This is a genomic window from Chryseobacterium sp. KMC2 (assembly GCF_016756935.1).
GTDB classification, from domain to species: Bacteria; Bacteroidota; Bacteroidia; order Flavobacteriales; family Weeksellaceae; genus Chryseobacterium; species Chryseobacterium rhizosphaerae.
The window spans coordinates 1-230,686 of record NZ_JAESIT010000007.1; the positions used below are offsets into that span (position 1 = coordinate 1).

The 230,686-nt window shown below is 36.9% G+C and carries 209 protein-coding genes and 4 tRNA genes (1 of these 213 cut by a window edge); 102 read left to right on the forward strand and 111 right to left on the reverse strand.

The window, feature by feature from the left end; genetic code table 11:
* Positions 1-460 precede the first annotated feature (460 nt).
* Entirely contained in the window at positions 461-1,582 is a 1,122-nt protein-coding gene (locus JML65_RS09625) for a lactonase family protein (protein WP_237390830.1), read from the forward strand.
* Positions 1,583-1,736: 154 nt separating this feature from the next.
* Positions 1,737-1,982 carry a hypothetical protein gene (locus JML65_RS09630; protein ID WP_084084483.1) on the forward strand — a complete coding sequence of 82 codons (246 nt, stop codon included), beginning with the start codon at positions 1,737-1,739 and terminating at the stop codon, positions 1,980-1,982.
* A 22-nt stretch (positions 1,983-2,004) separates the two neighbouring features.
* Here JML65_RS09630 and JML65_RS09635 read toward each other — a convergent pair whose 3' ends face one another.
* Complete coding sequence (locus JML65_RS09635) at positions 2,005-2,838, reverse strand: AraC family transcriptional regulator (protein WP_202270679.1); 834 nt, start codon at positions 2,836-2,838, stop codon at positions 2,005-2,007.
* Positions 2,839-2,922: 84 nt separating this feature from the next.
* On the opposite strand from JML65_RS09635, the gene JML65_RS09640 reads away from it, so the two are divergent.
* Entirely contained in the window at positions 2,923-3,879 is a 957-nt protein-coding gene (locus JML65_RS09640; RefSeq protein WP_202270680.1) for an alpha/beta hydrolase, read from the forward strand.
* Positions 3,876-4,475: an NAD(P)H-dependent oxidoreductase gene (locus tag JML65_RS09645; RefSeq protein WP_202270681.1), complete on the forward strand. Its 600-nt coding sequence runs from the start codon at positions 3,876-3,878 to the stop codon at positions 4,473-4,475. The genes JML65_RS09640 and JML65_RS09645 overlap by 4 nt, the downstream gene beginning before the upstream one ends.
* 238 nt (positions 4,476-4,713) lie before the next feature.
* Here JML65_RS09645 and JML65_RS09650 read toward each other — a convergent pair whose 3' ends face one another.
* The 10 genes from JML65_RS09650 to JML65_RS09695 form a co-directional block, all read right to left on the reverse strand.
* Complete coding sequence (locus JML65_RS09650; RefSeq protein ID WP_084084489.1) at positions 4,714-5,091, reverse strand: hypothetical protein; 378 nt, start codon at positions 5,089-5,091, stop codon at positions 4,714-4,716.
* Positions 5,092-6,009 (reverse strand): hypothetical protein, encoded by a 918-nt coding sequence (locus tag JML65_RS09655; RefSeq protein ID WP_202270682.1) that lies wholly within the window; start codon positions 6,007-6,009, stop codon positions 5,092-5,094.
* A 71-nt stretch (positions 6,010-6,080) separates the two neighbouring features.
* Entirely contained in the window at positions 6,081-9,368 is a 3,288-nt protein-coding gene (locus tag JML65_RS09660; protein WP_202270683.1) for a hypothetical protein, read from the reverse strand.
* Between the two features lie 9 nt (positions 9,369-9,377).
* The gene (locus JML65_RS09665; protein ID WP_084084494.1) at positions 9,378-9,851 is read right to left on the reverse strand and encodes a DUF4280 domain-containing protein; all 474 of its coding nucleotides are present in this window, start codon (positions 9,849-9,851) and stop codon (positions 9,378-9,380) included.
* A 30-nt stretch (positions 9,852-9,881) separates the two neighbouring features.
* On the reverse strand, positions 9,882-10,853 hold the full coding sequence (locus tag JML65_RS09670; RefSeq protein ID WP_202270684.1) for a hypothetical protein: 972 nt from the start codon (positions 10,851-10,853) through the stop codon (positions 9,882-9,884).
* Between the two features lie 126 nt (positions 10,854-10,979).
* Positions 10,980-11,588: a hypothetical protein gene (locus JML65_RS09675; protein WP_202270685.1), complete on the reverse strand. Its 609-nt coding sequence runs from the start codon at positions 11,586-11,588 to the stop codon at positions 10,980-10,982.
* Between the two features lie 46 nt (positions 11,589-11,634).
* Complete coding sequence (locus JML65_RS09680) at positions 11,635-11,979, reverse strand: hypothetical protein (protein WP_047496089.1); 345 nt, start codon at positions 11,977-11,979, stop codon at positions 11,635-11,637.
* A 2-nt stretch (positions 11,980-11,981) separates the two neighbouring features.
* Positions 11,982-13,763, reverse strand: a complete 1,782-nt coding sequence (locus JML65_RS09685) for a hypothetical protein (RefSeq protein ID WP_202270686.1) — start codon at positions 13,761-13,763, stop codon at positions 11,982-11,984.
* Between the two features lie 3 nt (positions 13,764-13,766).
* Positions 13,767-15,755, reverse strand: a complete 1,989-nt coding sequence (locus tag JML65_RS09690; RefSeq protein ID WP_047496326.1) for a type VI secretion system Vgr family protein — start codon at positions 15,753-15,755, stop codon at positions 13,767-13,769.
* 491 nt (positions 15,756-16,246) lie between these two features.
* Positions 16,247-16,879, reverse strand: a complete 633-nt coding sequence (locus JML65_RS09695) for an NAD(P)H-dependent oxidoreductase (protein WP_202270687.1) — start codon at positions 16,877-16,879, stop codon at positions 16,247-16,249.
* 194 nt (positions 16,880-17,073) lie between these two features.
* Between JML65_RS09695 and JML65_RS09700 the strand changes: the two genes are divergently transcribed.
* On the forward strand, positions 17,074-17,436 hold the full coding sequence (locus tag JML65_RS09700) for a winged helix-turn-helix transcriptional regulator (protein WP_202270688.1): 363 nt from the start codon (positions 17,074-17,076) through the stop codon (positions 17,434-17,436).
* Between the two features lie 18 nt (positions 17,437-17,454).
* Here JML65_RS09700 and JML65_RS09705 read toward each other — a convergent pair whose 3' ends face one another.
* From JML65_RS09705 to JML65_RS09715, 3 genes are all read right to left on the reverse strand, one after another.
* The gene (locus JML65_RS09705) at positions 17,455-18,219 is read right to left on the reverse strand and encodes a hypothetical protein (RefSeq protein WP_202270689.1); all 765 of its coding nucleotides are present in this window, start codon (positions 18,217-18,219) and stop codon (positions 17,455-17,457) included.
* 2 nt (positions 18,220-18,221) lie between these two features.
* The gene (locus JML65_RS09710; RefSeq protein ID WP_047496101.1) at positions 18,222-18,710 is read right to left on the reverse strand and encodes a MarR family winged helix-turn-helix transcriptional regulator; all 489 of its coding nucleotides are present in this window, start codon (positions 18,708-18,710) and stop codon (positions 18,222-18,224) included.
* 97 nt (positions 18,711-18,807) lie between these two features.
* A complete protein-coding gene (locus JML65_RS09715; protein ID WP_202270690.1) occupies positions 18,808-19,656 on the reverse strand; it encodes an AraC family transcriptional regulator in 849 nt (282 codons plus the stop codon).
* 72 nt (positions 19,657-19,728) lie between these two features.
* On the opposite strand from JML65_RS09715, the gene JML65_RS09720 reads away from it, so the two are divergent.
* Both JML65_RS09720 and JML65_RS09725 read left to right on the forward strand, forming a co-directional pair.
* Positions 19,729-21,111 carry an MFS transporter gene (locus JML65_RS09720; protein ID WP_202270691.1) on the forward strand — a complete coding sequence of 461 codons (1,383 nt, stop codon included), beginning with the start codon at positions 19,729-19,731 and terminating at the stop codon, positions 21,109-21,111.
* 44 nt (positions 21,112-21,155) lie between these two features.
* Positions 21,156-21,545, forward strand: a complete 390-nt coding sequence (locus tag JML65_RS09725) for a hypothetical protein (protein WP_202270692.1) — start codon at positions 21,156-21,158, stop codon at positions 21,543-21,545.
* Positions 21,546-21,596: 51 nt separating this feature from the next.
* Here the strand turns inward: JML65_RS09725 and JML65_RS09730 are convergent, their stop codons facing one another.
* The 3 genes from JML65_RS09730 to JML65_RS09740 all read right to left on the reverse strand — a co-directional run bounded on the left by JML65_RS09730 (position 21,597) and on the right by JML65_RS09740 (position 24,497).
* On the reverse strand, positions 21,597-22,247 hold the full coding sequence (locus JML65_RS09730) for an HD domain-containing protein (protein ID WP_047496113.1): 651 nt from the start codon (positions 22,245-22,247) through the stop codon (positions 21,597-21,599).
* 79 nt (positions 22,248-22,326) lie between these two features.
* Positions 22,327-23,193 (reverse strand): helix-turn-helix domain-containing protein, encoded by an 867-nt coding sequence (locus JML65_RS09735; protein WP_202270693.1) that lies wholly within the window; start codon positions 23,191-23,193, stop codon positions 22,327-22,329.
* A 143-nt stretch (positions 23,194-23,336) separates the two neighbouring features.
* Entirely contained in the window at positions 23,337-24,497 is a 1,161-nt protein-coding gene (locus JML65_RS09740; RefSeq protein ID WP_084084514.1) for an MFS transporter, read from the reverse strand.
* A 200-nt stretch (positions 24,498-24,697) separates the two neighbouring features.
* Between JML65_RS09740 and JML65_RS09745 the strand changes: the two genes are divergently transcribed.
* Positions 24,698-25,543, forward strand: coding sequence for a helix-turn-helix domain-containing protein (locus tag JML65_RS09745; protein WP_228406010.1), 846 nt, complete (start codon positions 24,698-24,700; stop codon positions 25,541-25,543).
* A 38-nt stretch (positions 25,544-25,581) separates the two neighbouring features.
* Positions 25,582-26,217, forward strand: coding sequence for a hypothetical protein (locus JML65_RS09750; protein WP_202270694.1), 636 nt, complete (start codon positions 25,582-25,584; stop codon positions 26,215-26,217).
* 131 nt (positions 26,218-26,348) lie between these two features.
* Here the strand turns inward: JML65_RS09750 and JML65_RS09755 are convergent, their stop codons facing one another.
* From JML65_RS09755 to JML65_RS09765, 3 genes are all read right to left on the reverse strand, one after another.
* The gene (locus tag JML65_RS09755; protein WP_202270695.1) at positions 26,349-27,347 is read right to left on the reverse strand and encodes a T9SS type A sorting domain-containing protein; all 999 of its coding nucleotides are present in this window, start codon (positions 27,345-27,347) and stop codon (positions 26,349-26,351) included.
* A 151-nt stretch (positions 27,348-27,498) separates the two neighbouring features.
* Positions 27,499-28,413: a helix-turn-helix domain-containing protein gene (locus tag JML65_RS09760; RefSeq protein WP_047496131.1), complete on the reverse strand. Its 915-nt coding sequence runs from the start codon at positions 28,411-28,413 to the stop codon at positions 27,499-27,501.
* Between the two features lie 76 nt (positions 28,414-28,489).
* Complete coding sequence (locus tag JML65_RS09765) at positions 28,490-29,287, reverse strand: SDR family oxidoreductase (RefSeq protein WP_202270875.1); 798 nt, start codon at positions 29,285-29,287, stop codon at positions 28,490-28,492.
* A 144-nt stretch (positions 29,288-29,431) separates the two neighbouring features.
* Between JML65_RS09765 and JML65_RS09770 the strand changes: the two genes are divergently transcribed.
* The gene (locus JML65_RS09770; RefSeq protein ID WP_202270696.1) at positions 29,432-32,770 is read left to right on the forward strand and encodes a DEAD/DEAH box helicase; all 3,339 of its coding nucleotides are present in this window, start codon (positions 29,432-29,434) and stop codon (positions 32,768-32,770) included.
* 97 nt (positions 32,771-32,867) lie between these two features.
* On the opposite strand, the gene JML65_RS09775 is transcribed toward JML65_RS09770, so the two are convergent.
* The 7 genes from JML65_RS09775 to JML65_RS09805 form a co-directional block, all read right to left on the reverse strand.
* Positions 32,868-34,166 (reverse strand): T9SS type A sorting domain-containing protein, encoded by a 1,299-nt coding sequence (locus JML65_RS09775; protein WP_202270697.1) that lies wholly within the window; start codon positions 34,164-34,166, stop codon positions 32,868-32,870.
* 230 nt (positions 34,167-34,396) lie between these two features.
* Positions 34,397-35,242: a leucine-rich repeat domain-containing protein gene (locus JML65_RS09780; RefSeq protein WP_202270698.1), complete on the reverse strand. Its 846-nt coding sequence runs from the start codon at positions 35,240-35,242 to the stop codon at positions 34,397-34,399.
* A gap of 108 nt (positions 35,243-35,350) precedes the next feature.
* Positions 35,351-36,526, reverse strand: coding sequence for an acetyl-CoA C-acyltransferase (locus JML65_RS09785; RefSeq protein WP_202270699.1), 1,176 nt, complete (start codon positions 36,524-36,526; stop codon positions 35,351-35,353).
* A 164-nt stretch (positions 36,527-36,690) separates the two neighbouring features.
* A complete protein-coding gene (locus JML65_RS09790; RefSeq protein ID WP_202270700.1) occupies positions 36,691-37,191 on the reverse strand; it encodes an endonuclease V in 501 nt (166 codons plus the stop codon).
* A complete protein-coding gene (locus JML65_RS09795; RefSeq protein ID WP_047496144.1) occupies positions 37,188-37,565 on the reverse strand; it encodes a VOC family protein in 378 nt (125 codons plus the stop codon). Before JML65_RS09795 ends, JML65_RS09790 begins: the two co-directional genes overlap by 4 nt.
* Positions 37,565-38,011 (reverse strand): GNAT family N-acetyltransferase, encoded by a 447-nt coding sequence (locus JML65_RS09800; RefSeq protein WP_237390831.1) that lies wholly within the window; start codon positions 38,009-38,011, stop codon positions 37,565-37,567. Before JML65_RS09800 ends, JML65_RS09795 begins: the two co-directional genes overlap by 1 nt.
* An 85-nt stretch (positions 38,012-38,096) precedes the next feature.
* A complete protein-coding gene (locus JML65_RS09805) occupies positions 38,097-39,131 on the reverse strand; it encodes a M28 family metallopeptidase (RefSeq protein ID WP_202270701.1) in 1,035 nt (344 codons plus the stop codon).
* 86 nt (positions 39,132-39,217) lie between these two features.
* Between JML65_RS09805 and JML65_RS09810 the strand changes: the two genes are divergently transcribed.
* A complete protein-coding gene (locus tag JML65_RS09810) occupies positions 39,218-40,357 on the forward strand; it encodes an aminotransferase class I/II-fold pyridoxal phosphate-dependent enzyme (RefSeq protein WP_202270702.1) in 1,140 nt (379 codons plus the stop codon).
* Between the two features lie 189 nt (positions 40,358-40,546).
* On the opposite strand, the gene JML65_RS09815 is transcribed toward JML65_RS09810, so the two are convergent.
* Positions 40,547-43,279, reverse strand: a complete 2,733-nt coding sequence (locus JML65_RS09815) for a sodium-translocating pyrophosphatase (RefSeq protein WP_202270704.1) — start codon at positions 43,277-43,279, stop codon at positions 40,547-40,549.
* Positions 43,280-44,099: 820 nt separating this feature from the next.
* Between JML65_RS09815 and JML65_RS09820 the strand changes: the two genes are divergently transcribed.
* From JML65_RS09820 to JML65_RS09860, 9 genes are all read left to right on the forward strand, one after another.
* Positions 44,100-47,108 carry a sensor histidine kinase gene (locus tag JML65_RS09820; protein WP_202270705.1) on the forward strand — a complete coding sequence of 1,003 codons (3,009 nt, stop codon included), beginning with the start codon at positions 44,100-44,102 and terminating at the stop codon, positions 47,106-47,108.
* Between the two features lie 4 nt (positions 47,109-47,112).
* Positions 47,113-47,724, forward strand: a complete 612-nt coding sequence (locus JML65_RS09825; RefSeq protein ID WP_202270706.1) for a response regulator — start codon at positions 47,113-47,115, stop codon at positions 47,722-47,724.
* 115 nt (positions 47,725-47,839) lie between these two features.
* Positions 47,840-49,036 carry an MFS transporter gene (locus tag JML65_RS09830; protein ID WP_202270707.1) on the forward strand — a complete coding sequence of 399 codons (1,197 nt, stop codon included), beginning with the start codon at positions 47,840-47,842 and terminating at the stop codon, positions 49,034-49,036.
* A gap of 121 nt (positions 49,037-49,157) precedes the next feature.
* Positions 49,158-49,634 (forward strand): hypothetical protein, encoded by a 477-nt coding sequence (locus JML65_RS09835; protein WP_228450375.1) that lies wholly within the window; start codon positions 49,158-49,160, stop codon positions 49,632-49,634.
* Positions 49,635-49,816: 182 nt separating this feature from the next.
* On the forward strand, positions 49,817-50,164 hold the full coding sequence (locus JML65_RS09840; RefSeq protein ID WP_047496164.1) for a DoxX family protein: 348 nt from the start codon (positions 49,817-49,819) through the stop codon (positions 50,162-50,164).
* Positions 50,165-50,283: 119 nt separating this feature from the next.
* Entirely contained in the window at positions 50,284-50,601 is a 318-nt protein-coding gene (locus JML65_RS09845) for a hypothetical protein (protein WP_237390832.1), read from the forward strand.
* Between the two features lie 281 nt (positions 50,602-50,882).
* Positions 50,883-51,482: a Crp/Fnr family transcriptional regulator gene (locus tag JML65_RS09850; protein ID WP_084084538.1), complete on the forward strand. Its 600-nt coding sequence runs from the start codon at positions 50,883-50,885 to the stop codon at positions 51,480-51,482.
* A gap of 65 nt (positions 51,483-51,547) precedes the next feature.
* Entirely contained in the window at positions 51,548-52,168 is a 621-nt protein-coding gene (locus tag JML65_RS09855; protein WP_202270709.1) for a hypothetical protein, read from the forward strand.
* Between the two features lie 11 nt (positions 52,169-52,179).
* Positions 52,180-52,581, forward strand: a complete 402-nt coding sequence (locus tag JML65_RS09860; protein WP_115920856.1) for a DoxX family protein — start codon at positions 52,180-52,182, stop codon at positions 52,579-52,581.
* 107 nt (positions 52,582-52,688) lie between these two features.
* Here the strand turns inward: JML65_RS09860 and JML65_RS09865 are convergent, their stop codons facing one another.
* Positions 52,689-53,645, reverse strand: a complete 957-nt coding sequence (locus JML65_RS09865; RefSeq protein WP_202270710.1) for a helix-turn-helix transcriptional regulator — start codon at positions 53,643-53,645, stop codon at positions 52,689-52,691.
* 94 nt (positions 53,646-53,739) lie between these two features.
* Between JML65_RS09865 and JML65_RS09870 the strand changes: the two genes are divergently transcribed.
* Both JML65_RS09870 and JML65_RS09875 read left to right on the forward strand, forming a co-directional pair.
* The gene (locus tag JML65_RS09870; RefSeq protein WP_202270711.1) at positions 53,740-54,858 is read left to right on the forward strand and encodes an FAD-dependent oxidoreductase; all 1,119 of its coding nucleotides are present in this window, start codon (positions 53,740-53,742) and stop codon (positions 54,856-54,858) included.
* An 89-nt stretch (positions 54,859-54,947) separates the two neighbouring features.
* A complete protein-coding gene (locus JML65_RS09875) occupies positions 54,948-55,862 on the forward strand; it encodes a PhzF family isomerase (protein WP_202270712.1) in 915 nt (304 codons plus the stop codon).
* Positions 55,863-55,969: 107 nt separating this feature from the next.
* On the opposite strand, the gene JML65_RS09880 is transcribed toward JML65_RS09875, so the two are convergent.
* On the reverse strand, positions 55,970-56,578 hold the full coding sequence (locus tag JML65_RS09880) for a DUF1062 domain-containing protein (RefSeq protein ID WP_202270713.1): 609 nt from the start codon (positions 56,576-56,578) through the stop codon (positions 55,970-55,972).
* Between the two features lie 453 nt (positions 56,579-57,031).
* On the opposite strand from JML65_RS09880, the gene JML65_RS09885 reads away from it, so the two are divergent.
* The 8 genes from JML65_RS09885 to JML65_RS09920 all read left to right on the forward strand — a co-directional run bounded on the left by JML65_RS09885 (position 57,032) and on the right by JML65_RS09920 (position 65,318).
* On the forward strand, positions 57,032-58,447 hold the full coding sequence (locus JML65_RS09885; RefSeq protein WP_202270715.1) for an aldehyde dehydrogenase family protein: 1,416 nt from the start codon (positions 57,032-57,034) through the stop codon (positions 58,445-58,447).
* A 114-nt stretch (positions 58,448-58,561) separates the two neighbouring features.
* Positions 58,562-59,380, forward strand: coding sequence for a helix-turn-helix domain-containing protein (locus JML65_RS09890; protein ID WP_202270716.1), 819 nt, complete (start codon positions 58,562-58,564; stop codon positions 59,378-59,380).
* 147 nt (positions 59,381-59,527) lie between these two features.
* Positions 59,528-60,352: a GyrI-like domain-containing protein gene (locus tag JML65_RS09895; protein ID WP_202270718.1), complete on the forward strand. Its 825-nt coding sequence runs from the start codon at positions 59,528-59,530 to the stop codon at positions 60,350-60,352.
* Positions 60,353-60,421: 69 nt separating this feature from the next.
* Positions 60,422-61,546 (forward strand): agmatine/peptidylarginine deiminase, encoded by a 1,125-nt coding sequence (locus tag JML65_RS09900; protein ID WP_202270720.1) that lies wholly within the window; start codon positions 60,422-60,424, stop codon positions 61,544-61,546.
* A gap of 193 nt (positions 61,547-61,739) precedes the next feature.
* Entirely contained in the window at positions 61,740-62,327 is a 588-nt protein-coding gene (locus tag JML65_RS09905) for a ferritin-like domain-containing protein (RefSeq protein WP_202270721.1), read from the forward strand.
* 172 nt (positions 62,328-62,499) lie between these two features.
* On the forward strand, positions 62,500-63,444 hold the full coding sequence (locus tag JML65_RS09910) for an MBL fold metallo-hydrolase (protein WP_202270723.1): 945 nt from the start codon (positions 62,500-62,502) through the stop codon (positions 63,442-63,444).
* A gap of 435 nt (positions 63,445-63,879) precedes the next feature.
* On the forward strand, positions 63,880-64,437 hold the full coding sequence (locus tag JML65_RS09915; RefSeq protein ID WP_202270877.1) for a Crp/Fnr family transcriptional regulator: 558 nt from the start codon (positions 63,880-63,882) through the stop codon (positions 64,435-64,437).
* 77 nt (positions 64,438-64,514) lie between these two features.
* On the forward strand, positions 64,515-65,318 hold the full coding sequence (locus tag JML65_RS09920; protein WP_202270725.1) for an SDR family oxidoreductase: 804 nt from the start codon (positions 64,515-64,517) through the stop codon (positions 65,316-65,318).
* A gap of 136 nt (positions 65,319-65,454) precedes the next feature.
* On the opposite strand, the gene JML65_RS09925 is transcribed toward JML65_RS09920, so the two are convergent.
* The gene (locus JML65_RS09925) at positions 65,455-66,318 is read right to left on the reverse strand and encodes a LysR family transcriptional regulator (protein ID WP_202270726.1); all 864 of its coding nucleotides are present in this window, start codon (positions 66,316-66,318) and stop codon (positions 65,455-65,457) included.
* A gap of 93 nt (positions 66,319-66,411) precedes the next feature.
* Here JML65_RS09925 and JML65_RS09930 point away from each other — a divergent pair, with 93 nt between their 5' ends.
* Positions 66,412-67,389: an alpha/beta fold hydrolase gene (locus JML65_RS09930; protein WP_202270728.1), complete on the forward strand. Its 978-nt coding sequence runs from the start codon at positions 66,412-66,414 to the stop codon at positions 67,387-67,389.
* A 130-nt stretch (positions 67,390-67,519) separates the two neighbouring features.
* Here JML65_RS09930 and JML65_RS09935 read toward each other — a convergent pair whose 3' ends face one another.
* From JML65_RS09935 to JML65_RS09945, 3 genes are all read right to left on the reverse strand, one after another.
* Entirely contained in the window at positions 67,520-67,885 is a 366-nt protein-coding gene (locus tag JML65_RS09935; protein ID WP_202270730.1) for a VOC family protein, read from the reverse strand.
* 49 nt (positions 67,886-67,934) lie between these two features.
* A complete protein-coding gene (locus JML65_RS09940; RefSeq protein ID WP_202270732.1) occupies positions 67,935-68,528 on the reverse strand; it encodes a dihydrofolate reductase family protein in 594 nt (197 codons plus the stop codon).
* Positions 68,529-68,590: 62 nt separating this feature from the next.
* Positions 68,591-69,457, reverse strand: a complete 867-nt coding sequence (locus JML65_RS09945; RefSeq protein ID WP_237390834.1) for an alpha/beta fold hydrolase — start codon at positions 69,455-69,457, stop codon at positions 68,591-68,593.
* 283 nt (positions 69,458-69,740) lie between these two features.
* Here JML65_RS09945 and JML65_RS24110 point away from each other — a divergent pair, with 283 nt between their 5' ends.
* Positions 69,741-69,884 carry a bacteriocin-like protein gene (locus tag JML65_RS24110; protein WP_157845090.1) on the forward strand — a complete coding sequence of 48 codons (144 nt, stop codon included), beginning with the start codon at positions 69,741-69,743 and terminating at the stop codon, positions 69,882-69,884.
* Between the two features lie 31 nt (positions 69,885-69,915).
* Positions 69,916-70,062, forward strand: coding sequence for a bacteriocin-like protein (locus tag JML65_RS24115; protein ID WP_410493777.1), 147 nt, complete (start codon positions 69,916-69,918; stop codon positions 70,060-70,062).
* A gap of 1,131 nt (positions 70,063-71,193) precedes the next feature.
* Here the strand turns inward: JML65_RS24115 and JML65_RS09950 are convergent.
* The gene (locus JML65_RS09950) at positions 71,194-72,024 is read right to left on the reverse strand and encodes a helix-turn-helix domain-containing protein (protein ID WP_202270734.1); all 831 of its coding nucleotides are present in this window, start codon (positions 72,022-72,024) and stop codon (positions 71,194-71,196) included.
* Positions 72,025-72,433: 409 nt separating this feature from the next.
* Between JML65_RS09950 and JML65_RS09955 the strand changes: the two genes are divergently transcribed.
* Positions 72,434-73,258 (forward strand): helix-turn-helix domain-containing protein, encoded by an 825-nt coding sequence (locus JML65_RS09955; protein ID WP_202270735.1) that lies wholly within the window; start codon positions 72,434-72,436, stop codon positions 73,256-73,258.
* 123 nt (positions 73,259-73,381) lie between these two features.
* Here the strand turns inward: JML65_RS09955 and JML65_RS09960 are convergent, their stop codons facing one another.
* The 8 genes from JML65_RS09960 to JML65_RS09995 all read right to left on the reverse strand — a co-directional run bounded on the left by JML65_RS09960 (position 73,382) and on the right by JML65_RS09995 (position 79,713).
* Positions 73,382-73,696, reverse strand: coding sequence for a transposase (locus JML65_RS09960; RefSeq protein WP_084084580.1), 315 nt, complete (start codon positions 73,694-73,696; stop codon positions 73,382-73,384).
* Between the two features lie 27 nt (positions 73,697-73,723).
* Positions 73,724-74,161, reverse strand: a complete 438-nt coding sequence (locus tag JML65_RS09965) for a transposase (RefSeq protein WP_084084582.1) — start codon at positions 74,159-74,161, stop codon at positions 73,724-73,726.
* 172 nt (positions 74,162-74,333) lie between these two features.
* Positions 74,334-75,158, reverse strand: coding sequence for a helix-turn-helix domain-containing protein (locus tag JML65_RS09970; protein WP_202270737.1), 825 nt, complete (start codon positions 75,156-75,158; stop codon positions 74,334-74,336).
* Positions 75,159-75,252: 94 nt separating this feature from the next.
* Positions 75,253-76,119 carry a helix-turn-helix domain-containing protein gene (locus JML65_RS09975; protein ID WP_084084586.1) on the reverse strand — a complete coding sequence of 289 codons (867 nt, stop codon included), beginning with the start codon at positions 76,117-76,119 and terminating at the stop codon, positions 75,253-75,255.
* A 180-nt stretch (positions 76,120-76,299) separates the two neighbouring features.
* Positions 76,300-77,145, reverse strand: a complete 846-nt coding sequence (locus JML65_RS09980) for a hypothetical protein (RefSeq protein ID WP_202270738.1) — start codon at positions 77,143-77,145, stop codon at positions 76,300-76,302.
* A gap of 260 nt (positions 77,146-77,405) precedes the next feature.
* On the reverse strand, positions 77,406-78,182 hold the full coding sequence (locus tag JML65_RS09985) for a hypothetical protein (RefSeq protein ID WP_202270740.1): 777 nt from the start codon (positions 78,180-78,182) through the stop codon (positions 77,406-77,408).
* 4 nt (positions 78,183-78,186) lie between these two features.
* Entirely contained in the window at positions 78,187-78,948 is a 762-nt protein-coding gene (locus JML65_RS09990; protein ID WP_202270742.1) for a hypothetical protein, read from the reverse strand.
* A gap of 12 nt (positions 78,949-78,960) precedes the next feature.
* Entirely contained in the window at positions 78,961-79,713 is a 753-nt protein-coding gene (locus JML65_RS09995) for a hypothetical protein (protein WP_202270744.1), read from the reverse strand.
* Between the two features lie 439 nt (positions 79,714-80,152).
* Here JML65_RS09995 and JML65_RS10000 point away from each other — a divergent pair, with 439 nt between their 5' ends.
* Together JML65_RS10000 and JML65_RS10005 are read left to right on the forward strand one after the other, a co-directional pair.
* Positions 80,153-81,610, forward strand: a complete 1,458-nt coding sequence (locus JML65_RS10000; protein WP_202270746.1) for a DUF11 domain-containing protein — start codon at positions 80,153-80,155, stop codon at positions 81,608-81,610.
* 21 nt (positions 81,611-81,631) lie between these two features.
* Positions 81,632-82,177, forward strand: coding sequence for a hypothetical protein (locus tag JML65_RS10005; protein WP_202270748.1), 546 nt, complete (start codon positions 81,632-81,634; stop codon positions 82,175-82,177).
* Between the two features lie 685 nt (positions 82,178-82,862).
* Here the strand turns inward: JML65_RS10005 and JML65_RS10010 are convergent.
* Entirely contained in the window at positions 82,863-83,708 is an 846-nt protein-coding gene (locus JML65_RS10010) for an AraC family transcriptional regulator (protein WP_084084946.1), read from the reverse strand.
* 88 nt (positions 83,709-83,796) lie between these two features.
* On the opposite strand from JML65_RS10010, the gene JML65_RS10015 reads away from it, so the two are divergent.
* Complete coding sequence (locus JML65_RS10015; protein ID WP_202270750.1) at positions 83,797-84,984, forward strand: MFS transporter; 1,188 nt, start codon at positions 83,797-83,799, stop codon at positions 84,982-84,984.
* Between the two features lie 148 nt (positions 84,985-85,132).
* Positions 85,133-85,861 carry an NAD-dependent epimerase/dehydratase family protein gene (locus JML65_RS10020; RefSeq protein WP_202270752.1) on the forward strand — a complete coding sequence of 243 codons (729 nt, stop codon included), beginning with the start codon at positions 85,133-85,135 and terminating at the stop codon, positions 85,859-85,861.
* Here JML65_RS10020 and JML65_RS24120 read toward each other — a convergent pair.
* Together JML65_RS24120 and JML65_RS10030 are read right to left on the reverse strand one after the other, a co-directional pair.
* Positions 85,822-86,088 (reverse strand): lantibiotic dehydratase, encoded by a 267-nt coding sequence (locus JML65_RS24120; RefSeq protein WP_410669262.1) that lies wholly within the window; start codon positions 86,086-86,088, stop codon positions 85,822-85,824. The genes JML65_RS10020 and JML65_RS24120 overlap by 40 nt on opposite strands.
* Positions 86,089-86,208: 120 nt before the next feature.
* Positions 86,209-88,386, reverse strand: a complete 2,178-nt coding sequence (locus JML65_RS10030; RefSeq protein WP_202270762.1) for a prolyl oligopeptidase family serine peptidase — start codon at positions 88,384-88,386, stop codon at positions 86,209-86,211.
* Positions 88,387-88,834: 448 nt separating this feature from the next.
* On the opposite strand from JML65_RS10030, the gene JML65_RS10035 reads away from it, so the two are divergent.
* Positions 88,835-89,485, forward strand: coding sequence for a DUF6624 domain-containing protein (locus tag JML65_RS10035; protein WP_202270763.1), 651 nt, complete (start codon positions 88,835-88,837; stop codon positions 89,483-89,485).
* A 231-nt stretch (positions 89,486-89,716) separates the two neighbouring features.
* Here the strand turns inward: JML65_RS10035 and JML65_RS10040 are convergent.
* Both JML65_RS10040 and JML65_RS10045 read right to left on the reverse strand, forming a co-directional pair.
* Positions 89,717-89,801, reverse strand: a tRNA-Ser gene (locus JML65_RS10040).
* A gap of 195 nt (positions 89,802-89,996) precedes the next feature.
* Complete coding sequence (locus JML65_RS10045; RefSeq protein WP_047496242.1) at positions 89,997-90,500, reverse strand: DinB family protein; 504 nt, start codon at positions 90,498-90,500, stop codon at positions 89,997-89,999.
* A gap of 197 nt (positions 90,501-90,697) precedes the next feature.
* Here JML65_RS10045 and JML65_RS10050 point away from each other — a divergent pair, with 197 nt between their 5' ends.
* Positions 90,698-91,840 carry a tetratricopeptide repeat protein gene (locus JML65_RS10050; protein ID WP_202270764.1) on the forward strand — a complete coding sequence of 381 codons (1,143 nt, stop codon included), beginning with the start codon at positions 90,698-90,700 and terminating at the stop codon, positions 91,838-91,840.
* A gap of 67 nt (positions 91,841-91,907) precedes the next feature.
* Here JML65_RS10050 and JML65_RS10055 read toward each other — a convergent pair whose 3' ends face one another.
* Positions 91,908-92,678 carry a hypothetical protein gene (locus JML65_RS10055; protein WP_202270765.1) on the reverse strand — a complete coding sequence of 257 codons (771 nt, stop codon included), beginning with the start codon at positions 92,676-92,678 and terminating at the stop codon, positions 91,908-91,910.
* Positions 92,679-92,865: 187 nt separating this feature from the next.
* Between JML65_RS10055 and JML65_RS10060 the strand changes: the two genes are divergently transcribed.
* The 7 genes from JML65_RS10060 (at position 92,866) to JML65_RS10090 (ending at position 97,558) form a co-directional block, all read left to right on the forward strand.
* Positions 92,866-93,285, forward strand: a complete 420-nt coding sequence (locus JML65_RS10060) for a GNAT family N-acetyltransferase (RefSeq protein WP_084084616.1) — start codon at positions 92,866-92,868, stop codon at positions 93,283-93,285.
* A gap of 74 nt (positions 93,286-93,359) precedes the next feature.
* Positions 93,360-93,698, forward strand: a complete 339-nt coding sequence (locus JML65_RS10065; protein WP_202270766.1) for a nuclear transport factor 2 family protein — start codon at positions 93,360-93,362, stop codon at positions 93,696-93,698.
* A gap of 136 nt (positions 93,699-93,834) precedes the next feature.
* A complete protein-coding gene (locus JML65_RS10070) occupies positions 93,835-94,785 on the forward strand; it encodes a helix-turn-helix domain-containing protein (RefSeq protein WP_202270767.1) in 951 nt (316 codons plus the stop codon).
* 124 nt (positions 94,786-94,909) lie between these two features.
* The gene (locus tag JML65_RS10075; RefSeq protein WP_115920005.1) at positions 94,910-95,476 is read left to right on the forward strand and encodes a Crp/Fnr family transcriptional regulator; all 567 of its coding nucleotides are present in this window, start codon (positions 94,910-94,912) and stop codon (positions 95,474-95,476) included.
* 101 nt (positions 95,477-95,577) lie between these two features.
* The gene (locus tag JML65_RS10080; RefSeq protein ID WP_202270768.1) at positions 95,578-96,657 is read left to right on the forward strand and encodes a DUF418 domain-containing protein; all 1,080 of its coding nucleotides are present in this window, start codon (positions 95,578-95,580) and stop codon (positions 96,655-96,657) included.
* Positions 96,658-96,760: 103 nt separating this feature from the next.
* Positions 96,761-97,060, forward strand: a complete 300-nt coding sequence (locus JML65_RS10085; RefSeq protein ID WP_052188805.1) for a thioredoxin family protein — start codon at positions 96,761-96,763, stop codon at positions 97,058-97,060.
* A gap of 9 nt (positions 97,061-97,069) precedes the next feature.
* On the forward strand, positions 97,070-97,558 hold the full coding sequence (locus JML65_RS10090) for a DUF2938 domain-containing protein (protein ID WP_047496259.1): 489 nt from the start codon (positions 97,070-97,072) through the stop codon (positions 97,556-97,558).
* A gap of 112 nt (positions 97,559-97,670) precedes the next feature.
* On the opposite strand, the gene JML65_RS10095 is transcribed toward JML65_RS10090, so the two are convergent.
* The 5 genes from JML65_RS10095 to JML65_RS10115 all read right to left on the reverse strand — a co-directional run bounded on the left by JML65_RS10095 (position 97,671) and on the right by JML65_RS10115 (position 100,820).
* Positions 97,671-98,231, reverse strand: a complete 561-nt coding sequence (locus JML65_RS10095) for a DUF6624 domain-containing protein (protein WP_202270769.1) — start codon at positions 98,229-98,231, stop codon at positions 97,671-97,673.
* Between the two features lie 3 nt (positions 98,232-98,234).
* Positions 98,235-98,660, reverse strand: a complete 426-nt coding sequence (locus JML65_RS10100) for a GNAT family N-acetyltransferase (RefSeq protein WP_047496265.1) — start codon at positions 98,658-98,660, stop codon at positions 98,235-98,237.
* 56 nt (positions 98,661-98,716) lie between these two features.
* Entirely contained in the window at positions 98,717-99,295 is a 579-nt protein-coding gene (locus tag JML65_RS10105; protein WP_202270770.1) for an AAA family ATPase, read from the reverse strand.
* A gap of 56 nt (positions 99,296-99,351) precedes the next feature.
* A complete protein-coding gene (locus JML65_RS10110; protein WP_202270771.1) occupies positions 99,352-100,347 on the reverse strand; it encodes an MsnO8 family LLM class oxidoreductase in 996 nt (331 codons plus the stop codon).
* Positions 100,348-100,424: 77 nt separating this feature from the next.
* Positions 100,425-100,820 (reverse strand): winged helix-turn-helix transcriptional regulator, encoded by a 396-nt coding sequence (locus JML65_RS10115; RefSeq protein WP_047496274.1) that lies wholly within the window; start codon positions 100,818-100,820, stop codon positions 100,425-100,427.
* Positions 100,821-100,924: 104 nt separating this feature from the next.
* On the opposite strand from JML65_RS10115, the gene JML65_RS10120 reads away from it, so the two are divergent.
* On the forward strand, positions 100,925-102,067 hold the full coding sequence (locus tag JML65_RS10120) for an MFS transporter (RefSeq protein WP_202270772.1): 1,143 nt from the start codon (positions 100,925-100,927) through the stop codon (positions 102,065-102,067).
* A 180-nt stretch (positions 102,068-102,247) separates the two neighbouring features.
* Positions 102,248-103,036, forward strand: a complete 789-nt coding sequence (locus JML65_RS10125; protein ID WP_202270773.1) for an MBL fold metallo-hydrolase — start codon at positions 102,248-102,250, stop codon at positions 103,034-103,036.
* Between the two features lie 76 nt (positions 103,037-103,112).
* On the opposite strand, the gene putP is transcribed toward JML65_RS10125, so the two are convergent.
* The 5 genes from putP to JML65_RS10150 all read right to left on the reverse strand — a co-directional run bounded on the left by putP (position 103,113) and on the right by JML65_RS10150 (position 109,777).
* The gene (gene putP / locus JML65_RS10130) at positions 103,113-104,609 is read right to left on the reverse strand and encodes a sodium/proline symporter PutP (protein WP_084084638.1); all 1,497 of its coding nucleotides are present in this window, start codon (positions 104,607-104,609) and stop codon (positions 103,113-103,115) included.
* A 142-nt stretch (positions 104,610-104,751) separates the two neighbouring features.
* On the reverse strand, positions 104,752-107,316 hold the full coding sequence (locus tag JML65_RS10135) for a M1 family aminopeptidase (protein WP_202270774.1): 2,565 nt from the start codon (positions 107,314-107,316) through the stop codon (positions 104,752-104,754).
* A gap of 156 nt (positions 107,317-107,472) precedes the next feature.
* A complete protein-coding gene (locus tag JML65_RS10140) occupies positions 107,473-107,883 on the reverse strand; it encodes a hypothetical protein (protein ID WP_202270775.1) in 411 nt (136 codons plus the stop codon).
* 164 nt (positions 107,884-108,047) lie between these two features.
* Entirely contained in the window at positions 108,048-108,467 is a 420-nt protein-coding gene (locus JML65_RS10145; protein WP_202270776.1) for a DUF4279 domain-containing protein, read from the reverse strand.
* A gap of 917 nt (positions 108,468-109,384) precedes the next feature.
* On the reverse strand, positions 109,385-109,777 hold the full coding sequence (locus JML65_RS10150) for a hypothetical protein (protein ID WP_047495230.1): 393 nt from the start codon (positions 109,775-109,777) through the stop codon (positions 109,385-109,387).
* Between the two features lie 636 nt (positions 109,778-110,413).
* On the opposite strand from JML65_RS10150, the gene JML65_RS10155 reads away from it, so the two are divergent.
* The 9 genes from JML65_RS10155 to JML65_RS10195 all read left to right on the forward strand — a co-directional run bounded on the left by JML65_RS10155 (position 110,414) and on the right by JML65_RS10195 (position 119,520).
* Positions 110,414-111,295, forward strand: a complete 882-nt coding sequence (locus JML65_RS10155; RefSeq protein ID WP_047490536.1) for a cupin-like domain-containing protein — start codon at positions 110,414-110,416, stop codon at positions 111,293-111,295.
* Positions 111,296-111,532: 237 nt separating this feature from the next.
* Positions 111,533-112,246, forward strand: coding sequence for a hypothetical protein (locus JML65_RS10160; protein ID WP_202270777.1), 714 nt, complete (start codon positions 111,533-111,535; stop codon positions 112,244-112,246).
* A gap of 167 nt (positions 112,247-112,413) precedes the next feature.
* On the forward strand, positions 112,414-112,956 hold the full coding sequence (locus tag JML65_RS10165) for a TetR/AcrR family transcriptional regulator (protein ID WP_202270778.1): 543 nt from the start codon (positions 112,414-112,416) through the stop codon (positions 112,954-112,956).
* 173 nt (positions 112,957-113,129) lie between these two features.
* Positions 113,130-113,963 (forward strand): sigma-70 family RNA polymerase sigma factor, encoded by an 834-nt coding sequence (locus JML65_RS10170; protein ID WP_202270779.1) that lies wholly within the window; start codon positions 113,130-113,132, stop codon positions 113,961-113,963.
* 43 nt (positions 113,964-114,006) lie between these two features.
* Complete coding sequence (locus JML65_RS10175; RefSeq protein ID WP_202270780.1) at positions 114,007-114,612, forward strand: FMN-dependent NADH-azoreductase; 606 nt, start codon at positions 114,007-114,009, stop codon at positions 114,610-114,612.
* Positions 114,587-114,943 carry a nuclear transport factor 2 family protein gene (locus tag JML65_RS10180; RefSeq protein ID WP_202270781.1) on the forward strand — a complete coding sequence of 119 codons (357 nt, stop codon included), beginning with the start codon at positions 114,587-114,589 and terminating at the stop codon, positions 114,941-114,943. The genes JML65_RS10175 and JML65_RS10180 overlap by 26 nt, the downstream gene beginning before the upstream one ends.
* Positions 114,944-115,150: 207 nt before the next feature.
* A complete protein-coding gene (locus JML65_RS10185; RefSeq protein WP_115920048.1) occupies positions 115,151-115,534 on the forward strand; it encodes a hypothetical protein in 384 nt (127 codons plus the stop codon).
* A 121-nt stretch (positions 115,535-115,655) separates the two neighbouring features.
* Positions 115,656-118,466 carry a TonB-dependent receptor gene (locus JML65_RS10190; RefSeq protein WP_202270782.1) on the forward strand — a complete coding sequence of 937 codons (2,811 nt, stop codon included), beginning with the start codon at positions 115,656-115,658 and terminating at the stop codon, positions 118,464-118,466.
* 7 nt (positions 118,467-118,473) lie between these two features.
* Positions 118,474-119,520, forward strand: a complete 1,047-nt coding sequence (locus tag JML65_RS10195; RefSeq protein WP_202270783.1) for a phytase — start codon at positions 118,474-118,476, stop codon at positions 119,518-119,520.
* Between the two features lie 92 nt (positions 119,521-119,612).
* Here the strand turns inward: JML65_RS10195 and JML65_RS10200 are convergent, their stop codons facing one another.
* On the reverse strand, positions 119,613-121,865 hold the full coding sequence (locus JML65_RS10200) for an ATP-binding cassette domain-containing protein (protein WP_202270784.1): 2,253 nt from the start codon (positions 121,863-121,865) through the stop codon (positions 119,613-119,615).
* A 50-nt stretch (positions 121,866-121,915) separates the two neighbouring features.
* Here JML65_RS10200 and JML65_RS10205 point away from each other — a divergent pair, with 50 nt between their 5' ends.
* Positions 121,916-122,338, forward strand: coding sequence for a MarR family winged helix-turn-helix transcriptional regulator (locus JML65_RS10205; protein WP_202270785.1), 423 nt, complete (start codon positions 121,916-121,918; stop codon positions 122,336-122,338).
* A gap of 212 nt (positions 122,339-122,550) precedes the next feature.
* On the opposite strand, the gene JML65_RS10210 is transcribed toward JML65_RS10205, so the two are convergent.
* The 8 genes from JML65_RS10210 to JML65_RS10245 form a co-directional block, all read right to left on the reverse strand.
* A complete protein-coding gene (locus JML65_RS10210; RefSeq protein ID WP_202270786.1) occupies positions 122,551-123,273 on the reverse strand; it encodes a sterol desaturase family protein in 723 nt (240 codons plus the stop codon).
* 98 nt (positions 123,274-123,371) lie between these two features.
* Complete coding sequence (locus tag JML65_RS10215) at positions 123,372-123,641, reverse strand: hypothetical protein (protein WP_047490568.1); 270 nt, start codon at positions 123,639-123,641, stop codon at positions 123,372-123,374.
* Between the two features lie 84 nt (positions 123,642-123,725).
* Positions 123,726-125,063 (reverse strand): S41 family peptidase, encoded by a 1,338-nt coding sequence (locus tag JML65_RS10220; RefSeq protein ID WP_202270787.1) that lies wholly within the window; start codon positions 125,061-125,063, stop codon positions 123,726-123,728.
* 6 nt (positions 125,064-125,069) lie between these two features.
* Positions 125,070-125,810 (reverse strand): hypothetical protein, encoded by a 741-nt coding sequence (locus JML65_RS10225; protein ID WP_228406019.1) that lies wholly within the window; start codon positions 125,808-125,810, stop codon positions 125,070-125,072.
* A gap of 188 nt (positions 125,811-125,998) precedes the next feature.
* Positions 125,999-126,922, reverse strand: a complete 924-nt coding sequence (locus tag JML65_RS10230) for a T9SS-dependent choice-of-anchor J family protein (RefSeq protein WP_047490577.1) — start codon at positions 126,920-126,922, stop codon at positions 125,999-126,001.
* Positions 126,923-127,001: 79 nt separating this feature from the next.
* A complete protein-coding gene (locus JML65_RS10235; protein ID WP_202270788.1) occupies positions 127,002-128,300 on the reverse strand; it encodes a hypothetical protein in 1,299 nt (432 codons plus the stop codon).
* 297 nt (positions 128,301-128,597) lie between these two features.
* The gene (locus JML65_RS10240) at positions 128,598-131,882 is read right to left on the reverse strand and encodes a TonB-dependent receptor (protein ID WP_202270789.1); all 3,285 of its coding nucleotides are present in this window, start codon (positions 131,880-131,882) and stop codon (positions 128,598-128,600) included.
* 64 nt (positions 131,883-131,946) lie between these two features.
* The gene (locus tag JML65_RS10245) at positions 131,947-132,894 is read right to left on the reverse strand and encodes a FecR family protein (RefSeq protein ID WP_237390835.1); all 948 of its coding nucleotides are present in this window, start codon (positions 132,892-132,894) and stop codon (positions 131,947-131,949) included.
* 242 nt (positions 132,895-133,136) lie between these two features.
* Between JML65_RS10245 and JML65_RS10250 the strand changes: the two genes are divergently transcribed.
* The gene (locus JML65_RS10250; RefSeq protein WP_047490590.1) at positions 133,137-133,763 is read left to right on the forward strand and encodes an RNA polymerase sigma factor; all 627 of its coding nucleotides are present in this window, start codon (positions 133,137-133,139) and stop codon (positions 133,761-133,763) included.
* Between the two features lie 119 nt (positions 133,764-133,882).
* Here the strand turns inward: JML65_RS10250 and JML65_RS10255 are convergent, their stop codons facing one another.
* Entirely contained in the window at positions 133,883-134,506 is a 624-nt protein-coding gene (locus tag JML65_RS10255; RefSeq protein ID WP_202270791.1) for a helix-turn-helix transcriptional regulator, read from the reverse strand.
* Between the two features lie 195 nt (positions 134,507-134,701).
* Here JML65_RS10255 and JML65_RS10260 point away from each other — a divergent pair, with 195 nt between their 5' ends.
* The 7 genes from JML65_RS10260 to JML65_RS10290 all read left to right on the forward strand — a co-directional run bounded on the left by JML65_RS10260 (position 134,702) and on the right by JML65_RS10290 (position 139,281).
* Complete coding sequence (locus JML65_RS10260) at positions 134,702-135,328, forward strand: superoxide dismutase (RefSeq protein WP_202270792.1); 627 nt, start codon at positions 134,702-134,704, stop codon at positions 135,326-135,328.
* Positions 135,329-135,345: 17 nt separating this feature from the next.
* The gene (locus tag JML65_RS10265) at positions 135,346-135,840 is read left to right on the forward strand and encodes a DUF2480 family protein (protein ID WP_047490600.1); all 495 of its coding nucleotides are present in this window, start codon (positions 135,346-135,348) and stop codon (positions 135,838-135,840) included.
* A gap of 6 nt (positions 135,841-135,846) precedes the next feature.
* Entirely contained in the window at positions 135,847-136,416 is a 570-nt protein-coding gene (locus JML65_RS10270) for an NADPH-dependent FMN reductase (RefSeq protein ID WP_202270793.1), read from the forward strand.
* 1 nt (position 136,417) lies between these two features.
* Positions 136,418-137,470: an NAD(P)/FAD-dependent oxidoreductase gene (locus tag JML65_RS10275; RefSeq protein ID WP_084084664.1), complete on the forward strand. Its 1,053-nt coding sequence runs from the start codon at positions 136,418-136,420 to the stop codon at positions 137,468-137,470.
* A 5-nt stretch (positions 137,471-137,475) separates the two neighbouring features.
* The gene (locus JML65_RS10280) at positions 137,476-137,799 is read left to right on the forward strand and encodes a 2Fe-2S iron-sulfur cluster-binding protein (RefSeq protein WP_202270794.1); all 324 of its coding nucleotides are present in this window, start codon (positions 137,476-137,478) and stop codon (positions 137,797-137,799) included.
* Between the two features lie 134 nt (positions 137,800-137,933).
* Positions 137,934-138,284 (forward strand): 4Fe-4S dicluster domain-containing protein, encoded by a 351-nt coding sequence (locus JML65_RS10285; protein ID WP_202270795.1) that lies wholly within the window; start codon positions 137,934-137,936, stop codon positions 138,282-138,284.
* Positions 138,285-138,396: 112 nt separating this feature from the next.
* Positions 138,397-139,281 carry an alpha/beta fold hydrolase gene (locus JML65_RS10290; protein WP_202270796.1) on the forward strand — a complete coding sequence of 295 codons (885 nt, stop codon included), beginning with the start codon at positions 138,397-138,399 and terminating at the stop codon, positions 139,279-139,281.
* 101 nt (positions 139,282-139,382) lie between these two features.
* Here the strand turns inward: JML65_RS10290 and JML65_RS10295 are convergent, their stop codons facing one another.
* The 3 genes from JML65_RS10295 to JML65_RS10305 form a co-directional block, all read right to left on the reverse strand.
* The gene (locus tag JML65_RS10295; protein ID WP_202270797.1) at positions 139,383-140,318 is read right to left on the reverse strand and encodes a ketopantoate reductase family protein; all 936 of its coding nucleotides are present in this window, start codon (positions 140,316-140,318) and stop codon (positions 139,383-139,385) included.
* 64 nt (positions 140,319-140,382) lie between these two features.
* On the reverse strand, positions 140,383-140,964 hold the full coding sequence (locus tag JML65_RS10300) for a Crp/Fnr family transcriptional regulator (protein WP_047490622.1): 582 nt from the start codon (positions 140,962-140,964) through the stop codon (positions 140,383-140,385).
* A gap of 205 nt (positions 140,965-141,169) precedes the next feature.
* Positions 141,170-141,964 (reverse strand): class I SAM-dependent methyltransferase, encoded by a 795-nt coding sequence (locus JML65_RS10305; RefSeq protein WP_202270798.1) that lies wholly within the window; start codon positions 141,962-141,964, stop codon positions 141,170-141,172.
* Between the two features lie 236 nt (positions 141,965-142,200).
* Here JML65_RS10305 and JML65_RS10310 point away from each other — a divergent pair, with 236 nt between their 5' ends.
* Positions 142,201-142,377: a hypothetical protein gene (locus JML65_RS10310; RefSeq protein ID WP_179140029.1), complete on the forward strand. Its 177-nt coding sequence runs from the start codon at positions 142,201-142,203 to the stop codon at positions 142,375-142,377.
* Positions 142,378-142,463: 86 nt separating this feature from the next.
* Here JML65_RS10310 and JML65_RS10315 read toward each other — a convergent pair whose 3' ends face one another.
* Entirely contained in the window at positions 142,464-143,411 is a 948-nt protein-coding gene (locus tag JML65_RS10315) for an NADP-dependent oxidoreductase (protein ID WP_202270799.1), read from the reverse strand.
* Between the two features lie 357 nt (positions 143,412-143,768).
* Between JML65_RS10315 and JML65_RS10320 the strand changes: the two genes are divergently transcribed.
* From JML65_RS10320 to JML65_RS10370, 11 genes are all read left to right on the forward strand, one after another.
* Positions 143,769-144,131, forward strand: coding sequence for a hypothetical protein (locus JML65_RS10320; RefSeq protein ID WP_084084678.1), 363 nt, complete (start codon positions 143,769-143,771; stop codon positions 144,129-144,131).
* A 120-nt stretch (positions 144,132-144,251) separates the two neighbouring features.
* Positions 144,252-144,620 (forward strand): hydrogenase maturation nickel metallochaperone HypA, encoded by a 369-nt coding sequence (locus JML65_RS10325; protein ID WP_084084680.1) that lies wholly within the window; start codon positions 144,252-144,254, stop codon positions 144,618-144,620.
* Complete coding sequence (gene hypB, locus JML65_RS10330) at positions 144,607-145,320, forward strand: hydrogenase nickel incorporation protein HypB (protein WP_202270800.1); 714 nt, start codon at positions 144,607-144,609, stop codon at positions 145,318-145,320. The genes JML65_RS10325 and hypB overlap by 14 nt, the downstream gene beginning before the upstream one ends.
* Positions 145,321-145,323: 3 nt before the next feature.
* Positions 145,324-145,797 (forward strand): urease accessory protein UreE, encoded by a 474-nt coding sequence (locus tag JML65_RS10335; RefSeq protein WP_202270801.1) that lies wholly within the window; start codon positions 145,324-145,326, stop codon positions 145,795-145,797.
* Positions 145,787-146,800: an ABC transporter substrate-binding protein gene (locus JML65_RS10340; RefSeq protein WP_202270802.1), complete on the forward strand. Its 1,014-nt coding sequence runs from the start codon at positions 145,787-145,789 to the stop codon at positions 146,798-146,800. The genes JML65_RS10335 and JML65_RS10340 overlap by 11 nt, the downstream gene beginning before the upstream one ends.
* On the forward strand, positions 146,800-147,810 hold the full coding sequence (locus tag JML65_RS10345; protein ID WP_202270803.1) for a FecCD family ABC transporter permease: 1,011 nt from the start codon (positions 146,800-146,802) through the stop codon (positions 147,808-147,810). Before JML65_RS10340 ends, JML65_RS10345 begins: the two co-directional genes overlap by 1 nt.
* On the forward strand, positions 147,807-148,580 hold the full coding sequence (locus tag JML65_RS10350; RefSeq protein WP_202270804.1) for an ABC transporter ATP-binding protein: 774 nt from the start codon (positions 147,807-147,809) through the stop codon (positions 148,578-148,580). The genes JML65_RS10345 and JML65_RS10350 overlap by 4 nt, the downstream gene beginning before the upstream one ends.
* A gap of 5 nt (positions 148,581-148,585) precedes the next feature.
* Positions 148,586-149,107 (forward strand): GNAT family N-acetyltransferase, encoded by a 522-nt coding sequence (locus JML65_RS10355; protein WP_202270805.1) that lies wholly within the window; start codon positions 148,586-148,588, stop codon positions 149,105-149,107.
* A gap of 19 nt (positions 149,108-149,126) precedes the next feature.
* Positions 149,127-151,559: a TonB-dependent receptor gene (locus JML65_RS10360; RefSeq protein ID WP_202270806.1), complete on the forward strand. Its 2,433-nt coding sequence runs from the start codon at positions 149,127-149,129 to the stop codon at positions 151,557-151,559.
* Between the two features lie 1,222 nt (positions 151,560-152,781).
* Positions 152,782-153,597 carry a helix-turn-helix domain-containing protein gene (locus tag JML65_RS10365; RefSeq protein WP_237390837.1) on the forward strand — a complete coding sequence of 272 codons (816 nt, stop codon included), beginning with the start codon at positions 152,782-152,784 and terminating at the stop codon, positions 153,595-153,597.
* 27 nt (positions 153,598-153,624) lie between these two features.
* Positions 153,625-154,779 carry an FAD-dependent oxidoreductase gene (locus tag JML65_RS10370; RefSeq protein WP_202270807.1) on the forward strand — a complete coding sequence of 385 codons (1,155 nt, stop codon included), beginning with the start codon at positions 153,625-153,627 and terminating at the stop codon, positions 154,777-154,779.
* Between the two features lie 109 nt (positions 154,780-154,888).
* On the opposite strand, the gene JML65_RS10375 is transcribed toward JML65_RS10370, so the two are convergent.
* From JML65_RS10375 to JML65_RS10385, 3 genes are all read right to left on the reverse strand, one after another.
* Positions 154,889-156,313: a tetratricopeptide repeat protein gene (locus JML65_RS10375; RefSeq protein ID WP_202270808.1), complete on the reverse strand. Its 1,425-nt coding sequence runs from the start codon at positions 156,311-156,313 to the stop codon at positions 154,889-154,891.
* A 155-nt stretch (positions 156,314-156,468) separates the two neighbouring features.
* Positions 156,469-157,893, reverse strand: coding sequence for a tetratricopeptide repeat protein (locus tag JML65_RS10380; protein ID WP_202270809.1), 1,425 nt, complete (start codon positions 157,891-157,893; stop codon positions 156,469-156,471).
* A 151-nt stretch (positions 157,894-158,044) separates the two neighbouring features.
* Complete coding sequence (locus tag JML65_RS10385) at positions 158,045-159,481, reverse strand: tetratricopeptide repeat protein (protein ID WP_202270810.1); 1,437 nt, start codon at positions 159,479-159,481, stop codon at positions 158,045-158,047.
* A gap of 584 nt (positions 159,482-160,065) precedes the next feature.
* On the opposite strand from JML65_RS10385, the gene JML65_RS10390 reads away from it, so the two are divergent.
* The 7 genes from JML65_RS10390 (at position 160,066) to JML65_RS10420 (ending at position 166,311) form a co-directional block, all read left to right on the forward strand.
* Positions 160,066-160,536: a GNAT family N-acetyltransferase gene (locus tag JML65_RS10390; protein WP_202270811.1), complete on the forward strand. Its 471-nt coding sequence runs from the start codon at positions 160,066-160,068 to the stop codon at positions 160,534-160,536.
* 10 nt (positions 160,537-160,546) lie between these two features.
* The gene (locus tag JML65_RS10395) at positions 160,547-160,984 is read left to right on the forward strand and encodes a hypothetical protein (protein WP_202270812.1); all 438 of its coding nucleotides are present in this window, start codon (positions 160,547-160,549) and stop codon (positions 160,982-160,984) included.
* 232 nt (positions 160,985-161,216) lie between these two features.
* Entirely contained in the window at positions 161,217-162,317 is a 1,101-nt protein-coding gene (locus JML65_RS10400; protein ID WP_202270813.1) for a hypothetical protein, read from the forward strand.
* 186 nt (positions 162,318-162,503) lie between these two features.
* The gene (locus tag JML65_RS10405) at positions 162,504-163,172 is read left to right on the forward strand and encodes a DUF2625 domain-containing protein (RefSeq protein WP_202270814.1); all 669 of its coding nucleotides are present in this window, start codon (positions 162,504-162,506) and stop codon (positions 163,170-163,172) included.
* 192 nt (positions 163,173-163,364) lie between these two features.
* Positions 163,365-164,240 (forward strand): helix-turn-helix domain-containing protein, encoded by an 876-nt coding sequence (locus JML65_RS10410; RefSeq protein WP_202270815.1) that lies wholly within the window; start codon positions 163,365-163,367, stop codon positions 164,238-164,240.
* 120 nt (positions 164,241-164,360) lie between these two features.
* Entirely contained in the window at positions 164,361-165,581 is a 1,221-nt protein-coding gene (locus JML65_RS10415) for a TCR/Tet family MFS transporter (RefSeq protein WP_202270816.1), read from the forward strand.
* A gap of 361 nt (positions 165,582-165,942) precedes the next feature.
* Positions 165,943-166,311, forward strand: a complete 369-nt coding sequence (locus tag JML65_RS10420) for a helix-turn-helix domain-containing protein (RefSeq protein ID WP_202270817.1) — start codon at positions 165,943-165,945, stop codon at positions 166,309-166,311.
* Between the two features lie 113 nt (positions 166,312-166,424).
* Here the strand turns inward: JML65_RS10420 and JML65_RS10425 are convergent, their stop codons facing one another.
* The 13 genes from JML65_RS10425 to JML65_RS10485 form a co-directional block, all read right to left on the reverse strand.
* Positions 166,425-167,144, reverse strand: a complete 720-nt coding sequence (locus JML65_RS10425; protein WP_202270818.1) for an SDR family NAD(P)-dependent oxidoreductase — start codon at positions 167,142-167,144, stop codon at positions 166,425-166,427.
* Between the two features lie 210 nt (positions 167,145-167,354).
* Entirely contained in the window at positions 167,355-167,798 is a 444-nt protein-coding gene (locus JML65_RS10430) for a nuclear transport factor 2 family protein (protein ID WP_202270819.1), read from the reverse strand.
* An 885-nt stretch (positions 167,799-168,683) separates the two neighbouring features.
* Entirely contained in the window at positions 168,684-169,139 is a 456-nt protein-coding gene (locus JML65_RS10435; RefSeq protein WP_202270820.1) for a hypothetical protein, read from the reverse strand.
* A 445-nt stretch (positions 169,140-169,584) separates the two neighbouring features.
* Positions 169,585-170,508, reverse strand: a complete 924-nt coding sequence (locus tag JML65_RS10440) for a helix-turn-helix transcriptional regulator (protein WP_052184608.1) — start codon at positions 170,506-170,508, stop codon at positions 169,585-169,587.
* Positions 170,509-170,896: 388 nt separating this feature from the next.
* On the reverse strand, positions 170,897-171,076 hold the full coding sequence (locus JML65_RS10445; RefSeq protein ID WP_202270821.1) for a hypothetical protein: 180 nt from the start codon (positions 171,074-171,076) through the stop codon (positions 170,897-170,899).
* A 999-nt stretch (positions 171,077-172,075) separates the two neighbouring features.
* Positions 172,076-172,148: transfer RNA gene (locus JML65_RS10450), tRNA-Lys, on the reverse strand.
* Between the two features lie 758 nt (positions 172,149-172,906).
* Positions 172,907-172,979, reverse strand: a tRNA-Lys gene (locus tag JML65_RS10455).
* 210 nt (positions 172,980-173,189) lie between these two features.
* The gene (locus tag JML65_RS10460) at positions 173,190-174,989 is read right to left on the reverse strand and encodes a hypothetical protein (RefSeq protein WP_202270822.1); all 1,800 of its coding nucleotides are present in this window, start codon (positions 174,987-174,989) and stop codon (positions 173,190-173,192) included.
* A gap of 653 nt (positions 174,990-175,642) precedes the next feature.
* The gene (locus JML65_RS10465) at positions 175,643-175,951 is read right to left on the reverse strand and encodes an RHS repeat domain-containing protein (RefSeq protein WP_202270823.1); all 309 of its coding nucleotides are present in this window, start codon (positions 175,949-175,951) and stop codon (positions 175,643-175,645) included.
* A gap of 242 nt (positions 175,952-176,193) precedes the next feature.
* Complete coding sequence (locus JML65_RS10470) at positions 176,194-176,517, reverse strand: hypothetical protein (protein WP_202270824.1); 324 nt, start codon at positions 176,515-176,517, stop codon at positions 176,194-176,196.
* Positions 176,517-186,851 (reverse strand): SpvB/TcaC N-terminal domain-containing protein, encoded by a 10,335-nt coding sequence (locus JML65_RS10475; protein WP_202270825.1) that lies wholly within the window; start codon positions 186,849-186,851, stop codon positions 176,517-176,519. The genes JML65_RS10470 and JML65_RS10475 overlap by 1 nt, the downstream gene beginning before the upstream one ends.
* Before the next feature lie 8 nt (positions 186,852-186,859).
* Positions 186,860-188,242: a T9SS type A sorting domain-containing protein gene (locus JML65_RS10480; protein WP_202270826.1), complete on the reverse strand. Its 1,383-nt coding sequence runs from the start codon at positions 188,240-188,242 to the stop codon at positions 186,860-186,862.
* Positions 188,243-188,675: 433 nt separating this feature from the next.
* A tRNA-Lys gene (locus JML65_RS10485) sits at positions 188,676-188,748 on the reverse strand.
* A 386-nt stretch (positions 188,749-189,134) separates the two neighbouring features.
* On the opposite strand from JML65_RS10485, the gene JML65_RS10490 reads away from it, so the two are divergent.
* Positions 189,135-190,172, forward strand: a complete 1,038-nt coding sequence (locus JML65_RS10490; protein WP_202270827.1) for a S66 peptidase family protein — start codon at positions 189,135-189,137, stop codon at positions 190,170-190,172.
* A 148-nt stretch (positions 190,173-190,320) separates the two neighbouring features.
* On the opposite strand, the gene JML65_RS10495 is transcribed toward JML65_RS10490, so the two are convergent.
* From JML65_RS10495 to JML65_RS10515, 5 genes are all read right to left on the reverse strand, one after another.
* Positions 190,321-190,950, reverse strand: a complete 630-nt coding sequence (locus JML65_RS10495; protein ID WP_202270828.1) for a DJ-1/PfpI family protein — start codon at positions 190,948-190,950, stop codon at positions 190,321-190,323.
* A gap of 101 nt (positions 190,951-191,051) precedes the next feature.
* Positions 191,052-192,047 carry a GlxA family transcriptional regulator gene (locus JML65_RS10500; protein ID WP_202270829.1) on the reverse strand — a complete coding sequence of 332 codons (996 nt, stop codon included), beginning with the start codon at positions 192,045-192,047 and terminating at the stop codon, positions 191,052-191,054.
* Positions 192,048-192,325: 278 nt separating this feature from the next.
* Entirely contained in the window at positions 192,326-193,915 is a 1,590-nt protein-coding gene (locus JML65_RS10505; RefSeq protein ID WP_237390838.1) for a beta-carotene 15,15'-monooxygenase, read from the reverse strand.
* The gene (locus JML65_RS10510) at positions 193,908-194,972 is read right to left on the reverse strand and encodes an HlyD family secretion protein (protein WP_202270831.1); all 1,065 of its coding nucleotides are present in this window, start codon (positions 194,970-194,972) and stop codon (positions 193,908-193,910) included. Before JML65_RS10510 ends, JML65_RS10505 begins: the two co-directional genes overlap by 8 nt.
* Before the next feature lie 4 nt (positions 194,973-194,976).
* Complete coding sequence (locus JML65_RS10515; protein WP_202270832.1) at positions 194,977-196,299, reverse strand: TolC family protein; 1,323 nt, start codon at positions 196,297-196,299, stop codon at positions 194,977-194,979.
* A 130-nt stretch (positions 196,300-196,429) separates the two neighbouring features.
* Between JML65_RS10515 and JML65_RS10520 the strand changes: the two genes are divergently transcribed.
* The 8 genes from JML65_RS10520 (at position 196,430) to JML65_RS10555 (ending at position 203,123) form a co-directional block, all read left to right on the forward strand.
* On the forward strand, positions 196,430-197,242 hold the full coding sequence (locus JML65_RS10520) for an AraC family transcriptional regulator (RefSeq protein WP_047490658.1): 813 nt from the start codon (positions 196,430-196,432) through the stop codon (positions 197,240-197,242).
* A gap of 204 nt (positions 197,243-197,446) precedes the next feature.
* On the forward strand, positions 197,447-197,878 hold the full coding sequence (locus JML65_RS10525) for an RrF2 family transcriptional regulator (protein ID WP_084084748.1): 432 nt from the start codon (positions 197,447-197,449) through the stop codon (positions 197,876-197,878).
* 55 nt (positions 197,879-197,933) lie between these two features.
* Entirely contained in the window at positions 197,934-198,386 is a 453-nt protein-coding gene (locus tag JML65_RS10530; RefSeq protein ID WP_237390839.1) for a hypothetical protein, read from the forward strand.
* Positions 198,376-199,152 (forward strand): class I SAM-dependent methyltransferase, encoded by a 777-nt coding sequence (locus JML65_RS10535; protein WP_202270833.1) that lies wholly within the window; start codon positions 198,376-198,378, stop codon positions 199,150-199,152. The genes JML65_RS10530 and JML65_RS10535 overlap by 11 nt, the downstream gene beginning before the upstream one ends.
* Positions 199,153-199,161: 9 nt before the next feature.
* On the forward strand, positions 199,162-199,581 hold the full coding sequence (locus tag JML65_RS10540) for a c-type cytochrome (protein WP_202270834.1): 420 nt from the start codon (positions 199,162-199,164) through the stop codon (positions 199,579-199,581).
* A 42-nt stretch (positions 199,582-199,623) separates the two neighbouring features.
* Positions 199,624-200,349, forward strand: a complete 726-nt coding sequence (ric, locus tag JML65_RS10545; RefSeq protein WP_202270835.1) for an iron-sulfur cluster repair di-iron protein — start codon at positions 199,624-199,626, stop codon at positions 200,347-200,349.
* Positions 200,350-200,362: 13 nt separating this feature from the next.
* Positions 200,363-202,606, forward strand: coding sequence for a nitric-oxide reductase large subunit (locus tag JML65_RS10550; protein ID WP_202270836.1), 2,244 nt, complete (start codon positions 200,363-200,365; stop codon positions 202,604-202,606).
* Between the two features lie 64 nt (positions 202,607-202,670).
* On the forward strand, positions 202,671-203,123 hold the full coding sequence (locus JML65_RS10555; protein WP_202270837.1) for a hemerythrin domain-containing protein: 453 nt from the start codon (positions 202,671-202,673) through the stop codon (positions 203,121-203,123).
* A 65-nt stretch (positions 203,124-203,188) separates the two neighbouring features.
* Here JML65_RS10555 and JML65_RS10560 read toward each other — a convergent pair whose 3' ends face one another.
* From JML65_RS10560 to JML65_RS10595, 8 genes are all read right to left on the reverse strand, one after another.
* Complete coding sequence (locus JML65_RS10560; protein ID WP_202270838.1) at positions 203,189-206,674, reverse strand: DUF2723 domain-containing protein; 3,486 nt, start codon at positions 206,672-206,674, stop codon at positions 203,189-203,191.
* Positions 206,675-206,824: 150 nt separating this feature from the next.
* Entirely contained in the window at positions 206,825-207,613 is a 789-nt protein-coding gene (locus JML65_RS10565; protein ID WP_202270839.1) for an SDR family oxidoreductase, read from the reverse strand.
* 89 nt (positions 207,614-207,702) lie between these two features.
* The gene (locus tag JML65_RS10570; protein ID WP_202270840.1) at positions 207,703-208,092 is read right to left on the reverse strand and encodes a RidA family protein; all 390 of its coding nucleotides are present in this window, start codon (positions 208,090-208,092) and stop codon (positions 207,703-207,705) included.
* Between the two features lie 100 nt (positions 208,093-208,192).
* On the reverse strand, positions 208,193-208,756 hold the full coding sequence (locus tag JML65_RS10575) for a Crp/Fnr family transcriptional regulator (protein ID WP_202270841.1): 564 nt from the start codon (positions 208,754-208,756) through the stop codon (positions 208,193-208,195).
* On the reverse strand, positions 208,750-209,460 hold the full coding sequence (locus JML65_RS10580; protein WP_237390840.1) for an SMI1/KNR4 family protein: 711 nt from the start codon (positions 209,458-209,460) through the stop codon (positions 208,750-208,752). The genes JML65_RS10575 and JML65_RS10580 overlap by 7 nt, the downstream gene beginning before the upstream one ends.
* 52 nt (positions 209,461-209,512) lie before the next feature.
* The gene (locus JML65_RS10585) at positions 209,513-210,007 is read right to left on the reverse strand and encodes a hypothetical protein (RefSeq protein ID WP_202270843.1); all 495 of its coding nucleotides are present in this window, start codon (positions 210,005-210,007) and stop codon (positions 209,513-209,515) included.
* 100 nt (positions 210,008-210,107) lie between these two features.
* Positions 210,108-210,704 (reverse strand): TlpA family protein disulfide reductase, encoded by a 597-nt coding sequence (locus tag JML65_RS10590; RefSeq protein ID WP_202270844.1) that lies wholly within the window; start codon positions 210,702-210,704, stop codon positions 210,108-210,110.
* Between the two features lie 45 nt (positions 210,705-210,749).
* Positions 210,750-212,558 carry a serine hydrolase gene (locus tag JML65_RS10595; protein WP_202270845.1) on the reverse strand — a complete coding sequence of 603 codons (1,809 nt, stop codon included), beginning with the start codon at positions 212,556-212,558 and terminating at the stop codon, positions 210,750-210,752.
* A 310-nt stretch (positions 212,559-212,868) separates the two neighbouring features.
* Here JML65_RS10595 and JML65_RS10600 point away from each other — a divergent pair, with 310 nt between their 5' ends.
* Together JML65_RS10600 and JML65_RS10605 are read left to right on the forward strand one after the other, a co-directional pair.
* Entirely contained in the window at positions 212,869-215,199 is a 2,331-nt protein-coding gene (locus JML65_RS10600; RefSeq protein WP_202270846.1) for a TonB-dependent receptor, read from the forward strand.
* Positions 215,200-215,202: 3 nt separating this feature from the next.
* Positions 215,203-216,021, forward strand: coding sequence for a DUF4249 domain-containing protein (locus JML65_RS10605; protein ID WP_047490698.1), 819 nt, complete (start codon positions 215,203-215,205; stop codon positions 216,019-216,021).
* A 144-nt stretch (positions 216,022-216,165) separates the two neighbouring features.
* Here the strand turns inward: JML65_RS10605 and JML65_RS10610 are convergent, their stop codons facing one another.
* From JML65_RS10610 to JML65_RS10625, 4 genes are all read right to left on the reverse strand, one after another.
* The gene (locus tag JML65_RS10610; RefSeq protein ID WP_202270847.1) at positions 216,166-217,464 is read right to left on the reverse strand and encodes a TolC family protein; all 1,299 of its coding nucleotides are present in this window, start codon (positions 217,462-217,464) and stop codon (positions 216,166-216,168) included.
* A gap of 52 nt (positions 217,465-217,516) precedes the next feature.
* A complete protein-coding gene (locus tag JML65_RS10615; protein WP_202270848.1) occupies positions 217,517-219,931 on the reverse strand; it encodes an FtsX-like permease family protein in 2,415 nt (804 codons plus the stop codon).
* Positions 219,932-219,976: 45 nt separating this feature from the next.
* The gene (locus JML65_RS10620; RefSeq protein WP_084084783.1) at positions 219,977-220,699 is read right to left on the reverse strand and encodes an ABC transporter ATP-binding protein; all 723 of its coding nucleotides are present in this window, start codon (positions 220,697-220,699) and stop codon (positions 219,977-219,979) included.
* Between the two features lie 78 nt (positions 220,700-220,777).
* Entirely contained in the window at positions 220,778-222,019 is a 1,242-nt protein-coding gene (locus JML65_RS10625) for an efflux RND transporter periplasmic adaptor subunit (protein ID WP_047490709.1), read from the reverse strand.
* Between the two features lie 192 nt (positions 222,020-222,211).
* Here JML65_RS10625 and JML65_RS10630 point away from each other — a divergent pair, with 192 nt between their 5' ends.
* The 3 genes from JML65_RS10630 to JML65_RS10640 all read left to right on the forward strand — a co-directional run bounded on the left by JML65_RS10630 (position 222,212) and on the right by JML65_RS10640 (position 225,532).
* A complete protein-coding gene (locus tag JML65_RS10630; RefSeq protein ID WP_202270849.1) occupies positions 222,212-223,555 on the forward strand; it encodes a sigma-54-dependent transcriptional regulator in 1,344 nt (447 codons plus the stop codon).
* A gap of 93 nt (positions 223,556-223,648) precedes the next feature.
* Complete coding sequence (locus JML65_RS10635) at positions 223,649-224,962, forward strand: sensor histidine kinase (RefSeq protein WP_202270850.1); 1,314 nt, start codon at positions 223,649-223,651, stop codon at positions 224,960-224,962.
* A gap of 174 nt (positions 224,963-225,136) precedes the next feature.
* Positions 225,137-225,532: a VOC family protein gene (locus tag JML65_RS10640; protein ID WP_202270851.1), complete on the forward strand. Its 396-nt coding sequence runs from the start codon at positions 225,137-225,139 to the stop codon at positions 225,530-225,532.
* A 76-nt stretch (positions 225,533-225,608) separates the two neighbouring features.
* On the opposite strand, the gene JML65_RS10645 is transcribed toward JML65_RS10640, so the two are convergent.
* Entirely contained in the window at positions 225,609-226,109 is a 501-nt protein-coding gene (locus JML65_RS10645; RefSeq protein WP_202270852.1) for a GNAT family N-acetyltransferase, read from the reverse strand.
* 158 nt (positions 226,110-226,267) lie between these two features.
* Here JML65_RS10645 and JML65_RS10650 point away from each other — a divergent pair, with 158 nt between their 5' ends.
* Together JML65_RS10650 and JML65_RS10655 are read left to right on the forward strand one after the other, a co-directional pair.
* Positions 226,268-227,296 carry a rod shape-determining protein gene (locus tag JML65_RS10650; RefSeq protein WP_047490723.1) on the forward strand — a complete coding sequence of 343 codons (1,029 nt, stop codon included), beginning with the start codon at positions 226,268-226,270 and terminating at the stop codon, positions 227,294-227,296.
* Positions 227,297-227,333: 37 nt separating this feature from the next.
* A complete protein-coding gene (locus tag JML65_RS10655; RefSeq protein WP_202270853.1) occupies positions 227,334-227,795 on the forward strand; it encodes a hypothetical protein in 462 nt (153 codons plus the stop codon).
* Between the two features lie 91 nt (positions 227,796-227,886).
* Here the strand turns inward: JML65_RS10655 and JML65_RS10660 are convergent, their stop codons facing one another.
* The 4 genes from JML65_RS10660 to JML65_RS10675 form a co-directional block, all read right to left on the reverse strand.
* Positions 227,887-228,834, reverse strand: coding sequence for an alpha/beta fold hydrolase (locus tag JML65_RS10660; RefSeq protein WP_202270854.1), 948 nt, complete (start codon positions 228,832-228,834; stop codon positions 227,887-227,889).
* Positions 228,835-229,074: 240 nt separating this feature from the next.
* Positions 229,075-229,473: an ACT domain-containing protein gene (locus tag JML65_RS10665; RefSeq protein ID WP_115918982.1), complete on the reverse strand. Its 399-nt coding sequence runs from the start codon at positions 229,471-229,473 to the stop codon at positions 229,075-229,077.
* Between the two features lie 542 nt (positions 229,474-230,015).
* Positions 230,016-230,669, reverse strand: a complete 654-nt coding sequence (locus tag JML65_RS10670) for a response regulator transcription factor (RefSeq protein WP_047490731.1) — start codon at positions 230,667-230,669, stop codon at positions 230,016-230,018.
* A protein-coding gene (locus tag JML65_RS10675) for a sensor histidine kinase (protein ID WP_237390841.1) crosses the window boundary here: on the reverse strand, positions 230,653-230,686 show its 3' portion. 1,568 nt of this gene lie beyond the right edge of the window; 34 of the gene's 1,602 nt are visible here — the last part of the coding sequence; the start codon falls outside the window, past its right edge — the gene reads right to left on this strand; it ends in the stop codon at positions 230,653-230,655. The genes JML65_RS10670 and JML65_RS10675 overlap by 17 nt, the downstream gene beginning before the upstream one ends.

Here is a 230,686-nt window from a genome sequence, read left to right on the forward strand (position 1 = left end):
AGTGGAAGATTTGATGTCTTTCTGCCAGATGACTTCCTGGGCAGAAAGGCTCAGGATGGTGCATAAGGTAAATGCACCCATGTAGAGTTTTTTCATGGATTGTGTAATTATCATTATTTTAATTCGACTGTAAAAATATTCTTTTTATGCCACTGCAAAAAGATTTATTTTATTGTATTGATTAGGAATTTTATTACAATTTGATATTTTTATTTTTCCACTGTTAATTTCTGTAGCCAAACAAAGATATTGCAGTAAAGCGACAGAACCTGTCGTATCTTATCCTTCAAGAAATAAAGATCGGAATCATCGAAAATGTTTAACTAAAAAACGCTGAGAAAAAATAATGCTGAATTGATACTTATTTTATGAAGAAAATGACAATCCAATTGGAGTAAATGCGTAGTTTTGTAACCTATCGGCGGTACTGCCTCAAACTATCTAAAAACTATTTATACCCTTGAAGAAGACCCTAAGCTCAGTCTTTATAATTTTAGCCTTTATAAAATTATATTCACAAAATACGTACGTATTTTTCGGCTCGTTTAACCGTGATAAAACCACTGAGGGGATTTATGTATATGAACTGGATACCCTCAAGGGGAAATTATCAAAACTAACCTCAGTTAAAGGTATTTTAAATCCATCTTTTCTCACCTTATCTCCTAATGGAAAATATGTTTTTGCCTGTACAGAAAGCAAAACAAAAAATGCCGGCAGTGTAAGCAGTTTTGCGTTTAATCCTATGGATAAAAAGTTGACTTTCATCAACAGTCAGAAAAGCGGCGGGGAAAACCCGGTTTATGTAACGGCTCATCAAAATGGAAAATGGTTAATTAACGGAAATTACACAGAAGGAAGTGTTTCTGTTTATCCTGTTCTGGAAAATGGCAGTATACAGCCGGCTGTTCAGAATTTCCAATTTTTGGAAGGCAGTATCAATCCCGGAAGACAGGAACGCTCTCACATCCACTCCACTGTTTTTTCACCCAATTTTGATTATATTTTTCTTCCTGATCTGGGAGCAGACAAAATCAGAAGTTATCATTTTGAAAATGAAAAACATGAACCTTTATCACCTGCAGAACCTCCTTTTACACAAGCTGTTTTAGGAAGCGGCCCAAGACATCTCACATTCCATCCGAACGGGAAATATGCCTATTGTATTGAGGAAATGGGTGGCGCTGTAAGTGTATATGGATATGATAAAGGAAGATTAGCCCCTATTCAGAGAATAGATACCCATTCTGAAAAATTTAAAGAAGATTTTGAAAGTTCTGATGTTCATATTTCTCCTGACGGGCTTTTTTTATATGCTTCCAATCGCGGTGTTGAAAATAACATCGCCATATTTTCAATTCAAAATGATGGGAAACTGAAAACCGTAGGCTATCAGCCTACCAAAGGGAAACATCCCAGAGTATTTGCCATTGACGAAACCGGAAAATTCGTAATTGTAACCAATGCCCAAAGCGGAGATGCTTTTGTATTCAGAAGAAACGCTGAGACGGGATTGCTGAAAAAAGTAGGAAAAAGAGTAAAAATAAAGGCCGTCTCTTCAGTCCAGATCAGGAGATATTAGCTCATCTGATCATTCGACAGACTATTTACCTTTGATTGAACATATTGATTTTTTTCTTTTCCCTATTTTATTAAAAAATATTATTTAAATTATAAATTCAGGCTGAGATTTCCGAACTTTGCCCGGTATTTAAAATGCACAGAAACGACACTACATGGAACATGATCTAGAAATACCAGTAACCTATAAAGGCAGAGAACTTCTTTTCACCGGACGCCTTGCCACTTTCACTTATGGTTATAAGCTTTATGTCAATATCAATGGTACTGACGTAGTCTTTGAACGGGATGATGAGGGTAATCTAAGGGCTATTGTTCCTGATAATTCTTCAAATCCAATCCCAGAAAAGGGACTCATCGAATCTGTTATTGATGTTTTTAAAGAGCTACAGGTTTTATAATCTCGCTATTCTTCCTGCAAAATCAGTGATTCATTTCTGTCTTATAGCCTTTAAGGCTTAAACCTTTATGTCTTTTGAAAAATTTATTGATATGGCTTTCATCGGTGAATCCAAATTCATCAGCAATTTCATGAACTCTTTTATCGCTAAAAGATAACCGGTGCTCTATTAATCTGATTTTATAAGAAGATATATAATGCTGTATAGATTCATCACAATGTTTTCGGAAATAGCTTCCAAGATAGGTTCCTGACAACCCAAATTTTTCAGCAATTGCCTCCACCTTCAACAACTTAGGGTTTCTGATGTGCTCCTGGATGTAATCCAATATCTGCAATATGCGGTTATCCGTATGAGATGATATATTCCGGGGCCTCATAACCGCTATGTTTCTGGCGGCAATTACAATAATGGCATTCACCAGATGACGGGTAAGATCTTCATTATAAACAGACTGGTATTCTGTAGTTTTTTTCAGATTCTGAATCAGCAAGCCAACCATCTGTTGATCATCCTTATTCACCAGCACTGAGCCAGACAAATGAGATGCATAATATAAAAGACATTCGATATGGTCTATACTTTTCCACTGGTATTCTCTGATGTATTTTTCATCAAATCGGACGACCATAAACTCACAGATTCCTTCCAGATTAAATTCATGACAATCATTAGGAGTGATCAAAAATAAGTCTCCGGCAGAATAGGCAATTTTATTGCCATTCACTACATGATCTCCAATCCCGGAAATAACATATACCAACTCAAAAAAGTTGAACTGCCTGTCACGCAAAGGACATTGATCGATTTTTTCATAAAATATTTCCAGAGACTGATAGATATTTTCTTTTGCCATGCTGTAAAGATACCCAAACAAGCTTAAAATATACCTGTTTTTATGGCTTTTCCCAGTCTATTTTTGCTCAACAAACAATATGATATGTTAGAAAAGATAGATCCGGATCTATGGGAAGCCATTGTCAACGATCCTTATCATAAGATCAATTATGAAAACCTGCTGATCCATAATCCTGCAGAAATCAGAAAAGAGGAAATGAATATTTCATTACAAACGGAACCTCCGTTATTGCCCGAATTACTTTCCGTTGAAGACATCTACATCCCGTCTTCTGATCATTCGGAAAATATTCGGTTGAGAGTATATAAACCAAAAGGAAAAGAATATCTACCCGTGTTCTTATACTTTCATGGGGGTGCATTTATATATGGTACTCCTGAACAATATGATTTTCTGTTTTTTAAACTGGCCATAGATAGTAAAGCTGTCATTGTCTCAGTTGATTACAGGCTTGCTCCGGAACATCCTTTTCCTGCAGGCATGAAAGATGGATATGATGCATTGCTATGGCTGGCTGATTTTGCAGATCAAATAGGTGGTGACAAACATTTTATCATGATCGGCGGAAGCAGTGCCGGAGCCACCATTGCAGCATCTATAACCCATTTAGCCAGAGATCAGGGCAAAATACACATACAGCATCAGTACCTGCTGTATCCTCCTATGAGTACTCTTCTAGAGACCCCATCTATGCATGAACTGGCCAATGCACCCATGCAAACCAGAAAGGCAGCGGAATGGATGTGGAAACATTATTTACAGCACAGTTTAACCCTGCCACCACCCTATTCCGTTCCGTTACTGGCAAAAAAGTTCAATGATCTTCCTCCTGCAACCCTTATTGTCTGTGAAGCAGATCCCCTGAAAGATGAAGGTAGGGAATATGCCCAGCATCTGAAAAAAGCAGGAGTTGAGGTCAATCTCCTGGAAATAAAAGGCGCTGTACACGCTTTTGATTTTTTCCCGTGTCCTTTATCGGATGCTTTTTATACTAAACAAGTTGAATTATTTAATCAGATTTTATACCCGGAACAATGAAAAAAATACTAGTCATCAACGGACACCCAGATCAGGAAAGTTTTAATACAGCTATAGCACACGCCTATATGGATTCTGCCAAAGCTACCGGAGCGGAAGTCCGGTATATTGCTATCGGAGAACTGGATTTCAATCCCAACCTTCAGTTCGGTTACCGGAAGAGAATGGAACTGGAGCCCGATTTACTCAAGGCACTCGAAGATATTCACTGGAGTGAGCATCAGGTATGGATTCATCCCATGTGGTGGCTTGGTATGCCTGCTGTAATGAAAGGTTTTTTTGACAGGGCGTTCCTTCCCGGCATTACTTTTACAAGAAATAAAAATGGAATCAGCGAAGGATTACTCAATGATAGAACAGGAAGAATTATTACAACATCGGGAGATTTGTCGGAACATGAATACAATGAAATATATCAGTCCAGTGGGCTTATTCAATTAAAAAACGGCATTCTGGAATATTGTGGATTATCTTCTATACAGGTTGATTTTATAGGCCCTTTTCAGGATATTGATGAAGATGAAAGAGGAAAATGGCTCGAAAGAGTAAGAGATGTTGCTAAAACAGATTCTGTCCCACTAAAAAGAGAGGCTTAAGCCTCTCTTTTGTTGGTATATCCGTTATATCTGCTTTTTTATTTGTTCTTTAATCCTATTAAAAGAAGAAATCAATTATTGAAATAATGATTATTTTCGGTACTGTTTTTAACGGTCTCTGTTGTATCCATCATTTATAAGAAAGATACAACAGTATCTCCGATGATAATACCTTTTAAGTAGAAAGACTGATATTCTATAGTGCTAATTCCAGACATACTTCTATTTCATCAATATATCAGAAAGGTTTGACAAGGCAAACAATTCCGAATAAGATAAGCAAAATACTTATGATCAGAAAGATAATCTTCTCAGTAGTAAAACCTTGGCTAAATCCATAGTTTTGATCATAATACACCATCACCTCAGACTTTTCAATATCTTTATCAACACTACTGCTTTTATCCGTAAACTTAATGAGCTGATTTTGATAATTAAATTGAAAGACAGGGTAATACAAATAGGTAAATCTCTTGTTTTTCACACTGTCAGTCCCAATAATATTTGCTTTTGCTCTGGTTCCATAAATTATAGGTAAAGAAGATTGATATAAACTAAATAGTAAATAAACCCCCAGTATTAATAGAATAGCACCTAAAATATTCTTTATTTTCATCTAATAAATTTCAAGTTTACCACTGTTCTTTGGACGGTATAAGTATAAGGATATATAGGTGGTAGTAACAACATCTTTATCTTTCTTTTTAAACCCTCCCCAAAGTGCTGATTTTTCATTATTTATTTTCTCAAGACAGACGATTTTACCATCAGCATAAAAAGTCATTTTATAATTTTCAATAGGTTTCAGATCAAAAAACTCAAGGTTTGAATCGGTTCTGAACTGATAATCATTATCCCATCTGTTTTTAATTTCTTTATCAGAAAAATATAATTGTTGGGCAACTCTTTTTTCTTTATTATAATTCAGACTGGCAAGTTCGTCTTTAGTCCCCTTCATATAAACATTTCTTATTTCATTATATTTTGCAACGACTTCTCTTTCTAATGCCTTTAATTTCTGCTCATCTTTCGTAAGCAGGACATCTGCTATTTCCAAAGTATTAATAGTATAGGGCACATCAGCATTGAAAGTGAAATTATCTTCAAAAGACTTGAGACCGTCATAAGACGCAACCTGTTTATTCTGAAATTCTTTTTTAGGAGTCATATAATTTTTAACTTCTTCTTCATCTCCAAGACTGCCGTCTTTATTGGTACTGGATTTTACAATCTTAATCTGAACTTCAGAATTGGGCTGTAAAGTTTCATTTAAAACATTAGTATTTTGATTGAACCCGGGACGCAACTTAATCGTTATCTCCTGACTTCCCTTTTTAGCAATATCCCAATTCAAAGGAAAATAGGATCCTGACAATCCGCTTCCGGATGTATCCATATGTTTTATCACCGGCATACCATTAATTAAAATATCAAAAGAACAGTTATTGGTAGAAATATAGGCACCATACTGAGGTTCGCTATCAAAATGCTTTATTTCTTTTTCGATTGTATAAATGTCCTGAGATGTTTTCATATTTTCACTTTTTTTCTGAGCACATGCTGTTAAAGATGTCACTAATAAAATAAATATTAAATTTTTCATAACTATGTTAAATAAAATTGGATTTTCTGCCCACTAGAGTTCTCAAAACTTCCTTCATACTCATGCATCAGAACCAGTTTAAACTCTGTAGATGATTCTCCTGATGAGTATTCACCTCCATCATAATTCTCCGCAATATAACCTACCGCCAATGAACCTTCTACCGTTATCCCATGGAATGTGAATAGAGGATCCAGATAAAAACCTTTATCATCGGCCTTTATTGCCCCTGATAATGTAAATCCTGTTTTCACCGACACTGTTGCTTCTGCATACACTGTAATAGATCCAAAGAAGAATGTCTGTCTCTTGGCTTTATATTTTATACCAGCTGTTAATTCTAACGAAAATACGCCTTTTACGGTTAACGGGCTATCATCTTCTGCATCTTTAGAGAGAGAGCCCTGATTAAGGTTTGAGGTTTTACTGGCACTGTTATATCTTAGTTTCCCCTCAATTTCCAATTGTCCACTGACTACCAGATCCAGAGTAATTTCAGGAGCCATTCCAATGGCTGCTCCTACATCGATAAGGGTAATGATCCCTCTTGCAACAGGGTGCGCCTTTTGGGCCAGGGCTAAAAAGTCCAGTGTTACTTCTGCCCCTACAAGAGGTTCCGCCTTTACCTCAATTTCCCCTACAATACCCACCTGATCCATATTTTTATCCTTCGGATTTTCTGCATACCATGAACCTAAAACCGCCAAAGACGGAGGAATAATATCAACTGAAATCAATGGCCTTCCTTTTAAGGCATCACCAAGTTTAGCCAGATTTTCGGACGCAGCCTTTTCATTAATTTCTTTGTATTTCTTATCTAATTTCTTTTTTGATTTTTTCTTACCATCTAAAATTAATTCAATTGTATTTTTAATATCAATAAGCTGTTTTACAAGATCTACATACCTCTGATAGCTGGCAGAAAGTTCTATGGATTCCCCCGGACGGTCATATTCCACATTCAGAGATAATACCAAATCAGACAGACCTGAACTTATATTATCTTTAAAACTAAACAGATCCGGACGATCTTTGCGATACTGCTGTTTTGATTTTGTACTTTCTTTGTTATATTTTCTACTTTGTGCCTGCTGTTTTGCTTTTTTTTGTTCCAGCTTGGAAATTAGTTTTCTTGCTCTTGTTTTATCTTCTTTTTTCTGCGCACTTTGCAAAGTAGCTTTTGCATTCGCTAAATCTCCATCAATTTTAGATATCTTTTCATCAATTTTTTCCGGCTTATATTTATCCGCCAATTTTTCTGTTCTTACCAGATACTTATCATAGGCTTCCCCCCTCATTTCATTGAACTTTTCCGGGTCACAGTCATAAGCAAACTGTAAAATCCACTTTATATCCGGATATACATCAATATTAAGTGTTTTTTGCGGGTAAGCACAGGTATGAAGCAATACGGGATAGTTTTGTAAGGCATTCTTTCTTGTGGGCCAAATATATTTCAATAATGAAACGCCGGGATTATTTCCATAATCAAAACCAACATCTAACACAATTTCCGTATCTGAACTCGGATATCTTCCAATTTTCCGCTCATCTTTGAACATGGTGGATTTACTGGAACCACTCATCCCCACAGGACCTTTTACTCCTCCTTTCCTGGTAGTATGTGAAGCATTAATTTCGTTATCATCATTGGTATCACCATGTCCCTCTTCTTCTTTCCCGAAATTTATATTTCCAATTTTGAATTCATTTTTACTGTATATCAGATGCTCGTCCACTCTGGTATTTTTTTCAACAACTATGGCCTGTTGTATTTGAGACAGGTCAAAAATCTTACTGGTATGGTCTTTCGCTTTATCACCCGCATAGCTGCATTCCGCAGTATTTGAATCTACCGTGATTTTGACATTTCTTCTGCCCTGTTTGTTTCCGGCAATAACAGGCAGATGAAGGATATTTTTAGCAGAATCAGTTTTTGAATCAAAGATTGTAATTTCCAGAGGTTCATTCTGATCCCTGTTATCCAATTTGCTATATGATCCCTTAACAATATCATATCTGCAATGATGAAAAGCTTCAAAATTGGTCTCTACATTATCTATAAATACTGGTTTATTTCCAGATTCAGGAATTTTGATATCCGGAGTAGAACTAGCTGATATTTTCAATGTAGCGGCAGCCATTTCCTGCTTTTTCCCATCATAATGGATCGTAGGAACTACTGTAATAATTCCTGTTTTCCTCATACACCAGGCAGGATCAATATAAAGGTTCAACACAGCCTTTTGTACATTCAGATAGTCCTGTTTTTTTCCATCCTGGTCATTTAACAAATATCCGGTTACAGCTTCTGCTGGCGGTTTTATGCTATTAGAATCCGAGCAGTCATAAATTTCCACCTCGGTAAGAAATAAATCTTCTGACTCTAGAATGTCATATTTTGCACCATTTGTCTTTGAGGGCTCTTCATTTTTAGTTTTACTTGCAGAAACCTCAATACCCCAGGAATAAGAATTTGCTTTCAGGATCTCTCCATTTGCTTTTAGTTCAACACCGATATTTTTCCCATACATACTTTGTGTATAAATATGGAGCTGTACTTTACTGCCCGATGCTACTGGGCCTTGAATTTTAACAGGATTTTCAGAATCTTTAAACCCATACCATTCTGCTGCCTTTACGGTAGAATTTTTGGGTGATGTGTGAATGTAAATTCCATTTTTAGGACTTCCCGTAGGTTTTCCTTTTTCCCAGAAAGGTTCTATCCATGCGAATCCACCTCCATAAATATGGCTGTCTAAAGTCATATCAGATTGTACTGGTCCTGCTTCTAACTTTTCATTTCTCCCCCCAGGTTTACTGCTTCTTGATTTGGCAAGCTGCCAGGCCCATACAATAGATTTACATGTCTTCTCCAAAGCATCAAGTGCATTTTGATGTTTTTTTATTTCTGAATCTTTCTGTTTTTTTATTTTATCTGCTTTTTCTCTTGCAATTCTAACATTATTGTCGAGACTTACCTGAACATGGGTTGCTTCTTTCCCATTATGTTTCTCCATCTTTAGCCAGTTACCTCCTTGCTTGTAACGTTTGTTAGCTTCATCCAGATAGTCATTGGATTGTTTGTCCAGCTCAGCATCAATTTTATCTTTTTCCTTTGTGATAAGGTCAATTTTATCTAGTATTTTTTTCTTTTCCTCCTCATATTCTTTGATACTCACCGTAAATTTCTGTCCTTCCTGGATGGTCAACGCTCTGTATTGCTCATTAAAACCAGTATTTCCCTGAGGGATAATAATTGCTGTTAATTTGGTATTATTAATTTCCATAGGATGACATTAGTTTTTAACGTTTAGCATATCTGTTTTTCGGATATACTCATTAGGATTAACGAACGGAAATAATTCAGCTAAAACCTCTTTATCTGCATTCTTCACATTCTGTGCAGAAGCTCCCGCAGTCTGCCCATGATTGATAATCGTAATACAATCCGGACCTCCCACAGGGCATGTTGCTTTGCTGTCTTCTAAAAGTGCTTTTCCATTATTATCCTCCAATGTAATTTTTTCATAATAGCCACTCCACTGGGTAACCACTGCCTGGCAGGGGCTGTTATTCATTTTTTTGCAGGATCCAAAGGTATTTTTCTCAAAAGTAGATCCTATGTCTACATGGGTAGCCATCAGTTTATTGCTTCCATCTTTTTCATTGATATAGCGTTGACTCTGCGTTTTTACGGCGAGTTTATCAGGAGTTGTCCCAAACTTGCACTGGCAGGTGGCTCCCTGGCAAACTAAATGTTTCGCACTCATGGTATATTGTGTTTTTTTGTTTCTTCAATATTACTGTTCAAACAGCTGAAATTCAATCTTATATCCTGTGCTCCCTTCAAAAGTTGAAAGAGAGCCTGTGATTGAAAATAACTCTCTGGTTTCTTTGTTCAATTTGTATAGAAGACTAGCTTCTCCTTTCGTACCGTTTTTATTGAACGGGGTTTCTTCTTCCATCCCGGTTAATTGTACGGCTATTTTATTTCCTCTTGTATATTCTCTGCTCAATATACATTCTGTATTATATCCGATTTCCTGTGAAAGCCCCGAAAAATAGATCTGTAAAAAATCTTTTTTCTGAAATTGAGGATATCCCTGATAAACCGGCAGGAAGAATAGCTTATAAAATATACTCATGTCAAACCAATCTTTCTTCAGGTTAATATCAGTATATACCGTCTCCATTTGTTCTAATAGCTGATCTGTTGTCTCAGACTGATAATAGGCTTTCAGTTTTAGGCTCTCTGTTTTCCAGCGTTTGGCTATTTCTTCATGATTGATAATGTTGTCAAGTCCACCATTATTTTTTATTGAAATCTGCAACGGATATAAAATCTGTTCTGCTTTTTCAAACAGTTGCTCTATCATTTTGTCGATTCCCTGATTGTTTACATAAGTTTTTTCCTTAGTGAGTTCAATCTGGGAGGCTGTTCTTTTTACTTTTATTTTGTAGTGAATCTGTAGATCTTTAGGTAAAAATTTGATGATCACTCCGTATATTTTCTCACTGGAAATGGAAGGAATCTCCAATACTGCACTTTTCAGCAATTTTCTGTCCCTGATTTCAAACTTATCAGAAGGAATATAAATGTATTCCACATACTTAGGCAGTGATAAGGTCAATAACTCCTGAAGACTGCAATATTGATTATGAAAACCAACCAATTCTTCCGGAGTGAGTTCATACTCTCCGGAAAGTTTATTAAGGTTCAGAATTCCGTCTATCTTTACCTTTGTATATTCTTGTTTTGCTACACCTTTCATTCCTGTTATTCTACTGATCCACTCTGTATTCTTTTTCAGTTGCAGTCTCTCCCATTCGTTATATTAGTTGATCAGCTCTCTTAGTATTATTTAGAAGAAATTTTCGTTATCAGTCTGATTACTATTTTAGTACTGTTCCAAATCGGAAAAGCTTAAATCCTGGATTTTTGGCAATGCATTGACTTTTATCAGTTTTTTCTTTTTATTTAAAAGTTTATCTGAACCTGTTACTTGTTCATACTCAATTTTCGTTTTTGCGATTAAGTCGATTTCCGTTTCAAAAGTGGTGTCTTTTCCATCCCATAATACCCGTGATATTTTGATCAATTCAAAATTATTTTGCTTCAACCTGAATTCATAGGTGCTTTTTCGATCTTTAATGTCGGTAAGCATTTTCAATTTACCTTCTTCAATAAAAAAATCCGGAATTACATTACCATTATGTTTTCCATTCTTATTAACCGGATATTGGCTTTCAATGATTTTTGTGGAAGAAACTACTAATTGAAGTTTCTTATCAGGCTGAGAGAGGAATATTTGTAGTCGTAATGGTCTGGTCTCATCTTTCAGATCCATTTCTAACATGATCCTGTCATTCTTTTTATCCTGATTCAAATCACCCTCTTCTTTTTGCACCAGAGACGTGAAATTGTCTTTATTAATCGTTTTTTGTGAAAATACATCAGTATTCGCTGTAAGGAATAGTAAGACGGTGTATGCTGCTATTTTTTTCATAATTCATTTTTTTGTTCATCAACAAAACTTTGCCACTGGGATCGTATTACTTATCCATCAAAGGATTATCTATTAATGCGCTGGCTACAAGATAAATAGAAAAAAACAACCACATTATATAGAGTATTCCAAAAAAAATAATAATCCGGCTTACATATAAAACCCAAGTCTTTGTTATCCTTTTGATAAGAACAGTATCTATAAGAACAAATAAAATACTGGTGGGTATGCTTATTATTAAACCAAATTGCTTAATTATTTTCACAATAAGTTTTAAATCAATTGATTCAACAAGAGGACTATAGGCAAATAAGAAATAAGCTGTCACTACCAGATTTGCTATTAAAAAAACCAACAGAATCTTACCAATACCTTGTGTTATATTTTTCATATTTATTTCTTTTTATATCCCGGATTTACCCCTGAACTGAATGAGTTTCTTAACCCATCTTCAACTCTCTTCCACAATTGGGTATGGCTTAAACTATGGGATGCCATGGCTAAATAAGAAACAGAGCCTGGTGCTTTCATAATAGCATCTTTAAATTTCTCTTCATCCTTTTCAGTAACCAGGCCAGCATGGTATTGAGTTACAAATTTTGAATACACTGCTAAGTTTTTTCTCAGTTTTGTAACTTCAGTATCTAATTTGCCAAAAACTACAGGTTCAATAGCATAATCAATTGTCCGTACAACAAAAGTTAACATGCTGGGTTTAATAAACTGGCTTAATAACCTCATCAGCAGGTCTTCTAATTCACGTTTGTGCACGGCACCCTGTACTCCTTTTAAAAAAGCAGTAAATTCTCCTTTTTTATTTCTGGAATTATAGGGATCACTTTCAAAAATAGGTACATCTATAATAGGCAGGCTTTTTGTTTGTTTTTGAGGCGTCCATGAAGTTTCATCAATACTATCCGTGATTCCTTTATTTTCTCCAAATATCCCTGCCAATAAACTCAATAAGTAACTGTCTTTCGGGCCGGTCGTAATGGCTAAAAGAATATTTAAAACTTGTAAACCTTGTGTCAAATTGAGATTTTTCACCCACGTAGACTTGTCATAACCTCCAGCAATCGAAGAATAATTTTTATGAACATCAGAGGTCCATTGCTGAAGACTATTTAAAAGATTAACAAATGAAGCTTTTTCTTTCTGCAGGTTCGAATTTTCGATCTTCAGAGAGTTGATATACTTAATAAACTCACCTACTATAATATTAAATCCTAAAAAGCCTTTTGCCGTTTCCCGCCATGCTAAGGTTGCTTTGTTTTTAAAATCCTGCCAGATCAGACTTTTAAAATAGGTCATAATAATATCCTTATCGACACTTTTAACCATTTTTATACCTGCTTCAAATCTATCCATTTGAAAAGACTTTAGTAAGCCCTCCATATTGGTAAGACTAAAATCGGCAATCAGTTGTTGAGTCAAATCATAGTCATTATGTACATTAATGATTTTACATCCTTTATGTAATTTGGCATGATTCAGCTGATGTTTCTTTTGAAAAAAAGGAGTCGATAAATAAGTGATACTTTTAACTTTCCATAATTTTGGGAATTCTGTAATCTTACGGGGTTTCAAAATAGCAGATTTTGTGATCATTTCCTTACTGGAAACAAGTTCTGTAAATTGATTAATGACATTCCCACCATGAGAATGGCCGATTAAATGTAAATGAACCTCCTGATTTTTCCAGCCCGGATATGTTCTTAATAATACATCAAATAATCTCTCAGAGGCTACGATTCTTTCCTTAGTGTCGTTGTCACCAGACCAGCTGAAAAATTTACCTTCAATATGCAGATCGTGAAATTGAGGCTTAAGTTCCTTGAGCTTGTTCCAAAGATTGTTTAAACTCTCTTCAGTTTCTTTTTTGGTTTTCTCATCATAATACTTCCAATACTCTGTATTGGCATGATGTTTTTTCCCTTCAGTATTGATAGGATCCGTTGTTCCGGCTACAAACATCACAATATCAATAATTCTACCCTCTCTTTTAGGTGGGTCTTCAGGCTTATCACCAAAATGTTTTCCGTTTTCAGAGGTTGTTATGAGCTTTTTGGATGAGGAATAGGTCATTTTACCAACATACTCAGTATGCTGCCCGCCAATTTTTTCAATAGAATCACCTTCTATGATACTTATCTTCGCAATATTATCGTTTGACATATCCTAATTCATATTGGTTTTCTCATTGGATTGTCCGTTAATTTCCGTCTGAGAATGAATTTTATGATCCTTCTCACTATGAATTAACCGCTCTCCTTTCACTACTTTCTGGCTATCCAGTGCCACTTCACTTTCTTTATTACCTTTAATAAATTCCATCATTTTCCCCACTACATTGGTCATGAAATTCCCTCCTATCGATACATTTTTAATCGCTCCCACGGTTTGTGAATCATTCATGGTAATACTTTCTGTTTTGTTCATTCCCACGATGTTGCTCTGATCTGCCCCTACATTGGTATTCATATTTTGTCCTACATTCACGGTAAGATTTTGTCCTACATTGAAGGTCATATTTTTAGGAGCAGTCACGGTAATATTTCCTTTACCATCCATTAAGTAGGAATTTCCACTCGGATCTTCAATATAGATGCTTCCTTCGGTATCGTTAAAAATGACTTTATTCCCGCTTCTGGTCTGGATAGACTTGATATGATTGTCTACTCCGCCGCCTAATCCCACCTGGCCATGAAACATCCCTCCCATTGCAAAAGGAAAATCAGGATGGTGATATTCAAATCCTACCATCACCTGGTCTCCCACTTCAGGAACCGCTACAAATCCTCTGTTCTGAGTAATCTGATCCGTACCTCCTGCATCTGGGCTCATCATGCGGATAAATTGGGTCGTATTATTTTTTTGCCAGTCAAACTGCACCTGTATACGCCCCTGGTTCAAAGGATCTGTATTGGAAATCACAGTGGCTACCTGAGGCTCTGCTTTAGGTACATGAAACTCCGGACGGGGAATAAATCCCGTATCTGCCGCAATAGCTTCAAAATGTCCGTCATAATATCCACGGGCATCTACTTCATGAATCACTTCAGTGAGCATCAGTTTCGTAAAATAGGAGGTATCGTTGGTATCTGTTTTCCGCATTTCAAGATCTACAATACAACCAGGATATAAAAACGGAACGGTCATATACCCCGAGGTAATAAAGACCTGTGCAGCTTTGCTCCCCGTTGTTCCTTTCTGGGATGAATCAACATCCATAAAGGTTGATGCATTGATAGGTGCTATTCTTAGCGATGGTGTTTTAAAAGTATTTTCAGAAATTTCGTATGCTCTTCTGGCAATATCTGAAGTATGGTTCACTTTGGAAGCTCCGGTAGTCAGTTTTTCATGCTGGCTGCTGTTGTACCCATAAAATGTAGGGTTTACGTGCTGAGCTTTCATTTTGATTTTCACATCGCTTAGATTACTGCCATATACAAGCTTTACTGGCTTTTCCTGTGGAGGAAGTTTTCCGAAGTGAAGAATCTCACCATCATAGAAAAACTGTTCCCCATATGCTTCTGCCATTCTTGCAAGATAATTATAATGGGTTTCTTCATATTGTGAACTGTAAGGAACATTCCCATAGCGGGCATCTACCCTGAAATCAAACTTTTCCTGTCCCAATCCTTCTTTGATGACCTCACTGGCAATACTGTTCAGACTCATAGGCTGTCCCCCTCCAAAACTCTGGATATGAGGTGCTGCATCTAAAAGAATAGTAGGACTAAAGCCTGTAAGAACAATATTCCCCAAGCTTCCTTTTTCCTGACTGAATCCTACTTCTGTAATGACTCCCACAAAATTTCGTTCAGGGCCCTGTTCAACATCTTTATATCTAAAAATAACCGTAATTCTTTTTCCTAAAAAGCTTTGAGCCTCTTCAAGATTATGGTTTTCTGCGCTTCCTAACGTGTCATGGGCAAGAATAAGATCAAATTCATGATGTTTAACAGCACTTTGTGTAAGTTTAAAATGTTTGAAGAATTTAATAGGCTTACCCTCAACAAAGATTTCAAGTTTTACCACCCTGTTTATCCCGGCAACAGCATTCTCCGGGATTCCCTGTGCATTAAATATTTTGGAGGTGGGTTGCTTTGACCATACTTTATCTTCGGTAACCGTAGGATTATTGGTATGTAAAGTTTTTCCCATGAATTTAGATTCTCTATCCTGGGCAGATTTTACCTTGTCAGAAATATTTTCTTTATTTGACCCCAGTGCAGGTTTAGGCAGATTCTCATTAGTTTTTTTGAACATGATATAATTTTTTTTGTGTTTATTTATTCCGGTTAAAACCAGAATTAAAAAGCCAGCTTTCAAACAATAAAAACAACTCTTTCGTCTTTGGATAGTGTTGTTCTTTCCTACCTTCAGTAAAGCATAAAATCAGAAAAGAATTAATTTAATTCATCCCGTCTAATGTTACTAGTTATCAACAGGTTGTTTTTCTATAGATTACAATCTTTTGAGTCTTTACAAAGCTAATATATCACCATAAAAAATCACGGCAAAATGAAATAGTACTTATTTGAAAAATTGTAGTAGTTCTACGATTCTTATCCAGGATTCAAAATATTTAAATTTTACACAAAAAAAAGAGACCATCCCGGTCTCCATCCTATTAATAATGCTTTTTTATTGCATTAATTAAGCTCTATAAACAAGTCTTCATTAGATCTTCTTACTCTTTCCAGTTTCCCCCACCAATCGTTTTCTTCATCTTTATATCCTAATGCCATCATAACGCTACTCTTTAGTCCTTTTTCCGGCAAATTGAACAAGTCATCTACTGCTTTATTATCAAACCCTTCCAACGGTGTGGCATCTATTTTCAGATCTGCAGCAGCCAATAATCCAAACCCTAATGCAATATAGGTTTGTTGCGAGGCATTCATAAAATGCTGATCTTTTGTTTTCTGATCCAACATCTCCAATAAATTTAACCGGTAATCATCTGTTGCACTCGATGGTAAGTTTCGAACTTTATTGCTAAATTCAAAGAATGAATCTACCCGTTCCGGAGTATATTCATCCCAGGCTGCAAATACCAGTATGTGAGATGCCTCCACAATCTGTGGCTGCTGGCAGGCAATCGGCTGTAGTTTTTCCCGTAATTCTTTATTGGTAATTACAAGAACCTTAAAAGGCTGCAGACCCGAACTTGACGGAGCCAAACGAATGGCTTCCAAAATTTGCTCAATTTTTTCCTTTTCTATTACCTTCCCGTTATAGCTTTTAGTTGCGGATCTCCAGTGTAATGCTTCTTTTAATGACATAATCTTAGTGTTTTATTAATTGTACCTGTAAGAATACCGGCAGTATTCTTATTTTAATGGGACAAAGTTACCTACTTTATAGTATCATTATACCACCTGTTACCCTTTAGTAACCAGTTACCAAAAGGTAACCAGATGGGTTTAATTCCAATTTTATCATCTGATTTTCATATCTTTGTCCTATATCTTTAGCGATGAAAAAGGAAAAAATAGAACTCGATCTGCAATGTAAAAACCATATTCGGGGAGTAAGGGATACAATCTATTTATTGGATGGGAAATGGAAGACCATTATTATCAGCCACCTGTATTATATTGGAAAAATGCATTTTATGGATTTGAAAAGACAGATAGACGGAATCGCCTCCAAAACTCTTTCAAAAGAGCTCAAAGATCTGGAAATGAACAATCTGGTAATCCGGACACAAAACAACACCATGCCTGTAAGTGTAGATTATGAACTGACAGAATTTGGAAAAAGCCTTCACAGTATTATAGATACTATGGGAGAATGGGGCATAAAGTACCGGAAAGAATTATGGCAGGCTACTCATTAATCCGCTTTATACATATCCTTATTCGATCACTACATAATTAATTTTGTCGACTCCCGTGTTTCCGCTTTTCTCATAATAAGCGTATAAAATCAGTTCATAATTCCCTGCAGTATTGATTACCGTATTTCCTTCAAACAGGTTGGTTGACACTAAAGACAGCTCTATATTTTTCATAAATTTACCGTCTTTTTTAAGAATTCCCTTCACCTCTATTTCGTCAGAATTCCATATCCCGTTTTTGTCTATTACACAGCCGCACATCATAACAATATTAGCCTGAAATGTAAAGGGTTTGTCTTTAATTGTATTCAGAGGAATATACTGATGGGTTCTGGGTTTAAGAATATCAATAATAAAACCCGGGATTTCCAGAACAATACCGTCTCCCAAAATATGTTTGCCGGGAATCAGCCATAATTCAGTGCTTACCGTGGCCTGAGCCTGTTTATTGTTTAAAGGAGAAATCACTTCAATGTTAACAAATGTAGGCTCATTAATATCCACAGAAGCCAGAAAGCCGGCTGTTTGGGCATCGGCAATTGAATTCCCTCTTAGTTTAGGATTTTTCATGATCAAATCTGTATTTCCAGTACTTCCAACCGTATTTCCTTCTGCGAGAATCTGTTGGTTTAGCTTATTTCTGACGATGATATGAGCTCCGCCAAGTGAACTTCCGATAAATTTGGCATCCCTTGCCTTAGCTCGGATCATTATTTTCGTTTCCGCAGCAGAGATCATAAGGTTAGAAAAAAGAAACGCTGCGATGAGGATAAATACTTTCATGATTATAGTGATTTCAAATATTCCTGTTTAAATCTATTATGAAAAGGATTGTCTTTCAGTTCCTGGTCTATGGTATCCAGGTACGAAAAAATGCTAAGATCTTCTGATAAAAGTTTTAAAATAGCTTTTTCACAGCTATCCCATATTTTTTCAAGTTGAGGAAGCATTTCAATAGCTTTGGGTGATAATGAGATCATTTGTTTCCGTTTATCAATACTGTCTTTGGTGATGAGCAGATAGCCTTTCTCCGTCATTTTTTTTACAATGACTACTACAGAGGGATGAGAATATCCCAGCGGTTCCGCTATATCCGTAATAGAAATCTCCCCCCTTTTTTGCAGCAGCATAAAAACAAGATACCAATTGGGCTCTACATCAATTCCAAACTCTTTATAGAATTTTCTTACATCATGAGACATCCGGTCGCTTATTCTTTTCAGCCGGCTATCAAAAGCTTTGTATCCCAGCTCTTTAATAAAGTCAAAATCCATTGAAAAAATATTTATAGTAAATATATAAAAATATAAAGTTAACTATATAGTTAACTTTATATTTAATAAACAATTAACATAACACAATGGTTACCTGTTATTTATAATTTTTCCTGAATGCTCCGGGCGTAAGTCCTCTGTGTTTTTTAAAAAGCTTTGAAAGATGGCTTTCATCACTGAACTGGAGCTCATAAGCAATTTCACTTAAGCGTATACTGCTGTATTTTAAATAGGTTTCTACAAGTTTAAGTCTGTAATCCAACAGATAATCCTGGTAGGAGATCCCCGTTTGCTGTTTAAAATATTCTCCGAAATAGTTTCCTGAAATCCCAAAATGGTCTGCAATAACCTGAATTCCTGTCTTTTCTCTATCTTTTATATTCTGCTGAATATAGGTAATGATCTTCATGATGGAAAAAGCTTTCCTGTTTTCCTGAAGGTCTGAAGTTTCACTCTGAATGATATTGCGGGCAATAAGGTTGAGTAGAATTGAAATGCAGTTACGGATGATCAGATAATCATCTGCTTTATTTTTGAATTCATTGGCGATTTGGAGAATAATAGTTTCGGCAAAATGTTCATCGTTTTTGTTACGGAACACACATCCGGCTCTTGCATGGTAATTATTACTGATATACTGGAGTTTATATAAGTTTTCACAGCTTTCAATACGGTCTGCTTCAAGGCGTATCTTATCAATAAATTCAATGGGACACTGTATCAGAATGAGTGCTGCATCACTACTTGCAAAATGGTAAAGTTCCTGTTGGGGAATGATGAAAAGTTTACCTGCAGAAAAACGGATACTGCGCTCATCATAGGTCAAATCTCCTTCTCCTTTTACAACATACACAAAGGAAAGAAAGTCTTTTGTTTTGAAAGAAAGCGCCTTCCCTTCCAACTGTATTTCCTTTACTTTTATTCCTTCAAGATGTAAACTTCTCATTTTTGAACTTAATTTTCCTCCAAAAGTACAATTTTACCATAACATCAAGAGGTTAATTTTGCATAAAAAAATATGAACATCTATCCCAAACGATGGCAGGCATTAAATTTTCTGATCGCAGGAGCTTTTCTTTCACCATTGGATTATTTTATTGTGAATATGGCATTACCTTCTATAAAAGAGGCGTTCAAAGCCAGCGACCATCAGTTGCAGATGGTAGTGGCTATTTACGGACTTACTTATGCCGCATTGGTTGTTGTGGGCGGAAAATTGGGGGATATCTACGGGCGGAAAAAAATTTTTATACTGGGGTTGTATACTTTCCTGTTTTCCTCCCTTGCTTGCGCATTTTCCCCCAATATTACCTTATTGATCTTTGCCAGATTATTCCAGGGTTTTGGGGCTGCTTTGTTGGCGCCACAGGTTTTAGCTTCCATAAAAATATTATTTGATAGCCGGGAACAGCCTAAAGCAGTCAGCCTTTTCAGTTCTGTCTTCGGATTGGCTTCTGTAATTGGGCAACTGCTTGGGGGCGCACTGCTGAGTATGCATTGGGGGCACTTTTCGTGGGAGCTTGTATTTCTTGTCAATGTTCCGGTTACCATCATCTGTATCGCCGGGATACATTTTACGATGGATAATAACCACAATACAGACCGAATGGGTATTGACTATAAAGGAGCCATGATATTGATCTTAGCTTTATTAATGCTTATCTGTCCTTTAATCTTCGGACAAAAATTTCAATGGGCCTGGTGGATATTTGGGATTATATGTACAGGAATACTTTCACTGACATTATTTTTAAAATATGAAATAACCTTACAGCAGAAGAGACATCCGGTACTTATAGACCCTACATTACTGCAGCATAAGCCCTTTGCATTAAGTCTTTTAATCATATTCTTCTACAACTTCACTGCCGGCTTATTTATCTGTTACCCTTACTATCTTCAGCAGTTTTTACATCAAAACTCTATGCAGACCGGGCTTGCCATTGTTCCCTATGGAATTGCTTTTTTCCTGGGTCCCTTGATTTCAGCAAGAGTAAAGCTCGAAACTCATAAAATGATTTATATAGGGCTAGGATTACTGATGGCAGGTTTTATTTTTAGTGCCATTACCTTTTATTTTCAGCAAAAACCTTCTTATATAACAAATGTCACCTTATTTTTAGCAGGATTGGGACATGGAACAATCATGCCTGTTATGATGCGAACAGCCATTTCCCTGACCTCCAAAGATAAAGCAGGACAGGCATCTGGGCTCATCAGCATAGGAATCCAGATAGGCAGTGTAACCGGAGGAGCCGTTATTGGCACCTTATTTTTCAATTTGACGGACTCTCTGGGATTTCCCATAGCTTTTGCTGCAGCCATTGCTATGATTGGTATCTTTCAGCTAACCGGAATACTCATTACTGTCAGATTAAAAAAGTATATTCAACGGTCTTAAAGAGATCAACACATTTTTAAAATAAATAATATAAACTTACCTCTATGAGTATTACAGAAAAAATACGTAAAGAAATTCAGGGCTTTCATGATGATATTGAAACATGGTTTCAGGGAAAATCAGAAGATCAGGAAGCACTTTACAGACAATTACTTTCCGGATTTTCCCCGGATTTTAAAATGATTAACGGTAATAGTGACCTGGTCACCCTGTCCATGTTTTCCGATTGGCTTCCCATGGTATATGGTAAATTTCAGGATCGTCATGTTAGCGTAGAAGATATAGAAATTCAATATTCGGAAAGCCATGGGTTGGCTACCTATACTGAAATTCAGGTAACGGGAGAAACTTCTACAAAACGGAAATCCTCCGCTGTCTTTCTCATAAGTGAGGAAAAAGCATTATGGCTTCACCTTATAGAAAAATGGATATAAAGATTAAAAGCTACCTTCGGGTAGCTTTTTGATTCAGATAGAAACCTTTGCTTATTCAGACCAAGGAGAATGTAAAATGCAGTCGCAGAAATTCTTTTGTTTAAAATTGGGGATCATAAATGAGCAGACATCCGTTTTTATATTTCCAAAAGTAGTCTCTGTCTTATGTTCAAACCCGCTAAAAAATGTAGGAATAATTTTCTTTTTAAAACCGTCCCTTGGAAAAGCTCCAACGATTTCCTCTCTATGTTCGGTGCTCAGATGTTCATACCCTTCCCCCATCACATCCAATCCCACTCCGGAATACATGAGGGCCACTTCATTTTCTTTGTGCTCTGCAATCCCAATAGTGGTATGTAAGGCAATGGTATCCCAGACTAGCTGGAGCTTATCATTGGCAATGCCATGACCTTTTAAAAAATCACGGGCTGCGTTGGCCCCGTCTACTTCAAATCTAAGATCAGGACTGCTGTAATGAGAAACAAGCCCTAAATCATGAAATACGGAAGCTACATACAACAGTTCAGAATCATGAGTTTTATGATGGCGCTTTGCATTTAATGACGAAAACAGAAAAACACGCAGGGAATGATTGTAGATGAACTCTGTGCCATGTTCCAATAGAAGTGCTGTGGCTTCTGTTGCTATTTTACTGTCCGGGATGATAATACCGGCTACTTCTTTTAAACGATTTACTGACATAACTTAAATTATTTATCCAAAGGTATCCTGATTATCACTCCGGAAAAATATCAATAAATACAGATGACATGTCAAAATTTCATGTAATTCCGACTTCGATATTCATGTATTTACTGCGATAAGCAGCCGGTGATATAGCCGTATTCTTCTTAAAAAAATGACTGAACTGTTCCGGTGTACCAAAGTTAAGCTGATAGGCAATATCTTTTACGGAATAGGAACTGAACTGAAGGAGTCTTCTGGCTTCTGCAATTATCTGTCCGTTGATCAATTCCTTTGCATTCTTATGCGTACAGCGTTTACAGATTTCACTTAGCCTTCTTGAGGTGATATTCAATAGATCAGCATAATTATTTACGGCATGAAAAGATTGATACTGGTTGCTAAGCAGCTCCATAAACTTACGGTATACAACATAATCCTGACTGTCAAATGTTTCTTCTTCCACCAGCTTTATATTGGCCAGCTTTATCATTATGATTTTTAAATACGCTGCCATAACGTCCATTTGATTGATGTATGGAGAGGTTTCATACTCCATCAGAAGGTTTTTACACAGAGGCAAAATCTCTTCGGCTTCTGTTACACTAGGTTTGAGGTGCTGATTGGCAGTGGCATTGTTAAACAAAACAGCTTTACAGTTGCTGGCACTGGAAGGAGCTTTTTCCCAAAAGCAATCTCCAAAAGAAATACTGAACCCTGTTACTTCTGAATCTTCCTCAAACTGATAGATTTGCCCTTTAGCCAGTAAAAAAATTTCACATCCTGATATTTCAAAAGATTCGTTATCAACCAGTAAGAAGCCACGTCCTTTTTCCAGTATAAGAATCCGATGATAGCTTAGTCTTACAAAAGATTGGGTATAAGGAATATATTTATCCAACCGCTTTACGGAAAAAGAATGATCAATAATGGGTTCTGTTTCAATGTTGGAGACAGATTTCATGAAAGAATATTTTTAATAAAGATAAGTATTTCCGGAGCAATGCATTCAACCTTCAGGAACAAGCATTCTATCAGCAATATTAAAAGATCCGGGCCTATTAAAACATGTCAAAACCTTCATAACGGATGTCAAAATATACTTCATCAATTTTTATGTTGGAATACTTTCATCTGTCCTGCCATAACAGACAGTAAGATTCCAAAGCATGCAAAAAGCCCGTAAGAATATCTTAAATCAAAACTTTCAGCAATATATCCGATAAGGGGTGGGCCCATTAAAAATCCTAAAAATGAAATACTGGATACAAATGATAATGCAATACTGGGAGCCACAGTGCTCACCTTTCCTACTGTGCTGTAAACAGAAGGGACACTCAGCGAACTTCCCAACCCAATAATCATAAAGGCAATAATGCACACCCATAATTCCGGAAAGAAAACACTTAAAAAAAGCCCCGTACTCATCAAAATACCACACATCTGCAGAACAAGTCTTTTTCCGTATTTTTCAATAACACGGTTTCCCACAAAACGACCTAGAGTCATCATTAAAATAAAACTGGTATATCCTACAATCACAAGCTTTTCCGGTGCTTTTACAATAGTCTGAAAATACACTCCGCTCCAGTCAAACATAGCCCCTTCAATAGCCATGCTTAAAAATCCTATGATTCCTAAAGCAACCAAGGTAGGATTTACTGATTTGAAAATTGACTGTCTTTGAGGAGCTACTTTATGAATAATATTGGTCAGGTGAGCCTTACTGTATAACCAAAGTAGAAATACCAGTACAAAAGCAACTATAAAATGATAGAAAGTTCCTACTCCCAGGTTAATCATCAGCAATCCCACAACAGCACCAACCAGTCCTGCAAAACACCAGGCGCCATGACAGGAAGAAAGCAAGGTCCTTTTTGTAATCCCTTCTATCTCAATCGCCTGTGTATTGATCGCTATATTACATAAATTCCCGGAAACTCCAAAGAAGAACAAAACAGCTGCCAAAACCCAGTAAGAAGGCGCTAACCCAATCAGTAAAAGAAACATCGGATACAACAGAAAGCATCTTTTGATGATCCAGGAGCTTCCATACATGCTGATCAGCTTTCCGGCAAGAACCATTGTAGAAATCTGCCCTATAGGCATTAACAATAAGAGTGTCCCCAGTTCGGCTTCATTGATTGAAAGCGCATCCTTAATGATAGGAATTCTACTCGCCCAGGAAGAGAAAACGAGTCCATGGGCAAAGAAAAGTAAAAAGCAGGCTTTCGGCATTTTCGCATTTAGAGATTCTGTATTGTGCATTATAACAGTATTTGATTAAAGTTTCCGACTGCGAATTTAGGAACAGTTCGGGAATAAAATATATTCCATTTCTGGTATTTTATATTCCATTTTAAACAACCCGTTTAAAAAGAAAAATTAACTGCTTACATTTGCCCGGAAGTTGATTATAAGAATACGGAAATCAAAAACATTTAGCCCAGTCCAGAAAATCATTCACCATGATAGATATTAAGCCAAATTTCGAAGGGTTGTATATTGAAAAATATAAGACGGCCAGCATCACCGGGTTTCAGAAAAAAGCCGGAAAGCTTAATAAACTGATACTCTGCTTTCTATCGGACGGTGAATTACACCTTAAGATCAATACGCTCCCGTTTCATATTAAGAAAAATGCAGTACTCATGCTTCTACCGGATACCGAATTAGCTGATATTTCGGGGAGTCATGACTTAGAACTGACTGTATTTTTTATTTCTTTGGATTTCATCAGCACTTATAGTTTTCTCACTGTATTGCTGGCTAGCGATGAGATAAAATTCAGTCCTGTGATGGAAGTGGAAGGTTCTTCTAAAAAACTGATCTGGTCTACGGTAAAACTGATTCAGGAGTATCAATCCAAAACGAAAGAAGAAAGTACCCTGGAGTCTGTACAATATCTGTTGTATGCTTTACTGGAGCTGGTTTCAAAACTTTATTTACCCGTCATTAAAAATAACAGCCTGCTACAAACCAGGAGTCAGGATATTATCGAACATTTTTTTGAACTGTTAAATGAACATGGTCATTTGCAGAGGAGTGTCTTGTATTATTCTGACCAGCTGCATCTTTCACCTCAGTATTTAAGCAGTTTAATAAAAAAAGAAACAGGAAAGCCCATCAAACAGTGGATCAGCTATAGGGTCATCAAACAAGCCAAAGAGCTTCTTAAAACAACATCACTCTCCATTAAAGAGGTCAGCAATCAATTGCAATTTGTAGACTCTTCCCTATTCTGTAGGTATTTCAGGCGTTGTACAGGTATTACAGCCAATACTTACAGGGAGAATTATAAAATTAAAAAGTAAATAGATTATCTATTTTTTGTAAGTTCGTTTTTTGAAAAATGAAAAAAATTATGCTGAAAAAGGTTTTGTTTCTACCTGCTTTACTCTTATTGTTTACGAACTGTAAAAAGGAGGATCCATCAAAGAAACCTATCATACAAAATACAGTCACAGAAAGTCATACAACTGTTCCGGCACAAAAAAGCAAAGATAATGCTCAGATGGAAACAGTAAAAACCTTTCTTAATTGGTATAAAAACAATGAAAATAAACTTTACGGATTTAATACAGTAAAAGGAGGCTCCAAAACGGAAACAGAGACTCCGGTCAATTATTATGTAGATTTTGATGAGGTTGAAAAAGAAATAAAATTTCTTAAAAACAGCCATCTTTTTTCTCAAAAATTTCTGTCTGCATATGAACAACGATATAAGGACGGTAATGAAAATTTCAAACAACATCCTGCCAATGATGGACCTCCTGAGAATTTCGATTATGATTATTTCTTTTTAACCCAGGAAGACTATCAATCCGACTTAAAGGATATTGAGGCCATAAATTTCAATATAAAACCGGTCAACGATACGTTATGTTCTGTTGAATTTCATTTAAAAAACTGCGGGATGACCTACCGGTATATCCTGCGTAAAACTGATCAATGGCAAATTGATTCTATTGAAAATATCAGTAGTTAGAGATTCAAAAGCGGCTGATAAAAAACAAAAATTTTATAAAAAACCGGGGACCTTGAAATCCACAGTAAGACCCATTGTGTTATTATATCCTGTGTCCCCGGTCATAAAAAAACTGTTAGAAGAAATTCATATTATTTTTTAATAATTTTCGTGGTTACAGAGCCTTTGTTCTTCAATTCAGTCTGAAGAATATAGATCCCTTTGGGAAGGCCAGAAATATCAATGTTTTTAGAGCTGTTGCTTATTAAAACTGTCCTGCCGTCCAATGAATTCACAGACACTTGTTTAATATCCTCTTTTGATTCCAGATGAATGAAGTCGGAACCAGGATTCGGATAGACCAAAATTTCTGTTTTTTGATGCACAGAATTAACCGTTGATAAAACAACTGTATCCAGATAAGAAATAGATTTATTTACATTGGGTACCCCATTAAAGGCAAAAGTATTGATTCCAAAACTAAATACAATCCCAGAGGTCTGGCTGATCCATGTATAGTATTCGTTTGTATAGTTGAATGGCAAAGGTGATCCCGGAACAATAATTGTAGACGCTTTCATACTCTTAATTCTCAGTACATTCGAATAGGTTCCTGTAGGTGTGATGACCGTTCCATAGCCGTCTACCGTATAGTCTACCTGTCCGGACTCATTGGTGATTCCACCCGCTGCGGAAACATTGGTAAACTGATAGGTATCACTAAACTGTTGCAAATAAGTGATTGGAAATTTAAAATCGATTAAAGGATCTGTATAGGTAGTCGTGGCATCTCCAAAGCCTGAGCCTGCATAAGACCCCAGCGTTACGGCTTCCGTGTCTGTGATGGAAGTAAAATCATAGACATCTGAAAGGGTTGGTTTTGTAATCCTGTTGGCTCCTGCGAACCTAAAACAGTTGGCCTGTCCGGGACATTCATTGGTCTGTGTAGTAATGACGTTAGGTCCGGTATACGCAGAAAAATCCCACGTAATATTAGCTCCTGATGGCCCCGGAGTAGCAGTAAGGGGCACATCTCCTGCTTTAAACGTAGTGGTAATGTTTACCCTGTCAATACCTGCCCTTGTTATCGATGGCTGTGCATAGGCTGTAATGCCAATTATAATGCATACAATGGAGTTTAACTTTTTCATATTGATGTTGTTTTTTTGGTATCCCGAATTTAAAAGGGATCCTCCTTTAAAAATGGCTTTTATCTATGTAAAACCTTTTCCATTCTACGAACAGCTAAAAAATAAAATACCCGGCACACGGGCCGGGCATATCGATAAGAAATATACAGATTCAATTAAATGACTGTCTGTAACTTAAAGGTGTTTTATCTGTTTTCTTCTTGAATAACTTATTGAATGACTGTGGATGCTCAAATCCCAAAGCATATGCCACTTCTGATACAGAAAAATTGGTAAGCGTAAGATATTCTTTAGCCTTTTCTATCAGTTTTTCATGAATATGCTGCTGTGCATTTTGTCCGGTAAGATTACGGAGCATATCGCTCAGATAATGTGGAGATAAATGAAGCTCTGAAGCCAAAAAATCTACAGTAGGAAGCCCCTTATTCAGTGTTTCTTCCCGGTCAAAATAATTTTCCAGGATGGTATCCATTTTAGATAAAAGATCATTACTGACTGATTTTCTTGTAATAAACTGCCTTTTATAGTAGCGGTTGCTGTAGTTGAGAAGCACTTCAATATAGGAAACAATAAGGTCCTGACTAATCTCATCAATAGCCGTATTCAGTTCATGAGTAATACTGTCCAGAAGTCCGGTAATCATTGTTTTTTCCTGATCAGATAAGTGCAGTGCTTCATTGGTATCATAGGAAAAGAAACCATATTTTTTAATATTCTTTGCCAAAGGGTAATTCCTGATAAAATCGGGATGTACCAGCAATGTGTAACCACAATATTCGGCATTTTCGTCAGTAGAAAGAATCTGCCCTGGAGAAGTGAACATCATTCCTCCTTCATTAAAATCATAATATCCCTGTCCGTACCCCATTTTTCCGTTTGTGGAATATTTGTAGGAAATTTTATAAAAATTCAGAAGGAAGCTTCTTCCCAAAAACTCCTTATTAATAGTCATCCTGGTATTATCCACTAAGCTGACCAGTGGATGAAGAGGCTTGGGAAGCTGAAGCAGATCATGCATTTCTGATATGGATGAAATTTTCAGTGGTAAGTTTTCTTTCCTTTCCATGATATAAATGTATCAATTATTTAGAATAAAAAGGCAGCATAAGCGTATCATTTATACTGCCACGGGTTACAAGTGGCTAGATGAATTGTTTTCCCAATTGTTCTCTGAATGCCTCATCTCCCAGCTCAAGGCGCTGTGCATATAAAGCTTTTGCATCCTCGCCGGCTACATATCTCAGTTTCTGTTTACCATCCGTAGCAGCTTCATATACTACTTCTGCAATCTGTTCCGGCGTAGAAGCAGCATCCATCATTCCCTCCATACGGGAAAAAAGAGTACCAAGCATTTCTTCATAAGCGGGACTTGATGCAGAATCTAAAGAACGGCTTACAAAATCAGTTTTAATCCCTCCCGGAGAGACGGTCTTGATATCGATACCTAATTTGTTAAGTTCAAACGCCATACTCTCGCTCCAACCTTCCAGTGCCCACTTTGTAGCGTGATAAATAGAATTCAACGGAAAGGTAATTAATCCCCCTATCGAAGTCGTGGAAATAAACGTTCCTCTCCCTTTCTCTCTGAAATACGGAATAAACTCCTGTGTTACACGGATAACCCCTAATAAATTGGTATTCAACTGTCTCACAATCTGTTCATCCGTCAATGCCTCCAAAGGACCCAGCAGACCATAACCGGCATTATTAAAAACCACATCAATATCTCCTGATTCCAATGCTTTTGTCACGGTTGATTTTATCTGTTCGGGACGGGTAACATCCAACGGCAGTACCGTTACATTTTCTAAAGCAGAAAGATCTGCCCCAGCTTCCGGATTTCTCATCGTAGCAATAACCTTCCAGCCATTATGTTGAAATAATTGAGCTGCTGCTTTTCCTAATCCTGTAGATGCACCTGTTATAAAAACTGTTTTCATATTTTCTTTGTTTAATTGTAGGACAAAGTTCAGCATTAGAAAAAATGCCGGAGTTGCCAAAACGGGTAAAATTGTATCCAAAATGGATGGAGGCAGACTTCTTTTCATTCGCATTTTTTTGTAAGTTTGCTTCTATTAATTTTTATGGCAGAATATATTCTTGAAAATATCAATATCAGTACACTTTCCGTATATGACCTGCTGAAACATACTTCAGAGAGCTCTTTTATAGAAAGCAAGAATTTTCATAATATTCATCCTGTTTCTATTGAAATTAATACGGGAATATTCACCCAAAAATCATCCCTGCAGGATTTTCCGGTGGTCACCATCAGCAAAATAAACAACACGTTGCTGTGCTCTTGTACCTGCGACAGTCCGGAAGACAGGCTCTGTCTGCATCAGGCAGAAATGATCCATTGTATTTTAGAGGAAAGAAATTATCGGATTTTCTTTGATGACTCCCTTCGTAAAAAAACAATAATCCCTAAAGCTAAAGGCTATGGCTTAGAAAACGAACCTGATCTTGATCATTATTTTCAGGTAGAGTATCATGAGGGTAAAATTGAAATCCTCCCCAGGATCAAAGAAATGTTTCCGATTGATGAACAGATCTTAAAAAGAGATCTTCTTCCTCAGCACCCTTCCAAGCTGGATGAGCTTGTATTGCACGACACGGCTAAAAAACAGATAGTAGTCATCGGTACGCACCGGTATTATAATCATCTGATTTTTAATTTAATGGAGGTGGAATTTACCCAAACCGGAAAAATAAAAAATCCGGTTAGCCCCGTAGATGCCATGCAGCTGATATGGAAGGCAGAAAAACCTTTGGAAATTAAATTTTATACTGCCATTTCATCATTCCAGAATAATTATAACCAGGATTATAATCCGGCAGAACTTGAGGCTTTAAAGTTGATTGTACAGAATCCTCTGGACCTGGAAGTCTATTATCATGACCGTGAAATAGCGGAAACCATATCCTCAAAGTCATTAACAAAAGTTACAATGAACACTTTAAATGCAGAGCTTCAACTTTCTGTATTTAAGAAAGATCCGTTTTATGAAATAACGGGAGAAATTCAGTTTCAGGATCATTCTATCCCTTTTAAAAATGTAATGCTCCGGAATGACTATTTCGTATATAACAACCATACATTCAGCTTTGTAGAAGATCCCGATATGCTCAGGGTCATTAAATTCTTCAAATCCAATAATGAAATATTGCTGGTCCATTCTTCTAAATATGAAGATTTTATGCAGTCTACCCTGTCCTCTTTAGAAGAACGTATTAGAATAATTTACAGCCATATACAACCTGCATCTAAAGTACAGCTTAAAGAAAAGGCTTTTGATGTGGAAAAGATCATTTATCTTCGTCAACAGGAGAATTATATCGGAATTACTCCCGTGATGCGTTACGGACAGCTGGAAGTTCCTGTATATTCAAGGAAGCAGCTTTTCGATTCCGATCAGAATGGGAACCTCTTTAAAGTAGAAAGAAACGAAACGCTAGAAGCCCGTTTTACTTCTTTGGTCATGCAGCAGCATCCGGATTTTGAAGAACAGATGGATGGATATCAGTATTTCTACCTCCACCGGGATAAATTCCTGGAAGACAACTGGTTCCTGGAAGCCTTTGAGGTTTGGCGGAATGAAGGAGTATCTATACTTGGTTTTAATGAACTGAAAAACAATAAACTCAATTCACACCGGGCTAAAATAAATATTCAGATCACCAGTGGCCTGGATTGGTTCAATGCCAAACTGAAGGTCAGCTTCGGGCAAAAAGATGCTTCTTTAAAACAACTTCACAGGGCAATCCGCAATAAAAGTAAATTTATTCAGCTGGATGACGGTTCTCTGGGAATGCTTCCTGAAGAATGGATAGACCGGATTTCAGCCTATTTCCGGGCTGGTGAAATTGATGAAGATCTACTGAAAATTCCTAAAATAAGTTTTACGGAGGTTTCTTCTCTTTTTGAAAAAGAAGTGATAAGCGATGAAGTAAAGGAAGAAATAACCTCTTATTCATCCCGTCTTTATTCAGGTGAGAGTATTCCGGAAATCCCCGTTCCCTCTACATTACATGCGGAGCTCAGAGACTATCAGCACGAGGGACTCAATTGGCTTAACTTTCTGGATGGCTTTAATTTCGGTGGCTGTCTTGCGGATGATATGGGACTTGGAAAAACAGTTCAGATCATTGCGTTTATCCTTTCACAAAGAGAAAAAAGAGGTCACACCACCAATCTTATTGTGGTTCCTACTTCTCTTCTTTTTAACTGGCAGGAGGAAATCAGCAAATTTGCACCTTCTATAAAAGTATGGCTTCATTATGGAGCTGAAAGACAGAAAAGCACCACTCATATGTCTGATTATGAAGTAATACTCACCAGCTATGGAATGCTTCTTTCAGATATTAAGTTTTTGAAAACCTTTCAGTTTAATTATGTGTTCCTTGATGAGTCGCAGACTATTAAAAACCCCAACTCAGAAAGGTATAAATCTGCCCGTCTTCTCCAGTCGAGAAACAGAATTGTACTGACAGGAACCCCCATTGAAAATAATACCTTCGACCTGTATAGTCAGCTTTCTTTTGCCTGTCCCGGATTATTGGGCAGCAAGCAATATTTTAAGGATATCTATGCAATTCCTATTGATAAATTTGAGTTCAGTAAACGGGCTATGGAACTTCAGCAAAAAATAAAACCATTCATCCTCCGCAGGACAAAAAAGCAGGTAGCAAAGGAACTTCCGGAAAAAACAGAAACAGTGATTTACTGTGAAATGAATGCTGAACAACGAAAGATATATGATGCCTATGAGAAGGAACTCCGCGAATTTATTGCAGCCAATGATGAAGATGACCTTAATAAAAACAGTATGCACGTTCTTACTGGTCTTACAAGACTAAGACAGATCTGTAACTCACCTATCCTCCTTAAAGAAGGCTATTCTGGGGAACATGCCGTGAAGATCGAAATTCTGATGGAACAGATCCTTGGAAAATCAAAAGATCATAAAATTCTGGTATTTTCACAGTTTGTAGGAATGCTGGATCTTATAAAGACCGAACTGGAACGCCGAAAAATCTCCTTCGAATACCTCACAGGTCAAACCAAAGACCGGGGACAAAAAGTACATAACTTTCAAAATAATGAAGACGTCCGTGTATTTCTGATCAGTCTGAAAGCCGGAGGTGTGGGTCTCAATCTTACCCAGGCAGATTATATCTACCTGGTAGATCCGTGGTGGAATCCTGCAGCCGAAAATCAGGCTATAGACCGGAGCTATCGAATTGGACAGACTAAAAATGTAATTGCTGTCCGGATGATCTGTTCCAATACTGTAGAAGAAAAAATCCTCTCTCTTCAGAAGAAAAAAAATCAGCTTGCCCAGCATCTTCTTAAAACAGATGGAGCAAAGTTTCAAGGCTTTTCAAAACAGGACCTTCTGGAAATCCTGGAACCGGAATAAGGGTTTTCCTTACTCATTCCTTCAAAAAAAACAAAACCGACAGAAGAATCTGCCGGTCAAAAAACAAAAATTGATATGGATATGATTAGATATGTGTTTATTTTTTAATCATCTTTTCAGTGATTACTTTCTTATCTTTAGTCTGGATTTTAATAAAATAAATCCCTGGTACAAAGCTATCTAAGTTGATACTGGCAGTATTGCCTTCCGTAAGTTTTTGTCCTGAGACATTATAAACTTCGTATTTTTCAAGTCCCTTTGCTGCTTTTACAATCACTGAACCTGTTGTAGGGTTAGGATATATTTTCACAGAAGAGTCTGCCATTGTCTCTTTCGTGGAAAGATTGGCGGGCTGTATATCAATGGTATAGTCTTCTGCCTGTCCTATAAACCAACCTGAAGGACATGGTAAATTTTCCACTGTACCCATCGACGAGCTGGATTCATAAGCTTTTACCAATCTGAAGCGTGTAGCTCCTAATAATGCTGTAGTCGGAATCGTAATATTTTCTGAGGTAACACCAGATTCTGTATTAGAAACAGGGCTGGAATTATCTAAATATCCCAGGTTAAACTTTTCATCAGTATCAAAGGTATTGTTATGATTAAAGTCGATATACGCATAGGCTGACACGGTAATCTGCCCGTGAGTACCTCCTGTAACCGTTATGGGATAAGTCTCTCCACGGTTAACACTAAAAACGGTGCCTGTGAAATTTTCCAAAAGCGAAGAATTTCCGTCAATAGGGCTGGAATTGGTGATTCCTGCAAATTCCACTTTACTTATTTCGCTCACTGTAGAAGTGGTCACATTTTCAGTACCACAATAAGGGGACGGGAATACGACATTATTCCCTGAAATAACAACGGTATAATCTTCTGCCTGCCCGGATCTTAAGCCGGCATCACAAGCCGTACTGATCGAGCTTGCAGCATTAGGATCCGAATAAGCTGCTACACTGCTGTTTTTAAGCACTCTCATTCTAGTAGTACCGTTTGCAGCATTCGCAGGAACTGTAATGGTTCCGTTGATAGTTAAAGCATTGAAAGGTGTAGCTTCTGTTAATCTTCCGATATAAAAACTTTCCCCTGCATCATTAAAGCTTCCGTTGTTATTGAAATCAATAAAAACAACTACATCACTGGGAAATGTTCCCGAAGGACCTTTTATAGCTATAGGATAGCTATTCCCTGCCTGAAGATCGGTAGACATGGATGTAAAATCTTCATAAGTAGGTGTTGATCCCGATTGAAACGGAGAGGTATTATTAATACTTCCAAAATTAACATGGGTAATCATGTTGCTGTCTGCCCCGTACTGAAATGAAGGAGTACAATATTGTGCCTCCATCAATGAACAGAGAATGACAGCAGAAAGAGTAGTTATTTTTTTCATTGAATTCTTAATTTTGAATGAGACAAATTTATATTTATTTAGAATCAATAAAAATAAGAACGTAATGACATTTGTCAGTTTATCAATATTTGAGAGAAAATCAACTCTTTAAACTTAAAAATTAATTGATTAATTGAATAACAACCAAACACTTACTTTGAAGAAATGGAAATTTATCTTTGTAAATGAAAATTCAGATTTTACCCTTCATCCCATATTTTTCAACCGATCTACTGCATTTTGTAGTAATTTTTGATAATCTCCAGTGATTTTTGTCTGTACAATTCATACTTCTTTTGATAGTCTTCTATAGCATCTTTTGCATCAGACCGGTTAAGTTTCACTTTTCCTTCTCCTTTTCCGAGTAAGATTGCATATTCCTGCTCTCCCACTGCTCTCATTGAGTACAACGGCCAGGAAGCTTCATTTTGATATCCTTTTTTTACATGGGGTAATGCAGCGTCTAAGAATGCATATTCCTCGGTGGTTACAATACCGGCAGGAATTCTTATTTCAAGTATATTTTTAAGCTGTAAAGCTGGAAGAAAAGCCGGAAATGCAGCCCTGCTTATGACAAACATAAGACTCAGGATTTCAAGATCAGGAAGTTCCTCCAGGAAACTAAAGTTATCTATAGGCTGCTTCCAGTCTAATGTTCCGTCGATAAGCAAATACTTTAGCCCTTTAATTCCTTTTAGTCCTCCGAAATCAGAAATTTTCCTGAGGTTTTCGAGATGGAGGGAGCTTAGATTCGGAAGATACTGTAATGGAGAAAGATCAGAAAACCCTGAAACATATTCAAGAGCCACTTCCTCCAGATGAACCAGATTTTTGATGAATGCAAGGTCCTTCGCCCGATATTCTTTTATTCTCAGTCTTTTAAGCTGTATGAAGTTACTGACAGCCTGAACCTGTTCATGACTGGGCTGGTCAAGATGCAGCTCTTCCAACTCCGGACAGTCAAAAATATCTTTCCAGTTTTGTGAAGACTTACTGATTGTTAGTACCTTAACTGTTTTTGTGTCAGCAATTCCTTTATCAACAGAATAAGCCCTTGTATGATGTGTCGGAATCATCTTCCAATACTTTTTTATATGGCCATACAAACCGGGGATCTCCTCCTCCATCATACCCTTATATTTTGTTACACAATTTACATTATTATCTTCTGTAAATTTATTTTTTTAACTCATATTTTCAATAAGAATAGCTGAAGCTCCCCCGCCGCCATTACAGATAGCAGCAATACCATACCTTCCTCCTTCCTGGCGTAATACATTGACCAGAGTTGCAATAATCCTTGCTCCCGAAGCTCCTATCGGGTGACCTAATGCAACGGCTCCTCCATATACATTTACCCGGTCCAGGTCATACCCTAAAATCTGCTGGTTAGATAAAATAACAGATGAATAGGCTTCATTGATTTCCAGATAATCTATATCAGAAAGACTGAGCCCTGACTGTTTCAGTACTTTATGAACAGCAATGGAAGGAGAAGTGGTAAACCATTCCGGAGATTGTGCAGCATCGGCATATGCTATAATTTTAGCCAGTGGACTTATTCCATGAATTTCCAGGGCTTTCGAAGAACCTAACAAAATAGCGGCAGCACCATCATTCAGATTGCTGGAATTGGCAGCGGTCAACAGGCCGTCTTTTTCAAAAGCAGGTTTCAGCAATGAAATCTTCTCAGGAATAAGTTTGTCAATATCTTCGTCTTTATCTACCTTCATTGTCTCTTTTTTTCCTGGCACTGATATTTCAATCAGTTCATTCTTAAACTTCCCTTTTCCCGAAGCTTCCTGTGCTCTCTTATAGGATAACAGGGCATAATCGTCCAGCTGCTGTCTGGTATGACCATATTTTTTCACCCCAAGTTCAGCAGCACTTCCCATATGAAAATCATTGTAAACATCCCATAATCCATCTTTAATCAGTCCGTCTGTAAGTAAGGCATCGCCCAGTTTTTCCCCCTGACGCGCAGACATATAATGAGGGACATTACTCATGCTTTCCATTCCACCTGTTATGACGATATTCTCCAATCCAAGCTGGATCTGCTGGGCCCCAATCATGGAGGCTTTCATTCCGGAGGCACAGACTTTATTGATTGTTGTAGCATCCTTATCTACCGGAATTTTAGAAAAAACAGCTGATTGCCTTGCCGGGGACTGTCCTACCCCTGCACTCAATACATTTCCCATATATACACTGTCTATATGCTCAGGAGCAAGTGATATACTTTCATACGCATCCTGTATGGCTATTGCTCCTAACTGTGGGGCTGTAAATGCGGATAAACTTCCCATAAATCCACCAACGGGAGTTCGTTTTGCAGCCATAATAAATACATCTTTCATATGCTATAGTTTTAAAAATATACCGATCAGTATATTTTGGGTTAAAAAATTTTTATCTTTCTAAACTGTTCATTCTTAAAAAGCATTTCGTCAAATATACAAAATATACCAATCGGTATTTTATTATATGAAAAAAAATTCTCATTCTATCATGAGAAGGCTTTTTATAAACGGCTCAGTTGGTCCAGTTTCTTCAATAAAGTGGGTATTCTGAAAGGCCCATGCATCTGTTCCACTTCAGGTTGTACTTCATCCACGGCCATACCTTTTGCAGTGAGGAAAAGTGGTGTTTTGCTTTCACCTCTGTAGATACTCCTTCTTTGAGAATCAGGGGTTGTAAATTCATTTTTTGCAATTCCGATGATAGGGTATTTTTGGTCCAAGGCATCATAAAGATATCCTCCCAGTCCCAGTTTACAATTATTATCAAGGGTAACATATCCATCAACAATAATGATATCCCCATTTTTTAATGCGATCTTATTTAGCAAACTCAGAATGCACGGCAATTCTCTTTTATAAAAGGCACCGCTCTCATATTCTGAGGTAATAGGGGTTTGTTCGGTATAAATTTCTACCTCCTTTTCAGAATTCCATTTTTCAAAAGCAATACACACGGTATTGGCATAATCCTCATAATAATAGGTATCAAAAGCGTAAATCATTTCTTTGTATCGTTAATAAATTCACCAAAATGCCATAAAATCCCCGAGGGGTCATGGACGAAGCATTCTTTCCCCCATTCCATGGTTCTCACAGGAGTAAGCTGTATATTTTCATATTTCTCCATAAGATTTAGTGTTAAAAGTTCTTTCCAGAACTCATCCGTATTGGCCACTTCCACAAAAATCATTGTATTTTCAATCCATTCTTTAGCATAATAATCCTGAAGATAAAAACAAGTCCCCTGTAAGCTAAACAAAGACAGTTTAGGCTCAAGAACCACTTCCTCAAATCCCAAATCTCTGTAAAAATTACGGCTTACTTCAAAATCTTTAGCTCCGATAAAAGGTCGGATTGATTTTAGTTGTGATGTCATTATTTTAAATTTTTCCAGTTCTGAAAGCTCATTTCAAATTTAACCTCTCCTTTTCCATGGATTCCGACTTCTTTCCAACCTGATTTTCTGTAAAATGTTTCAGCTCTTGTATCAGGAGAAGTTCCCAGCCAGACGGCATCTTTTTTCTGTGTGAAATACCAGTCAAGCATTATATCATGGAGCTTTCTTCCGATGCCTTTATTTTCAAAATCGGGATGTACAAACAGAGCCCAGATATTATGTTCTTTAAGGTCAACAATCGAAAAGCCTGTAATTCTTCCATTTTCTTCAGCGACCCAGCCTTTTCCTCTTTCAAAAAGAAATTCTTCACAATCTCTGTCTGTAACCAAACCGGGATCTGACAATGTATTCTCTTTCACAGAATTTCTTACGGTCTGGATTTGTGGAATATCTTCTAAAATTGCTTCACGGATGATCATATTCATTCGATGAATTTTATTTGTATTGATGGTTATATATAAAGGCACAAAGCGTTTTGTATACCTGTGCCTTTATCATCTGTCTTATCTGTTATTTTTTATCCACTACAATTCTTTCTGCTCTGTTCGCAATGTCCCAGGCAGTAGTAAAAATCAACTGGGTACGTTTTTCTAACAGTGGGTAATCAATCTTTTCAGGATCATCGGTCGGCTTATGATAGTCTTCATGGATTCCGTCAAAGAAAAATGCCACCGGAATATTATGCTTGGCAAAATTATAGTGATCAGAACGGTAATATAACTGTTCAGGATCATTTAAATCATCATACTTATAGTTCAGTTCCAGATTATTGGTTCTCTTATTGGCCGCTTCATTGATCACTTTAAGCTGAGAGCTCAGCATTTCAGAGCCAATCACGTACACATATTGTTTTCCTCTGTTGGCAGGATCATCTCGTCCTATCATATCGATATTAAGATCTACTACGGTATTTGCCAATGGGAAAACAGGGTTTTGGGAATAGTATTCAGAACCAAACAGTCCGTGTTCTTCTCCTGTGACATGAAGGAATAAAACGGATCTTTTAGGACCTTTACCCACCTTTTTAGCTGCCTGGAAAGCTTTTGCAATCTCCATCACTGCAACAGTACCGCTTCCATCATCATCAGCACCATTATACACAACACCATTTTTTGTCCCAACGTGGTCATAGTGAGCAGAAACCACAACAATTTCTTCCGGTTTTTCACTTCCTTCTATAAAAGCCAAAATATTTTCAGAATCGGGAAGGTTTCCTCCACCTCTCTTCTTCATAAAATCTGCCGGAACCTTCTGGAAAAATGAATTGAGTACTTTCGGATGGGAAATACCCAGGTTTTTATAATAGTTTACGATGTACTCTCCCGCTCTTTTCTGCCCGGGACTCCCTGTATCTCTACCCTCCATTCCATCAGCAGCAATTACATATAAGTTTTTCTTTAAGTCCTCTGCATTAATCATCTTATAAGCAGCCGAAAAGGCTTTATCATGCTTAAAAGTAGCAGTAGGTGTTTCATTAGAAGTATTTGCCGTTTTACAGCCAGTCTGTACAACAATGGCCAGTAACGGAATAAGGAGTTTTTTCATAAAGAATAATTTTCTTAAAAATAACAATTTTTATTTAATCACGATGAAATGTTATTTTCATTATATTTGATATAAATGCAAAGTTGATGGATAAAATTTATGGATTCACTCATTACTCCTTTTTTACGGAAATGTCTGAACTTGCCACAAAGCATAGAAGCTTTGATCTTTCTTTAGGGCTTCCTGATTTCGATATTGATGAAAGGCTGAAAACCTTTTTAAAAGAATCTGCAGGCCTTGATCATCATCAATATGAGCCTCTTGCAGGCAATCCGCTACTCATTGAAAACATCGTTGCATATAATGCCAGGCGGGAAAACCCTATCCCATTGAGAACAGAAGAAATTACCGTTGTACCATGTGCAACCTTTGCTTTATATACCGCCCTAAAATCTACTTTAAACCAAGGAGATGAAGTCATTATTATTCAACCGTCCTATTATACGTATGGTCCTTCTGTAGTGATGAACGGAGGAATTCCTGTTTATTATGATCTTGATAATGATTTCACTGTAAACTGGGAAAAGTTTCAAAACTGCATTTCAGAAAAAACGAAGGCTATCATTGTCAATTCACCTCAAAATCCTACTGGAAAAATATGGAAAAAGGAAGACTGGAATCAATTGTATGCGCTGATAAAGGACAGGGAAATCTATTTAATTTCAGAGGAAATTTATGATACATACTGCTATGATGATGCCGAACATTACAGTTCGTTTCTGCATCCCGAACTTAAAAAAAGAACATTCTGTATTTTTTCCTTTGGTAAAATGTTTCATACCTCAGGATGGAAAGTGAGCTATATGATTAGTTCCGCGGAATTAACGGCATTATTCCAATCCCATCAGCAATATATTTCCTACAGTGCTAACGCTCCTGCCCAATATGCGCTGGCAAAATACCTCGAAGTATTTGACCCCCATATCAATAAAAGCATGATGCAGAAAAAAAGGGATATTTTCAACGAGATGATCAGGGATACTCCATTACAGGTTGAACAGAAAGCAGAAGGAAGTGTTTTCCAGGTTGTCAACTTTAGAAATGTCTCCCGCACAATGTCTGATGTGGATTTTTCAAAATGGCTGACCATTGAGAAGAAAGTGGCCTGTCTTCCCCTTTCTGCATTTTACAATTCAAGACAGAACTCAGATTATATAAGGTTCAGTTTTGCAAAAAAAGATGATGTGATTATACAGGCTTTGGAACATTTGAGAAAAAATCTTTGATCCTCCATTAAGTGCAGATTTACACAGATGATTTCATTGATCTGCAGACTGGCTATGATCAAATTTACCCCAGCTCATCATGTTCTAAGAACCCAACCTCAATTTCCGTATTCAATATGTTAAAACTGACTCGTTTATAAAGCAAAAAAAACACTGCCGAAGCAGTGTTTAATTATATTCAATTGAATTTTAAAGAGCAAGTACTCTTACATCAATTCTTCTGTTTTTAGCTTTACATTCATCGGTATCGTTCGCTTCACAAATCGGATGCTGCGAACCATATCCTTCAGCTTCTATCCTGTCTGAGGGCACTCCCAATTCCAAGAGTTTCAGTTTTGCAGTCTGTGCTCTCAGGTTAGATAACCGTTGGTTAGTTTCTTCATTTCCACTGTTATCTGTATAACCGCCCAGCTTGATTTTAAGGTCAGGATATGCATTTAAAATTTCTGCCAGATTGTTCAGTTGCAGTTCATAGCCGGCTTTCAGATCACTTGATCCGGTTTCAAAATAAAGGTTTTCTATAGTATACCATTTATTAGGATCTACAATAGACTGGTCATTCTTTTTTATGGATTGATATAACTGGTAGATCTGGCTTCCTTCTCCTACTGCAATGATTTTTCCTCCTTTTAAATTCAGCTTCTGAATAGCCCCAGTTTCATAAACAAAGTCTCCGCTTTCATTAAGATGACCTTTTACTTCTTTAGGAGCTGAAACATATACAGAATCTACTCCGTTTCTGCCTCCGTGATCTATATCCGCCCTGGTTAAGCTTTCCAGCTTTGCTTTTCTATTGGATTCAATTTTATCTTTATGCAACACCGCTAATGTGGGTGCAATGACCAATGAAACAATGGACATTAATTTGATCAGGATATTCATTGAAGGCCCCGACGTATCTTTAAACGGATCTCCTACAGTGTCTCCTGTTACGGAAGCTTTATGAGGTTCAGAACCCTTGTAATAAGTCTGCCCATTAATTTCCACTCCTTTTTCGAATGATTTTTTAGCATTATCCCAGGCTCCCCCTGCGTTATTCTGAAACATGCCCATTAAAACACCACTTACGGTAGCACCGGCTAAAAATCCTCCTAAAACTTCCGGACCAAAAATAAATCCGACCAATAATGGGGAAATAATAGCAATAGCTCCCGGAAGCATCATTTTCCTGATAGAGGCATCTGTAGAAATAGCTACACATTTTTCATATTCCGGCTGTGCTTTTCCTTCTAAAATTCCAGGGATTTCCCGAAACTGTCTTCTCACCTCCTCTACCATTGCCATCGCAGCCTGTCCTACGGCAGTAATCGCAAGGGAAGAGAATATAAAGGGAATCATTCCTCCTACAAATAATCCGGCTAAAACATCAGCTCTGTAGATATCAATACCATCTATTCCGGCTATTCCTACAAAGGCTGCAAACAGGGCTAAAGCCGTTAATGCAGCTGAAGCAATAGCAAATCCTTTTCCTGTAGCTGCAGTCGTATTGCCTACGGCATCCAAAATATCTGTTTTCTCGCGAACTTCTTTAGGAAGTTCACTCATTTCTGCAATACCACCTGCATTATCTGCAATAGGCCCGAAAGCATCAATAGCCAGCTGCATTGCAGTAGTAGCCATCATTCCGGCAGCTGCAATGGCCACCCCATACAATCCTGCGCACAAATAAGAACCGTAAATTCCTCCTGCGAGCACAAGAATGGGAAGCAGGGTTGATTCCATCCCCACAGAAAGCCCACCGATGATATTGGTGGCATGACCTGTAGAAGACTGTCTTACGATACTGGAAACAGGTCTTTTACCCATAGCCGTATAATATTCTGTAATGATACTCATCAGGGTTCCTACAACTAAACCAACCATTATGGCTCCAAACACTCCCATTTTAGTAAATTCATGCCCCCTGAGGATCATTTTTTCGGGAAGAATATAGGTAACCAGGAAATAAGAAGAAATAGCTGTAATCACAATACTCCCCCAGTTCCCCAGATTTAAAGCGTTCTGTACACTCGATGTTGATGATCCTTCATTGTCATTAATTCTCACAAATAAAGTTCCTATCATTGAAAATATAATTCCTGTTCCCGCGATAAGCATGGGTAACAGAATCGGAGCGAAGCCTCCAAAGGAATCGTCAGAAATCGTTTCCCTTCCTAACACCATTGTCGCTAAGACCGTGGCTACATAGGAACCGAAAAGGTCTGCACCCATTCCCGCCACATCACCTACATTATCACCTACATTATCTGCAATGGTAGCAGGATTTCTCGGATCATCTTCCGGGATTCCTGCTTCTACTTTTCCTACAAGGTCAGCCCCTACATCTGCTGCTTTTGTATAAATACCCCCACCCACTCTTGCAAAAAGAGCAATAGATTCTGCACCCAGAGAAAAACCGGTAAGAATCTCAATCGTCCTTTCCATCTCATGTGAATCTACGGCGGCATCCGGTGCAAAGATCTGTCTAATGATTAGAAATAACGACCCTAATCCTAGTACTGCAAGCCCGGCAACACCCATTCCCATAACGGAACCTCCAGTGAAAGAGACTTTAAGGGCTTTAGAAAGTGAGGTTCTTGCTGCTTCAGCAGTTCTTACATTAGCTTTTGTAGCGATCTTCATCCCTATAAAGCCTGCCAGAGCCGAAAATACAGCTCCCACTGCAAAAGCAATTCCTATACTCCAGTGTGAATTGGAATTGGTGGTTCCCATCACTGCAAGTAAAATAGCTACTACAATAACAAAATAGGTTAAAATCTTGTACTCGGCCTTTAGGAAAGCCATCGCACCATCAGCAATATATCCGCTGATTGTTTTCATCTTTTCGTTTCCGGCATTCTGTTTACTGACCCAGTTACTCTGAAGAAATGTATAAAGCAAAGCCACGACACCAAAAATTGGCACTAACATAAATAGATCCATAGTTTAATATTTTTTTGGTAATAGAAAATTAAATATAATAAATAATTATCATCAAACCATTAAAAAAAATAACAGTCATACAGTCTTTAGTAAAAGAATTTTAAAAATAAAAGAGGGCAAAGTCTAAAAAAGCAAAAAAGATCTCTTAAAAGAGACCCTTTGTTTTGGAGGTTGAACCGTTTGTGTTTTCAGAATCATTATTTTATTAAAAAACCTCTCTTCATCGATGTTTGGGAATTGTTTTGCAAAAATATATATCTTATTTCACTGATGCAAAATTTATCTATAGAATTAACATCCTATATTTTGTAAAATTATTACTACAAGAAACCCAATAAAAGAATAATATTAATTCATTTTTTAAATAATATAAAAAATAAACATTTAATATAAAAAATCACCTATTTGAGATTCAATAGCGTTGAAATTATTAGCTATCAATAATTTATCAGGGTAAAAACGAGTATCACCTGGAATAAATCGGATAATTTCAGCTTATTCTGGATTAAAATTATTAATATAAACCCCAATTTTAAAGGATATTTATTCACCATCATTAGAAATAAAACAGGCATTATATGTTTAATTATCAATGGTTATAAAAAAAATACAGATTAAAACAAATCGAAAAATACTGGTTTATCTGTATAATTTCACTATTTTTACGCCGTAAAACAAATTTGTTTAACGATAAAACGCAAAACCTAGAAAACTTAAGTGACAAAAAATTATTTTCAATCATTCTCAATCTTAAAAAAAACTTCGGCTTGTACAAAAACTAATATTAACAAATTTTTGCATTGATATGCAAGAAACATAGATGAGTTTTGCACATATGAGGGTTTGGGCAGTTTTTTTTGCTTTCTTATACTTAAACATTTACGGACAGCGCTATACTTCCACATGGTATAATATAGATAATGGACTTCCACAAAGCAGTGCGAAGGCCATTGCCAAGGATAAATACGGTTTTATCTGGATATCTACGGAAAACGGGCTTGTACGGTATGACGGCATTTCCTTTGTCACGTTTAATAATTTTAAAATAGACAACCTTCATTTCGGGATGTTTATCGGTGATCCTGTTCGGGACAGCATTACAACGCTTACTAATTTTCAGGAGAATAAGATCATCATTAAAAACAGATTTCCCAGGCTCAGTAAGCTCACCCCTGGCGATAGAGTTTCTTTTACAAAAGGAAATCAGCTGGTACAAAGAATTGCGAACAATACCATTTCTTCTAATTTTTATAATGACGTTCAGTATTTTATACAGCTTAAAAATTCAAAGTATATTTTCAGGGAAAAAGATGCCATCATTTATAAAAATGAAAGGGGAATTGAAACAAGAATATCACTTCCTTTTACCAATGAAGACCTGAACAGTATTTTTGTTCTTAATGAGACTCTTTTCATTAATGATTTTCAGACAAGAAAGACCTATTCTATTCATCATGGAAAACTTTCTATTTATGACCAGCCAAGTCTTTTTAACGATCCTGAAACTAAAATATACTGGCAGCAGATTACCAATCAGTCATTTATCATCAACAGGAATAATATTTATATTGTAGAGGAAAGCCCAAACGGACCTTCTCTGAAGTTTCTGGTAAAGTATAAGGAAATAGGCAGCCATTCCTACTACTCTATGTATTACGGTAAAAATTTCAACAATCTTTATCTTGGTACTTTGAATAACGGGCTTAATATTCTTCATCTTTCAAACATGTATGTGGCCCGAAAGGAAGCTGATTTTGCAAATAATGTATCCAATGCCTCATTACCCTTCAGTAACAATACAATTATAACGGAGGACGGAACTGAGTTTGGGAAAAATGGTATTGTCCATAAGTATGCGTTCGGGAATAATGATAATTATCTTATGATGTACGACAATTCGGGTAATATTCTGATCCGTAAGAGAAAGAGTATCATAAGATTTTATAAAAATTCCGGGTATAAGAAAAAAGACTCCACTTATATTAAAGAGGGGTTTGAAGATTTTATGAAAAGTGGAAATTTATATGCCCTTTCCCTGTTAAACTCTTCCCGATACCAACTTCAGATTTTTAAAAAGGACCAATTTACAAAGCCGGATTATATTTATAGTTTTAAAAGTCCTGTCACCGCTTTTTTTCAATACCGTGAGGGGCAGGTTCTGGTAGGCAATAATGAAGGATTGTATTCGCTGATGTTGGATAAAAATACAGTGCGTCCGTTAATCAAAAATATTTCTGTAAAAAGTATCGTAAAAACAAAGGATAATCTGATCTGGATTATGACCAACAAAAATGGCTTTTACCTTTTTAAAGACCGGAAACTGGTTAAAATGCCCAATGACAGGAATAATTATTTGCAGTCTGCTCATTCTATCCTTGAGGATCAACAGGGGTTTTATTGGATATCCTCGAACAACGGCCTGTATAAAGTTCCTAAAAAGCAACTTATCCAGTATGCCGAAAACAGAAAAAGCCCGGTATTCTATTACCGTTTCACTAAAAAAGATGGTTTTACTTCTAATGAATTCAATGGTAATTCGCAACCCAATGCTTATGCTTTGGAAAATGGGGAATTTATATTCCCTTCCATGGATGGTTTTGTATTTTTCAACCCGGCTCAGGTTCAGACCTATTATCCGGATCCAAAAAAAATCTATATAGAAAGAGCAAAAATCGGTAATGCTGAAACAGTCTATTTTAATACTGTACTCGATCTAAAGAATGATTACAAAACAGCTGATATTTTCATAGATATTCCTTATTTCTCTAATTTTGAAAACCTTTATATAGAGGCCAAAATCTCGGGAGAGGAAGAATCGGACTGGGAAGCGGTGGCTTTGGGAAAAGATTTAAAATATACCATCAGTAACCTCAGCCCGGGAGATTATACGTTAAAGGTGAGGATACTTGCCTCTCCGGATGGAAAATATGAAGAAAAGGCTGTTCAATTCAGGATTGAACCTTATTTTTTCCAAACGCTGTTATTTAAGATATTGCTTTCCATTATTTTTCTTACAGGAATTATCATTATTATCATGTTGATGACCAATCTTCTAAGAACAAAAAACAAAGCCCTGAAGCGAATTGTTCATAACAAAAATTCCAAGCTTAAGGAAACTTCCCTTACGCTTGAAGTGGTAAAAAATGATTTGCAGAAAGAAACAGAATATCAAAAAAAACTGGTGGAAACCATTAGCCATGACATCACTACTCCAATCAGGTTTATTGCGATGCTTTCTCAAAAACTTCATGAATCAGATGATGTAGAGCTTCAGAAAAAATATTTTGACAGTATTTACAAATCCTCTGAACAGCTGTACCAGTTTACATTGAATTTAAAGGAATATACAGAGCTTTATAAAGCCGAAAACATTTTTGAAGAGCAGGAATATCCTGTCAACAGAATTTTAGAAATCAAGAAAAAACTATTCTGGGAAATCGCAAAGGAAAGAGAAACTGTTATTATTAATTCTACAGAGACTAATATAAACAGCAGAGTGAGTGAAAGTATTCTTTCGGCTATTATCCACAATGTTATTGATAATGCCGTAAAAAATACATTTAAAGGAGAAATTAGTCTTAATATTATAGAGGATGACCAAAAAATCATTATCATAATAGATGATACGGGAACCGGAATGTCTACGGAACAAATAGCCATTTATATGAATTTGTTCAAAAATCCTAAATGGAAAACACCCAGCTTTAAAGGTAAAGGACTGGGTCTGCATATGGTCATCCATCTGGTTAAAAAGATTAATGCTGAGATCAGTTTCAGTCAAAATTTCCCGAAAGGAACCATTGTAGAAATTACCCTCAAAAAAAACTAATTATATGAATGAACGAATTTTAATTGCTGATGATCATTATGTGGTAAGAGCAGGAACAGCCCTTGTTCTTGAATCTGCCTATCCTGAACTGAAAATAGACTTTGCTGAAAATTATGAACAGGTAAAAGAAGCATTGATTTCTCAATATTATCATCTTCTGATCCTGGATATAGATATGCCCGGAACTCAATATAAAAAAATGATCACTGAACTTAAAAACATACAGAAAGATCTAAAGATTCTTGTGTTTTCAGGATATGATCAGGATGTGGCTATCCAGTACATCAGAGAAGGTGCTGAAGGCTACCTGAACAAACAAAGCAGTGAGGAAGAAATTAAAAATGCAGTGAAAACAGTGATTGAAAAAGGTTATTTTTATCCTGCAGAACTTATCGGTCTGATCATTCAGAATAAGAGAGACAACCCTGTAGAAAAGCTTTCTTCAAGGGAATATGAGATCTTTAAACTGTTAGCTGACGGATACGGAAACCTGGAGATTTCCAATAAACTCAGTATTCAGATGTCTACCGTAAGTACATATAAGAAAAGGATATTTCAGAAGCTGGAGGTCAGTAATATTGCAGAGTTGATTAAGGTATATGAGATGATGCATTAATTGGTTTTACCAATAAAAATCATTGAGATAAGCATTTTCAGGATTGGAAAAATATCAGGAAATTTGCAGAACCAAAATTTCTATAATCAAAACTGCATTTTAATTGCAAAAAATCATGAATTCACCTGAAAAAGCAAACCAGGGAAGCCGCCGTTTCCGATATATAAAACTTTGTATTTTCTTTTCAGGGCTTTCTGTATTTGCACAGCTCTATCTTTTTCAGCCCATGCTCCCGATGGCCGCGGAGCAGTTCAATGTAACCGTTGGTGATACTTCTCTGCTCGTTTCTTCATCTACCATAGGAATGGCGTTGGGATTATTGTTTTTTGCTTTTAAGGCAGACAGTTATTCCAGAAAACGACTGATGGTATTTTCTTTGATTTCATCAGCATTATTAACTATTATTTCAACCTGGATTCCCAGTCTCAGTCTTCTTATTGGAATTGGAGTGCTGAAAGGATTTGTAGTTTCCGGTGTTTCTGCTGTCGCCCTAGCCTACCTTACCGAGGAGGTTTATCTCGCTGCAGTGCCCGCTGCCATCAGTATGTATTTAAGTGGCAACACTATTGGAGGGATGAGTGGAAGAATATTGGCTACCATTGCAGCCGGAGAATTCGGATGGCGCAATGCCGTTCTCATCATTGGAGTGGAAAGTCTTATCCTGGGTCTTATTTTCTGGAAACTATTTCCTGAATCAAAATTTTTCAATCCTCAGAAAACAGATTATCATCAAAAGGTAAAGCAGATGAAAGGATTTCTCATGAACTCCTATATGCTCAGGCTGTACTTCATTGCAGCTTTACTGATGGGTGTTTTTGTGAGTGTTTATAATTATCTTACTTTCAGATTAGAAGCAAAACCATTTTCATTAAGCCATTTTATCATTGCCTTTATATTTCTGATGTATACTTTCGGAGTCTTTGGTACCATGATTACGGGAAAGCTTTCTAAAAGGTTTTCCAAAAATAACATCCTGAAAAGCTTCATTCTTCTAATGCTCTGTGGAATTGGCTTGCTGCTGTCAGAAAATATTTATGTGGTCATCTTTGGACTTGGAGTATTTACACTCTCCTTTTTTGCTGCCCATACTATGGCCAGTCAGATGACAGCACTTCATGCTAAACACGGAAAGTCCTCGGCCACCTCTATTTACTGGTTATTTTATTATTTTGGCTCCAGTATTCTGGGAAGTGGTACCGGATACCTCCTGCATTCATTTTCCTGGAATGTATTTATCTCCGTTCTTATCATTGCCATTATATTGGCTCTTTTACTGGCTACTGCCAATACCTCTTCCCATAGTACCACATAGATACCATATTTCTATTGAATTAAAAATGCTCTAAAGATAGTGTCTATCGACATTTTAACAGTTCATTAATCTTTTAGGTGTGATATTTAACACAATCTTCATTAAAACACTGGCTCACAATATGATGCAAGGCATAGTATTTGCTCAATTATATATTACCAGTACCACCTTTAAAAACCAAAATATTATGAACGTAGCAGATCTTAAAATCAAAAATTTAGTCGAGTACAAAAATCAGATTTATACGATCACTGAAATTTTTCAGAGTTTGAAGCAAGCTTATTTTGTTAAAATTGAAAATGACAGTCAGAGCTTTTCAGTTCCGGCAGATTCCATTAAACCTATTCAGATCACGGAAGAGTGGCTTGAAAAACTCGGTTTTTCAAGGACATACAGCTCAGATCAGAGAATACGGTATGAAAGACCTGAAACATTTATCAAATACGATATAGACCTGAGTTCCAGGAAAATACTGGAGGGGCTCAAAATATATGGCAATTCTATAAAATGCAAATATATCCATGAGTTCCAGAATATTTTTTCCTGTTTATTTGGGAAAGAGCCTTCATTACATTACGGTTATCTGGAAACAAAATAGTATTAAATAGTTCTTAGTAGTAGAAGCCACAGTTTATAAAATTGTGGCTTTTATCTTTTTACTCCCATTAGAATAAGAATGAATTGTAACTTCCGAAAAATTCACCATTCAAAAACCATTCTTTTCATGCATATTTGTTATACTGCTTTATTTAAAGCAGCTGATTTTATAAAATACACATTATGATTCTAAAGATTATTAGTTCAATACTTATCCTGGGAGCTGTATTCATGGGATTCAAACAAGGAAGTGCTATGTTTTCCGGAAAACCTGAAATGATGGAGATGTTCGGAAAATGGGGATTCAACCGAACAGCACTCATGATCAATGGAGCTGTTACAATTCTGGCTTCAGTGATGATTTTATTTCCCAGGACATTTGTTTGGGGAAATTTCCTGATGGCAGCGGGTATCCTCCTGATTATCTGCTTTCACCTTATGGACAAAGATTTTAAAGGAGTAGCCATTGAGCTTCCCTTTTTATTTCTTAACCTTCTGATCGTTTACCTGCAACATCCTCTTAAAACTTAACTGAGATGATAAAATATATACTCATAACCATTTTTGCGACAAGCTTCTCTCTGACCGCTTGTGGACAGGTTAAAGAAAATCAAAAAAAGACAACACCCTCTATATCAAAACAACACACAATGGACTTATCAAAAATAACAGACGAAACTGTACGCCCTGCCATAGAAGCACTGCAAACCGGAGATAAAAAATGGTATAGCTTCTTTATAGAAAATCCAGTGATGACAGACGACGGCAATACCGTTGATTTTACCACTTTCTTCTCCAAAGCCCTAGGTAAAGAATATTTTCTCAGCATAGACCGTATAGAAAATGAAGGAAAGGATATTTACGGAAATTTTAAAGCCGGACAATGGGGAACATTTCCTGTATTCTTTAAGTTCCATAAAAATGCTGAAGGTAAATTTGAAAGATTGGATATTGGACAGGCAAAGTAAGTACAATAAAAAGCCGTTCCATTAATCAGACGGCTTTACAAAAAACTTATTTCTCTAAAGTACCTCTATCCAATTTACTATCTCCGTTAAATTATAGAAATCTGCAAATCCATATTTAGGTAATCATTTGTTTCAGTATATAGCCGGCATTAGAAACTGACTTACAACCAGCGGATGGTCTGTATTGGGAATCTATTTACAACAATTCATTTTTGAATATTTCCTTACATTTGTGCCTCTGCTGTTGATTTTCTTACCGAAGCAGAATTCAAAATTTCATTATGGATACAGATATAATCATTTCACAGTTGATAGAACATTTTAGAGAAATTGTACCTTTAAAAGACTCTGATATTGATGCTATCCTTCCCAAATTAGAAATTATACAGCTTAAAAAGAAAGACTATCTGCTGCATGAAGGACAGATTTCAAGAAGTATGCGGTTTATAGCAGAAGGAAGCCTCTATGCTTATCATATTGATGAAAAGGGTAAAGAAAATATTACGCAGCTGGGTATTGAAAACTGGTGGGTTAATGATCTTTACAGCTATCTGAGTGAGCTTCCATCAAGAATGTTTATCCGGGCTAATGAAAAAACTACGGTGATCCAGATCAGCAAGAATAACCTGGAATTGCTGTATAAAGAAGTTCCTGCTATTTCTGAATTCTGGCGACTGAAAATGCAGAGTGCATATGTTACACTGCAGGAAAGAACATTTGAGCATTCCAGAGTGGATGCCTACACAAAATACAGGACATTTGTGACCACTTACCGCAATATTGAGCAGCGTTTTCCTCAATATATGATTGCTTCCTACCTAGGAATTACAGTTGAATACCTGAGTTATCTTAGAAAAAAACACCTGTCTGACCTTTCTTAAGATTTCTTAAGTTTATTCCGCACAGCCCTGAATAATTTTGCTCACAGAAAATTAATGAGTGAAATATGAAGGCAAAATTAATAGTGATCATGGCTCTTGCAGCGGTTTCAACCCAACTGAATGCACAGAAGCTTAGCTATACTCCCGACCTTGTTTTGGGACACCGTTCCTACACCTATATGCATAATGTCAACTATCAAATCAATGAGAGGTTGAAATTAAACAATCTTACTTTATTTGATACCGAATACACCAGGGACCAAGACAATATATTCTTTATAAGAAATACCCTGGCTTATAGTTTTACTAAAAAAATCAGTCTGAATGGTGCTTTCGGAGTGAAAAATCCAGGTGCATTCTTCAGCCTTTACGCTCAGTACCGGATGGTTCAGCCCTCCTACTCTTTCTCTTATTCTATAGGTGCAACTTATCAGAAAGGATTTTCCCTGGAACAGTCTGTATCATTTGAATATACCCCGCAGCTCAGGGAAAACCTCAAAGGATACTTCAGTGTCCTGGCTATTGGAAATCTTGACAATACCGGCTATCCGAGAGGGTTACAATTCATCCGGCTTGGCGTAAAACAGGATAAGATGATGTATGGTATAGCCTCCAATTTTGATCAGTTTAATAATAGCAAAAAGACATTGGAGAACATCGGGGCTTTTGTAAAATATAATTTTTAAATAATAATAAAATGAAAAAGAACATTGATTTAGGTATTCTGATCAGCAGAATTGCCATTGGATTTCCCATGTCTGTGTACGGGATTAATAAATTGATACACGGAATTGGATTTATTCAGGATATGATGACCCAGCACGGCTTACCGTCATTCTTTGCGTATGGGGTATTTGCAGGTGAAATTATAGCCCCTCTTATGATCATTATAGGATTCCGGATACGTCTTGCAGGAATAATCTTTGCGGCAAACTGCTTTACAGCCATTATACTGGCACAAACAGCAAATATATTTAAGCTGAATGAATTTGGAGGCTGGGCACTGGAGTTACTTGCTATTTATTTACTTATAGGAGTGAGTTTCTTCTTTACCGGAGCCGGAAAATATGCCGTTTCAAATCATACTCGATGGGATTAAAACCGGATAAAGGGATTCCCCTTTTATTCTGACAAATCCTAAAATTCAGATTTAATTTTATCACAAAGGTCATTTCATTTTTGAAACGGCCTTTGTGGTTTTAGTTTTTAAACCATTGAATACTGTTTTGGGTTCATCCCGATGTGCTCTTTAAATATTTTTGAAAAATGGCCCAGATTAGAGAACCCTAGTTTGTATCCTACTTCTGAAACGGAATACTTTTTCTCTTTCAGCAATAGCGCAGCTTCCTTCATTCTGAATTCCTGATAATAATTAAAAATACTGTTCCCAAAAATCTGTCTGAACAGTCGTTTGAGCTTGGTAGCACTCATTCCGGCTTCTGCAGCCAGCTCTTTTATAACAGGAGGAATTTCCAATTGCTCAAGAATTTTTGCCCGTATCATATACATAGTTTCAATATCATGGATATTCAGTGCGTAGAGATGTTTTTCATTCCGCTTTTCCAATTCTATCAATAGTCTGCAAATCAGCTCTTCAGCTTTTAGTCTTAAAAAAAACAGCTTAAAAGTCTCATCTATCTCTTCAGAAATGATCTCATTGACAACATTTTGCAGAGAAGGATCGATCATATGTTCAAATAGAAAGGGTTCCGTATTTTCCACCAGGCTTTTCAGTACCGGTGACTGATCTGATACCTGAAACAAGCTTTTCAGGTAATCCGCATCCACTTCTATATTAATCGTGTTTTTATTAGAATGAATAGGAATAAACTTATCGGTATTAAGGCGGCTCGTTGCCACCATAACAGAAGGCATTTCAGCTGGATTTCCTCCCGAAGAGATTTTTGTTTTGGGAAAAATATGCTGAAACTTAAAAAAGAGCATCCTTTTAGCAATATGTACATCCGGATTTTCAATGATCAGATCTTCATACAGCTCATAATTACTAATAAGCATCCGGATATGTTTATTAAAGATCAATCCTGTGCAATATCCTTTTCCAAACCGGGATGGAATCTCCAGCTTTCTCTGTTTTATTTCCGAGCCCAGTAAACCGGCCAGGTTTTTCAGAATATGGGGAACCGTTTGATCAATCGTATCCATAAAAGTCTTTTACAGCTATTTTTAAGTCTAATATAATTATTTTATCTCTAAAATGACACAGAAATTTGTATCCATATTTAATAGCACAACAATTATGTTACTCAGAGACAAAAAAGTAGCCATTATTGGAGCTGGTCCTGTTGGGCTGACTATGGCAAAATTACTTCAGCAAAAAGGTATTGAAGTGACCGTATATGAAAGAGATAAATATCCCCAGGCCAGAATCTGGGGAGGAACGCTGGATCTGCACAAAGATTCCGGACAGAAAGCTATGAAAAAGGCAGGATTACTGGAAGCTTATTATAAAACCGCTTTACCCATGGGTATTACCATCGCTGACGAACAAGGGAAAACTTTGTTCACCAAACCAATCACCCCTGAAAACCAGTTTGACAATCCTGAAATCAACAGAAATAACCTGAGAACAATACTCCTTGAAAGCTTACCCCATGATTCAGTAAGTTGGGATAGAAAATGCATCGACCTTAAGGTTTGCGGCGGGAAATGGCTACTGCTTTTTGAGAACGGATTACAAGCTACAGCAGATCTTGTCATTGGCGCTAACGGAGGTATGTCTGCCATGAGGAAGTTTGTGACTGACACAGCAATTGAAGAAACCGGAACCATCATTATTCAGGGGGATATTCCCCATCCTGAAACAGATTGTCCCGAATTTTATCAGTTATGCAACGGAAACAGGCTGATGGCAGCTTTTCAGGGTAAACTATTGGTCGTAAACCCTGACAATAACGGTGCATTAACTTATGGTGTAATCTTCAAAAAACCTGATAATGCCGAAGATAATCTCCAGGATACAGACGATATCCGCAAATTTCTTCTGAAAAATTTCGCCCTTTGGGACAAACGTTATCAAAACCTGGTTCAGCTGACACCTTCTTTTTTGAGCTTACCAACCAGAAAATTACCGCTGAGTGCCCCCTGGAAGACCGACCGCCCTTTACCAATAACCCTTATCGGAGATGCTGCTCACCTTATGCCTCCTTTTGCCGGCCAGGGCGTCAATACAGGATTGATGGATGCTCTCATATTATCCGGAAATCTCACTGGCGGAAGCTATGATTCTCTACAGACAGCTATTAATGACTACGAACAGCAAATGTTTATCTATGCTTCCGAAGCCCAGATTTCATCTTCCAGAAATGAAATAGAAATGCGCCATCCTGATTTTTCTTTTACCCAGTTAATCAACTAGATCATTTGTTCTAAAAACGCAAATATACCTCTGAAAAAAGGCATTTTACAACACATTTATCCTTACCTTTACGTTGAACTTAATATTGTATGATGAAGGAAGTAATTGTGTATCAAATTGACTCTTTTACTAAAGAAAAATTCAAAGGAAATCCTGCGGGGGTAGTTTTAAATGCTGAAAATCTGACCACTGCAGAAATGCAATTGATAGCCCGGGAACTCAACAATTCAGAGACAGCATTTGTTTTCCGTCCCACTACTCTGGAACAAAATTTCGAATACCATGTAAGGTATTTTACTCCAACAACAGAGGTTCCTTCCTGCGGACATGCCACTATTGCGGCATTATATGCAAAAGCAATGGAAGATCAGCTGGAATCCTGTACCATCAGAATAATGACCCAAATCGGAATTTTACCTATTAGGATTGAAAAACAGGATCACGATTATCAAATCACAATGACACAGGGACGTTTTGAGCTAAACCCCATCTTTGATCCGCTAACAACACAAAATATTGTTCATGCATTAGGATTGACAATGGAAGATCTTGATGAGAAATGCCCTGTACAAATTGCTTCGACAGGCCACTCAAAGGTTATGATCGGTATTAAAAGCCGGAACATTTTAAATCATCTTCAGCCCGATCTTATGGCTTTAACCCACCTGAGTAAAGTGATCAGCTGCAATGGCTATTTTGTATTTACTTTTGATTCCGATGATAAGGAAATCCTGACCTATGGAAGAATGTTTGCCCCGGCAATCGGCATTTCAGAAGATGCTGTTACCGGAAATGCCAATGGACCTTTGGGAGGCTATCTTATTCAAAATAAAATCATCAGTACTGCCGACAATACTTTCCAATTTACAGGGACACAGGGCGAAGCTATCAACCGTATTGGAAAAGTGCAGGTGGAAGTTAAGCTAAAAGACAGTGCTATTCCCGATATTGTCAGTATTACAGGCAATGCCGTAAATGTATTCAGGACTGTGATGCATATCTAATATTTTCGACCACAAAACATCGTAAAAAATAAAATATTTCAATAACAAAAGCCTCCGGACTACTGATCCGGAGGCTCTGTTTGTCAGATTGAATTATGACTGAAATTCTATCCGTTTTCAAAACAAATATTTCTGAATTTTTCTATATCAATATACACAATACCTCCATCCTTAATTCTATGACTCTTCTGTATAGACTTACCCTGAAAAGATAAGGCATCAGCTTCTATCAGCTGATTTAATTTACTGACAGAAAGACCTAAACATATCCGGATCACAGAATATACTTTAAGACTAAAATCAAAAGGGGATTTAAGTGTAACCGGTAGTATTTCATACCCGGAATTTAAAATATCATCCAGTGTGGGATGTTGTATATCATATTCGACACTCTCCGCATCATACTCAACATTATTTTTTCTTCTTGTTTCGAGGGAAAATGCATATTCCCAGGCCGTTTCTGTATTATTTTCTGAAAATTTAATGAAGAGGGGTTTGCTTATTGATTCTGTTCTGACGCGGGAGAAAATGGTCATATTAAAGGTATTTTTACATTGTACACATCGGTATATCAACCAGATATCAATATTCTTTTTTTGAGCGTTCAGTCTGAATTTATCACTGCAATAAAACCTGTCGCTATTACAATGACTGCATTTCTTCTTTAAGAGGGGAGTATTTTTAGCTTTTACCTCCCATATATATTGCTGACTCATTACTTATTCTATAATCGTGCTTAGTATTCTTTAGTTAAGTTTTAACATAGCAGTCAAAGGAATTACAGCATTAAGATCATGGATCAAAAGCTGAAATATCAGATTTTGTTGCTTCTAAGAAAGCAACGAAATGAATACTATGTTTAAATGAAAACCTGCTCAGGTAGAATTACCTGAACAAAAGAATGATCAGCCTGTGGCTTGTGAGGCTGATACTAAGCGAATATAGGTTTACGAGTCGTTCCCAAAACGTTGATCTATTTATATTAATGAAGTAAAAATAGTGAATATTTATCAAACAGCTGAAAAATAAATTAATGTTTATCAGTATTAGGCTCAGGTACTTGTATCTATTGAAATCACAATGAACCATACAACAAACAAAAATTGAACTGTACAACAAAATTATCTTTTGTATTTCGGACGAACTTTGTGGTATTAAAATCAAACAAAATGATACAGATTAATAAAATTTACATCAACGGCGAATTTGTTTCGCCACAAGGGACAGATACTTTTGATCTTATTGATCCTACGACCAACCGGAAAACCGGAGAAGTGATATTGGGAAATGAAGAAGATACCAAAGCGGCCATTGCTGCAGCAAGAGAAGCTTTTAAAACCTTTTCAAAGACGACCAAAGCAGAACGTATTGTGTTACTGAAAAAGCTTCATGAAGCAGTCAGCAAGCGGGAAGAAGAACTAGTATCCACCATGGTTAAAGAATATGGGGGCACTCTTCAGTTTTGTAAAATGAGTGTACAAAATGCCATTTCCGCTTTTACAACCACTATTGAAATACTGGAATCATTTGACTTTGAAAGAACCGCAGGACATTCAAAAGTACGTTTTGAACCATTAGGTGTGGTAGGAATTATTACTCCATGGAATGCCAGCAACAGCTTTATATGCAATAAGCTGGCTACAGCAATCGCTGCCGGCTGTACGGCAGTGATCAAACCCAGTGAAATGAGTGCCCAACAAACCCAGCTAATTGCAGAATGTTTCCATGAAGCCGGATTACCAAAGGGTGTTTTTAATATGGTTAATGGTTTAGGAAATGTAGTAGGAACTGAAATTACAAATCATTCTGATATTGCTAAAATATCTTTCACAGGATCCACAATTACTGGAAAAACCATTGCTAAAGGAGCAGTGGATACCATGAAAAGGGTAACCCTGGAACTTGGTGGAAAATCTCCTAATATTATTCTGGAGGATGCAGATCTTGACAAGGCTATTCCCATGGCTGTTTTTGGAGCTTATATGAATAACGGACAGGCATGTATCGCCCCTACCCGTCTGCTCGTTCCTCAAAATAAACTGAATCAGGTCAACGAGCTCGCAAAACAGGCTGTCCTGAATGTGAAAGTAGGACAGCCAAATGAAGAAGATACCACCGTTGGTCCCATGGTCAGTGCAAAACAATATGAGCGGGTACAGACTTACATCAGACTGGGACAAAGCGAGGGTGCTACCCTACTGGCAGGAGGCGAAGGAAAACCTGAAGGTCTTGAGGATGGTCATTTTGTAAAGGCCACTATTTTTACAAATGTTCGTAATGATATGCGTATTGCCAGAGAGGAAATATTTGGTCCTGTATTATCTATCATTCCTTATCAAAACGAAGAGGAAGCTATCAAAATCGCGAATGACACCCCTTATGGATTAGCCGCCTACATCAGTTCTTCCAGCAAAGAACATGCAGAACATGTTGCCGCTCAGATTGATGCAGGCAGAATCTGCATTAATGGATTTGCCCATGATCCGCTTGCTCCCTTCGGTGGTTTTAAACAAAGCGGTATCGGCCGTGAATATGGTGTTTTTGGATTGGAAGCCTATTTAGAACCCAAAGCTATTTTAGCATAACAAAAGTTTATTCCTTGCAGCCAGGCTGTAAGGAATAAACTTTTTATACGTTCCTGTAATGGGGAAAAAGTTTGTAAGTTTGAATAAGAATCAATAGAAAATTACCTTTAAGCCATGAATGATCAGAAAGCAGTTTGGCCTGTTAATTACTCCTGTCACTTTTCAGAATTCCGGGAAGGAGAACAGTTCACACAAATTCACAGTCTGGGGTTAGTCCTTTCCGGTGAAATGGAACTGGATGATGGAAGTACAAAAACCGTCTTTAAAGAAGGAGAACTTTATTCTGCACGTAAAAACCGTCTTTTAAAATTTGCAAAATATCCACCCAAAAATGGGGAGATTAAAACGGTAACTCTATATTTTGACGATGCTGTATTACAGGATTTCAGCAGAGAATATGGATATTCGGTAGAGAAAAAAGAAAATATCTCCACATTTATAAAACCGGACAGCCAGCCATTGCTCACTTTTATGCGCTCTCTTCTTCCCTACGAAGAATTATTGAGTACCTCCACCTCAGCAGAGCTTATTCGCCTGAAACAAAAGGAAGCATTAATTCTGATGCTCGCTTATGATCCGGATCTTAAAGATGTCCTGTTTGACTTTTCAGAACCTTATAAAATTGATATTAAATCATTTATGGATAAAAATTTCCATTTTAATGCCAAGATTGAACGCTTTGCTTATTTAACAGGAAGAAGCCTATCTACTTTTAAAAGGGATTTTCAAAAGAGTTTTGGGATACCACCAAGACAATGGTTACAGCTTCGGAGACTGAAGGAGGCGCATATTTTACTTTCACAACAAGATAAGCCCGTCTCTGATATTTATCTGGAATTGGGGTTTGAAAACCTTTCCCATTTTTCTTTTGCATTTAAAAAACAATTCGGGTATTCTCCCAGTACAGTTCAGGCCCAAAAGCTAAAAAAATAAAGACGGATCCTATCTATTACTTATATTTGAAAGCAAATTGCATCATCAACAAAAATGAAGAATCTAAATGAGCAGTATAAATATAAAGATGAACTGAATCTTCAAAAAATTGGATTAATAAAATGTAGAAAATAAAAACCCTTGTTTATGGAAGACAATTTAAACTGTATTTACAGGGTCATTCATTTTATGGAGAACAATTACGATCAGCAGATCTCTGTAAAAGATCTGGAAGATGTATCCCACTACTCTTACAGAAATATACAGCGTATTTTCAAATACAGTTGCGGAGAAACCATAGGGGCTTTTCAGCAAAGGCTGAAAGTGGAAAATGCCTATAAACGCATCCTTTATACCCAGGAAAGTCTGACGGCCATTGGTATTGAAGTAGGATTTGCCAATATAGCCTCGTTTTCGAAGGCTTTCAAACAGCATTTTGGCATTTCCCCTAAAGCAGCAAAACTGAGCAGGGAAAAGCTCCTTTGCGGACCGGATCTGATTCCTGTAACATCCGATATATTGCTGGAGCCTGAAATTGTATACCTAAAATCAATACCCGTATATTATCAAAGTACCCCAACTTATTACAACAATGAGGAGATTGAGGTATTATGGGAAAAATTTACACAAAATGAATTTCCTGTTTCCGGCACTGAGTATTTCGGGGTTATTGCAGATGAACCCTTGATCAAAACTGAGATAAACTGTCGCTATGATGCCTGTGCCAGCATGCAGGCTCAAAATAAAAAATTGCCTTCAAAAAAGATATTCGGGGGCCAATATGCCCGTTTTACCCATATGGGAAGCTATGAAACGATAGATGAAACTTACACGAAAATCTATTCCCGCTGGATTTTCAATTCCGGTCTCGAATTTTCTCATACCCCTATTATAGAAAAATATGAAAGACATGCTGATCATACAGATAATCAGGAAGAACAGCTCACTTATATTTTTTTACCTCTGAAGTAAGTTGTCAATTTCGGACAACTTTGAAAGCATCAATCGATCTAATTTTGCCCTATCAAAAACAGATTCATTATGCAAACAAAGAAAATCCCATTCTTATTATTACCCGTTCTTTTATTCTCCTGTACACAAACAGATGTAACAGATAATCCGGGTACGGCTGATCCAGCAGGCACTGTTGTTTATAAAATGCCTGAAGAATCAGCTCCACATGAAGGAACCTGGCTTCAATGGCCACATGAATATCAATATGGTGCCACCTACCGCAAGCGCCTGGATCCAACGTGGGTAGCCATGACCAAGGAGTTGGTACAGAGCGAAAAAGTCCATATTATAGCGTATGATAATACAGAAAAACAGCGTATCACAGCATTACTGACCAATGCAGGCGTTCCACTTACGAATGTCAATTTTAAACTGTATCCAACGGATGACTTTTGGGTAAGAGATAACGGTCCTATTTATGTAAAGGATAACAATGGAAACTTATTTATTCAGGATTGGGGGTTCAACGGCTGGGGTAATAAGGCGGAATACAGCAACTGTAATTCAGTTCCTTCTAAAATAGCCACAGATACCAATATTCCAAAAATTGATCTCAATTCCGTAATGATTAATGAGGGTGGAAGTGTAGAAATTGATGGAAACGGAGTATTAATGGCTTGTAAGAGTTCTATCCTTAATACCAATAGGAATCCGGGAATGACCCAACAGCAGGCAGAAGCTATATTTACCAAAAATTTAGGAGTAACCAAATTTATCTGGCTGCAGGGAAAAGCAGGCCTGGACATCACAGATATGCATATTGACGGGTTTGCTAGATTTGCCAATTCATCCACCATTGTTACCATGAACTCTGATGATCTGGCTTATTGGCAGGTTCCCGATGGTGATATTACCCAACTGTACGGTGCTACAGGAAAAAATGGCGCTGCTTATCAGTTTGTAAAGATTCCTTTGACTCAATATGATGTAATGACCACCTATGGAAAAAATGTAGGCCGTGCTTCCTATATTAACTATTACATCGCTAATAACCGTGTATTAGTACCTAATTATAACGATCCTAATGATGCAGTAGCCAACGAGATCATCCAGCGCCTCTATCCTGATAAAAAAGTAGTCGGCATTGATTGTCGTAATTTATTTGCCAACGGAGGAATGGTACATTGTGTGACACAGCAGCAGCCGAAATAAAAAATCATATATATCCTAAAAACCTGGCGGTCAGATTTGATCTCCAGGTTTTCAATATTATTACAGCTAATGTAAAGAATCTGTTTTTCCCAAGTACTGTTGCTTCTTTCCGTTTTTTTTCGAAATCACTACTATGAAGCCCCTATGGTCTTAAAATTGTAGGTATACAGTAAACAACACTAAATCTAATATTATGGCAACCAAAACCACCACAAAAAGAACAGTCACCAAAAAAGCACCGGCAAGCAAATCATCACCAGCTAAAAAAGCAGCCAAAACTCCGGCTAAAAAGAATGCAGCCAAAGAGCTGAAAGATCTGTTTGAAGATTCGCTGAAAGACATCTATTGGGCGGAAAAAGCATTAGTTAAGGCATTACCTAAGATGCAAAAAAATGCAACAGATAAAAGACTTAAAACAGCCATTGAAAATCACTTAATGGAGACCCAGATTCATGTAAAAAGACTGGAAGAATGTTTTAAATCCCTGAAAAAAAAGGCAACGGCAAAAAAATGTGATGCCATGCAGGGGCTCTTGGATGAAGGTAAAAGTATTATGGAGGAAACAGCTCCCGGATCGGTAAGGGATGCCGGTATTATCGCTGCAGCACAGAAAGTGGAGCATTATGAAATTGCTACTTACGGAACATTGGCAGCCTATGCTAAGGTTCTTAAAGAAAATTTCTGTCTCAAAAATTTCCTGGCCACCCTTAACGAAGAAAAAAAATGCGATGCCCTTTTAACAAAAGTAGCAGATACAAGGCTTAATACTAAAGCTTTATAGCCGATGCGCTGTTTAAAATATGATGAAAAGAGGTCTGTTATAGATCTCTTTTCGTTTTTATCTCAGCTTCATAAGAGTAGTTTTATGAATGTAATAAGGGATATAATCGCCAAAAAATAATGTAAATTTGCCCTATCCTACCGTAAAAGGTAGATTCTTAGCTTTAGATTACATGAAAAAAACAGCATTTTCTTTACTGGCCTTCTTGATGCATATGGCCTGCCAGGCTCAAAACTTTGACCTTATTCCATTAGGTATATATGGTGGAGAGCAAGAAGATAACCTATCAGCTTATTTAGTGGGAGCACCGAAAGACAGTACGTTCCTATCCCTTGATGCAGGAACAATAAATACAGGAATACGGAAGGCAATTCAATTGAAAAGCCTTAACGGACCGGAAGAGACCGTTCTAAAAAACCAAATAAAAGGATATTTTATCTCACACGGTCATTTGGATCATTTATCAGGTCTTATTATCAATTCTCCGGCTGATGCAAAAAAGGATATTTTTGCTATAACTCCGGTTATTCAAATTCTGCAAAATCATTATTTTATCACAGATACCTGGATTAATTTTGCAGATCAGGGCCAAAAACCTATGCTTGGAAAATACCATTATAATGAACTTCAGGAGGGAAAAGAAATCGCAGTACAGAAAACACCTCTTTTTATAACGGCATATGAACTAAGCCATGTCAATCCTTATAAAAGCAGTGCCGCACTGGTCAGAAAAGACGACCATTATCTGCTTTATTTAGGGGATACCGGTGCCGATCGGGTGGAAAAATCTGATCAGCTCAATAAGCTTTGGAACAATGTAGCCCCACTTATAAGAAAAAGACAGTTAAACACGATATTAATAGAAGTTTCTTTCCCAAACAGCCAACCTGAAAACCTTCTGTTTGGCCACCTCACTCCTAATCTGCTGTTGGAAGAACTGCAGAAACTGAAAGAAAAAACAGGACAAAAGAATCTGGAAGGTTTAAATATTGTAGTTACCCACAGAAAGCCGACAAAAGACAATCCTGAAATTATTAAAGCAGAATTACTGAAAAACAATCCGTTAAAAGTAAATTATATCTTCCCCGAACAGGGCAAAAAAATTAATTTACCCTAACAATTTATTAAAGATGAGACTATCCTGTCTCATCTTTTTTTATAACTCATGTTCGTATACATAAAGAGAGTACTCAATAGGTCAGTTTGAAATTATTTTTTGATTAAAAAGATGAACGCAAAGCTTATGAATAATTCTGCTTTATTTTAAGCCGGCAAAGTGACGCGACTTTATCGCTGATGAAGATGTATGCTTATCCATACGTTTTGACGAATCAACTTCGTTGGTTCTATCCTTTACCCCACGAAAATATGGATAATGAAGCTAAAGCTTTGCGTTAGAAAACCACATCAGCAGTACATGATCTTTTTAATCAAAAATTACAGATGCTATCTCTGAGATTTCAGGTACTTTATCCGATAGTCCAAGGGTTTAAAAAATACTTTTTACCAAATGGTAATTCATCACAAAGCAATTATTGCTAATTTTATAGTAATGGAAGAGTTTATAGAATACGTACTGCTGTTTGGTAACCTGAACCAACAGCAAATAGATCTGATTACAAGTAAAGCAAAAGAAATAGAACTTAACAAAGACGAATATTTTGCAGAAGCGGGTAAGGTTTTGAGACAGGTCGGTTTTATTACTGACGGCATATTCCGTATTTGCTATTACAACAATAAAGGGGAAGAAATCACCAAAATTTTCATAGAAGAAAAGCATTTGCTGTTTAACCTCAAAAATGTACCTTCTACGGAATATATTCAGGCAGCAACACATTGTAAGCTTCTTGTATTTTCCAATTCTGACTGGAAAGAAATCTCCGACACCATCATGGACTGGGAAAATATTGTTCAGAAAATTACTAATAAATCGCTGGCTCAAAAACTTGAAAGGGTAAGCCCCTTAGTATCACAAGATGCCACCACACGCTATCTGGAATTCATGGAAAAATATCCAACACTTGTCAACCGTATTCCCCTTTCATACATCGCTTCTTATTTGGGAATTACACAACAATCGTTAAGCAGAATAAGAAAAAATATACGGTAAGCTGCTTTTTACCAAATGGTAAACAGGTTCATTTTTTAACGATGCATTTTTGCAGTATCAATTGTAAAAATTTAAAAATGAACAAAACAATTTTCATTACAGGAGCTTCTTCGGGATTAGGAAAAGCAGCCGCCCAATTATTTGCCTCAAAAGGCTGGACTGTAATTGCTGCGATGCGACACCCCGAAAAAGAAACAGAACTTACGCAGCTATCCAACGTCCATCTTTTGAAATTAGATATCAGCAATGCCAGACAAATTGTTCAGGCAGCGTCTGAAGCAGAGGAAATAAGCCCGGTAGATGTACTGTTTAACAATGCGGCTTATGGACTTATGGGTGCTTTTGAAGGAACTACCGATGAACAGCTGGCCCAGCAAATCAATACCAACTTTTTAGGAACAATCCTTGTTACAAAAGCATTCCTTCCTTATTTCAGAACCAGAAAAAATGGAACCATTATTACGGTAACATCTTCTACCGCAAACATTCCTTATCCATTTGTTGCTGTTTATGTGGCAACAAAATCAGCATTGGAAACATGGACAGAAGGAATGAGTTATGAATTAAACGGACTGGGTATAGGGATCAAAACCATACTCCCCGCTTATATGCAGACCAATTTTGGTAGTAATGCACAAATGGTTACCCATGAAGCGTATCAGGAGGTTTTCGATGAATATATTACTGCGATGAGAGGAGATGCTGCCGCCCAGCGTGACACTCCCGAAAGTATTGCAAACATAGTGTATGAAGCGGCTACAGATGGTAAAAAACAATTGCATTATACAGCTGGTGATCTCGCCTCAACAGAGTACACATGGTTAAGAAAAGATGGAATTGATGCGGTAATTGACAGTATGCAAAAACGATTTTTCAGGTAAAAAGTGCCTATATCTGAATATAACAATATTGTTTTATAAAGAGAATGGAAGTTATTCTTTTTTCACACTTCTGAGCGGATTAACAATTTTAAAAGGGATATTCATTATCCCTTTTTTTATTGAACACCCTAGTTTTTCATAATGGTGAGTACATATCTATAAAACACTGTAAAGCTCTTGATTGAGGACCGTCTTTTCTAAAAACAAGTACAGTATTCATTGTTCCCAATTGCCTGTTCAGACCATAGCTCTTTATTTTCCTCCCCGAATAATAGCTGGAGATCACCTCTTCCGGCAATAAACTGATTCCCAGGCCGGCTTCCACGAAGTTGATAATTCCTTCTATAGAATTCAGCACAGTACTTTTGTAATTAAGAATCCCTTTATGGCTTAGCCAGGATTCTAATCTCCCCCTGAAAATACATCCCTCATCAAAAACTATAATTTTCAATGGTTCTTTTAACATAAGGGCCTGTAGCGATGGCCCTTCCGAAGATGACAAAATAACGAGCCGTTCCTCCTTTATATTTATCTTTTCCAATCCGTTGATCGTAAGAGGAGCTGAGACAAAAGCTGCATCAAGCTTATAGTTCAAAACATCGGATATTAGTGAATTCCTGGTATCTGACTTAAATTCTAATTCGATACCGGGATATTTTTCTTCAAAAGCATTGAGCATTTCAGGTACTTTTAATGCCATTGTTGTTTCTATACACCCTATTTTCAGACTGCCATTCACATGGCTACTGCTTAGGATGTTGCGCTTTGCTTCCTCCATCAAATGCTGAATCTGTTTACAATACTGCATCAGGATGATCCCTTCGGAAGTAAGTTCTACTTTACGGGATGTACGTGAGAAAAGTTTAGCCCCAAACTCATCCTCAAGGCTTTTTATCCTCGCTGTGACATTGGACTGAACGGTAAACATCATGGAAGCTGCTTTTGTGAAACTTCCACTCTCTGCTACAGCTTCAAATATCTTCAAATCGTTTGTATTCATCTCAATTCATCATAAAAAGTGATTGCAATAATCAAAACTAATCGTTTTTAATAATCAAATATCCGTATTAATTTTGAATGTTCAAAAAAATAAATGAAAAGAATATATAAACAGGTAATTGCAGGTTTGTCACTTGGTTTATCCGTAAACAATGTGACGCTGGCACAATCCAATCAAAAATTAAATTTAAATAATCACAGTATGAAAGACCATTCCATCCACTATCGCAACGTTAAAGTAAATGGATTAAACTTATTTTACAGAGAAGCAGGCCCTTCACAGGCGCCTACTATACTTTTACTGCACGGCTACCCTACCTCATCTCATATGTTCAGGAATCTGATTCCTGTGCTCAGCAAAAATTATCACGTAATAGCTCCCGATTTACCTGGATTCGGCTATTCGGATGCTCCGGATCATACACAGTTCAGTTATACATTCGACAATCTTACTGCCACCATACAGGCGTTTGTTGATACCATGGAAATGAAACAGTTTGCTATTTATATCTTTGACTATGGTGCACCGGTAGGCTTACGCCTGGCAATGAATAATCCGGAAAAGATTACGGGTATCATTTCGCAAAATGGAAATGCTTACGAAGAAGGTTTAAGCAATGAATGGAATCCGATCCAAAAATACTGGAAGGACCCATCGGAAGCCAACCGGACTGCACTGAAAGGCTTTGTATCTAAAGAAGTGACAAAGTTTCAGTACCATCATGGTGTATCTGATCCATCTTTAATAGCTCCGGAAACCTACACGCTGGACCAGAAATTCCTTGACAGACCCGGCAATATAGAGATACAGCTGGATTTAATGAAAGATTACAGAACGAATGTAGCCTTATATCCTAAATTCCACGAGTATTTCAGGAAACACCAACCCAAAATGCTATTGGTATGGGGAAACAAAGATCCGTACTTTTTACCGGCAGGAGCTGAAGCTTATAAAAAAGATATACCGAATGCCAAGCTTACGTTTTATGACACCGGACACTTCGCACTGGAAACTAACGCTGAAGAAATCGGAGAGGAAATACTCAAATTTATGGAGACAGTACCTGAATAAATCAATAAGATTCCAAAAAAAGCAGAAATCATTTGATCTCTGCTTTTTTGTAAGGGTCTCTACCCCGAATATGCTGTAAAAAGTTCTAAGATGCCAACTCCCATTAGCCTGAAATTGGCATGTATTGTTATTATGTTTGTTGTATATTAAACACTGTACCTGCAGGATCGGTAATCCAATGCATATTTTCAGGAAGTTCCTCAATTTCGTCACAGGTTTCCACACCGTTTGACCGCAGATATTCCGTTGCCTCTTCCACGTTAGGAACGGTAAGCTGTAACCAGGTTTCAGAGTGCGTGTAGTTATCCACGCAATCTAACCATATTATATTGTTGCCAAATTTCACTTCGTGTGTTCTGGACACAGTGGGATTATCAATGGGTTTTTCTTCGACCTCCAACTTCAAAATGTCTCTGTAAAAAGCAACTGTTTTTTCATATTTACTTTTGGGAATTTTTATGGCTATATTAATTCCTGCTTCAAATTTTGTTTCCATAGTATACGTTTTCAGTAATTGTACAATATAATTCAATAGATAAGCTTACCTAGATTTCAATATTACCTGTTATAACCTCACCGGCTCGTTTATAATGAGCAATGATTACTCCTTTTGAGGTCATATGACTCTCTGCCAGGATAAAGGCTGCCGGAACTGCATTGTGGTCAAACAGTCTTTTTCCTTCGCCAAGAATCAACGGATAAATTTTAAGCCGAAGTTCATCCACAAGGTCGTGCTTCAGCAACAAATGAATAAGCTCACTACTCCCCCAAACCTGAATATCAGCACCTTCAGACTGTTTAAGATTCTGTATGTCCGTCAAATTCCTGAGAAAAACGGTATGCTTCCAATCCGACTGTTCCATAGTTTGGGACAGTACATATTTTGTTCCCTCATTGATAGCCGGCCAAAATTTAGCATGATCCGGCCAGTACGATGAAAAAATATCAAATGTCTTTCTTCCCAAAAGATAATCAGCCGGCTTCATTTCTTCATGCATGATCCGCCCAAAAAGTTCATCACCATAAGATACTGTCCAGCCACCATATTTGAAGTCTCCGGATACATCTTCTTCAGGACCGCCGGGTCCCTGCATTACACCATCCAGTGTAATCATTGATAAAACGGTTATTTTTCTCATATTGATCTATTTATGAATTACGATAAAATCTGTCATCTAAATTTACTATGTAGCGTCTTAAGTTATTTTAAAAAACCGTTCAGATAACTGAGGATCGTTGCAGTCTGCATCATCAGGCTGACATGTCCCTGTCCCGGAACAATTGCCAGCTGAGATTTCGGCATGGGAGCCATATCAGCGGAGACACCTCCACCCAGTAATGTATAGGTTTTTGCCAGCTCCGTTTTATCCAGGCCATCATTATCACCGGATATGATTAAAACGGGGGCAGAAATTTTTGAAATATTGGAATCCCCCAAATCAAATGGCTGTCCGGCAGATGCTATCATTTGCTCCAGAAATTTTGTCCATTTTGTTTTATCTGGAGCTACAGCATTATAAGCTTCCTGCATAGGGCTGTTCATAAAAAGATCCGGTTTCATCGCCTTAAAAGCATTCCTTACTTCAGGAAGCCAACCAGTACTTTTATAGGTAGCAGAGATGATCACCAGTTTATTTACTCTTTCAGGGCTCTGTATGGCAAACTGGTAAGCCACGGCTCCACCAAAACTATAGCCTAGAACATCGGCCTTTTCAATTTTAAGATAGTCCATAACCTTGGCTACATCGCCGGCTAAAGTAGTATGCGCTAATTTCCTGTCTGAAAACGGTGTATGCCCATGTCCCTGCAATTCAAGGGCTATTACTTTACGGGTCTTCGACAGCTCCGGGATCAGCTGTCCCCAATTCATATCAATGGTCATAAAAGCACCATGTAATAATACAATAGGCTTACCTTCACCATACACTTCATAATATACTTTGGTATTGTTAACGGGTACATAACCGCTACCAGATGGAGTTAGCTTTTGCCCGTAAAATTCTGATACTGTCAGCATCATGAAGAGCACAATGAGCAAGGGTGTAAGAAACTTAAATAAATTTTTCATAATATGATGTTTAGGTTAATCAAAAAACTCTTATTCAAAATTACCAAGTACCTGGGAAAACTCACTTGCCACAAGACAAGATTTTATCCTGCTGCAATCATTTTTTGTATTCCGTTTAAACAGGTATTTCTACACGTATCCAGGCCTCTTCGGATTATTTAATTAACAAAATTTTAAGACAAAACACCACTATCACAAACTCAATAAAGATAAAAAATTCAGAATAATTTCACTTCAGTTAATAAAAATTGATTAATTTCGAATTACAAATAAGCTTAATATTATGAAAAATTTAAAAAAAATCCAAAGACAGGAAATGAAATCAATTAAAGGGGGAATTAACTGCCCAGGTGGTCAAATATGCTTAATCGGCGGAAAGTGGCAATGTATGCCATATGACGGATGTGGTGGTGGAAACCAGCCTTAGTTTTACGTTGAACCCAGTTAATGACTTTATCATGAAAAATTGTAAGAAAATTTCAAGAGATCAGTTAAAAAGTATTAATGGTGGAGCATCGGGTTGTTCCGAAGCATGCTGTCCACCACCGGGAATAAAAAGATGTCCATGGGTGATTTGTATAGCACCTTGTGATATATTAAGTTAAAACTAAAAAGTTATCAATACTGGAAGCCTTAGGATCAGAGATTCTAAGGCTTCTTTGTGAAGAATCAAAACCTATAAAAGTTTCCTCATAGGATACTTTCTACTACTTTTTATATTTAAAGTACCCCTACTATCAATTTGGTAAATAGATACCCACAAAGCCGACATGTAGATGCCGGCTTCAACTTATGAAATAATGTGACTAACCGGAAACCAGTAAATGTAACTGAATCCGGTCTGTAAAAATAAGATGAGTCTTACGCTATAAGATTATTAGAACTATTTCATTATTTGCAAATACTATTCATGGGAGTAAAAACATATATTTGGAATAGGTTCAAATGGGATAAAAGACCTTCAGTTATAATTCATTAAAGTTTCTGAATACATTCAATCAACACCAGTGCGAAGTATAATTGATACATTAGCATCACTTTTTCAATATATTATTATGAGGGCCAAAAAAATAGCCGGCCATTCCATATTCATTTCTACTTTTTTAAGCCGGCTTTTTTTGGTTTTTGAAATTCTCTCCCACAGTCCAATCCCATTATCTATTTTCTCAAAAGGCTGATCAGTGAAATTTTCAAGCACAAAACACGTAGAATATACCCGGATTCCACCTCTTACACTAAACCTCAGCTTTTGTATATTGATTAACTTTCTGATTCCTTTATAAATACTGTTAAAACCTTTATTTATAATTACACTAAACATGCAAATAATTTATATAAGCCCAATCCTTTTCATATCAGATACCTTTGCATCGTAAAAATCAAACTGTAAGGAATGCTTAGAATTAAACAACCTCTTTTACTGAAGACTTGCGGTATGTAATGGAAATAAATGGTCATACTGGAAAAAACAGGATTAAAACACAATACCTTTCCCTCTTCAAGGCGAACAGAATTGAAATTCTGTTTTGCTAAAACACAAATGGAAAGCGGCTTTTTAAGCCGCTTTTTTATATTCCAACAATGAGATTCAAAGAAAATAACCAGTATTTTAATTCCTGTCACACTATATATGCTAATATATATGACTAGAAAGTATATCAGGCAACTTAGAAGAGGTCATATAGGAAATACTCCATCACCTAAAACCAGAGTCAGATGACTTTATCATGATACTCTTATTCGCGAAACTTGGTGGGATACAGCCCCGTTTTCCCCTGAAGATATGAAGAAAATGATGCAATACTATAGAAGCCCAGATTAAAAGCAATCTCTTTGACCGTCTGGTCAGAACCCTTTAGAAGCCGCTTGGCTTCCAGCACTATTCTTGCATCAATAAGTTCCTTGGCAGTAACTCCCAGTGTACTTTTTGTAAGAATATTGAGATAATTAGGGGTTACAGCCAGTTTATCTGCATAGTACGCTACTGCTTTTGATTCAGTAAAATTGACCTCAATCAATTCAATAAAATTTAAGATAATCGGGCTCCTTCTGTTCATCACGAGGGCATCCTGTTCTGCTTCATCGATACACTTATTAATCAATGAGAATATAATTTTTACCCTCGAGCTTATTACATCCCAGTTGACAGGCTCTTCTCCAAACTCTTCCTGGATCATTTTAAACTCACGTGACAGCTTTTTGCTGATCTTTACCGGAATATCAAGGACTGGAAATTTATTGAGAAGTAACGATGAAAATCTTGAATTGTATAGCTTCATCTCTATAAACTCTTTGGATAAAATCAGCTTATGGCCCTTAGCTCCTTTTTCTGTTTTCCAGGAATGAAGTTGCCCGGGAAATGAGATATGAACCTGATTGTCTTTTTCTTCGTACTCGACGAAATCAATAAAATGGCTCCCGAAAGCTTTCTCAAAAAATATAAAAACATAACTATCCGGTGCTCTAAAACCAGAAATCTCACTTTCACCAGCTAAAGGAAAATATGCAATATGATCTTTAATCTGAGCCTCAAACTCAAAATCCTTCTCAATAAACTTATTGTTCATTCGGTACATTTTTATTTCATTTTATCAATTCAACATCCATACCCTTTAATAATTATGATAAAAAAAACAATAAAAACCGAAAGCAATTGAATGTTTTAATATCATAAACAGGTGATGATATAATCAACCTGCCAGAATCATATTACAAAAAGTATTGAACGTACTCTTTTTAACTCATAAACTAAAGTATGTTAGAAATACAGGAAAATTTTAGAAGTTAAAAAAGTGGGCACACCAAGGTAGGCTAAAACCTATGCTTGTTACAAATCGATATATTGATTATTTCTGAAGTATGGTTATATAAACAGGGTAAGAAATTTAATATATATGAAATTTTCAAAAAAATAATGATAGATAATTGGCACAATTATTATTTATAAGTAATAAATTTAAGTACTAAACCTACACTATGGACGAAACCAACCCAACGCCCGCTAAACTGGCGGATGATGCTGTAGCCTATAAGCAGATCCGCGGTACCGATAACTATAATAAGACTACCAAATGTACCTACTTCTTAGTGGTGCTCTTTATCAAAGGAAGTGGAATCCATTATATCGATGACCGTGAATTTCCCATTGCTAATAATCAACTTCACTTTTTATTTCCCGGACAGCATCACCACTGGGTTACAGGCCCGGAAACTGTTGCCCATAAAATTGTGGTAGGTCAGAAAATATTTGAAACATTTTCAAGCTCAGATGAATTTAGCTTTATGAGACATAATCTCAATCCTGTTTTTAAGCTTTCAGAAACAATGTTTACCCATGTAGATGCTGAAATGGAAGGTATTAAAAGAGACGTAACATTTTTGAATCATGATGATTCATGGAAGAGAATACTACAGCTGCGTATGGATATCCTTGCATCAATGATGAGAAGGGAAGCAGGAAGTTATATTAAAGACAACCTGCTCCCTAGAACTAATGCCATCACAAAAAAGTTTTGGGATCTTATCAATGAGAATTATATTGAACATAAATCTATAAGCTGGTATGCGGATAAACTGGCTGTAACCCCTAATTATCTCAATATTCTTTGTAAAAAACACATGAATATGACTGCTACGGATATGATCCATTATAAAATTATGCAGGAGGCAAAAAAACAGTTGAGATTTTCGGAGGATTCCATCAAAACAATCACCTTTAATCTTGGTTTTGATAATATGGCAGCCTTCTCTTCTTTTTTTAAGAAGAAAAGCAATTTTTCACCAAAAGAATATAGGGCATAGTTTAGGATACAAAGACCTAATTAGTCTTTACACTAGGGTCAACATATCAGGGAAATAACCTGAACCCAATTGAATAAACAGGTACCTTAAAACGATCTTCGGTGCATGTAAAGAGAATATATTCTAAATTAATATGGTCTTTCTCCACCTGGTAACCGTATTCCGACTTAAGGAAAACATCTTCGCCAATTGCAGATTATTCAGGTTATGCTTTTTTTGATAAGTGAGAATCTCTCTGATCGTCTTTTCATCATAGGCTTTATACTTTTGGTTAGCCTGATGACTTCCAAAAAGGATTTTGTTCAGATGAATCACATCTAAAATCTCCAGTTTGCTTTTCGACAAAATTTTACGACAGTATTCTTCCTTGTATGGGAGTTTCTTTTTAATGAGATCTGAATAAATTCTTTTATAGTCAGGTTCTTTTATGTTTTTCATTGTTCACGTATTGTCTGTTAAAAAAACTTAGGACTCAGAATCCAGTTTATTCTCAGAATATTTAAAATTCCATCGCGATAACGTTGATTTTGGAATCCCATATTCTTTAACCACCTGATTTCCGGTCATTTCTCCACTTTCAATCTGTTCTAAAATAAAGCTGATCAGTTCCTGGCTGTAGATATTTTTTCTAAAGACCGGCAAAGCATTAGTTGTATTTGATTTTATATTTTTCGAAAGTGGAGAATACAAAATAAGATGATGAGAATACAACCTGAAAAAATCATATTCAAGGATTTTGCACCATCTCAGTAAATGTTCAACGGAGATATCCTGCTTCTCATACATGGCTTCAATTTCTGCCAGCGGAAGTTTAAAAAAATTAACGATTCTGTCTTCGTTAAGACCTGACTCTTCTATTCTTAGTTTGATTAATTGTCCAATATGGATGTCCTTAAAATTCATATTATGAAAGATTCTGGAGTTAGTATATTCTGGCTATATTTTCACAGTACAATTTCAAAAGTAGCATTATAAGATGTCTTTAGATAGCAGATATCATTCAATCGGTTTCTGATTTTATAACAAGAAGGGATTTGGAACAAGCTACTCTCTCCTTTGTATATCCTGTAACCCTTTACGTCTTCTTTCTGTAGGCCATTGGAGACAGGCCTACATATTTTTTAAAATATCTGGAAAAATGAACATAATTCTGAAAGCTATAATCGTAAGCTATATTAACCAACAAGTCATCTGAAGTCATGATATCTTTCTTAATCATAGGTATAATTACCTTATCTATAACTGCAGATGCTGTTTGCTTTAAATGTTTTTTACACAATACATTGAGATAATTGGCTGTTATACCTAAATTTCCTGCATAAAAATTCACGGTCCTTTCATCTTTAAAATGTTTCCGTATTAATACGATAAACATAAACAACACCGGATGCTGATCATAAATTTGTAAATCTCCGGAAGTTCTCCGTATCTCCCTGCTGATGCTTTGTAAAATAATTTTAGTTTTGGTATCAACGATATATTGCATCACACAAGAGTGCTCAATGATCTCGAAGGCAATATCTCTACATTCTCTTGTCAGCAGACTAAACGTTTCCTGAGAAATATTGATGACAGGGTATTTCTGACATACCACTGACGGAATCTGTATCCCTCCTGTAATTTCTGCATACCTATGTTTAGAGATGAGAATAAGGTGAAAAAGGGATGATTCTGGAAGCCTAAGCTGTTGCACCTGACCGGGAAATACAATATGAACCTGCCTTGCCTCAACAGAATATTCTTTTTCTCCTATTACATGAACTCCTTTTCCTTTTTCAAATAAAAAAAGAGACAATGAATCATCTTTCATGATCATTTCTATTTTGTAAATATCTTTATCAGTACATTCAACATATATAATGTCATTGTTTCTATTGTTTTTCCCCAATAAGTGTTTCATCCTAAAAGCATTAAGTAATATAAGGTCATTATTCTATCGGCCGTATCTCTCAACACAGTCAATTTTCTTCTCCGGAAAAGCCTGATTTAAAAAATTAATTGATTCCGCTTCTGTTATATTTTATCAAAAAATCGCGGGGAGACATGCCTGTATTGTTGCTAAAAAAGCCTGAGAAACCAGATAGATCTTTAAATCCAAGATCGAAGGCAATCTCTTTTATTGATTTATTAGAATTGATTAGCTGCATTTTAATTTCAAGAATCAATTCATTATTGATGATTGATGAAGCGGTCTTATCAAAATACCTTTTACAAATGATATTAAGGTAATTAGGACTTAGCGACATCCTGTCTGCATAAAATTTTACATTTTTTTCCGTTCTGAAGTGCTCTATGACCAATTTGAAAAAATCTGCCAGTCTTTTGGTAGCTGCATTTTCATCATCTATAAAGAAAAGCCTGCAGGCTTCTTTACTGATCATCAGAGTAATGACCCGTATTCTCTGTAATACAATTTCCCAGACATTTTCATTTCTCTGGAGCTCACAATAAATACATTGAAATTCATAAAGCAGTTTATAAAATACTTCTGAAGAAAGCTCAAAACTGGGATGTTTTTTATAAAATGAAAAAGGAAACATCAGATAATTTCCAAACATATTAAGTATTTGTTTTGAGACAATAAACCGATACGCTTTGGTGCATCTTTCGTATTCACATTTATGAATCTGGCCAGGAAAAACAAGATGCATTTGAAAGTCTTGTAATGGAAACTCTCTACCTTCTATTGTATGATTACCTTCAACTTTTTCAAATAAAAAAATGGAAAAAAAATCATGTGATATATCTTTAGAAAGCAAGATGTCATCTTTTAATTCGTGATATTTAACCTCATTGTAAGCATTAAAATCGTATTGAAATTTATCCAAATCAGTAGATTGAGGACTTATTTTTTCAATCATAAAAACAGGTAAAAAAATGATTAGACTAAAAAGAAATTTAATTTTGGAGAAGGACGCTTTAGTATATGAGAGCTCCTTAATCAATGGAAATATCAGAGATTATCAATGGAATAAGCTGTTTCAACTTCCGGTTCCGGTTCCAAACTTAAAACTGAACTATTTAACTTGTCTTACCAAGGATTATGGTACCGGAAAATTTATAATATCAAGCACTGTGTCTGCATACCCGTTATCTCCAAAAGTAGCTCTTATTCCTCCGGAATCCTGAGCAAAAACAAGAGGGTTCAATGTAACAGTATACGTCCCGGCTCCCAATAAAAGCGTACGGCTTCCATTGACCTGATACCCGCTGTTTGTATAAGCTCCTGAATTAGCATTGGCAATGGAAATTCCATCTCTTACTATCAAATAATTATTTAAAGAGCCTCCGGTAATGAACATATTCGCGGCCAGTAATTTTGAAATTCCACCATTCAGAGCTGAACCATTAGCCAGTGCAACATTGGTAATAGGTATTGAAAAAGTAAAGCTAACAAGACCCGGGCGGGTTAATGTAAAACTTCTACTCACTAACGTAGCGGTCCCATTCGAAGCATTCGCAGAGTTGATAGTCACAGCCCCTCCTCCATTTGCACTTCCCGTTGCTCCTCCTGCGAGTGTTTGAGAATAACGGTGAAATAATCGGACCCATTCTCCATTTGTTCCCCGGGAAGCATCAAAATTATAATATCCTTTTTCCAGAACATTGACAGTTCTGGAGCTTGTATTATTTGGCTGAAGAGGATTGGTAACATAAATAATAACTCCATCCTGTGCTGATCCATATAGAGCATCTTTAGCTTTAAGCTGATCCCCTGTCAGTTTTGGGGCAATGATACCATCTGTTTTCTGTATATCATCTGCTGTAGCCGTTACATCCAGTGTAGCCTTGGGAGACACTGTATTTATACCAATCTGAGCTTTCACGGCAGTTAAAAAGATGAAAAAAAGCAATGAAGTAAGTCGTATTTTTTTAAGATTTTGCATAAGATTTTGTTTAAGATGTAAGTACTTGAAATATCCTTTTCGTGAATTCCAAATGAGGATTAAGTCTTTCTCTGCAAAATTAGGGAGTCATTCTTTTTTATTTATTATACATATTATTCATCAATTTATTCAAATTATAACAATGTTTATCATTTGAATACTACTACTTATCAATTTTCACATATAAAAAGCAGACCTTACTCATAAAGGCCTGCCAAAAGATAACTCAAACAATTTACTAACATTTACTCTGGTGTATTCTAATTTGAATTTTTAATAACACTTATATTACTTGCTACATTCAATGTAAAAGTACCTGTAGCAGTAGAATCACGCATTCTGTACTGTACTTGTACAATATCCCCCGTATTCAGCCAGGCATTCCAATATAACGGAATAAATCCACCACTCCCTCCTCCTGATGTTCCAAACATTGACGTGGCTACTGCAGTTCCGTTCAGTAAAATTCTTCCTCCAAAATATTTATTGGCTCCTGAATTATCGGATCGGGCAATATTGATTCCTCCTGAAAAGGCATACAAACCTGCTTCAGGAATGGTAAATGTACCCGCATCATGCATATTCTGACTATCGAGTGATTCATTAGCAAAATTAACATTCGTCCATGCCGTATACGCAGTAGAAGCATTTGCCGTAACAGTGGCAGCCGGGCGACCAACAAAAAGCGTTGTAGACACATTATTATCCCTGATCACATCTCTGGAATAATTTAAGGTACTCATATCCTCCCATTCGGATCCATTCCATAGATAGTAAGTATCTTTAAGCACATTGGACGGGTTTTGCCCCGCATCTTCAAGGTTATATACCACAATTCCCACATCATCGCCCGTAACGGAAACAGTGGTTATATCATTAATCCCATTGAGCTGTAAGCGGGGAATCAACATCCCTTTATCATCACTTACCACATCCAGTACGCTTCCCTGTGCAGGAGTGGAGGTCCCGATGCCCACCTGGCTTAATACCCAAAGGGGCATGATTAAGGAGCAGGCATTGAATAATTTATTTTTCATTGTATTAGTATTTATAAATGTTAACTGTTCCGGTTTGCAGCCGGTAATTGTTTTGGGTGTAGACGTATTTAAAGTCCAGCACATCTCCTTTTGTAAATTCCTGAACCATCATCACTGTAGTATATGCCCGATTGGTAGATGTAATATACCTTCCTGAAGCATTATTGATTCCGCTGCCATTTCTGTAAATATTTTGGGAAGATGTACCGTCTCCGTTTGAATTATTTGAAATATTGGTATTGTATTCAATTACATAAGTATTGGTAGCCGGGATCGTGTAGGTATTATTTCCCGTATTCCATGCTGTATAAGAATCAATAAGAATTTCTGCTGGTGTTGGGTTAAAGGGAGTCCAGGCCCAGCCTGAGCATGCTCCTGCACCACAGGGAATATTATTTTTCTGTCCTACTGTCGTACTGAAAATCATCAAAGGAATATGACTATCATTGATCACATCCTCTATTCCTTGTGCTGTAGTAAGAGAATAATACTGATTGCCATTTCCCCAATAAGAAACTTCATCATCCAGATTATCTGAAATATTCTGTTGCGCATTATACATCAACAGTCCCCTTGCAGGATCCTGTACCGGAATCTGTACATCCCCTTTTCCAGAAATTGTCAGAACCGGGATCTTCAATGCTTTATTTCCCATATCCAGTTTCAAAACAGCAGCTTCAGAGGTTTGATCTGAGCCAATAACCATTTGTGCATACCCCTGACTTACCAAAAGGCTAAAAAGTATATGTATTATTTTCTTTGTCACAGCTGAATATTTTTAATGTGATTGGTAAATGGAAACATTGGTATTGTAAATCTGATATGCGGCTCCGGTAGATCTTGCGGTAAAAGAAATAATATCTCCGGCTGACAATGAAGAGGTACAATCATTAGATATTCCTCCAAACTGAAATTTCCGCTGCATGCCATATGCACAGATGTTTGTTCCGTTTCTTCTTACAAAAACAACCTGTTCCCCATTGGCATCTCCGGAAATATTCCTCATATCAACAGCAAAAGATATAGAATAAACTCCGTCTTCCGGAATGGTATATCCATCATAATCAGGAGCTGTTCCTGTCACTCCGTTTTGAAAATTGTAGTCAAGCTTGTTAAACGTCAGCAATACAGTTGAGTCTGCATTCTGTGCCGCCGGAACCCCCGTCACCAAATTACTAGCAACAAACATGGGAGCCAGAAAAGGAATTTCTAAAATTTTCTCCTCTGCATTTTTATGGCTAAGAAGTTTATTCCAACGACTTCCATTATAAGAATACAATCCTTTGGTAACAGCTGTATAACCTGTTCCGTTTTCTTCCTGATTATAGACGATAAATCCCTTTACGGGAGAAGGTACCGTACTTTGGTCTTCCGTTGAAGACAAATTAACGATGGGCAACCGCAGTCCTTTACTCCCGGAAACAATATCCAGTACTGCGGATGGATCCGGTTGCGTTGTACCAATCCCCACTTGTCCTGAAAGAACTTCTGTCAGGGATACATAACAACAGATAAGTAGTACTTTTTTCATATTGATAGTTTTAGAAATGGTTTTATATGATAGCGGGGTCTGAGTTCTTGCCAGAGGCAAATAGTACACGCCCCCTCACCAGGCATTTTGAGAAGATGAGAGTGAATAATCATTTAAAAAACAGAAAAAACAGGTGCCATCTTCCCAGATGCCTTCATGAATTATAACATCTAAATTATCAACAATTCTGCGGCATAAGAGGTTATAAATCATTCAATCAGTTACAGATATTATAACCCACTACCTATAGAATCTGAAAAAAACTAAGGGATTAGAGAATGAAAAAAGATATTGTAAAATCAGAGAACAGTCTGTTCAATCTGATATAAAATTCATAACCGATTGAATGATTTGCTGCCGTTATTCGGTAAAGTATTGAGGTACTTTTGTCACGTTAAAAAATAACAACTACCTCCTCTCTACCTAAATGATAAATATTATGGATAAAAAATTACCCATCCTTCTCTTATTCTCGATCGGTTCTCTATTTCCATTGTTTGGCCAGACGGCTCCCAATCTGGAATTTGCTACTGTATCTGGAGATGGAAATCCTACCGGGAACGGTCCTGTAACCACTACAACGATTAATTTTATAAAAAATACCAATAATCCTTCAGGGACCTCATTCGTATTATATCAGCCTGCTTTAAGTGCTACTTTTAGTCTTTCAAACCAAACGTATTCCAATGGAGCCCGAATAGGCTGGACAGGTTCGTCAGGGGCTTTAATTTATCCTTTAATGAATTCTGCCGGCGCTCCATCAAATAATACTTTTACATCTTCCGGTGCTGCAACAGGAACAGGGATTAATGTTACCAATAACAGAGGAGTTAATCTTACCATAAATGCAGCTGCATTATCCGGACGTCCCACTAATGGAAACTATCCGATGGCAGATCTGACTATTACCTTCAACAGACCTGTGAGCAATCCTATTCTCCATATTGGAGGAATGGGTGGGTTCCAGGGAAATCTGGGGTTTGCAGGAGGATTTGACTATGTCTCATCCAATGTTCCGGTTTCCTTTTCAAGGCTTTCCGGTAACAGTGCAAGTTTTACGATAACTTCTTCCGCTATCAAAAATTCTGCTGTAAATCCTACAGCCAACGGTACCAATTCAGCATCCGGATCAGTATTGGTCAATGGTCAGGGAATAACCACTTTAACGTTGAGAGTGGGAATCAGAGGGGATGGTAATGCCTCTTCCTGGGGAGGAGCGGATGGTATTACGATAGGCCTTTCTACATTGGAGAGCAATCTTTCAGTATCCAAAACTGTAGATAATCAAGCTCCTAAAAGCGGTTCCAATGTAGTTTTTACCCTAACAGCAAAAAATAACGGTGCTTCAAACAACACCAATATCAAAGTGACTGATCAGCTTCCGAGCGGTTACAGCTTCATCAGTGCCACAGCAGGAACAGGATCTTACAATACCGCCTCAGGAATATGGGATATCGGAAATCTAAATGATGGGGCTTCTTCTGTTTTAAATATCACTGCAAAGGTGAACTATTCTGGGAATTTTACTAATACAGCTAGTATTGGCGGTGATCTGAGTGAAGCTGATTCTTCAGACAACAGTTCTTCTTCTACCCCGAATGTACAGACCGTATGTTATGAGGACCGAAACACAGCCTCAGCTGGTATTGGCTCTAAATTCGGGATTACCACTTTACAAAGAGCAGGCAGCAATACCTGGCCAACGATAAGAAATTCAGCCCATTTGGTCCTGGAATCCGACACGAAAGGGCTTGTTATCAGCCGAATCCCCAAAGCTTCTTTAGGAAATATTACCAATCCCGTTGAAGGAATGATGGTATATGATACCACTGACAAGTGCCTTAAAGTATATGCAGATGGAGTATGGAGCTGCTTTTCAACTCCTACCTGCCCATAATTACAAAATCAATATTAAGTTATGAAAAAGCTATTTACGACTCTATCTGTGATCTTTTCAACCGTGATGTTTTCACAGGTTATCATTGGAAATGCAACAGGTTCAGCAGCTAACAAAACATCTGTTTTGCTCGAATTTCCGGAAGGACAAAGTAAAGGAATCATCCTTCCTTATACGCGCAGTCTTCCTTCATCCCCTACCGAAGGGACATTACTTCTTGATGCGTCTGCAAATACTGCAGCAAGAATAAAATATTATAACGGGTCCTGGATTGATTTGAGTGGGCAGGATGCTGACATCAGCTCCGCTCTTTCTAACCAGCCAACAAGTGCTCAGGTCTCAGAAGAATCAAATGCAAAGGTTATTATCGGTTCCAATAGTTCCTCAGCCAACGGAGTACTGGTGTTGGAATCTCAAACAAAGGCTATGCTTCTTCCTGCGGCAGAAACTACGGACGAGATTCCCAACCCGTCTCCCGGAATGATTGTTTTCATCCGTAAAAACGGAGCCAAAAGACTTGCTGTATTTAATGGAAGTAAGTGGTCATATTGGATGGCCGACATATAGATCAACTATTTGTCTCTTAAAAAACACCTTACCTCATTCAAATTTATAACACAAACCTTGAAAAACGGAGAAAGGATATCTATTCTTTTCTCTGTTATTTTTTTGTTTTTCTGGCTGCCAAGAATAAGTATGGCATAAGAAAAGCAAGAGACTGAATAATTCGGATCATCTTACACTCAATATTCCGAAGTATTTTTATAAAAATCTAAGGACACTCGTTTTTAAGTATCTGGTTCCGGATTTCATTACACTTATTTCATGCACCGGAGGACAGAGTATTCTCCGGTTTTGCGTAGCCGGACTTTTCCTCATTACCAAGTATTTACATTTACAGCCTTATATCCTGCATTGCTTAATACATATTGGTGTAAGCAACAGAAGAATATATCATGAGTATTAGGACGATTAAAAGAAATTGATAAAGCTTTTGTATTTTAAAAAAACGATATACCAGAAATGCTTGCAAGATTCCCACTATAACATATCCTAGCATCCAGTAGATACCATAGTTTTCCACATAGATCTCTGCACCGTTTCCTGATCCATGGGTAAAGAACAAATAAAAGATAATCATGTAATATAAGCAAACAGGGACAGCTGCATTTAAAACAGATACTATTATTAATTCAAGGTTTTTCATGGTATTTATTGTAATCTCAAAAATTTAGAAATGAGAATAAGATCATTAAGCCATTGATACAAGCCCTTTTGTCTTTTTGAACTCCGTTAAGCTCATATGATGTCGTTTTTTAAAAAACTTATTCAGGTGGCTTTCATCTGAAAAACCAAACTCGGTTACAATTTCATTGACCCGCATATCACTGAAAAGAAGGCGGTGCTCGATCAATCTTATTTTATAATTCAATATAAAATGCTGTATGGTTTCTCCACATTGTTTTTTAAAGTAGCTTCCCAGATAGCTTTCAGAAAACCCAAACTTCTGGGAGATCGCAGAAACCTTTAACAATGCCGGATCATGGATATTTCCCTGGATATAATCAATGATATCAAGGACTCTTTTATCGGTATTGGAAGCTACATTCTCCGCTCTCATCTTTGAAATATTTCTGGCTGCTATTACAATCAACGCATTCACATAATGCAGAGTCAGTTCCTCATGATAGAGGTCAGGATGATTCAGGCCATGGAGCAGCGAAACGACGATTGAATCAACCAAGACAATGTCAGGCTTATTCTGCAGAATACATCCGGATAAAAAAGAAGCTCCATACAACAGACACTCCATCGAATTAATGCTGTTCCACTTGTATTCCTTTACATACCGTTCACTGAACTTCACCAGCAAAAGATCCGTTTTTTCAATAATTTCCAGATAGTGCAGATCATTGGGTGTCAGGAGAATCAGGCTTCCTTCACTGTAAGAGGCCATATTATTATTGATCTTAAGAAATCCTTTTCCTGAAATGACATATACAATCTGGAAAAAGGAGAATTGACTGTCTTTTAAGGGACAGTTGGCAGCCTGATGGTATTCTACCTTTACCAATTGATCTATATTCTCTCTTTTCATAAGACAAAAATACCCATTTATCATTAAAATATACTGATTTTTTACGATTTTTCTGTTCAAATTTGCTATATTAAAATTGTAAGCATTAATGAAAACATCAATCTATGTCCTGGCACTGGGAGCTTTTGGCATCATTACCACCGAATTCGGGATCGTTGGGATCCTACCGACTATCAGTCGACAATTCGGCGTATCCATCGATACTGCCGGATGGCTGCTTAGTGCCTTTGCAATAACTGTAGCCGTCTCCTCCCCCTTTATCACTTCATTTACAACCAAAATAAACCGAAAGTTCCTGCTATGCCTGGTCATGAGCATATTTGTTCTTTCTAACCTAATCTCTGCTTTTTCCACAAATTTTACAACGCTGATGATCGCCCGAATATTACCGGCGATACTGCATCCTCTATTCTGGAATATTTCTATTGCCATTGCATTCAAAGAAAAAGGAGCAAAAGGAGTATCTACCGTAATGTTAGGATTAAGCTTAGCCACAGTGCTCGGTATTCCCCTGACAACCTATGCTGTAGACCTCTTCCATCATTGGCAGGCATCATTTTTCCTTAGCAGTGCTATAAGCTTAATTGCCTTTATCGGCCTGTTGCTCTTTATCCCCTCTATTCCGGCAGATCATACAAAATCCACACAAAATCAGCTAGCCATATTGAAAAGTCCTCTTCTTTGGCTCAACCTGATTTCCAGTATAGCAACATTGGCAGCAATGTTTGCCAGCTACACTTACCTTACCGCCTATCTTGAGCAAATTACAAAAATGGACGGGGCACAGATCAGCATGATGCTGCTTCTTTTCGGAAGCATGGGAACTCTGGGGAACTGGCTCATGGGAATAGCATTGAATCGCAACGTCCTTGTAACTGCGAGACTCTTTTTACTTCTCTTAATGTCGGTACAGATTCTTGCTTATTACCTTGGGGGAATTTTTACTCCAATGGTCATCATTATCTCCCTTTGGGGTATGATCCATACCGGTGGATTTCTGGTTTCAAATATCCGGACCACACAGTCTATTCCGCATCATGCACTGGAATTCGTTAACAGTCTATTGACTTCATCCTATAATATTGGGATTTCCTTAGGTGCATTTCTCGGCGGAATAGTAAGTGCTTATTATGGAGTTCAGTATGTTTTATGGGTGAGTATTTTGCTGTTGACGGTAACATTTATTCTGAGCTTTGTAACCTTTCCGAAAAGTATTGCAGAAAATGAAAAGGCAAAACAATTGAAACATGTTGCCCCTGCATGTGAGCAGAGCTAGGTATTTTATAACCAACGAACTGTTTCCCGTTAAGAAACAATTCGTTCTCCAGTAAACCTTTCCCTTATTTGTACATAGAAACTTCCATGTAGTGACCATGGACTTATCACTATCTTAAACCACTTATATAATTTCCTCAACAATACGTATGTCTAATAAAATATTAATTACTGGTGGCTCAGGAAAAATTGGAAGCCACTTTATCAAATCTTTTTCAGATCAATATGAAATTAGAATTTTTGATCTCCATCCACCCAAAATTCAGGATGCATCCATTGAATATTTTCAAGGAAATCTTACAGATAAGGAAAGCCTCATAAAGGCTTGTGAAAATGTAGAAGTTGTTATTCATCTGGGTGGCATTGCCAATCCAGATGCCACATTTGATGATTTACTGGATGCCAATATCATTGGAACAAAGAATGTTATTGATGCTGCCCTTGCAGCCGGTTGTAAAAAAATCATCTATGCAAGCAGTGCACAAACGATAGAAGGTTATCCCAAAGACGTTCAGCTTAATCCTGAGATGCCTATAAAGCCCGGAAACCTATATGGTGTTTCTAAATGTTTTGGGGAGGCCCTGCTTTCCTACCATTGTTTTAGCAGTGACTTAAGCGCCATATGTCTTAGAATCGGAGCCTATGAATTTCCGGAGGATTTCACAGAAATGAACGCCCGGGATTTAAGCGCCTATCTGCATCCCGATGATTTAAATCAACTCCTGCATCTGTGTATTGAATCTAAAAATATAAAATTTGAAATACTAAATGCCATTTCCAACAATAGATATAAGCGACTTGATATCCAGAAGACCAAACTTTTAACAGGTTACGATCCTCAATACAATTCTTTTGATCTGTTCAGGCTTAAAAAATAAATTAAGAGAACATTTTTATCCAATTTTCCCAACCTTAGTCCTGCAAACAAGACGAATGGAGTACAGCGTGTACTCATTCGGCTATAATACTTTAGTATGGTATGTTTTAGTTTCTGATTGTTTTCAGGAGAAAATTGTTTTTCCGAGCGAAGCCATTTATTAATCTCATCATACAAATCTGGCAAAACCCAATAGATAGCCTCTTGAAAAATAGGATCGCTGCATATTTTCTTTAATACTGTACCTGAAGTATCATCTTTATTAAGCTACTCTCGAAAGTTTTTGACCGAGAACAAAGAAGTCCGAACAACATACTCAGCAAAAAATGATAAGGAAAACAAGATATTTTACTTTTTCGCATTTTCTTTTGGCTGATAATCAGGATGGCCTAATTGCCATAACGCAAATGTGAACATATCTCCTAAATTAGCATATCGCTGTGCAATAGGAACATTACCAGAGTGCCCTCCTTTAAAATCTATTTGCAAAAGAATAGGATTATCAGAGGAGTTATCGGCCATTAATTTGGCTGCAAATTTTACAGGTTCCCATACTGCTACTCTTTGATCATTCATTCCTCCTGTTATAAATGTTGCAGGATATTTAATTCCTTTTTTAATATGATGATAGGCATCCATTTCTAATAAAGCTTTAAATTCTTTTGGATCTTTTACACTTCCAAACTCTTTTGGTTGACTGTTGATTGTTGCTTCATCTCTAAGCATATTCAGTGAACCCACTTCACCAATAACAACTTTAAAAAGATCTGGTCTCTCGGTCATTGCTCTTCCTACTGTAATTCCTCCGGCACTAGCTCCCCAAATAGCAACTTTATCTTTAGATGTATATTTTTCTTTTATCAAAAATTCTGTACAGTCTATTAAATCTCTCCAAGTGTTTGACTTAGTTTCTTTATATCCCCCCAAACGCCATTTTTCCCCCTTTTCTCCGCCCCCTCTTACATGAGCTACAGCCACCATTCCTCCTTGATTTACCCATAACAAATAAGTCCTAGCAAAGAAAGGATTAGTAGAAATCCCATAAGAACCATAACTATCAATCAATAAAGGATTTTTGCCATTTTTTTTAATATTTTTATTGTAAATCAAAGAAATCGGAATTTCTTCTCCATCTCGTGCTTTTATTTCAATCTCTTCAACAACAATATCTTTGAATTCAGGATACTCTCCTATAGGGGCTAGATTTTCAGGATTGAATGTATTAGTGTTTATATTATATTTAAAACGTTGCTCATCATTTGCCCATCCAGAACACGTTATCCAAATATCCGAGAACTTTTCTCCCTTAGATTCTAAGTCAATATTTCCTGATGGATAAGGAAGTTGAATAAGATTATCTTTCCCATCTTTATATAAATACAATTTAGCTTCTACTCCATTTTTAGTCGTCGTGTAATAAATACCATCTTTAGTGATCCTATAACTTTTAATAATTTCGTCTTTTTTTTCTGGAACTAAAATTTCAGCATTTTTAAAATTCGGATTAGTAATATTGGTCCAACATAGTTTATTAAAAGATGAATTAAAAGATGATTGAAAAAGAACCTTATCATTCCAAAAACTTAAATTCTTTGCCTTATCACTTGATTCAGAAAAAGGTTTCCAATTTTTTTTACCTGCTAATAAATCTTTTTTACTAATTATAAATGTTTTTCTATAGGATTGAAAATCCACCAGCATTCCTTTATAATACTGGGCCTTAATATCAGAGCCTAAAATCATAGGAAACTGATCTTCACTAATGTTTAAATCAGGATTATTTTTAGCAGAAAAAACATCAATTGCTTTTTTGGGATCTGTTCCTATTCTATATAAAACAGTCTTTGTATTTCTATAAAAATCTTTAGATTTTGAATCGGTTGTAGACAAAGCAACATAAAAAAAACCATTATTGTCATCTAACCACTTCACCCCATCCAAAGTAGCGGGCGCTGTGTTTGCAATAAATTCGGGATAAATTTGATTTTTTTTAACATCGATAATAATTAAGTCTGAAAGTTCTACTCCTTTCTCTGCCATTGAAACAGCAATTTTGTTACCATCCCAGCTAGGACTAATGTAATTGATTACAAAATCATGATTCACTTCTGAACTTCTATAGTTAGCAGGATCATAAAGCAATACTTCTCTTCCTTGAAATCCTTCTCGATAATATAATTTAGCTACCTTTTCATCTCCCTTTTTCTTTAAATAAAAATATTTGTTGTTATCTGTAATTTTCAAATCAGATACGGAATAACCTTGCCTCTTATCAAACTCTAGCCTTTTATCTACATAATAATTCCTTTTAGGAATGAGATTAAGAACAGAATTGGTATAATCAGTCTGTGACTTCATCCAATTCGTTGTATTAGGATTTTCTAAATCTTCTAAATTTCTGTAATCATCAACGATTTTAATTCCAAAATATTCATCAGTAACTGGTTTTGACGGAGCTAAAGTATTTTTTTGGGCATTAGTAAAAGCTGATAGTAAACAGACAATAACAAATATTCTTATTTTCATTATTATTGGAAATTACTTATTACTGGCTATTTGAAGAGGAGCAGGAAGTAGATCAATTCCCAGGTCATTAAGGCCAGCTTGGCTACCGCTACCTCCTATAATTGTTTTCATCGCATTAAGTCTCATTAGTTGTGTTTTTTCGTTATTGAATGTTTTTAAATGTCATTACAAAGAAAGTAAATATTCTAAAACCATACACAAACAGATATATAGATTTATAAATCCACATTACTTACACTAACATAAAGCCTTGATATTACTAAACTTAAAAACGGACCATAAACAATAATGATGGGCTGGATGTTTCCAAGCCTTTGAAATGTGGCTATAATTATACTGGGAAATGGGATGAGTGGAGTGAAAATCCAATTAAACAGAAAGCAATAAAATTTTACGATTTGTCAAAATTGATGAAAAAATAAAAGTTATATTTATTAAAAAAACAAGTATGAGTAAAAGAATAATTGCTGTTTCCCTGTTATTGCTCATTACCAGTTGTAAAAGTACATTGTCACCAACTGAGAAAAGAAACTTAACAAATGAAATCGATGCTATGGGAACAATTGATCAGGTAGCGGCATACATCCCCCAAGGAAAGTATGCAAATTACTCTCGTGAAAAATGGAATACATTTAAAGACAGTGTTATGGCAGATAATACAAAAAGAGCAGAGCTACTTTATAAAAAATATGGCTATTTAGGATTTGATAAGGTAGGAGAAAAAGGAGAAACACAGTTTTGGGCAATTGTCCAACACTCTGACAAATCCGTTGATTTTCAAAATAAAGTTTTAAAATCCTTAGAAAAAGAAGTTGATAAAAAAAATGCAAGCCCTGCAAATTATGCGCTTTTATATGATAGGATTAAGATTAACAACGGTGAAAAACAGCTATTTGGAACACAAGTAGATTACAAAGAAAATGGACAAGCTAAGCCTAAAATAGGGCTTATTGATACTGTTAATGTAGATAATTTGAGAAAAAAATATAGTCTTGATTCTTTAAAGAAATATCTAAACTTTATGACCGAAAGGCATTTTAATATGAATAAGAATATATTAGTAAAAGAAGGCATTACAGAACCTGTATTTTATAAATAATATATAAATCGCAAAAAAATAAATATTAAAAATAGGTTATTTTCTAATTTTCATAAAATTCACAATTGAAAAAATCCCATCATTATCTTTTTGCTTGTAGTTTGGTGAATCAAAATGCTATTTAAAAACGATTCACCGAATGGTTCACTTTCAATTGTACGTCTTTAGTCTATTTTGATAACTCTAAACAATAAAAAAACCTTAGAATAAATATTCTAAGGTTTTTTCTTGCGGAGAGAGAGGGATTCGAACCCCCGGACCTGTTACAGTCAATAGTTTTCAAGACTATCGCAATCGACCACTCTGCCATCTCTCCTTAAACTCCGATACTATCGTTGTTTTCAGTGGTGCAAATATAGAAAGTTTTTTATTCCTGGCAAAATATTTTCCAACAAAAATTAATATTTTCTTAACCTTCCTTATTTTCCTCCTATACATCAGGCTTTTCCGGTATTTTACAGCTTATTTTTCTTTTGTCTATACTTTTTCTGGATCATTAAAGATAGAAGTATTACAGCTTTACACTCATTTCCTGCACCTCTTCTGCGGATAAACCATAGATCTGAGGTGTCTTTACATCCAGCATATTGAGATAAATATATAATTCTGCACGATGATGAATTTCATGTTCTATCATTGCCCGAAGCCATTTCCACACTGAAATCTCGTGATTTGCAGGGGTTAAACATTTCCGGTTAAGGTCTTCATCAGAAAAACCATTAATAATCTCCATGGTTTGCCTGTGCATTTCATTAAAATAAGCAACAGTATTTTCATAACCATCAGCCAGCTCTTTTCCGCATCCCGGATAAGCACTTTTCCGGCCTGAGATCGTTTCTCCGTACATATAGCGCTCAATAGCCGCAATATGTCTTATTTGATCTCCTATCGTGAATTTTCCCGGTTTATAGGAAAAATTGATATGCTCCGGCGGCACTACTTCTATAATACGGAGAGTTCTTGCCCGGATTTTTTCATAATAGTCGACAAAAGATTGTACAGATTTTATTTCCATTATAGTCCGTTTTAAATGAATGGATAGATTGAAGTTTTTTAGATTTCTCTATGGTGAATATAAGAAATCTTTGGACAGAAATATCCTTACTTTTTTTGACCGTATTATTTTCAGCTTAAAAAAAATCACCAATAAGTGACCGTTAAATTTGTAAACTTAATAAACATCCTATATTTTAGTTAAAAAAAATAACAAGCATGAAAATACGGTTTCTCTTATTAATCATCCTCTACCATTCGATCCACCTTACAGCTCAAACCGCAAAAATAGATACTGAAAAACTTCTCGAATATTACGAAACACAGCGTTACGGTGATGCCGCACAATATTTACAAAGTATATATCCGGAAGATTCCCGGGACAGTAAAGCACTGACTCAAATCGGCTATTGCCACATGATGGCAGGAAAACTGCCGGAAGCAGAGAAAAGCTATCTTAAAGCGAATAGCATTCAGCCTGACCATCTTCCTATTTTATTCAGTTTGGCTCATATCAATTCCAAACGGGGTAATATTGCTAATGCAAAATCTTACCTCCAGCAGATTATTCATCTCGACAGTCTTAATTTCAGTGCCTATAAGCAACTGGCAGCTTATGAAGATGCTCCTGAAGCAAGGTTGAGCTTACTTAAAAAAGCCAATACTCTGAATACTAAAGACCCTGATGTGGCATATGATCTAGCCACGGCTTATAAAGATCTTAAACAATATCAGCGGGCTTACAATGTTTTGGAAACAGCTATTGCCTCAGATACAGAAAATTTCACGCTACAGCAAGCTCAATTACCCCTATCCAATCAGCTTGGAAAATATCGGGAAGTTATTGAGGTAGGTGAAAAGCTAGTGAAAAACCACACCGATGCTAATGTGATGAACGAAATGGGGCAAGCTTATTTTCATTTACAGGAATATCGGAAATGCATTACCGTTTATCAGGCACTGGAAGAGCTGGGTATGCAGAATGAAGGCACTTTATATTATATAGCCCTGAGCTACCGAGAACTGAAAGATTATGACAAAGCAGCAATTTATGCTCAAAAAACCATTGATGAAGCCATATCAGAGCATACTTCTCTTTATTACAGCACACTGGCAGGAATTTATGAAGCTAAAAATCAATTTAATGAAGCCTTAACAGCCTATAAAAGAGGATTAACATTTAAAGCTAACTATGGTATTTACTACCGATTGGGCCTTCTCTACGATCTCAGTCTTAAGCAGCCCAAAAATGCTATAGTCTATTATCATTTATACCTTAAAAACAAACCGGAACAGGAGAAGGAAAAAGAACAGATAACCTATGCAAAAACAAGGATTGCTGTTTTAACGGGTGTGAAATAGGAGCATTAAAACTTTTTAACCTTAAAAAACCTGTACCTCTATTCTGTACAGGTTTTTTAATTTGTTCTTATTCAGCAGATGACAGCTCAAGTTCATCGAAATCTTTAATTTCTGAAAGCCTGAGTAACTTTGGCATTGTAACGGATGTCCAGGTACTTTCAAAAACTTCATCCCCACTCTCAGCATTTTCATTGGTATTTATTTTTGTAAGCTTCTTTTTTGTAGAAAAATTAATGCTGGTGGTACTGTTGACCGTAGGACCTGTATTTGAGCTATCCTCATATCCAATCAACTCAAAATCAGAATTCTGATATCTGAAAATATACTTCCAATAGCCATATCTGCCATGAGCATAATGGATATTTAAATTTCCTTTTTCAGCATATACCATCAGCTCCGGGGCGTAATATACTCCTCCTTCTTCATTCTCTGATGAAAAGCAATTATTATTTTTTGAGGCTAATTCATACCCCTCTTTTGTTTTAAAGAGGACAATAATACCGCGGCGATTCCGATCCAGTTTTCCCCGGTGTTCATCAGTAATAATATTCTCTTTGTCAATTTTTTTTATGATGAGAATACAGTCTTCTACCCCATCTTTATTCAAATCTCCATAGGCTTTTTCAAAAACACTAAATCCTTTGGGCACAAATTCAGCAGGTTCTTTCCGGGTATCTGCAACAGGTATAGCCGGTGCCGGTTTTGTCACTGTAGCTTCCTGTTTATTTTTCCCAGGAATATTTTGTTTCTTACCAGAATCAGAACAGCCACAAATCACCATCGTTGCAATGATTAACAACCATTTATAATTAAAAAAATGAGGAATTATTGTATTCATAGTTTATGATTATCTGTTTTATTTTTTAATTTTTGCTTTGTGAATGCTTATTATGTTTTCATATGATTCAGTATCCAATTGAAGAAAAATGGAGCATCCATACTTAACAAGAGCATATTTACAATTTTTTTGCTTTTCATCCGTCGCATTTTTTGTAATTTAAACCCAATTAAATTCCTGAATCATAATGAAAATAGCCCAGAAAGACAGTATTACAGAAGAATATTATGAAGCTGTATCAGATTTACTGTATCAGCATAATCTGAAGAACACAGTTCATATTGACTCAATCAACAAGCCTTTAGAAATGATCATACAGGACAATGAAAAAATTGCCGGTGGACTGTATGGACGTTCGATCTGGGGAACGCTTGAAATACACAAACTTGCGGTTTCTGAAGATTATAAAGGTCGTGGACTGGGTAAGCAACTGATAAAAGCTGCTATAGAAGAAGGTAAAGCCAGAAAATGCGACTATATTTCATTACATACTTTTAGTTTCCAGGCGCCTGAATTTTATGAAAAACTGGGATTTGTAAGGATTGGGATTGAAACTGACTTTCCTAAAGGTTTTGAAAAGTACTACTACAGAAAAAGCTTGTTATAAATACTTTTGTGACGATAATCACAAAGTATATGCTCAACAATCCCTTAATTTTGTCTTCAGAAAAACAAATAGGTATGGACAATAAAACCAAAAATTTAGCAGAACGATTTATCCAGTATTTAAATGACGAAAATTTTGATGAAGCTGAAAACTGTCTTGACCCGGAATTTAAATTCAAAGGAGTATTGGGAAGCCGGGATAATGCTTCGGTGTACATCAAAGACATGAAGCAGATGAAGTTTAAATACGAGATTCTTCAGGCATTTACAGCCGGTGAAGATGTATGCTTCTGGTATCAGATCACTATGGGAGAAAAAACAATACTGGCATCAGGATGGTATGAGATCAAAGATGAAAAGATCCAGTCATTACAGGTTCTTTTTGATCCAAGACCATTATTAAATGATCAATAACACAATCAGATTGATCAGTGAACTGCCTTTATACAAAGCATCTATACAGCTTATAGATGTTTTTGTTGCGTCGGGAATCATCATCTATGCTTATCTTTAGCCGTCAACAAACTCCGGAAAATAAGAGAAATTGAAAATGAGACATTCCGACATTAAAGAATTGCGAAACGAACAGGATTTTAAAGATTTTTATTTGAATGATGCTCCTGTGTCATTTTGCGAAGAATGCAACAGTGTCAGCTATACCCACGGAAATGGTTTTCTGGAAATTGCCAAGCTGGAAGGTCTTAAAAAAGGGCAAAAAGCAATAGAAGGGAAACAGACCAGGCGAAAATTTTACAGCATTATCCTTCTTACCGAAGGAAAAATAGAAGAAACCATAGGGCATCAAACCTATCACTTCAAAGCAGGAACCCTATATTTTGTAAGTGAGAACCAGCTACATATTATCAATCGCTGGAGTGAAGATGTGAAAGGTGTTTTCTGTATGTTTGAGGCTGATTATTTTCTATTGTGTATCAAACATCAGATCAAACTCAATCAGTTTCCTTTTTTTCAGATGACCCGGAAACCTTTTATTGAACTTTCCGAACGTGAAACTCAAATGATGGAGCACCTGTTCTGGAAATTAAATAGTGAAAAATGTCAGAAAACAACTTTCAATGATGATCTTCTTACCAGGATGTTCCTGAATATCATCCTTCTGGAAGCAGAGCGGATTTATAATAAAAATACCGCTGAAGAACCTTTTTCATTATCAAGAAAAGACCAGTTAACAGCCCGGTTTCAGTTATTGGTGAATCAGCATTTTATAGAAAAAAAACAGGTGGCAGACTACGCTGATCTGCTGTATATACATCCCAATCATTTAAATGATACCATCAAGGAAGTCACAGGATTTCCGGCAAGCCATTTTATACAAAAACAATTGATACAGGAAGCTAAATCACGCCTTCTCCAAACCAATGCTACGGTTTCTATGATTGCCATGGATCTTAATTTTACCGACGATTCTTATTTCGGCCGTTTTTTCAAAAAACAAACTGGTGTGACCCCTCTTCAATATCGAAAAAACCACAAACATTAACACAGCTAAAAAAACTGATTCTAACCCAATTGCTGAATGAAATTACATATCTTCTGAATCTCCAAAAATATAAATCATTAGTATACAGAAAGTTCAACTGTGAAAAATTTATTTTAGATCCCAAATGACAGAACATATTGAAAAAATCCGGGCCTTAATCTCCTCTTTTGATCAGGAAACTCTTGAAGCTCTTAGCAAAATAACGGTAGTTGAACAATTTAGAAAAGGGGAAGTGCTCCTGCATCAAGGGGAAATATGCCGAAAAAGCCGTCATATTATTCATGGTGTTGCCCGAAAATTTTTCTTTTCTGATAAAAAAGAGATAACAACGGAATTTTTCTTTAAAGATGATCTGGCGGTTTCTTTTAAAAGCTATATCCATCAAAAGCCAGGTAAAGAAATTATTGAATGCCTGACAGATGTAACGGTAGAGACAGTAGATTACATTGCCTTTGAAACGGTAAAAAAACAGTTTCCGCAATTAATGGAATATGATATTTTAATAACTGAACTGTATACAATATGGCTCGAAGACAGGCTTTTTGATTTTTATGCTTTAAGTGCTAAGGAAAGATATGAAAGTATCCTGAAAAAATCACCGGAATACTTTCATCACCTGAAGCTTACCCATATCGCATCTTATCTCGGAATTTCCCTGGAAACCTTAAGCAGAATTAGGGCTAAAATCTGATACTACTCTGTAAGCTTACTACCGGTTCAGTTTATTATTTGACTTTTATCAAAGGAATGCCCGTTCATATTCATGATTTTTGCCACAAATGATCATGTAATATGAAAAAAAGAATTATCGGGTTCGATCTTGCAAGGGCTTATGCCATTTTTGGAATGTTTATCGTAAATTTCAATATGGTATTTGGAAATCATGATGATACCTCATTACCCGGGAAGCTTCTGGTGCTTTTCAGTGGACATTCAAGTACTGTTTTTGTGATACTTGCCGGTATGGGGGTTGCCCTGATGACCAACCGGATTCAGGATTATACTTATGAAGACCGGAAGAAGCTCCGCAAAACTATTCTTAAAAGAGCCCTTTTCCTCTTTGTCTTTGGAATGTTATTTTACCAATGGTGGCCTGCAGACATTCTGCATCTTTATGGAGGGTATATGAGCATAGGAGCCATGCTGATATTCATGGATAAAAAATATGATCTGATTGCCGCAGCCATAGCTATTGCTATTTTTCACCTGCTATTGTTACTCATTCCTTTTGAAACCGGATGGAATTTTGAAACATTGGAGTATACTGATTTCCGGACTGTTTCCGGTTTTTTACGAAATACCTTCTACAACGGATGGAATCCTATTTTCCCATGGTTTGCTTATTTTGCCGTTGGTCTTTACCTCGGAAGACTGGACTGGAGCCTGAAACAAACCCAACAAAAAATGTTTGGTATCGGTTTGGCGTTATACATTGGTATAGAGGGATTCCGGTATGCCAGTACTTTTATGAATCTGAGTGCCGAAACACGTGAATTCATCAATGCTGATTATATTCCTCCGGTACTGCCTTTTATTCTCAATACCATGAGTTTCGGAATGATGCTTATTGCAGGTTTCATGTTTGTAAGCCAGTATATCTCTGAAAAAACATGGGCCCAGGATCTTGCAAGAACCGGTCAGATGACACTGACTCATTACGTATCTCATCTCAGTATAGGCCTCGTATTGTTTGCCTTATTTCAGGAGAACGGCTATACAGGAATAATAACAGCCAAAAAACCACTGTCACCTGTTTACATTTTACTCTACTCTGTTATTTTCTTTGTTGTAAGTGTTTATTTCAGTAAACTTTGGGGCAGAAAATACAAGCAGGGGCCTCTGGAAATGCTCATGAGGAAAATAACCGGTTAATTCACCAGCCAGATCATCTTTGATTTGTGCCATTTTCTCCCTGATTTGTGTCAGCTGAACAGCCAGCAACTTCTCTAATTTTGTTCTTATAAATTTTATAACAATGATACAGAGAAATCAGAACGTACAGGAAATTGATTCATTAATGCTATTTCAGTTTTATGCTGAATGGTGTGCTCCGTGCAAAGTCATGATGCCGGTAGTCAATACTTTAAAAGTGAAACTGGAAGACTGGCTGAATGTGCATCAGGTAGATGTGGATCAACAGCAGGAACTTGCAGTGAAGTATGGAATCAGATCTGTCCCTACTTTTGTGGTTTTAAAAAACAACACAGAGGTTTGGCGCAGCTCAGGAGTTCTTTCGGAAGATGCTTTAGAACAGAAACTGATCAGTTTAAAATAACAAGTCAAAATGAATATGTTAATAAATGCCGTGTTACTCGGCTTAGGAGCAACTGCTTTTATGGATCTATTCGCCCTTATTATCAAAAAACTGTGGAATATTCCTTCCTTAGATTACCGGATTGTTGGGCGATGGATTGGGCATTTTAAAAATGGAATATTCAGTCATCCCAATATTATCCAGGCCTCTCCTATTCGTAATGAAAAAGCGATTGGCTGGGTGGCTCATTATTCTATAGGGATTATGTTTGCATATGTTCTTCTTTTGATCTGGGGTGAAAACTGGCTGATACAGCCTCGTCTTTTCCCAGCTATTGCTATTGGCCTTGTTACCACGTTAGCACCCTGGCTGATGATGCAGCCTGCATTTGGCTTTGGGATTGCCGCTTCCAAGCTTCCTAATCCTTCTATGGCCAGGCTACGGAGTATACAGGTACATTTAGTTTATGGAATCGGACTATATCTGTCAGGATTATTTATTTCAATCCTTTTTACATAGACTGTAAAGACATTGGTTTTATATATTTCATGAACCGGAGCCAATGCTCTGGTTCATTTTTTGTGAGTAGAAAGGAACAGAAGCTGAGATCATCATACTCCATTTTATCTTTTTATATCCAACCTACCTTTTCTCTCCATAATGTATATTCTTTCTCTCTGGCGTCCATTTCAGGAATATCTTCAGAGGCGGGAATCCGGTTGATATCTTCCAGGGATAATGGTGGCAGGCTTACTTTAATCCGTTCTTCATTGATGTTCTCTTTATTTTCTACAGGATATAGTCTTCTTTCAGGAATAAGCTGGGTTCCATATTTTTGGGGTTTACTTTGAAACACCTGAATCCGGTCGTATAAGTATGCTTTGTTTTTGGGGTTGATATCATTACTATTCTCATCCATCATGATATAGCATTCTTTCATAAATGCAGGCTCTCCTATAGAATGTTGGATAATCAGCCAGGCAGCATCACTTGCTTCTTCTCCTACTTTTGAAATCGTTGGAAAGCCAATTTCTTTAATAATTTCTCTAAGCCGCTTTGCATGGGTTTGATGAACAGCTTCCATTTCAGGGTGGTACCCTCCGGACAGTTCTCCTTTGGCCGTCAGCCTTTCCCTTACGGACAAATCATGATTGGCAAGTTCTATGAGTTCTTTTGAGAATTGATACTCCATTATTTAAAGTTTTTTGATCAGATATTTAGGTGATTCTGTATAGCCTTGCCTGTAATAAAACTGATGTGCTTTTTCTCTATTGACATTACAATGCACCTCTATTCTATCGCAGCTTTGCTCACGGGCCACTTTTTCACAGTATTCTTCCAGAAGCTTTCCGATTCCTGAACTTCTGTAGTTTTCATCTACTGAAAAATAACTGATCCTTGCAAAATCTCCCTGAAGAGCAATCTGCGGAATAATATGAACAGAAATAAAAGCAACAACCCTACCGTCTGAGTTCTCTGCAACGGCAAGATATTCGTTAGGGTCACGTAAAAGTTTTTTTATTTTTTGGGAAAGAAATTTTCCTGTATCAGGGTATCCCAACTGATCCAGCAATGCTATAACAAATTCCTGATCTTCTTCTTTCATTCTTCTGATATTCATAGCGTTATTATTTTAAAAGGAAACTCAATGGCCTGATCAAGTTACAAAATAATAGTCTACGAAACCGCTGAATCAGAATTATCTGCCCCAATTTTTTCAAGAATAAACTGAAGTCTCCGCTGTAGCGTATCTTTAGGAACCTCTATTACATGGTATCCAAATTCCAGATAAGTTTCTTTTATACAATCAAAGGTAAGTACTGCTTCTTCCGGGGTCTGCTTCCTTTCCGGATCGTTCTCATAAATCTCATGCCAGGGTGGAAGAATAAAAACATTTTTATGATAAGCCATTGCTCCGGCTTGTGTTTTCATCTCCTCCGGAACGCGAATATTTTCTGTTTTGAGATAACCGATTGTATCTAATATTCCCCGGTCAAAGAAAGCCGTTTTCAAATCAGGAATCCGGCTTATTTTCTGATAGGCTGCTACAGAAGCTTCAAACATCAGCTTTGCAAAAAGAATTTTGTTTATCCAGGGCAATCCTTCACCGTTCAGCCTAAGCTGCTCTTTAATAATTCTCCGCCCCTCTTCAGGGACGGTTATAAAACCTTTCCTGCCCAGCTCCTCAAGCAATGTGGTTTTGCCTGATCCCGGACCTCCGGTAATAACGTATAATATTGGAGTTTCTTTTTCCATTTTTATTTCATAGGGTTAATGATTGGAATACATTTCCATATGAAACGGAAATGCAGTTATGTATTATTTTTAATAATGCTTTGATAGGTATTGATCCGGTCTTCTTCCCGGTACATATTGCTTAGAACCAAAATATCATCCGTACCGTATTGTTCTGCAATATGTTCTAATTTTACTGACACCGACTGAGGCGTCTCTATTATCATCCGATCTAAGATACTGAAAAACTCTTTCTCATCCTGAGTCCCCAATACTTTTTGTTCTACCATTTCAGGCGGAAAAAGGGCCTCCGGACTGACCAGCTGTCTTGACTGTAAAAACTGATAAGCCATTCCATATGCATTACGTCTGGCTTTTTCTATAGTTTCTGCCACCGAGACAGCTACTGCCACCTGCAATGAAGAGCTGGAAGTATACTGGGTGGGATCAAATTGCTGAAGATAGGCCTCCGTATTCTCTGTTCCATTTTCACTGTTCATAAAGGCAGCAAAAGAATATCCTATTCCGTGTTTTGCGGCTTCACTGGCTGATGTTATACCGGAACCCAGCCAAAAAATTTCAGGAAGCTGCTCCAGATGGGTAGGCTGTGCAATAAGATTTTCATAAACTCCTTTTTCTTCTTTGAGAAACTGGATAATCTCCTCAAGCTTCGTTTCCATACTGGATAAAACTACAGGCTTATGATTATTTAAGGCCATTACTGCATCTTTCAGCCCTCCGGGAGCTTTTCCCAATCCGAGGATAAAGCGTCCCGGATATATACTTCCCAGCAGTTTCGTCCATTCTGCTATTTTATAAGCCGAATAGTTTCTCATCATAATTCCGGCTGTTCCTACTTTTATCCGTTTTGTTTTACTCAGGATAATAGCCGCTAAAAGTTCAGGACTTGAGCTGCCATATGCTTCTACACCGTGATGCTCAGCATACATTAGACTATGGAAGCCGGTTTCTTCAGCCATTAAGGCGAGATCAATACTGTGAGTCAATGCTGATAATGCATTACCACTCATGGAGGTAGGTGACTGATCTAATATCCCCAGTTTTAATTTCATACTCTTGAATCAGATTTTGAACTATTCATGTGAAGATAGTAAAAAAGGAAGTTTGGTGTATGTACTGAGTTTTAAAATTATGTACCGGGTATGCTGTCTTTCTCACTGAGACTCTTTTCTTCTTTAGGAGGAAAGGTTATTCCTTCCTCTTTGATAAGATCATATCCAAACATCATAATGGTTTCGATAACAGGAATCGCTTTCTTTCCTTTTTCTGTAAGGCTGTACTCTACCTTTGGAGGGACTACCGGAAATACTTCACGATGAATCATATCTTTAGCTTCCAGCTCCCGAAGCTGACTGGTCAGCATCTTATCCGTGATATGCGGAATATCTTTTTTAAGCTCACTGAAACGAAGTGGTTTTTCCTGTAACCTCCATAAAATGGGCATCTTCCAGGTTCCTCCAATGTGGCTTAATCCAAACTCGATAGGTGTATAATACAGTCTTTTATCATGAAAAAATTCTGGCATAATAATCATTTTTTACAGATCCCCTTTCATAAAGGTGAGTATAGAACTAAAAGGTAAGTATATAGTTTTCTGATAGCCCATTTTGCAAATTTGCACAAAAAAATATGAAATCAAAAAGAAATCTTTATGTGCTTGCTTTAGGCGTTTTTGGAATTACCACCACAGAATTTGGGGTCATTGGGGTATTACCGGAAATTGCTTCTGCATTTCATGTCCCGATTGACAAAGCAGGATGGCTCTTAAGTATTTTCGCGTTGATTGTTGCCCTTTTCGGGCCCTTTATGATCATTCTCTTTTCATCTTTCAAAAGAAAGAATCTACTGGTTGCTTCTCTTTGTATTTTTACCGTGGCAAATATTCTGTCAGCTTATATCACCAATTTCTATATACTATTGGCTGCCAGAATGATTCCTGCATTTTTTCACCCGGTATATTGGTCCATTTCACTATCTGTTGCTGAAAAAAATTCAACTCCAGAAAACAAATCAAAGGCGGTAAGTATTATTTTTTCCGGACTAACTCTGGCAACAGTGCTTGGAGTTCCACTAGCTACTTTAATGTCTGACTTATTTTCCTGGCAATCCTCTTTTCTTCTGACTGCTTTCATTAATATACTGGCGCTGGCAGGCGTTCAGTTATTTTTACCCTCTATCCAAAATACCGGTGAGTCACCCATCAGATTCAGCAGTACAAGAGTACAAAGTAAATGTTTATGGACCAACCTTTTTCTTGCATTTTTTACCATAACGGCAATGTATTCTACGTATGGATATATGGCTGATTTTTTAAAGAATGTGAGTCTAATGAATGGCAGACAGATCAGCATGATGCTTTTTCTGTTTGGAACTGTAGGGGTTTTTGGAAATAAAATGGCCGGAAACTATATGTCCCGGTTTCCATTTGAAACAACCTTTATTTTTTTAATCCTGTTGATCGGTATCCATTTATTGATTTGCTACTATGGAGGATTTTTCATTCCGATGATAGGGATCATCTGCTTTTGGGGGTTGATTCATTCGGGAGGCTTTCTGATCAGTAATATCAATGTCACCTCATCCACTTCCGGTTCTCCTGAACTTATCAACAGCATTTTTACGTCCTGTGGCAATTTTGCCGTAACAGCAGGAACTTTACTGGGAGGTTTCTGGATTTCCCATTATGGGATTAAAAATATTGTATGGTCAAGTGTTATATGCATAACAGGAGCACTGCTTATATTGATCTTAAAGAAAAAGTTGATTGAATAAACACGGTTTACGCCTCATTCAAAGCTTATAGTTTAAAATTTATGCATATTTAATTGGTTACAATCCTCTTCCTCATATATTCTTTCAATCTCCTGGCATTACAGGATAAAAACCTTAAACCAACAATAAGAAATGAAGTATAATTTGTAATTTGTAGGTGAATTTCAGTCTATTTAAAATATGAAGAGAATACACCACCTTAACTGTGTAAGAGTAGTTATACCCATGAATGATGATGTCATCGGACACTGCCTGCTGATAGAGGAAAATGACCAATTAGTGCTGATTGATACCGGAGTGGGTATTCAGGATGTTGAAAATCCTGATCAAAGACTTGGAAAAGACCTGATAGAGGCCGTAGGTTTTCAGCTGGACATAGAGCTTACAGCATTTCATCAAATCCAAAAACTCGGATTAAATCCGGCTCACGTAAAACACTGTATCATAAGCCATCTGGATCCGGATCACACCGGAGGGCTGGCAGATTTTCCGGATGCTGCAGTACATTGCTCAACGGAAGAGCTTATTAATTTTTATAGCGAAAATCCCCGTTATCTGCAAGGCCACCTGACTCACCATCCTGAAATCATTGAATATTCAGCCTCGAATAAACTGTGGTTTGGGTTGGAAGCAAGGAGAATCCATACAGGACTGGAGACCGAAATCCTGCTAATTCCTTTATTTGGACATACTCTTGGGCATTGTGGAGTTGCCATACACTGGGAAGGAAAATGGCTTTTATATGTAGGGGATGCTTATTATCTGAGAGAAGAATTAGAAGATAAATACCATCCTGTAAGTGAATTGACGGCTGCAAGGGCTGATGACAATGAAAAGCGTCTGGAATCGTTAGAAAAGCTAAAAGAACTGGTTAGAGAACATCCTGAAATAGAGGTTTTCGGATATCATGACCGCGAAGAGTTTTCAAAATTTACCGTAGGAAAGGGTTTAGTCTTTTGCAGACCTTAGTTTCTTTACTGTATACAACAAACCCCTGCTGTCCGCAAGGGTTTGTTTTTTTTATGTTGTATATCGGTTGGAAATATTAGTCCTTCATGATTTTATTCACCTCATCAAATTCGTTCTCAATCACTGTATCATGCTTATAGGTCAATAGAGAAACAATGATATTGGTAAGTAATGAAAGGGTAAAACCGGGAATCATTTCGTACCAGTCTTTAAACGGATGCTGAAAATAGACCCATGCCAGTACTGTTACTCCACCTACCAACATCCCGGCAAAACCTCCCTGCCAGGTTGTTTTCTTCCATAAAAGGGATAGAAGGATCAAAGGACCGAATGCGGAACCAAAACCTGCCCAGGCATTTCCTACGAGGTTCAGAATACTGTCTTTAGGGTCCAATGATAAAAGAACAGCAATAACCGCAACCAACAATACGGAAACCCTGCTGGTAATCAATAATTGTTTTGGTGTTGCTTTTTTGTTCAGAAAAGCTTTATAAATATCTTCCGTTAATGAACTGGAGGTTACCAGCAATTGCGAAGAAATAGTACTCATTACAGCGGCCAGAATAGCCGTAAGCAGGAATCCTGCAATAAATGGATGGAATAATATTCTTGAGAAATAAATGAAAATAGTCTCTGCTTCTGTCTTTGATCCATCAAATTTCATCATCGTTGCAAGATCAAACTTTTGCAGGTAAGCAATCCCAACCAATCCTATGGCTAAAGCTCCGGCTACGGTAAAGATCATCCATGTAATCCCTATTCTTCTTGCCTTGATCAAATCTTTCGGCTTATCTATCGCCATGAAACGCACCAAAATATGCGGTTGCCCACAATATCCAAGTCCCCAGGCTAATAAAGATACAATACTTATTGTGGTAGTTCCCTGAAATAAATCCAGATATTTAGGATCTTTCGCTTTAATCAGTGAAAATGTCTCCTGAAAGCTTCCGATTTCAGAAATCGCTACAATCGGTACAATAACCAGGGCCAATACCATAATCGTTCCCTGTACAAAGTCGGTAAGACTTACTGCAAGGAATCCTCCCAAAAAGGTATACAAGACAACAACTAAGCTCGTTACGAGTAGCCCTACCGTATAATCCATTCCAAAAGCCGATTCAAACAGCTTTCCTCCGGAAACCATTCCCGCTGAGGTGTAGAGTGTGAAAAATACGAGAATAAAAATAGAAGAAGTGATCTTCAGAAGATGGTTTTTATTTTTAAACCTGTTTTCAAAAAATACAGGTATTGTAATGGCATTCTGAGCTACCTCGGTATAAATCCTGAGCCTTGGTGCTACAATGATGTAGTTGAGATAAGCCCCAATCGTTAAACCTATCGCAATCCAGGAACTGGAAATTCCAGATAAATACATGGCACCGGGAACTCCCATCAGCAGCCAGCCACTCATGTCCGCAGCTCCGGCAGACAAGGCTGTAACAGCCGCCCCCATTTTTCTACCTCCAATTAAAAACTCCTCCGAATTACTTGTTGATTTTCTATAAGAATATATGCCTATACCTATCATCAATAACAGATACAACCCCACAGAAATCCCTTCATATACTTGCATATCATTTTTTTTATGAAGCCCGAAGATAGTTATTTTTTGAAAAATGGAAGGTTGGTGTCCGGAAACAGTCTATGCTGTCAATATAAAAAGCCTTGGTAAATTCACCAGGGCTTTTAGTATTTATCTCAGAAACAGGGTCGTACTATTTCAGCAGTACCTGAGCTCTTTTCAGATTGTCTGTTGCCTGCAGAATTTTATTTTTTAGAATCACATTATAATCCGGGTGCTGTGAAAGAAACTGATTAACAGTTTCTAGTGCTTTTGGATTCTGATAATTACTAAATGTTGACCGCAGCCAGTTATCCGGGAAAAAGATATCTCCTGTTTTCTGTATTTCCTGTAACAGTTCTAAGGATTTAGGCAGATACTGAATAGAAGTCTGTTGTCTCAGTGGATGGTGTAGATAGCCTAATGCAGCACCTACAGCAGATTCATTCGTTCTGTTCTGTTTTTGCGTAAGACCGTTGAAGAAATCGTCACGAACTTTTTGATCTGATGAAGCGGCTTGCATAATAATTTTAAAACGATTTATGCGGTCCGGATTTTTAATTCTGGTCAACTGTTCCTGCAGCAAATCATTATTATTGGTGTTTCGTAGTGCTAAAGAAAGGGCAAGGCTGGTAAAATCTTCATCATTAAGAGATACATCTTTCGGTGGAGTCTGGGACTTCCAGATCGTATACAGATTATCATAGGCCTGTTGAGACTGAAAAATGCCCTGATAGCCATCAAATAAAATTTTCTTGTTGTTTTTCGCCGTTTGTATCTGCAACGCTTTCCAAAGCATGTTTTCTATATTTCCTGATTCTTTCAGTCGCGTATTTTCAGGTAAGAATTCCCAATAAATGGTTGCGATATAACCGGTAATTAAACGAAGGTTCAGTTCTGTACTTTCTGTTGATAATTGTCCGGCAAAAAAGTTCAGTAAATCTTGCGGAGTCACTCCTGAACCATTCAGCATATTTTCATACAATGAGATATATGCACTGGCACGGTTGATCGGATCTTTTACTACAGAAAAGTTTTTGATGAGAGCATGATCCGTTTTGAATACTCCATACCCTATTCCTGAGGAATTCTGCAGGATAAAAAGAGGCTTTGCTTTCCCTTTTAATGCTGAAACTTCCTGTTGTTTCTTGGATAGTTTTACGTTAACCTTTTCTACCCTGTCAGTATAAAACAGACTTAACTGAAACTCCTGAGGCCATAATTTTTGGTCCTTTCCATATTCCGGACGCTGAGACAGACTAAAGTGTTCAATTGTATTATCTCTATACTTCACATCATAATCTATGACAGGTCTTCCGGGATCATTAACCCATACTTTATTCCAGCTTTGCAGATCTTCCGGTGTATGGTTGTCTAAAATAGCAATAAGATCCGGCCAGCTTGCATTATTGTAAGCATATTTTTTAAGATACTCGCTCACCCCTTTTTTGAAGTTATCCTCTCCAATCAACAATTCCAGCTGACGCATCATGATCGGCGCTTTGTTATAAATAATCGGGCCATACATCATCCCTGCATTTTGAAGATTATCCAAAACCTGTCGGATGGGATTTGCTCCCAATGTACGATCTACTCCATATGCAGCCGGGAAATGTGTTGTTAAAAACTTCAGGTCATAAACACTTTTATCCGAAGAAGCTCCGGTACTTTTATCCGCCATAAAATTGGCGAACACTTCTTTCATCCAAACATCATTAAACCAGTTCATGGTCACCATATCTCCAAACCAGAGATGAGCCACCTCGTGGGCAATGAGATTGGAACGGTTATTCAATTGATTTTGAGTAGCATTTTGATCTAAAAACAATGTGGAATTTTGAAATAAGATAGCTCCGGGGTGCTCCATTCCTCCAAACTGAAAATCAGGAACGGCAACCATTCCATGCTTTTGAAAAGGATGAGGAATATCAGTCCATTTTTCGAAGTAAGCAAGAGAGTTTCTATACAGCGAGAAAATAGAATCCATGCTGTTTTTAATTTTCACGGAATCCGTTTCACGGTATAAAAGTCTGGAGTCCTGCTGACCTATTTTTTCTGTAGAGGTCTTAAAATCTCCGGCAGCAAAAGAAAAGAGATAAGTGGGAAGTAAATCCGACTGATTAAACTCTAAGGTTTTTTGCCCTTGCAAGACAGTTGTTTCCTTAAGCTTTCCATTCGCTATGGCACTCCATTTTTCAGGGATGGTTAAGGTCAAAGAATAATTAGCTTTCAAGTTAGGCTGGTCAAAACACGGAAACATTGTCCGCGCACGGTCCGGTACAAATAAAGCATATAAGTAGCCATCACGCCTGTTCAAAGCTCCATTACCGGCAAGAAAAGTGAAATGAATCTGATTCATTCCTGATTTCAGGTATTTTGCGTCAATGATTACATGTTCGTTTTCCAGAGCAGGTTTTGTCATCTGCCCATTCACAGACACTGATATCAGTGAAGAAGCTTCTTCTTTAAAATCGATCTGCAGTGGGGCTTCATTTTGTTTTTTATAGTTAAAACGAAGAACTTCTGTCCCCGAAATCCTCTCCGATTTGCTTTCAGGAATCTTCAGACTGAGCTCATATTTGATTTCATTTATTGTATTTTTTCTCAACTGAGCCAATTCATATGAAACACCGGATTCAATCTTCGGTAAAGATGTTACCTGTGTATGATAACTACTGCTAAAAATAACAAAACATAATGCTAGTACCCCTTTTTTCATAATTCAAATATAAGAATTGAAATTGTGATGGAAAATAGAAACATCCACCAGAATTTTACTGTAAAACAAAATCTTCACGGCTATGAAAGTTTTGTTTTTTATTTTGGGTACCAGTTGCAGGCTTGCTCAGGCAAAAGGAAACTTTGTTATTATTTTTTATTTACAATCTTCTCCCCAACAACGACTGCTTATTCTTAGTAGTTTCATTATACGCTTTGTTAATGCTTCATCATAGGCGTACTTTCCAATTCCTACCCGATAAACAACTCCGTTTCTAACTGTAAAAATGGCTTGAATTTTTCTATCATTTAAATATATATCTATATATCCATAACTGTATGCAATTCTTACGTCTTTTCCTTCCGGAAAATTATTAATTCTGCTACATATAAACGTTATATCTTTCTTATCCTTCACATCCAGATAATCTATCCCTCCGTTTTTATCATACCATCTATTTTCAATCTGAATAGCATCAGTCTTACATTCAGAGGATGTATTCTTACAACCAATGAAAATAAGGAATACCAAAAGCACTAACGCAAAAAAACTATTTCTTTTTTTCATCTTTAGATTTAATAATGTCAGCCATCTTTCCCGCTGGAGCGAGCTTCCAGCTCATATTAATCATGACATTTGTTTATAAATTTACAGCTATTTCCAATATCTCCTGATCAACGTCACAATAATTCCTAGTACGACTTTTCTTTCATAAATTTTATATTTTATACTTATTCACTTTTTAAAATATAAGTATCAACTTCAATTTCTGCATTTAATTCATTTACCATATTTAAAAAAGATTTATTAAAATATAATACTATACCTTGTTCTTCTATTATTTCCAACACAATATCAAATTTTATTGTAAGATGATTTATTTCATTTATATAATTATCCACAAGTGACATCTTCTCTTTAAAAACAGCAACAAGTTTATCTGAAACTTCCTCAAAATATACCGTACCAGAATGTACTGAATATTCCCATGCTGATTCCTCTCTCTTTTTATTTTTTTTATTATTTGGGATCAATTCTCCTTCCATCCATGTATTGGTAGGAACAATTCCTAATAATAGTGTAAAATCGTTTGGATCAAAAGAACATCCAAATATTGAAAAAGTTATCTTGATATTAGTATTGTAATCCATAATTTATTTGTCAGTTATATATTCACCCGTATGTATTGGTTCCCCAATGGAGCTAGCTTCCAGCTCATGTTAATCAGACATTTGTTTATAAATTTACAGCTATTTCCAATATTTTCTGATCAACGTCACAATAATTCCTATTGCTACTATATTTACATTCCCATGGTTCTATCACAAAACTGCTTACAACAGGATTTTGATGGATATAATTTAGCTTTTGTTCATATTCTAAAATAGGAAAAATGATCATAATAGTACTGTAAAGCCAAAACCCTTGCAATGCAAGTGATTTGATTTTTATTCTAAGCACGAGCAAGATGCTCGCACCAGCGAGGGGCTGATTTCCTACATAATAATGCTTAGTATAAGACAGCCCATATTTCTGGGTCTAGGTGTTGAAGATCAATCTTGCCACAGCCATTCCGTTAGGGAAAAAAACAAAGCCAACTCATAAAAGTTAGCTTTGCTTAATGTTATCTGCTCAAGGTTATAAACTTTTCGCAGTTGGTTTCATTCTGGGCACGAGTTATAAGCTCGTGCTAGCGAAGAGGAATACTAGAAAAACTTACATTACTTATTTTTCAAGTTTATCAATAAATTCTTCTTCAAACAGTTTTAATTCTTTACGATAATCATCTCTATTAGCATGAAATATTCTTAAACTCTTCGATTTAGAATCGGAAATATCTATCAGTAAAAGCCAATGTTCATTATACTTTTCTACATCAACTTTATGCTTATATTCATTGTCAGAATTTGTTATAAAGAAAAACTTAAATGAATCCTTTCCTAAAGCTATGTATCTGGATATGCTCCAAAAAGTTAGACACTTTTTAGGGCATGTCCAATTTGCAGTGGTTTTACTTTTACCTGCTCAAAGTCACAGACTTTGCACAGCGGAGGAGGTTTTTGTTTATTTATTCTAGAATCTTTTGATAACAATTTTCCCCTTCGTGATATCCAAAACAAAGAACAATATTTTTATTCTTTTTTTCAAAAAAAGTTGTGTAAGTCATATCGACATCATTAACATCTTCGGGAAAAGCAATTAAATCTTTATCTAAATTCAAATAAAAATCAGAAAACTTTATTGAAGAACCATCTAATTTGTATTTAGAATTGTAATTCAACAATTTCTTCCCTTTTATATTGTAAATTACCCTGTTATAAACCCCATCCTTGTTAATTGTTAGAGTGTCATATGTATTCTTGTATGATATGGGTGAATATTTTCCATATATCTCTTCATTACTAATATTTTGGCACGAAAATAAAAAAGGTAATAAAATTAAACTTATACTTTTTTTCATATTTATTAAATTTAAGATGTTCGATTTAAAATCTAGGTCTTGTTAATATAGATGGTGGTGTTATAGCTTGTTTAAAAACGTTCTTTAAGGTTGGGTTAATTACTTTTTTTTGAACTTCTGAATTGCTTTCAGTCCATATATAAGTCTGATATGTATTTCCAAAACTATTTACTTTCCCTTCAGTTCTTTCAAAGTTATTTACTGGTAATCTATAAAACAATGACTCTTGTGACTTAGAATCGGGCATGTCCAATTTGCAGTGGTTTTACTTTTACCTGCTCAAAGTCACAGACTTTGCGCAGCGGAGAGCGAGCTTCCAGCTCATGCTAATCAGACATTTGTTTATAAATTTACAGCTATTTCAAATATTTTCTGATCAACGTCACAATAATTCCTATTGCTACTATATTTACATTCTCAGGATGCTATACTGAATCATATTTATTGGCTGTTGATAAATATGATTTAGCAGCTGTTCATTTTCTAAAAAAACTCAACCAAAATATCAAAACAAGCTAAAATTACCAAAGCAAAAAACACCCAATTCTCCTTTTATTTATATTAGTTCCAAATAAATTAAATTCATTATATCCATTGTCATAAATATTTAATAATTTAGCCTAATATTTTAAACAAATGGGACTATTCCTTAAACCAATTGATGTAGTAGATGACATTTCACAAGAAGATTTCCGTGAGAAGTATCTAAAGCCATGTAAGCCAGTGGTAATCAAGAATATGGCTAAAAAGTGGCCTGCCTATCAAAAATGGACAATGGAGTACATGAAAGAGGTCGTAGGTGATGTGACTGTCCCTTTATATGACAGTGCTAAAGCTGATCCTGCAGCCCCCATCAACACCCCTACTACCAAAATGAAATTCGCAGACTATATTGATTTGATTCAACGGGAGCCTACCGATCTGAGAATTTTCTTTTTTGACCCTATTAAATTTGCACCCAAATTACTGGATGATTATATCCCACCCAAAAATCTGATGGGAGGATTTTTGGACAAATATCCAAGTATGTTCTTTGGAGGAAAAGGTTCTGTAACCTTCCTTCATTATGATATAGACATGCCTCATATTTTCCATACTCATTTTAACGGAAGAAAGCATGTTCTTCTTTTTGAATACAAATGGAAGACCCGTTTGTATAAGCTCCCTTATGCAACATATGCTCTGGAAGATTATGATATTGCCAATCCTGATTTTGAAAAATTTCCGGCACTGGATGGGATTGAAGGAATTGAATGTTATCTGGAACATGGAGACACTTTATTCATGCCTACCGGTTGGTGGCACTGGATGAAATACCTGGATGGGTCTTTCTCTATCTCTCTTCGTGCATGGGACAAAAGCTGGGCTGTGAAGGCACATTCTCTTTGGAATCTGACCGTTCAGCGAAACTTTGATAATTTCATGAAGGGACGCTATAAAAAGAGATATATGGACTGGAAAGAAAGAAAGGCTGTGGAGAGAGCTCATATAGCCCTAAAAAAAGGACTGCCAAAATAAGTAATAAACTCATTAAAAAACAGGTTGAAAGAAGCTTCTTTCAGCCTGTTTTTGTATTATAACTGAAAATCTCTTTACTCTTTACTCTTTACTCTTTACTCTTTATTCTTTATTCTTTATTCTTTATTCTTTATTCTTTATTCTTTAATACACAATTTCATGTTTATCCATCATATCAATTAAAATTTTATTTAAATTGCATAGACAAACTATTTCCTCATTCTTTATTTGGTCTATATGTTTGAAAAACTCATTGATAGCTTCGAGAAACTCTGTCTCCAGATTATTATCGAGATACTATTGGTTCCGGTAACTATTTTTAAATTGTTTCAGGAGCCTAGGCGTTGCTATGATTTTTCTGTACATGAAATGGAAAAAGAAGAAACGGAACGCTTCCAGGATTATTTATCGCCAATCAAACTTTCGGTATATACCTCTGTCATTATTTCTGTATTGCTGATGGATTATGGTGGTGAACAAAGTTTTATTTCCAAGATCAAAGGATTAAGTATGGTGGAAAAAGCCTTATTTATATTCCTGATCAATAATTTTACAGCGGTATTATTCAGTGTGATATTATTATGGTATAAAAAAGAAAAGGTAAATACATCTACTTTTCGTACGTTACTTTTTTCGTTCATCTACACAACTGTTTATACCTCTACTCCATTCTTTTTACTCATTCTTTCGGCTATGTTTCTTGGGCAGACGGTTAATGTACAGGCCTACCTGGGCCATCTTGAAAAACTGGAAACCTATGGAGCCAGGGATTATGCATTTTTTATTGTTTTCTTAGTATTTACCATTATAGGACTTATCGGTCTTTTTAAACTGTTCAAAGCCCTGCATTATATCCTGAAAGAAAACTTCCGTTATCATCCGTATATAGTATGGATCTTTACTTTACTGTTTTTTATTATTCAGCTTTATTATGCAAGAGGATTTATTTAAAAATTAATTAAAGTAGATTCTCTCCCTTTATCTAGATCAGCACTTAATTCGTCTGGGGTTTACTTTTTGTGTGCAACAGCAGTACCTTCCGTTCAAAAAAGCATGTAAGATATCAAACACACCAGTCTGTCCATATTTTCTTTACATTTGCAGGAAAGCCACAATCAATGTCCAGACCTCGCGAAAGAATCGTAAGTACAGCTATGGTCCTTTTTCATCAACAAGGCTATAACAGTACCGGTATCAATCAGATTATTGAAGAAGCAAGTGTATCCAAAGCAAGCTTCTACCAACATTTTAAGTCTAAAGACGATCTATGCATCGAATTTTTTAATAAAAGATTTGACTATTGGGTCTCCGAGTTGGAAAACTTTATATCTGATGCACAGACCATGGAAGAAAAATTCATGAAATCATTTGATTTTTTGATCTATATGAATGAGAAAGAAGATTTCAGGGGATGTAGTTTCTTAAATATTATGTCTGAAATACCGGTTGATAAGACAGAAATTCATCATGTAATCCGGGATCACAAGGGTAAATTGAGAGATTCCTTCAATAAGGACCTTAAGAATGATATTTTATCAGCCCATATTTACCTTCTTTTCGAAAGCTCAATACTTACCAGCCAGCTCTATAGATCAAACGAATTAATAGAAAAATCCAAACTCATCCTAAAAGATTTGCTTCAGTCTTCCATTTTAAAATAAGGAAACAACATAGTATGCATTATAGATTTTGACTAAAGCCAGTGGAATATTTTATACCGAGAGCGGACTAAAGTCCACTCCTACTAGATCATCCGTTGTCTGATATTTTTTTATCTTTTTTTAATGAAAACCGTCACGTTTTCTTCACTAAGTTTGTCTTACAAAGAAATATCATGCAGGAAAATTACAACAGACTCCTCACCTATGCCTATAATATTACCGGTTCTTATGAGGATTCTCAGGATCTGGTACAGGATGTTATAGAAAAATATATTTCACTGGATAAATCAGAGATCAGGGATGAGACTAATTTCCTGATCAAAAGCACCATTAATCATGCTATTAATTTTAAAAACAGGCACAGCAAAAAGATGGTGTATGGAGAATGGCTTCCCGAGCCGCTTTCTTTTGAAAATGCAGAAAATAAACTCATCAAAGAACAGACTGCCCGGTATACTCTGCTTGTTCTTTTAGAAAAGCTGAATGCCAGAGAACGTGCAGTCTATATTCTCAAGGAAGCTTTCGACTATTCTCACCAGGAAATTGCAGAGGCTCTTGATATTTCGGTGGAAAATTCCCGTAAACTGTTAAGCCGTGCAGGTAAACAGCTGCAAAATATAAAATATACCCCAGATTCTATCAGTATTTCTCCTGATATGGCCATTCTTCATCAATACCAGCAAGCATTAAGCGAAGGAAATGTACCTCATATTGAAAAACTTCTCATCGATGATATCAGGCTTTCTGCGGATGGTGGAAAAAGGGTTCGTGTGATCAAAGCTGTAGAAGTTGGAAAATCTGCTACTGCCCAGCTTCTGGCCTATGTACAGCAGCAATTTCTTGGTAACAGGCCTTATACATTCCATATTTTTAATCATCAGCCTGCTATTTGTTTCTGGCAGGGAGATCGTATTTACAACTGTCATATTTTAGATATTGATCCCAAGGGATTAATCCGTGAAATCTATTCTATTGTAGATCCAGAAAAATTAAAAAGACTGCAATAAGTGTCACGTTTGAAAGAAGCTATGTGTCTTTAAAGAAAAAAGTATGAACACATTACTCAGAATCGACAGCAGTCTTAGAACTGAAGGCTCCTATTCAAGGACCTTAGGAGATTATTTTATCCAACAATGGCAGACAAAAAACCCAGAAGGGATTATGATTGAAAGAGATGTTACGAGAAAGCTTATCCCTCATATTACCCAGGAAACAATCGATGCATTTTTCAGTGAGATTCCGGATTCCGAAAATATTGAGCTATCTGATGAACTGATCAATGAGCTCTACCAATGTAATGAAATTCTCATCACCTGTCCGATGTACAACTATGGAATACCGTCTTCTTTGAAGGCTTACTTTGATCTGGTGATCAGAACAAAAAAAACATTTGCCGGCAGCTCCATCCCAAAAGGGTTGCTTGCAAATAAAAAAGCTTACATTATTTCTTCAATGGGAGGAATTAGTACTGAAACATTGAATCCATTGGAAAACCACCTCACTCAGCTTTTAAGCCTTATGGGAATCACTGAAATCTCTTATTTCCCACTGGATGGTACAGTAGATCAGTCCAGAACCGGTGAAAAAATACTCATACAACAATCGGAAATTTTAAAACAACTCAATGCATATGCAACAGATACAACAAGCCATTGAAAAATTCATTAAAGGAGGCGACAACAGTGATACAGAAGTTTTAGAAGAGATCCTTCACAAAGATTATCAGAATATCCAGGACGGTTTTTTTGATCAACCTGGAATATTCGTTATCCCCAAGAACGAGTATATCAGGTTGGTACGGGAAAAAATTTTTGGTGGAAAACCACGTAAAATTACCTATCATTTTCTGGAACACAACAACAATATTGCTTACGCTAAGGTTTCTCTGGAAAGCTCTGTATTAAGGTTTTCTTCTCTTATTACCTGTGTACAGGAAAATGGGAAATGGCAGGTGATGACCAATATGCCTTCCATAGAAAGCAAATAGAAGGTACTCTCAGAAACCATCCTCTCTATGTAATATTTTGTTTTAGCTGCGAATGTACTACTCTATGCATCGAAGCAAAAACATTCGTGGTTAAAACAAATTTTCTATTAACCGATATCTCGTTTTGTTATCACATTCACATTTCTTTACAAATGTTATCGTTCAGCCAGGAATGCCGGATGTAATTTTGTTTCAAATAATAAAATTATGAAACATTTTATACAACAGGTTTTCAGTGAGGTGCTGGAAAACCCTGTTTTTGATCAGTCAGCAATTGAAAAGTACTTTTCCAAGCAATATGTCCAGTTTGTAGATCATACCCAGCTAGATTATAACGAATTCGTCCTGCACATAAAAAAACTTAAAGAAAAAGTAGCTGAACAAAAGCTCGAAATTATTAACAGTGCTGAAAACGGGAACACTATTTTTACCAAGCACATCGCAACATCTGTTTTAAAAGATGGAAGTACCGTTCTGCATAAGGTATTGGCAGAATTTACCATTCAGGATGGTAAAATTATACAATGTGATGAATTGACTTTCTTACTGGAAGGAAATCATTCGGCAAAGGGGTTGGGATCTGAAACCTAGGAAAATAGGGAGCTTCCCGCTTCCTATATTAACAAATCTTAAAACAATCTTAATTTTTACTTCAACACTTTCCCCAAACAGACGTTTAAATTTGTTTCAATTTTTAACCTAATAAAAGAAAGTGAAGAAAATTTTTACATCCGTTTTGTTTTGTGCCTCTATTTTTTTCTATGCACAAACCGGTTCTCTTTCCGGAAATATTAATGACGACGCTAAGATTGCATTACCGGGAGCCAAGATATCTTTAAATCCCGGAAATATCTATACAACTTCTGATGAACATGGAAATTTTGTCTTCCTTAATGTTCCTCCAGGCACTTATACCATGAAGATTGATTACCTGGGATATGGAGTGCATGAGTATAATGTAACCGTTGAACCTGAAAAAAACACCCGTCAAAATATTGTTTTTGATAAAAAAGAAAACTCTATTGCTGAAATTGTAGTTTCAGGCGCTACCTTAAAAAACCAGGCAAGAGCCTTAAACAAACAAAAAAACAATGCCAATATCACCAATGTGATTTCCTCCGATCAGATCGGCCGTTTTCCTGATGCCAATATTGGAGATGCATTAAAACGTGTTCCGGGAGTTACTATCCAGAATGATCAGGGTGAAGCAAGAAATCTTATTATCAGAGGTCTTGCCCCAAATCTTAATTCTGTTACCCTAAACGGAGACAGGATTCCTTCTGCAGAAGGAGACAACCGTAATGTACAGATGGACCTGATTCCTTCGGATATGATCTCTACCATTGAGGTTAATAAAACCTTAACTCCCGATATGGATGCTGATGCTATCGGAGGTTCTGTAAATCTTATCACAAGGGCTTCCCCTAACGGACAGAGAATTTCAGCAACCCTGGCCGGAGGATATAGCCCGATTCGTGAAAAAGGCAATTATACAGCAGGATTCGTATATGGAAACAGGTTTTTAAATAAAAAGCTGGGTGCTGTATTCAGTTTTTCCTATAACAACAATAATTTCGGCTCAGATAATATAGAACCCGTATGGAGTCTGGCTAATGACGCTGCCCAAACAGCATACATCAGCAAAATGGGCGTTCGTTACTATAATGAGCATCGTATCAGGCATAGTTTTGATCTTAATATGGATTATGAATTCAATTCAAAAAATAAGATCTATGCTTCAGCGATGTACAATTTCAGGAATGATAAGGAAACCCGCTATGCTTTGGGATATAAAATAAAGCCTGTGTATAATGCCGATGAAACGGAAATCACAGACTGGAAAGGCAGCATTACCAGACAGAACAAAGGTGGCGATGCAAGCAATGATAACACCCGCCTGGAAAAACAAAAAGTTCAGAATTATGCCTTACGGGGCGAGCATTTGCTTGGATCTAAAGTAGACCTTGACTGGTCTATGAATTATGCTATAGCCAGTGAAGATAAACCTCATCAGCGCTATATAGAATTTGAAAACAGCAAAATGAACTTCTCTCAGAATCTCAGTGATCCTGAAAACCCGGTTATTACCCCTCTGGCTGCTGATAATTTAGGAAGCTACAAATTAAGTGATCTTTCGGATGCCAACAGCTTTACCCAGGAGAAGGAGTTTGGGGCAAAAGTGAATGTACGTTTTCCTTTTTCTGTCATTGAAGATCAAAAAGGAAGACTTCGTACAGGTTTCCGTATGCGTCTGAAGGAAAAAGAAAGGGAAAATGACTTTTATGCTTTCCAACCGATCAGCAATATGGGAAGTCTGCTATCCGTGCCTACGGTTTATCTTGACGGACACAACTTTCAGGCAGGAAATTATGTTCCGGGCACATTTGTTGATCCGGCCTATCTTGGAGGATTAGACTTATTTAACCAGGGTCTGTTCAACGGCAAATCCAAACCTGAAAAATTCCTTTCAAGCAACTATACCGCTAAAGAACAGATCTATGCAGGGTATATCCGTTGGGATCAGGATTTTAACGACAAACTTTCCATGATTGTTGGGGCACGTGTGGAAACAACAAAGATTGATTATACCGGGAATTACGTTATGAATGAAAAAGACCTCGTAGGACAGATAAACAATACCAATACGTACACCAACGTTCTTCCCAACCTTTCTTTCAAATATGTTCCGGTACAGGATCTTATACTTCGTGCTGCATTTACTACCGCACTTGCCCGTCCGAACTATTACTCATTGGTACCTTACCTGAATGTGATCTCTGAAGATGAAATTGTGGCAGCCGGAAATCCCAACTTAAAAGCTACCTACGCTTATAATTTTGATTTTATGGCTGAAAAGTATTTTAAGTCTGTAGGGATTCTTTCAGGAGGAATTTTCTATAAGAACCTTAATAATTTCATTTACACATACTCCAAAAGAAATTATACGGCTGGTGACTTCGCTGCCGACTTTGCAGGGCAATCCAACCCTATTCCTTCCGGTGAAAGCAACTGGAAATTTACCCAGCAGCGTAATGGTGATAATGTAGATATCTACGGATTTGAAGTCGCATTGCAGAGACAGCTTGATTTTATTCCCGGAGCATTCTGGAAAGGTCTTGGTGTATATGTCAACTATACCTATACGAAATCCAAGGCAAAAGGTATTACTAATGAAGACGGTATTGAAAGAACGGATGTAGGACTTCCCGGAGCGGCACCCCATATGTTCAACGGATCTCTTTCATGGGAAAACAAGCGTTTTTCAGCCAGAGTATCTATGAATTATGCTTCTCATTATATTGATGAACTGGGAGGAAAAGCTTTTGATGACCGGTATTATGATAAGCAGTTTTTTCTGGATGCCAATGCTTCCTATAAAATCACCAGCCAGTTGAGGATTTTTGCTGAAGCCAATAATCTGACCAATCAGCCGTTAAGATATTATCAGGGAATTCAGAGCAGAACGGCTCAGGCAGAATATTACAGACCCAGATTTACCATGGGGGTAAAATTTGACTTTTAAAATAATCATGAAGAAAATAAAATATTATATCATTGCAGTTTCAGTTTTTCCTTTTGCGATCAGCTGTACAGGGCAGAAAGAATTGGGAGAAAAGCTTAAACCAACCGTTATTACCGAGACCGTAGCTCATGACACCGATGATCCGGCAATATGGATCAATCCTGAAGACGCTTCAAAAAGTATCATCATCGGAACGGATAAAGATACTGATGGTGGGCTGTACGCCTTCGATCTTAACGGAAAAATCATCCATAAAGTTTCGGGACTTCAACGTCCCAATAATGTGGATATTGAATATGGTTTTACGGTGAATGGTAAAAAAGTAGACATTGCTGCAGTGACAGAAAGAGAAACCAATAAAGTAAAACTGTATACTCTTCCCGAGCTGAAAGAAGTGGGAGAAATCTCTGTATTTGAAGGAGAAACAGAGCGTGGCCCGATGGGTATTTCTATGTATAAAAACCCGGGAACAGGAGATATATTTGTTGTTGTCGGAAGAAAATCAGGTCCGAAAGACGGTTACCTCTGGCAATATAAGCTTTCTGAGAAAAACGGAACCATCACAGGTGAGGTAGTCAGGAAGTTTGGAAAATACAGTGGTTTAAAGGAAATTGAAAGTATTGCTGTAGATGATGAAAAAGGCTATATATATTATTCTGACGAACAGTTTGGAGTACACCAATATTATGCAGATCCGGCAAAAGGAAATGATGAATTATTGGTTTTTGGAAAAGGAGATTTCACCTCTGATGTAGAGGGAATTTCCATCTATCCTACCTCCCCACAGAATGGATATATTTTGGTTTCCAACCAACAGAAAGACACATTTAATGTTTACCTCAGAGAAAATCCTGCAAAAGGAAAAATTGCAGAAATTCCTGTTTCTACCAGTGAAAGTGACGGTTCTGAAGTAACGAATATTAATCTGGGGCCTGCCTTTCCAAAAGGAGTATTTGTTGCTATGAGCAATGGCAGGATATTTCATTTCTATGACTGGAGAGTGATTGAAGAGAGAATCAAAAAGACTATAAAAACCGCAGATCAATCCAGATAAACAGGTTTAAATTATTAAAAAAGGGTGGTAAGAATACTATGTTTCAAATCTTCATAGCATTCTTACCACCCTTTTTTATTGTAACGGTTTTTTTATCCCTGAATATGTTTCCTCAGAAATTCCGCAGTATAGGATGTTTTATTTTTCAACAGTGCTTCCGGACTTCCTTCAAACATAACTTCACCCCCAAATTTCCCGGCACCCGGACCTATATCTATGATCCAATCTGCCTGGGCAATAATATCTAAATTATGTTCTATAACAATTAATGTATTCTTCTTATCTGTAAGAGCATTTAGGAAAGATAGTAATTTCCGCGTATCGCTGGGATGCAGACCCGTACTCGGTTCATCCATGACAATGGTCCGGTTACTGTGTTTCAGTTCTTTGGTAAGTTTCAGACGCTGTCTCTCACCTCCTGAAAAACTATCCAGTCTTTGTCCTAACGTCAGGTAATCCAGTCCTAATTTTATCAATACCTCAAAGTGTTTAATGACAGATTCATCGGTAAAAAAGGATATCGCCTCTGAAACGGTCATATTCATGACTTCTACTATTGTTTTCTGATTGTACTGATATTTCAGAACCTTAGGATAAAATCCTGAGCCGCCACATTCTTCACAGGGCTGCTCAATATCATCCATAAATGCAAGATCTATTTTTTCGATACCCAACCCTTTGCAGTTTTTACAGGCTCCTTCACTGTTTCTGCTAAAAAGCTTCTCTGAAACGTGGCTGGCATGAGCAAAAAGCTTACGTACCGTATCTGATATATTCAAATAAGTAAGCAGATTGGAACGGGCACTGGCTGTAAATAACGATTGGTCTATAATCGTCACATCAGGATAAAAATCCGGTAATATCCTATTGATCAAAGTACTTTTCCCTGAACCTGCCACTCCCGTTATTACAGTCAATACCTCTGTGGGAATACTGACATTTATATTTTTAAGATTATACAGATGGGCATTCCTGATTTTCAGATAATCCTTTGGTTTTCGGGGATGCAACTTAATAACCGGCTTTTCAGCAAAATAAGATCCGGTTTTACCTGTAGATTGCCTCAGCTCATTAAACGTTCCTTCATACATCACTTTTCCTCCTTTTTTTCCGGATCCGGGGCCCATATCAATCACCCAGTCTGCCATTTTAATAATATCGGGATCATGCTCTACGATTAAAACGGAATTTCCTTTATCCCGGATCTGTTCCATAATACGGATAATGTTCTGTAGGTCCTTCGGATGAAGACCAATGCTAGGTTCATCAAAAATATACAGCAAATCAACAAGACTGTTTCCAAGATTCCTTACCATTTTTATCCGTTGAGATTCCCCTCCGGAAAGCGTTTGGGTAGTTCGGTCCAATGTAAGGTATTGTAACCCTATATTGATTATATTTTGGAGTTTTCCGGAAAGCTCCTTAATGATAACATCATAGGTTTTGGATTCCAGCGAATTAATAAATTCAAGCAATTCATCCATTGAAAGTGCTGTACAATCCGCAATATTTTTTCCTTTAATGGTACAGGACAGTATTTTTTCATTAAGCCGCTTTCCCTTACAGGATGGACAGGTCTTTGTTGTGACAACATTTTTCAACGCATCTTTCCTCGTTATGTTTTCTTTTGAATCTTTTTTTAGGAATGCTTTTTCTATTCTTGGAATAATCCCTTCGTATCTTACCGTTTTCCCCCATTCTTTATGGGGATGTTTGGGTTTATGCTCTTCTGCATAGAGCAGTGTTTCCCATTCTTCGTCAGTAAAATCTTTCAGCTTTTTATCATTATCAAAATATCCGGATAAGGTATATCTTGTCAGACGCCAGCCTCCCGGCTGAAAGGTTGGAAATCTGACAGCCCCTTCCTGTAAAGATTTATTCTTGTCGATCAGAGTGGTAATATTCAAGGCCTGGATAAAACCCAGTCCTTCACATTCCGGACACATCCCCTGGGGATTATTAAAGGAAAAAACATTGGAATACCCCACAAACGGGATTCCCATTCTTGAAAATAACAGTCTCAGGGAAGCATATACATCAGTAGCTGTTCCTACGGTAGACCTCGCATTCCCCCCCAGTCTTTTCTGATTGATGATGATAGGAACATTCAGGTTCTCAATTTTATCCACATCCGGTATTCCATAATGCTGTAATCGGTTTCTGACAAAACTATTCTGAGTTTCATTAATCTGACGCTGGGCTTCAGCTCCAATGGTTTCAAATACCAGAGAAGATTTTCCGGAACCCGATACTCCCGTAAAAACAACAATCTTATTTTTTGGAATTTCTATGGAAATATTTTTGAGATTATTTTGCCTTGCATTTGTAATTTCTATATTTTCCATGATATAATGATTACCTTTGTTAATAGTTAACTAAGTTAAGCATATTTCTCATGAAAGCGATTGAAAAAGAATTTTTTAACACATTTACTGATTTTCAGTGTCTCATTCTTGCTCATATGAACAGAGGGGATATTAATGGAGTAACAGCAGCTCATTATAATATTATGGAGTTTGTTTTGCGGAAAGAGGGAGTAACGGGCAGAGAAGTATCCACTTCTTTCAATATCAGCCAGGCCGCTGTCTCAAAGCAATTAAAATTCCTGATCAGCCATGATTTCATTATCCAGAAGCAGGATGAAACCGATCGACGAAAATTCAATCTTCACATAACGGAGAAAGGACGGTTTGTTATCGAAAATTCAGAAACATTCCGGGAAAATATAACCAGGCAGACTGCTTCGATATTAACCTCTAAAGAATTGAAGAATTTTAATGATCTGCTGGGGAAAGTTTTACTCCATCTCAAACTTTAATCAACCCAATTCTATTTATTGTAAACACTGTCTCTTTGCCCTCTTAAAATAATCAGCTCTCATCTAAAAACTTTGCGTTAAAACATATTTATTGAAAGAAACTCATTTTAGCTTATTTTTTGACGCAAAAATTATTTACGATTACATTATATTTAAGTGAGCGAATATAGAATCGATTGAAAATAACCTTTCCTCTTACAGCTTCAGTTCTCTTACTTATATGTTCCAAACAGTCTGTCCCAGATAGAGGTGTAAAATCCAAAATTTTTACTGCCATCCAAATGATGCTGGTTATGAAATCTGGTGGTTCCTATCCAATATCTGTCAAACTTTGCAGGAAAAAATTCCCTGTTCAAATGGCCTATCGTTCCCCAAATAAGATTGAGCAGTAAATAAATGGAAATGGAAACAACAGAAAAAGGATAACAGATCAACAAAACAAGCATCATCACCCCAAATCCAATCGTTTCTAACGGATGAAGCACAAAAAGGCTTAAGTAATTGGTGCTTATATGCTCATGATGTTTACCATGCAGTAAGGCATATACAAAGGGTATATGAGCGGCATAATGAAAAAAATACATCAGGAGATCCATTAAGAGAAGTAAAGCAACGACCTCTGAAACTATCCAAACCGCCGATTCTTTATTTCCGACTTCAATCCATCCGTTTTTCCATAAAAATACCCCCAGTAAAAGTACAAGACAGTTGCAGGCAATCGTCAAAATACTAAGATAAAAATCGGATGACGTAATGGGATGATTTTTTTCCTGAAGTCTGCTTTTAGGACATGTCTTCTCTATAAAAAGGTATAGGCCAATAGAAAACAGATATAGAAAAACATTAATGATAAGGCTGAATACGATCCATTCCAGCCATGAAAAATGCCAAAATATCTGTAAATAGCCGGAAAGTTCAGTCGTATTAAAATTCATAAATATACCCTCTGTCATCTTGATTGTATAAATGTATGAATTTCGCAAGAAAGACTACAGAAAGCAGGTCAAAAATAATGGCTATCTCCTATTCAGGATTATTTCTGTCTTGCCTTTCTTTTGAGTTCCCGAAACCTGATGGTCAGTCTTTTTCTCAGGTTCTCATGATACTCTCTATAGTTTTTAATACTCTTCTCTAGGTTCTTTTTATTGGATAAATAATCTTCATACAGGTTTCCTAATTCTGAAATTTGCAGAGCAATGTCAGAAGACCGGGATTCAGGATCTTCCAAAGCTTCTAATAAAAGACGGTAATTTTCGATACGGCTGGTGAGGCTTGTATGAAGTTGTGGTTCTATTCCCTGCATGATATTAATTTTTTATCTTATTATTTTTTAATTTTTTTAAAGAAGATTAATAACAGTTTTTCATTCATTTTTTAATTTTTCCGTTTACTTTCCCTTTGCAGCAAAAGGTACATCACTTTGATACAGAATTTTTGTTTTGTGGTAGGATTCAGAATGGACCTGTTTTAAATAAACATTGGTTAAAGCTTCTGAAATTAAGGTTTCTCCGGGATCTCCCAATGGAAGTAATGGCAGCTGAGTGTATTCATTCACCTTAAACTGTGGGGAAATCCCATTGCTGTATTCCCCTGTTCCGTTCGCATTGAATACCTTATAAATAACAGGGTGAATCTGCCAGGAAATCTTTTTGGGTTTCCTTTTGTCTTCCACTACAAACCCGGCCATATCTTTTCCTAGGGTAACATCCCCTATTTGGACAACCTGCAGATAGGGTTTCAGGTTATTGACTACTATTTCTGCGGCTGATGCAGTACTGCTTGAGGTAAGAACATAGAGTTTATTCAATCCTAATGAATTGGCGTGCAATACATTAAAATCAAGCGCCTTAGGATCGTAAGAAATCTGTTGTCCAAAGGTTCTTTTAACTTCACCTCCGTTTTTATTTCCTTTAAAAATAATAAAGGGTGAACTGGCTGATATTCCTGAGGGAATTAATGCACAAAGTGCTGCGGCAGATGAAACGGAACCTCCATAATTATACCTTAGATCAAGAATCAATTCCTGAACTCCGGCAGCTTTAAACTCTGCAAACTTCTGATTAAGCATAGGGGTCATCCCATCCGGAAAATCATAAATATACAGATACCCCGTCTTTTTACCGTTTTCATTAAAAATTTTTGATAAGAGAGGCTGTTCCAAAGAATACCCATAATACACGGTGACATCCTTTTCATCGGCAACAGCTCCGTTTTTCCAGCTTCCCACCTTAAGATCTATCACCGTTTGATCTTTCATAGAAGAAGTAATGGTTTCTGCATTGGCAGCCGTCACTGCTTTTCCATTTATTTTTGTAATAATCATTCCTCTTTCCAGACCTGCATTGAAAGCCGGAGAGTTTGTAAGGACCAGTTTGATCACCGTAACCACTTCTCCACTGGTAAGCTGGATCACTGTATAATCAAAGCCGTACATATTTCGTATCGAACGCGGATATGTAGAGGAATCTTGCGTATTGACGATAAAAGAAAACCTGTCCTGAGGGGATAACAGACTTTTAAAAAAATCTTTTGCGGGAAGGTGATAATCCGGTTTGGCAGGCATCTGATCAGCCCAGTAATAATACCTTTTCATGCTGTCCTGTACCCAGACATTCAGGGATTCTGTACTTCCGTCGGGGAAAACAGGCGCACTTTCGTCATTATTGGTACACGAAACGAAAAAGGCTATAATAGCAATAAACTGAAATTTCAAAAATTTTTTCATATATAATTACAGATATTCTGCTACATCAATGTCTCCCTTTACAACCCATACTCCATTTTCCAATTTTTCCTGAAGTACGATCATATTAGCTCCCATATGTTGTTTTACGGTCACTTTAATCATTTCGGACCCTACATAAGGTTCTGTAGTTCCCGGTTTATATAATTCCAGATATACCGGAGCGGTAGCACTGAATGAATTATAAATTTTCACCGCGGTAAAATCATCCTTTCCAATGCTCTCAAATTCGGCCAGTACCACTCCATTTTCTCTTTTTAAAATGCCTTTTACATGGGTAAGAGATGATCCTGAAAATTCTCCCAGGTTAGGAAAAATAAATTCAAATCCTACTTTCCCAAAATTAACCTGAGGCTTTACGGCATAGGTTTGCAGGAAAATACCGGGAAGATTAAAAAAGTATAGATTTTTATAATCTGCTATATTGTCATAGCTAATGGTATATTTTCTGATTTCGGCTCCTGTTTCATTATTATATATTCCCAGTTTGTTGGTTTCCCCTTCATCCAATACAAACTGAAGCTGAGTTTCTATTTTATTGGTGTATGAAGTATTTCCGTTAATAGATACCGGAACTCCATTAAACCTCAGCTGAAGTACATCAGGTTTTGAAAATCCTTTAATGGTTACTTCTCCGGGTTTCTGTATTTTATCATACCTTTCCATTACAGTGTTGTCTGTACATGAAAATAGGATGGTAAAGAATAGTAATGCAAAGATCTTATTCATCTTTTTGAATCAATTATATCATTTAAACTTTAAAATATTGCCCCACCCGATGAGCAGGGCAATACATAATTATAAAAAAACTAGTTGGATATGTTTCGGATAACCTTTTAATTAAAATGTTATCCATTATTGTATATGTGAAATTTGATGGTCTCTTTAATGATTGGTTTTTTTTAAGAGTTAACTGATTATTTTTTAATAAATTTCAATCGCTCTGTAGTCTTTCCGTCAGTAATTTCCGCGATATAAGTTCCTGCCGATAATCCTGCTACATTAATAGATTGGGAATACTGAGCTGTAATCACTTTTTGGGCTGCAACATTGTAAATACTTACTACTGCTGTTTTTTCTTTCAATTCCGGGTTAAGCTTTAATTTCAGAGTTTCTTTTACAGGATTCTCTGCTATTTGAGTTAGATTTTTCTTTGTTTTTACATCCTTTGTTCCTAAAAATGCGCTGGCATAGATAGCCATTTCATCGATATTGATATTTTGGATATTATTACTGTTAGGTTTTCTGTTGGACCACAATCCGATATAGATTTTCTTTCCTGCAAAAGCAGAGATATCTACCAGATCCTGTACAAATTGGGTAAGATCTGTAGGGAAAGGATTATCTGATCCTCCCACTTGTATTTTATAAGGGCTTGGAAGCTCATTCCCTGCAGTATCTACAGTCATTGCCTGGAAATCTGACAATTCAGGAACTGCTTTCTGAGGAGTACTTACATAGATATAAAGGTCTCTGCCAAGCGTAGTATGGGTAGTTCTTTGTCTTCCGATATAGGCAGCCAGAGTAATGGTTCCTGCGGTATTTGTCAAATCAATCTGAGGAGAAATGATCCAGTCATTTTCCGCCAAAAATCCTGTTGCATTTCCCGTTGGAACTAGGTTAATGGAATGACGGAGAACCCCTGCAGTTCCATATACCATAGAAGTACCATTATGATAAATATTTTGTCCCTGAAGCCATCCATTGCTGTTGTTATTCAGATCATGGAAAGTCCATCCCTGAAGATCAGCAGGAGTATCAAAAGTATTTCCCCATACCAGGGTTTGTGCTGTAGCCAGCTGAGATAAAAACAGAACAGATGATAAAATTATTTTTTTCATGACAATTATTATTATGATTTTTTTGAGTAATAAAAAGCAAGGAATCAGCATACGCTGTTTCCCTGCTTTTAAAAATTTATTATTCTACAATAGCAAAATTGTATTTTGTCCAAGTTCCCTGGAAGTTTCCACAGTTTCTAGGTGAAACATTCCAAAGACCTTCGTTGAAGAATGGTTGGCTCATTCCCCATAATGCCGCTGTATTTCCTGTAAGAAGATTAGCTGCCGGAATTCCTGCTGTACCTGCTCCTGTCACAGAAGTTGTAAAGCCATGAACCTGAATAGTGTTTAAAGTAGAAGCAGAAGAAAGCTCAGAACCTGTACCTTCTACTTTGATCCCTACCGGATATCCTGTTACTACAGCATTATTTAAAGTTAACTTACCGTTTCTTCTGATATGGATACCGTTTTCGTATGCAGCACCTTGTCCTGCATTACCATATTTAGCACCAATGATCGTAAGGTTATTGATTATAGGATTTGTAATCAATGAAGTAGCTGTACCTGTAGCGTTGTTATCCAACTCAATACCGTTAGAGTCAGGACTTCCACCACTTACAGTATGTGCTGAATTGTAATCTGCCAAAGAAAGGGCACAAGTAATAGTTCCTGTATATCCGTTATCAAAGTCAAAATTATCATCTTCAGCAGCAAAAGAAATTAGGTTTGAAGCATTTACTGTACCTCCAAAGAATTCGAAAGAGTCATCCTGGCCGTAAGAAACCTGGATATGATCTAAAGTAGTTCCGTTTCCAACACCTCCTAATGATAAAGCGTTAACTTCATTACCAGAGTTAGCTCCTACGAAATCGTACCCAGCAAACTCGATACGTACATACTTTAAGATCCCTGCATTATGAGAAGGATTCGTTCCTCCGAAATAATAATCACTTCCTGTAAGACCTTCAATAGTAGTTGTAGAAGGTACATTGGTAGGTGCATCTCCTAAAAGGATTACCCCTCCGAAATCTCCAGGAGTTGCAGAAGTGTCTTCGTTTCCGTCCAATAATTTGTAGCTAGTAAAAATAATAGGCTGAGACTCTGTACCGGTAGCATTGATTTTACCTGTTTTTGTAATTACTAAAATTCCTGAACCTTCTCCTGAAGCGTTGGGTTTAGCTTTGATAAAAGTTCCTGGCTGAATAGTAAGGGTAGCTCCATTTTTAACAGCTACAGTACCGTCAAGCTCTATAACACCACTCCATGTAGTATTAGAAGTAATAGCACCGCTAACAGTAGTAACAGGAAGCGCAGAAGCCGTAAGATATTCCGCAGAAGTTGCTTTCATATCGAATGGTGTAGAAGAATCTGCTAAGTTATCGTGTTGACAAGCAGTAAGAGATAATGCAGCAGCTGCAATAAGAGTTAGTTTTTTCATTGTTATAATTTTTAAGAGATCCGGTTGTTTATGTTAGGACCGGAAATTTTAATATTGAGGAATATCCGCCTCTATATTCCTGCGATTTGGTTTTTATTTCACCCTGCATCCCATGAGGAGCTGATCTGCCGGGGTTTCCTGTTTATCCGCTACTATCCGGAAAAATATAGTAGCGTTCGGTTTTTAGCTGATCCGGTACTGCTGTGCGCATCATCAGTATTGATCCGGCTCATGTTCAGGATTCCGAAACCTGTACATTTCTATATCAAGAGCTCTTCACTTTTATCTAATTATTGATCAAAATGTATAATTCACACTTAGCCCGAATATTCTTCCACTGTAAGCACGAAATAAGATTTTGTCAATATTTTTATCATATTTATTGGTAGCTCCCGGTAACAATTCCAGGGATTCCCTTTCTGTTTCCAGGCCGCTTCCGCCTCCACTTTTCTTTCCTGCATAGGAATTAAAATTGTTATAATATTCCTTTACCCTGTTGAAAAGGTTTTTGACATTTAATTTGATTTCAAGATTTCTGTTCTGAAGAAATTTATAAGAGATCTGGGCATCTGCTACGGCATACGGCCGCTGTATTTCTTCCCCGTTATAAGAATAACCTACGGTAATATATTGATCACCTTTAGCGTTATACAGGAAGCTTAGCCCCAGTCTTTCATCATCATACATTAATCCCAAATTGTAAGCATAAGGAGTCTGCCCATACAGAGGTCTGGAAACTTCGTAGGTAGCATCATTGTCACCGGTTTTCTCCCGATCTTTAAAAGCAATGACTTTAGTGTCGTTATAAGTGAAATTTCCACTTACAAAAAGATGGGATAATATGGAATTGGCTGCAATGAATCCCAGGTTTTTCCGTACTTCCACTTCAAGACCTTTCAGTTTTGCATTCTTAGAATTTCCATTGTACAGGTACAGGTTTCCCTCATTGGAAATATAACCTTCACGCTCTATAGGATGGTCTATATTTTTATAGTAGATCCCTGCAGAAAAAATCTCTCCCAATCCCGGAAACCATTCAAATTTAAAATCATAATTATTGACTACAGAAGATACCATTTCTGTATTATAAATCTGACCGTTGGCTATTGGGTCAAAATAGGGTAATCCTGTTCTTTCATTAAACTGAGGACGGATGACCGTTTTATTATAAGCCAGTCTCACATTGATTTTATTGGTAGGACTGTAGGTAAAATTGGCAGAAGGCATCCATTGCCACGGTTTATCATCAACGCTCGGTTTGTTTACATTTCTGGCATCTTCAGTATCGAGTTGCTGAGAAATAAGATCATATTTAAAATATTCTGCCCGTAATCCCCAGACCAATCTGAATTTGTTCCTCCAACGGTTATCAAACATAAGATACATGGCATGCTGCTCCACTTCACCTTCATATTTATCATTTTTATAAAGAGGCCTGGTCTGCCATCCAATCCCACCGGGAACATAATGAGAACCATCAAACCAATCGGAAAGAGCACCGTACATCTGTAGTATTTTACTGTTCGGAACATTCCTGTTCGGATCTACTCTCAATAAAAATTTCTGCTGTTGGTTGGTATTCGTTTTAGATGCACCGGCATACCCTATCTTGATATCATTTTTAAAGGCTGCTCTATCTAAATTCCATTTAAATGACGCCCCATAATTATAATCAGTTTCCTTAGTCCCAATATATCCTCTGGCAAAATCACTTGAGGAATTATTGACCTCGTGATAGCTTAAAATCTCACTTCCTATAAAGTTATATAAACTCTGATGCAGTGTATAATCTTTTGTATCTGAGGAAACTCCGGTTCTGGCAGCAAACCAGCTGATCTCCATATTTCCGAGTTTGTGATTACCTTCCAGTTTATTCTGCAGGAACATCTGGTAAACAGGGTAATTGGTGTTTCCTGTAAAAGGTTTATCCAAAGATTTAATTTGCGAAGGATCATTGTTTGGAATAACACCGTTATAAAAATAGTTATAAGAAGTTTCCGCATTGGAAGGCAAACCACTTCCACTTGTATATTCATTCCAGCCTGTAATCCGGGTCAGGGTATTGTCATAAATATGCGTGTAGGAATTACGGAAGGAAATTCTGCTTTTATTAAGCTGCAATCCAAAATTCAGCATTCCTGCCAGTGTAGAATTGTAATTGTAAGAAGCTCCTGTATTTTTAAAATTATAAAAAGGAATCTGCCCGTTGGCATCAAGAGGTCCGGTAGTATCCAGCCAGTTTCCTCTTCCAGTATGATCGATATCCAGTTTATTCTGTTCATTTTTAATGATAAAAGCCCCTGCAAAACCCCATTTATTATTGTTTTTAAGGGCATATGTTCTTCCGATTGCCATCTGTATATTGGATCCCATATCCCCTCTCGTCTTATACGTCGTAAAATTATCATTGGCGAACTGTTTAGACTGCTCGAAAAATAATGGGTTATTGATGCCCATAGCCTCGAGCCCTTTCGGGAAGTTTCTCGTTCCGTCATCATATCCGAAATAATCATATTTTCCTCGCTTACGGGTCAGGAATTCTTTAAATGCTGTCTGATCGTTGTAGGAAGTTCCCAATGTCACCGTAGTGAAGTTTTCGTTGGGAATATCTTTTGTTCTCACTTCTACATACCCTCCTGCAAAGCTGGCATTCATATCCGGAGTTGCAGATTTACTCACCACTACACTTTCCACCATGGCGGTAGGAATAATATCGAAAGAGAAATTTTGGTTATAAGCTTCTGTACTGGGCAAATTGATACCATCCATAGCTGCCGTATTCCAGCGTTCTCCCATTGATCTTACCACTACATATTTGTTATCTATAGTTGTAATTCCGGTAACTCTTTTTAACGTTCCCCCTACATCACTATCCGGAGTTTTAGAGATCTGTTCCGCCGAAATTCCGTCACTCATCTGGGCTGCTTTTTTCTGTTGAGTCAGTAATCCGGCCTGCGTATCTGCTTTACGGGTGGCTGTTACCACTACTTCTTTAATGTCCGTAATTTTATCGGAAGCCGTATTTAATGCAAATGAAACCGTATTGGTCTCCTTATTGGTAACGGATAGTTTCTCTACCCTTAGTGTATTATATTTAGGGGCTTTTATCGTAAGATTATAGATTCCTGAGGGAAGATCTATAGTAAAATCCCCGTTATTATCCGTGGTTACAGTTTTCTGGGCGATACTTACTTCTGCTCCGGCAATCGGATTTCCCACTTCGTCAACAATTTTCCCTGAAATACGTCCGTTTCCCGGTACAGCAATACCCGAACCGGCATATTGTATTGAAATAAGATCGCCATGCAGACGGAATACTACCGGAAGTCCGTTGGTAATATCTTTCAGGCAGCTGTTGATAGAACTGTTTTCACATTTTATTCCTTTTACCTTCAGCTCTTTGATATCTGTTTTTGAGTAGGCCAGTCTCATCCCGGTTTTTCCTGCAAATTCTTCCAATACTTCAATTAACGGTCTGTTTGTAGGAACAGAAAATGACACTTTCTGAACCAATTCCTGAGCTTCTGCTGCTACAGTAAAAAATAACGCTGCTATGGTAAAACCACATTTCAAACTTTTCATACGTGAGTGTTCTCTTTTAAATTATAGGTTATCTGATTAATTGTTTTTTTGGTAATAGTCTGTTTTATTTTTTCAGGATATAGGTATTTTCTTTTTTCTGGACTTCCAACCCTAATATGAAAGCCAGTGATTCAATATTTTCACCCACTGTTCCTCCCGTAAAATCTGCGGTGATCTTTTTATCTTCTGCTTCTTTAGGGTAATAAATTTTTGTACTGTAATTGCCTTCCAGAACGGCCACCACTTCTTTTAGCGCAACATCATTAAAGCTTAAAGACAGCAATGCCGGAGTCTGTTTATTCAGGGTTCCGTCCGGAGCAAATGAGATAATAGCAGTAGTACGGGCTACCCCGAAGTTGGTCCACTTCTGATTGGGCTTCAGGTAAGAATCAGGAACCCCTGCAGTAGAGACGGCCACTTTCCCCTCATAAAGATCCACTGCTTTTTTCTTTCCGGATTGTGAGATTTTGAATACCGTCCCCAATACTTTTGTACTGAAACCTACAGCCTGAACTATAAAAGGATGTGTTTTTGATTTTGCTACAGAAAAAACAGCATCTCCTTTCAAATCTACAATTCTGGTAGATGCCGGAAACGATGGATCTACACTAAGCTCAGCTCCTGGCAGCAACGTTACCACAGTTCCGTCTGAAAGATGTACAATTTTGTTTCCTGCTCCGGCAACGTAAACATCCGGCTTAAAGAATGTATTATAGGTAAACCATCCTCCCAATGACAAAAGCAAAACAATAACAGCTGCTGCACTGTAAGCATATTTTTTAAAGCTTCTGATCTGTGTGCTTTTTTCAATAGGAATGAAATAATGTTCCAGCGCAGACAATATCCTTTCCCTGGCTTCTTTCATATGAATGGGATCCAGCTCTTTTTCTGCATGGATTTTCCACTTCTCTATAATTTCATTTTCCTTATCAGAGATTTTTTCTTCCGAAACTTCCCTTGCCCAAAGCCTGAAAACAAAGGCTTCAATATTTTTATATTTAAAACGTTTCATAAAATAGTTCATCGTATTCACAGATACTTCTATCTATAAGACGGTGAAAATGAAAAACTTCCCCAGAGCATTATTAATATTCTATTCACATTAAGCCCCCTTTGCTTATCATTTTTAATATTTTTTACATTTATTCAACATTAAATTCATATTTAAGCTCTGATCTTCAGAAATATTTAACCTTACCATAACTAAAGTTCATAAAAAGTTAATTTTCCTTTAAGTAATTTTGTTTCAACAATATGAAACTAACAGACACAGCCTTATTAAAGAAAATAAAATCAGGAGACCGCCCTGCATTTACGCTGTTGTATGACCGATATTGGGATAGTTTATACCGCTTTGTTTTTGTACGGACCAGAGATAAAGAAGTTTCCGAAGAGCTGCTCCAGGATTTATGGATGAAAATCATTGAAAATACGGATGCCATACAAACAGATGAATCAGAGAGTGCGAAAGGATATCTGCTCCGCCATCTTCATTACCGGATCATTGATTATTACAACAGCTATAAAAAAGCACCTCCCATCCTGAGTATTGATGAGATTGATTTCCCTCTGGAAACAGATTTGACAGATACAGAATATTTTGAAATTCTTGAAGAAAATGAAATTTCTACTTTGTTATCCATGATCGACAATGTAGTTTCTCAACTTCCCTCCACAGAGCAGCAAGTCTATGATATGAGGATCCGGAGAAATATGTCGGTGAATGAAACAGCAGAAGCGTTAGGAATAAGCAATAAAACCGTTAGTAACAAATTAAGCAAAGCATTGGGGGAAATCCGGGAAAAACTGAATCCTGAGTACCAATCCTCTAAAAAGCTGGTATCTATTCTGATGCTTATGGAAGTGCTGACCATATATTGATTCCCGGGAGAAAGGTACATCAAATCCAATTCATAGTGAAGCGGATTCACCTTTCACCATTCAAGGGTGAATATTAATAGTCAATTTGCTGTGCAATTAACCGTAAATAATGTACAATATTATAAATTGCTAATCTTATACACACAACGCTGTCCTCCTGAAATAATATGATCTATTCTTTCTACGGTATAGTCTTTTCCGATCAATGACTGGAAATTTGATAATTCAGCCCGGCAAAAACCCTGGCATTCAGTAGCTGCAGCACATATGGGGCAATGATTTTCGATCAGGAAATATTCCTGTCCTTCTTTTTTCCATTCTGCCATATAACCCTCATCACTGCGGACCTTAGCCAGAACTTCCAACCTTTGTTCAAGGGATTTTGATTTAGAAAGTGCTTTTTCGTACCGGTCGTGGGTATTTTTTTCCCTGTCACTGATCAAAAGATCCAGGGCATTTTCACCTAAAAGATTTTTTACAGATTTTAAAAGCTGTACAGTAACATCAGCATGGGTATCCGGAAACTGGGCCAATCCTTTTTCGGTGAGTGTATAATAGGTAGATGGGCGGCCAACACCCTCGCTTTTTACGGTAGATTGGATCAATCCTTCCTGAGCAAGATTCAGTAAATGCTTTCTCGCACCCTCTTTTGTAACAGACAGTTCTTCAGCAATAAGAAGTGAAGTTGCTTCTCCTCTCATCTTGAGAAACATCAGGATACGATCTGCTGCCGACTTCTTCATTTGACAATATTTAGGTTGTTTTATTTTTCAACAACAAAGATAGTCATTTTCTATAATCTTTAACAAACAATCATAAAATACTGATTTAAAGTGCATTTCAGCAAAAGCATTCAAATTCTATAAAACAACCAATAAGTTGTTTTATTCAAATATATGTTTACCTTTGTGAGACAATAATCAAAAAAAATAAATACAATGAAACCGTTTACACTACCTCAGCTTTCTTATGCTTATGATGCTTTAGAACCATTTATCGATAAAGAAACGATGACCATCCACTATCAGCGTCATCACCAGGCGTATGTAGATAATCTGAACGCAGCATTGGAACAAACCAATGAAATCAATCCTGATCTGGATTCACTATTACAAAGAATCAGTGAGTATAGTCCGGCTGTAAGAAACAATGGTGGTGGACACTATAATCATTCTTTATTCTGGGAAGTTATCTCTCCATCGCCAAAATTAAATCCTGAAGGCCCATTGAATGATGTTATTACAGCAACATTTGGAAGCCTTGAAAACCTTAAAGCAGAAATGAAAAAAGCAGGACTTGGCCAATTCGGTTCCGGATGGGTTTGGTTATATGTGAAATTTAACGGTTCTCTGGCAGTAAGCTCTACCCCTAATCAGGATAATCCCATGATGGATGTTTTATCTATGAACAGAGGTTTTCCAATTCTTGGGATAGATGTTTGGGAACATGCTTATTATCTGGCTTATCAAAATAAAAGAGCAGACTATCTCGATTCATTCTGGTCTGTGCTGGATTGGTCTTCAGTAGAGAAAAAATATGAAGAAGCCCTTTTAAAAATAAGATAATTGATTACCAACCAGTTATGGAAACTTTCATCAATAAAGCAGAAGCTTCAGGCATTATCGCTCTGGATCTTTTAGACTACAGACCTACTACTGAAATTGTAGAACTGGATATTAAAGATCATCTTTTTATGGGAATGATTGTCAAAGAGAAAGAGTTTAAAGAATCAATTGCAGCAATCGACTTTTCCGTATACAACGAAAAAGCTGTAGGAATCATCTGTTCCACCGATGCTATCATTCCACCATGGGTATACATGTTCCTGATGGAGAAATTATCGCCTTATGCCATTTATGTGGATTTAAACAATGCCGAAGATGTTCTTCTTGATCTTTGGAAACGCCGTCTCACCTATGCGGATCTTAAACATTATAAAAATCAGAAAGTGGTTGTCCGGGCACGGGCTGATCATGATCCTTCGCTCTATTTACTGGCTGCCGGACTTCTGAAGCCTCTTGTTAAAAGCCTGATGTATGGAGAGATAGGGCTACCCAAAGTAATTTTCAAAACATAAAACAAAATGAAAGCACTCATATTCAACGGATCACTGGAAAGAAGAGCCAAATCTACTTCAGGACATATTTCCAATTATTTTTCAGATCGTCTGCAAATGCTGGGGATTCAAACTGAAATTTTCACTCTCGCTGATTCCGGGATCCCTTTATTTGATGTCACTCTTACCAAAACACCTTTGGCTGTGGAACGGATGGCTCAGCTATTTACCGATGCAGACCTCCACCTCTGGCTTGCTCCCTTATACCATGGAAGCATCCCCGGAGTCATGAAAAACTGCCTGGACTGGCTTGAAGTAACTGCCAGCAGATATGAACCTTACCTTACAGATAAAACTGTCGGATTGGTATGCTGGGCCGATGGATTACAGGCTATGCAGGGAATTAATACGATGGATACTATAGCCAAATCACTTAGGGCCTGGCCATTGCCATTCAGTGTACCTATAGTCCGGTCTTCATTGTTTGACAGCGAACGTAAAACAGAAATTTCATCTTTATATGCCGGAAAGTTTGACAAACTTATCAGCATAGCCACCTCAAAAAAAATAGAAAAAACTACAATAAATCAATCATAACATGATAGAAACAGATATACTGATCATTGGTGCCGGCCCTGCAGGGTTGTTTACGGTATTTGAAGCCGGCCTTCTCAAAATGCATTGTCATATTATAGATGCATTACCACAGATGGGAGGCCAGTTATCAGAATTATATCCCAAGAAACCCATTTTTGATATTCCGGGATTTCCCAGTGTGCTCGCCGGTGATCTTGTGGATAATCTCTATGAGCAGATCAAACAGTTTGAACCTGGTTTTACCTTCAATGAAACTGCCGTACATCTTCTGAAGCTGGAAGAAAACCTGTTTGAAGTGATTACCGATAAAGGAACAAGACACAGAGCAAAAGCAGTAATCATTGCCGGAGGTCTGGGGAGTTTTGAACCTAAAAAACCACCCATTGAAAACATCGCTGATTTTGAAGACCGGGGCATTAATTATTTCGTAAAGCGTCCCGAGGATTATGCAGGAAAGCGTGTGGTGATCGCTGGTGGTGGTGATTCAGCTTTAGACTGGACCATTCATCTTGCAGCAATTGCCTCCTCTGTAACATTGATCCACAGAAGAAATGAATTCCGGGGCGCATTGGATTCTGTTGAAAAAGTGAAAAAATTAAAACATGAAGGAAAGATCAATCTCATCACACCGGCCGAAGTGACAGGGGTTAATGGAGAAGATAACCTTCGTGAAATTGTTGTTGAGAAAGAAGGGGCTATCCACACCATTGAAACTGATTATTTCATTCCCTTATTTGGTTTGGTTCCCAAACTTGGACCTCTTACAGAATGGGGACTGGAACTGGAAAAGAATGCCATAAAAGTAGATAACGGCACCGATTTTCAGACTAATATTTCCGGAGTCTATGCGGTAGGCGATATCAATACCTACCCTTTTAAAATGAAGCTGATCTTATGTGGCTTTCATGAAGCTGCAATAGCCTGTCAAAGTATATATCAGCGCCTTAATCCAAATAAAAAATTTGTATTGAAATATACAACTGTAAGCGGCGTAGAAGGTTTTGACGGAACCAGGAAACAGGCGGAAAAACAAGTAGTAGCTACCATTGACTGATCTTTATGAAAGAAGAAATTACGATTACAGTAACAGATCCGGACGGAAATATACATACCCTACTTTGCCCACTGGAAATGGGCCTAAGCCTTAAGGATATCTGTAAAGCCTATGAATTACCGATGGAAGCAATGTGTGGCGGAATGGCCATGTGCGCCACCTGTCACTGTTTTATCCTCAGTGAAGCCATTCCGCTCTCTGAAAAAAATGAAATAGAAGAAGCGCTGTTATCAGAACTTTTTACCACCGATGCAACCAGCAGATTAGCCTGCCAGATCTATCTGACAGCCGAAATGGATGGACTTTCAGTAAAAATTGCTAAAGATTAACAGCTTCAAAATAAAAGTTTGCACAGTTTATGATGTTATAAATTGTTGAAACTGATTTAATTAAGTTTGTAAGGGATTTCTAAAACAGGACAACGTTGAGGAAGTCCCTTTTTAAACCATAAAAATAAAATAAAATGGCCATAAAAATAACGGATGCCTGCATCAATTGTGGGGCCTGCGAACCGGAATGTCCCAACTCAGCCATTTACGAAGGCGCTATAGACTGGCGCTGGCAGGATAAGACAAAGCTTTCAGGCAGAGTAACATTTCCTGATGGGACTGAAGCTGACGCCAACGCTTTCAATCCCGCTGTATCAGATGATGTGTATTATATCGTCTCCGGAAAGTGCACCGAATGTAAAGGCTTCCATGAGGAGCCACAGTGTAAAGCTGTATGCCCGGTAGACTGCTGCGTTGATGATCCTGATCATCGTGAATCGGAGGAAGAGCTTTTGAGCCGACAGCAATTCATGCATGGAACCTGAGCTGTATATACTGTTTACCCGTGAAGTTCATTTTTGTAACATCATTTAATTTTCTTCTACTCATTGAGAAAATTAAAATATCATCAATAATTTAATCAACATATTATAGATTATGAAAGCGATATTATTTTTTCTCGCCCTGCTATCTTCTTTAGTGTCTGCTCAAAGCAATATTAAAGAGATTAAAAATGAGTACTCCCGGCTTTTAGAGAAATCCAGCTACGGTAACAATCCAAAAGCAGGTAAATATTATGAAGTCAACGGAATAAAGATGTACTGCGAAACCTATGGCCAGGGGCAACCTTTACTTCTCATTCATGGAAACGGAGGTTCAATCGTTGATTTTTCTAAGCAGATTCCCTTTTTCTCAAAGACGTACAAAGTTATTGTTGCTGATAGCAGAGCTCACGGAAAATCAATAGATAAACAAGATGCCCTTACTTATGAAATAATGTCTGACGATTATGCTGAATTGCTTCAGAAGATGAACATTGATTCAGCATTTGTAATCGGTTGGAGTGATGGTGGTATTAATGGGCTTTTGCTAACTATAAGACATCCGGAGAAGGTAAAGAAGCTGATCATTACAGGAGCCAATTTACGCCCGGATTCTACTGCTGTAGAGCCAGATGTATTCAAAAGAGTAAGTGCAAACTATTCAAAATTTAAAGAACAATTTGCCCAAAAGAAAGACAAGACAGCTCTGGATTATACTGTTCTTAAATATAAAAGACTACTGAGTGAGCAACCCAATATAGATCCTAAAACTTTGCACAATATTAAAGTTCCCGTTCTTGTCATAGGAGGAGATAATGATGTCATAAAACCGGAACATACACTGGAAATTTTCAGAAATATTCCTAACGCTAATCTGTGGATCTTGCCCAATTCCGGCCATAGCACCCTGGTAGTCTATACCCATGAATTCAACCTCAAAGCTGATACTTTTTTTAAAACAAAATTCAGAACTATCAAAGACAGGGATCGTGAGTTTTAATGAATCAAAGAAAATGAATTTTATAATTTCAAATACATAAGGCGGTTTTTAACCCGCCTTATGTATCAATTTTCCACTGCATTAGCCAAAATATTTTTATCTTATTTTGTCTTAATTTCAGTATATATCTTTTGAGTAAAAGGAGTCTCTATACCAAGGTCAGCTCCATATTTTAAAATTGCCCCTGCGAATAATTCCAGTTCATTATCTTTTTTTCCGGAATGAATATCCAGCTGTAAAGAGGTTGGAGTTTCGAAAGGAAATGTAGATGCTTTTGTAAAGGTTGCTTCAATAATATCGTCCTGCAAAGGAATTTCTTTTTGAGCTGCAATCTGTTGTATTTCTTTCATGATTTCAGAAGCTTCATATTTCTGCTGCTCATCTGCACACACTGTTCCGATAGATGAATTATGCTTTGCAGTTACCATTCCGAAGCTGGCGATAAAGAAAAACTTGGTCCAGATATCCGTTAACGAGTTATCTTTAAAATCAAAATCTATTTTACTTTCTTTCAATAGATCAACAATCCAGTTCACCTCGCTGGAAAAATGTTGAGGATCTCTGCCCACGATCATCTTACCGGCTTTTCCTTTATGTTCTACCGTTCCCCTTTCTTTAATATGGGAAGCTACATAAATACAGGTTGGCAATACAGTATGATCCGGGATTAGTTTTCTGATTCTGTCATAAATATCAGCTCCATTCATCATTGGAAGCAATACAGTATCATCGTTAATGACTTCTTTAAGCTGTCTGCAGACATTTTCGAGATCATATTCCTTCACACAGATCAGCACAAGGTCAGGATTTTTTATATCACTGATATGCTGCTCCACAGCATCAGGATGAGTACTGTTGTCAGGATGTTCCGGAGATAGTAAGGTCAGTCCGTTTTCTTTTACCTTGTCATAGGTTTCTCCTCTGGCAATGAAAGAAACTTTATATTTTTCTGACGTTTCATTAGCCTGGCTTATTTTAAATCCAAAATAACCGCCTACTCCCCCTAATCCAACAACGACAATATGTTTTTTATTCATTAAATTATTTTTTAGCAAAGATCAGTGATAAGCGATGAAATACCACTTGACAAATGAAAAGAAATTATTTTTTATTAATATCTCTTCTGATCCGGCTCAGCGAACTGTCTTTAATTCCCAGATAAGAAGCAATTACTTTCAACGGAACATGCTGAAATATATCAGGATCCTTCTTCATCAGATTGAAATACCTTGTAGCAGCCTTTTGGCTGGCCATCTCTATCAACCTGTCATGGATCTGATAATAGTTTACCACGAAAAGAAGCCTGCTGAACTCTCTGAATTCCGGGATATTATGAAAATTGTGCTGTACGTTTTCTAAACCTGTCGCCCAAAAGCTACAGTCTGTAACCGTCTGATAGACTTCTTTAGTGGGCTGCTGTCTGAAAAAGGATAAAAAATCATTTACAAAACATGGGGCTGCATAAATATTGGTGGTAATTTCTTCGTTATCTTCATTCAGTATATAGGAACGGACATAGCCTTTTTCCAAAAAATAGGTTTTGGTACTGATGGTATCTTTATCCAACAAAATAGTATTGGCTTTTAGATCAAAATGATTGAATGTTTCTGTAATTTTTTCAACCACTTCCTCTTCAATACTGAATAAGGAATGAAAATAATTGTTGATTGATGATTTATTCATTACAATAAGTACTCAATACGAACATTTTAGCTATCCGACTGAGCAAAAGTACTATTTTATTACAGTTTTATTTTAAAAAGACTGTAATGGGTTTAAAAACGTTATAAAGACCACCCCGTCAAAAATTCTTTGAATTTTCGCCACCTCTCCAGCGGAGAGGAATATGTAGACCTTCCCTTGTAGCAGTAGTGAAAACCTGATTTTTTTATTTTAGTTTCACAGCTTTAGTTGCCATAAAGGTCGGCAGATATTTATCAATTAAAAACCTCGGATTCGGCTGCATTTCTTCTGCAAAATCTTCAATTATAAAACCGGCTTTTAGCTGTCCTCCGATAAGATCGGAAAGTGTATGCCCAAAAACCAAAGCTTCTTTATTCTCCAGTTTTCCGGTAATTTGCTGTTGATTAAGATCTCTGATATCTGCATAGGGCAAAGTATATTGGGGTCTTATGATTCCATCTGCCATATCCTGAGGATTCCGGTCTGCTACAAAAACGACAGGATTAAAAAAACTTGCCAGTAGAACCCCTCCTTTTTTTAATACCCTAAAGGCTTCTTTCCAAACGGGATTAACATCTTCCACATAATGATTGGAGATCGGATGAAATACAATATCAAAGGATTCATCTTCAAAAACACTAAGATCGGTCATATCTCCCTGAACGGTTTTCAATGTGAGCCCGTCACGTTCGGCAACTTGCTCATCCTGTCTCAGCTGTTCGTCAGAAATATCAAAAACCACAACGGAAGCTCCCGCTGCAGCCAATACCGGCGCCTGCTGTCCTCCTGCTGAAGCCAGGCACAAAATTTTCTTCCCCTTGATTTCTCCCAACCATTTTTTGTCCAATGGCTTAGGAGTCAGATGAACTTCCCATTTTCCTTCTTTAGCATGAGCAATCAGTTCTGCACTTACAGGCTGCGACCACTCGTTCTGTTCCAAAGCCTGCTTATTCCATGCAGATTCGTTATGTTGTAAAAAATCTATTTCCTGTTCTTGCATATCCTTTTCTTTTTCATTGTACATCATAAGCTATTTACAATGCATTACATCAACCAAATATAAGGACTTTAACGCTGACTGCCATTGGGTTTACTCTATATTTTGAAAGAAAAAAATTAATCGTAATATTTTTTTATTCCGATTAAATAAATGCAAGGTCTAGCTACGTATTTTCTTTCGCTTTTTATTCTGTAACAAACTTCATAATCCTGCTACTCATTGATAAACAAAACACTATGAAAAAGATATTTAACGAACTGACTCAAATAAAAGCTAAAGATCTTCTTCCCTTTTTGATAGAAAAAGCTCAGAAAAGTCCTGCTTTTGGAATTATTATTATTTCCATTTCTGCTTTATTGATATTTACCGCCGGAAAAAGTTTTGGAAAGTTCTTATATTTACTTACAAACTAGCACTATTCCTTCAGCAATCTGTCTTTCATTCATTTCTCCCGGCGAGCTGTGAACCGGAAAAACTATAATATAAATCCCTTCTTATCTTATAGCTCCACTACTACTTTCCCTATAGTACGTCCTGTTTCAACCTGTAGATGAGCCTTTCTCATTTCATCAAAACGGAATACATGAGAGATATGTGGCCGTATAATACCTTTTTCTAATAAGGAAGCAATTTGCTGCATATCCCGTCCACTGGAATACACTGCCATAAAGTAGCAGGCATGCAGTTTTTTTTCCTGGGCAGCCATTTCATCTTCCAATGTATGACCGGATGGCAAAGTAACGATACTACCGAAGGGCTTCAAAACCTGAACTGATTTTTGGAAGTTGTCTCCTCCAATAGATTCTAACACAAAATCAATGTCATCAAGTATGTTTTCAAAACGGGTTGTTTTATAATCAATATGCTCGTCGGCTCCCAGCCCCAGTACAAAATCCCGGTTAGACGCTGAAGACGTTGCCGTTACATGCGCACCTATATGTTTTGCTATCTGTACGGCAAAGTGCCCTACTCCTCCTGAAGCAGCATGGATCAGGACTTTATCTGTAGTTCTCAATTTTCCATAGCTATCAAATGCCTGCCATGCAGTAAGTGCTGCCAATGTGCTGGCGGCAGCTTCAATATGAGTGATATTTTTAGGTTTAACAGCCAGTTGATCTGCCGGAGCTGCTACGTATTCTGCATAAGCTTTTCCATGTCCCACAAAATTGATCATCCCAAATACCTCATCCCCGACTTGAAATTGAGTTACCTCATTGCCCAGCTCTACAACTACACCGGAAATGTCCCAACCTAGAATTAACGGATTATATTGTGCCAGATCTTCAGCCAGAGGAGCGTGTCTGCTGCGGACTTTGACATCCACCGGATTGATGCTGACAGCCTTTGCTCTGATAAGGACCTCTTTATCTTTTACGGCAGGTTTTTCAATCTCTTTTTCAACAAGGTTTTCTACATCTCCAAATTTTTCCAGTACTATTGCTTTCATATGTCATTGTAATCTACCTGCAAAAATAGACTGACCAGACCTTTAAAAACAGGTATATTTTAAGGATATTTGGGTATATAATGACTTAAACCGTTCAACCCTCCTGACTTTTATAATTAAAATAATTCTTCTTAATCAGTCATTTTTTTAAACATTTAAAAGGAATATCAAAAATTTAAACATTATTTAAAAACAGAAAACACTCAATTGATTATCAGACAAATAAACATTTAAACATCAAAGAAAAACAGTCTTCACATGTGGTTGTAAGCCCTCTATTTACTCCTGATTTTGAACATTTTTAAAAGGTTTTTGGTAAGAATAAAGGAATACAAAAGGGCTAAATTTGCAATACCGATGAAGAAGTCCTTCCACATATCATTTGCTTTTTTGCTTATCCTGTTTTTTACAACAATTCTGGGATATGCAAACCATAAAAAAAGTACTGTACAGGAAGGGTCTTTACAGGATCAGAAAGGTCTAAAAGCAGCAGAATCTCTTCCCCAACAGGATATTCTATTCATTGCTTCCATTACGGAAAATGATTTTGATGTTGACAAAACGTTCCTCGATCTTCCTTTTACACTTTTTATGGCCGATCTGTTATCGGGGAAGCCAAAAACAAACGGTAATGCGGTAATACATTCTGATTCAGAATCCGTACATCATTATCACTTACCCAAATACCTCTTATTTCATAATCTTAAGATCACCTCTTAAGATCTATCTCCTACACCCCACCTGTGATCCTATCACCCGGATATTATTACAGTCATTTTCTAAGTAAGGTTGTCCGAAGTATTTCCGGATAATCAGTTTCACCTATAAAAAATATAAGCTATGCATGAATTGAGTATAGTGAAGGATATTTTTGACACATTGGAAGAACATTATAATGCCAAAGTGGAAGATATTCAGCAGGTTCAGGTAACAGCCGGACTGCTTTCCAATGTTCAGCCTGTTCTGATCCAGAATGCATTCGATGCATTTATTGCCGATCAACCCCGGTATCGGGAAATGGAACTCGAAGTGCTGGTCAATGACATTATTGCTCATTGTGAACACTGTCATAAAGATTTCCCGGTCAGGTACCACAGATTCGTCTGTGATGACTGTGAAACCCCTTCCAGCCATATCGTTCAGGGAAATGAACTTTTCATTTCAAAAGTAATTTTTAAACAAAAAGACCATTCATATGTCAACAGCTAATCCAAAAAGTTTAGGAAACCGTGTAGGTTCCGTTCAATGTGATAATACGACCCTGCATTTATTAAAAGCCAATGATTTTGTGGCTAAAGCCATCAGAGACCGTTTAAAAGATATTTGCGTTATCAACGTATGTTCATCTCCGGGATCGGGAAAAACAACCCTGATGCAGGAAACGGGAAAACGCCTGGGTAAAGACCTTAGCATTTCAATCCTTGTGGGAGACCCTGAAACAGAACGTGATGCTATCCGCATGCGCGAAGTGGGAATCAACGCACTGCAAATTGTAACTGGCGGCATGTGCCACATCGAGGCACAAATGATCCTGCAGGCGCTGGATCATATCGATCTGGAAGGCCTTGATTTATTATTCATCGAAAATGTAGGAAATCTTCTTTGTCCTTCCGCTTTTGATCTGGGAGAAGACTATCGGGTAACACTTCTTGCCTCTACAGAAGGTGATGATAAGCCCAAAAAATATCCCCGTATGTTTTTAACCAGTGAGCTGATGCTTGTTTCTAAAGCCGATCTGCTGCCGTATGTTCCTTTCTCTGTAGAAGCCGTCACAAAAGATGCCCACGAAGTAAACCCCAATCTTGAAGTAATGACCATCAGTACTTTGAATGGAGACGGAATTGATGAATGGTGCAACTGGCTGAAAGAAAAAGTAAAACTAAAAAAAGAAGCGGCTCAGAAAGCCTAACCAATGAATACATTACAGCCAACCGTAATAGATGAAGTGAAAATAAAGGATAAGCTGAATGATTGTCCGGAAGTGCTGGAGCTCGAATGGTTTGAAAACAAGAAACAGAAACTGACCCGGGCTACACCATCCGGGCTGGTTTTAGAACTTAGACTGAATAACCGCAAGGAATGGCAACATGGAGACAGGCTGTACAGCAATGGGCAACTGATCGCCACGATTAGCATCAAAACATGCCTTACCATCTGTTTTTCAGCAAAAAATGATACTGAAGCGGCGGATTTCTGCTACTTTATCGGTAATCAGCATTTACCCCTGTTTCTTATGCCACAGCAACATTTTGCGATTCCCTATGATGGCCATTTATATGAACAGCTGTCTGTAAAATACAATGGACGTATTGAACTCGCAGATACTCAGCTTTTATCCTGTCGATCATTACGCTATCTGGTAAAAAATAAAGTACATGAAAATTAAAAACCTGCTTGCTACAGGCCTTTTTGCAATGGTATTTGCTTTACAGGATTGTAATAAGCCTAACAGTTCTTACGATAAGGAAATCTCCTCCCATACGCAGGTCACCGCTAAAGACAGCCGAGGCAAAACCATCATCCTTCCCCACGAAGCACAACGAATTGTTGTTTTATACAATGCGCTTGTTGATGATGTGTATATGCTTCAGGCAGGAGGAAAAATAGTAGGTATCCCTCAGCAGATCTATGAAATGGAAGATACCTACAGCTTTCTATCCAAGCTTGATGACCGGATTAAAAATAAAACGATTGCTACCCCCACTTTTGGAGGATCATCCAGCAATGCTGAAAGTATTGTGGGGCTGAAACCGGATTTGGTATTAACATTCAATACCGATGAAGATCATATCAACCAGATAGAAAACCTGGGAATTCCTGTATTTACTTTCTCATCCCTGAATGATGAGAAAATTTTGGAAGAACTGAAAAATGTAGGAAAACTCCTTGGAAAACAAAAACGGGCAGAAGAAATTACGGGCTATGTTTCGGAAGAAGTAAAAAAGATGAGAGCCTCCCGGGAGACATCTCCTAAAAAAATATACTATGCATGGTCAAAAGGACGTATTATGTCTACTTCCGGAAAAGGAAGCTTAATTGATATGGCCATCAGCTTATCCGGAGCTCAAAATGCATGCCCTGTTCCTGTGGAAGCTCCTAATATAAGCGCTGAAACCATTTATAAATGGAATCCGGACCTGATCGTTTTGTGGAACTCCAAATTATCGGATGTCTACAGTCTCAAAGAGCTTGCTGCACTTCCTGCCGTAAAAAACAAGCAGGTATTTGCTATGTCGCCATCGTTTCCGTATGATCCACATACTGTAAAATTTCTGTTGTTTGCCAAACAGCTTCGCCATTGGTGCATGCCTGAATATACGCAGGAACAGCTGGATAAGGAGGTAAAGAAAACCTTTGAAGTGATCTACGGCAAAAAAGGATTGATCTGATGACGCAACATATAAAAACATGGTCCTTATTAATCCTGCTGCCTATGCTATTGATTATTGTTTCACTGATGATAGGTTCCAGCCAGAATATAGGTTTTGGAGAACTGTTTCACCACATAGCCCTGGAATTTGGACTGTCTGAAGATAAAGCAGGTTTTCAGGAAAGTTTGCATACTATTTTATGGCAGGTGCGTTTACCGCGTATTATTCTCACTTTCTTGGTAGGGGCCTCATTAGCCTCATCAGGAGGTGTCCTCCAGGCAGTATTCAGGAATCCTATTGTGGATCCTTTTACCCTGGGTATTTCCTCAGGGTCGGCATTTGGTGCAGCGCTGGCAATGTTGTTTCCGATAATGGCCGTCAATATATCAGCTTTTATTTTTGGTGTAATCGCTGTGGTGATCACCTATGCGGTATCTTATGCGGGAGCTAAAACCTCCATTGTAAGTATGATTCTTGCCGGAATGATTGTATCAGGAGTGTTTACAGCGTTCCTGACAGTCCTTCAGTATCTGAGTGATCCCTATAAGTTACAGGCTATTGTTCAATGGACTATGGGAAACCTTCATACGGCTTCATGGCAGAAAGTACACACTGCAGTATTTCCGATTCTTATAGGTTTACTGGTCATTGTGATCCTTCGCTGGAAACTAAACCTTCTTGCCCTGGGAGATCATGAAGCAATGGCGGTAGGGGTCAATCCATTATGGCTTAAACTTATCCTTATGGCTGTAGCCACTATGATCACCGCTTCCTCTGTAGCTGCTGTGGGAGTGATCAGCCTGTTCGGACTGATTGTACCTCATATCAGCAGGATGATTTTCGGACCGAATAACCATATCACCGTCTGGGTTAATATCAGCATCGGGGGAACATTTTTATTATTAATTGATGATTTTTCCCGAGCTGTCATGCCTTTTGAAATCCCTATCGGGGTATTTACCATGATTATTGGAGCCCCTGTTTTCATCTATCTGATGCGTCGAAACGCTATAAACTGGAATTCATGAATACTATAATTTCTATTGAACAGCTTTCTTTTGGCTATGGAAAAGAGGAAGTACTTAAAAATGTAAATGCAACCTTTGCCAAAGGAAAGCTTTCCGTCATCTTGGGAAGAAACGGCAGCGGTAAATCAACCTTATTCAAAATAATCGCCGGACTGGAAAAGAACTATCAAGGAAATCTATGGATTACCGATAAGGAACGCCGGAAAATAAAAATTGGAACAGCATCACCTGTTCGTCTCGGATTTTTAACTCAGTTTCATCAGACAACTTTTCCTTTTACCGTTTTTGATGTGGTTTTAACCGGCCGGGCTTCTTTTTCAAGGTTTTCGCCTAAAAAATCTGATTATCAGGAAGTGGAAGCACTTCTTCAAAAGTTTAGTTTAACCCATTTAAAAGATAAAGCCTATACTTCCCTTTCCGGGGGTGAAAGGCAACTGGTCCTGTTATGCAGGGTACTGGTTCAGAAACCGGACCTATTAATGCTGGATGAACCAACCAACCATCTGGATCTGCATTATCAGGTAGCAGTTCTTGAGGTCATCCGCCAGCTGGTGAATGAAGGCACAACCGTTTTATGTGTAATGCATGACCCCAACCTGGCCTTCCTGTTCGGAGATGATTTTTTTGTTATGCGCCAGAATGAACTTATCCCCGTTTCTCAGTCGATGGAAAAAGATGAGCTGAAGCAACTACTTGAAGATACCTATCAGGTTCCTTTAATGGCTCTGGATAATCAGGGCATTCCCATGTTTGCACCCCAATTAAAATAAAAAATATGAAAAATCATGAAGAAATAACAATTTCCGTGGTAGAAGATTACCATGTATTTGAAGTACTGCCTTATGTTATGGAATTCAGGCGTCAACTCTATCCTTTACTTGATCCGCTGATCGTTCCCAAGGATCTGGTTAATTTTGAACAGAACTATCTTCACTCTCCCACCGGTGCTTTTTTACAAGCCAGAACAGCAGCCGGGAAATTAATTGGCGTTATTGGAATGATGCCGTATGACTACCGCTTTCCTCATTTACATATTGATGAAAAGACCACAGTGGAAGTGGCAAGATTATTTGTCAATCCAGAATACCGGAGAGCCGGCATTGCCTCCCGGCTGTTTCAGGAACTGGTAAAAACAGCACAGCTGAAAAATATAAAACGTTTATACCTGCACACCCACCCCTTCCTTCAGGGAGCCTATGAATATTGGTTGAAACAGGATTTTAAACTTCTTAAATCCTGCTATGAAGGGACCTATCCCACCCTGCATATGGAATTATTGACTGCTGCAGAAAAATAAGTAATATAGAGAAATATACATGAATACAACAAGAAAAGTATTATGCATCAATGGTATAATGCTCTTACTCCCTTTTGCCCTATCTGCACAGGAAGCCCATTCTATTTTTGGAAAAGTGCTGAATCAGGATGGTAAAATAATTAATAACGCTACCGTTTCAATCAATCAGGGAACGGCCACCACAACCGGTAAAGACGGAGGATTTAAATTTGAAAACCCTTTTCAGTATCCTACCCAGTTAATGATTGAGGCTAAAGGATATTCCGGGTCTGCTATTACCTTAGATTCTCTTTCTTACGATGATAAAAATGGCATCATCATCCGTCTGGCAGAAAATCAGACCACCCTTCAGGAGGTTTTGATCACAGCCCGAAGAAACAATTCCTATCTTACGAATAATCTTGAACTTGGTGGTAAGTTTTCAGGGAATTTAAAAGATCTTCCCCAATCAGTCTCCATCGTAAGCAGTGAGTTTATGGAAGACAAACAGGCATACACCACCCGTGATGTGGTACAGGACCTGGCAGGAGTCACTACAGCTTCTTCCTATGATGATCTCATTATTAGAGGTTTTAAAAGCGGTTATGAAACAGGAATCCGCCTTGTAAACGGCTTACGTTCAGGATACAGCTACGGAAACAGCTATTACCGTTCGCCTTTAACGATTAACCTGGAAAGTGTTTCTGTTTTAAAAGGCCCCGGAGCCTCCTTATTTGGGGATATCACTCCCGGTGGAACGATCAATATGGTCACAAAAAAGCCTTTGGAACAGCAAAAGGGCTCTGTCAATTTTTCGGTGGGCAGTTTCCAGACATTCCGTACCAATATGGATATAGGAGGACCTTTAGACCAGGAAAAGAAAATCCTGTATCGCTTCAATGCCGGATATGAGGATTCTAAAACTTTCCGCGATGTCAATCAGCAGAAAAACTTTATGATTGCCCCGTCCTTTACTTTTAAACCTTTCGACGGAACACAGCTAGATATTGATCTGGTATACGACCAGTTTCATGGATATCTTGACCGTGGAATGGGCCTGAGAAATAATAACTTCTATGCCCTGCCCCGCTCTTTTACTTTAAGTCAGCCATCTGATTTTTACAATACCAAGACCCTGTCATTCAGTGCCAGGCTCAGCCAGCGTCTTACGCATAATCTGTCCCTGAATGCCAGCTATATGAAGTCAATATACCAGGAAGACGTTAATGAACACCGCACGTTAAACAGCTATGCCGATGCTCCCCAAAACACCATTATGAACATGCGCTTCTTTGACCGTCATGGAAAAGATTATACCGATAATTCCGTAGTTTATGTAAAATGGGATCTTCCGGGCAGTAAAGTACAGCATCATATCATTGCCGGAGTAGATTATGCCCAATATGAAGGAGACAGCAATAATCAGCAGCGGGAAGCAAGACAGCAAAAAATAGATGGAAAGACCGTCCCTCTGACATTTGATCTTAACAACCCAACGTATACGACTCATGATCTGAGCAATTATGTATGGCTGGCACAGGGAAATTATCCTTTTTTGAGCCCTTATAAAACAACAGGAATATATGTCCAGGATCAGATATCTTTTGCAGAAAAACTCAAGCTTATTGTAGGATTACGCCATGAACATTATTATTCTGAAACCGTAAGTTCTGCTAACCGTTATCATGCGACACAGAATGCCTGGCTGCCCCGTATCGGATTAACCTATCAAATCAACGGTCAGGTTAATTATTTTGCAAGCTATTCACAGGGGTTTGCCCCTGTAGGAGCCAATTTCATTCAAAACTATCAGGATTATGGTGCAGCGCAACCCTTTACAGCTGAACATAGCTTTCAACTTGAAACAGGACTAAAAACCGGGTTTTTCAGAAACCAATTGCAAATGGACCTGTCTCTGTTTCAGATTGAACGCCGAAATATGTTGATTGCTACGGGAGAAATAAGTACAACAGGCTTTCCGGTATACAGACAATCCGGAGAAGCGTTGTCTAAAGGTGTAGAGTTAGATATCCGAGGACAGCTCACCAAAGAGTTTCAAATAATGGCGAATTATACCTACAATAAAACGGAGGTAAAGTCTTCTTCCATTGCTTCTGAAGTTGGACAGACCCTTCCGGGAGCTCCTGAAAATATGGCAAGCATGTGGCTGAAGTATGTATTTTCTGCCTCTGCTATTAAGGGGTTAGGATTTGGTGCAGGTGTTTATTATGTCGATAGCAGACGTATGGATAACAGCATTGGAAAAGATAGTGAAGGAAATGCCCTTTGGGGACAATGGCCTTCTTATACGACAGTTAATGCTGCCGTATATTATCATATCGGAAAAATGAAAATGGCTGTGAATGTGAATAATGTATTCGACAGATACTATTTTCTTGGAGGCTTTGATTATACGAGAGCATTTCCTGGAGCTCCAAGAAATGTCACCGTTTCTGTAGGCTATTCATTCTAATTTTTTTTAATCTTGTTACTATCCGGGCTATCTTTTTATAGTCCGGGTTTTTGTTTGAAAAATTGGAGAATTAAGGTTGGGAAACGCTAAGACGCTAAGGTCGTAAAAGCTTTCTGTTGTAAGGCGCAAAGATTTTATCTCCGATAAAATTGAATACCACATCTTTTTTTCATGATATTAACCATTGTTGCAGAATAGTCATTCTAAGTTTTTTTAATCTTGTTACTATCCGGGCTATCTTTTTATAGTCCGGGTTTTTGTTTGAAAAATTGGAGAATTAGGGTTGGGAAACGCTAAGGCGCTAAGATCGTAAAAGCTTTCTGTTGTAAGGCGCAAAGATTTTATCTCCGATAAAATTGAATACCACATCTTTTTTTCATGATATTAACCATTGTTGCAGAATAGTCATTCTAAGTTTTTTTAATCTTGTTATTATCCGGGCTATCTTTTTATAGTCCGGGTTTTTGTTTGAAAAATTGGAGAATTAGGGTTGGGAAACGCTAAGGCGCTAAGATCGTAAAAGCTTTCTGTTGTAAGGCGCAAAGATTTTATCTCCGATAAAATTGAATACCACATCTTTTTTTCATGATATTAACCATTGTTGCAGAATAGTCATTCTAAGTTTTTTTAATCTTGTTATTATCCGGGCTATCTTTTTATAGTCCGGGTTTTTGTTTGAAAAATTGGGGAATTAAGGTTGGGAAACGCTAAGACGCTAAGATCATAAAAGCTTTCTGTTGTAAGGCGCAAAGATTTTATCTCCGATAAAATTGAATACCGCATCTATTTTTTAATGAAATTAACCATTGTCGTAGGCTATTCATTCTAAGTTTTTTAATCTTGTTATTATCCGGGCTATCTTTTTATAGTCCGGGTTTTTGTTTGAAAAATTGGAGAATTAAGGTTGGGAAACGCTAAGACGCTAAGATCGTAAAAGCTTTCTGTTGTAAGGCGCAAAGATTTTATCTCCGATAAAATTGAATACCGCATCTTTTTTTCATTGTCGTAGGCTATTCATTCTAATTTTTTTAATCTTGTTACTATCCGGGCTATCTTTTGATAGTCCGGGTTTTTGTTTGAAAAATTGGGGAATTAGGGTTGGGAAACGCTAAGACGCTAAGATCGTAAAAGCTTTCTGTTGTAAGGTGCAAAGATTTTATCTCCGATAAAATTGAATACCGCATCTATTTTTCGATATCTGTACATTATAAAAATTCAACAAATGGCTTACGGTTGTCCATTTTTTGTATCTTCATATACTGAAAGCTTATTAAGATCAACCATGGATAATGACTTCCATTATAATTTCATTGAACCGGATCAGACGATTGCAGATTTTGTAGAAAATCTGGGGACGTTTCAAAATCTTTCTGGAGCAGCCAAGGAAGTGGTTATCATTCCTGACGGACGGGTGGACTTATTCTTTATGCAATCGCCATCTGAACCTTTTTGTGTTACACTTCTTGGGTTGGAAACCTATCCGGAACAAAGAGAAATACCTGCAAAAACGACAGCTTTTGTCGTCAGTTTTAAGCCTATCGCTGTAGAATATATTTTAAATACCTCTATTGCAGGTTTATTAAATAAGGGGGAAGTGCTTTGCAATGATTTCTGGGGTTTTCAAGCGGATGATTTACAGGATTTTGAGCTTTGCTGTAAAAAAGCAACGCAAAAAATAAAAGAATCGCTTCCTGAAAAAACAGATGAAAGAAAACATCAACTTTTTAAACTTATATATGAATCAAAAGGTGAAATGAGTGTAAGGGATCTTTCAGAAAAGATAGGCTGGAGCAGCCGTCAGATCAACCGTTATTTTACAAAACAATTAGGGCTATCCTTAAAAGCCTATTCTACTATTTTACGTTTCAGAACATCATTGGAACATATTGCACAGGGAAAGCTCTTCCCTGAACTCAATTATACCGACCAAAATCACTTTATCAAAGAGATTAAAAAATTCTCCGGAGTTGCTCCCAAAGAATTGTCTAAAAATAAAAATGACCGATTTGTACTATTATCCGTGTTGAAAGGAAAATAAATTTGCATTGTAAAATTTAAATTAACAATGCTGATAGACAATACATCAATAGCCATCGTCGGTGGCGGTCCTGCGGGACTTACCCTGGCAAGACTTTTACAATTGAAAAACGCGAATGTAAAAGTATATGAAAGAGATCCTAATAAAAATGCACGGGTACAGGGTTCTCCTCTTGATATGCATGAAAATTCAGGACTGTCAGCTTTACGTAAAGCTGACCTGTTGGAAGAATTCAAAAAGACATTCCGTCCTGGTGCAGATAAGACCCTTATTATGAATGCACAGGCTGAAATATTTTTCAGCGATCACGAACTAAAACCTGAGGAAGATTTTGGAGCTGAACATTTCCGTCCGGAAATAGACCGTGGTCCGCTGAGAAATATGCTGCTGGAGTCATTACATCCTGAAACCGTAGTTTGGGACAGTCATTTTTTATCAATGGAGGCCCGACAGGGAGGCTGGATCCTTCATTTCAAAAATGGAACTTCCGCGTATGCCGATCTTGTGATTGCAGCAGATGGTGCTCATTCTAAAATACGTCCTTACCTCACAGAAATGAAACCTATCTATTCCGGAATCATCATGCTTGAGGGCAATGTTTCAAAGGAAGCGGCCCCGCATATTGATGCACTGATCAAAGGGGGCAAAATAATGGCTTTTGGAAATTCCAAGAATATACTGCTGGGTCAGAAAGGCAACGGTGATCTTGGGTTTTATGCCAGCTTTAAAGCAGATGAAAACTGGAGTGTACAGAGTGACCTGGACTTTTCGGATAAAATACAGGTTTTGAAATGGTTTAAAACAGAATATTCTGAATGGAACAGCATCTGGGATGAATTGTTTGAAAATGCTCAGACTCCTTTTATCCCCCGTCCGATCTACTCTATGCCTTTGAACCAAAGCTGGGAAACAAAGCCCAATTTAACCCTGCTGGGTGATGCCGCTCATGTGATGCCTCCATTTGCAGGTGAAGGTGCCAATATGGCCATGCTGGACTCTCTGGAACTTAGTGAATGTCTGACAAACCATACTTATTCCACTTTACAGGAAGCTATTTCTGCCTATGAAATCAACATGCGAAAAAGAGCCGGCATTGCCACCCAGGAATCCCTTGAAAACGGAGAACAGATGCATTCTGAAAAAGCACTGACAACCATGCTGGCTTTTTTTAACGGACACTAAACCCTATTAAAAGATATCCTCCATTTTCAAATTTGAAAAAAGAATTATTGAGAAAAAGAATATTTTGAAAAACTGCCTGATGAGTCATCAGGCAGTTTTTATGTCAAAATTACCCCAAATTATCAAAGAATTGATAAATATCTATCTCTGTAGGGATATTGAGCTTTTTTCTGATTCTGTATTTTTTCTGCTGGACGGTCCGATGCTGGATAAGCGTATAAGTGGCAATTTCTTTTGAGGTAAAATGTAACTTTAGCATGGCGCAGAATGTAAGCTCAGAAACTTCAAGATTAGGATTGATGGTGAAGAGGCTTATGATAAAGTGCGGATAGCATTCTTTAAACCGGTTAAAAAACTCAGGATCATTTTTCTTTGCCAATTCCAAAATCTCGTCCGGCTGGTTTTCCTCCACCCTCGCTTTTAATTTTTCTGTTTCTGTTTTAAGTGTTCCTTTTTTCTTTTTCAATAAGTCTATAATTCTCCAGGCATATATTCCCAATACAGAAAAACAGATTCCCGACAAAAGGATCACCCATCGTATCTTGTCATCATGTCTTTTAGCATCTTTTTTTGTTTCGTTAATAAAAGATTCCATATCCTGATTAATCGTGGCTAATAATGCAGCAGTTGTTTTATGTTTTGCATCAGCAAAGGTCTGCAGATAAAAATACGCTTTGGCATCATCATTTCTCTCCTTATACAGCCACTTAAAATCGTTGTAAATATATTTGGTATAATAGGTATAAACATCTCTTGTTTTCTTATCAATTTCTAAAGCACGCTCAAGATTCTTTTCAGCCTTATCATACTGTTTATCCCAAATATAACATTCAGCTAAAATAGTATGGGCAGTAAGGGCATCAATATCCATTGCCTTTTCCTTATCCGGATCATCAACTACTTTTCTTAAGTATATTTCAGCAGAGTCCAGTCTCTGTTCGAACCATACATAATGTTCACCGAATATTACATTCAAACGTCTTGATTCATGTACTAATTGGGCTTCACGCAAATAAGGTAAAGACTTATTGGGTTGTTTGTTAAGGTCCAAATAGGCGGCCCTGTTTGTATATATTTCTGACAGTAATTCTTTTTTGAGGGGGGACTCATCAATTCTTTTTATGTAATCCAATGCAGAACTATTATATTCGAGTGATTTATTAAGGTTATGCATCTCTGCATTCAACTTGCTGTAATTATTATAAAATATAGCTTGATGAAGATTACTTTTTGAGTGTTTTAAAATTCCTTCCGCCTGATTAAAAAGAACATCTGCTTTCTGGTAATTTTCTGTTGATATATTTAGTCTCGCTAAGTTCATATAACACAAAGCCTTACCCTCCTGATATCCTATTTCATCAGCTTTTCTATAATAGTCTGTATTCAGATTAATGAGAGCATCATATTCGCCTAATAACCTTAATTTTTCATTGTCGTGTATCAGGGGAATATCAAAACTCTTTTCATACTTCTTATAATCGGGAGTGCATGAAACTAAAATAATCAGTACCATAAAAAGAAGTGAACGGATCATTATGTTTTTTAATTTTTTTCTGTATAATTTATGACTAAAAAATGGCTTTTTTCAATAGGTAACCACCTTCTCTCTTTATGACTTATTTGTTTTCACAACGGGTAAAATTTTCTTTTACAATTCATTTGAAAAATATATTATTACGATTATTCTTTTTATTTCAAATTATTAAAGAAATGATAGATATCCGTATCCGTGGGAATGTTGAGTTTTTTTCTAATTCTGTATTTTTTCTGCTGGACGGTCCGATGCTGGATAAGCGTATAGCTGGCAATTTCTTTTGAGGTAAAATGTAACTTTAGCATGGCACAGAAAGTAAGCTCAGAAACTTCAAGATTAGGATTGATGGAGAAAAGCTGATTGATAAAATCTGGATAACATTCTTTAAACCGGTTAAAAAATTCAGGATCATTTCTCCTTCCCAATTCTAAAATTTCATCCTGCTGGTTATCATCCACGCTGGCTTTTAATTTTTCAGTTTCTGTTTTAAGCGTTTCTTTTTTCTTTTTCAATAAGTCTATAATTCTCCAGGCATATATTCCCAATACAGAAAAACCAATCCCTGATAAAAGAATTACCCACCGTATATTTTCATCATGCCGTTTAGTATCTTTTTTTGTTTCATCAATAAAAGATTCCATATCCTGATTAATGGTTGTATATATTGCTGTATTAGTTTTACTCATTGCATCATTATACGCATTCAGATAAAAATAAGCTTTTTCTCTATCTCCTTTTCTTTCATATACCATTCTGAGATCATTGTAGATATATTTGCTATAATTAGCATGTATACGCCGTGTTTTTTTATCAATTTCAAGAGCCTGTAAAAGCATTTCCTCTGCTTCATCATATTGTTCTTCTGCCTTATACCATTCCCCCATCATCGTATTGGCATAAAGTGCTATTTTATCTTTTTTTCCGGAAATATTGGTTTTATGATAGGCTGTTGCTATATACTTGTATGCCGAATCCTGGTTTCTGTACATATATATATAATCTCCTATGATACATTCTGCAAATCCTGTATCATCAAGCTTTTGAGCTTTCTGAAACAATTTCAATCCTTTCCCGTAGTCTTTCTTCAGGGCAAAATAGCTGCCCAGTTCAATATAGAGATCGAAAAGCAGCTTATCTTTTAATGGGGAATCATCACTTTTACTGAGGTTATTCAATGCTTCATTATAATCTTCAAAAGCTTTATCCGGTTTTGTAAGCGTAGAATTAAAGTGTCCGTACATAATATAAAATTTTGCTTTGTGCAGATTATTTTGAGAATTTTCCAGAATTTCCCTTGCTTTATCAAAAAGAACCCGGGTTTTTTGATAATTTACCAATGTAATATTCAGTTCAGCTATATTGATATAGCATAGAGCCTTACCATCTTCATAGCCCATTTGATCAGCTTTTCTGTAATATCTTGTATTAAGGCTTAGGAGAGAATCATAGTCTCCGGACAGTCTGAACTGTTCATTTTTCTTCCATAAAGTAGTATCAAAGTTTTTTTCATCCTGTTGACGGGCACGCTGATTGCACGAAAATAAAATAATCAGTACCATAAAAATAAGTGAACGGATCATTATACTTTCTAATTTTTTCCGATATAGTTTACGAATAAAAAAACTACTTTTTTCAATAGGGAACCACATTATTTATTTTTTATATTTCATTTGCTTCACAACAGTCCATTTTCTCACCATTCATCTGAGAACATACTTATCCTCCTTCTTTTTATTGTAAACGATCAAAAAAATTATAAATATCTTCTTCCGCCGGAATACTAAGTCTCTTTCTGATCCGGTATTTTTTTTGCTGAACCGATTTGTGCTGTACAAAAGTATAATCCGCAATCTCTTTGGATGAAAGACGGAGTTTCAACATGGCACAGAAAGCCAGTTCGGAATTTTCGAGATCAGGATTTATCTTCAGAAGGGCACTTATATAATCCGGGTATAGTTCTTTGAATTTCAACAAAAAAGAAGAATCGTTTCTTTTAACCAGTTCCACAACTTCCTGAAACTGTTTGGTATGCACTTGGTTTTTCAATTCATCCGTTTCTTTTTTCAAAGTCCGCTTTTTTAGCCTCATTCTATTGATAACCTTCCGAACATAGACCCCTGAAACAGTAATGGCAGTGATGGCTAAGGCAATAGACAGGGGCAGCTTATTTCTACTCCAGTCCGATTCGTTTTTCGTTTCGCCTATAAAATCATCCATGGTTTTATTCAAAGCAGCAAATTGAGCAGAATCGTCCCTTCCCTGTTCCTCCGTATATTTCTTAAGATAAAAATAGGCTTTGTCTTCTTCATGCATCTTTTTGTACACTTCTGCCAAAGCTTTATACACCTCCCCTATATGTGAAGGATGCGTGTATCTCATTTTTATATTAATCTCCAGCGCTTTCTTTAGATTTTTTTCAGCTTCTTTATAATTACCTATCTCATTATAAAAGCATCCTATCGTATAATATGCAAAAATAGATTCCTCATCATTAGGTTTCTGAATCTGCATTTTTTCTTTTGCTCTTTGAATATATATTCCTGCAAGCTCCGGATGATTTGAAAATAAATAATACCTTGTCACCATACAGTTACTAAATACTGAATTTTCTAACTCATTTGCTTTCAACAAATATTTCAATGAAGTTCCAAACCATCCTTTCTTCCCAAAATAAACTCCTCTGTTTAATAACAGCTTTGGAAAAAATTCATTGCTGAATTTTGAATTATTAGTATACTTTAAATAATGTAATGACTTGTCATTATATGCTAAGGCTTTATCATAGAACTTAAGATGATAGTAATACCTACTGTAGGTATCATAAAACAACGCTTTATGAAATGCGTTTTCAGAATTAAGCAGATCTTTTTCCGCTTTTTGAAAAAAAAACAGAGCCCTTTCATAATTCATAGCAGAACTATTCACCCCTGCAATATTAAGATAACAAAGTCCTTTACCTTCTCTATATTCCATTTTTCCGGCTTTTTTCAAATACTCTATATTCAGCTGGATAACAGATTCATATTTACCCAATGACAGTAAACTATCATTCTTACTCTGTAAATCGGTATCAAAGGATTCTTTCTCTTTTTCACTTATATTCTTTCCACATGAAACCAAGACAAGCAGTAAACCTATACAGAGGGTATAGATTTTAATATTTTTCATGACTTTTGAATATTACAATTTCACTTCTGATCATTTAACTTATTAATGCTGCTTGAAAAGATATTTTTTAACCCATTCATCTCTAATGATATCATTTATTTACCCATACCTACCTATGCACAATAAGAAATAACACCAAAAACAGAATCCAGTTAACATATTACCATATCTTTCAATTATTAATAATTCATCCTTATAAATATACACAATTTATTACATCAAACAAAGACTGGATATTAATTTCATAAACAATCCAATTTTTAGCGAATTATTTTCCATTTTTCAACCTCAGCCCATAATAAATGGACTAAAATACCTCTTTTCACTTAACAAAAACCGGGCTTTAGCCCTTAACTTTCGAGGCAAAATAAAAGAAAAAACATCAATATTATGAAAATTATTCTCCTTCCTTATTATTTCTAAATAAAGGGATATGTCAACATCCATTCAATTGAATCCTCTATTTATTGCAATTAAAAGAATTCAAATACCGAAAAAACTCAGCATATATTGAATACTCATACCCGTTGATTCCCGCTGTATCCAAAACTATTTGCATCTTTGTGCTACCATAAAACTTATGCATGACTATTGAATATAGAAAATTACGCCCGGCTGAGAGTACAATCTACAGAATGATCCGGCTGGAAAGCTTGAAAAAGTTTCCTGAATCATTTTGTGCCACCTATGAAGAAGCTCAAAATACGGAAAAGCTCAGAATGGAATTTGATATAGAAAATCAAACGCCGGAAAGATTTGTTTGGGGAGCATTTGCAGATGCTCAGCTTATAGGAATCTGTGTTTTTGTTAAAGATGCTGATTCTTCAGGAAATATCTACCAGATGTATGTGAAAGAAGGATTTCAGGGTAAAAACATAGGTTATGGATTAGTAGAGGCTGTGATTCATGAAGCAAGAAGATTATTTCATCCTATCGATATTTTCCTGGATGTAATCCCGACCAATGAAAGGGCTTACTATTTATACAAAAAGATTGGATTTAAAGAAGTGGAAAAAGAAACGGATTCTAATATAGTCATGAAGTATCATCATTAAAACGATTATTATGAAAAAACTACAGATTTTCCTATTTTCACTCTGTTTTTCAGCAGCTATAGCACAAAAACAGTACAGTATAGAACTTCTTTTCCTTACGGATACTCATGAAATAGCTCCACATGTTGAAGTCACTTTTATGAAAGAAAACAAAACTGGTGCTATGATTGTAAAAAAAGTAAAAGCCAACGATAAAGGACTTGTAAAGCTTAACCTCTCTGATACTTATTTTGGTACAAAAGACTCATTAATTATTCAGTCCTATTATTATACCAAGGATACCTATTACTTTGACTATCATGAAGAGTTGTCAAAAAACCAGTTTCCTTTCAAAAAGACCGTTATTCTTGAACATATTGTTCCTCCGACACTTGAGCAAATTAACAGCTCTCATGTTCCACCACCTCCTATGCTTCCCCAATCTTCAAATAACAAATCAAAAAAATAACGGTTGAGTTGGGTTTACATGAGGATCAATATAATTGACCTTTTCCTTAGAATGAAACTTATATAATGAACAGATGACCATTATAACTGAAAAAAACACCATGCAGAAGTCATTATTTCTACATGGCGTTTGGTGACAGTGGAACATTTCGGTTTTCGAAATTCTGCCCATCATAAGTACCCAACCGTTAGTTGTAAACTTTCCAAAGACAGATCGCACAAACTAAAAACTGATGAAGAATATAGAACAACTTCAAGAAAAATTCAGCAAAGCTCAAAAAAATTATAAAACGATTAAAAAAAACACAGAACAAAAAGTAATCAGATGGTTTTGGACAACTGACAGCATTTCTAATCTTGAGCCTTTTTATTTTGAGGAAAACCGCTTTCCAAAAGGCAGACTTCATAAAGATGAACCCGTAAAAAAAGAAAATCAGTATCAATATGGTGTTGATGACCATAATGAAATCATTGTTGAAAGACAATTCACGGGTCTAAAAGATTTATTTTACGAAGTTTTTTATATCAGGGAAAAAGATAACATAGAAAGCTACCGATTTGATTATAGCATGGAAAAAGAAATAGACCATGTGGAACTTTTCATGTATGAGCATTCAATATTAACTATTAGTTATGCTGTTTTTAAAGACGGTTGGATTAAATATATGTACACTTATAATAAGGGAAAACTGTCAACTAAGACAATGCAGCGTATCTATCAAAACACAGAAGTTCCTGATAGGATATTTGATTACTATTATGACGAAACAGGGCTGCTTCAATCTATAAAAGAAAAGGAGCATTATTGGTATAATAAGCCGAACAAGAAAATTAGCTACAAAAAATTAACCGACCTTGTATCAGAAAAACTTCTTGAAACTCTAAAGCAAAACATTTTACATTATAACATTCAGGAAAAAATCTATTGTATCTATATTTATTACTATCATGAGGAAATGCTCCCGCCTTCAATTGGATTTGGAACAGAGTCAGACCGTAAAGAATGGCTCAATGAAAAAGGGAAAGAAGCAAAATGGATAATTTGGAATCCAATAGACTATTCCCATTCCCTGGAAATTGAGGTAAACGAAGAAACTCAAAATCTGTTTAATTTATACAATCAAGAAACCTCTTTACATCAGAAAGAAAATAATACGATAAAAATGATTATAGAATGCTGTAAGAATTTAAAAAATAGTATTTCTGCATTTGAACTCAACAAAACGGATGATTTTGTGGTGGTTGCTTCAGACTATGAACAAAGCGATTTGAAGAAAAATTTTAAACTTATTAACCCTGAATTATTTTACGAATTTAAAAATCAGCTTGCGTAAAAAAGCTAGAGCAAAAAAGATTTTTATGTCAGTTTAGCTGAAGTGCAACGCTCAACAACAGTTTTTTAGTTGAACTTTAATAAGGATATTAGCTTTTATGTTTCATTTTCTCACCTGAACATAAAGCCGAAAAAAGGTAGTGATAATTTTATAGAACCAACCTACATCAACAAAAACGAACAAAATATGAAGACACTTGAAGATTTAATACACCTGGAAGAGCCGGGTTGGGAATTAGTAACAGAATGGTTAAATGAAGCCCAAAACGAGTATGAAATTTTACCAAAAGACGAGAAAAGAGCAGAAAAAGAACTTGTGAATACTCAAGTCACAACACGTTCGTCAATGGGTGCTGTAATCTACGAAACGGGCGGTATATTAATTGACAACGGCTGGCTTAGAATTTTAGGTTCAGGAAGTAAAAAACTAGACCGGGGTTTGGCTGAATGGAATAAAGGAAAAACTTTTAAAAATTATGGTGACCAACCCTCACATTTTTTAATTGCGGACGATGTAATCGGTGGATATTTTGCCCTAAACGCCGGCGGAATTGGAAGTGAGATTGGGAAAGTTTATTATTTACCACAAGACACTCTTGAATGGGAATGTTTAGACACCAACTATTCTGAATTTCTTTATTGGGCTTTGGTTGGTGATATCAATACGTTTTACGAGATTTTCAGATGGAAAAATTGGCAAGACGACGTAAAAAAAGCAAGTGGCAATCAAGTCTATTCATTTGTACCATTTTTGTGGACTAAAGAAGGAAAAGACATAGAAAAAACAGCCAGAAAATTAGTACCGATTGAAGAAAACTATAATTTGACTATAGGATCTGCAAAGCTTGCTCCATAGTACTCCGTTCAAATTGACCCGTTAATTCTTGTCAGTAATTATAAAACCTCTCGAAGGAGGAAGCACAAATTAAGCAGTCGAGGCGTAAATTAATTCATAGATGATTTTTAATTTCATGGTATTTGTATACGATTTTTAAAGTAGTACCTCATAACGTTTGCTACAGCAGTGTGTTTTTTTCGATATTTGCACATGGCTCTATTGATAACTTTGGATAATGTCTATAAACTGTACAATCTTGATCCTTCAAAAAAGACGGAAGGGATAGTTATTCTTAGTCAGCAAAATGACCCCAATAAGAAATATACAAGTCATAGTCGACTATTTGATGGTTTATTACTAGGGTTCATGGTACAAGGATCCATGAAATCGCAAATCCATTTTTTAGAGTATGAAATAAATACGGGTGATATTGCTATTTTACAACCACAATTGATGATCGACACAAAGTCATTAAGTGAAGATGCACAAATAGTAACCATTGGTCTTTCATTAGATTTTATTACAGAATTTCCCATTCTACGTGAGTTTGTAATGAATAATCAAATTAGATGGCAACCAATTATTAGACTTCAACCCGAAGACATAAAGCTTCAAAATGAATTATTGATCCTTATACAAAACTTCTATCATAAAAAACCGAGTCCTAATAAGACCCAAATGCTGCGGCATCTTGTTATGGTTCTCATTAGTATGATTTCTGAGGTATATTCTAATTCAGCGAATAACAAAAGCTTAGTAAAAAACCGAACACATGAGATTATAGACGATTTTTATCTACTCATTTCAAAGCATGCTAATGAACAAAGAAACGTTGCATTTTATGCTAAAAAACTACATTTAACACCACAGTATCTTTCCTCTTTCCTGAAACAGAAAACTGGAAAATCTGCATTACAGTGGATTGATCATATCACAATTCTGCATGCTAAAACCTTATTAAAATCTTCTAATTTATCAATTAAAGAAATTAGCAATGAGCTTTATTTTGAAGAAACCAGTGTCTTTTGCAGATACTTTAAAAGAATAGTAGGAATGTCACCAAAAACGTATAGAAACGAATCATAATGTATATCGTTTATGTACGAACACTATTTACAGATCGCTGAACATTATTAGCTTTCAGATTGTATGTAAACACCATTAAATTGTTAATACCTTCTTTTTATCTCTGTATAATTTTACAGCATGAAAAAAACAGGTAGAAAAGCAGCTATTGGATTTATATTTATCACGTTGTTGATTGATATTACAGGTTGGGGAATTATACTTCCCGTGGTTCCTAAACTCATTGGAGAGCTTATCCATAGTGACCTTAGTGAAGCTGCAAAATATGGAGGTTGGCTCGGCTTCGCTTATGCTATTACGCAATTTATATTTGCACCTATAGTGGGCAACCTCAGTGATCAATATGGAAGACGCCCAATTATTTTAATTTCTCTTTTTGGATTTTCTATTGACTATGTGCTATTAGCAATTGCCCCTTCCATGGGTTGGTTGTTTTTTGGAAGAATCATTGCAGGGCTTACTGGGGCTAGCCTTTCAACTGCCAGTGCATATATAGCTGACATATCCACCGATGAAGATAGAGCCAAAAATTTCGGCTTAATAGGTGCAGCTTTTGGATTAGGGTTTATTATAGGCCCAGTAATCGGGGGGTTACTTGGACATTATGGAGCAAGAGTTCCCTTTTATGTTGCGGCTATATTATGCATGGTTAATTTTCTTTACGGGTTGTTTGTACTACCAGAAAGTTTAGAAAAAGATAAACGTCGATCATTTAGCTGGAAGCGTGCAAATCCTATAGGAACATTTAATTTTTTGAGAAAACAATCAAAAATATCAACTCTTGTCGTTGCTTTAATTTTCGTGTATGTGGCTCTCCATGCTGTACAGAGCAACTGGCATTTCTTTACCATGTATAAATTTAATTGGACAGAACGAACGGTAGGCTTATCACTTGGGTTGCTTGGGTTATTAATAGGATTAGTACAAGGAGTTCTAATAAGATGGACAACCCCAAAATTAGGAGAACAGAAAAGTGTATATCTTGGGTTGCTATTCTATGCCTTGGGTTTAATGCTGTTTGCATTTACCAATCAGGGGTGGATGATGTTTGTTTTCCTTATCCCATATTCTTTAGGAGGAATCTGTGGACCGGCATTACAATCAATAATCAGTAAAAATGTCCCTTCAAATGAGCAGGGCGAACTTCAGGGGGCATTAGCAAGTTTAGTGAGTGCTACTTCTATTATAGGCCCTCCGATCATGACCAACTTATTCTATTATTTCACCCATGATGAAGCGCCATTTGAATTTTCAGGAGCACCATTTTTTCTAGCATCCATTTTAATGGCTATTAGTGCAATTATTATATATTTTTCTTTTCAACGAAAAAGTAAACAGTAATCTAAAGATTAAAAAAAATTAGTCAAATAACTTTTATACCATTTTTATTAAAACTATAGAGTAAATAATTGATTCTCCATCACTACCCATTTCCACAAATTTCAAATTGAATGTAAAAATCCAAAATATGTCAACACAGAGGAGGTAGGACGTTATTCAATTTGTAATGCAACTGGATAAAACTGGATACAAATACTGTCTTGTAGGCTACAGATTGTTCCTTATGCAAATTCACAAGAAAATCAAAATAAGTTTTCAAGTGATGAATACTTGTAATTATTTTCATAAGAGATCACAAATTAGTAAATTTAGATTAACTAATCAGATATTTCATACTTTGGAATGATTGGAAAATTATTTAATGATGGAGCAAAAGGATAGAAAAAATGAAATTACAGAACAGTTCTTATTTGAACTGGATAAACATTTATCAGAATTACAATCGGGTGAAATCGATGTTGCTTACGAAATTAATGAGTTTGCAGGACTACTCTTCATAAACCCCAATCACTTAAGTGATACTGTAAGTGCAGTCTTAGGAAAGTCTCCTTGTGCAGTATATGAGGAAAAAATTCTTGATATTGCAAAAGAATTTATTATACATTCTGAAATGCCAATCAATGAAATAGCCCAAAAACTGGATTATGACGCCTCTAACTTTACAAAATTTTTTAAACGACATACAGGAAAGACACCGATCCAACTAAGGAAGGCATTTCATAAGAAATAGTAGGTATGATCTCATACAATATATTAAAGCTGTGCATGAAGCTTAAGACAAGATATATACATAAAGCACAAATATCCTGGCAATAAGCCAGGATATTTGTGCTTTTAAAAAAACTACCAATTTATTGCTTCTCCGTCTCTGAATAAGCCTCCGGTTGGACCGTCTTTTGGTAAAGTTGCGGCCCAAACAATTCCATTAGCCCCTTCTGTAACAGATCGGGCTCCATAGTCTTCCAACCCAGGAGTAGTAGCAACAAATCCCGGGCAAACAGCATTTATCTTTATTTGATCTTCCTTCAATCTCTTTGCTAATTTCACTGTGAGTCCACTTAATGCTAATTTAGAGATAGCAAAAGCCGGTACATCCGCATAATAGCTTGCCAGACCAAATATGGGGTCACTAAAAGATCCTATACCAGAAGTTACATTTACGATAATTCCATTAGACCCTAATTTCAACAGAGGAATAAAAGACTGTATCATTCTTAGCGCACCAAAAAGATTTAAATCCAGTGCTTCTTTCATAAAATTTATATCTACTGTCAGGAGATCACTATCTTGATCAAAATAACCGCCAGCATTGTTAATTAATACATCCAATTTTCCATACTGCTGCGTAATTGATGCCACAAGATTTTCAACACTTTCTTTATCAGTAATATCCAACTGTTTGGCCTCTACACCCAGTTTTTCCCCAAGATTGGATACTACATTTAGATTACGAGCTGTAATAATTACTGTTAATCCTAATTCCTTTAGCCTTTTCGCCGTTTCATATCCTAAACCAGTATCTCTGCTTACACCGGTAATAAGGACAACTCTATTTTCAAACATATTTTAATTTTTATACTTAAATTATAAATTATATTTTTCAAATTTTACATGCTGATCCCTTCCATCAATAGCTGTTGCTATGACTCGGTAAACTATTTTACACGTTAAAAATTTCTTAAAGAATATTTTTTAGAATTCAGAAGATGGGCAGGATTCCACTACCCCAGCATTTTGTATCCAAAAAGGATATAATATTTCCAGACTGGATGGTTATTTAAATTTTGCAGCAAACGTCTGAGCTACAATTTTGCCATTTCTAATGATATAGGTGTCTGTTGTGAAATCTGTTTTGGATGTTTCCCAAGTCAGATATGCTACTTCACCTACTATGGTAACCGTTTTTACTTTCAGATTGGTAGTAGCTGGAGGAAAGTAATCTTTATATACTGTTTCAAATTGCTTTTTGATTTCCTTCAGTCCTTTTACATAACCTTTTTCATTGACCCCTTCCACAATAATTACAGCATCTTCTGCATAGTCTTTTAATGTTTCATCAACATCCCCTTTACTAAAAGCCATCATATGATGCTCAAATACTTTTCTCGTCACTGCTGAACTTACTTCTTGTTTTGATTGTGCTTTTACATTGTTCCCTCCCAAGAAAAGGCTACCTAAAATAATAGCAGGCAAAACACACTTTTTTGTTATCATCATAAAATATTAATTTATTTATTACGCTGTAAAGTTATAGTCTGATGCTTCAAAAAAAATAGTATCCTTTTCTGTTTTTACTAGAGAAGCTATAAAATATTCCAAAAATCTATGTAGCTTCAATCATATCCTTTGAGCAGATTATTTTAAACAATGACAATACTGAACAAAGATTGTTTGGATTTGTCCTATTAAGTGACCTCACTGGTACAAAACTCAAACTCTTTATTGGAAGATTTAAGAAAACTAAGTATTCTTGATGATGTATATCCATCTCAATAAGTCATTTTCAAATGCGTGCAAATTATCATCCTATAAATTAAACATATTTATCATTCTTTTCAGAAAGATTCATTTATATTGAAACTCCTAATTACCCTTACGGAAAACATTGGCCAACTTTCAATGAAAGTAAACGATAGTTCATCTTTGTTGTTAAACATTATTGAGAACATTTATGAATTCAAAAATATAGGGGTTCTTAATTGTAAAACCTTCAAAGGAAAAGTTCATCAAAATAAATATTAAAATTTCCAAATTATTAAATTACTCAATTACCTAAAGCATATTTAATTTATTTAAGATTGTGAATGCCCTTCAAACTGTAATATTTCTCAACTGTTAAATTACCCGTACTGTGGTTTGATTTGGCATAATTCAGTATATCAAGGTCTGAAAAAATAATCTCTGGCCCAAGTCCAGAGATTATTAACTAATTAAAAAAATGATATAAATCAAAGAATTTTTATTATAGAGACAGGAGCCATCCCATGAAGTCCCTTGAAAATATAATTGGGATCTGGAAATAAGTATCCCAAATCGATAGCTTAGGGTATATTATTGTCAGCAGTAATTACTAAAATTCCATACATCAGGCTAAAATAACAGTTATCGGGTTATACTTAACGCCCCTCCTGCAAGTGGAAATGCCCCTACTCCCTCAACAATATAAAAGTGAGTGGGATATTTTACAACCCAAACATTAAAGCTCTCTCTCTGAACAGTTTGTCTTGGGGCGAGATTATATGAAGGATTGGTAGGGCCTGTAGGATTTGTATCTGTATCATTTGCTATAGCAGTAGCCAAAACAGCAGAACCTTGACTTACAAGATTTGGAGCATACAAAAAAGGTTGAGCATTATCTAAATTCCATTGTCTGGGTTCCCATATTGCTCCAGATACAATATAATTATTATCTTTAAACGGTACAGCAAAATCAATCCTGAATACGGAGTAATGTAATCTTTTAACTCTGGCAATATTTACAGCACCTGGTAATATTGTTGCCAATCCACCATCTGGCCCTACTCCTGTTCCTGTTGCTGCATAATGTTCAAAATTCACTTGCGAATATCCACTAACACTTCCTCCATTTCCACTTACGTGCGAAAATAACCTCCACTCAGAACCATTCCAAAAGTAATATCCGGGCTGTAAATTGGCGCCCTTATTGTAAACAAGAAGCCCATTATATAATAATTTTTATTATTTCTATAACTAGGGATCATTGTAAACCCAATGAATTACTATTCACTATCTTTATCCCTTATATTAAATTGATCCGGGGAAGTAATATTCTATCCCCAGTGAGAGGGCTGGGAAATAATATTCCCAGCTATATATTAAGACATTTGTGTTTTGTTTCAGAAAATACAACTGCATGATTTTCTAGACAGGTGCAATATTAGATAAAAAGAACCCTAACACTAAAAAAAACAGTTTTCACATCTACTTTCACCCCTACTTAGTTATACTCAAAGCAAATAACAAACTGAATATCAGTAAATAATTAAAAGGTTTTTATAATATATAGATTCAAATCAGTTTCTGTAGGAAGATTAATTTTCTTACGAATCCTATGCTTTTTATTCTCCACAGCACGGATAGTTGTGTTAGTCGCAATTGAAATTTCCTTTGTGGTTAAGTTTAGTTTTAATAAAGCACAGATTTCTAGTTCTGATGAGATGAGATTTGGGCAGACTTCTAAAATTTTTTCAAAAAACTCAGGAAATTCAGATTTAAAATAGGTAATAAAAAGTGAGTTTTTACTCATTGCTAATTCATACAATTCATTGGACGAACTTATCTTATCTGTTTTCTTTATAAAGTCATTAAGCTTCTCTTTTTCTATATAATATTTTATGATCATTTTTTCCTTCCTATGTATAATATACATCCCAACAAAAGTGCAAAAGGAGATCTCCAACGCCTTATAAACTCTTATATACCAAAGTTTTACAGGAGATAGATTTTGATGAAGAGATGAAAATATAGAATAGTCCGTGATGATGTTGATCAAAAAAAATATTACATAGGTAACCACAAGCATAAAAATGATATACTTATCCTTATCATAGTCAAAAAAAAATGCTACAGCTATGGTAAGAGAGATATATGACAGATAATTCATAGCACCGTTTCCACTTATAGTATCACAGTAAAAAATCACCAATCCCAGAAACCAGAAAAGAAGCATTAAAAGATATTTGTTAAACCGTATCTTATCCGGCCAAAGCAATGTACACAACATAAAAAGAACCATTCCGAAGAATATTCCACCATACACAGGTTGATTTAAAAAGAAAACATTCAGGACTACATTGCAACCAAGAATCAATACAAGTACAAGAGTATAAATATCAAAGTAAAGACTTTTTTCATACTCAATCTCATCAGCAGCCAGCTGCCTTTTTTCTTTTATATAATTTAACATGATAATTTATATAATCCAAAATAGGGCATTTTTTCACCAAAATATCTGTCATTTAATCCAAGTACATTACACTCAAGAAAATACACCTGCAAAACCTCCAATAACAACAATTTACCTCCTTAATTTAGTTGTAAGAATTTCCGAAAATAACAGATTTTTCTCGTCAAAAAATCTAAATTTTACTTGAAATTAAAGCCTTCCGTAATCATGTCACAGGGTAAAACCATAAAATTTTCTTAGAAAAAATTCTCTTCTCTGTAATTATTTTAAGCTGCTGCATTGTTAGTCCAAGCCTTGTTTTGTACCACTCAATAGTTATTAATCTGAATTTTTACAATATCCAACGAAGTTATATTGTAATTTGAGAAAACTCACCATAACGCTCTGTTTATAACAATGAAACAGGCCTGCCATATAGAGAATTCCACCAATGATAACTCCCCGTTGCAGCATTGTAGGTTTCCATAAAACTAGGCCAGTCGGTATTAGAGATTTCGGTTTCAAATACTTTTGATCCATTTTGGGTTCCAATCTCATTACCCAGCATACTCTTATAGTATCTTTTCACCACTTCCCGTGCTGATTCCTGTATTAGTATCTATTATTACATGGGTCTTCCATCAACTTAAAAAAAATTTTACGAGAATTGAAGAAATCCGCAAAATGGCAATTAATAAACGATTACTATGTTCACGTTTATATTTTTTCCGTCTTATACGTAATTCTGTTTATTGCGGACTTATAAAAGTAAAAGGTAGCCCTGAAGAATAACAGGTGATAAAGGGAACACGTGAAGCATTGATTCCTGAAGATTTATTTTATAAAGTCCGGAGAATCATTAATACAAAAAAGAAAGGTTACAGCCAAATCAGATAATTTGGAAGCAGTGTTTTTTCTAAGAGGATTTTTAACATGTCCAACTTGTGGCAAAAAACTAACCGGAAGCTTTTCTCAAGGTAAGACAAAAAAATATCCCTATTATCATTGCTATGCGCGCTGTAAAACCAGGGTTAATGCAAATCTTCTCAACAATTGCTCTTTCACAGGTAAAAATTTTTTTTGTTGTAGAAATATTGAAATTCGATGACTATAACCAATTAAAAAAAGAGTATCTAATTAATTCCCAATGCCTAATATTAAATTAAAAAATATTAACACACAAAATCAACTATTGGATGACAACCAGTTTTTTGATTTTTTCAAGGCTTCCCTGAATTGGACATAGCGGATAAAAATATCTCAGTAGAACAAGCCATTGCTTTATTAGCAAAAAAGGGTATTCAAGTAGATTATAATGAAATGACAATTATAGTAGACTTTCTATATCTTATCGCAAAAAATTACAAGAAACCCATAGTAAAGAAAGTTTCAAAACCTTAATGAGAAATCGAACTTTTGAAAACCTCACGGGATAAAACAAAAAGCATTTTTTTAGAAAATTTTGTTCAGGCTTTTAAAGGATATAGTTTAAAAATCCAACTATAAATATTTCAAAATCAATACATTGAAATACAACAACATGCAGGCGCAAAAAAAGGAGACAAACTTTAACAGTTGTCTCCTTAAGTGACCCGGCTGGGATTCGAACCCAGGACCCATACATTAAAAGTGTATTGCTCTACCAGCTGAGCTACCGAGTCGGTCATCTACTTTTTGATGTTTCCATTTTCAAGTAAATCCCTTTGTTTAAGGGACTGCAAAGATAGAAAAATACTTTTTAACTCCAACTTTTTTTCACACTTTTATTCGATAAATTTCACGCCACAGAAGAAGTTTGCAGATTTACAGTCATCCATTGACGACTCCTTTATTTCTAAGTAATTGTTAATTAAATTATTGCTCACAAAAACGCCATGCGAAAAACAACACATGACGTTTTACTGAATTCATACCTTAATTTTCTCCCAATCCTGAAAAGTCGTTTATTCTTAAAAGTAACAGACAAAGAATACCTCCTTACCAAACATCGAAAAAAAGAAGTAGTTCTTATTTATCCACATTACATTTATTTTTAAAAATCCCAACTAAAAACAACTGCTATACTTGGCCATGGATTCAATCCCCAAAGCCCCTGAGAAGCTATTGCATTTTTACACGATCATACTGATATTGTTGATATATAACAACGTATTCCTCTGAGTTCGGATTAAATAATAGAAAAGAAGAGAGGAAATAAAGGAATCATCTATCTGCTCAAAAAGAGTTACCTATAAGCTCTCTCTATAGTAACGATGATATTGAGACAAAAAAGATCGATTTGAATGCTATCTTCATTGAAAAGGTTCAATTTGAACACCAAAATTAAACTCAGCACTTAAACACATCCACTTATTAACAAGCCATTACAAAGCAAAAAAAAACGGACAAAACATTGTAAAAAATGCTTCATCCGTTCAAGTGACCCGGCTGGGATTCGAACCCAGGACCCATACATTAAAAGTGTATTGCTCTACCAGCTGAGCTACCGAGTCGGTCATCTACTTTTTATGTTTCCATTTTCAAGTAAATCCCTTTGTTTAAGGGACTGCAAAGATAGAAACTTTTTCTTTATCTCCGCTATTTTATTTAAAAAAAATCATTTTTTTCACGGGCTATAATGGATGCACATAAGCCTTTCTTCTCCTTCCCTTTTGAAACTAATTCTAAATCAAGCGATTTGGAATTTAAAAACTCAAAACAGCTTAGTTGGAAAAATTAACAAAATGAGGGATATCTGTTGCAAAACTGTTCATTGGCAAAAGATTATTTCTATTGCTGTTAAAATCAAAAACAGAATTATTATCGAAAGGAACACGGGGATAATACATGAAAGAAATTTGAATCCTGTTGAAAACCAGAAAAGGATTATTGATTAACACGCCAATTCCTATCTTGGTGTTTGCATTTGTTTTCAGCAGTTTATCATTGGGCATCCCCAGCCATCCGACTGCCGCCGTTAGATAGGGACTGAAATGGAAATTCTTCCAGGTTTTATTGATAAAGAGTTGTAGCTGATATCTTAAAACCAACTTTTTGGTTCCAATATAATCTGAATTGTAAACAGGGAATTCATCTGCAGCAGAAAGATTGATTCTGTCTTTATAAGAATAATTATGCTGTGGGTTTCCCAAGGCTAAAGTGGGAGAAAAGAAATGTCTTGCTTTGGCAAATTTCCAATCCATGAGATTTGTAAAATACGTTCCATCCAATCGGAAAGATTCACGATTGGGGTCATCTTCATTAAAAAATCTCCCAAACTGAGCTTTCACATTGAAATATCCCAGCTTTGCAAAGGTACCATAAGACGCAGAAATCCCTATATAAGGCTTCACGTCATTACTTCTAGACAAAGCTCCTGCCGTGAAATTCACCGAATTACCATACGCGATATCCTCCGGTAAATCATATTGAAAAATATTCTTCTGAACCGAAAAACTTCTGTGAATATATCCTACAGACATCAGAAAACTGTTGTAAGAGCTAAAATATTTATACTGGTCGATTCCGGGACTGTCTTTATACTGATAATTCTGAAACCTCCCTATCACGGCAATATTACCGGAAACCTTCTCGTTTGGATCAGATGAAACAGGAATCTGATACCCACCCCATAAATCCTGACTGTACACTTTGATCTGAACTTCCGGAAAACTAGTCTCCGTTTCCGTTGGCAGTAAAACATTCCGCATAAAATATTCGAAACTAAAACCACCGGCCCACTTTGTCAAAGGGGAGAAAAAGTCTCTTCTGACATTGAAGTTGATTCTTTCATTTCTAAAAAAATCCCGTTCCCCCAGCACCTGAGCATTGATATAAGAACCAAAAAGATTATAGGCTGTATAGCTCCCGAAAAGATAATCCTGCTTTTCTTTGGAATCATTTCTATACAGGAAATTCAATTCGTGGCCTAACCCAAATACATTTTCTTCCGTCACTCCCAACCCAATTTTACTTCCTGAATAGCTGACTCTGGGTTTCAGACTCCAGGAATCAAGGACTTTCACAACAATATCAATAGAATCCTTACCGGAAGTACTGTCAGAAACACTGATATTAACCCTGTTTATAAAAGGCATCGTTCTCAGCAAACGTTCAGATTCGTAGAGTTTCTGAGCATTATATTCTTCGCCTTCCTCAAAAAGCAAATAATTATTAACGGTGGAATTTTTTGTATTAGAATGAAGATGATTGGTGATCCAATCATACCATTTGGATTTTACTTTACTGTCTTTAGAACCATATCCAAAAGGGTCAATTGTTTCTATCCGGATATTTCTGATGTATTTTTTATTATAAGCTTCCTGCGACAGTTTTTCAGTCCTGGTTTTAACAGAAGTAGAATCTGCCTCCCTACGGAATATAAAACGATGAATAAATTTGGTGACTTTTCTTTGATCAGAAAATTCTTCTATTTTGTAATAGAGCGAATCTTTTTTTTCCTGTGCATGTAAAAAGAAAAAACCACTTAGAAAGAAAAATACAATTAGAATCGATTTAGTCATTAGTCATCAAGAATTCAATAAAGTTTATAATATCAATTTATAAGCCAATATAGGCTAAAAACTTACTAATATCTTAAAATATTCACAAACAAAAAAATAAGAAATTCAGTGTTGTTTTAGATATTTAATCTTACAATAGCTCCATATTTATTCTATTATATTTCCTGTGAACTATTTAGAACATCTTTAATTTTCACACGTAAAAACTAAAAAAGACCAAATAGCTGACTTTATTATCATTCTTCATTATATCGTGACTACAGAATAATAATTGCAATCAATTAATATTTCAGGAATCTATCTTTATGAATTTCAATAGTACAGATAAGCAGTTTATTGCATCTGTTGATCCAACATAACAATTCAATTGAGTTAAATATTTGTCTACCTTTTGTATCAGAATAGACTTTTTATATAATGAATAATACATGGTATTTTGAATGAATCAGCTTATCATCTCTATAAAAAGAATGGATTTTATGAAGTAGAGCATCAAAATGACAAAGAGGAAATATCGAAGGTTATTGTGATGAAATATACTGTATAAAAAGAACTACAAAATTGTAGTAATTTCAAGAACATCTACATTGTTTTTTGCAAAACTTACTCTGCCATTTCCTAAATAATCCTTGTATTGGTAAATGTAACAGCTTTCATATATTAATAATAAAGATCATTGCAATTACAATGATCTTTATATTATTTGTAAGGCACGAGCTAGAAGCTCGCGCCAGCGTAAGATTATAATACCTTGCCCCATAATAATACAATCCTGTATCCTCATCAAATTCTTTTGCATCAAATTTGAATGGATTATTATATGATCCGTCCATTTGTTTCAACATGGTTTCTCCGAATAGTAAATTTAAGAAAAATTGTGTTGCCTCACCCTGAGAATTGGTAACAAATGTTGCTGTTCCCAAATGATCCACATAAAATAATATAAATTCGGCCGCTGCCATATTTCTTCAAGCTCTATACAAATATCGCTTCCCAAACCGGACTCTTCTAAATGAGTTTTTATTTGATCACTAATTCTGATACACAAGGAATGATCTTCAATTATTTAGAGATGTTTTTTCCTCAAAAATAAACAAGAGCAGGATATCCTGCTCTCGTTTTCTATTAATTTGTTTTAATTTTTGTGGTTTTTAGCGAATTAAAGACCGAAAATTATCCCATCACTAAATCTGATACATGACCATTATATCCATAGATCATCAAAATATTTTGCAAAAGTTTCCAACCCTTTTTTAATATTTTCTTTAATAGCTTCTTCATCCATGTTTTCAAAGCTTTCTGTAAAGCTATAATATTGAAATGGAAAAATCATTTCTTCAAGCTTCTCACTCCAAAATTTGGACATTAAATCAAAATTTACTTTTTTATCTTTAAAATATTCTTCATTTTTAAAATTTGGTAAAGTTGGTGTTTTTTTATTATCTACCATGTCTTTAAAAGCTTTTAATCTAGGATAGATATAATCGGCTAAAACATATTTTAATTCATATAATTCTTCTTTTTCCATTATCTAATTTTTTTAAATGATCCTTTATTATAATGTTGATTGGTAATATAAGCACTTCCATCACTTCCTGTTACAATTCTAGTTTTATCTCTGGTTGCACCATTTTTTCTTTGCTCTTGAGTTGGTGGTTTATAAAGGTCATATGTTGTGTAGTCAATATCTCCATTTTTACCTTTTTTAGGCAACACTTCCGAATTTTCTCTACCGTCATTTGCATAAGAATGCCCATTTCCCTTACCTGCATCAATTTCTCCCAACTTATTATTAACATCTCTTAGTTTAGCATTTCCAAGTTTTGCTTTATTTGAATTTAAAATTGTAATTCCTTTTTCCTCTTCTTTTGGAAATGATCTAACAGTTAAATTATCTTTTTCCATAACAGGAAAACTTTCTTGTAATAGTGTTTCCTTTTGTTCTTGATGAGAAAGAGCACTAAATTCGTTTCCTCTTCTTAATTGAAATGCTTTTTGCGTTTGTGTGCTTCCATATCCTGCTATTATTAATCCTGAAAAAACCCCTCCAGCAAGCCCACTTATAAAACCTCCTGTTCCTAAAACTGTTATTCCCGTTGAACCACTTAATGCTAAAGAAAATTCATACTGTTTACCATTAGGATCTATATATTTTATAGGGTTCTGGTACGTATAAATATAAGGATTAAGATTACCCAAGTTATATACACCTCCATTATGTTGACCAGCACCATAGAACTCAGTTTCCATAACAGGATTGTAAATTGCTAATGGATCCACACCATACCAAACACTCAATCGCGGATTATAATATCTTGCTCCGTAATAATACAGTCCCGTATCCTCATCCAATTCTTTTGCATTAAACTTGTACGGATTGTTATATGATCCATCCATCTGCTCCAGCATGGTTTCTCCAAAAGGTAAATTTAAGAAAAACTGCGTTGCTTTTCCATAGGAATTCGTAACAAAAGTAGCTGTTCCCAAATGATCCCCATGCAGATAGTATAAGCCTGGACGTTGATACATTTCTCTAAGCTCAACTGATACATTCCCGCCAAGATCTGTTTTTTCAAGATACTTTTTAAAGTCTGCTTCCGTATCCGCTTTCTTTTCAGATGAGTCCGCAGCTGTCCTATTGGTGTATAAAACAGATGGATCTTCAAATCGTGTGATGTCATCCATTAATCTGCTTGCAAATCTTTTTGTTCCGTCAAAATAATGCTTTGTATATTGACCTGAAGAACTTACAGTTATGTATGGGTTCGGATATAGCTTATAATCGATCAGTCTAACGTCATCAATACCTACTGGTGCTCCATTCTGGTAGAGCTGTGCAGGAGCTTCCAATCCGTATTTAATGGCTCTTTCTCCTTTATCATCATATGTATAATACTGATAAGTTCCCGTATTATCATTATAGAATGCTCTCATACGATCCTGCTCATCCCAGAACATTTTTCTTGTTCCGTTCTGATCAGTATGTGCTACTGCATTTCCATTATAATCATATTCAAATACTTCATTACTTCCTGTTGAACTGTCGTCTACCCCCTTAAGCTTATGGGTGCCATCCATATATTGATAATGATTTTCATAAGTATTTTCAGATACAACCACCTGATCTCTTTCGTGATGCTGTCTTTTTCCTGTAATACCACCTACATCATTATAGTGCATTTCAAGTTCATATGTTGACTGAGCAAAATTAGAGGTTGGTATAGGTTGATTTTCACCATCTAAAATGATTTTCCTTGTTCCTGTTCCCACCAATCTGTTCAAGGTATCATATCCAAATTCAAAATCAAAGGCACCCCCCATACCATTCGGCTGAGGTGTGGCAATGTTTGTAACTTTAATAATATTTGAAAACTCATCATATTTATATGTATTCTGTAACATTGGTGCAGATGGACTATTTAATTTATAATAACCTAATTTTCTGTCACTAGAGTTGTACATATATGACTGAGAAGTTCCATTGCCATAAACAATTCCCAAACGCTGATCAAAATGATTGTAGTTTGCATTGTTGATGTAGATTTCTCCATTATTATTATTTACTGATTTAAGCATTCCTCCTTTATCATAATGATAAGAAACAATTTCATCATCCGGATACTTGATCTTCGTAATACGATTCCAGCTGTCATAGTTAAATGAAGTTTTAAAATACATCTCTGGGATATGATATCCTCTTATTACTCTTACTTCTGAAAGAACTTCTCCCATTCTTCCATACGTATATTTTGTACTTCCTGATCCTTCATCTTTTATACGAAGTTTCCCTGCATTATTCCCCGGTGTTGAAGGATAATATTCGTAGGCCACATTGTTTGGATTTGGGTCCCCGGATGGTAAATTTGGTAAAACAATTCCTACGAGCCTGTTGTAATCATATTTATATTGAATAACATGAGTACTGATAGTGGGATCATTGACCAAATTCTCTGTTTCTAAGGTTACCAGATTTCCGGAAGGATCATATTCATAAACCATTCTTCCTTTGTCCGGATGTATTTGTTTTACCCGTCTTCCGGCAAGATCATAAGAATATTGTGTTTTAATTCCTTCAGGGTCTCTTACCATAATTAACTCTCCAATCGTATTGTATTCAAAGAATGTTGAAAGCGGAGTACTGTCCAGATAATCGTCTTTCTGTACTACTTTTCCTTCTGCATTGGCATAGGTTTCTGATTTTTGACTGGAAACTTCTTGTGTTGTTTTGAATAAGTTATGATCAATACTGTATGATGCTTTTGTTGTCACACTATTTTCATCTGTAAAAGAAACCACTCTATCCCGGCTATCATAAGCACTGGAAGTAGAAGCACTGTTACTTGCAGAATTCAAAGCCTGATTCGTTACCCCTTCCATTACAGGATGATGTTGCTTAACCGCTCTTCCCAGATCATCATAAACTGTTCTTCCTGACACAGATCTTGATTCATATCCGGACCATTCAAAATCTTTTTTCGTCTGTACAATTCTTCCCAGGAAGTCGGAATAAGTATCTGTCATGATGGTATTTCCTGAGCTCGCATATTCAGGGTCATAGTTGGAAGTTGAAGCTCTATACAATTGTATTGCAGAATCGCTGTTAAGAATATCTGCATGATCAAACCAATAATTGTATTTCACAGTTGGAACCGTAGCACCACTTGCAATTTCATTAGGCCCCATGATGGTTCTTGTTCTTCCGAAACCGTCATACGTAAATACCATAGCATTTCCTCCTGTATCTACTTTTCTGGTTACAACATCGAAAAGTGGATTATATGTTGCGGAAGATTTAATATTGAAAATATCTTTTACTTCTACAACATATTTACCTGTTACAGCATCATCGTAGGTGTAATCAATTGAATACCTCTGAACAGCGCTGGTATTATTATTCTGCGGATAAGTAACTTTTATAATGTTTCCAGCAGTATTGTATTGAATATCCGTAGGAATATCAACAGCCCCATCAAATATATTGTATCTACCTACATCTCCGTTGCTCAAATTAATATTTTCAGCACTTCTCTTTCTCAATAATTGTGAGTTGGTAGTTCCTTCATATACCTCAATAACCGTAGGAACTCCAATAATATTATTCTCAATTGCCTGATAAGTGATTCTGGTATTATAAGAGGTAGAAGGGCTTGTATACTGATATTTCTCAACAAGACCTTTTGTAGTATATGTAAATTTCTCTGTGGTAACAATGCTTCCTCCGGATTCATAAGTTGTTTTTATTTTTTCATCCAGTAAAGCAATGCCCATCTTTCTGCCTTCTCTACCACCACTGTCATAATCAAAAGGTAAATCGGAACTCAGATTGATCAGGGTCGTATTATACATAAATTTCCTCAACTTATAATTATACTTCACGTCAACCAAATAACTTCCGTTACTGTGTACCATACTTTGCTTAACCAAACCACTTAACAAATAGGTATTATTAAAGTACAAATCAGTAGAGACTCTTTCTGTTGAACCATTATTCATTTCCTTTTTAATAACAGTTTCAAAACCGAAATCCTCTCTTTCCCTTCTGTCATATTTTCTGTTTCGGAACTCATATCTGGTTTCCATTTTATTCCCATTCTCCGTTGTATATTCTGGCGAAAATGCATCCGGATTTAATACACTGATATCTTTTACGATCCATTTAGCATGCGGATTATCATAATTTGCTCTGGAGATCTGGTAATCCATTACATATGTTCCCTTTGAGAAACTATTGGTAATTGTTTTTAATTTATTGGTTCGCCCAATTTGTGAATAATTGACAATAAACCCACTGTTTGTATCCTGAACTAAATCTACAAAGCCATCACCATTCATATCTCTGAATGTTTTTCTTGTTTCAGTAACATTCATTCCCAGATTAACATTAGCACCACCACCGGCTTTAACCCAAAGAATCAGAAGAACAACAGGTGGAATAAGAGTAATAGGTCCTATATTGAACATATAGTTCGCTCCAAAAGAGAATGATCCGTTAAATGATCTTGTTTCGTCAGAGAAATCAATATTTCCACCATTTTTTATCAAAGGCATACCTGTATCAAATTTAGTTCCAAGGTTATACCTCACGGTAGTTGCCCCATTATCGGCAACTTTTAACAGATCAATTAAACCGTCTCCATTGATATCTTCATATACTACATCTGCAGTTCCTATTGAAGATGAAGCGCTTACTCCGGCACTGATTCCGAACCCAAAACTGGATAAAGCCCCCAGATTGGCAGAAGAACCAAGCCCACCTCCTAAAGAAATACTAGCATTACCTTTTGGATGTGACTCATAGGTAAGTATGTTTGGGTAAGCAGTTGCTCCCCCTAATGTGTTACCCAGATTTAAAGCAACTCTCATATACTGAGTACGTCCTCCTGTCACCCTGTCAGGAAGTCCGTCTCCATTAATGTCCATCCAGAACTCCCTCCCTGCATCATAAGAATCATAATACTTATTAAGATTAGCACCCACTGATGCACTTCCAGACCATGGAATTCCGGAATCAGGTTCTGTGTTAGTACCATTATTACCACGTGCTCCAATTCTTCCCGATACTGAAAATGTATTATAGGAAAACCCTGCAGAGTTACTTTTTTGATAACTTAAAGATTGGGTTGGCTCTCCATAGGAATTAGCCTTAATATCTTCCAAACTACCTGTAGAATTGGTAAACTGGATTGATCGTGGATACACTATATCAGGATACCCGTCACCGTTTATATCTGAAAAAGATTGATTTTCAACACTATAATCAACGGTTGTTTCAGAATTTCCTCCACTTACTGAAATTAAATTTCCTCCTTGGGTTCTATTTTTTGCTCTGCTCATTTGATCTTTGTTAATCGCTTTCATGGTAGTATCTACGGAAAGCTGACCAGATACATATGTTGTAGGCATTGCCACAGGTACAGTAGGAACAGGGTCAGTAAAATAACTTACGTTATCGTTAGTGTTAAAGGTATCTGATGATGAATATTGAGTAGGTGCTGAACCTGCCCAAACACCCATTTTGTATCTACCAATATTTGTAAATGTCGGTTTCATCGGTAATACATACGATGAAAGTGTATTATTACCCACATTAGGGTCTTGCGTTTCATTTTGTATACATTCAGCGAGAGCCTCAGGATTATTTGCCATATTCGGGTTCTGACATGCCGCATATATATTCTGATTTTCTACTGGTGTACCAAATGCTCCATAATTAATAGGCCATCCATAAAGATAGTCTGAAAGGCTTCCCGATTTGTATACAAATTGTCCCCAGTTATTAAAAAAGAACGATTTTGTATTATACATTGCGGTATTAACCGCTGTTGCAGTGGTGGTACCATACAGATTTACATCATCATAATATATATTGAATGGCCTTCCTGAAAAGTATTCAGAATATTTATTAAATAATGCATAATCACCCCCTGTTTTACAATATACTTCTACCGTTACCAAATGATTCTTATCGGTAGCAAGAAAAGGCGCCAGTCCTGAATAGAAAACAACTGGAGCAACACCATTAACAGGTTGACCAGCTACCATATCTTCTTCTATAAGTGTATTGTTTGTATGAGAAACAAGAACTTTCCTTTTAGCAAGAACCTCATTTCCTTTTTTGATAATATAATAAAACGACCCTGTTGCTAAGCTGGAAAAATTGACATTTTTATTAATCTGCACTCCAAAATTATGAGTTCCTAATAATAATGTACTATTTGAAACATTATTAATATCCAATTTGGGAGCCAGTTGAGTCACTACAAAAGATGGATACTCTGCAACCCCCTCCCAAAAAACATTTGTGTTAACATTACCATTACCATAGTTGACTGTTGCGCTATAATTTACAGTAACTTGACTATTCCAGCTATTCCATCTAAAATTTGTAAAGGAATCAGACTCCACAATAAACCTCAGATAAACCGGTTCACTGGCATTTACTGTAAGATTCAATGTATGAGCTTGCGTTGTAAGGTTCGATTGATTATAAACCTCTGGAGTAATTAAATCAGTTATCGTACCTGAATTTACCTTTTCAGTTACCACTCTGAATTTTATATTATCAGATAAATAAGGAAATGTAAAGGATGGTATCTTAATAACAGCAGTTCCGGTAGCGTCCAGAAGTATTGGTGCAGAGCTATTATTAAGAAGAAAGGCCATAGCATAATTTCCATTATTTAATTGAAACTTATCCTGAGACAATTCAATTGTATTGGGAATTTCATTACCATATTGATCTACATAAGTAATTGTAGGATTTGAAGAAACAGGAATATCCTTAACCGTATTTTTATGTAATCTCACATAAATTTTCTCACCACTTTTTACAAATAACTGATTAGGATTATTGATACCATTTGAAATAGGAAAATTAGGATCTGCCTCAACCGACTGCATTTCAGAATAAAAATCGTTGTAGTTGTTTATTACAATATTCTGGGTACCGTATGTTGCACGAATTCCCTTTAAATATATTCTGGTATTAGTAAAAGTATCTGTTCCCCCACTACTCAAAGGGGTAGGGTTCTTTATTTCAACACTATAATACATTACACCCGACCTATCAAACTTGCTTGCTTCTACTGTAACATTATCTGTAAATCTGACATACCCATCTCTAGGTGCTATCCATACTTTTACAACGTCATTAATGTCAATATAATTTTTTACCGGTTCTTCCGGACAAGGATATGAAAATTGTCCCGGATCGCCACACTCTCTTACCGGCTTCTGGATTGCTTTTGCTTTTACAACCATATTTTCCGTATATTCAGAGTGCTGAGTCATTTCAGATTTTCCGGAACTGAACCTGTTGAACCATACTTGTCCATCATTAACAATATCCATAAGACCATCTGAATTGGCATCCACCAGATAAGTCTTTGTTGTCCCTTGAGTGGAAGAACCTATTTCAGATTTGCTATACACTATGGCTCCCATGTCCCATCCACTATTACTGGTACTGGTTTCCGTATAATTAAAATCACCTCCCGGATAATTTTCAATTCGCTCGGATTTATTAAAACTCAGATTTCCTGCATCATCTAATTTTCCTGCTCTCAGGAATAATCCTTCATCCGGAACTCTGTAAATCATATCCTGTATCCCATCTCCATTGAAATCTATCAACTGTTGAGCATTTCTTGCTTTTGACTTGGAGCTTCCAAATGGAAAGCCAAACATCAGATGTCCGTAGGCATCACTGGAGGGTGTATAGAAATTTAATCCCGCTGCTATTCTGGCATTAAATCCAGTTTCAGAACTGATGTTTCCGTTTATTTTAGAAGGTTTAATTAAAGCTCTTACAACACTTGAATACGCATCTTTGTCATTCTCAAGACTAATTCCTGTATCAGGACCAAATATCCTTACATTTCCCTGTGCATCTTTTACATCATTGTAATATTCAAAAGTGTAACTGTCTGAAATCTCATTACAAGTAGGCTCAATACCTCCGGGACCACCTCCACCACCGCCGGTGCCATCATCCATATCTCTTTCCCTGCTTGCTGAACCTTTATTTTCAGCCTTTTCGGTAGTTTCTTTATTATTACCAGCTGATTTAGCAAGGCTAAGCGTTGTAGAACACGGATTATTTGGAACAATATAAATTCTTTTTAAAAGGGTTTTAAAAAATTCACCTTCTACATAATCCATTTTATAGGTTCTAATCAACTCATTTTTGTATTTAACCTCAATATCTTTTAACAAATAAGGTTCTGATCGTATAAATCCCTGTTTTGCATTAGTGGTTACATCCTGTCTGGTGATACTTGTTTCTTTATTGAAGTTGACCGTATAATCCTTATTTCTTCCATAAGCGATTTTTTTAACCTGATAAAATGTACCTCCTCCTCCGGGTTCATTATAATACGTAAACTCCATTGTATTACCATGAGCATCTTCTACCATCCGAAGTCCCCAATGGGCAATACCGCTTCCTGAATAAAGTACAGCGTCTGATGAGCCTCCATAATATCTTTTGGTACCGTCGGTAGAGGTTACTTTCCATGTGTAATTATTGGGACTTGTTCCTATTCTTTCAATAAGGGTAAAATCATGATTCTTTCTTAAATAAAACTGTTTTACACCACTATTTGTATAAGAAGACCTTTCCTGCTTTTCTGTCGTAATGGCTGCATTGTTTTCACTCACATCATTGTGTCTGTGAGGGAGATATTCGTTAGGATACACAAGCATTTCGCCGTCAAAAGAATACAACTCGGTTTCTTTTTCTCCGTTAAATAATGGTGTTCCCCATCTGGTATCAACTGTGATGGCTGACAAACCATTGATATTCCAGCCGTCTCCCATCCAGCCGTTTCCTCCTGCACTGCTGTAGCCAATTGAAACAGAAGGCTGTAGTCCTCCAATTCCTGCAGGAACACGAATCGGATAATTGGCACTGGCATCTCCTTTTTGGGTTGCTGTTGGTATTCCCATCAACTGTAAACCGGCAGTAGGATCCGCAGCTTTTAATCCACTGATACTTGTTGGTGCGAACGCATCCAGTTTTGATGATTCCGGAACAGAGATTACTCCATTGATATAATCTGTATCTCCTTTTGTTTCAACTGTAATAACTTTTTTCTCTGTATCTACTTTTCCTGATGGATCAACTTTCCATTTTTTTGAAACGTAATCAAAATAAAAAGCTTTAAGTTCTTTTGCAGATCTTGCTCCTAATTTTTTTTCATCATAAGGGAAAGAGAAAGTCATTTTTTTGGTAAGCTCCCCGAAACGATTTTCCAAACGATATGCATTGGAATTTACCGTCATATTTTTAATTTCTCCGGAAATAGCCGGATAATCTTTCTTACGAAGTTTTAAAATTTGAACCTGAGCAGTATTTTCCGTAGAATTTTTTTCAATTGAAAGGGTCGAATTTTCATACACTTCTTTATGTTCCGAATCCTTTGAAACAGTAACTGTGAAAGGTACATATCTTTCTTCAGTGAGCGTCTTGAAGGATGAAGTATTTCCAGGAAGTTTATATTCTCTGACTCCGGATAATCCGGCAATCTTAACAAAACCTTTTGCTTTATCTGATTCTGTAAGTTTAATTAAGGTTTCATACTCTCCTTTTTCAGAGGATATTAATCGGTCATTGATATGTACTGCCCCATTTTCAATACCTTTAATATAAAGGTTATCACCTGACAACAAAGAAGAAACATGATCTGTTCCCCTCAAATTATTTTCAAAAATGATTTTTACATTTTTAACCTTATACTTTACTCCATTCAGAGATGAAGTGAATAAGATTGTATTTTTTCCTGTTTCTAATGAATTTAATGGAATCTCTTCTTTTTGGGCACTCCATTTACTGCTTGCCACAATAATATTTCCCCCAAAAGCAATATTTTTATTGATTGATCTGGAAACTGAATGATAAGAATCCAATCCAAAGAGGTCATACACCAAATATGCTTTCACATTCTGATTCCTTATTTCAGGAAGGGTAATGGTAAAGAAGTTATCGGCTACATTATCGGATTCATCATCGGAAAACTCCCCAATAGTTCCCTGTTTTTCTTCGGAATTAAAAATGTTATCAAAGTCCTTATTTTCCGAAAATAAAACTTTGAATGGAGTCTCTGCCTGAACAGCTTCCTTATTTTCTCTTTTAGTAATATCAGAATTCTTACGTTCAGGGCTTGTATCTTCTGAACTTTCTATTGAATCCGCATTGTCTTGTATTCTATGATAGATATATTTTTCCATCATACGAAGCTTAAAGGATCGTACTTTCTGCCGGTCTTCTTTCGTAAAGCTCGCAAATATGAATATACTTGCAAAAAAGCACACGAAGAGTACTGATCTTTTTGTAAAAAGCTCTTTGTTAATATGTATTTTCATGGTTAGGCTTAATCAACGATTAGTTTAAAAGTTTTTATAATTTTTCCGTTTTGGGTAAGATTGATTAAATAAGAACTCTGTACAGAAAGATGATCAGTATATGATCTTGCAGAGCTACTCATTTTTTCCAGCTTTACCAATCTCCCTCCTCCATCATAGATCGAAATAACGAGATTTTCTATCTCAGGAAAAACAATAGTAAAATTCTGATCTTTTTTCACAGGATTAGGATAAAGATTTATAGTACTGAAATCCAACGATATATCTTTTTCCCCATATTGATTTCCGGAATTGGATGCAGATCGTGGATCCGGCTCCTTATTCTTTTGATCTTTCGGACCTATTGCAAAAGTAAAATAAGCCTTCTCACCAGAATCGAAAGCATCGAGAAAATCTACTTTACTGAATAGTATATATTTTTCATTTTCAACACCTGGAATTTTCTGGATCTTTCCGTTGTCTTTTTTAAGCAACATCCAATAAGCAATGGGAAGTGATCGCGGATTAACAGCATCTTTTAAAATTCTTACTTTATAATCCGTTTTCGGAATCTTATTTCCTATAAAGTCGATCTCCCAATTTCTTTCCAGAACTTCAAGATCGCTTTCAGCTTTCAGAGACATTGCTTCGTTATCATCTGACCACATCACAAAATTATTATTGTCCAGTGTGGTAGGGTTTTCAAAATTAGTTCTTGCAATGGTATTCATCCCGATTGTCAGAAATAAATCTGCCTGGTTTGTTGATTGCTTCTGGTAGAGTTCATTTCCATCATCTCTTCCAAGACCTGTTGGGCGATACTTGTACTCTGTATGTTTTTCGGGATCCCAGATTACCTTAGCATCACTTCCGTAGTATTTTCCTCTTTCTAAAGAAATTCCATATTTGATGGATAAATACGAATGAATTTTATTAAGATCCATTGCCTTTGCTTTTCTCGTAAAGAAAATCATTTCGTAGAGATTCTGATCTTCGAATTTGATCTTTAAACTATCTGCTTTCCCCTTTTGATCTGCATTTCCCAAAAAAGAAAAAATACTCGGACGCCTGCTAAGTTCTTTAAGATTTTTATCTCTTACATACGAATTATTGCTTAAAGAAACTCTTTTATCAGCATTATTCCAGATCAGTTCATCTTCTTTCGCGGTATGAACCAAGCTCAATGTATGACTTTTGTTTTTACTGTATTTAATATATTTTTTGAGAAGCTTGTCTTTGATACCGCAATGGAAATTTAATAAATTCTCATCCGCACACCGGGTCGCTTCCCGTAAGGTAGAATTTGTTTTTTCCCAAAGCTGGATATCAGAACCAGCCAACTGGGAATACGCTGAGAAAGAGCACGACAGCATAGCCATCGTGAAAATTCCCCTATAGGAGATTTTATTCATAAAAACGGTCATTTTAATGACAATATTATAGAGTCCTACAAGGATTAATACTATTGTCGGGTGATTTTTTTTTGATGAAATAAGAATAGTTCTTAACTATTGTGAGATTAAAATAATTAAGAGTCCGGACGTTTTAAATTTTGAATGTTTTTCATGAGTTCTTGGTTTTTAGTTTTGTTTGACAAATGTAAAAAAAAAATCAATCGAAAATACTAAAATATGTTAATGTATGTTAATTTCAACACTAACCCCCAATAAACACCGTAAAATAAAGGATTTAAAAACAAAATAGACTCGTAAAATTTAAAATATAATAACCTGAGCACTTTATTTTTGTTCAATTTTAACACCTTTTATGATGTAATTTAAAAGAATAATTAACGCTAGGATAGGTAATATAAACAAAAAAAGCCCCTAAAATAGGAGCTATTAGTGACCCGGCTGGGATTCGAACCCAGGACCCATACATTAAAAGTGTATTGCTCTACCAGCTGAGCTACCGAGTCGGTCATCTACTTTTTCATGTTTCCATTTTCAAGTAAATCCCTTTGTTTAAGGGACTGCAAAGATAGAAAAATACTTTTTAACTCCAACTTTTTTTGAGTGTTTTTAGCGTATTTTTTCTGGTAATATATACAAACATCTGTCTATAAATAATTTACAGTATTTATTGTTTTTATAAAAATAGTGATCACAGCTTCTTCGATAAACATCATACCAAAACTGCGGGTGCTATTCTTCTATTTATCGTTGTTTTTTTAAGAATCTACCTTGGTATTTTTATAAAGAAGTTCTATTTTTGAAAAGGAAGGATTAAAACCTCCTCTTACTGATCTAATCTTCAACGGTGAAATCACCTCAAATTATAGTTTTTCTGTTTTAATAATTAGGTATGATGAAATTAATGACTCCAAAAGGGTTGTCCTATGGTGATAAAGTAGCAACCATTTCCCTGTCCTGGGGAGGTGCCGGAGATTTGCCACATCGGTATTTGAAAGGTAAAGAGCGGCTGAAACAGGTTTTTAACCTTGAGGTTACAGAAACCCGGAATGCTCTGCAATCTGCACAATGGATTTATAATAATCCTGAAGCCAGAGCCAATGATTTAATGGAAGCCTTTTCAGACCCTTCGGTTAAAGCTGTCATTTCGAATATTGGTGGAGACGACAGCATCCGGATACTGAAATACATAGATCTTGACATTATAAAAAACAACCCTAAGATATTCCTGGGATTCTCCGATAGTACTGTTACTCATTTTATCTGTCTGAAAGCCGGGCTGAGCTCTTTTTACGGAACTTCTCTTTTAGTGGGATTTGCAGAAAACAATAGAATGCATGAGTATCAGATCAATGATATCAACAGAACTTTATTTTCAAAAACGGCTATTGGACAGATTCATCCCAATGCAGAAGGCTGGACTACAGAATTTCTTGACTGGTTTGATCTTTCTTTACAGAACATACAAAGAAAGCTGATCCCCTCTTCCGGATGGCATTTCATCAGAGGTAATTCTATTGTAAAAGGGCCATTGATGGGTGGCTGCATGGAAGTTCTGGAAATGCTCAAAGGAACTGATTACTGGCCAGGTCCCGACATATGGAAAGGCTGTATCCTGTTCTTCGAAACTTCGGAGGACAAACCCAAACCGGAATATGTAAGGTGGTGGCTGAGGAATTATGCCGCAATGGGAATTCTTAAAAAGGCAAAAGGAATTATTTTCGGAAGACCTTATGACAATTTATATGTTCAGGAATATGAAACTGAACTGCTGAAAGTCCTTGATGAAGAAGGCTTATATGATCTTCCTGTCATTACCCAAATGGATTTCGGACACACCTGCCCTACTTTTACCCTTCCCTATGGAAAGCTGGCTGAAATCAACTGCATTGATAAAACATTTTCAATTCTGGAAAGCGGTGTTGAATAAATAGAGTTTCGGCTGCTGTAAGCAGCCGAAACTCTATAAAACTTTATCTCTCGCTGATTGGGCAGATAACGATGGTAAATCTTAACGACCTCATCAATCTCATTTGAACACGCTTAAAAAATCTGCATAATCTGTGGGAAAATAGAATTTAGACGACACGCCCCTGCTGGTATTCAAAAAGCTGTACAATAGTATCTACAGCTTCCTGCCCATGATGTTTCCCTATCAGGTAAAGGGCTGCATCTATTCCGGCCGTAATACCTGCCGTTGTGATTAGTTGTTCCTGATCGACAAACCTCACTCCTCTTTTAACATTACTTTCTGTATTATGCTGTTCCAGTGCGTCCAGCAACATACTGTGTGTTGTAATATCATAATGATCAAGGATACCTGTTTCAGAAAGCAGCATACTTCCTGTACAGACCGTGAAAATAACAGTTCCATTATTGCAATGGTCTTTCACCCAATTGAGAACTGTATTTTGAAAATCATCATCCTTTAGATATTGCATTACCTGATCAGGATTTGTTCCGGGAATGACAATCATATCCGGTTTAGGACAGGTCTGGAGGTCATAAGTAGGAACAATAGCCATTGTATTGGCCTCGGCATATACGGCGTCCCTGGTTTTTCCAACGGTATAGCAATGATAGCTGCCCGGCAGTATTACATTCGCCTTGACGAAAACATCCAGTGGGCCGTTCAAATCAAGAACTTCTACCTGATTATACACTAAAAATGCAACGTTCATGGTTTTAATGTGTTGTACATGTTTCATACGATAGTATTAGGATTAATATGGTAAATAAGGACAAGGCTATTCCCTGCTGATTATCATCAGCCGTTCAATAGTAGTATATCCAAAAAAATTAAAAAGTGTTATTCCACTCCCTTAAATGCCTTGCGGTATTGAGCGGGAGAAAGGGAAAGATGTTTTAAAAATACCCTGCGAAGGCTTACTGAACTTCCGAGACCACATTTATCAGCAATCATATCAATGCTCATCTCCGTATATTCCAGCATATTTCTGGCCTGATCCAGTCTCATTTTTTCAAGGAATTTACCGGGACTCATCCCTGATTCTTTTAAGAATACCCTGGAAAAATTACGGATACTCATATGCATGGTATCTGCTATATATTCAATACTAATAGATTGTCCCAGTTTATCTTTCAGGAGATCACGTACATCTTTCGTCAATGCAGTCATCATATCATAGTCCGGGAGTGCATTTCCAAATTGTAACTGTACGCCGGGTCTCCGAAGATGCAACACAAGGTGACGGGCAACTTCCGAGGCTACAGCTTTTCCAAAATCTTCTTCCAGCAGGGCCAGGGCAAGGTCCATTCCCGAAGATACGCCTCCGGAAGTATATATAGGCTTGTCCCGGATGAAAAACGGATTGATATTAACCTCCAGTTCAGGATAAGCCTGTTGTAAGGCATTGGCATATTTCCAGTGTGTGGTTACCTGTTTCCCTTTTAACAGTCCTGCTTTGGCCAGTATAAATGCCCCGATACAAACGGATCCCAACCGCCTCACTTTTGTGCTTATATTCTGAAGAAAATGATAGAGGTCGGGATTAATGTCATCCACTATGGCAAGACTTGTCCCAGCTACCAAAAAAGTATCCACATGAAAGTCAATATCATATATTGTATGACTACAGGTCAAAGGCATTCCGGAGCTGGAATATATTACCTTTTCTGAAGTTCCGGATACCATAAAAACATGATATCCTGATTCATCATCACCCAGAAAACGGTTAGCCGATGTAAACACATCACAGGGACCTGCAATATCCAGTAACTGAACCTCCGGCAGTACCAAAAGTACTATATTCTTCTTTCCTGAATCTTTTCTGACATTCTTCATATCTCGTTCTGTATAATGCAAATGTACACAGAAAGCCTTCCGTCCGCAATGACAAAAAACATACAGTTTCGGCCAGTATTTATACTTTTATGATCTTTACAGACAATAAAAAAGACTGCCCTAAAGACAGTCTTTCACTAACTACATCAACACATTCCCCTATCAAAAAGTCCTGAAACTCTTTGATAGGCATTTTTTATTTCTTCAAAAATTTCAGGTAGAGAAAGAGAGGTTTCTTACCTATTTTCATAATAATCGTATGAAGGGATGACCTAAATTTATGCAGGGGATAACCTGCGTGATTTTAAATAAAGTGCCGTACGGTTCAGATACGGAAAAAGGATAATCAATAAAAGCGACGCTGAAAGGAGCCAGCACATCATTTCATAATAATCCATGGCAAAACGTACATGGTCCTGGGCATTAATCTTTCCGATCATCAGCTTATGGGCGGCTTTGGCAGCATGATCTTCAAGCATTCCTTTCGCACTAAGTTTAGCGGTCTGCTTATGAAGAAAATCCTTTACAGCAGGATCTACCGCGGTCAGATGATCCTGAAAGGCATTATAGTGGCGGCTTTTTTCAAAAAGTTCAAAATAATTAATCAAAGCTATGCTGATACAGAAGCCCAGATACCGTATCGCCAGGGCCATAGCTGCAGCAGAAGGCCCTATAGCAATGGGAACTGATGATATGATAAAAATAATCGTGGGCACCATGATCAGCCCTACTCCCAACCCCTGAAGAAACAACGGAATAAAATAATTGAATTCATCTGCCTGCACATCAAAAGAATAATACATCATCCCATAAAAAACAAGAAGCATTAAAAATCCGGGAATCCAGATATTCCGTATCCTCTTCTTCTGTAATACCATACAGCAGGCAATGATCACCCCGGCAATAAGCCCTACAAGATTAAAAACATTGATATAGGAGAGATAAAAAGGATCAAAGTGTAGCTCTGTAATAAAATAATTGTTGGTAATTCCCGAAGCAAAGCGACAGATATACATTACAAAAAGAATCAGTAATCCCATTTTAAAGTTTTGATATCTGAAAACACGCAGATCGATATAAGGTCTTTTAATAGCGCGCTGGCGAATGACTGACACAACGATTAAAATACCAATTCCAATCACACTTCCCAGAATTCTGGGATCCTCAAGCCAGTAATACTCCTGCCCAAAAATCATGATATAGCCGATCAGTACCAGCATGGTACTGTAAACAGCAAAACTTTGCCAGTCCAGTTTATAAAGATGAAACCTGGCACCCGTTCTGTAGTTTGTCATTGCAAGAATCAGAAAGAAAAGACCCGGCACATATGAAAAAATGGCTGTTTTATAAATAATATTAAAATTATATGAGTCTATAAGATCTGCCGTAATCAGGTTATTAAAAGGCAAAGCACAGATCAGAATACCAAAGAATACGGAAAAGCTGATCTCTCTTCCTCTTTCGCTGCTTAACCGTGTAAAAATTAAGGTGAGGGAAAGATTCACATTTCCTGCAAACAGCATTCCCTGGATAAAACGTACCGGAAACAGGATATACACTTCATTCGTACCATAGCAGACCAGACAGGCCATGATCTGTAAAGTCGTAAATAAAAGAAAGTATTCTTTGGCCGCAAGAAAGCTGAAAAAACGCCTCTCCAGGCAGTAAAACCCTACATATCCGGCATAAAACAAAGCTACTGAAAATTGAATATCAGCAGTTTCACACCCATAATATCCTGCTGCTGCCATCACATTAGACAGGGGCAGAAAAAATATAATGATACCCGGGAGGGTCATGGCAAAGAGAATGATCTTGACAAGCCATTCCGGCACCCATCTTTTAAAGTAAGGAATTTTTCTAGCCATTGGAATGCTTTTTACCCGCATATACATTGACGTTCATTCCTAATTTCAGAATATCAATATCTTTTCTTTTACCCTCAATTCTGATACGAACCGGAATACGCTGTACAATTTTCACATAATTCCCGGTTGAGTTATCAGGCGGCAATAATGAAAAGCTTGATCCTGTAGCAGGCGAAAGTGAAATAATCGTCCCCTGAAATTCCTGATCAGGATAAGAATCAGCGACAATTTTCACGTGATCACCGATATGCATATCCTTGATCTGTGTTTCTTTATAATTAGCCACTACCCATTTATCCGTTTCATTATTTACAATAAAAGCCAGGGTCTCTCCCGCATCAATCATCTGTCCTACCTCAACGGTTCGTCTTCCCATTCTTCCGTCATAAGCCGCGGTGACTACCGTATAGCTTACATCCAGTTTATGACGGTCCAGTAATGCCTGCAGTCTTGCAATTTCGGCCTGTACAACCGTTTTTTCAGCCTGAATATCATTGATTTTCGACACAGAAGCAGCATATGCATCCTGGGAAGATTTGTAATTGCTTTCATTCACCTCCAGGGTAGCTTTCACATCTTCAAGGCGTTGTTTAGTTGCAGATTCCTCGTTGTAGAGTTTCTCATATCTGTTATAATCAAGCTTCTGTTTCCAGACTTTTGCTTCATTGGCACTCACCTGAGCCTGTGCTGAAGCAGCTTCCTTTTCTGTAGTAGTGGTATTGCTCGTGAGAACTTTCAGCTCTGCACGGGCTTTCTGAAGAGCCGCCTGGGTCTGTTCCTGCTGAAGAATATATTCACGGCTGTCTATCACCAGAAGGGTATCTCCTTTTTTCACTTCCTGATTTTCTTCAAACTTGACCGCCACGATGAATCCTCCGGCTCTTGAAATAATAGGATTTACATATTCCTGAACCTGAGCATCATTGGTCTGCTCATATTGATAGTAATTGATAAGGGTAAAACCGCCCCAGACAGCAAGTCCGGCGACGATAAAAACTGAAATCCATCCTGTAATTTTTGTAATCAGTCTGTCGGTTGGGGTATATTTTTTTTTCATTGTATTATAAGATACCTGTAATATTTTGCAGTAAATAATAATTGTTTTGAGCCATGATTCTGGCTGCTTCCAGCTCAAATTTGGTCTGAAGAAGCTGTATGTCTGCATCCAGCAGATCTGTAACCAGAGAGGCCTGATTGAAATAGGTGTTTTTGATAATGCGGGCATTTTCTTTCGCCTGAACCACATTTGTTTCAGCCACCTTAATCTGCTCAAGAGCTTCCTCATATCGTAAGTAGGCTTCTTTTACCTGCTGTCTGATTTTATCTTCCGTATTCTTATGAGCTTCTTCTTCTTTTTCAAACTCCAGGGCAGCTGCTTTTACTTTATGGGTATTATGATACAGTGAAGAGATGGAAAATGAAGCTTTTACCCCTACCACTCCCAGCGAATACCAGTCGGGATTATATGGATAAAGGAAAATCTGTGGGTTGGCATAATAAAATTCACCATACAGGCCAACTTTAGGGCTTACATTGGCTTTAACCTGCTTAAGCTTAATTTTACTTAATTCCGTTTGCTTTTCAGAAACATGATAGTCAAAAGAATGATCCATAGCCTGTTTTACATACTCTCCATAGGTGCTGCTTTCATTCCATTCATTAAACGGAGCATCAGGCATCACCACCTGTTCATCAGGAATTCCTAAAATAATATTCAGCTTCTGTGTGGCTATGAGAATATCATTTTCAATGGTGACCAAAGCCATTTTCCGTTTGGAAAGTTCAAGCTCTATCCGGAGAACATCACTTTTAAGAACCACTCCGTTTTTATATAAAGCCTGAATTTCTTTCAGCTGAACTTTCTGATCGGCAATATCCTGTTGGATAAGATTTCTGAAAATGAATGTTTTCTGAAGGTCAAGATAAAGGGCAGCTGTTTTATAATGAATATCGGAAACCGCCTGCTCTTTTTGAATATCTTTAATTTTTTGAAGGGTTTGATTCTCTTTGATCTTAAGATTAAGCTTATTTCCCTGATAAATATTCAGGTAAAAATCAGCTCCCGCTCTGTAAAGGGTGTGGATTACTTCATGTTGGGTAGGTTTGGAAAAAATTCCGTTTTCATAAATGGGAATATTGGAAGCTTTCTCGGCAGAACCTTTAACTTCAATTTCCGGAAGCCGTTCTCTTTTGGCATCTTTTACTTCAGCTTCGGCAATGTCTGCATCTATGGTATTGATTCTGATATGACGGCTGTGCTCTTCAGCTTTCTGCCATGCGTCTTTTAAGGAAAGCCGAATGGTGTCATTTCGGGGACTGCCTGCCTGAGCCGATAGCATATAGGAAGTTCCCAGTATCAGCAGTCCGGTAAGATAAATTTTCATCTGAATTTTTGAATTATTGCACTGCAAATTTATCAGCAATCCTTAAATTATTTTTATCTAAAATAGTCAAGTTTTACATGATTCCGGCCAAATGATTATATTTGCATTTTCATACTATTTTCAATTTCTGATGGGATTAATTGCAGCGCTTCCGGATATCGATCGACATGACAAAAGTGTCTTTATTATGCACGAAAAATCAGAAAAACTGATTCCGTTTCACAAGCATACCAAAGGGCAGCTAAGCTATGTGGAAGGCGGTATTGCCTACATTACGATAGATAACCGTACGTATGTAGTGCCCGCCAGGCATTTCTTCTGGATTCCTCAGGGAATGGAACATATCCTGGAAATCGGACATAGTGCTACAGTCCTGCGTTCCCTTTATTTTTACGCTCATGATGATATAGCGGACCCTTTTTACAGCAGACTGGGAATTTATCCCGCATCAGAACTTTTGATTCAAATGATCAAATACACGGAAATATGGGATGAAAAACACGTTTCGGCAAAAGATGAGAATTTTGAATTTTTGGTAGCATTAAAAAAAATCCTGCCAAAAACCCATCAACAGCCATTACCCATTATTCTTCCTGCCACTCATAATAAGCAAATGATGAAAATTGTTTCTTACCTTGAATGGAATATCGGAGAAAAACATACCCTGACCAATGTGAGTACAAGATTTGGATTGAGTGAGCGTTCCATGTCCCGTCTCTTTAAATCGGATATGGATATTTCCTTTCTTCAGTATCTGAAAACATTAAGAATCATCAAAGCGATTGAACTGCTTTTAAATACTGATAAGCCGATCAACGAAATTGCCGATGATGTTGGTTATAGCTCTATTAGTGCCTTCAGTGATACTTTCCATGAGTTTACCCAATCCCGACCTTCTGATCTCAGAAAAAGCAGCAAAGCCTTCCGTAATCCTGCAGTTTAAAGAAGCTGTCCATTCTTTTCATACATCAAGAATCAAATACTAAACACATGCACCGGAAAGATGAAGAAAATTCAAAAATTTTTTGACGGGGTGGTCAATTATTCTCAATTCCTATGATCTTTATCAAACTTTTAAAAAATAAAAGAGTTTTTTATCTTCTATTAAAAATAAGTTTATATCTTTGTCCTATAAAATTCAGAAGAAATGTTTTCCAAAACCTGCGAATACGCATTAAGAGCTTTGATCTATATCGCCCAGCAGTCTAAAAACGGCAGCCGGGTTGGAATCAAAGACATAGCTAAAAGCATTAGTTCGCCTGAACATTTTATAGCCAAAATTCTACAGGATTTAAGTAGAAAAGGATTTGTTCAGTCGGCGAAAGGCCCAAACGGAGGTTTTTATATGGATCAGCAGAATTTGAATAATACCATTGCGGATATTGTGAGAGAAATTGATGGTGACAAGCTGTTTTCAGGCTGTGGATTAGGTCTTGAACAGTGTTCTGAAACACATCCCTGCCCTCTTCATGATCAGTTTAAGAGTATCAGAACCAATCTTCGTATCATGCTGGAGAGTTCTAAAATACAGGCATTTGTCGATAATTTAGATTTAAAACTGACCTATCTTAAGACCTAAAAAAAATTTGATCAAATAAAAGATAAAAAGGTCTTAATATATTAAATAATAAAAAATGAAATTATATCTTAAAAATCCTGTTGTACTGATGCTGTTTTGTGTAATGGCGGGAATGTTTATGACCATTAGTTTTTTGGAAACCCCGATGAAATTTCAGGTGGAAGGAATAACACTTTCAACAGCATTGGGATTGGGGAAACTGATGTTTGCCCTCTCCACAAAAATACAAGGTCTATTCCTTGCTTTAATTCTGATATTCATGTATATCAGCCGCAAAAACTATACAAAAACTGATTGTATAGTTCTCACGGTTTTAATCTTCATACTCCTGTTAGAACAATTTTGGATGCTTCCCGTACTCGATGCGCGGGTAGATCGTATTTCTTCGGGACTATCATTACCGGCTACTCCACTTCATGACTATTTCATCTATGCGGAAACTATCAAAGCACTAACCTTAGTATTGGCTATTATTTTACAATTTAAAACTCAACCCAATGAATACTGAAAATATTGAAAAAATGTCCGGTCACTGGCTGCTGGCCAGGATTGGTAAAAAAGTTCTTCGCCCGGGAGGCCTGATGCTTACGGAAAAAATGCTGACCATGTTACATATTACTCCTGATGATGATGTCGTGGAGTTGGCTCCGGGACTTGGTTATACAGCACGTCTCACCTTAAAAAACAATCCTAAATCTTATACAGGAATTGATGCTGAACAACGAGTAACAGATCATTTGAATAAGGAATTCAGGCAAACTTCTGCAAAATTTCAATCTGGGAATGCCGCCCACACTTCATTACCGGAGCAGTCCGCTGACAAAGTCTATGGAGAAGCGCTATTGAGTATGCATGCTGACCACAGAAAATCTGAAATTATAAAGGAGGCTTCCCGAATTTTAAAGCCTAAAGGATATTACGCAATCCATGAACTGGCACTGGCACCAGATACTTTAGATGATGATGTAAAACTGCATATTCAGAAGGACCTGGCTTCGGCCATTAAAGTAAATGCCCGTCCATTGACTGTTTCAGAATGGACCTATCTCCTGGAAAAGGAAGGTTTTACCATAAAAAAAATAGAAACAGCTCCTATGCATCTTTTAGAACCCCAAAGAATCATCAGTGATGAAGGGTTCCGGGGATTTCTGAAAATTGTCGGTAATCTTATGACCCAACCTGATATACGATCCAGAGTACTACGAATGAGAAAAAAATTAAAAAAATATGAAGACTGCCTTTGTGCTGTATCTATTCTCGCTCAGAAAATTTAAATCAATATTATGAAAACACAACTCTTACATACCGCCATTATATTCAGCTTATCTTTATTTTGTTTTTCCTGTTCCAGCAAGGATACCACTCCGATTCCACAACCCGCTCCTTATACTGAACAACCCGCTCCACAGCCAGCTGAAACTCCGGCTCCTCCTGTTTCTAGTAATACTTCCGGCGATCCGGGCCTGAAACTGATCGAAGGAGCAGATTGCCTTGCCTGCCATAAAATAGATGCCAAATTAATAGGACCTTCCTATCAGGATGTAGCGGCAAAGTATACAGACGCAGATATGGATCAATTGGCACAAAAAATCATTGAGGGCGGAAAAGGAAATTGGGGTAATATTCCGATGACCCCTCATGAAGGCCTCAATAAAGAGGATGCTAAACAAATGGTGAAATATATCCTTTCCCTAAAAAAATAGTAAAAAAATTTAAAATAATAAAAGACAAAAAAGTATTATATTATGAATACAAAAACAGACTTAATAGGAAACATGGTGGCTGAAGACTTCAGAACGGCTGCTGTTTTTAAAAGACATGGAATAGATTTCTGCTGTAAAGGCGGAAGAACAATAGAGGAAGCCTGTACTCCTAAAAAACTTGATCCGGAAAAGGTTTATGCCGAACTGGAATCCTTACCGGCAAATGAAGGCGGCTCCATTGATTTTGGCAGTTGGCCTCTCGATCTTCTGGCAGATTATATTGAAAAGACACATCACCGTTATGTAGAGGAAAAAACACCGGTTTTACAGGCTTTTCTGGATAAATTATGCAAAGTTCACGGGGGCAGACATCCGGAATTATTTGAAATCAATACGCTATTCAATGAATCTGCCCATGACCTGGCAGCTCATATGAAAAAAGAGGAGTTTATCCTGTTTCCTTTTGTAAGAAATATGATGAAAGCCAAAATATCGGGAGGGTCCCTTCAGCATCCGGCTTTTGGAACAGTGGAAAATCCGGTCAGCATGATGCAGCATGAGCACAGTGTAGAAGGAGACCGTTTCAGAAGAATTGCGGAGATAACCCATGAATATCTTCCTCCAGCTAATGCCTGCAATACTTACAAAGTAGCTTTTGCCATGCTTCAGGATTTTGAAAATGACCTGCATAAGCATATCCACCTGGAAAATAATATCCTCTTCCCGAAAGCCATCCAACTGGAAAAAGAATGTACTGTTGAATCTTAAAAAAACACACGGAATGACACCTAAAAAACTTTGGCGATGGCTTGCTGTAGTGATGATTACTTCATTTGCCGTTCTTATATTTTATGGAACAGAAATTTACAGAAAGGTTCCTCCGATTCCTGATAAAGTAGTCAGTACGGACGGAACGGTGATCGCTACAGGACAGGATATTAAAGACGGACAAAATGTATGGCAGTCTATTGGCGGACAAACGGTAGGAAGCATCTGGGGACATGGTGCTTATATTGCTCCGGACTGGACTGCTGATTATCTTCACAGAGAATCTCTTCTGCTTCTTGATGAACTGGCCAAAAAAGACGGGAAGACCTACAAAGAACTTCCCGATGATGAGCAGGCTAAGTATCAGGTATTGCTGAAAAAAGAACTTCGTACCAATACTTTCAATGAAAGCAATAACGAAATTATTTTCTCTCCCGAAAGAGCTGAGGTTCAAAAACAACTCTCCCGGTATTATTCCAAACTGTTTATGAATGATCCTTCCATGGCTACGCTGCGCAGCCAGTACGCTATTCCGGAGAATACCGTCAAAGATGCGGGAAGAATGGCTCAAATGAACGCATTCTTTGCCTGGACTTCATGGGTCTGTATCACAGAACGTCCGGGAGATGATGTCACCTATACCAATAACTGGCCACACGATGAATCGGTAGGAAATGTTCCTCCTCCTTCACTGCATCTATGGTCCGGATTCAGTATACTGCTGTTATTGGCCTGTGTGGGGCTTCTGGTATTTTATCATGCCAGAAATAAGGAAGAAGAAATCAGTGAGGTGCTTCCTCTTGAGGATCCGCTCCGCAATATGAAACCTACCCCTTCTATGAAGGCTACTTTAAAATACATCTGGGTAGTCGCTTTACTGATTCTGGTTCAGATGCTCGCAGGAGTTATTACGGCTCATTATGGTGTGGAAGGAAGCGGTTTTTACGGTATCCCATTGGACCAGTTTTTACCACAGTCTGTTTCCAGAAGCTGGCACGTACAGCTGGCCATATTCTGGATTGCCACTTCCTGGCTGGCAACAGGACTTTATATTGCTCCGGCTGTTTCCGGATTTGAACCCAAATACCAGAAATTGGGTGTTAATATATTATTCGGAGCTTTACTGATTGTTGTACTGGGCTCTTTAACCGGACAATGGCTGGGGGTAATGCAAAAACTGGGTCTGGTAGATAATTTCCTTTGGGGACACCAGGGATATGAATATGTAGAACTTGGAAGGGTCTGGCAGATTTTACTGCTTGTTGGGCTTATTCTTTGGCTGGTCTTAATGGTAAGAGCATTGCTTCCCGCTTTAAAAAGAAAAGACGGAGACCGGCATTTACTGACTTTATTCACGCTTTCAGCCGTAGCTATTGCCCTGTTTTATGGAGCAGGTTTAATGTATGGAAGACAGACGCATCTGGCTATTGCTGAATACTGGAGATGGTGGGTGGTCCACCTTTGGGTAGAAGGTTTCTTTGAAGTTTTCGCAACGGTAGTAGCTGCATTTTTATTTACAAGATTAGGATTATTGAGACTGAAATCGGCAACCCATGCTGTATTATTTTCAACGATTATATTCCTCGCAGGAGGTATTTTGGGAACTTTCCACCATCTCTACTTCAGCGCTACGCCTACCGCTGTGCTGGCATTGGGAGCTACTTTCAGTGCGCTGGAAATTGTTCCGCTTGTTTTGATCGGTTATGAAGCTTATCAAAACTATCAGCTCAGCAAATCCACCCCATGGATCCAGGCTTACAAATGGCCGATCTACTGTTTCATTGCCATGTGTTTCTGGAACTTTCTCGGGGCAGGTATTTTCGGATTTGCCATCAATCCACCGATAGCCCTGTATTATATCCAGGGGCTGAATACTACTGCTGTTCATGGCCACGCTGCCCTGTTTGGGGTATATGGAATTCTAGGAATCGGATTAATGCTGTTTGTATTACGGGGGCTGTATCCCGACAGACAGTGGAATGATAAACTTATTGGCTGGGCATTTTGGCTGACCAATATAGGATTACTGGTGATGGTCACCATCAGTCTTCTGCCTATAGGAATTATGCAGTCTGTAGCATCTATTAAGGAAGGATATTGGTATGCCCGTTCTGCAGAATTCATGCAGACCGACATCATGCATTTTTTAAGATGGATGCGTGTTCCCGGAGATATTTTACTGGCCGCCGGAGAGCTATTACTTATCATTTTTATTTTGGGGCTAAAGTTCGGATGGTCACTGAAAGAAAAACGGTAACCCATTTTTTTAAAACCCATAGGTTGTAAGATGAGGGTTTATTTATTATCCTAAAAAAAAAATTATGAAACGTAATGAAAATATCGTCCTTTTATCCAGGGATCATCACTTCGGATTACTTTGCAGCTGGAAAATAAGACAGGGACTGAAAAAAGAAGTTGAACTTTCCAGGATCAAAAATTATATTCTTTATTTCTGGAAAAATCATCTTGAGGAGCATTTCCATGAAGAGGAGCATCTTCTTTTTCCTCCTCTTACGGATGAATATTCCTCCCGGATACAATATGAACATCATCAGATAAAAACGTTGATCCTTCAAATTGAAAATTCAGAGAATGCAGCTCATTTTTCAAATTTTGCTGATCTTCTGGAACAACATATCCGTTTTGAGGAACGCAGTTGGTTTCCCCATCTGGAAGAAAAACTGGATCCTGAAGTTTTAAACATCATCGGAAAGGAATTAGATCAGATTCATTCTGAAGAGAAAGATCTTTATCCTGATGAATTCTGGAAATAAGAATGAATAAAAAAAGTCTCCGAATACCTGTATTCGGAGACTTTTCTATTTTTGTAAGCAGTAGATTATTGAGTCGCTTTCATTATTGCTGTGGTAATCTGATTTTCTTTCTTCTTGGCGTACGTAGAATCAAAAGGTTCCATAATATCGAATAAATACTGATAAAAAGGGGTAATCCTTTGTACATTTTCCGATTCTTTCACTGCCTTCTCTTTCCCCATCTTCTGAAGTCCGCTGGCAAAAGTATTGAACTTCTTATCGATCGGTTCAACAGATTGCAAGAGGTAAGCATAGGCTTTTTCTTTCTGATCAAGTGTTTTATAAGCCTCTGTAACAGCAGAAACTACAAGAGCATATTCCATAGGTTTTGTCCTCATCTGTTTCCGTGCCGCCCTCTGGAATGAAGGGGAAAGATTCAGGTAATAATCATATTCTTTGAAAATTTCATTCTTAAGATTTTCCGCAAGCTGTAATCCTTTCTGTTCCTGACCTGCAATAATGTATCCTGATACAATTGAACTTAGGGAACGGGGATCATTGTATTTTTCTGCAGGAATTTCTTTGGCTGCAAGCTCTAAAAGCTCAACGGCTTTAGCCTTCTGATTGTTCAGTACCAATGCAGAAACCGCTCTGCTTACAGACATCCTGTAGCCGATGATATTGGATGTGGCTGTTTCATCATAATAGATACTCAGATCTTTAAAATTTCCCCATCTGAAGTTTTTCACTACCTGATAAAGAGAATTGGGATCTACCCTTCCTTTATCTCCATCAGGATGCTGAGGGGTATGGATGGGTATTAGTCTGTAACTGAATCCGTCAAACTGAAGATATTCATCAAGGTAGAAAATATTCTCACTGTCATAGATTCCTCCTGAAGAGAAGTTAATCGGACGTTTCCAGTCGAAATTTGCCAATAGATCCATCATCATCAGGTTATTTTTATATAGTGTATTTCCTTTATAGGTAATCATAATCTGACTGACAGCATTGGGAAGGTCTTCCGGGTTAATGATTCCTGCTTTCACAGCATTTTCTTTATTGACGGGAAGGATAAATTTGTTAACCGGAAGAATATTGAATTTCTCATATTTCTCCTCTCCAAAATACATTTTTAAAAGCTGGTCTTTTTCAGGAGATTTGAACTTAATAAAATCAATAGCCTGCTTCAGTGTTAAAGAATCCTGCGTAAGGTACTTTCTGAATGACTGGAATTCTGTTTCCGGAGCTCCCTGTTCTTTCAACATAGAGAAAACTCCTTCCCAATCTTCTTTCTTCATCATATAGACCTGCTCATTGACTCCATCTCTATAATCTTCATGTGTTAATTGGCTTGGAATTCCCTTTGCATTGTAGGTTTTTCTTTTTACCTGATCTATACTCCAGGGAGTAGCCAGTAGTGTAAAATTTACTGTTTTTACATCATCCCGGAACCTTTCTGTTTCCTGAATCGCCCAAACCGGAAAAGTATCATTATCACCATAAATAAAAATAATATCCTCTTTTGGTAACGATCTTAGGAATGAATAAGCATAATCATATGCCGCAGATTTCCGGCTTCGGTCATGTGATGTATAGTTCTGGAAACCCATCATAAAAGGTATTCCCAATAAAACAACTCCTAATACTATATTGGCTCCGTTAGATTTTATTTTGGATTGTAAGAACCATAGAATAGCTCCGGCTCCCAATCCTATCCAGATGGCGAAAGCATAGAATGAACCTACCATGGCATAATCTCTTTCTCTTACTTCAAAAGGCTTTACTCCTGTATAGAAAACAATTCCAACACTGGTCAGAATAAATAATGATAATAAGGCATAGAATCTTCCGAAGTCTCTGTTCAACTGGAAAAAGAATCCGATCAATCCTAAAATCAATGGGAGGAAGAAAAAGGCTACGGTACTTTCATTTTTAAAATTAGCAGGCATTGAATCCTGATTTCCAAGTAGTGCATTATCGATAAAAGAAAAGCCTGAGATCCAGTTTCCCTGGGTATTTTCCATATGTCCCTGAAGATCATTCTGCCTTCCCACGAAGTTCCACATCAGGTATCTTACAAAGTAATATCCATTCTGGAAAGAGATGAAGTAATCCATATTCTGGGCGAAAGAAGGTCTCTGAACCTTGATCAGGTCATATGGTTTTACCTTTAAATAATCTGCCGCAGTAATTGATTTGTCTTCATATTTTGTTCTCATTTCATCGAAGATCTGCTTAGCCTGTGGGTTGTCTGCAACATCCTCATTGTCGTAGTTAAAGGTGAAATCCGGAGCTCCATACAGCGCAATATAGTTGGCCGCTACCTCTTTATCTTCACTGAACATTCTGGGCATAAAGCTTATATGGGATTTACTGAACACATAATTGAATCTTTCCCCTGTTTTTCTATAGGTTCCGGTTTTTTCGTCTTTTTCGTAAATATCTCCTGTTTTCTCTGTTTTATAACTTCCGTCTTCATTTTTCTCTATCCCTTTTGCATCAAGGAATGCGGTATAATTTTGTCCATAAGTTGTTGGCCAGTCACCATACTGTACCCTGTTATAATAATCTCTCATGCCAATAGCTGTATCAGGGTCATTAAGGTTCATCGGTGGATTGGCATTTGCCCTGATCGGGATGACCATCCAACATGAAAACCCAATAATCATGTATACCAAGGATAAAACGATGGTTTGATATATTTTCTTTTTAGTCTTCCTCGCATATTGTATCAGCATATACGAAACCGCTACCATCAGTATAAATGCGACAATAGTTCCGGAGTGGAAAGGTAGCCCCAGGCCATTCACGAAGAAAATCTCCAGTCTTCCGAACATCGTCATGATCAAAGGGAAAATAATCTTAAATACCAACGCCAGGATCACCAGTGTTATAAAATTAGCCAGAATAAAACTTTTCCAGGTAAACGTATAATTTCTTGCATAATATACAAGGCATACGGCAGGAACCGCCAGCATACACATCATGTGTACCCCAACAGAAAGTCCTAAAATAAAGAAGATAAGAATAATCCATCGCTCACTGTCCGCTGCTTGATACTCATTCTCCCATTTCGTGATCAGCCACACCAAAAGCGCTATAAACAGTAAAGCCATCGAATATACTTCTCCCTCTACTGCCGAAAACCAAAAGGTATCTGAGAAAGTAAAACATAAAGTCCCAACCACTCCGGCAAACAGAATAGAAAATTGCTGTTTTATGGTCATTTCTTCAACATCTTTATGTAAAAGTCTCCTTAAAAAATGGGTGATTGTCCAGAATAAAAATAAAATAGTAAATGCACTGAACAATGCAGACATCGCATTGATCACAATAGCATAATTCTGTTCGTTCCCCAGTGCAAAAATACTGGCTACCGCCCCCATAATCTGAAATAAAGCCGCTCCCGGGGCATGGGTGACTTCGAGTTTTACGGCTGATGAAATATACTCTCCACAGTCCCAGAAACTCAAATAATGTTCTATCGTTGAGAGATAGGTAAGTAAGGCAATACCGAAAAGGAACCATCCGAGCACGGTGTTCCATTTTTTAAAAGACCAATTTTTCATATAATATTCTCCAATAATCAGTAAGACAACCAGGAAAAGGAAAGTATTACACAGTATTGTGAAAATATTACATTTTTCAGAGCCTATTTATACAAAAAGCCTTCAGATCAGAAGGCTAAAGGTTTATATTTTTATAAGAAAATTCTTGCTTTAATACGTATTATTCAATCCTCCATCCAAAGCAATACTGGTTCCGGTGAGATAGGCTGAATATTCTGATGCCAGAAAAGCCACCAGGTGACCATATTCTTCCGGTTTTCCTAATCTTTTCATTGGAATCTTATTTTCTCTGGCTTTTTTTATTTCTTCAGTGGAAGCTCCTGTTTGCTGTGCTTCATGATTAATAAGATTCTGGATTCTTTCCGTATCAAAATATCCGGTGAGAACATTGTTTACAGTAACATTATGCTGGGCTATTTCATTCGATAATGTCTTGGCCCAGGCGATTACTGCTGAACGGATGGAGTTGGAAAGCGCAAGGTTATTAATGGGCTCTTTCACTGATAATGAAGAAACATTGATGATACGGCCTTTTTTCTGCTGAATCATATGAGGTAAAGCCAATAAAGTGGTTTCACAGACTGTTTTAAAGAGCAGATCAAATGCTTTTTGATAATCTTCTGCATTTTTGTCCAGGGCCAACCCCGGTTCAGGACCATTGGTATTATTGACCAGAATATCTATGGAATGATTGCTGAAATAGCCTGTTATCGTTTTCTTATAGCTCTCAAAGTCAGAAAAATCGGCAACCAGATATTCGTGTTTCTGATCTGCATTCACGATTGGTAACAAAGAAACAAAGTCTTTAAGTTTATCCTCATTACGGGACATTACCGTGACATTGGCTCCGCATTTTGCCAGCTCTATGGCAATTCCGGCTCCTATTCCCTGCGTTGCTGCTCCTACCAGAGCATTTTTTGAAAAAAGTTGAATATTCATAAGCTCTTTGCTGAATTATATTGATTCATATAAATGTAAGAAAAAACCTTCAAAATCTGTTTGAAGGTTTCTTATTCTGCGGTCGATCATTATTTCACCACAGTGGCTTCCAGTTCTACTTTCAATGTTTCGAATAGCCCGTTTACTTCCAGCATCGTAACAGCCTGTTCGATCTGGTGTTTTGCAATCCACTCCTGAAGGATCGGAAAATATGGCCAAAGCTCTTGTGTAGAAGTGGTATATATGTTTAACCTGACAATGCCCTTACATTCATACCCTGCTATGGTTATAACTTCTTCTAAATTTGCGATAGCCTGCACCAGCTGGGATTTCATGTCTTTATCACTTGAGGTTCCGTCAGGATCAATAGCCGCCTGCCCGGAGCAGTATAATGTACTTGTGGCATTTTTCACCTCAACCGCCTGGGAATAACTTCTTTCATCCTGCCACTTCCACGGGTTTACTGTTCTTTTTTCCATTGTATTCAATTTATTAAAGGTTACTTTGCAAAATTGAAGAATAGAGGCTTTACAATTCTGTGATCGCGATCACGATTATGAAGTGAGGGAAATCACAATTTTAGATCGGTAACCTGCTTAAGGTTTCTCTGGAAACTCCTAAATAGGCTGCAAGAAGAGATTTTGGGACACGTTGGACGAGTGTCGGATACTTTTCAAGCAGTTGCTTGTAGCGGTCTTTTATCTCAGTGGTCATCGTAGAAATAATCCGTTGTTGTGCCGCAATGAAACCCATATATGCTTTTTCCAGGAAAAAATGCTCCAGCTTGGGTAGCTCGGTACATAGCTTTCTGTAATCCGGCAAACTCAGGCACAAGACTTCAGTGGCTTCCACACACTGCAGAGACATGGTGGCCTTGGTTTGTGTATAATACGCCTGAAAATCTGTTTCCCACCAATCTTCCATGGCAAATCCTACAATATGCTCCTTTCCTGATTCATCGGTATGCACCAGTTTCAGTAAGCCTTTTAACACAAAATAATGGCAGGCTACCGCTTCCCCTTCCTGTACTAAAAACTGATGTTTTTTATATTTTCTAAAAGAGAAGAGAGAAGATACTATTCCGAATTCTTCGTCGGTAAGCGGAACGATTTTTTCAATATGGATTCTTAGCTGCTCTAGCATTTTGTATAATTGAACTTCTTATTTAACTGGTCAAAAGCAATTTCTTTATTTATAATTTCAGCAACCTCATCAAACGTCACCAGCCCTTCTGCCTCAAATGTGCGCCCATTAGGAACTTTATACGTATATTCAAAAATATCCCGCTGATAAATATTCTTTAGAATGGCAACCTGCGACGGCTTTAAATAGGGTTCGTGGGTCTTCAGCTGATGATATAAATTCTGTTTCAGATCCTCCTCATCATCTTCATAAAACATAGCATCTTCATCTATTTCCGTTACTGCTTCCAGTAATTGGCGAAAAATGAAATCCTGTAAATTTCCGGCCAATACTTCTGCCTCTTCGTCATCATGAGGAATCAGTGTAATGGGAATTTCACCATTATTCTGCAGGTCAAACTGAAAAGCATACAAGTCTCCTGCTCCAGTTTTAGCAAACGGAACAAACTGATAATCCGGATGAATATTTCTATAATCCTCCTCATCCGACATTTCTTCAATGGAAGCTCTCACCAACTGGGGATCGTCCCAGATCTCAATATCATATCCAAATAGCAATAGCGGAGGATTCTTTTTTAGTTGAGGAAAAACCGTAAGATACCAATCCGGTCCGGTTTCACCCCAATCCAGCATCTTGTTTTCGGCAAGCTGCTTATAGATTTCAGGATATTGAAAATCATAGGTTTCTTCTAATTCTGTGGTCATATTCATTGTGATTTCAATTATTAAAATTAATGGATTACAGCACTTCTTATCGTTATATTGATAGGGTAAACGGATAATTTTCGCTTAATTCCGGATGGATATTATTCAATGCTTCATAAAATGTCTGTTTTACTACCTTCGGGATACTTTCATGTTCTTCAAAATACCTATCCAACTGCCGGATGACAAACGCCATCTGCAGCCAGTTTTCAAAACGGATGTGCATAGGAACAAGGCTCTCATCATAATCATGATCATAAAAGAAGACTTCGGTATTTTCATTCATAAACCACCGGTCACCCTGCCCGTTTCCGGCAAAGCACCAATAATCGGTCAGTTCAAATTCTTTATTTTCATTGATTGCTTCAACAGCATTATATAGAATTGTTTCTGAAGAAATCTCTGTTGTTTTCATAGAAGTCACCAGATTTTTGTACCGTTCAGAAAAAGAAAACGCTACAGTCTTCGGAAAGTTTTGCAAATCCTTTCTCCCTTTCAGGATCTCAGTTTCTATCTCTTCAATCGTCAGTATTTTAAACGTCATCATAGCCCTCCTAATTTTTTTTTCTTTGCTCTACTTTTATTCTTGGTTCTTGGTTCTTGGTTCTTGGCTCTTGACTCTTGGCTCTATAAATAATCTCCCACCATCACCTCTTCTGGTTTAACAGTTCATCAATTTGGGCATAAAATGAATCTTTACTGTAATCTGCCAGTCCCTGATGATGAAGACGGATTTCCCCTTTTTTATCCAGTACAACTGTAGTTGGTAACGAACCACTATATAAGTCCTTTGGAATAGCTCCTGCAGAAGTTATAAAAGGGATTGTAAAATTCTTCTGTTTTAGATAGGCTTTGCCAAGCTCAGGATTGTCATCAAGATTTACCGTTAAAAATACCATATCCGGATGATTCCTGTACTTTTCATAGAATTCCTGAATAGAAGGAAATTCTGCCCTGCAGGGAGGACACCATGAGGCCCAAAAGTTAATAAAGATCACCTTTCCTTTTAGGTCAGCAGTATTAATTGCCGTTCCGTCTTCGTTTTTCAGCATAAAACCGGCATACAAAGGAGTGGATGAATTCATCTCTTTAGATTCCGATATGCTGGAATTAAGAAGGCCTGTAGAGGCCACTTGCCTCATTAACCAGGCTTTTGCATCCGGGCTCACTAATAAAACAACCAGCAGGACTGCAAAAAAAGCAGTAGACCCATTCTTTTTAATCCATTTTTTTATGTCTTCCATATTTCTTATTTCTCCAATAAAAATCCTTTGAAAAGCATTTCTATGTTATAATGTTTTTAAAACCTTAACCGCCTTTTCATTTTTAGGGCTTATTTCCAACAGTTTCAGATAGGTCTGTTTGGCCTTATCTTTTTGACCGGCTTTCACATAAGCTTCTCCTAAACTGTCATATACATTTTGACTGTTAGGATACAATATAGCATTCACACGGAAAAAATCAATTGCTTTTGTCAAATATTTTTTGCTGAGCAATGCATAACCGGTATTATTCAAATAGTCTTCGGAAAGAAAATAATGATCACGGTCTTTGATTTTGGCATTTTTATAGGCTTGTAATCCTTTATCAAAACTCCCTTCCATAACCAGTTCTAACGGTGTCTTTTCATCACTGCCCATTTGTGGATTTTTTGAGCGTACCGTTTTATCCTGTAATACTTGTACAAGTTCGAGTTTCCCGGTTGAAGCATTTTTTACAAATTCTGACGTGAAATCCCAATTCTGCATGACATAGGTATTCTCTCCCACTTTAATGAGTTCCATTGGGGTTTCCAAATCATTAATATTCAACAGTAACTTTCCGTTTTCACGATAGATCCTGTAAAGACCATACTTGTCAAATTGGTAACGTCCGATACTTTTATTAAAGTCCTGCTCGGTTAGAGGTAAAGCTTTATAAACAGGGGGAAGATAATTTGGCCATTGATACACAGATGCTACTGAACGGACCAATTCTTCTATAAAATCGGGTTTATTGGTATTGGTTAAAATGACAACGCCATCCCCACTGGTTTTACTTCCTATAAACCTGCTAGAAAATCCTTCATTCCATCCCCCGTGGTTGAAGTAGGCCTCTCCACTTTTATTCTCAAGGAAAATTCCTAATCCTTCAAATTTATCAATGAAAGGACTCGTAAATTCCTGCGCCGTTTTCTGAGAAACAACAATATGGCTTTTATTATTTAGGGTATTCTGAATATCAATTACAAACTTGGCCAGATCTTCAGCGGTAGTCCACAAACCTGCGGCGGCCATTTCAGGATAAATATGATACTTTCCCTTCACTCTTTGGCCATCCATAGTATAAGCTGTAGCTGCCCACTGAGCATGATTTTCAGGTAACGGCTGACTGAAAGTACTGTTTTTCATATCCAAAGGCAAAAGCACATTTTCTTTTATAATGGTGGGAAAGTCTTTTCCTTTAATGTCTATAAGCATTTGCTGCATCACACAATATCCACCACCAGCATAGCGGAAAGGTGTTCCGGGAAGTTTATCCACTACAATAGCAGAAGTATTAGACGGGCTTTCTCCCTTTAAAATCTGGATCAGTGTTGGAATAGGCGTGCCCGCTTCATATCCGGGGAATCCACTCACAGTAAAACCTGCAGTATGGCTTACAATATTTTTGAGACTGACTTTTTTTTCTTTTGTAAATTTATTTTCCGGAATCTTCCAGGAAGTCAGGTAGGTGTTTACATCAGCATCCAGATTAATTTTTCCAGCTTCCACTTCCTTTAAGGCAGCATAAACACTTACAGGTTTACTCATAGAAGCTGCCTGAAACAAAGTTTTGGAATTCACTGGAGTCTTAGATTCTACATCTGCCAGACCATATGTTTTGCTCCAGATCACTTTGGAGTTTTTGATAACAGCAATGCTTACTCCCGGAACATTATAATGTTTCATTCGGGATTCCAGTGTCCAGAGTGGCTTGCCCTCAAAACGAATGACAGGCATTAATCCTGACTCAACACTGGAAATTTCTTTGCTCAATTCAGGTTTTACCTGGGCAAAAGTAGAATTTCCTATTATTCCGAAAGCGAATGCAATATAAAAAGACATTTTAACGTTCATGGTACTGAAGTTTGGTTCATCAAAAATATAACTTTAGCAATACTAAATCCAATGTATTTTTGATATTGCCACTTAGTACCTGAAAATTAAAAAAATAATAACCCCTTTAGTGTACTATGTTTTGCATAAGTTCCATTATCTTTGCCAGCGGAGTTTCCGGCTAATTTTTTAATAAAAAAGAGTCGGTTAAGGAATTAATTTATTCAATAACAAGTTTTTGTGTAACTAATCCTCAGTCTCTTCAACTAATCTTACATCAATAAACTATTTTAATATAGAAAAAAGATCTACTTCTTTTTAAACAAAACTAATGCAAACATCCTTTTTAAAGATTACCGCAGCCACCGCTGCGCTCTGTTTCAGCACCTTTGTAATCGCCCAGCAAACCTATTCCGTAAGTGGAACGGTTAAAGACAAAAAAAATGGCGAATTACTGATTGGAGTAACCGTAAAAGTAAGTGAAGATCCTTCGATTAACGTTGTTGCCAACGAATATGGCTTCTATTCTCTCTCCTTACCGGAAGGCAACTATACAATCATTATTTCCAATTCGGGATATAAAGATTTTGAACAACAGATCAAAGTAGATCAGAATATAAAGCTTGATCTTCCTCTTATCCAGCAGGAAGCCATCTCAAAATCGATTGATGAAGTAGTGATAACGGGTATAAAAAAAGATAAAAATCTTTCCACAGCCCAAATGGGAACTGAGACCCTGAGCATCAAAAACATTGAAAAACTACCGGTTTTATTTGGTGAAAAAGACGTTATGAAAACCATACAGCTTTTACCGGGGATCAAAAGTAACGGTGAAGGAAGCAGTGGATTCAGTGTAAGAGGTGGTGCTACCGACCAGAATCTTATTTTACTGGATGAAGCTCCGGTTTATAATGCCTCTCATTTACTTGGATTTTTCAGTACCTTCAACAGTGATGCCCTGAAAGATGCCAGTATTATCAAAGGAAACAGCCCTGCTCAATATGGGGGACGTCTGTCTTCCGTATTGGATGTCAAGATGAAGGACGGAAATAACCAGGATTATAACGTCAACGGAGGAATCGGGCTGATCAGCAGCAGACTGAGCGTAGAAGGTCCTATTCAGAAAGAGAAATCATCATTCATTGTTTCCGGAAGAAGAACCTATGCCGATTTATTCCTTAAGGCCAATAAAGACTACAAGGACAATAAGTTATATTTTTATGACCTTAACTTAAAGGCCAATTATCAGCTCAATGAAAATAACCGCCTTTATCTATCCGCCTATTTTGGAAGAGATGTTCTTGGATTAGGAAATACATTCTCTACAGATTGGGGAAATACAACAGCCACACTACGCTGGAACAGTATTATCAACAGTAAATTATTTTCAAATACATCCTTCATCTACAGCAATTATGACTATAAAATCAGTCTGAAGAGCAACGATAATGTATTTGATTTGAATTCTAAGATACAGGACTGGAATCTTAAGCAGGATTTCACCTGGTTTGCAGGAAATAAGCATTCTGTACGTTTTGGTCTTCAGTCTATTTATCATACCCTTACCCCAAGCAGTGCTTCAGGGACGAGTGTGAGCAGCTTCCCAAGAAATCCAAGATATTCATGGGAAAACGCCCTGTATATCAATGATGATTTTAAAGCTACAGAGAAGCTTACCATTAATTATGGCGTAAGACTTTCCCTATTTAGTGTATTGGGAGGTGATACTTTCAACACGTATGAAAACGGAAATCTTACAGAAAGCAGGTTTTTAGAAAAAGGGAAATTTGGGAAAACCTATGTAAATCCTGAACCCCGTATTACCGCTAATTACCGTATCAATGAAGTCAGCAGTGTGAAAGGAGGCTATTCCCGTAATACTCAAAATCTACACCTTTTAAGTAACAGCAACAGCGGAAATCCTACAGACCAATGGATTGGAAGCAGCTATACGGTAAAACCGGAAATTGCAGATCAGATCAGTGCAGGCTACAGCAGGAATTTCAAAAACAATAATTATGAAATCAATGCTGAAGTCTATTACAAATCCATGCAAAATCAGATCGATTTCAAAAATGGAGCTCAGATTGGGTTTGATACAGGATCAGATGTAGAAAATGAATTGCTGTTCGGAAAAGGAAGAGCCTACGGTCTTGAGCTTATTGCTAAAAAGAAAAGCGGAAAGCTTACCGGATGGATTTCTTATACCTTATCCAAAACTGAAAGAAAAATAAACGGGATCAATAATAATGAATGGTATAATGCCAGAATGGATAAAACGCATGATCTATCCGTAGTTGCCACGTATCAGTTTAATGAAAAATGGTCCATGTCCGGTCTTTTCCTATACAGTACCGGAAATGCAGTGACCTTCCCTACCGGAAAGTATGAGCTGAACGGACAAACGATCTTCCAGTACAGCAACAGAAATGCAGACAGAATGCCGGCTTATCACAGAATGGACTTGAGTGCTACCTATGAGCCAAGCTCTAATAAACGCTTCAAGGGTTCATGGACTTTTGGTATTTATAATCTGTATGGTCGTGAAAATGCCTATACGATTACCTTTGAAGACAACCCAAATAATCCGGGAACAACACGTGCTATGCAGACTTCTCTATTCCGTTGGGTACCTAACATCACTTACAATTTCAAATTTTAAATCATGAAAAATACATTTTTTATCATATTATCCCTGTTTGCTTTAACATCTTGTGAGAAAGAGATCGATCTGGATCTTGCCGATCAAAGTGGAAATATCGTCATTGAAGGGAATGTTACCGATCAGGCCGGGCCTTATATCGTGAAAATAACGAAATCTGTGGGAGTTTCACAGCCTAATCAATATCCTGCCGTGACGGGTGCACAGGTTACTTTAACCGATAATGCCGGTCAAACGGAAGTTTTACAGTATATAGGTCAGGGAAAATACCAGACTACCAATTTTGTAGGAGTATCCGGCAGAACCTATACCCTGAATGTACAGGCGGAAGGAAAGCAGTATACCGCTCAAAGTACAATGCCTGAAGCCGTGGATTTTGAAGGTCTGTCACAGGACTCATTTTCTTTCGGAGACGAAAAAAGCTATACCCTTTTACCTATTTTTACAGATCCTATTGCATTAGGTAACCGTTATCTTTTCAGCTTTACCATCAATAATTTAACAAAAAAATACATGGATGTCTTTTCAGACAATGTAAATAACGGGCTTGCCAATCAGCGTCCGATCATCCTTCCGAATGATGATAATGACGGCAGAGATCATAAAGTGGTTGTGGGAGATACCATTCACGTAGAAATGCAAAGTATTGACACCAATGTATTCACCTATTACAGTGCCCTTCTTCAGATTTCCAACGGTAATGGCGGCAGTGTAACGCCTGCTAACCCTCCAAGTAATATCAGCAATGGAGCTTTAGGCTACTTTTCTGCCCATACACAGAGTGAGCAGAATTTTGTGATCCAGGAAGTGACCACACCCTAAATAAAAAAGAATCTTTCAGGATTTTGGAATATCTTATTCATGCTTAGTAAGCAGGAAAATCATATTCTGAGAATATATTCAACATAAAAGCAGCCTTCATCATTTTGAAGACTGCTTTTTTGAAAATGTACGAATATTCTGAATTTAAAAACCTGATTCCAGTACCTTTAGCAGTTCTGTCTGCTGGATTACATCATTTTTACTGCTGATAAGATTATAGTTAGCCTGAAGCCATCCGTTGCGGACAACAAAAAAAGTATAGGCATCCATTAACCCTTCTTTATATTTTTCTTCAGATTTCTGAAAAGACAGTTTTTGGTTTTCAAAATTGGTGTCCAGCAGGTTATATTTCTCCTGAGCATTCAAAAACTGTGCTTTAATCGAATTAATATTCTGAGTCAGGTCATTGATGATTAGCTCTTTATCATATTTGGAATTGATGATATCCAGTTTGGCTGTTTCCACATTGGTTTTTACCTGTAGCTTATTAAAAATGGGAATAGTGAGTCCTAAAAGTACAGTTTGGTTTTTGTTTTGAGAAAACTGATCGGAGAAACGGATGTTGGAGTTATCATCCTTTCCCAGCACTTTATTATAAAAAGTAGACCAGCTGTAACTTGCATTTAAAGTTGGCAAATACCCTGCTCTTGCTATATCCTCTTTCTTTTCCTGTGCTTTAATCTCTGCTATTACGGATTGATAGGCAGGATTTTTCTCTAACAATTTTTTTGTAAAATCCGGATCCCGAAACTCGGCTTCTGAAGACAGAGTTTCCTCTGCCATCACAAATTCCAAAGAATCCTGAGTAAAAGCCAATGCATTAAGCAGGTTAATTTTTGACTGATCCCGTTGATTTTTCGCAGATACCCATTGCTCCTGTAAAGTTCCCAGATTCGCTTTGATATCATATACATCACTTTTGGGTCTGTTTCCAATTTCCACTTCTTTTTCAGTACGCTTAATCTGATCCTGCATTCCGGATATCTGGGTTTCCAGGACTTCCAGCCAGCTTTTCCCATTCTGGTAGGCAAAAAACATTTGAATAACATTTAGTTTTACTTTATTCTGTGCCAGCTTAAGCCTGTAAGCACTGGTTTCTTTATTCAATGTAGACAAAGATATATCCAGAATATTTTTCCAGTTGAAAAGACTCCAGTCTGCCTGAGCCGTAAACTGATCATATTGTGTATTGAGAGCTTCCCGCTGATTACTCGATTGGTTAATGGAAGAACCAAAACTATAAGTATGCCTCACCCCTGCTTCTACAGAAGGCAGCAGCATACCTTTTGATCCTGTAATCAGCTTATCATTTTTGGCAACATTCACTGTGGCCTGTTTAACCAGCGGATGATGAGCTGTAGCATAGTCGAGACATTGTTGCAGGTTCCATGTTTGCTGAGCCGGATAAAGGCCAACAAAAAACAGGAAAATTATATTTTTCATGAGGATGTTCTGATTTAAATAATTAAGAAAATAAGATGATCGATGAACTCAGTTACTCATACTTCAGGTATTTGATGAGATCTACTTTTGTGGCTTTATAAGCTTTGATACTTACGACAGCAAATGTTAACCCCAATAAAACCAGGAAACTGACAACAAACGGCCACACCGGCATATCTATTCTATAGGCAAAATCTTTCAACCATTCGTTCATCAGAAAATAACAGATCGGAATACTGATCAAAACAGCAATGACAGCAATCCAAAGGAACTGACGGGTCAGTCCGAAAACCAGAACATAATCTGAAGCACCCAATGTTTTCCGAATCGCCACATCTTTCAATTTCTGCTCTATCATCAAAGAGGAAAGTGCAAAGAGCCCCAGTAAAGCCACCATTAATACCATAGCATTCAGAATAGTCAATAAGGTCTGCTGCTTTTGATAGTCTTCAAAAGTTTTTGCAAATCTCTGATTGATAAAATAATAATCAAAAGGATAGCCCGGTTCTGCTGAAGTCTGCCAGAATTTTTTGACCCTTGCTACCGTTCCTTCAATATCATCCGGTTTTATTTTCACCTGAATATTGTATACATTAAATCTCTTCCAGGGAGATTGTTTGTAATGAAAAAACATGATAGGTTCTATCTTAAATTTAAGGCTTCTAAGATTAAAATCTTTCACAATTCCTACTATCTTATATTTCTTTCCTTCATCAAACCCCGGATGGAGTTCACGCTGAAAAGCCTGTTCATCTGTCCAGCCAAACTTTTTAACAAATGCCTCATTGACAATAATAGTATTCATCGTATCGGAAGCCAGGTTAGGATCCAGCCAGCGTCCTTTTAGTAATTTAACATCCAGAAACTGAAGATAATTATAATCCATTGAACCAGTTTCGGCATCAATACTTTGGTGCTCAAAATCGATATTTGAGCTGCTTCGCCGTCCGCTCCCAGCAACAGCTTCTCCATAGGAAACGGCCTCTACCCCGTTAATTTTCGAGAGTTCATTTTTAAGACGTTCATATTTTAACCATGATTTAGGAGTAAGTTCATTGCAGTAAATCATCATGATCTGTTTTCCATTAAATCCAAGGTCTTTGTTCATCATATGCTTTACCTGACTGTGTACAATCAGACCTCCAATGATAAAAAATGAGGAAATAACGAGCTGTAGCGTAAGAATTCCGTTTCTAAACCAGATTCCGTGTTTGCTTCGGGAGAAATTACCTTTGAGAGTCTCAATTGCTTTAAAGTTTGAAAGATAAAAAGCAGGAACCAGCCCGGATAATAAGGTAACTGCCATGACCATCGCTAAGGAATACATATATACATGCCAGTCGTTCAGCACTATTTCCTTGTTAAAAAATTTATTAAAAGAAGGAAGTAAAAGCTCTGTAAGGGCTAAAGACAGGAAATAAGACAGCAGACATATAATAAATGTCTCTAAAAAGAACTGAAGCATTAGAGAAAGCTTTGTCCCTCCAATTGCTTTTCTTACTCCCACTTCTTTTCCTCTTTGCGATGCTTCTGCCGTTTTCAGATTGATAAAATTGATCGCTGATAAAATAACAATCAGGACAGAAAGGGAAAACAGAATCATAATGGTTCTGAAGTCTCCATTTCCAAACCATGAAGCTTTTGCATGAAGTTTAAGCTGATCCAATGGAACGAGAAATACTCTGTTGGGCCCATACATTTCAAAAAACTGTTGTGCACTCATTCCCGCTTTTTTCGCAGAACGAGCCGCTCTATGTTCCAGAATTTCTTTAAATTTATTTTCAAAAACCGAAGGATCTGCTCCTTTTTTAAGCATAAAAAAGCATCCGTAGTTGAAATTATTCCATTCTTCCTTATCATTTTTAAACTGTTCCACAGGTTTAAAAATGAATTCCGGTTTGATCTGGCTATTCCCTTCAGGGAGCTCATATACAGCGGTAACCATATAATCTTTATCATCAATTTTTATGGATTCACCAGCCGCATTAACGGTTCCGAATAATTTCATAGCTGCCTGTCTGGAAATAGCAATAGAAGCATCTGATTTTAAAGCATCTTTCGCCCGGCCTGAAATAATTTTAAAAGGAAAAAAATTAAAGAAATTTTCCGATGAGGTAAAGCCACCCTGCTGAAAAGCAGTGGTATATTTTGTTCTCATTTTCAATCCTATGTCTGAACCGTTGAAAATAACATAGTCTTCCGTTTCCGAAATCTTTTTAAATGCCTCATACGCCAAAGGATAAGAAATATTATTTCCGTAGAAATTATCTTTTTTGTATAAACTTTGAAAAGCAAAGATCTGATCTTTTTTGGGATTCCATTTTTCATAAGATTCCTCATCGTTCCAATGCATCAGGATCAGCATAAATCCGGTGAGTCCGATGGTAAGTCCAAACAGATTGATAAAAGTAGACAGTCTGTTCTTTTTATAATTAATCAAGGCAATTTTGAGCCAGTTGGTCAGCATAATAATAGGATTACAATTAATAATATTTGATGAAATACTTCAGATTTATTCAAATGCTCCGGCATCTGCTTTTTCAAAAACATCTTTTCTTTGGGAAGCATGTTCCTCATTGAAGATTTCACCGTCTTTCATATTGATAATCCGTGAAGCAAATCCTGCATCATATGAAGAGTGAGTGACCATAACAATGGTAGATCCTTCTCTGTGAAGTTCTGCCAGAAGATTCATCACCTCATTTCCGTTGGAGCTGTCCAGATTTCCGGTGGGCTCATCAGCGAGGATCAGTTTAGGTTTTGTAACCAGTGCTCTTGCTACGGCTGCCCTTTGCTGCTGTCCTCCGGAAAGTTGCTGTGGGTAATGTTTTGAGCGGTGAGCAATATTGATTTTCTCCATAATTTCTTCTACTTTTCTTTTTCTTTCCGCAGAAGAAACTCCGTTGTAAATTAAAGGCAGCTCAATATTTTCATAGACAGTCAGCTCATCAATCAGGTTAAAATTCTGAAAAATAAAACCTATATTTTTTTTACGGACATCCGATTTCTTTCTTTCACTAAGCCCTATCATTTCTCTTTCTTCAAATTGATATGAGCCTGCCGAGGCACTGTCTAAAAGACCGAGAATATTTAAAAAAGTAGATTTCCCACAGCCGGAAGGTCCCATAATGGCCAGGAACTCACCTTCTTTGATGCTCAGGCTTACCTCGTTTAAGGCATGCGTCTGTACATCTTCTGCTCTGTATATTTTTGAAAGATTATGTATATTGATCATGATAATTATGTTTGCTGTTATTGTTGATTAGATTTTTTTATAAGCGATGATAACGGGAGGTTAAAAATATTCATCTTTTTACTTTTTAATATCAAGGATTTCATATTTTTTCAAATCTGAATAATCTGATGTAATAACGGTTTCTCCGGGCTTCAATCCTGATACCACCTCATAATACAGCGGATTCTCTCTTCCAAGACTGATAGTCCTTTTTTCAGCTTTATTTCCTTTCACTACAAAGATCCACTTTCCATTTGTTTCTTTGAAAAAGCTTCCCTTAGAGATCATTGTACTCTGTGTATCGGCTGAAAGCTTTAGTTTCAATCCAAAGGTCATCCCTATTTTCAGATTATCCGGTTTTTTATCGGTAAAATTCAGTTCCACGAGAAACTGACCGTCTTTTACTTCCGGCAGTATTTTAGTGATCACCACTTCATAGGGTTGATCATTATTATCCAGCATTCCTTTAATGCCATTCTGCAGTTTATTGATGTAATATTCATCTACTTTAGCCACCAGCTTATACCCGTCCATCAAATCGACCTTCCCGATACTTCGTCCACTGATAAGGTTTTCTCCCAATGAAATAGCAAATGATGAAAGTCTTCCGGAAGCAGGAGCCATGATGAGAAAATTATTTTTATTGGAACGTAAAACCTGAAGGCTTCTATCCATCTGTCCCATTGATGTATTGACCGCTGTCATTTGGGTATTCCTTGAACTCTTTTCTGTAGAAAAACCCTTTTCAATAATTGATTTCCTCTGTTTCTGATAAGCCAGATTCTGCACACTGATGTCATAATCTGTTTTTTTTCCAATGTCCGCATCATAGAGTCTTTTCTGAAGATTAAAGCTCTGAAGTGCCGTATTATAATCATTCTGGGCTTGTAAGAGTTCTTTATCCTGGGCGAGTTCTTGATTTTTCAGTTCAAGAAGTGTAGTCCTCATCTGGCTGACCTGTTGCATGATTCCTGTTTCCTGATTCATATAACTGAATTCCGTATTGGGATTATATACTCTCGCAATAGGTTGGCCCTTTGTGACAATCTGCCCATCTTCTGCAAAAATTTCTTTCACCACTCCCCCTTCCAAAACATTGACTAATGAAGAATTGAGTGACTGGGTTTGGGCCGTTACCATCAGCATATCTTCAAATTTCCCCTGGGTAACTGCATCAGTCTGAATATCTTCAGCGGAAACATTGTATGTTTTTTTCTGCCTGATAAAATACAGACTGCAGACTCCTATCATCACCAATATGGCCAGCCCGCCAAAAACAAATTTTAATTTCGATTTCTTTTTTACTATTTTCGTATCCATATTAAAGATAACTCATTTTATTACAATAGATTACACAAGGCAGATGCCATAAAATTATAAATCTGTAAGTCCTTGAAAATCTGCAACAGACTTTGTAATAAGAGACAAGTTACTGTTCATTATCGGACACTTTCTGTACGAAAATGAACATTTTTAATCATAAAGAATCCGTTTTTAATAAAGTACCCCACTATGCGTAAAAAAGAAGCTCATATTCTGATCGTGGATGACGATGAAGATATCCTGTTCTCGGCAAGAGTCTGGCTGAAAAAGTTTTTTTCAGAAGTAAGCTGTCTCAGTAAGCCGGCCGAAATTTTAAAATTTATGACTGAGAATCAAGTTGATGCCGTAGTATTGGATATGAATTTCAGAAAAGGTTTTGAAAACGGACAGGACGGTCTTTACTGGATGAAGGAAATTAAAACACTGGAACCTCAGCTTCCTATTATTCTGATGACTGCCTATGGAGAGGTGGAACTCGCTGTAGAGGCTCTGAAAAACGGAGCTTCAGATTTTATACTGAAACCGTGGAATAACGAAAAACTGTATGCCTCCGTGAACCTGGCAGTAGACATTTCAAGAAAAAACAGAAAGCTCAGCCAATGGGAAAATGTACATCAGAAAAATACTCAATATCAACTGCAAAGCCACTCCCCAAAAATGCAGGACGTTCTTGAGCAGATCAGAAAAGTGGCTCCCACCGATGCCAATGTATTGCTATTAGGGGAAAACGGAACTGGAAAATATGTCCTCGCAGAATCCATCCACGAACAGTCAGAAAGGAAAAATCAGCCGTTTGTACATATTGACCTGGGAAGTATTTCGGAAAATCTTTTTGAATCTGAACTCTTTGGATATAAAAAAGGGGCCTTTACAGACGCCCATCAGGATTATGCAGGAAAAATTGAAAATGCCCAGAATGGCACTGTTTTTCTGGATGAAATCGGCAACTTGCCACTCCAGCTTCAGACCAAATTGTTAAGTCTGATTCAAAACAGAAAACTATCCCGATTAGGAGAATCCAAGGAGCGTGTATTGGATGTGCGCTTCATTTTTGCTACCAATGAAAACCTGAAAAAAGCCGTTGCAGAGAACCGTTTCCGACAGGATTTATATTACAGAATCAATACTGTTGAAATTCAGATTCCGGCCTTGCGGGACAGACAGGAAGATATTGGATTGCTGGGCCTCTACTTTCTTGATCGTTATAAACAAAAGTATCACAAGCCTAATCTTCAACTTACAGATGATTTGCTGATCGGTCTCACCCATTTTCCATGGCCGGGAAATATCCGGGAACTGGATCATTGCCTGGAAAGAAGTGTTATTTTATCCAATGACAACAAGCTTCAGTTATTGGTGCCTCAACTGGAAGAGTATGACAGCACCATTACCAATCTCAATATTGAAGAAATGGAGGAACTCCTCATCAGAAAGGCATTGAAAAAACATACCGGAAATATTTCTTTAGCTGCAGAAGACCTGGGCCTTTCACGGGCGGCTCTCTACAGAAGAATGGAGAAATTTGGATTGTAAGTTTAGATAATAGATATCAGACATTAGACTTTTGGCATATTAGGTTTAAAAAGTATCATCAAGTTTATGATCAATAAAATATAGGAAAAACTCATGAGTAAAAATAATATCCTGTGGTTGCTGTACAATCTTCTTGCTATAACAAGTGGAATTACCGCTTATCATTTCTTTTTGGAAGAAAAATGGTTCAGTATGATGCTTTTCATACTGCTCATGATTGTTTTTGTGGCTTTGATGTATTTTTCATTAGCTGCTCAGGACTCCAAAGTAGAAAAGGTCATCTCCTCGATCAGGAATAAAGACTTTTCTTTATTTCCCCAGGAAGAAGGAAGTCCACTTCTCGACAGCAGTATGCGTCTATATTACCAAAGTAAAGAGGAACAATTCTCTTTATCCTCTTATAAATTGCTGTATGAAAGTATCCTGGACCAGATGGAAACAGGGCTGATCATCCTATCCGAAAATAAAACCCGGGAAGTATTTTATGTGAACAATGCCTTTCTCAGTATTTTACAGGTTCCCAGATACAACCGTTGGGAACTGTATGCATCAAAGGTCCCGGAATTCTATAAAATTATTGAAGACACCCATTACCAAAGTTCACAGGAGTTTTTTGACATTTCCATTCATAGCAATTCCAGACAGTCTTTTTCACTCAGAACCCAGCAGGTAAAAAACACACAACACAACTTTTACATTATTACCCTCGAATCTGTTCAGAAAATTATTGAACAAAAAGAGAAACTGGCATGGAATAATCTGATGAAAGTGATTTCCCATGAACTGCTCAATACTCTGACCCCCGTGAACAGCCTGATTCAGAATCTGGAATACATCAGCAACCAGGAGACCATCGATCATGAAGATCAACAGGATATGAAAGAAAGTCTGATGGTTATCAATTCAAAATCCAAACAGCTTTTGAATTTCGTAGACCACTACCGTCAGGTTGCAGAATTACCCAAACCTGTTCTTGCCCCTGTTTTCCTGAAAAAAGTTATTGAATCTGCAGCACGCTTTTTGAAATCTGAATTTGAAAAACATCATATCCAAATGGTTCCGGATATTGAAGATTATACAGTATCAGCTGATGAAAAAATGATTGAGCGAAGTCTGATCAACCTTTACCTTAATGCCATTCATGCGGTTTCTGAAAAGGAATATAAACTCATTACAACCACTGTAAAATCCCAAAACAACCGCATTATCGTAAGTATTACCGATAACGGTTCCGGGATTATCCCTGAGATCAAAGACAAAATTTTCCTGCCCTTTTTCACCACAAGAGCCAACGGTTCCGGAATCGGGCTCACACTGGCAAAAAGCATTATGGAAGCCCATGGTGGTTATCTTAATTATAAAACATTGGAGGAAGGAAGCAGTTTTGAATTGTGGTTTTTGAAATAAACAGTCTATTGGTAATAATAAAATAACGTGAAATAGATACTATTGAAAGGCATAAGCAATATCATTCTATGGCTTGATTGCTATAACAAAAATCGTAAACCTTCCTGACACCCTGTTGTCATTAGTCTGGTCTACCTTTGTTTACAATTAGTCAACAATACAATTTTAAACATTATGAAACTGACCTCATTAAGAATGATTACAAAAGACATTCAACAAACTGTAGAGTTTTACGAAAAAACCATTGGATTAACCACTCAGTGGTATACTGAAGATTTCGCAGAGCTATCTGGTGATTCTATTACTATAGCCATTGGAAGCACGCGAACCATGAAGTTATTTGGTGAAAATTTCAGGGAAGCCACAGGTAATAAAAATACGATCATAGAATTTAGGGTAGCCAATGTAGATGAAGAGTATGAAAGAATTAAAAGTATAGCCAGCGATATTGTACAGGAACCTACCACCATGCCGTGGGGAAACCGATCGCTTTTGTTTTCTGACCCTGATGGAAATCTGATTAACTTTTTTACTCCTGTGAGTGTCGAAGCAATTAAGAAGTTTAGCTAAAGGTTTATCTCAAAAAAATACTGCTTCTGAGAAGCAGTATTTTTTATGTTTTCCTTTTTTTGATTTCTGCCTGGGCTTATGATCCCTGTGGATTTAATTCAAATTCTATTTCATCATCAAGCTCTCCCATTTTCTTAAAATCTAACCTTTCAAGGAGCTGTATGGCTTTAGTATTTTGTTTACTTGTGGCTGCCCAAATACGTTTGAGCCCAATGGTATTCATTCCAAAGTCAATCGCTAATGCCATGGCTTCCGTCATATATCCTTTTCCTTTGTAGTGGGATAATAACACACAGCCCAGTTCCCCTTCTCCCTGTTTAAACCCTCTATAATACCCACATGTCCCCACAATTTTATGGGTAGTATTATCCACGATAGCCCAATGAATGGAGTCCCCGCTGGTATAGTCGCTGTTGATTTTAGCCTGCATTTCTGCTGCCTGCTCAATACTTTCTGCCTGAATGGCATCATAGAACGAAATTTCAATAAGCTCAGGAATATCTGTATCCAAAACCTGTCGCAATGATACCCTATCACCGGTTATATTGGGGAAATTATCGTATTGGGGAAGTGTCATAGTAGTTATAGTTTGAGGACAAATGTACAAATAAACGCTACTGCTCCAAGGCTAATGATTGCAGTAATTAACACAATTTTAACTTCCATTATGGAATTTGCTGTCGTTAATATCAATAGAGAAAGCCGTACTTTGCAGTCTAATAAAATAAGGAAAAGATGGGGTTATTTGATATGTTTACGCAGGAGATCGCAATAGATCTGGGGACCGCTAATACGCTGATCATACATAATAACAAGATCGTCATCGACCAGCCTTCCATTGTTGCTATTGACCGTACAACCGGAAAGCCAATTGCAGTGGGAGAACAAGCCAAACTTATGCAGGGTAAAACCCATGAAAATATTAAAACAATACGTCCGTTAAAGGATGGAGTGATTGCAGACTTTCATGCTTCCGAGCATATGATTAAGGAATTCATCAAGCAGATTCCGGGGATTAGAGGGAGGTTTATACAGCCTGCCCTGAGAATTGTAATATGTATTCCTTCGGGAATTACTGAGGTTGAAAAAAGAGCTGTTAAGGATTCTGCCCAAAAGGTCAATGCCAAGGAAGTAAAACTGATCTATGAGCCAATGGCAGCCGCCATCGGAGCAGGGATTGATGTTCAAAGTCCTGAAGGAAATATGATTATTGATATAGGGGGTGGAACTACCGAAATAGCCGTGGTGGCACTTGGAGGAATTGTATGTGACAAATCCTTAAAAATAGCCGGCGATGTATTTACAAACGATATTGCTTATTTTCTAAGGTCACAGTACAATTTATATATTGGGGAACGAACTGCTGAAAGAATAAAAATTGAAATAGGTTCTGCATTGGAAGAACTGGACTACCCGTTGGAAGATATTCCTGTACAGGGAAGAGATCTTATTACAGGTAAACCGAAAGAAATCATGGTCAACTATAAAGAAGTTTTCAAAGCACTGGATAAATCGTTGATGAGAATTGAGGATGCCGTTTTGGAAACGCTTTCTCTTACTCCACCGGAGCTCGCAGCAGACATTTACAAAACAGGTATTTATCTTGCCGGAGGGGGTGCACTTCTGAACGGACTGGCCGATAGAATACACCGAAAAACAGGACTCCCTGTATGTGTTGCCGAAGATCCTTTAAGAGCTGTTGTCCGTGGAACCGGTATTGCCCTTAAAAATATAAATAAGTTCAGATTCCTGATGAATAGCTAAATTCTGTACATCTTATGATAAAATCTTTCAGTCTATCATGAAACTTCATGAAAAGAAATTCAATGAAATTCTGGAACTGCTAAAATCTAAATTAGGTTCAAAAATCAGTGTTTCAGAGGAGCATGGGACAACATCTCTTTGTATAGAGGACTCTCATTACTGGCTATCAACAGATGCGTATGAATTGACGGTTGGGTTTTCATTGGATCACCAACATTTCAGTGAGGAATATGAAGGTTTAAAAAAGGGAATTGAACAGGCTTTTAAGCTCTTAACCTGTGAAATACGGATAACAGAATACAAAAAAGGAGAAACGGTATTTAAAGTAATAACGGATATCAAAAATTCTGATTCCTCTATAGAAAATATAGGGGTTACCGGTGTTTTAGTTTATCCTTTCTGGAAGAAAACCAGGATTGAAACTACTTATATTGAAAGAATACTCAATCCTGATGAAATAGCTTCTGAAATGAATCAGATTCTCAATTTCAATGAATAAGGTTCGGATGCTTTTTCCATAAAAATAACAAACAGCTTATGCAAGGTAAGCTGTTTGTTTATATGTTGATAACCCGGAATAATTCTTCGATTTACTTTCCCAAAAACTCCACTGCCTTTGCCACAAAAGCATCATGATTCTGAAAGAATGAAGCATGTCCTGAGTCCGGAAAAATAACCAGTTCTGAATGTTCCAGATTCTGAGCCATATTTTTCGCATTTTGAACAGACACTGGAAGGTCATTTTCCCCATGAACGATAAGAACAGGATTTTTAATATTTTTCAATACTGTAAGGGCATTGACATCTTGCTGTGCCCAGCTTAAGACAGCGGTGAACTGTGCATTTGAGGTGGCATCACTTAATACGGGATCTCTGTCCGTTGTACGAAGCTGAATTCTTGCATAGGCCGCTTTCCCTGCAGCAATACTCTGAGCAGATTCTGTAAATCCGAATTTAAGGAAAGAAGCTTCAGGACTTAACCCCGCGGTTCCGGCAATAATATTCGGCAAATTGGATAACCCTATGGCTCCCTGTGGGCCTGTTCCCGTTAAAATCACTTTATTGATCAATCCGGGATTGGTTAAAACAACCCGCTGTGCCACAAATCCTCCCATTGAAAAGCCCATGATATTCACTTTATTCAAATGCAGCGCTTTAATGAAGTCAATTGCATCATCCGCCATTTCCTGTACTGTGTTCGGAGTATTTCCCTGGGAAGAGGCCACTCCTTTATTATCAAACAGAATGACTTTGTATTTTTTTGCCAATCCATCTGTCACTGCAGGATCCCAGTCATCAATTGAACCTCCTAATCCAGGCAGCAATACCAAAGGAATTCCGTCTTCCTTTCCCAGAATACGGTAAGCAATTTTATTTCCTTTACTATCTACAAATTGGGTTTTGGCATTTTGGTGGTTTCTATTTTGTATCTCCTGTATCGTGGGAGGCTCATTTTCTTCACTGCAGGACACTGTCACCACTGTAAAAAGACTTAAACATAATAAGCTTACAGCTGAAATTTTTCTGATTGTTTTCATTGTCGTTTATTTTTATAATTATGGTGCAAACATAAATTGTAAAAGCAAACAGAACAGTTAGAAATAAGCTGAACAGGACATATTTGGGACTCAATCGGACATTTTGAAAAGTGGAAATTTAAGAATGATTAATTGCAAAGATCATGCAACTCAGGTGGGCAAGAGAAGGTGACTTTGTCGCAGGTAAAGCTACATGATATGACATTAGCTTAAAAACTTTGCATCTTTATAACATACATATTATATATTACTTAAACTGTATAATGCTTCCATAGCTTTTTGCGCATCTTGTTTTGCCACAAAAATGTGATCATGAAAATAAGCAGCCACTACATTACAACTTATATTTTCCTGCTTCAGAGCATTCGCAAAAGCTGCAGTAAGCCCTACCGCTTCCAGTGAAGAATGAATATTCAGGGTAATCCACGAAGAAATATAAGTATACCCCAACTTCCATTCGTCTGCCGTTGCTTTTTCCAAAACGATGGTTACAGCTTCAGTTTCCCGAAAGAAAAACAGAACCTTATCAAGGTCAGAAACCTGTTTCAAATCTTTAACTGTACAGAAAACATAATCTCCCGAGTGCAATACAGGCTCCATATTTTTAAGCAGAACTGCCAATTCTTTTTCTCCCGACATCTTTTTTTTACAAAACTAAGGGACAGGGTTCATTATTCATTTATCATTTGATAAAAAAATGAGATGGTAAAGGTAGTTGGCTTTAGAAGAAATAAAAGAGGGTTAGTATCTCAGAGGTTTTGGTATACTACCTACTCAGGCTGGTCCTCAGAATCTATTATTTACGTAAACGAAAAAAAGGAGATCCCCATCTCCTTTTTTGTATTAAATAACCTAACAAGACCTATTTAACTTCTTTATATGTGTTTGTGTTTTTTTGGTATGCTTTCAAGAAGCTGGTTTTGAGGGTTTTTCATACTGTTATTTAATTTCATCACTTGCGTTTTTATATAACTATAGTTTATTATTGGTATAGTTATATTTTTTCTCATTTGTGTAAAAAATTCAAAGTTTAGAATATCTCACTTTCTATTCCCTGAATTCTCTACTGCAAAGTAACAACATTAATGAATAAATTCCCTCATATTCCCCATCGATACACGTCTAAAGAAGCATCGATATTTATCGATAAAATCCTGTCGGAAATAATGCTTTTAGAAATCCTATAATTTGTGATGCGTTTTGATAAGATCAATCAGCTCCACGATATTTTCAATTTTTAATTTCTCAAATATATTTTTCTTAATGGTACTCACCGTATTCTGCTTGATATCCAACTGATTGGAGATTTCCAGATTTCCCAGTCCCTCTGCGTACATTTCGGCAATCTGCAATTCTCTCTTCGTTAGCCGGGCAAGAGGATTCAGCAAATCCGGATTGGAGACAAGCTGTACCAGCAGGTTACGGGAAACGGTGGAAAAGTATTCCCCATTCTCTATAAAATGTAAGATGGCTTCTCTTACTTCTTCCTCTTCGCTTAGCTTACTGAGGTAACCATTAGCACCTGCTTTAATAAACTTAAGTGCATGTAAATCTTCTTCAAGACCGGAAAAGATCAGTATTTTAAGAGCCGGATTCGCCGTTTTCATCTGAGACAAAATATGCAGGCTGTTTCCATCAGGGAAATGGGCATCCATAATAGCGATTTCTATTTCCTCAGATCTTACCAGTTCTACGACCTTTTGTAATGAAGAAGCATGATAAATTTTAGCATCGGGAATTATATCACTGATGATAATTTCCATCCCCTGCCTTACAATACTGTGATCATCTGCTAAAAGGAAGGTAATTTCTTTATTTTCAATTGGTAACTCCATTGTTATTAATGTTTAAA

Excerpts from the sequence above, each read along its gene's own strand:
- JML65_RS10095 (WP_202270769.1), bottom strand. The coding sequence starts at position 98,231 with ATGGAGTATCAATTCTCAAAAGAACTCATAGAACTTGCCAATCATGAT.
- JML65_RS09835 (WP_228450375.1), top strand. The coding sequence starts at position 49,158 with ATGATGCAAGGCATAGTATTTGCTCAATTATATATTACCAGTACCACC.
- JML65_RS10255 (WP_202270791.1), bottom strand. The coding sequence starts at position 134,506 with ATGAAGAAGTCGGCAGCAGATCGTATCCTGATGTTTCTCAAGATGAGA.
- JML65_RS09985 (WP_202270740.1), bottom strand. The coding sequence starts at position 78,182 with ATGAAAAATAAATTATTCAATGCCTGCTCCTTAATCATGCCCCTTTGG.
- JML65_RS10655 (WP_202270853.1), top strand. The coding sequence starts at position 227,334 with ATGAAACTTCATGAAAAGAAATTCAATGAAATTCTGGAACTGCTAAAA.
- JML65_RS10350 (WP_202270804.1), top strand. The coding sequence starts at position 147,807 with ATGAATACTATAATTTCTATTGAACAGCTTTCTTTTGGCTATGGAAAA.
- JML65_RS10605 (WP_047490698.1), top strand. The coding sequence starts at position 215,203 with ATGAAAAATACATTTTTTATCATATTATCCCTGTTTGCTTTAACATCT.
- JML65_RS09935 (WP_202270730.1), bottom strand. The coding sequence starts at position 67,885 with ATGGAAACAAAATTTGAAGCAGGAATTAATATAGCCATAAAAATTCCC.
- JML65_RS10515 (WP_202270832.1), bottom strand. The coding sequence starts at position 196,299 with ATGAAAATTTATCTTACCGGACTGCTGATACTGGGAACTTCCTATATG.
- JML65_RS10105 (WP_202270770.1), bottom strand. The coding sequence starts at position 99,295 with ATGGAAAAAGAAACTCCAATATTATACGTTATTACCGGAGGTCCGGGA.
- JML65_RS10245 (WP_237390835.1), bottom strand. The coding sequence starts at position 132,894 with ATGAAACGTTTTAAATATAAAAATATTGAAGCCTTTGTTTTCAGGCTT.
- JML65_RS10345 (WP_202270803.1), top strand. The coding sequence starts at position 146,800 with ATGACGCAACATATAAAAACATGGTCCTTATTAATCCTGCTGCCTATG.
- JML65_RS09860 (WP_115920856.1), top strand. The coding sequence starts at position 52,180 with ATGAAAAAGAACATTGATTTAGGTATTCTGATCAGCAGAATTGCCATT.
- JML65_RS10575 (WP_202270841.1), bottom strand. The coding sequence starts at position 208,756 with ATGCTAGAGCAGCTAAGAATCCATATTGAAAAAATCGTTCCGCTTACC.
- JML65_RS09855 (WP_202270709.1), top strand. The coding sequence starts at position 51,548 with ATGAAGGCAAAATTAATAGTGATCATGGCTCTTGCAGCGGTTTCAACC.
- JML65_RS09760 (WP_047496131.1), bottom strand. The coding sequence starts at position 28,413 with ATGGAAAGGAAAGAAAACTTACCACTGAAAATTTCATCCATATCAGAA.
- JML65_RS10670 (WP_047490731.1), bottom strand. The coding sequence starts at position 230,669 with ATGGAGTTACCAATTGAAAATAAAGAAATTACCTTCCTTTTAGCAGAT.
- JML65_RS09850 (WP_084084538.1), top strand. The coding sequence starts at position 50,883 with ATGGATACAGATATAATCATTTCACAGTTGATAGAACATTTTAGAGAA.
- JML65_RS10080 (WP_202270768.1), top strand. The coding sequence starts at position 95,578 with ATGAAAAAAAGAATTATCGGGTTCGATCTTGCAAGGGCTTATGCCATT.
- JML65_RS09645 (WP_202270681.1), top strand. The coding sequence starts at position 3,876 with ATGAAAAAAATACTAGTCATCAACGGACACCCAGATCAGGAAAGTTTT.
- JML65_RS10165 (WP_202270778.1), top strand. The coding sequence starts at position 112,414 with ATGTCCAGACCTCGCGAAAGAATCGTAAGTACAGCTATGGTCCTTTTT.
- JML65_RS09720 (WP_202270691.1), top strand. The coding sequence starts at position 19,729 with ATGAACATCTATCCCAAACGATGGCAGGCATTAAATTTTCTGATCGCA.
- JML65_RS24110 (WP_157845090.1), top strand. The coding sequence starts at position 69,741 with ATGAAAAATTTAAAAAAAATCCAAAGACAGGAAATGAAATCAATTAAA.
- JML65_RS10000 (WP_202270746.1), top strand. The coding sequence starts at position 80,153 with ATGGATAAAAAATTACCCATCCTTCTCTTATTCTCGATCGGTTCTCTA.
- JML65_RS09795 (WP_047496144.1), bottom strand. The coding sequence starts at position 37,565 with ATGACATCACAACTAAAATCAATCCGACCTTTTATCGGAGCTAAAGAT.
- JML65_RS09790 (WP_202270700.1), bottom strand. The coding sequence starts at position 37,191 with ATGATTTACGCTTTTGATACCTATTATTATGAGGATTATGCCAATACC.
- JML65_RS10550 (WP_202270836.1), top strand. The coding sequence starts at position 200,363 with ATGACACCTAAAAAACTTTGGCGATGGCTTGCTGTAGTGATGATTACT.
- JML65_RS10405 (WP_202270814.1), top strand. The coding sequence starts at position 162,504 with ATGAAGACACTTGAAGATTTAATACACCTGGAAGAGCCGGGTTGGGAA.
- JML65_RS10205 (WP_202270785.1), top strand. The coding sequence starts at position 121,916 with ATGAAAGCGATTGAAAAAGAATTTTTTAACACATTTACTGATTTTCAG.
- JML65_RS10055 (WP_202270765.1), bottom strand. The coding sequence starts at position 92,678 with ATGAATACAATAATTCCTCATTTTTTTAATTATAAATGGTTGTTAATC.
- JML65_RS10280 (WP_202270794.1), top strand. The coding sequence starts at position 137,476 with ATGAAAGAAGAAATTACGATTACAGTAACAGATCCGGACGGAAATATA.
- JML65_RS09940 (WP_202270732.1), bottom strand. The coding sequence starts at position 68,528 with ATGAGAAAAATAACCGTTTTATCAATGATTACACTGGATGGTGTAATG.
- JML65_RS10090 (WP_047496259.1), top strand. The coding sequence starts at position 97,070 with ATGAATATGTTAATAAATGCCGTGTTACTCGGCTTAGGAGCAACTGCT.
- JML65_RS10220 (WP_202270787.1), bottom strand. The coding sequence starts at position 125,063 with ATGAAAAAATTTTTGAAATTTCAGTTTATTGCTATTATAGCCTTTTTC.
- JML65_RS09770 (WP_202270696.1), top strand. The coding sequence starts at position 29,432 with ATGGCAGAATATATTCTTGAAAATATCAATATCAGTACACTTTCCGTA.
- JML65_RS09815 (WP_202270704.1), bottom strand. The coding sequence starts at position 43,279 with ATGGATCTATTTATGTTAGTGCCAATTTTTGGTGTCGTGGCTTTGCTT.
- JML65_RS10440 (WP_052184608.1), bottom strand. The coding sequence starts at position 170,508 with ATGTTAAATTATATAAAAGAAAAAAGGCAGCTGGCTGCTGATGAGATT.
- JML65_RS10110 (WP_202270771.1), bottom strand. The coding sequence starts at position 100,347 with ATGAAATTAAAACTGGGGATATTAGATCAGTCACCTACCTCCATGAGT.
- JML65_RS09945 (WP_237390834.1), bottom strand. The coding sequence starts at position 69,457 with ATGAAAAATTTATTTAAGTTTCTTACACCCTTGCTCATTGTGCTCTTC.
- JML65_RS10070 (WP_202270767.1), top strand. The coding sequence starts at position 93,835 with ATGAGACATTCCGACATTAAAGAATTGCGAAACGAACAGGATTTTAAA.
- JML65_RS10275 (WP_084084664.1), top strand. The coding sequence starts at position 136,418 with ATGATAGAAACAGATATACTGATCATTGGTGCCGGCCCTGCAGGGTTG.
- JML65_RS09970 (WP_202270737.1), bottom strand. The coding sequence starts at position 75,158 with ATGAAACACTTATTGGGGAAAAACAATAGAAACAATGACATTATATAT.
- JML65_RS09975 (WP_084084586.1), bottom strand. The coding sequence starts at position 76,119 with ATGATTGAAAAAATAAGTCCTCAATCTACTGATTTGGATAAATTTCAA.
- JML65_RS10170 (WP_202270779.1), top strand. The coding sequence starts at position 113,130 with ATGCAGGAAAATTACAACAGACTCCTCACCTATGCCTATAATATTACC.
- JML65_RS10505 (WP_237390838.1), bottom strand. The coding sequence starts at position 193,915 with ATGGCTAGAAAAATTCCTTACTTTAAAAGATGGGTGCCGGAATGGCTT.
- JML65_RS10300 (WP_047490622.1), bottom strand. The coding sequence starts at position 140,964 with ATGAATAAATCATCAATCAACAATTATTTTCATTCCTTATTCAGTATT.
- JML65_RS09880 (WP_202270713.1), bottom strand. The coding sequence starts at position 56,578 with ATGAGTCAGCAATATATATGGGAGGTAAAAGCTAAAAATACTCCCCTC.
- JML65_RS10380 (WP_202270809.1), bottom strand. The coding sequence starts at position 157,893 with ATGATCCGTTCACTTATTTTTATGGTACTGATTATTTTATTTTCGTGC.
- JML65_RS10325 (WP_084084680.1), top strand. The coding sequence starts at position 144,252 with ATGCATGAATTGAGTATAGTGAAGGATATTTTTGACACATTGGAAGAA.
- JML65_RS10240 (WP_202270789.1), bottom strand. The coding sequence starts at position 131,882 with ATGAAAAGTTTGAAATGTGGTTTTACCATAGCAGCGTTATTTTTTACT.
- JML65_RS09870 (WP_202270711.1), top strand. The coding sequence starts at position 53,740 with ATGTTACTCAGAGACAAAAAAGTAGCCATTATTGGAGCTGGTCCTGTT.
- JML65_RS09700 (WP_202270688.1), top strand. The coding sequence starts at position 17,074 with ATGAAAAAGGAAAAAATAGAACTCGATCTGCAATGTAAAAACCATATT.
- JML65_RS10315 (WP_202270799.1), bottom strand. The coding sequence starts at position 143,411 with ATGAAAGCAATAGTACTGGAAAAATTTGGAGATGTAGAAAACCTTGTT.
- JML65_RS10250 (WP_047490590.1), top strand. The coding sequence starts at position 133,137 with ATGAAACTAACAGACACAGCCTTATTAAAGAAAATAAAATCAGGAGAC.
- JML65_RS10335 (WP_202270801.1), top strand. The coding sequence starts at position 145,324 with ATGAATACATTACAGCCAACCGTAATAGATGAAGTGAAAATAAAGGAT.
- JML65_RS09675 (WP_202270685.1), bottom strand. The coding sequence starts at position 11,588 with ATGAAAAAAATAGCAGCATACACCGTCTTACTATTCCTTACAGCGAAT.
- JML65_RS10100 (WP_047496265.1), bottom strand. The coding sequence starts at position 98,660 with ATGAATATCAGAAGAATGAAAGAAGAAGATCAGGAATTTGTTATAGCA.
- JML65_RS10340 (WP_202270802.1), top strand. The coding sequence starts at position 145,787 with ATGAAAATTAAAAACCTGCTTGCTACAGGCCTTTTTGCAATGGTATTT.
- ric (WP_202270835.1), top strand. The coding sequence starts at position 199,624 with ATGAATACAAAAACAGACTTAATAGGAAACATGGTGGCTGAAGACTTC.
- JML65_RS10060 (WP_084084616.1), top strand. The coding sequence starts at position 92,866 with ATGAAAATAGCCCAGAAAGACAGTATTACAGAAGAATATTATGAAGCT.
- JML65_RS09845 (WP_237390832.1), top strand. The coding sequence starts at position 50,284 with ATGGACTTATCAAAAATAACAGACGAAACTGTACGCCCTGCCATAGAA.
- JML65_RS10430 (WP_202270819.1), bottom strand. The coding sequence starts at position 167,798 with ATGATGATAACAAAAAAGTGTGTTTTGCCTGCTATTATTTTAGGTAGC.
- JML65_RS10140 (WP_202270775.1), bottom strand. The coding sequence starts at position 107,883 with ATGAAAAAAAGAAATAGTTTTTTTGCGTTAGTGCTTTTGGTATTCCTT.
- putP (WP_084084638.1), bottom strand. The coding sequence starts at position 104,609 with ATGCAAGTATATGAAGGGATTTCTGTGGGGTTGTATCTGTTATTGATG.
- JML65_RS10230 (WP_047490577.1), bottom strand. The coding sequence starts at position 126,922 with ATGAAAAAAATAATTTTATCATCTGTTCTGTTTTTATCTCAGCTGGCT.
- JML65_RS09695 (WP_202270687.1), bottom strand. The coding sequence starts at position 16,879 with ATGTCATTAAAAGAAGCATTACACTGGAGATCCGCAACTAAAAGCTAT.
- JML65_RS10665 (WP_115918982.1), bottom strand. The coding sequence starts at position 229,473 with ATGTCGGGAGAAAAAGAATTGGCAGTTCTGCTTAAAAATATGGAGCCT.
- JML65_RS09995 (WP_202270744.1), bottom strand. The coding sequence starts at position 79,713 with ATGAAAAAAGTACTACTTATCTGTTGTTATGTATCCCTGACAGAAGTT.
- JML65_RS10115 (WP_047496274.1), bottom strand. The coding sequence starts at position 100,820 with ATGCCAGAATTTTTTCATGATAAAAGACTGTATTATACACCTATCGAG.
- JML65_RS10030 (WP_202270762.1), bottom strand. The coding sequence starts at position 88,386 with ATGAAAATAAGAATATTTGTTATTGTCTGTTTACTATCAGCTTTTACT.
- JML65_RS10145 (WP_202270776.1), bottom strand. The coding sequence starts at position 108,467 with ATGGATTACAATACTAATATCAAGATAACTTTTTCAATATTTGGATGT.
- JML65_RS10135 (WP_202270774.1), bottom strand. The coding sequence starts at position 107,316 with ATGAAAAAAGGGGTACTAGCATTATGTTTTGTTATTTTTAGCAGTAGT.
- JML65_RS10600 (WP_202270846.1), top strand. The coding sequence starts at position 212,869 with ATGCAAACATCCTTTTTAAAGATTACCGCAGCCACCGCTGCGCTCTGT.
- JML65_RS10610 (WP_202270847.1), bottom strand. The coding sequence starts at position 217,464 with ATGAAAAATATAATTTTCCTGTTTTTTGTTGGCCTTTATCCGGCTCAG.
- JML65_RS10005 (WP_202270748.1), top strand. The coding sequence starts at position 81,632 with ATGAAAAAGCTATTTACGACTCTATCTGTGATCTTTTCAACCGTGATG.
- JML65_RS10465 (WP_202270823.1), bottom strand. The coding sequence starts at position 175,951 with ATGGCAGCGGCCGAATTTATATTATTTTATGTGGATCATTTGGGAACA.
- JML65_RS10620 (WP_084084783.1), bottom strand. The coding sequence starts at position 220,699 with ATGATCAATATACATAATCTTTCAAAAATATACAGAGCAGAAGATGTA.
- JML65_RS09960 (WP_084084580.1), bottom strand. The coding sequence starts at position 73,696 with ATGAAAAACATAAAAGAACCTGACTATAAAAGAATTTATTCAGATCTC.
- JML65_RS10560 (WP_202270838.1), bottom strand. The coding sequence starts at position 206,674 with ATGAAAAATTGGTCTTTTAAAAAATGGAACACCGTGCTCGGATGGTTC.
- JML65_RS10480 (WP_202270826.1), bottom strand. The coding sequence starts at position 188,242 with ATGAATAAAATCTCCTATAGGGGAATTTTCACGATGGCTATGCTGTCG.
- JML65_RS10595 (WP_202270845.1), bottom strand. The coding sequence starts at position 212,558 with ATGAACGTTAAAATGTCTTTTTATATTGCATTCGCTTTCGGAATAATA.
- JML65_RS10420 (WP_202270817.1), top strand. The coding sequence starts at position 165,943 with ATGATGGAGCAAAAGGATAGAAAAAATGAAATTACAGAACAGTTCTTA.
- JML65_RS09890 (WP_202270716.1), top strand. The coding sequence starts at position 58,562 with ATGAATGATCAGAAAGCAGTTTGGCCTGTTAATTACTCCTGTCACTTT.
- JML65_RS10390 (WP_202270811.1), top strand. The coding sequence starts at position 160,066 with ATGACTATTGAATATAGAAAATTACGCCCGGCTGAGAGTACAATCTAC.
- JML65_RS09655 (WP_202270682.1), bottom strand. The coding sequence starts at position 6,009 with ATGAAAACATCTCAGGACATTTATACAATCGAAAAAGAAATAAAGCAT.
- JML65_RS09920 (WP_202270725.1), top strand. The coding sequence starts at position 64,515 with ATGAACAAAACAATTTTCATTACAGGAGCTTCTTCGGGATTAGGAAAA.
- JML65_RS09900 (WP_202270720.1), top strand. The coding sequence starts at position 60,422 with ATGCAAACAAAGAAAATCCCATTCTTATTATTACCCGTTCTTTTATTC.
- JML65_RS10120 (WP_202270772.1), top strand. The coding sequence starts at position 100,925 with ATGAAATCAAAAAGAAATCTTTATGTGCTTGCTTTAGGCGTTTTTGGA.
- JML65_RS09825 (WP_202270706.1), top strand. The coding sequence starts at position 47,113 with ATGAATGAACGAATTTTAATTGCTGATGATCATTATGTGGTAAGAGCA.
- JML65_RS09840 (WP_047496164.1), top strand. The coding sequence starts at position 49,817 with ATGATTCTAAAGATTATTAGTTCAATACTTATCCTGGGAGCTGTATTC.
- JML65_RS09930 (WP_202270728.1), top strand. The coding sequence starts at position 66,412 with ATGAAAAGAATATATAAACAGGTAATTGCAGGTTTGTCACTTGGTTTA.
- JML65_RS09660 (WP_202270683.1), bottom strand. The coding sequence starts at position 9,368 with ATGGAAATTAATAATACCAAATTAACAGCAATTATTATCCCTCAGGGA.
- JML65_RS10475 (WP_202270825.1), bottom strand. The coding sequence starts at position 186,851 with ATGAAAATACATATTAACAAAGAGCTTTTTACAAAAAGATCAGTACTC.
- JML65_RS10155 (WP_047490536.1), top strand. The coding sequence starts at position 110,414 with ATGGGACTATTCCTTAAACCAATTGATGTAGTAGATGACATTTCACAA.
- JML65_RS10235 (WP_202270788.1), bottom strand. The coding sequence starts at position 128,300 with ATGAAAAAACTAACTCTTATTGCAGCTGCTGCATTATCTCTTACTGCT.
- JML65_RS10635 (WP_202270850.1), top strand. The coding sequence starts at position 223,649 with ATGAGTAAAAATAATATCCTGTGGTTGCTGTACAATCTTCTTGCTATA.
- JML65_RS10290 (WP_202270796.1), top strand. The coding sequence starts at position 138,397 with ATGAAAGCGATATTATTTTTTCTCGCCCTGCTATCTTCTTTAGTGTCT.
- JML65_RS09775 (WP_202270697.1), bottom strand. The coding sequence starts at position 34,166 with ATGAAAAAAATAACTACTCTTTCTGCTGTCATTCTCTGTTCATTGATG.
- JML65_RS10310 (WP_179140029.1), top strand. The coding sequence starts at position 142,201 with ATGAAAAAGATATTTAACGAACTGACTCAAATAAAAGCTAAAGATCTT.
- JML65_RS10385 (WP_202270810.1), bottom strand. The coding sequence starts at position 159,481 with ATGAAAAATATTAAAATCTATACCCTCTGTATAGGTTTACTGCTTGTC.
- JML65_RS10410 (WP_202270815.1), top strand. The coding sequence starts at position 163,365 with ATGGCTCTATTGATAACTTTGGATAATGTCTATAAACTGTACAATCTT.
- JML65_RS09680 (WP_047496089.1), bottom strand. The coding sequence starts at position 11,979 with ATGAAAAATATAACACAAGGTATTGGTAAGATTCTGTTGGTTTTTTTA.
- JML65_RS10175 (WP_202270780.1), top strand. The coding sequence starts at position 114,007 with ATGAACACATTACTCAGAATCGACAGCAGTCTTAGAACTGAAGGCTCC.
- JML65_RS09820 (WP_202270705.1), top strand. The coding sequence starts at position 44,100 with ATGAGTTTTGCACATATGAGGGTTTGGGCAGTTTTTTTTGCTTTCTTA.
- JML65_RS09730 (WP_047496113.1), bottom strand. The coding sequence starts at position 22,247 with ATGTCAGTAAATCGTTTAAAAGAAGTAGCCGGTATTATCATCCCGGAC.
- JML65_RS10525 (WP_084084748.1), top strand. The coding sequence starts at position 197,447 with ATGTTTTCCAAAACCTGCGAATACGCATTAAGAGCTTTGATCTATATC.
- JML65_RS10510 (WP_202270831.1), bottom strand. The coding sequence starts at position 194,972 with ATGAAAAAAAAATATACCCCAACCGACAGACTGATTACAAAAATTACA.
- JML65_RS09725 (WP_202270692.1), top strand. The coding sequence starts at position 21,156 with ATGAGTATTACAGAAAAAATACGTAAAGAAATTCAGGGCTTTCATGAT.
- JML65_RS10320 (WP_084084678.1), top strand. The coding sequence starts at position 143,769 with ATGAAGAAGTCCTTCCACATATCATTTGCTTTTTTGCTTATCCTGTTT.
- JML65_RS10020 (WP_202270752.1), top strand. The coding sequence starts at position 85,133 with ATGTCTAATAAAATATTAATTACTGGTGGCTCAGGAAAAATTGGAAGC.
- JML65_RS09650 (WP_084084489.1), bottom strand. The coding sequence starts at position 5,091 with ATGAAAATAAAGAATATTTTAGGTGCTATTCTATTAATACTGGGGGTT.
- JML65_RS09785 (WP_202270699.1), bottom strand. The coding sequence starts at position 36,526 with ATGAAAGATGTATTTATTATGGCTGCAAAACGAACTCCCGTTGGTGGA.
- JML65_RS10295 (WP_202270797.1), bottom strand. The coding sequence starts at position 140,318 with ATGAATAAAAAACATATTGTCGTTGTTGGATTAGGGGGAGTAGGCGGT.
- JML65_RS09915 (WP_202270877.1), top strand. The coding sequence starts at position 63,880 with ATGGAAGAGTTTATAGAATACGTACTGCTGTTTGGTAACCTGAACCAA.
- JML65_RS10050 (WP_202270764.1), top strand. The coding sequence starts at position 90,698 with ATGAAAATACGGTTTCTCTTATTAATCATCCTCTACCATTCGATCCAC.
- JML65_RS09735 (WP_202270693.1), bottom strand. The coding sequence starts at position 23,193 with ATGAAATCTGTCTCCAACATTGAAACAGAACCCATTATTGATCATTCT.
- JML65_RS09885 (WP_202270715.1), top strand. The coding sequence starts at position 57,032 with ATGATACAGATTAATAAAATTTACATCAACGGCGAATTTGTTTCGCCA.
- JML65_RS10540 (WP_202270834.1), top strand. The coding sequence starts at position 199,162 with ATGAAAACACAACTCTTACATACCGCCATTATATTCAGCTTATCTTTA.
- JML65_RS10640 (WP_202270851.1), top strand. The coding sequence starts at position 225,137 with ATGAAACTGACCTCATTAAGAATGATTACAAAAGACATTCAACAAACT.
- JML65_RS10565 (WP_202270839.1), bottom strand. The coding sequence starts at position 207,613 with ATGAATATTCAACTTTTTTCAAAAAATGCTCTGGTAGGAGCAGCAACG.
- JML65_RS10075 (WP_115920005.1), top strand. The coding sequence starts at position 94,910 with ATGACAGAACATATTGAAAAAATCCGGGCCTTAATCTCCTCTTTTGAT.
- JML65_RS09670 (WP_202270684.1), bottom strand. The coding sequence starts at position 10,853 with ATGAAAGGTGTAGCAAAACAAGAATATACAAAGGTAAAGATAGACGGA.
- JML65_RS09830 (WP_202270707.1), top strand. The coding sequence starts at position 47,840 with ATGAATTCACCTGAAAAAGCAAACCAGGGAAGCCGCCGTTTCCGATAT.
- JML65_RS09710 (WP_047496101.1), bottom strand. The coding sequence starts at position 18,710 with ATGGATTTTGACTTTATTAAAGAGCTGGGATACAAAGCTTTTGATAGC.
- JML65_RS10210 (WP_202270786.1), bottom strand. The coding sequence starts at position 123,273 with ATGAATTTTAATACGACTGAACTTTCCGGCTATTTACAGATATTTTGG.
- JML65_RS10615 (WP_202270848.1), bottom strand. The coding sequence starts at position 219,931 with ATGCTGACCAACTGGCTCAAAATTGCCTTGATTAATTATAAAAAGAAC.
- JML65_RS09715 (WP_202270690.1), bottom strand. The coding sequence starts at position 19,656 with ATGAGAAGTTTACATCTTGAAGGAATAAAAGTAAAGGAAATACAGTTG.
- JML65_RS10160 (WP_202270777.1), top strand. The coding sequence starts at position 111,533 with ATGTTTGAAAAACTCATTGATAGCTTCGAGAAACTCTGTCTCCAGATT.
- JML65_RS10590 (WP_202270844.1), bottom strand. The coding sequence starts at position 210,704 with ATGGAAGACATAAAAAAATGGATTAAAAAGAATGGGTCTACTGCTTTT.
- JML65_RS09950 (WP_202270734.1), bottom strand. The coding sequence starts at position 72,024 with ATGAACAATAAGTTTATTGAGAAGGATTTTGAGTTTGAGGCTCAGATT.
- JML65_RS10215 (WP_047490568.1), bottom strand. The coding sequence starts at position 123,641 with ATGCAGGGAATAGAACCACAACTTCATACAAGCCTCACCAGCCGTATC.
- JML65_RS09745 (WP_228406010.1), top strand. The coding sequence starts at position 24,698 with ATGATAGATATTAAGCCAAATTTCGAAGGGTTGTATATTGAAAAATAT.
- JML65_RS09925 (WP_202270726.1), bottom strand. The coding sequence starts at position 66,318 with ATGAATACAAACGATTTGAAGATATTTGAAGCTGTAGCAGAGAGTGGA.
- JML65_RS10375 (WP_202270808.1), bottom strand. The coding sequence starts at position 156,313 with ATGATCCGTTCACTTCTTTTTATGGTACTGATTATTTTAGTTTCATGC.
- JML65_RS10045 (WP_047496242.1), bottom strand. The coding sequence starts at position 90,500 with ATGGAAATAAAATCTGTACAATCTTTTGTCGACTATTATGAAAAAATC.
- JML65_RS10065 (WP_202270766.1), top strand. The coding sequence starts at position 93,360 with ATGGACAATAAAACCAAAAATTTAGCAGAACGATTTATCCAGTATTTA.
- JML65_RS10285 (WP_202270795.1), top strand. The coding sequence starts at position 137,934 with ATGGCCATAAAAATAACGGATGCCTGCATCAATTGTGGGGCCTGCGAA.
- JML65_RS10010 (WP_084084946.1), bottom strand. The coding sequence starts at position 83,708 with ATGAAAAGAGAGAATATAGATCAATTGGTAAAGGTAGAATACCATCAG.
- JML65_RS09800 (WP_237390831.1), bottom strand. The coding sequence starts at position 38,011 with ATGAATATGATCATCCGTGAAGCAATTTTAGAAGATATTCCACAAATC.
- JML65_RS10360 (WP_202270806.1), top strand. The coding sequence starts at position 149,127 with ATGAATACAACAAGAAAAGTATTATGCATCAATGGTATAATGCTCTTA.
- JML65_RS10570 (WP_202270840.1), bottom strand. The coding sequence starts at position 208,092 with ATGGAAAAAAGAACAGTAAACCCGTGGAAGTGGCAGGATGAAAGAAGT.
- JML65_RS09910 (WP_202270723.1), top strand. The coding sequence starts at position 62,500 with ATGAAAAAAACAGCATTTTCTTTACTGGCCTTCTTGATGCATATGGCC.
- JML65_RS10265 (WP_047490600.1), top strand. The coding sequence starts at position 135,346 with ATGGAAACTTTCATCAATAAAGCAGAAGCTTCAGGCATTATCGCTCTG.
- JML65_RS10400 (WP_202270813.1), top strand. The coding sequence starts at position 161,217 with ATGAAGAATATAGAACAACTTCAAGAAAAATTCAGCAAAGCTCAAAAA.
- JML65_RS10625 (WP_047490709.1), bottom strand. The coding sequence starts at position 222,019 with ATGGATACGAAAATAGTAAAAAAGAAATCGAAATTAAAATTTGTTTTT.
- JML65_RS10585 (WP_202270843.1), bottom strand. The coding sequence starts at position 210,007 with ATGATGACGTTTAAAATACTGACGATTGAAGAGATAGAAACTGAGATC.
- hypB (WP_202270800.1), top strand. The coding sequence starts at position 144,607 with ATGTCAACAGCTAATCCAAAAAGTTTAGGAAACCGTGTAGGTTCCGTT.
- JML65_RS10520 (WP_047490658.1), top strand. The coding sequence starts at position 196,430 with ATGGGATTAATTGCAGCGCTTCCGGATATCGATCGACATGACAAAAGT.
- JML65_RS10305 (WP_202270798.1), bottom strand. The coding sequence starts at position 141,964 with ATGCAAGAACAGGAAATAGATTTTTTACAACATAACGAATCTGCATGG.
- JML65_RS10355 (WP_202270805.1), top strand. The coding sequence starts at position 148,586 with ATGAAAAATCATGAAGAAATAACAATTTCCGTGGTAGAAGATTACCAT.
- JML65_RS10500 (WP_202270829.1), bottom strand. The coding sequence starts at position 192,047 with ATGAAGAATGTCAGAAAAGATTCAGGAAAGAAGAATATAGTACTTTTG.
- JML65_RS10015 (WP_202270750.1), top strand. The coding sequence starts at position 83,797 with ATGAAAACATCAATCTATGTCCTGGCACTGGGAGCTTTTGGCATCATT.
- JML65_RS10185 (WP_115920048.1), top strand. The coding sequence starts at position 115,151 with ATGAAACATTTTATACAACAGGTTTTCAGTGAGGTGCTGGAAAACCCT.
- JML65_RS09875 (WP_202270712.1), top strand. The coding sequence starts at position 54,948 with ATGATGAAGGAAGTAATTGTGTATCAAATTGACTCTTTTACTAAAGAA.
- JML65_RS09765 (WP_202270875.1), bottom strand. The coding sequence starts at position 29,287 with ATGAAAACAGTTTTTATAACAGGTGCATCTACAGGATTAGGAAAAGCA.
- JML65_RS10035 (WP_202270763.1), top strand. The coding sequence starts at position 88,835 with ATGAGTAAAAGAATAATTGCTGTTTCCCTGTTATTGCTCATTACCAGT.
- JML65_RS09755 (WP_202270695.1), bottom strand. The coding sequence starts at position 27,347 with ATGAAAAAGTTAAACTCCATTGTATGCATTATAATTGGCATTACAGCC.
- JML65_RS10555 (WP_202270837.1), top strand. The coding sequence starts at position 202,671 with ATGAAACGTAATGAAAATATCGTCCTTTTATCCAGGGATCATCACTTC.
- JML65_RS10270 (WP_202270793.1), top strand. The coding sequence starts at position 135,847 with ATGAAAGCACTCATATTCAACGGATCACTGGAAAGAAGAGCCAAATCT.
- JML65_RS10150 (WP_047495230.1), bottom strand. The coding sequence starts at position 109,777 with ATGAAAAAAAGTATAAGTTTAATTTTATTACCTTTTTTATTTTCGTGC.
- JML65_RS10530 (WP_237390839.1), top strand. The coding sequence starts at position 197,934 with ATGAAATTATATCTTAAAAATCCTGTTGTACTGATGCTGTTTTGTGTA.
- JML65_RS09640 (WP_202270680.1), top strand. The coding sequence starts at position 2,923 with ATGTTAGAAAAGATAGATCCGGATCTATGGGAAGCCATTGTCAACGAT.
- JML65_RS10260 (WP_202270792.1), top strand. The coding sequence starts at position 134,702 with ATGAAACCGTTTACACTACCTCAGCTTTCTTATGCTTATGATGCTTTA.
- JML65_RS09665 (WP_084084494.1), bottom strand. The coding sequence starts at position 9,851 with ATGAGTGCGAAACATTTAGTTTGCCAGGGAGCCACCTGCCAGTGCAAG.
- JML65_RS09955 (WP_202270735.1), top strand. The coding sequence starts at position 72,434 with ATGGACGAAACCAACCCAACGCCCGCTAAACTGGCGGATGATGCTGTA.
- JML65_RS09740 (WP_084084514.1), bottom strand. The coding sequence starts at position 24,497 with ATGCACAATACAGAATCTCTAAATGCGAAAATGCCGAAAGCCTGCTTT.
- JML65_RS10370 (WP_202270807.1), top strand. The coding sequence starts at position 153,625 with ATGCTGATAGACAATACATCAATAGCCATCGTCGGTGGCGGTCCTGCG.
- JML65_RS10425 (WP_202270818.1), bottom strand. The coding sequence starts at position 167,144 with ATGTTTGAAAATAGAGTTGTCCTTATTACCGGTGTAAGCAGAGATACT.
- JML65_RS09980 (WP_202270738.1), bottom strand. The coding sequence starts at position 77,145 with ATGCAAAATCTTAAAAAAATACGACTTACTTCATTGCTTTTTTTCATC.
- JML65_RS09690 (WP_047496326.1), bottom strand. The coding sequence starts at position 15,755 with ATGGGAAAAACTTTACATACCAATAATCCTACGGTTACCGAAGATAAA.
- JML65_RS10225 (WP_228406019.1), bottom strand. The coding sequence starts at position 125,810 with ATGAATAAGATCTTTGCATTACTATTCTTTACCATCCTATTTTCATGT.
- JML65_RS09810 (WP_202270702.1), top strand. The coding sequence starts at position 39,218 with ATGGATAAAATTTATGGATTCACTCATTACTCCTTTTTTACGGAAATG.
- JML65_RS10630 (WP_202270849.1), top strand. The coding sequence starts at position 222,212 with ATGCGTAAAAAAGAAGCTCATATTCTGATCGTGGATGACGATGAAGAT.
- JML65_RS10495 (WP_202270828.1), bottom strand. The coding sequence starts at position 190,950 with ATGAAACATGTACAACACATTAAAACCATGAACGTTGCATTTTTAGTG.
- JML65_RS10085 (WP_052188805.1), top strand. The coding sequence starts at position 96,761 with ATGATACAGAGAAATCAGAACGTACAGGAAATTGATTCATTAATGCTA.
- JML65_RS09965 (WP_084084582.1), bottom strand. The coding sequence starts at position 74,161 with ATGAATTTTAAGGACATCCATATTGGACAATTAATCAAACTAAGAATA.
- JML65_RS10125 (WP_202270773.1), top strand. The coding sequence starts at position 102,248 with ATGAAGAGAATACACCACCTTAACTGTGTAAGAGTAGTTATACCCATG.
- JML65_RS09805 (WP_202270701.1), bottom strand. The coding sequence starts at position 39,131 with ATGAAAAAACTCCTTATTCCGTTACTGGCCATTGTTGTACAGACTGGC.
- JML65_RS10650 (WP_047490723.1), top strand. The coding sequence starts at position 226,268 with ATGGGGTTATTTGATATGTTTACGCAGGAGATCGCAATAGATCTGGGG.
- JML65_RS10195 (WP_202270783.1), top strand. The coding sequence starts at position 118,474 with ATGAAGAAAATAAAATATTATATCATTGCAGTTTCAGTTTTTCCTTTT.
- JML65_RS09865 (WP_202270710.1), bottom strand. The coding sequence starts at position 53,645 with ATGGATACGATTGATCAAACGGTTCCCCATATTCTGAAAAACCTGGCC.
- JML65_RS10535 (WP_202270833.1), top strand. The coding sequence starts at position 198,376 with ATGAATACTGAAAATATTGAAAAAATGTCCGGTCACTGGCTGCTGGCC.
- JML65_RS10460 (WP_202270822.1), bottom strand. The coding sequence starts at position 174,989 with ATGACTAAATCGATTCTAATTGTATTTTTCTTTCTAAGTGGTTTTTTC.
- JML65_RS10660 (WP_202270854.1), bottom strand. The coding sequence starts at position 228,834 with ATGAAAACAATCAGAAAAATTTCAGCTGTAAGCTTATTATGTTTAAGT.
- JML65_RS10395 (WP_202270812.1), top strand. The coding sequence starts at position 160,547 with ATGAAAAAACTACAGATTTTCCTATTTTCACTCTGTTTTTCAGCAGCT.
- JML65_RS09750 (WP_202270694.1), top strand. The coding sequence starts at position 25,582 with ATGAAAAAAATTATGCTGAAAAAGGTTTTGTTTCTACCTGCTTTACTC.
- JML65_RS10490 (WP_202270827.1), top strand. The coding sequence starts at position 189,135 with ATGATGAAATTAATGACTCCAAAAGGGTTGTCCTATGGTGATAAAGTA.
- JML65_RS10365 (WP_237390837.1), top strand. The coding sequence starts at position 152,782 with ATGGCTTACGGTTGTCCATTTTTTGTATCTTCATATACTGAAAGCTTA.
- JML65_RS10580 (WP_237390840.1), bottom strand. The coding sequence starts at position 209,460 with ATGACCACAGAATTAGAAGAAACCTATGATTTTCAATATCCTGAAATC.
- JML65_RS09705 (WP_202270689.1), bottom strand. The coding sequence starts at position 18,219 with ATGAAAGTATTTATCCTCATCGCAGCGTTTCTTTTTTCTAACCTTATG.
- JML65_RS10645 (WP_202270852.1), bottom strand. The coding sequence starts at position 226,109 with ATGACACTTCCCCAATACGATAATTTCCCCAATATAACCGGTGATAGG.
- JML65_RS09630 (WP_084084483.1), top strand. The coding sequence starts at position 1,737 with ATGGAACATGATCTAGAAATACCAGTAACCTATAAAGGCAGAGAACTT.
- JML65_RS24115 (WP_410493777.1), top strand. The coding sequence starts at position 69,916 with ATGAAAAATTGTAAGAAAATTTCAAGAGATCAGTTAAAAAGTATTAAT.
- JML65_RS09905 (WP_202270721.1), top strand. The coding sequence starts at position 61,740 with ATGGCAACCAAAACCACCACAAAAAGAACAGTCACCAAAAAAGCACCG.
- JML65_RS10415 (WP_202270816.1), top strand. The coding sequence starts at position 164,361 with ATGAAAAAAACAGGTAGAAAAGCAGCTATTGGATTTATATTTATCACG.
- JML65_RS09635 (WP_202270679.1), bottom strand. The coding sequence starts at position 2,838 with ATGGCAAAAGAAAATATCTATCAGTCTCTGGAAATATTTTATGAAAAA.
- JML65_RS09780 (WP_202270698.1), bottom strand. The coding sequence starts at position 35,242 with ATGATTCCGACACATCATACAAGGGCTTATTCTGTTGATAAAGGAATT.
- JML65_RS10180 (WP_202270781.1), top strand. The coding sequence starts at position 114,587 with ATGCAACAGATACAACAAGCCATTGAAAAATTCATTAAAGGAGGCGAC.
- JML65_RS09685 (WP_202270686.1), bottom strand. The coding sequence starts at position 13,763 with ATGTCAAACGATAATATTGCGAAGATAAGTATCATAGAAGGTGATTCT.
- JML65_RS09895 (WP_202270718.1), top strand. The coding sequence starts at position 59,528 with ATGGAAGACAATTTAAACTGTATTTACAGGGTCATTCATTTTATGGAG.
- JML65_RS10200 (WP_202270784.1), bottom strand. The coding sequence starts at position 121,865 with ATGGAAAATATAGAAATTACAAATGCAAGGCAAAATAATCTCAAAAAT.
- JML65_RS10470 (WP_202270824.1), bottom strand. The coding sequence starts at position 176,517 with ATGGAAAAAGAAGAATTATATGAATTAAAATATGTTTTAGCCGATTAT.